The 228,576-nt window shown below is 60.1% G+C and carries 224 protein-coding genes, 2 tRNA genes and 1 pseudogene (1 of these 227 only partly in view); 100 read left to right on the top strand and 127 right to left on the bottom strand.

Translation table 11 applies throughout. From position 1 onward, the window contains the following. The 3 genes from H559_RS0101140 to lysS form a co-directional block, all read left to right on the top strand. Positions 1-970, top strand: the end of a protein-coding gene (locus H559_RS0101140; RefSeq protein WP_028451163.1) for an NAD-glutamate dehydrogenase. 3,674 nt of this gene lie to the left of the window's left edge; 970 of the gene's 4,644 nt are visible here — the last part of the coding sequence; its start codon lies off the left edge, out of view; it ends in the stop codon at positions 968-970. An 80-nt stretch (positions 971-1,050) separates the two neighbouring features. After that, on the top strand, positions 1,051-2,154 hold the full coding sequence (prfB, locus tag H559_RS0101135; RefSeq protein ID WP_028451162.1) for a peptide chain release factor 2: 1,104 nt from the start codon (positions 1,051-1,053) through the stop codon (positions 2,152-2,154). Positions 2,155-2,223: 69 nt separating this feature from the next. After that, a complete protein-coding gene (lysS, locus tag H559_RS0101130) occupies positions 2,224-3,726 on the top strand; it encodes a lysine--tRNA ligase (protein WP_028451161.1) in 1,503 nt (500 codons plus the stop codon). 161 nt (positions 3,727-3,887) lie between these two features. Here lysS and H559_RS0101125 read toward each other — a convergent pair whose 3' ends face one another. The 7 genes from H559_RS0101125 to H559_RS22880 form a co-directional block, all read right to left on the bottom strand. Continuing rightward, entirely contained in the window at positions 3,888-4,379 is a 492-nt protein-coding gene (locus H559_RS0101125) for a hypothetical protein (protein ID WP_028451160.1), read from the bottom strand. Positions 4,380-4,516: 137 nt separating this feature from the next. Beyond that, positions 4,517-5,539, bottom strand: coding sequence for a VirK/YbjX family protein (locus H559_RS21215; protein WP_051278792.1), 1,023 nt, complete (start codon positions 5,537-5,539; stop codon positions 4,517-4,519). A gap of 874 nt (positions 5,540-6,413) precedes the next feature. Beyond that, positions 6,414-7,415 (bottom strand): ADP-glyceromanno-heptose 6-epimerase, encoded by a 1,002-nt coding sequence (gene rfaD / locus H559_RS0101110; RefSeq protein ID WP_028451159.1) that lies wholly within the window; start codon positions 7,413-7,415, stop codon positions 6,414-6,416. A gap of 25 nt (positions 7,416-7,440) precedes the next feature. Beyond that, the gene (locus H559_RS0101105) at positions 7,441-9,195 is read right to left on the bottom strand and encodes a glycoside hydrolase family 9 protein (RefSeq protein WP_028451158.1); all 1,755 of its coding nucleotides are present in this window, start codon (positions 9,193-9,195) and stop codon (positions 7,441-7,443) included. Positions 9,196-9,242: 47 nt separating this feature from the next. After that, positions 9,243-10,127: an ROK family protein gene (locus H559_RS0101100; RefSeq protein WP_028451157.1), complete on the bottom strand. Its 885-nt coding sequence runs from the start codon at positions 10,125-10,127 to the stop codon at positions 9,243-9,245. Next, the gene (locus tag H559_RS0101095; RefSeq protein ID WP_028451156.1) at positions 10,127-10,801 is read right to left on the bottom strand and encodes a uracil-DNA glycosylase; all 675 of its coding nucleotides are present in this window, start codon (positions 10,799-10,801) and stop codon (positions 10,127-10,129) included. Before H559_RS0101095 ends, H559_RS0101100 begins: the two co-directional genes overlap by 1 nt. Continuing rightward, positions 10,798-11,304, bottom strand: coding sequence for a hypothetical protein (locus H559_RS22880; RefSeq protein ID WP_028451155.1), 507 nt, complete (start codon positions 11,302-11,304; stop codon positions 10,798-10,800). Before H559_RS22880 ends, H559_RS0101095 begins: the two co-directional genes overlap by 4 nt. A gap of 105 nt (positions 11,305-11,409) precedes the next feature. Between H559_RS22880 and H559_RS22875 the strand changes: the two genes are divergently transcribed. After that, a complete protein-coding gene (locus H559_RS22875) occupies positions 11,410-12,252 on the top strand; it encodes a carbonic anhydrase (RefSeq protein ID WP_051278790.1) in 843 nt (280 codons plus the stop codon). A 33-nt stretch (positions 12,253-12,285) separates the two neighbouring features. Here H559_RS22875 and H559_RS0101080 read toward each other — a convergent pair whose 3' ends face one another. From H559_RS0101080 to H559_RS0101055, 4 genes are all read right to left on the bottom strand, one after another. Further along, on the bottom strand, positions 12,286-12,627 hold the full coding sequence (locus H559_RS0101080; RefSeq protein WP_028451154.1) for an FKBP-type peptidyl-prolyl cis-trans isomerase: 342 nt from the start codon (positions 12,625-12,627) through the stop codon (positions 12,286-12,288). Further along, a complete protein-coding gene (gene tadA / locus H559_RS18285) occupies positions 12,617-13,159 on the bottom strand; it encodes a tRNA adenosine(34) deaminase TadA (protein WP_081412806.1) in 543 nt (180 codons plus the stop codon). The genes H559_RS0101080 and tadA overlap by 11 nt, the downstream gene beginning before the upstream one ends. Positions 13,160-13,218: 59 nt before the next feature. After that, positions 13,219-14,877 (bottom strand): DNA repair protein RecN, encoded by a 1,659-nt coding sequence (recN, locus tag H559_RS0101060; RefSeq protein ID WP_028451152.1) that lies wholly within the window; start codon positions 14,875-14,877, stop codon positions 13,219-13,221. Positions 14,878-14,960: 83 nt separating this feature from the next. Next, positions 14,961-15,836 (bottom strand): NAD kinase, encoded by an 876-nt coding sequence (locus tag H559_RS0101055; protein ID WP_028451151.1) that lies wholly within the window; start codon positions 15,834-15,836, stop codon positions 14,961-14,963. 62 nt (positions 15,837-15,898) lie between these two features. Here H559_RS0101055 and hrcA point away from each other — a divergent pair, with 62 nt between their 5' ends. Both hrcA and mltB read left to right on the top strand, forming a co-directional pair. Then, entirely contained in the window at positions 15,899-16,921 is a 1,023-nt protein-coding gene (gene hrcA / locus H559_RS0101050; protein ID WP_028451150.1) for a heat-inducible transcriptional repressor HrcA, read from the top strand. Continuing rightward, entirely contained in the window at positions 16,918-17,982 is a 1,065-nt protein-coding gene (gene mltB, locus H559_RS18280; RefSeq protein WP_245579313.1) for a lytic murein transglycosylase B, read from the top strand. The genes hrcA and mltB overlap by 4 nt, the downstream gene beginning before the upstream one ends. A 388-nt stretch (positions 17,983-18,370) precedes the next feature. Here mltB and H559_RS0101035 read toward each other — a convergent pair whose 3' ends face one another. The 6 genes from H559_RS0101035 to H559_RS0101015 form a co-directional block, all read right to left on the bottom strand. Then, positions 18,371-19,033 carry a GAD-like domain-containing protein gene (locus tag H559_RS0101035; protein WP_028451149.1) on the bottom strand — a complete coding sequence of 221 codons (663 nt, stop codon included), beginning with the start codon at positions 19,031-19,033 and terminating at the stop codon, positions 18,371-18,373. Positions 19,034-19,105: 72 nt separating this feature from the next. Further along, entirely contained in the window at positions 19,106-19,183 is a 78-nt protein-coding gene (locus tag H559_RS23370; RefSeq protein WP_373277337.1) for a polymorphic toxin type 15 domain-containing protein, read from the bottom strand. Between the two features lie 67 nt (positions 19,184-19,250). Further along, the gene (locus tag H559_RS0101030) at positions 19,251-19,523 is read right to left on the bottom strand and encodes a hypothetical protein (protein WP_028451148.1); all 273 of its coding nucleotides are present in this window, start codon (positions 19,521-19,523) and stop codon (positions 19,251-19,253) included. 67 nt (positions 19,524-19,590) lie between these two features. Beyond that, entirely contained in the window at positions 19,591-20,112 is a 522-nt protein-coding gene (locus H559_RS0101025; protein WP_155845241.1) for an immunity protein Tsi6 family protein, read from the bottom strand. Positions 20,113-20,143: 31 nt separating this feature from the next. Then, complete coding sequence (locus tag H559_RS0101020; RefSeq protein WP_028451146.1) at positions 20,144-20,602, bottom strand: hypothetical protein; 459 nt, start codon at positions 20,600-20,602, stop codon at positions 20,144-20,146. A gap of 122 nt (positions 20,603-20,724) precedes the next feature. Next, positions 20,725-23,028, bottom strand: a complete 2,304-nt coding sequence (locus tag H559_RS0101015) for a Tex family protein (protein WP_028451145.1) — start codon at positions 23,026-23,028, stop codon at positions 20,725-20,727. Positions 23,029-23,209: 181 nt separating this feature from the next. On the opposite strand from H559_RS0101015, the gene H559_RS18275 reads away from it, so the two are divergent. The 3 genes from H559_RS18275 to lolD all read left to right on the top strand — a co-directional run bounded on the left by H559_RS18275 (position 23,210) and on the right by lolD (position 26,327). Then, positions 23,210-24,010, top strand: coding sequence for a ParA family protein (locus tag H559_RS18275; RefSeq protein ID WP_051278789.1), 801 nt, complete (start codon positions 23,210-23,212; stop codon positions 24,008-24,010). Between the two features lie 375 nt (positions 24,011-24,385). Beyond that, positions 24,386-25,621: a lipoprotein-releasing ABC transporter permease subunit gene (locus tag H559_RS0101005; RefSeq protein ID WP_028451144.1), complete on the top strand. Its 1,236-nt coding sequence runs from the start codon at positions 24,386-24,388 to the stop codon at positions 25,619-25,621. Beyond that, positions 25,614-26,327: a lipoprotein-releasing ABC transporter ATP-binding protein LolD gene (gene lolD, locus H559_RS0101000; RefSeq protein ID WP_051278788.1), complete on the top strand. Its 714-nt coding sequence runs from the start codon at positions 25,614-25,616 to the stop codon at positions 26,325-26,327. Before H559_RS0101005 ends, lolD begins: the two co-directional genes overlap by 8 nt. A gap of 91 nt (positions 26,328-26,418) precedes the next feature. On the opposite strand, the gene H559_RS0100995 is transcribed toward lolD, so the two are convergent. Further along, positions 26,419-26,928: a DUF1993 domain-containing protein gene (locus H559_RS0100995; RefSeq protein WP_028451142.1), complete on the bottom strand. Its 510-nt coding sequence runs from the start codon at positions 26,926-26,928 to the stop codon at positions 26,419-26,421. 143 nt (positions 26,929-27,071) lie between these two features. Here H559_RS0100995 and mscL point away from each other — a divergent pair, with 143 nt between their 5' ends. Further along, positions 27,072-27,497 carry a large conductance mechanosensitive channel protein MscL gene (mscL, locus tag H559_RS0100990; protein ID WP_028451141.1) on the top strand — a complete coding sequence of 142 codons (426 nt, stop codon included), beginning with the start codon at positions 27,072-27,074 and terminating at the stop codon, positions 27,495-27,497. 122 nt (positions 27,498-27,619) lie between these two features. Here the strand turns inward: mscL and H559_RS0100985 are convergent, their stop codons facing one another. From H559_RS0100985 to ndk, 16 genes are all read right to left on the bottom strand, one after another. Then, complete coding sequence (locus H559_RS0100985) at positions 27,620-28,915, bottom strand: adenylosuccinate synthase (RefSeq protein ID WP_028451140.1); 1,296 nt, start codon at positions 28,913-28,915, stop codon at positions 27,620-27,622. A gap of 127 nt (positions 28,916-29,042) precedes the next feature. Next, entirely contained in the window at positions 29,043-30,194 is a 1,152-nt protein-coding gene (locus H559_RS0100980; RefSeq protein ID WP_028451139.1) for an ATP phosphoribosyltransferase regulatory subunit, read from the bottom strand. Positions 30,195-30,257: 63 nt separating this feature from the next. Further along, entirely contained in the window at positions 30,258-30,443 is a 186-nt protein-coding gene (locus tag H559_RS0100975) for a DUF2065 domain-containing protein (protein WP_028451138.1), read from the bottom strand. Next, positions 30,440-31,318: a protease modulator HflC gene (hflC, locus tag H559_RS0100970; RefSeq protein ID WP_028451137.1), complete on the bottom strand. Its 879-nt coding sequence runs from the start codon at positions 31,316-31,318 to the stop codon at positions 30,440-30,442. Before hflC ends, H559_RS0100975 begins: the two co-directional genes overlap by 4 nt. Before the next feature lie 12 nt (positions 31,319-31,330). Beyond that, positions 31,331-32,491, bottom strand: a complete 1,161-nt coding sequence (gene hflK / locus H559_RS0100965) for an FtsH protease activity modulator HflK (protein WP_028451136.1) — start codon at positions 32,489-32,491, stop codon at positions 31,331-31,333. Then, the gene (gene hflX, locus H559_RS0100960) at positions 32,488-33,594 is read right to left on the bottom strand and encodes a GTPase HflX (RefSeq protein ID WP_028451135.1); all 1,107 of its coding nucleotides are present in this window, start codon (positions 33,592-33,594) and stop codon (positions 32,488-32,490) included. Before hflX ends, hflK begins: the two co-directional genes overlap by 4 nt. A gap of 90 nt (positions 33,595-33,684) precedes the next feature. Beyond that, complete coding sequence (gene hfq, locus H559_RS0100955) at positions 33,685-33,936, bottom strand: RNA chaperone Hfq (protein WP_028451134.1); 252 nt, start codon at positions 33,934-33,936, stop codon at positions 33,685-33,687. Positions 33,937-34,067: 131 nt separating this feature from the next. Continuing rightward, positions 34,068-35,465: a ribosome biogenesis GTPase Der gene (gene der / locus H559_RS0100950; RefSeq protein WP_028451133.1), complete on the bottom strand. Its 1,398-nt coding sequence runs from the start codon at positions 35,463-35,465 to the stop codon at positions 34,068-34,070. A gap of 8 nt (positions 35,466-35,473) precedes the next feature. Further along, a complete protein-coding gene (bamB, locus tag H559_RS0100945) occupies positions 35,474-36,604 on the bottom strand; it encodes an outer membrane protein assembly factor BamB (RefSeq protein WP_051278787.1) in 1,131 nt (376 codons plus the stop codon). Beyond that, positions 36,604-37,233: a YfgM family protein gene (locus H559_RS0100940; RefSeq protein WP_028451131.1), complete on the bottom strand. Its 630-nt coding sequence runs from the start codon at positions 37,231-37,233 to the stop codon at positions 36,604-36,606. The genes bamB and H559_RS0100940 overlap by 1 nt, the downstream gene beginning before the upstream one ends. A 29-nt stretch (positions 37,234-37,262) precedes the next feature. Then, positions 37,263-38,531 (bottom strand): histidine--tRNA ligase, encoded by a 1,269-nt coding sequence (gene hisS, locus H559_RS0100935; protein ID WP_028451130.1) that lies wholly within the window; start codon positions 38,529-38,531, stop codon positions 37,263-37,265. A gap of 28 nt (positions 38,532-38,559) precedes the next feature. Next, entirely contained in the window at positions 38,560-39,834 is a 1,275-nt protein-coding gene (ispG, locus tag H559_RS0100930; protein WP_028451129.1) for a flavodoxin-dependent (E)-4-hydroxy-3-methylbut-2-enyl-diphosphate synthase, read from the bottom strand. Positions 39,835-39,850: 16 nt separating this feature from the next. Then, positions 39,851-40,750, bottom strand: coding sequence for a RodZ domain-containing protein (locus H559_RS0100925; protein WP_081412803.1), 900 nt, complete (start codon positions 40,748-40,750; stop codon positions 39,851-39,853). Next, the gene (gene pilW, locus H559_RS0100920; protein ID WP_081412802.1) at positions 40,747-41,508 is read right to left on the bottom strand and encodes a type IV pilus biogenesis/stability protein PilW; all 762 of its coding nucleotides are present in this window, start codon (positions 41,506-41,508) and stop codon (positions 40,747-40,749) included. The genes H559_RS0100925 and pilW overlap by 4 nt, the downstream gene beginning before the upstream one ends. Further along, positions 41,508-42,644 (bottom strand): dual-specificity RNA methyltransferase RlmN, encoded by a 1,137-nt coding sequence (gene rlmN / locus H559_RS0100915; RefSeq protein WP_028451126.1) that lies wholly within the window; start codon positions 42,642-42,644, stop codon positions 41,508-41,510. Before rlmN ends, pilW begins: the two co-directional genes overlap by 1 nt. A gap of 26 nt (positions 42,645-42,670) precedes the next feature. After that, positions 42,671-43,099 carry a nucleoside-diphosphate kinase gene (gene ndk / locus H559_RS0100910; protein ID WP_028451125.1) on the bottom strand — a complete coding sequence of 143 codons (429 nt, stop codon included), beginning with the start codon at positions 43,097-43,099 and terminating at the stop codon, positions 42,671-42,673. A gap of 188 nt (positions 43,100-43,287) precedes the next feature. On the opposite strand from ndk, the gene H559_RS21210 reads away from it, so the two are divergent. Beyond that, a complete protein-coding gene (locus H559_RS21210) occupies positions 43,288-44,052 on the top strand; it encodes an SPOR domain-containing protein (protein WP_028451124.1) in 765 nt (254 codons plus the stop codon). A 105-nt stretch (positions 44,053-44,157) separates the two neighbouring features. On the opposite strand, the gene H559_RS0100900 is transcribed toward H559_RS21210, so the two are convergent. Both H559_RS0100900 and H559_RS0100895 read right to left on the bottom strand, forming a co-directional pair. After that, a complete protein-coding gene (locus tag H559_RS0100900) occupies positions 44,158-45,093 on the bottom strand; it encodes a hydrogen peroxide-inducible genes activator (RefSeq protein WP_028451123.1) in 936 nt (311 codons plus the stop codon). Between the two features lies 1 nt (position 45,094). Continuing rightward, a complete protein-coding gene (locus H559_RS0100895; RefSeq protein ID WP_051278786.1) occupies positions 45,095-45,586 on the bottom strand; it encodes a disulfide bond formation protein B in 492 nt (163 codons plus the stop codon). Between the two features lie 155 nt (positions 45,587-45,741). On the opposite strand from H559_RS0100895, the gene guaB reads away from it, so the two are divergent. Further along, complete coding sequence (guaB, locus tag H559_RS0100890; RefSeq protein WP_028451121.1) at positions 45,742-47,211, top strand: IMP dehydrogenase; 1,470 nt, start codon at positions 45,742-45,744, stop codon at positions 47,209-47,211. A 72-nt stretch (positions 47,212-47,283) separates the two neighbouring features. On the opposite strand, the gene H559_RS0100885 is transcribed toward guaB, so the two are convergent. Further along, positions 47,284-47,514, bottom strand: coding sequence for a hypothetical protein (locus H559_RS0100885; RefSeq protein WP_028451120.1), 231 nt, complete (start codon positions 47,512-47,514; stop codon positions 47,284-47,286). Positions 47,515-47,723: 209 nt separating this feature from the next. After that, a complete protein-coding gene (locus tag H559_RS23280; protein ID WP_281171337.1) occupies positions 47,724-47,852 on the bottom strand; it encodes a hypothetical protein in 129 nt (42 codons plus the stop codon). 26 nt (positions 47,853-47,878) lie between these two features. Here H559_RS23280 and hemH point away from each other — a divergent pair, with 26 nt between their 5' ends. From hemH to H559_RS0100865, 3 genes are all read left to right on the top strand, one after another. Beyond that, complete coding sequence (hemH, locus tag H559_RS0100875) at positions 47,879-48,985, top strand: ferrochelatase (RefSeq protein ID WP_028451119.1); 1,107 nt, start codon at positions 47,879-47,881, stop codon at positions 48,983-48,985. Between the two features lie 67 nt (positions 48,986-49,052). Further along, entirely contained in the window at positions 49,053-49,751 is a 699-nt protein-coding gene (locus tag H559_RS0100870; protein ID WP_028451118.1) for a response regulator transcription factor, read from the top strand. Further along, positions 49,738-51,141, top strand: a complete 1,404-nt coding sequence (locus tag H559_RS0100865; RefSeq protein ID WP_028451117.1) for a sensor histidine kinase — start codon at positions 49,738-49,740, stop codon at positions 51,139-51,141. The genes H559_RS0100870 and H559_RS0100865 overlap by 14 nt, the downstream gene beginning before the upstream one ends. A gap of 70 nt (positions 51,142-51,211) precedes the next feature. Here H559_RS0100865 and purU read toward each other — a convergent pair whose 3' ends face one another. Together purU and H559_RS22495 are read right to left on the bottom strand one after the other, a co-directional pair. Then, entirely contained in the window at positions 51,212-52,063 is an 852-nt protein-coding gene (gene purU / locus H559_RS0100860; RefSeq protein WP_028451116.1) for a formyltetrahydrofolate deformylase, read from the bottom strand. A 90-nt stretch (positions 52,064-52,153) separates the two neighbouring features. Next, positions 52,154-52,294 carry a hypothetical protein gene (locus H559_RS22495; RefSeq protein WP_155845240.1) on the bottom strand — a complete coding sequence of 47 codons (141 nt, stop codon included), beginning with the start codon at positions 52,292-52,294 and terminating at the stop codon, positions 52,154-52,156. Between the two features lie 11 nt (positions 52,295-52,305). On the opposite strand from H559_RS22495, the gene trmL reads away from it, so the two are divergent. Further along, complete coding sequence (trmL, locus tag H559_RS0100855) at positions 52,306-52,770, top strand: tRNA (uridine(34)/cytosine(34)/5-carboxymethylaminomethyluridine(34)-2'-O)-methyltransferase TrmL (protein WP_028451115.1); 465 nt, start codon at positions 52,306-52,308, stop codon at positions 52,768-52,770. A 65-nt stretch (positions 52,771-52,835) separates the two neighbouring features. On the opposite strand, the gene H559_RS0100850 is transcribed toward trmL, so the two are convergent. Both H559_RS0100850 and purT read right to left on the bottom strand, forming a co-directional pair. Continuing rightward, positions 52,836-53,228, bottom strand: a complete 393-nt coding sequence (locus tag H559_RS0100850; RefSeq protein WP_028451114.1) for a group II truncated hemoglobin — start codon at positions 53,226-53,228, stop codon at positions 52,836-52,838. Further along, on the bottom strand, positions 53,221-54,438 hold the full coding sequence (gene purT / locus H559_RS0100845) for a formate-dependent phosphoribosylglycinamide formyltransferase (RefSeq protein ID WP_034639240.1): 1,218 nt from the start codon (positions 54,436-54,438) through the stop codon (positions 53,221-53,223). Before purT ends, H559_RS0100850 begins: the two co-directional genes overlap by 8 nt. A gap of 118 nt (positions 54,439-54,556) precedes the next feature. Between purT and H559_RS18265 the strand changes: the two genes are divergently transcribed. From H559_RS18265 to H559_RS0100830, 3 genes are all read left to right on the top strand, one after another. Then, positions 54,557-56,188, top strand: coding sequence for a methyl-accepting chemotaxis protein (locus H559_RS18265; RefSeq protein WP_051278785.1), 1,632 nt, complete (start codon positions 54,557-54,559; stop codon positions 56,186-56,188). A gap of 255 nt (positions 56,189-56,443) precedes the next feature. Further along, positions 56,444-57,451: a tryptophan--tRNA ligase gene (gene trpS, locus H559_RS0100835; protein WP_028451112.1), complete on the top strand. Its 1,008-nt coding sequence runs from the start codon at positions 56,444-56,446 to the stop codon at positions 57,449-57,451. A gap of 118 nt (positions 57,452-57,569) precedes the next feature. Continuing rightward, positions 57,570-58,655, top strand: a complete 1,086-nt coding sequence (locus tag H559_RS0100830; protein ID WP_028451111.1) for an ion channel — start codon at positions 57,570-57,572, stop codon at positions 58,653-58,655. Positions 58,656-58,704: 49 nt separating this feature from the next. Here the strand turns inward: H559_RS0100830 and H559_RS0100825 are convergent, their stop codons facing one another. The 13 genes from H559_RS0100825 to gluQRS all read right to left on the bottom strand — a co-directional run bounded on the left by H559_RS0100825 (position 58,705) and on the right by gluQRS (position 73,197). Then, positions 58,705-59,883 (bottom strand): O-succinylhomoserine sulfhydrylase, encoded by a 1,179-nt coding sequence (locus tag H559_RS0100825; protein ID WP_028451110.1) that lies wholly within the window; start codon positions 59,881-59,883, stop codon positions 58,705-58,707. A 125-nt stretch (positions 59,884-60,008) separates the two neighbouring features. Further along, positions 60,009-61,544: an amidophosphoribosyltransferase gene (purF, locus tag H559_RS0100820; protein ID WP_028451109.1), complete on the bottom strand. Its 1,536-nt coding sequence runs from the start codon at positions 61,542-61,544 to the stop codon at positions 60,009-60,011. A 79-nt stretch (positions 61,545-61,623) separates the two neighbouring features. Further along, positions 61,624-62,115, bottom strand: coding sequence for a CvpA family protein (locus H559_RS0100815; protein ID WP_028451108.1), 492 nt, complete (start codon positions 62,113-62,115; stop codon positions 61,624-61,626). An 8-nt stretch (positions 62,116-62,123) separates the two neighbouring features. After that, positions 62,124-62,876, bottom strand: coding sequence for an SPOR domain-containing protein (locus H559_RS18260; RefSeq protein WP_034639238.1), 753 nt, complete (start codon positions 62,874-62,876; stop codon positions 62,124-62,126). Between the two features lie 2 nt (positions 62,877-62,878). After that, positions 62,879-64,153 carry a bifunctional tetrahydrofolate synthase/dihydrofolate synthase gene (gene folC, locus H559_RS0100805; protein WP_028451107.1) on the bottom strand — a complete coding sequence of 425 codons (1,275 nt, stop codon included), beginning with the start codon at positions 64,151-64,153 and terminating at the stop codon, positions 62,879-62,881. Beyond that, entirely contained in the window at positions 64,153-65,019 is an 867-nt protein-coding gene (gene accD, locus H559_RS0100800) for an acetyl-CoA carboxylase, carboxyltransferase subunit beta (protein WP_028451106.1), read from the bottom strand. Before accD ends, folC begins: the two co-directional genes overlap by 1 nt. A gap of 205 nt (positions 65,020-65,224) precedes the next feature. Further along, positions 65,225-66,022 carry a tryptophan synthase subunit alpha gene (gene trpA / locus H559_RS0100795; RefSeq protein WP_028451105.1) on the bottom strand — a complete coding sequence of 266 codons (798 nt, stop codon included), beginning with the start codon at positions 66,020-66,022 and terminating at the stop codon, positions 65,225-65,227. Between the two features lie 45 nt (positions 66,023-66,067). Beyond that, a complete protein-coding gene (gene trpB / locus H559_RS0100790) occupies positions 66,068-67,279 on the bottom strand; it encodes a tryptophan synthase subunit beta (protein WP_028451104.1) in 1,212 nt (403 codons plus the stop codon). Next, a complete protein-coding gene (locus H559_RS0100785) occupies positions 67,276-67,923 on the bottom strand; it encodes a phosphoribosylanthranilate isomerase (protein ID WP_028451103.1) in 648 nt (215 codons plus the stop codon). The genes trpB and H559_RS0100785 overlap by 4 nt, the downstream gene beginning before the upstream one ends. Before the next feature lie 34 nt (positions 67,924-67,957). Next, positions 67,958-68,743 (bottom strand): tRNA pseudouridine(38-40) synthase TruA, encoded by a 786-nt coding sequence (gene truA / locus H559_RS0100780; RefSeq protein WP_028451102.1) that lies wholly within the window; start codon positions 68,741-68,743, stop codon positions 67,958-67,960. Continuing rightward, positions 68,743-69,369 (bottom strand): CbiQ family ECF transporter T component, encoded by a 627-nt coding sequence (locus tag H559_RS21205; RefSeq protein ID WP_155845239.1) that lies wholly within the window; start codon positions 69,367-69,369, stop codon positions 68,743-68,745. Before H559_RS21205 ends, truA begins: the two co-directional genes overlap by 1 nt. A 13-nt stretch (positions 69,370-69,382) precedes the next feature. Further along, positions 69,383-71,977, bottom strand: coding sequence for a motility hub landmark protein FimV (locus H559_RS0100770; protein ID WP_034639237.1), 2,595 nt, complete (start codon positions 71,975-71,977; stop codon positions 69,383-69,385). A 254-nt stretch (positions 71,978-72,231) separates the two neighbouring features. Beyond that, a complete protein-coding gene (gene gluQRS, locus H559_RS18250) occupies positions 72,232-73,197 on the bottom strand; it encodes a tRNA glutamyl-Q(34) synthetase GluQRS (protein ID WP_051278840.1) in 966 nt (321 codons plus the stop codon). A 66-nt stretch (positions 73,198-73,263) separates the two neighbouring features. Here gluQRS and fdxA point away from each other — a divergent pair, with 66 nt between their 5' ends. The 8 genes from fdxA to amrS all read left to right on the top strand — a co-directional run bounded on the left by fdxA (position 73,264) and on the right by amrS (position 77,707). Next, positions 73,264-73,599 carry a ferredoxin FdxA gene (fdxA, locus tag H559_RS0100760; protein ID WP_028451100.1) on the top strand — a complete coding sequence of 112 codons (336 nt, stop codon included), beginning with the start codon at positions 73,264-73,266 and terminating at the stop codon, positions 73,597-73,599. A 105-nt stretch (positions 73,600-73,704) separates the two neighbouring features. Next, on the top strand, positions 73,705-74,067 hold the full coding sequence (gene rpsF, locus H559_RS0100755; RefSeq protein ID WP_028451099.1) for a 30S ribosomal protein S6: 363 nt from the start codon (positions 73,705-73,707) through the stop codon (positions 74,065-74,067). A gap of 12 nt (positions 74,068-74,079) precedes the next feature. Beyond that, a complete protein-coding gene (gene priB / locus H559_RS22075) occupies positions 74,080-74,403 on the top strand; it encodes a primosomal replication protein N (RefSeq protein WP_211230868.1) in 324 nt (107 codons plus the stop codon). Continuing rightward, positions 74,390-74,620: a 30S ribosomal protein S18 gene (gene rpsR, locus H559_RS0100745; protein ID WP_028451097.1), complete on the top strand. Its 231-nt coding sequence runs from the start codon at positions 74,390-74,392 to the stop codon at positions 74,618-74,620. The genes priB and rpsR overlap by 14 nt, the downstream gene beginning before the upstream one ends. A 20-nt stretch (positions 74,621-74,640) precedes the next feature. Next, complete coding sequence (gene rplI, locus H559_RS0100740; RefSeq protein WP_028451096.1) at positions 74,641-75,090, top strand: 50S ribosomal protein L9; 450 nt, start codon at positions 74,641-74,643, stop codon at positions 75,088-75,090. Between the two features lie 172 nt (positions 75,091-75,262). Further along, positions 75,263-76,066 (top strand): AmmeMemoRadiSam system protein B, encoded by an 804-nt coding sequence (gene amrB, locus H559_RS0100735; protein WP_028451095.1) that lies wholly within the window; start codon positions 75,263-75,265, stop codon positions 76,064-76,066. Beyond that, entirely contained in the window at positions 76,050-76,613 is a 564-nt protein-coding gene (amrA, locus tag H559_RS0100730) for an AmmeMemoRadiSam system protein A (RefSeq protein ID WP_028451094.1), read from the top strand. The genes amrB and amrA overlap by 17 nt, the downstream gene beginning before the upstream one ends. Continuing rightward, entirely contained in the window at positions 76,592-77,707 is a 1,116-nt protein-coding gene (gene amrS / locus H559_RS0100725) for an AmmeMemoRadiSam system radical SAM enzyme (RefSeq protein WP_034639235.1), read from the top strand. Before amrA ends, amrS begins: the two co-directional genes overlap by 22 nt. A gap of 52 nt (positions 77,708-77,759) precedes the next feature. Here the strand turns inward: amrS and tcdA are convergent, their stop codons facing one another. Together tcdA and phaR are read right to left on the bottom strand one after the other, a co-directional pair. Then, the gene (tcdA, locus tag H559_RS0100720) at positions 77,760-78,548 is read right to left on the bottom strand and encodes a tRNA cyclic N6-threonylcarbamoyladenosine(37) synthase TcdA (RefSeq protein ID WP_028451092.1); all 789 of its coding nucleotides are present in this window, start codon (positions 78,546-78,548) and stop codon (positions 77,760-77,762) included. Positions 78,549-78,714: 166 nt separating this feature from the next. Then, positions 78,715-79,338 carry a polyhydroxyalkanoate synthesis repressor PhaR gene (gene phaR / locus H559_RS18245; RefSeq protein WP_034639233.1) on the bottom strand — a complete coding sequence of 208 codons (624 nt, stop codon included), beginning with the start codon at positions 79,336-79,338 and terminating at the stop codon, positions 78,715-78,717. Between the two features lie 230 nt (positions 79,339-79,568). Here phaR and H559_RS0100710 point away from each other — a divergent pair, with 230 nt between their 5' ends. Further along, complete coding sequence (locus H559_RS0100710; RefSeq protein WP_245579312.1) at positions 79,569-80,138, top strand: phasin family protein; 570 nt, start codon at positions 79,569-79,571, stop codon at positions 80,136-80,138. A gap of 72 nt (positions 80,139-80,210) precedes the next feature. Here H559_RS0100710 and H559_RS0100705 read toward each other — a convergent pair whose 3' ends face one another. The 3 genes from H559_RS0100705 to H559_RS0100695 all read right to left on the bottom strand — a co-directional run bounded on the left by H559_RS0100705 (position 80,211) and on the right by H559_RS0100695 (position 84,407). Further along, positions 80,211-81,512 (bottom strand): hemolysin family protein, encoded by a 1,302-nt coding sequence (locus H559_RS0100705; protein ID WP_028451090.1) that lies wholly within the window; start codon positions 81,510-81,512, stop codon positions 80,211-80,213. 148 nt (positions 81,513-81,660) lie between these two features. Then, on the bottom strand, positions 81,661-83,901 hold the full coding sequence (locus tag H559_RS0100700; protein ID WP_162143278.1) for a glycosyl hydrolase family 18 protein: 2,241 nt from the start codon (positions 83,899-83,901) through the stop codon (positions 81,661-81,663). A gap of 248 nt (positions 83,902-84,149) precedes the next feature. Further along, on the bottom strand, positions 84,150-84,407 hold the full coding sequence (locus H559_RS0100695; protein WP_028451088.1) for a Rho-binding antiterminator: 258 nt from the start codon (positions 84,405-84,407) through the stop codon (positions 84,150-84,152). Between the two features lie 63 nt (positions 84,408-84,470). Between H559_RS0100695 and ettA the strand changes: the two genes are divergently transcribed. Further along, on the top strand, positions 84,471-86,138 hold the full coding sequence (gene ettA, locus H559_RS0100690; protein ID WP_028451087.1) for an energy-dependent translational throttle protein EttA: 1,668 nt from the start codon (positions 84,471-84,473) through the stop codon (positions 86,136-86,138). 78 nt (positions 86,139-86,216) lie between these two features. On the opposite strand, the gene H559_RS0100685 is transcribed toward ettA, so the two are convergent. The 7 genes from H559_RS0100685 to H559_RS0100655 all read right to left on the bottom strand — a co-directional run bounded on the left by H559_RS0100685 (position 86,217) and on the right by H559_RS0100655 (position 92,324). Continuing rightward, positions 86,217-86,816: a histidine phosphatase family protein gene (locus tag H559_RS0100685; protein WP_028451086.1), complete on the bottom strand. Its 600-nt coding sequence runs from the start codon at positions 86,814-86,816 to the stop codon at positions 86,217-86,219. A 68-nt stretch (positions 86,817-86,884) separates the two neighbouring features. Next, positions 86,885-87,472, bottom strand: a complete 588-nt coding sequence (locus H559_RS0100680; RefSeq protein WP_081412798.1) for a GNAT family N-acetyltransferase — start codon at positions 87,470-87,472, stop codon at positions 86,885-86,887. A gap of 208 nt (positions 87,473-87,680) precedes the next feature. Then, entirely contained in the window at positions 87,681-88,421 is a 741-nt protein-coding gene (locus H559_RS0100675; RefSeq protein ID WP_028451084.1) for an NADPH-dependent oxidoreductase, read from the bottom strand. A gap of 134 nt (positions 88,422-88,555) precedes the next feature. After that, positions 88,556-89,140: a TetR/AcrR family transcriptional regulator gene (locus tag H559_RS0100670; RefSeq protein WP_034639230.1), complete on the bottom strand. Its 585-nt coding sequence runs from the start codon at positions 89,138-89,140 to the stop codon at positions 88,556-88,558. Between the two features lie 66 nt (positions 89,141-89,206). Next, positions 89,207-89,569, bottom strand: coding sequence for a gamma-glutamylcyclotransferase family protein (locus tag H559_RS18240; RefSeq protein ID WP_034639229.1), 363 nt, complete (start codon positions 89,567-89,569; stop codon positions 89,207-89,209). Positions 89,570-89,646: 77 nt separating this feature from the next. Then, entirely contained in the window at positions 89,647-91,341 is a 1,695-nt protein-coding gene (gene recJ, locus H559_RS0100660) for a single-stranded-DNA-specific exonuclease RecJ (protein WP_051278782.1), read from the bottom strand. Further along, positions 91,338-92,324, bottom strand: a complete 987-nt coding sequence (locus H559_RS0100655; RefSeq protein ID WP_028451081.1) for a hypothetical protein — start codon at positions 92,322-92,324, stop codon at positions 91,338-91,340. The genes recJ and H559_RS0100655 overlap by 4 nt, the downstream gene beginning before the upstream one ends. A 114-nt stretch (positions 92,325-92,438) precedes the next feature. On the opposite strand from H559_RS0100655, the gene tsaB reads away from it, so the two are divergent. The 7 genes from tsaB to H559_RS0100620 all read left to right on the top strand — a co-directional run bounded on the left by tsaB (position 92,439) and on the right by H559_RS0100620 (position 101,908). Continuing rightward, on the top strand, positions 92,439-93,113 hold the full coding sequence (gene tsaB / locus H559_RS0100650; RefSeq protein ID WP_028451080.1) for a tRNA (adenosine(37)-N6)-threonylcarbamoyltransferase complex dimerization subunit type 1 TsaB: 675 nt from the start codon (positions 92,439-92,441) through the stop codon (positions 93,111-93,113). Positions 93,114-93,117: 4 nt separating this feature from the next. Then, a complete protein-coding gene (gene rimI, locus H559_RS0100645; protein WP_028451079.1) occupies positions 93,118-93,573 on the top strand; it encodes a ribosomal protein S18-alanine N-acetyltransferase in 456 nt (151 codons plus the stop codon). After that, on the top strand, positions 93,570-94,448 hold the full coding sequence (locus tag H559_RS0100640; RefSeq protein WP_028451078.1) for a uracil-DNA glycosylase: 879 nt from the start codon (positions 93,570-93,572) through the stop codon (positions 94,446-94,448). The genes rimI and H559_RS0100640 overlap by 4 nt, the downstream gene beginning before the upstream one ends. A 61-nt stretch (positions 94,449-94,509) precedes the next feature. Continuing rightward, positions 94,510-95,727, top strand: a complete 1,218-nt coding sequence (locus H559_RS18235; RefSeq protein WP_051278781.1) for an EAL and HDOD domain-containing protein — start codon at positions 94,510-94,512, stop codon at positions 95,725-95,727. Positions 95,728-95,736: 9 nt separating this feature from the next. Then, positions 95,737-98,232, top strand: coding sequence for a PAS domain-containing sensor histidine kinase (locus H559_RS21200; RefSeq protein ID WP_051278780.1), 2,496 nt, complete (start codon positions 95,737-95,739; stop codon positions 98,230-98,232). A 1-nt stretch (position 98,233) separates the two neighbouring features. Then, the gene (locus tag H559_RS0100625) at positions 98,234-100,459 is read left to right on the top strand and encodes a two-component system response regulator (RefSeq protein WP_051278779.1); all 2,226 of its coding nucleotides are present in this window, start codon (positions 98,234-98,236) and stop codon (positions 100,457-100,459) included. A 216-nt stretch (positions 100,460-100,675) separates the two neighbouring features. Beyond that, the gene (locus tag H559_RS0100620) at positions 100,676-101,908 is read left to right on the top strand and encodes a phosphoglycerate kinase (RefSeq protein WP_028451076.1); all 1,233 of its coding nucleotides are present in this window, start codon (positions 100,676-100,678) and stop codon (positions 101,906-101,908) included. Between the two features lie 121 nt (positions 101,909-102,029). On the opposite strand, the gene cysS is transcribed toward H559_RS0100620, so the two are convergent. The 3 genes from cysS to H559_RS0100605 form a co-directional block, all read right to left on the bottom strand. Continuing rightward, on the bottom strand, positions 102,030-103,424 hold the full coding sequence (gene cysS / locus H559_RS0100615; protein ID WP_028451075.1) for a cysteine--tRNA ligase: 1,395 nt from the start codon (positions 103,422-103,424) through the stop codon (positions 102,030-102,032). A 209-nt stretch (positions 103,425-103,633) separates the two neighbouring features. Continuing rightward, positions 103,634-104,815 carry an acetyl-CoA C-acetyltransferase gene (locus H559_RS0100610; protein ID WP_028451074.1) on the bottom strand — a complete coding sequence of 394 codons (1,182 nt, stop codon included), beginning with the start codon at positions 104,813-104,815 and terminating at the stop codon, positions 103,634-103,636. A gap of 85 nt (positions 104,816-104,900) precedes the next feature. After that, on the bottom strand, positions 104,901-106,625 hold the full coding sequence (locus H559_RS0100605; RefSeq protein ID WP_028451073.1) for a PHA/PHB synthase family protein: 1,725 nt from the start codon (positions 106,623-106,625) through the stop codon (positions 104,901-104,903). A gap of 212 nt (positions 106,626-106,837) precedes the next feature. Here H559_RS0100605 and pbpG point away from each other — a divergent pair, with 212 nt between their 5' ends. After that, the gene (gene pbpG / locus H559_RS0100600) at positions 106,838-107,881 is read left to right on the top strand and encodes a D-alanyl-D-alanine endopeptidase (RefSeq protein ID WP_028451072.1); all 1,044 of its coding nucleotides are present in this window, start codon (positions 106,838-106,840) and stop codon (positions 107,879-107,881) included. A 63-nt stretch (positions 107,882-107,944) separates the two neighbouring features. Here the strand turns inward: pbpG and H559_RS0100595 are convergent, their stop codons facing one another. Further along, on the bottom strand, positions 107,945-108,133 hold the full coding sequence (locus H559_RS0100595) for a putative motility protein (protein WP_028451071.1): 189 nt from the start codon (positions 108,131-108,133) through the stop codon (positions 107,945-107,947). 119 nt (positions 108,134-108,252) lie between these two features. Between H559_RS0100595 and dnaE the strand changes: the two genes are divergently transcribed. Both dnaE and yccX read left to right on the top strand, forming a co-directional pair. Then, positions 108,253-111,699: a DNA polymerase III subunit alpha gene (gene dnaE / locus H559_RS0100590; RefSeq protein WP_028451070.1), complete on the top strand. Its 3,447-nt coding sequence runs from the start codon at positions 108,253-108,255 to the stop codon at positions 111,697-111,699. 14 nt (positions 111,700-111,713) lie between these two features. Next, a complete protein-coding gene (gene yccX / locus H559_RS0100585; protein ID WP_028451069.1) occupies positions 111,714-111,989 on the top strand; it encodes an acylphosphatase in 276 nt (91 codons plus the stop codon). A gap of 96 nt (positions 111,990-112,085) precedes the next feature. Here yccX and H559_RS0100580 read toward each other — a convergent pair whose 3' ends face one another. The 9 genes from H559_RS0100580 to acnB form a co-directional block, all read right to left on the bottom strand. Continuing rightward, positions 112,086-112,946 carry a dienelactone hydrolase family protein gene (locus H559_RS0100580; RefSeq protein WP_028451068.1) on the bottom strand — a complete coding sequence of 287 codons (861 nt, stop codon included), beginning with the start codon at positions 112,944-112,946 and terminating at the stop codon, positions 112,086-112,088. Positions 112,947-113,116: 170 nt separating this feature from the next. Beyond that, entirely contained in the window at positions 113,117-114,076 is a 960-nt protein-coding gene (gene rpoS / locus H559_RS0100575) for an RNA polymerase sigma factor RpoS (RefSeq protein ID WP_028451067.1), read from the bottom strand. A gap of 2 nt (positions 114,077-114,078) precedes the next feature. Next, entirely contained in the window at positions 114,079-115,215 is a 1,137-nt protein-coding gene (locus H559_RS0100570; RefSeq protein ID WP_081412797.1) for a peptidoglycan DD-metalloendopeptidase family protein, read from the bottom strand. Beyond that, a complete protein-coding gene (locus tag H559_RS0100565; protein WP_034639226.1) occupies positions 115,145-115,819 on the bottom strand; it encodes a protein-L-isoaspartate(D-aspartate) O-methyltransferase in 675 nt (224 codons plus the stop codon). Before H559_RS0100565 ends, H559_RS0100570 begins: the two co-directional genes overlap by 71 nt. Then, entirely contained in the window at positions 115,804-116,547 is a 744-nt protein-coding gene (surE, locus tag H559_RS0100560) for a 5'/3'-nucleotidase SurE (RefSeq protein ID WP_028451064.1), read from the bottom strand. Before surE ends, H559_RS0100565 begins: the two co-directional genes overlap by 16 nt. Before the next feature lie 56 nt (positions 116,548-116,603). Then, positions 116,604-117,494 carry a DMT family transporter gene (locus H559_RS0100555; RefSeq protein ID WP_034639224.1) on the bottom strand — a complete coding sequence of 297 codons (891 nt, stop codon included), beginning with the start codon at positions 117,492-117,494 and terminating at the stop codon, positions 116,604-116,606. A gap of 75 nt (positions 117,495-117,569) precedes the next feature. Then, positions 117,570-118,028 (bottom strand): hypothetical protein, encoded by a 459-nt coding sequence (locus H559_RS0100550; protein ID WP_028451062.1) that lies wholly within the window; start codon positions 118,026-118,028, stop codon positions 117,570-117,572. Positions 118,029-118,117: 89 nt separating this feature from the next. Next, a complete protein-coding gene (locus tag H559_RS0100545) occupies positions 118,118-119,230 on the bottom strand; it encodes an aromatic ring-hydroxylating oxygenase subunit alpha (protein WP_028451061.1) in 1,113 nt (370 codons plus the stop codon). A 342-nt stretch (positions 119,231-119,572) separates the two neighbouring features. Further along, positions 119,573-122,164: a bifunctional aconitate hydratase 2/2-methylisocitrate dehydratase gene (acnB, locus tag H559_RS0100540; RefSeq protein WP_028451060.1), complete on the bottom strand. Its 2,592-nt coding sequence runs from the start codon at positions 122,162-122,164 to the stop codon at positions 119,573-119,575. Positions 122,165-122,451: 287 nt separating this feature from the next. Between acnB and gcvA the strand changes: the two genes are divergently transcribed. After that, positions 122,452-123,327 carry a transcriptional regulator GcvA gene (gcvA, locus tag H559_RS0100535; RefSeq protein ID WP_028451059.1) on the top strand — a complete coding sequence of 292 codons (876 nt, stop codon included), beginning with the start codon at positions 122,452-122,454 and terminating at the stop codon, positions 123,325-123,327. A 54-nt stretch (positions 123,328-123,381) separates the two neighbouring features. Here the strand turns inward: gcvA and H559_RS0100530 are convergent, their stop codons facing one another. The 8 genes from H559_RS0100530 to H559_RS0100495 form a co-directional block, all read right to left on the bottom strand. Then, a complete protein-coding gene (locus H559_RS0100530; protein WP_028451058.1) occupies positions 123,382-125,214 on the bottom strand; it encodes a SurA N-terminal domain-containing protein in 1,833 nt (610 codons plus the stop codon). Positions 125,215-125,331: 117 nt separating this feature from the next. Further along, positions 125,332-125,408: transfer RNA gene (locus H559_RS0100525), tRNA-Asp, on the bottom strand. A gap of 112 nt (positions 125,409-125,520) precedes the next feature. Further along, the gene (locus tag H559_RS0100520; RefSeq protein WP_028451057.1) at positions 125,521-125,793 is read right to left on the bottom strand and encodes an HU family DNA-binding protein; all 273 of its coding nucleotides are present in this window, start codon (positions 125,791-125,793) and stop codon (positions 125,521-125,523) included. Between the two features lie 82 nt (positions 125,794-125,875). Then, a complete protein-coding gene (lon, locus tag H559_RS0100515) occupies positions 125,876-128,293 on the bottom strand; it encodes an endopeptidase La (protein WP_028451056.1) in 2,418 nt (805 codons plus the stop codon). Positions 128,294-128,402: 109 nt separating this feature from the next. Further along, positions 128,403-129,671 (bottom strand): ATP-dependent Clp protease ATP-binding subunit ClpX, encoded by a 1,269-nt coding sequence (gene clpX, locus H559_RS0100510; RefSeq protein WP_028451055.1) that lies wholly within the window; start codon positions 129,669-129,671, stop codon positions 128,403-128,405. 92 nt (positions 129,672-129,763) lie between these two features. Beyond that, the gene (gene clpP, locus H559_RS0100505) at positions 129,764-130,384 is read right to left on the bottom strand and encodes an ATP-dependent Clp endopeptidase proteolytic subunit ClpP (protein WP_028451054.1); all 621 of its coding nucleotides are present in this window, start codon (positions 130,382-130,384) and stop codon (positions 129,764-129,766) included. A 25-nt stretch (positions 130,385-130,409) separates the two neighbouring features. After that, the gene (gene tig / locus H559_RS0100500; RefSeq protein ID WP_028451053.1) at positions 130,410-131,717 is read right to left on the bottom strand and encodes a trigger factor; all 1,308 of its coding nucleotides are present in this window, start codon (positions 131,715-131,717) and stop codon (positions 130,410-130,412) included. Between the two features lie 82 nt (positions 131,718-131,799). Further along, positions 131,800-131,884: transfer RNA gene (locus H559_RS0100495), tRNA-Leu, on the bottom strand. 189 nt (positions 131,885-132,073) lie between these two features. Here H559_RS0100495 and H559_RS0100490 point away from each other — a divergent pair. Next, positions 132,074-132,412 (top strand): P-II family nitrogen regulator, encoded by a 339-nt coding sequence (locus H559_RS0100490; protein WP_028451052.1) that lies wholly within the window; start codon positions 132,074-132,076, stop codon positions 132,410-132,412. 133 nt (positions 132,413-132,545) lie between these two features. On the opposite strand, the gene H559_RS0100485 is transcribed toward H559_RS0100490, so the two are convergent. Next, positions 132,546-133,505, bottom strand: a complete 960-nt coding sequence (locus tag H559_RS0100485) for a D-2-hydroxyacid dehydrogenase (RefSeq protein ID WP_028451051.1) — start codon at positions 133,503-133,505, stop codon at positions 132,546-132,548. 38 nt (positions 133,506-133,543) lie between these two features. Next, positions 133,544-133,987 (bottom strand): dihydroneopterin triphosphate diphosphatase, encoded by a 444-nt coding sequence (nudB, locus tag H559_RS0100480; protein WP_028451050.1) that lies wholly within the window; start codon positions 133,985-133,987, stop codon positions 133,544-133,546. 22 nt (positions 133,988-134,009) lie between these two features. On the opposite strand from nudB, the gene H559_RS0100475 reads away from it, so the two are divergent. From H559_RS0100475 to H559_RS0100380, 20 genes are all read left to right on the top strand, one after another. After that, the gene (locus tag H559_RS0100475; RefSeq protein WP_051278778.1) at positions 134,010-135,242 is read left to right on the top strand and encodes an aminotransferase class V-fold PLP-dependent enzyme; all 1,233 of its coding nucleotides are present in this window, start codon (positions 134,010-134,012) and stop codon (positions 135,240-135,242) included. Next, positions 135,239-135,679: a SufE family protein gene (locus H559_RS0100470; RefSeq protein ID WP_028451048.1), complete on the top strand. Its 441-nt coding sequence runs from the start codon at positions 135,239-135,241 to the stop codon at positions 135,677-135,679. Before H559_RS0100475 ends, H559_RS0100470 begins: the two co-directional genes overlap by 4 nt. Before the next feature lie 141 nt (positions 135,680-135,820). Beyond that, the gene (locus H559_RS0100465; RefSeq protein ID WP_028451047.1) at positions 135,821-136,570 is read left to right on the top strand and encodes a basic amino acid ABC transporter substrate-binding protein; all 750 of its coding nucleotides are present in this window, start codon (positions 135,821-135,823) and stop codon (positions 136,568-136,570) included. An 80-nt stretch (positions 136,571-136,650) separates the two neighbouring features. Then, positions 136,651-137,505, top strand: coding sequence for an HDOD domain-containing protein (locus H559_RS0100460; RefSeq protein WP_028451046.1), 855 nt, complete (start codon positions 136,651-136,653; stop codon positions 137,503-137,505). Between the two features lie 32 nt (positions 137,506-137,537). Continuing rightward, on the top strand, positions 137,538-139,967 hold the full coding sequence (locus H559_RS0100455) for a heavy metal translocating P-type ATPase (protein ID WP_028451045.1): 2,430 nt from the start codon (positions 137,538-137,540) through the stop codon (positions 139,965-139,967). A gap of 3 nt (positions 139,968-139,970) precedes the next feature. Beyond that, positions 139,971-140,153 carry a cbb3-type cytochrome oxidase assembly protein CcoS gene (gene ccoS / locus H559_RS18225; protein ID WP_034639221.1) on the top strand — a complete coding sequence of 61 codons (183 nt, stop codon included), beginning with the start codon at positions 139,971-139,973 and terminating at the stop codon, positions 140,151-140,153. A 250-nt stretch (positions 140,154-140,403) separates the two neighbouring features. Beyond that, on the top strand, positions 140,404-141,828 hold the full coding sequence (ccoN, locus tag H559_RS0100445) for a cytochrome-c oxidase, cbb3-type subunit I (protein WP_028451044.1): 1,425 nt from the start codon (positions 140,404-140,406) through the stop codon (positions 141,826-141,828). Positions 141,829-141,845: 17 nt separating this feature from the next. Beyond that, entirely contained in the window at positions 141,846-142,460 is a 615-nt protein-coding gene (gene ccoO / locus H559_RS0100440) for a cytochrome-c oxidase, cbb3-type subunit II (RefSeq protein ID WP_028451043.1), read from the top strand. 14 nt (positions 142,461-142,474) lie between these two features. Beyond that, entirely contained in the window at positions 142,475-142,636 is a 162-nt protein-coding gene (locus H559_RS22490; protein WP_155845261.1) for a cbb3-type cytochrome oxidase subunit 3, read from the top strand. A gap of 19 nt (positions 142,637-142,655) precedes the next feature. Then, complete coding sequence (gene ccoP / locus H559_RS0100430; protein WP_034639218.1) at positions 142,656-143,576, top strand: cytochrome-c oxidase, cbb3-type subunit III; 921 nt, start codon at positions 142,656-142,658, stop codon at positions 143,574-143,576. Between the two features lie 148 nt (positions 143,577-143,724). Next, positions 143,725-145,167 carry a cytochrome c oxidase accessory protein CcoG gene (gene ccoG, locus H559_RS0100425; protein WP_028451041.1) on the top strand — a complete coding sequence of 481 codons (1,443 nt, stop codon included), beginning with the start codon at positions 143,725-143,727 and terminating at the stop codon, positions 145,165-145,167. A gap of 3 nt (positions 145,168-145,170) precedes the next feature. After that, positions 145,171-145,674: a FixH family protein gene (locus tag H559_RS18220; RefSeq protein ID WP_051278777.1), complete on the top strand. Its 504-nt coding sequence runs from the start codon at positions 145,171-145,173 to the stop codon at positions 145,672-145,674. A gap of 142 nt (positions 145,675-145,816) precedes the next feature. Then, positions 145,817-147,049: an MFS transporter gene (locus H559_RS18215; RefSeq protein ID WP_051278776.1), complete on the top strand. Its 1,233-nt coding sequence runs from the start codon at positions 145,817-145,819 to the stop codon at positions 147,047-147,049. Position 147,050: 1 nt separating this feature from the next. Further along, entirely contained in the window at positions 147,051-147,578 is a 528-nt protein-coding gene (msrA, locus tag H559_RS0100410; RefSeq protein ID WP_028451040.1) for a peptide-methionine (S)-S-oxide reductase MsrA, read from the top strand. Positions 147,579-147,647: 69 nt separating this feature from the next. Then, positions 147,648-148,838 carry a succinyldiaminopimelate transaminase gene (dapC, locus tag H559_RS0100405; protein ID WP_028451039.1) on the top strand — a complete coding sequence of 397 codons (1,191 nt, stop codon included), beginning with the start codon at positions 147,648-147,650 and terminating at the stop codon, positions 148,836-148,838. Positions 148,839-148,947: 109 nt separating this feature from the next. Beyond that, positions 148,948-149,769 (top strand): 2,3,4,5-tetrahydropyridine-2,6-dicarboxylate N-succinyltransferase, encoded by an 822-nt coding sequence (dapD, locus tag H559_RS0100400; RefSeq protein ID WP_028451038.1) that lies wholly within the window; start codon positions 148,948-148,950, stop codon positions 149,767-149,769. Positions 149,770-150,050: 281 nt separating this feature from the next. Further along, the gene (locus H559_RS18210; RefSeq protein ID WP_051278775.1) at positions 150,051-151,163 is read left to right on the top strand and encodes a hypothetical protein; all 1,113 of its coding nucleotides are present in this window, start codon (positions 150,051-150,053) and stop codon (positions 151,161-151,163) included. Positions 151,164-151,342: 179 nt separating this feature from the next. Further along, complete coding sequence (locus tag H559_RS0100390; protein WP_028451037.1) at positions 151,343-151,651, top strand: (2Fe-2S) ferredoxin domain-containing protein; 309 nt, start codon at positions 151,343-151,345, stop codon at positions 151,649-151,651. Between the two features lie 2 nt (positions 151,652-151,653). Beyond that, a complete protein-coding gene (locus H559_RS18205) occupies positions 151,654-152,292 on the top strand; it encodes an alpha/beta hydrolase (RefSeq protein WP_034639216.1) in 639 nt (212 codons plus the stop codon). 6 nt (positions 152,293-152,298) lie between these two features. Continuing rightward, on the top strand, positions 152,299-152,961 hold the full coding sequence (locus H559_RS0100380; protein ID WP_028451036.1) for an energy-coupling factor ABC transporter permease: 663 nt from the start codon (positions 152,299-152,301) through the stop codon (positions 152,959-152,961). Here H559_RS0100380 and H559_RS23275 read toward each other — a convergent pair. Next, positions 152,951-153,085 (bottom strand): hypothetical protein, encoded by a 135-nt coding sequence (locus tag H559_RS23275; RefSeq protein WP_281171336.1) that lies wholly within the window; start codon positions 153,083-153,085, stop codon positions 152,951-152,953. The two genes, H559_RS0100380 and H559_RS23275, sit on opposite strands and share 11 nt — an antisense overlap. Between H559_RS23275 and H559_RS0100375 the strand changes: the two genes are divergently transcribed. From H559_RS0100375 to H559_RS18200, 4 genes are all read left to right on the top strand, one after another. Continuing rightward, entirely contained in the window at positions 153,084-154,616 is a 1,533-nt protein-coding gene (locus H559_RS0100375) for a sensor histidine kinase (RefSeq protein WP_028451035.1), read from the top strand. The genes H559_RS23275 and H559_RS0100375 overlap by 2 nt on opposite strands. A gap of 68 nt (positions 154,617-154,684) precedes the next feature. Then, positions 154,685-155,743 carry a 23S rRNA (cytidine(2498)-2'-O)-methyltransferase RlmM gene (gene rlmM, locus H559_RS0100370; RefSeq protein ID WP_028451034.1) on the top strand — a complete coding sequence of 353 codons (1,059 nt, stop codon included), beginning with the start codon at positions 154,685-154,687 and terminating at the stop codon, positions 155,741-155,743. A gap of 85 nt (positions 155,744-155,828) precedes the next feature. Then, entirely contained in the window at positions 155,829-157,031 is a 1,203-nt protein-coding gene (locus tag H559_RS0100365; protein WP_028451033.1) for an aspartate aminotransferase family protein, read from the top strand. Between the two features lie 285 nt (positions 157,032-157,316). Beyond that, positions 157,317-158,081, top strand: a complete 765-nt coding sequence (locus tag H559_RS18200; RefSeq protein ID WP_051278774.1) for a substrate-binding periplasmic protein — start codon at positions 157,317-157,319, stop codon at positions 158,079-158,081. A gap of 95 nt (positions 158,082-158,176) precedes the next feature. Here H559_RS18200 and H559_RS0100355 read toward each other — a convergent pair whose 3' ends face one another. Then, on the bottom strand, positions 158,177-159,511 hold the full coding sequence (locus tag H559_RS0100355; protein ID WP_028451032.1) for a hemolysin family protein: 1,335 nt from the start codon (positions 159,509-159,511) through the stop codon (positions 158,177-158,179). A gap of 140 nt (positions 159,512-159,651) precedes the next feature. Between H559_RS0100355 and H559_RS18195 the strand changes: the two genes are divergently transcribed. From H559_RS18195 to H559_RS0100335, 3 genes are all read left to right on the top strand, one after another. Continuing rightward, positions 159,652-160,785: a cation diffusion facilitator family transporter gene (locus H559_RS18195; RefSeq protein ID WP_081412795.1), complete on the top strand. Its 1,134-nt coding sequence runs from the start codon at positions 159,652-159,654 to the stop codon at positions 160,783-160,785. Next, positions 160,782-161,600 carry a pseudouridine synthase gene (locus tag H559_RS0100345; RefSeq protein WP_028451031.1) on the top strand — a complete coding sequence of 273 codons (819 nt, stop codon included), beginning with the start codon at positions 160,782-160,784 and terminating at the stop codon, positions 161,598-161,600. Before H559_RS18195 ends, H559_RS0100345 begins: the two co-directional genes overlap by 4 nt. 232 nt (positions 161,601-161,832) lie before the next feature. After that, positions 161,833-162,699 carry an HDOD domain-containing protein gene (locus tag H559_RS0100335; protein WP_034639214.1) on the top strand — a complete coding sequence of 289 codons (867 nt, stop codon included), beginning with the start codon at positions 161,833-161,835 and terminating at the stop codon, positions 162,697-162,699. A 22-nt stretch (positions 162,700-162,721) separates the two neighbouring features. On the opposite strand, the gene H559_RS0100330 is transcribed toward H559_RS0100335, so the two are convergent. Beyond that, the gene (locus tag H559_RS0100330; protein WP_245579310.1) at positions 162,722-163,882 is read right to left on the bottom strand and encodes an HD-GYP domain-containing protein; all 1,161 of its coding nucleotides are present in this window, start codon (positions 163,880-163,882) and stop codon (positions 162,722-162,724) included. Between the two features lie 193 nt (positions 163,883-164,075). On the opposite strand from H559_RS0100330, the gene H559_RS0100325 reads away from it, so the two are divergent. After that, positions 164,076-164,849, top strand: a complete 774-nt coding sequence (locus H559_RS0100325; RefSeq protein WP_028451027.1) for a substrate-binding periplasmic protein — start codon at positions 164,076-164,078, stop codon at positions 164,847-164,849. Positions 164,850-164,913: 64 nt separating this feature from the next. Here the strand turns inward: H559_RS0100325 and H559_RS0100320 are convergent, their stop codons facing one another. Continuing rightward, the gene (locus H559_RS0100320; protein WP_028451026.1) at positions 164,914-165,231 is read right to left on the bottom strand and encodes a hypothetical protein; all 318 of its coding nucleotides are present in this window, start codon (positions 165,229-165,231) and stop codon (positions 164,914-164,916) included. Between the two features lie 224 nt (positions 165,232-165,455). Beyond that, a complete protein-coding gene (locus H559_RS0100315) occupies positions 165,456-166,757 on the bottom strand; it encodes a ferredoxin reductase family protein (RefSeq protein ID WP_028451025.1) in 1,302 nt (433 codons plus the stop codon). Positions 166,758-167,138: 381 nt separating this feature from the next. Here H559_RS0100315 and aqpZ point away from each other — a divergent pair, with 381 nt between their 5' ends. Both aqpZ and H559_RS0100305 read left to right on the top strand, forming a co-directional pair. Beyond that, the gene (gene aqpZ / locus H559_RS0100310; protein WP_034639210.1) at positions 167,139-167,843 is read left to right on the top strand and encodes an aquaporin Z; all 705 of its coding nucleotides are present in this window, start codon (positions 167,139-167,141) and stop codon (positions 167,841-167,843) included. Between the two features lie 342 nt (positions 167,844-168,185). Further along, complete coding sequence (locus H559_RS0100305) at positions 168,186-169,211, top strand: DUF4349 domain-containing protein (protein ID WP_028451023.1); 1,026 nt, start codon at positions 168,186-168,188, stop codon at positions 169,209-169,211. A 95-nt stretch (positions 169,212-169,306) separates the two neighbouring features. Here the strand turns inward: H559_RS0100305 and H559_RS0100300 are convergent, their stop codons facing one another. The 3 genes from H559_RS0100300 to H559_RS0100290 all read right to left on the bottom strand — a co-directional run bounded on the left by H559_RS0100300 (position 169,307) and on the right by H559_RS0100290 (position 170,958). Beyond that, complete coding sequence (locus H559_RS0100300) at positions 169,307-169,735, bottom strand: hypothetical protein (RefSeq protein ID WP_028451022.1); 429 nt, start codon at positions 169,733-169,735, stop codon at positions 169,307-169,309. A 142-nt stretch (positions 169,736-169,877) separates the two neighbouring features. Beyond that, positions 169,878-170,393, bottom strand: a complete 516-nt coding sequence (locus tag H559_RS21195; protein WP_051278773.1) for a GNAT family N-acetyltransferase — start codon at positions 170,391-170,393, stop codon at positions 169,878-169,880. A 28-nt stretch (positions 170,394-170,421) separates the two neighbouring features. Further along, positions 170,422-170,958 (bottom strand): hypothetical protein, encoded by a 537-nt coding sequence (locus H559_RS0100290; protein WP_028451021.1) that lies wholly within the window; start codon positions 170,956-170,958, stop codon positions 170,422-170,424. Between the two features lie 287 nt (positions 170,959-171,245). Between H559_RS0100290 and H559_RS0100285 the strand changes: the two genes are divergently transcribed. The 5 genes from H559_RS0100285 to H559_RS0100265 all read left to right on the top strand — a co-directional run bounded on the left by H559_RS0100285 (position 171,246) and on the right by H559_RS0100265 (position 174,428). After that, the gene (locus H559_RS0100285; protein WP_028451020.1) at positions 171,246-171,575 is read left to right on the top strand and encodes an ArsR/SmtB family transcription factor; all 330 of its coding nucleotides are present in this window, start codon (positions 171,246-171,248) and stop codon (positions 171,573-171,575) included. A gap of 16 nt (positions 171,576-171,591) precedes the next feature. Beyond that, positions 171,592-172,080 carry an ArsI/CadI family heavy metal resistance metalloenzyme gene (locus H559_RS0100280; RefSeq protein WP_028451019.1) on the top strand — a complete coding sequence of 163 codons (489 nt, stop codon included), beginning with the start codon at positions 171,592-171,594 and terminating at the stop codon, positions 172,078-172,080. A gap of 51 nt (positions 172,081-172,131) precedes the next feature. Continuing rightward, a complete protein-coding gene (locus H559_RS0100275; RefSeq protein ID WP_028451018.1) occupies positions 172,132-172,632 on the top strand; it encodes an arsenate reductase ArsC in 501 nt (166 codons plus the stop codon). Beyond that, positions 172,632-173,663: an ACR3 family arsenite efflux transporter gene (arsB, locus tag H559_RS0100270; RefSeq protein WP_034639186.1), complete on the top strand. Its 1,032-nt coding sequence runs from the start codon at positions 172,632-172,634 to the stop codon at positions 173,661-173,663. Before H559_RS0100275 ends, arsB begins: the two co-directional genes overlap by 1 nt. Positions 173,664-173,831: 168 nt before the next feature. After that, positions 173,832-174,428: a YitT family protein gene (locus H559_RS0100265; protein ID WP_028451016.1), complete on the top strand. Its 597-nt coding sequence runs from the start codon at positions 173,832-173,834 to the stop codon at positions 174,426-174,428. 96 nt (positions 174,429-174,524) lie between these two features. On the opposite strand, the gene H559_RS0100260 is transcribed toward H559_RS0100265, so the two are convergent. The 5 genes from H559_RS0100260 to H559_RS0100245 form a co-directional block, all read right to left on the bottom strand. Next, entirely contained in the window at positions 174,525-175,364 is an 840-nt protein-coding gene (locus tag H559_RS0100260) for a YkgJ family cysteine cluster protein (protein WP_211230865.1), read from the bottom strand. Continuing rightward, entirely contained in the window at positions 175,294-175,629 is a 336-nt protein-coding gene (locus H559_RS23365) for a YchJ family metal-binding protein (protein ID WP_373277330.1), read from the bottom strand. The genes H559_RS0100260 and H559_RS23365 overlap by 71 nt, the downstream gene beginning before the upstream one ends. Further along, a complete protein-coding gene (locus H559_RS22985; RefSeq protein ID WP_211230863.1) occupies positions 175,538-175,765 on the bottom strand; it encodes a YchJ family protein in 228 nt (75 codons plus the stop codon). The genes H559_RS23365 and H559_RS22985 overlap by 92 nt, the downstream gene beginning before the upstream one ends. Before the next feature lie 104 nt (positions 175,766-175,869). Next, entirely contained in the window at positions 175,870-176,640 is a 771-nt protein-coding gene (locus H559_RS0100250) for an HAD-IIA family hydrolase (protein WP_245579308.1), read from the bottom strand. A gap of 86 nt (positions 176,641-176,726) precedes the next feature. Beyond that, positions 176,727-178,043: a D-amino acid dehydrogenase gene (locus H559_RS0100245; protein ID WP_373277329.1), complete on the bottom strand. Its 1,317-nt coding sequence runs from the start codon at positions 178,041-178,043 to the stop codon at positions 176,727-176,729. Positions 178,044-178,185: 142 nt separating this feature from the next. Between H559_RS0100245 and H559_RS0100240 the strand changes: the two genes are divergently transcribed. From H559_RS0100240 to H559_RS18180, 5 genes are all read left to right on the top strand, one after another. Then, positions 178,186-180,018 (top strand): sensor histidine kinase, encoded by a 1,833-nt coding sequence (locus H559_RS0100240; RefSeq protein ID WP_028451012.1) that lies wholly within the window; start codon positions 178,186-178,188, stop codon positions 180,016-180,018. 155 nt (positions 180,019-180,173) lie between these two features. Further along, complete coding sequence (gene recA / locus H559_RS0100235) at positions 180,174-181,226, top strand: recombinase RecA (RefSeq protein ID WP_028451011.1); 1,053 nt, start codon at positions 180,174-180,176, stop codon at positions 181,224-181,226. Continuing rightward, a complete protein-coding gene (locus H559_RS0100230; protein WP_211230862.1) occupies positions 181,223-181,660 on the top strand; it encodes a GIY-YIG nuclease family protein in 438 nt (145 codons plus the stop codon). Before recA ends, H559_RS0100230 begins: the two co-directional genes overlap by 4 nt. A 666-nt stretch (positions 181,661-182,326) precedes the next feature. Continuing rightward, a complete protein-coding gene (locus H559_RS0100225) occupies positions 182,327-183,943 on the top strand; it encodes an MFS transporter (protein WP_028451009.1) in 1,617 nt (538 codons plus the stop codon). An 85-nt stretch (positions 183,944-184,028) separates the two neighbouring features. Then, positions 184,029-185,225, top strand: a complete 1,197-nt coding sequence (locus tag H559_RS18180) for a patatin-like phospholipase family protein (RefSeq protein ID WP_051278772.1) — start codon at positions 184,029-184,031, stop codon at positions 185,223-185,225. Between the two features lie 52 nt (positions 185,226-185,277). On the opposite strand, the gene chrA is transcribed toward H559_RS18180, so the two are convergent. From chrA to H559_RS0100200, 4 genes are all read right to left on the bottom strand, one after another. Then, positions 185,278-186,648: a chromate efflux transporter gene (gene chrA / locus H559_RS0100215; RefSeq protein WP_028451008.1), complete on the bottom strand. Its 1,371-nt coding sequence runs from the start codon at positions 186,646-186,648 to the stop codon at positions 185,278-185,280. Positions 186,649-186,778: 130 nt separating this feature from the next. Beyond that, positions 186,779-187,924, bottom strand: coding sequence for a MalY/PatB family protein (locus H559_RS0100210; RefSeq protein ID WP_028451007.1), 1,146 nt, complete (start codon positions 187,922-187,924; stop codon positions 186,779-186,781). A 99-nt stretch (positions 187,925-188,023) separates the two neighbouring features. Continuing rightward, positions 188,024-189,163: a trans-sulfuration enzyme family protein gene (locus H559_RS0100205; RefSeq protein WP_028451006.1), complete on the bottom strand. Its 1,140-nt coding sequence runs from the start codon at positions 189,161-189,163 to the stop codon at positions 188,024-188,026. 77 nt (positions 189,164-189,240) lie between these two features. Beyond that, positions 189,241-190,827, bottom strand: a complete 1,587-nt coding sequence (locus H559_RS0100200) for an ABC transporter substrate-binding protein (RefSeq protein ID WP_028451005.1) — start codon at positions 190,825-190,827, stop codon at positions 189,241-189,243. Positions 190,828-191,508: 681 nt separating this feature from the next. Here H559_RS0100200 and recX point away from each other — a divergent pair. After that, positions 191,509-191,985 carry a recombination regulator RecX gene (gene recX, locus H559_RS0100195; RefSeq protein WP_028451004.1) on the top strand — a complete coding sequence of 159 codons (477 nt, stop codon included), beginning with the start codon at positions 191,509-191,511 and terminating at the stop codon, positions 191,983-191,985. Here the strand turns inward: recX and H559_RS18170 are convergent. After that, entirely contained in the window at positions 191,937-192,887 is a 951-nt protein-coding gene (locus tag H559_RS18170) for a LysR family transcriptional regulator (RefSeq protein ID WP_051278771.1), read from the bottom strand. The two genes, recX and H559_RS18170, sit on opposite strands and share 49 nt — an antisense overlap. 131 nt (positions 192,888-193,018) lie before the next feature. On the opposite strand from H559_RS18170, the gene H559_RS18165 reads away from it, so the two are divergent. The 4 genes from H559_RS18165 (at position 193,019) to H559_RS0100170 (ending at position 196,703) form a co-directional block, all read left to right on the top strand. After that, entirely contained in the window at positions 193,019-193,615 is a 597-nt protein-coding gene (locus tag H559_RS18165) for a DsbA family protein (RefSeq protein WP_051278770.1), read from the top strand. Between the two features lie 38 nt (positions 193,616-193,653). After that, the gene (locus tag H559_RS0100180; RefSeq protein WP_028451003.1) at positions 193,654-194,289 is read left to right on the top strand and encodes an NAD(P)-dependent oxidoreductase; all 636 of its coding nucleotides are present in this window, start codon (positions 193,654-193,656) and stop codon (positions 194,287-194,289) included. A gap of 402 nt (positions 194,290-194,691) precedes the next feature. Further along, positions 194,692-195,897: a Bcr/CflA family multidrug efflux MFS transporter gene (locus H559_RS18160; RefSeq protein ID WP_034639180.1), complete on the top strand. Its 1,206-nt coding sequence runs from the start codon at positions 194,692-194,694 to the stop codon at positions 195,895-195,897. Between the two features lie 128 nt (positions 195,898-196,025). Continuing rightward, a complete protein-coding gene (locus tag H559_RS0100170; protein WP_028451002.1) occupies positions 196,026-196,703 on the top strand; it encodes a DUF3313 domain-containing protein in 678 nt (225 codons plus the stop codon). A 185-nt stretch (positions 196,704-196,888) separates the two neighbouring features. Here H559_RS0100170 and H559_RS0100165 read toward each other — a convergent pair whose 3' ends face one another. From H559_RS0100165 to H559_RS0100155, 3 genes are all read right to left on the bottom strand, one after another. Further along, on the bottom strand, positions 196,889-197,644 hold the full coding sequence (locus H559_RS0100165; protein ID WP_034639177.1) for an SDR family NAD(P)-dependent oxidoreductase: 756 nt from the start codon (positions 197,642-197,644) through the stop codon (positions 196,889-196,891). A 421-nt stretch (positions 197,645-198,065) separates the two neighbouring features. Beyond that, on the bottom strand, positions 198,066-198,944 hold the full coding sequence (locus tag H559_RS0100160) for a carbohydrate ABC transporter permease (RefSeq protein WP_245579307.1): 879 nt from the start codon (positions 198,942-198,944) through the stop codon (positions 198,066-198,068). Positions 198,945-198,963: 19 nt separating this feature from the next. Beyond that, entirely contained in the window at positions 198,964-199,815 is an 852-nt protein-coding gene (locus H559_RS0100155) for a carbohydrate ABC transporter permease (protein ID WP_245579306.1), read from the bottom strand. A gap of 202 nt (positions 199,816-200,017) precedes the next feature. Here H559_RS0100155 and H559_RS0100150 point away from each other — a divergent pair, with 202 nt between their 5' ends. After that, a complete protein-coding gene (locus tag H559_RS0100150) occupies positions 200,018-200,941 on the top strand; it encodes a polysaccharide deacetylase family protein (RefSeq protein ID WP_162143277.1) in 924 nt (307 codons plus the stop codon). A gap of 4 nt (positions 200,942-200,945) precedes the next feature. On the opposite strand, the gene H559_RS0100145 is transcribed toward H559_RS0100150, so the two are convergent. The 9 genes from H559_RS0100145 to bioB form a co-directional block, all read right to left on the bottom strand. Further along, on the bottom strand, positions 200,946-201,923 hold the full coding sequence (locus tag H559_RS0100145; protein ID WP_162143276.1) for an AraC family transcriptional regulator: 978 nt from the start codon (positions 201,921-201,923) through the stop codon (positions 200,946-200,948). A gap of 184 nt (positions 201,924-202,107) precedes the next feature. After that, a complete protein-coding gene (locus tag H559_RS18155; RefSeq protein WP_051278768.1) occupies positions 202,108-203,487 on the bottom strand; it encodes an MATE family efflux transporter in 1,380 nt (459 codons plus the stop codon). A gap of 181 nt (positions 203,488-203,668) precedes the next feature. Continuing rightward, a complete protein-coding gene (gene hpnE / locus H559_RS18150) occupies positions 203,669-205,003 on the bottom strand; it encodes a hydroxysqualene dehydroxylase HpnE (RefSeq protein ID WP_211230861.1) in 1,335 nt (444 codons plus the stop codon). Continuing rightward, positions 204,991-205,827, bottom strand: coding sequence for a presqualene diphosphate synthase HpnD (gene hpnD, locus H559_RS0100130; protein WP_028450996.1), 837 nt, complete (start codon positions 205,825-205,827; stop codon positions 204,991-204,993). The genes hpnE and hpnD overlap by 13 nt, the downstream gene beginning before the upstream one ends. 84 nt (positions 205,828-205,911) lie before the next feature. Then, positions 205,912-206,532 carry a DUF4136 domain-containing protein gene (locus H559_RS0100125; RefSeq protein ID WP_162143275.1) on the bottom strand — a complete coding sequence of 207 codons (621 nt, stop codon included), beginning with the start codon at positions 206,530-206,532 and terminating at the stop codon, positions 205,912-205,914. A gap of 101 nt (positions 206,533-206,633) precedes the next feature. Beyond that, positions 206,634-207,197, bottom strand: coding sequence for a hypothetical protein (locus H559_RS18145; protein WP_211230860.1), 564 nt, complete (start codon positions 207,195-207,197; stop codon positions 206,634-206,636). A 25-nt stretch (positions 207,198-207,222) separates the two neighbouring features. After that, positions 207,223-208,323, bottom strand: a complete 1,101-nt coding sequence (gene aroC / locus H559_RS0100115) for a chorismate synthase (protein WP_028450994.1) — start codon at positions 208,321-208,323, stop codon at positions 207,223-207,225. Positions 208,324-208,478: 155 nt separating this feature from the next. Beyond that, positions 208,479-210,815 carry an extracellular solute-binding protein gene (locus H559_RS21190; RefSeq protein ID WP_051278767.1) on the bottom strand — a complete coding sequence of 779 codons (2,337 nt, stop codon included), beginning with the start codon at positions 210,813-210,815 and terminating at the stop codon, positions 208,479-208,481. 323 nt (positions 210,816-211,138) lie between these two features. Then, positions 211,139-212,158, bottom strand: a complete 1,020-nt coding sequence (gene bioB, locus H559_RS0100105) for a biotin synthase BioB (RefSeq protein ID WP_028450992.1) — start codon at positions 212,156-212,158, stop codon at positions 211,139-211,141. A 232-nt stretch (positions 212,159-212,390) separates the two neighbouring features. Between bioB and H559_RS22980 the strand changes: the two genes are divergently transcribed. Further along, the gene (locus H559_RS22980; protein ID WP_211230859.1) at positions 212,391-213,170 is read left to right on the top strand and encodes a ComF family protein; all 780 of its coding nucleotides are present in this window, start codon (positions 212,391-212,393) and stop codon (positions 213,168-213,170) included. Positions 213,171-213,195: 25 nt separating this feature from the next. Here the strand turns inward: H559_RS22980 and H559_RS0100095 are convergent, their stop codons facing one another. Next, positions 213,196-214,200 carry a nucleoid-associated protein gene (locus H559_RS0100095; RefSeq protein WP_028450991.1) on the bottom strand — a complete coding sequence of 335 codons (1,005 nt, stop codon included), beginning with the start codon at positions 214,198-214,200 and terminating at the stop codon, positions 213,196-213,198. 278 nt (positions 214,201-214,478) lie between these two features. On the opposite strand from H559_RS0100095, the gene H559_RS0100090 reads away from it, so the two are divergent. Next, the gene (locus tag H559_RS0100090) at positions 214,479-214,913 is read left to right on the top strand and encodes an Hsp20/alpha crystallin family protein (RefSeq protein WP_051278766.1); all 435 of its coding nucleotides are present in this window, start codon (positions 214,479-214,481) and stop codon (positions 214,911-214,913) included. Between the two features lie 81 nt (positions 214,914-214,994). Here the strand turns inward: H559_RS0100090 and H559_RS0100085 are convergent, their stop codons facing one another. Beyond that, positions 214,995-215,336, bottom strand: a complete 342-nt coding sequence (locus H559_RS0100085; RefSeq protein ID WP_028450989.1) for a zinc ribbon domain-containing protein YjdM — start codon at positions 215,334-215,336, stop codon at positions 214,995-214,997. Between the two features lie 143 nt (positions 215,337-215,479). Here H559_RS0100085 and H559_RS0100080 point away from each other — a divergent pair, with 143 nt between their 5' ends. Further along, entirely contained in the window at positions 215,480-215,857 is a 378-nt protein-coding gene (locus tag H559_RS0100080) for a hypothetical protein (protein ID WP_028450988.1), read from the top strand. Positions 215,858-215,872: 15 nt separating this feature from the next. On the opposite strand, the gene H559_RS18135 is transcribed toward H559_RS0100080, so the two are convergent. The 3 genes from H559_RS18135 to H559_RS22485 form a co-directional block, all read right to left on the bottom strand. Beyond that, positions 215,873-216,739 carry an HDOD domain-containing protein gene (locus H559_RS18135; RefSeq protein ID WP_034639348.1) on the bottom strand — a complete coding sequence of 289 codons (867 nt, stop codon included), beginning with the start codon at positions 216,737-216,739 and terminating at the stop codon, positions 215,873-215,875. Between the two features lie 133 nt (positions 216,740-216,872). Further along, positions 216,873-218,240 (bottom strand): L-serine ammonia-lyase, encoded by a 1,368-nt coding sequence (locus tag H559_RS0100070; protein ID WP_028450987.1) that lies wholly within the window; start codon positions 218,238-218,240, stop codon positions 216,873-216,875. Between the two features lie 384 nt (positions 218,241-218,624). Next, positions 218,625-218,822 (bottom strand): hypothetical protein, encoded by a 198-nt coding sequence (locus H559_RS22485; protein WP_155845237.1) that lies wholly within the window; start codon positions 218,820-218,822, stop codon positions 218,625-218,627. Positions 218,823-218,892: 70 nt separating this feature from the next. Here H559_RS22485 and H559_RS0100060 point away from each other — a divergent pair, with 70 nt between their 5' ends. Next, on the top strand, positions 218,893-219,402 hold the full coding sequence (locus tag H559_RS0100060) for a hypothetical protein (RefSeq protein ID WP_155845236.1): 510 nt from the start codon (positions 218,893-218,895) through the stop codon (positions 219,400-219,402). 6 nt (positions 219,403-219,408) lie between these two features. Here H559_RS0100060 and H559_RS0100055 read toward each other — a convergent pair whose 3' ends face one another. Then, positions 219,409-221,187, bottom strand: a complete 1,779-nt coding sequence (locus H559_RS0100055; RefSeq protein ID WP_028450985.1) for an ABCB family ABC transporter ATP-binding protein/permease — start codon at positions 221,185-221,187, stop codon at positions 219,409-219,411. A 139-nt stretch (positions 221,188-221,326) separates the two neighbouring features. After that, entirely contained in the window at positions 221,327-221,704 is a 378-nt protein-coding gene (apaG, locus tag H559_RS0100050; RefSeq protein WP_034639171.1) for a Co2+/Mg2+ efflux facilitator ApaG/CorD, read from the bottom strand. Positions 221,705-221,870: 166 nt separating this feature from the next. Here apaG and rpe point away from each other — a divergent pair, with 166 nt between their 5' ends. The 9 genes and pseudogenes from rpe to H559_RS0100005 form a co-directional block, all read left to right on the top strand. Then, a complete protein-coding gene (gene rpe / locus H559_RS0100045; RefSeq protein ID WP_028450983.1) occupies positions 221,871-222,551 on the top strand; it encodes a ribulose-phosphate 3-epimerase in 681 nt (226 codons plus the stop codon). Positions 222,552-222,735: 184 nt separating this feature from the next. Further along, a complete protein-coding gene (locus H559_RS0100040; protein ID WP_028450982.1) occupies positions 222,736-223,404 on the top strand; it encodes a phosphoglycolate phosphatase in 669 nt (222 codons plus the stop codon). 121 nt (positions 223,405-223,525) lie between these two features. Continuing rightward, positions 223,526-223,945 (top strand): hypothetical protein, encoded by a 420-nt coding sequence (locus H559_RS0100035; RefSeq protein ID WP_028450981.1) that lies wholly within the window; start codon positions 223,526-223,528, stop codon positions 223,943-223,945. 165 nt (positions 223,946-224,110) lie between these two features. Beyond that, positions 224,111-225,580: an anthranilate synthase component I gene (trpE, locus tag H559_RS0100030; RefSeq protein ID WP_034639168.1), complete on the top strand. Its 1,470-nt coding sequence runs from the start codon at positions 224,111-224,113 to the stop codon at positions 225,578-225,580. 16 nt (positions 225,581-225,596) lie between these two features. Further along, complete coding sequence (locus tag H559_RS0100025) at positions 225,597-226,169, top strand: anthranilate synthase component II (RefSeq protein WP_211230858.1); 573 nt, start codon at positions 225,597-225,599, stop codon at positions 226,167-226,169. Between the two features lie 51 nt (positions 226,170-226,220). Beyond that, the gene (locus H559_RS21185; protein WP_081412791.1) at positions 226,221-226,682 is read left to right on the top strand and encodes a lysozyme inhibitor LprI family protein; all 462 of its coding nucleotides are present in this window, start codon (positions 226,221-226,223) and stop codon (positions 226,680-226,682) included. Between the two features lie 69 nt (positions 226,683-226,751). Next, positions 226,752-227,780, top strand: a complete 1,029-nt coding sequence (trpD, locus tag H559_RS0100015) for an anthranilate phosphoribosyltransferase (protein ID WP_028450978.1) — start codon at positions 226,752-226,754, stop codon at positions 227,778-227,780. 161 nt (positions 227,781-227,941) lie between these two features. Then, positions 227,942-228,169: pseudogene (locus tag H559_RS22070) on the top strand (transposase); the annotation flags it as partial. A gap of 152 nt (positions 228,170-228,321) precedes the next feature. Next, positions 228,322-228,576 (top strand): transposase (locus tag H559_RS0100005; RefSeq protein ID WP_028450977.1); only part of this gene is annotated, 255 nt, incomplete at its 3' end.

Raw genomic sequence — 228,576 nt, 5'->3', positions numbered from 1 at the left:
CATTCTGCAGACCCGCCTGCAGGCCGGGCAGGCGCTGACCCGCCCCGAACTGGCCGTCTTGCTGGCTTACGCCAAGATCGTGCTCAAGCAGGCTTTACTGGCCAGCGCCCTGCCCGACGACGCCAGCCAGGAAGGCAATCTGCTGGGTTATTTCCCCGAGGCGCTCACCACCCGTTACTCGAATCGCATCCTCAATCACCCCTTGCGCCGCGAAATCATCGCCACAGTTCTCACCAACCGCATCATCAACAACTACGGCCTGAGCTGCGTATTCCGCCTCACAGAGGAAACCGAAACGCCGGACGAGCGCGTCATCACCGCCCTGCTGCAGGCTGAAGCGCTACTCGACAGTCCTTCGCTGATCGGCGAGCTGGAAGCGCACAGCCAGCTGCTCGGCGGTGAAGAACAGACACGCCTGCTGCTCGCGGTACGCCGCCACACCGAACGACTGGCGCGCTGGCTGCTGCAGCACCCGCCGCTGGGGAACGCACAGGAAGCGCTCTGGCCGCAGCTTCTCGCCTCTCTGCGGCAAAGCACGCCAGACCAAGACGCCATTCCCTGCGTCAGTTGTGTGCAGCATGTCCTGCCACATGCGCTAGGGCTGATGGAATTGCTGCACCGCATGCCAGCAGTAGCGGCGCAGGAGGACATGGACCGGCTGTGCCTCGCCTATCTGGCGCTTTACCGGCGGCTCGACATTGCCTGGTTGTCGGGCATGATTGAGGCGCTGCCACGCGGCAACCGCTGGCAAACGCTGGCCAGGCTGGCAGCTCGCGACGAGCTGCACCGCATCCACGCCGAGCTGGCCCTGACAGCGACACAGGATACGGATACCGCAGACTGGCTTGCGCAACGCAACGATGCACTGGACAAGATCAGCCGCCTGTTTGCCATTTTGCGCGATGAAGCGCCCGACCTTGCCATGATCACGGCAGCCTTGCGCGAATTGCGCGCACGACTGCTGGCATGACCATGCGGAAAGCAGTGCAGCCAGCCGGCCGCGACGCTGGTATAATCGGCGGTTTTGCAAGATAAAGTGGACTGAACTGCATGGAAGCGGAACAGCTCAATCAGATCGGAAACCGGTTTGATGACCTCGGCCAGCGCGCCGAAGAATTGAAGCGCTATCTGGATTATCCGACCAAGGTCGACCGCCTCGAAGAAGTGGTGCGCCTGATCGAAGACCCGGAACTCTGGAACGACCAGAAAAAAGCCCAGGAAATCGGCCGCGAGAAAAAAGCGCTCGAAGACGTGGTCGTGGTGCTTGACGATGTCAGCAATGGCGTACGGGATGGCCGCGAGCTGTTCGACATGGCGCGTGCCGAAGACGATTTCGACACCATTGCCGCGATCGAAGAAGATCTGGCTGCGCTTGAAGAGCGCATCGCCAAGCTCGAATTCCGTCGCATGTTCAACAATCCGATGGACCCGAGCCCCTGCTTCATCGACATCCAGTCGGGCGCCGGCGGCACCGAAGCCCAGGACTGGGCCGGAATGCTCCTCAGAATGTACGTGCGCTATGGCGAACGCAAGGGTTTTGACGTTGAAGTGCTGGAAGAATCCGCTGGCGAAGTGGCCGGCATCACCAGCGCGACGATCAAGCTCTCCGGTGACTACGCATTCGGCTTTTTGCGCACAGAGACCGGCGTGCACCGCCTGGTGCGCGTCTCACCGTTTGACTCCAACGCGCGCCGCCACACCTCGTTCTGCTCGGTGTTCGTCTACCCGGAAGTCGACGACAGCATCGAAATCGAGATCAATCCGGCCGATGTACGCACCGACACGTTCCGCGCCTCCGGCGCCGGCGGCCAGCACATCAACAAGACCGACTCGGCCGTGCGCCTGACGCACATCCCGACCAATACCGTCGTACAGTGCCAGAACGACCGTTCCCAGCACAAGAACCGCGACGAAGCCTGGAAAATGCTGCGCGCCAAGCTCTACGAACTGGAGCTGAGGAAGCGCATGGAAGCGCAGCAATCGCTCGAAGCCGGGAAGTCGGATATTGGCTGGGGCCACCAGATCCGCTCCTACGTCTTCGACCAGAGCCGCATCAAGGATCTGCGCACCGGCTACGAAGTCGGCAACCTCAAGGGCGTCATGGACGGCGATCTGGACGGCTTCATCGAGGCCAGCCTGAAACAGGGCGTCTAAACCATTCGGGGCAGATGCCAGGGTATCTGCCTGTAACCTTTACAAATCAAGAATCGCAGGCAGATACCCATGTCCGACGAACAAATCATCCAGCAAGACGAAAACCAGATCATCGCCGAGCGCCGCGCCAAGCTGGCCGCCATCCGCGAAAAAGGCGTCGCCTTCCCGAACGACTTCAAGCGCGAGCACCTCTCCGCCGACCTGCATACCAAATACGGTGAAGTCGAGAAGGAAGAGCTGGAAGCCAAGGCCATCGCGGTCAGCGTTGCCGGCCGCATGATGCTCAAGCGCGTGATGGGCAAGGCGAGCTTTGCCACTGTGCAGGACGGCGCTGGCCGCATCCAGTTCTACGTCAGCCGCGATTCGGTAGGTGAAGACGTCTACGCCAGCTTCAAGACCTGGGACATGGGTGACATCATCGCGGCCAAGGGTACGCTGATGAAGACCAAGACCGGCGAACTCTCGGTGCAGGTCACCGAGCTGCGCTTGCTGACCAAATCGCTGCGCCCGCTACCGGAAAAATTCCACGGTCTCACCGACCAGGAAACCAAGTATCGCCAGCGCTATGTCGACCTGATCACCAACGAGCAGTCGCGCAACACCTTCATCAAGCGCAGCAAGATCGTGCAGCGCCTGCGCGAGTACATGGTGAACGAGGGCTATCTGGAAGTCGAAACCCCGATGATGCACCCGATCCCGGGCGGCGCCACGGCCAAGCCGTTTGCCACGCACCACAACGCGCTGGACATGCCGCTTTACCTGCGCATTGCGCCGGAGCTGTATCTGAAGCGTCTGGTGGTGGGCGGTCTGGAGCGCGTGTTCGAAGTGAACCGCAACTTCCGCAATGAAGGCATGAGCACACGCCACAATCCGGAATTCACCATGGTCGAATTCTATGAAGCGTATGCCGATTACCAGCGCATGATGGAAATGACCGAAGGCATCATTCGCGCCTGCGCGATCGAAGCCACCGGCCACGCCATCGTCGAATATCAGGGCAAGCAGGTTGACCTGTCCAAGCCCTTCGCGCGCTTCACCATTGCCGGCGCGATCAAGCACTACAACCCGGAATACACCGACGAACAGCTGAACGATCGCGTTTTCCTGAAAGCCGAAATCGCCCGTCTGGGTGGCAAGCCGGTGCTCACTGACGGCATCGGTGGCCTGCAGCTCTCCCTGTTTGAAGAAAACACCGAGGGCAAGCTGTGGGAGCCGACCTTCATCGTCGATTATCCGGCCGAAGTTTCGCCGCTGGCGCGCGCATCCGACACGCAACCCGGCATCACCGAGCGCTTCGAGCTCTTCATCGTTGGCCGCGAGCATGCGAATGGCTATTCCGAGTTGAACGATCCGGAAGACCAGGCCGCACGCTTCCAGGCACAGGTTGACCTGAAGGATGCCGGCGACGACGAAGCCATGCACTTCGACGCCGACTACATCCGCGCGCTCGAGCACGGCCTTGCACCGACCGGCGGCTGCGGCATCGGCATTGATCGACTGGTCATGCTGCTGACCGACTCGCCAACCATCCGCGATGTCATCCTCTTCCCGCAAATGCGCCGTGAGGACTAAGGGTATACAGCCCTGGCCCTTTTCTTGAAGGGGCTATAGAGCAATACCCAACAAAGCCGGCCTTGTGTCGGCTTTGTCACATCCAGTGTTACCCGCATTGAGCTCTGCAAAAAACCGGCATCACACGATGCCGGTTTTCATTTGGTGCAATGCCGTCTGCTCTACCGTGCTGCAGTACCACCCAAACCCAGCGCCTGCAGCGTCCGGTGCAGAACGGCTTTCTCAGCTTCGATGATGCGGGCACGGCGGTCGTACGGATAGGTACTGACCGCCGCGGCGGCAATGTCCAGGCAGTAATCGTACAGCTCGCGATCCTTGCCGCAGTTGCTCACCAGCTGCGGCGAAGCCTTCATCCACTCGAAGGCCAGCTCGGACAAACCGGCCAGCAGGGCCGGTTCGGGGCGCTCGCGGGTGAAGCGTTCGATAAAAGCATTCACCTGAGCGGCGTCGACCACCAGTTCACCATCGGCCGCGCTGGCCAGGTGCGACATCCAGTTGATGGCGTAATCGTTCAGGATACCGATCTCGGCCGACTGCAGCTTGCCGTCCGCCCACATGGTTTCGATCACCGGCACCAGGCTGAGCAGGTAGATGTCATGCTCGGCCAGCCCGTAGGCGTTGACCAGCTCGTCAATGATGCGTTGCCGTGGCATAAGCACTCCCGACCGCGCCGGGGCCCGGCGCCTGATTGATTTCACCAGCCTGAATTATGCCATGGGCCCACAGCGGCAAAGCAGCGCACGCCTGACGCAGCACCGGCAGATCATCAAAATGCAACACCCACCGACGCTCAAGCGGACACCGCAACAGCGTGATGCACCTCCGTCATGCCGCTCCGGCTCGGACGGTTGGCAGTGCCAGCCACATCACGAGGGAGCAGCGCCTGCTGCAGGCTGGCCTGGATCTGCCGCTGCAGGCTTTCCTGCAGCTCGCCGCGTCGCCGGTCTTCGGCGCGCTTGCGCGCCGGGCGGTCTGCGATGGACACGCATTCCCTGGCGAGCGGAATGCTGAAGTGGCCACTCACCTGCCTGATTCCGCCAGCGGCCAGCCAGACTTCCTCGTAGTCCAGCCGGATGTCCTTGCGATGGCGATGGCGATAGCGCGGCGAGGCGTACACATGGTTTTCACTGGCGATGGCGTCGATGAAGGCACAACCGCAAACCCGCGCCACATCGCGTAGCGCATCCAGCAACAGCAAGCGCGGCTGGATGCCATGCAGATCACGTGTCACCGCCCTGATCAGCTCGCGTCCGTCCTTCTTTCCCTGCATGCCGCCGATCAGCAGCCCGGTCTGCCCATTGCGCGTCACCAGGCTGAAACTCAGCGCCTGCAGCCAGGTGTCCGCTGTCACGAGCTGCAGGCACAGCCCGCCTTCCTTGTCGAATTTGCCAAAGCGGTTGAGCAGCAAACGGCATGACTCGCCGGATTTGCCGGGCAGACGCGCCAGCTCGATACCCTCGCCGCGCATGATGGCCGCGGCCTGCTCGGCACGGAAACGCGAATGAAAATGCCGGAAATGCCCGATCAGCACATCGCACACGGCATCCGCCGGCAAGCGGCAGTCAAAGAATGGCCGGTGCACCCGCTCGATGAATTCCGGCTCGCGCCCGAGCACGGCGGAAAGCGGCGAATGGCGCAGAAAGGCAAACCAGCGCGCACTGCTGCGCGGTTGCAGCAGCGACCTGAACACCAGGCGCAGCTTGCGGTGCAGGCGCACATCGCCATTTGCAAAGCGCATGCGGCAAGCCCAGCGCACATCATCGAACCACTGCCCGAACCCATCCCGCTTGCCCGCTTCCCAGTCCCATTCCATAAGCCATCCCTTGCCTGCCGGCGAACCATTGATGGCAGGAGCAAAAGGCCGCCCGCCACGGCAGAGATTCTTGCCGGCACGCGCCGCGCAGGCATGGCAAAACGGTGAGGAAGTGTGAAAAGATGTGAATGGGCTTTGCTGACGGAAAAGCGCATTGCCTCGTGGGCGCTGCATTGTTTGAAGGACAGATATATCGCGAAATTTGCGGATAATGCGCTTGCACACCACGGCAGGTACGATTAGCGTAGCGTAATCGTACGCATGTCCAAGCTGCGAAAAGGAAAGCCACGACAAATCAGCGTCGTGCCTTTGTTTCCGGCTGGATAGCCAGCGGATTGTGGCGGTAACGGATGGTTCCAGTCAGCGGTGAAAATGCATACGTACGATTACGCTACGCTAATCGTACCTACCTCGCGGCTTTGCCATAATTTTTATCGCCAGTTAGGCGAAATTTAGAGTTGAAATGACTAATTCATACTGGAAAAACAAAGGCAAGACTGTTGAGCAGCTGATTGCTGAGCTTCGCTCTTTCGGAAACCAAGACATGGAGGTGCGTATCTCCTTGGATGACGGTGACACGTCCTACCCCATATCTCTAGTGGGGAAGGTAAATGGGAAGTATGCGGTCCTGATGAACTGCGAAGATGTTCAATCACCGATTCGTCATAATCCCGAGGACAGCTAGCCAAACAGGATACGCAAATCTTGATTTGCGCAAAGAGGTTGTCCGATGAACATGCACCGCAGTTAGTTTTGACCGCCTTCCGGTGCACTCCCTCTAAGGGTTACTCTCATGCTACCAACTCATTCATCATTCAGGTTCTAATAAAAACGGCGCCTTTCGGCGCCGTTTTTTATTTGAAAGAAGCAGCAATCACCCGCGCAGCAGCTGGTTCACATACCTTGCCACGCCCTCTTCCACAGTCAGGAATGGCGCGTCGTAGCCGGCTTCGCGCAGCAGGGTCAGGTCGGCCTCAGTGAAACACTGGTATTTGCCCTTCAGCGCTTCGGGGAACTCGGTGTATTCCAGAATGCCCTCGGCAACCAGCTCGGCCAGACTCAGTGCGGGCTTCCCTTCTGCAGCGCGGCAGGTGTTTACCGCGGCGACGGCGATGTCGTTGAACGGCTGCGCCTTGCCCGTTCCCACGTTGTAGATGCCGCAGACTTCCGGGTTGTCGAGGAACCACAGGTTGACCTTCACCACGTCCTCTACTGAAATGAAATCGCGCGTGTGGCCGCCGGCCGGGTAGCCGTTGTATTCACCGAACAGCTTTACCTTGCCGGTGTCGCGGTACTGGTTGAAGTGGTGGAAGGCCACAGAGGCCATGCGCTCCTTGTGCTGTTCGCGCGGGCCGTAGACGTTGAAATAGCGGAAGCCTGCCACCTGCGCGGTGATGCGTTCGTCTTCCATGCGGCGGCGCACGATCTGGTCGAACAGCAATTTTGAATAGCCGTAGACGTTCAGCGGCTTTTCGCAGTCCGGCGTTTCGATGAAGCCCTGGCGGCCGTTGCCGTAGGTGGCGGCACTCGAGGCGTAGATGAACTGCGCTTCTTCCTGTTGCGCCCAGTCGAACAGCGTCAGCGTGTACTGATAGTTGTTGTCCATCATGTACTTGCCGTTGTGCTCCATGGTGTCGGAACACGCGCCCTGATGCAGGATGGCGCTGACTTCACCGTCGAATTCGCCGCTGGCGAGCGCTTCGATAAAGTCGTGCTTGTCCATGTAATGCAGGATGTCGAGATCGACCAGATTGCGAAACTTGTCGCCGCGCGTGAGGTTGTCCACCGCGATGATGTCGCGCTCGCCACGCTCATTGAGCGCCTTCACCACGTTCGAGCCAATGAAGCCGGCCGCGCCAGTAACGATGATTGCCATGGGTATACCTTTGTATCTCTCTGTTTTATTGGGCTACGCGACTACACAGTGCGAGGTATAGCCAGGCTCCGTGCGGAATCCATTGTTCGGTCCAGCGCCAGCTGTGCGCCATGGTCGCCACTTCGGATTTGCGGAAATCGATGCTGTCCTCGTCGTCCAGCCCGCTGGTGATGCCATTGCACACGCCGCCCGGCGCATTGAAAAAGCCCGGTTCGTAGCGCGGATTGTTGCGGCCCCAGCCCTGCAGCATGCAGGCATCGAAGGGGTTGGCACCCAGCAGCCAGTTGAAGGCATTGTCGCCGTATTCGCGGATTTGCGCAGCAAATTCCGCGTCCTCAGAAAACAGGCGCCGGGCGACTTCGGCAGCGGCGACAATCGAGCCCAGCCGCGCGTTCTCGCCCTGCCACCAGTAGCCGGTTTCATTGTCATGCGGGATGAAGAACTGCGTGCCGCCCGGCTGTTTGGCGTTTTTCACGAAATGACGCGGGTAGCCGAAGGGGTTGTTTACTTCATTGGTGATGGCGATTTCGAAACGGTAGGCCTTTTCCAGTGCGGCACGGATGCGGCCAGCCAGCGGCGAAGCGGGAACGACTTCCAGATAGCGCAGCAGCGCGAGGTAAGGCAGGCCAGCTTCGGCGGCGTGGTAGTAGCTGCGCTCGCCCGCGTCGTCCATGCGGAACCAGCCGGCGTCCTGCTGGCGATTCAGCAGGCTGTCGACACGGCGGGCGGCGGCATCGGCGTACACAGCCTCGCCCGTCGCGGCCAGCAGCTCGGCGGCGGCCAGCAGCGCGCAGTAGTCGTCGATCATGTTTTCACGGCCGTCTTCCAGATAGGCGATGTTGTTCGCTTCCAGATCAGCAAAGCCTTTCTTTGCGCCAGCCAGATAGGCGGCACGGGTGAAGCCCTCGCCGTCACGGCCAAGCTGGCTTGCACGCGCCAGCGCGGCAATCGCACTGCCGCCGCCCTGACGGTAGGCCGCGTGGTAGGTGGCGAATTTTTCGCCCTTCTGCGTCTTGTATTCGCAAATGTCGCGGCGGTTTTCGTCCTTGCTCCACTGGTCGAACACGGTCATGTAGAAGTAACCCTGTTCGGACTGCATGCGCAGCAGGAAATCCGCGCCGTGCAGTGCCTCATCGGTGATGCGCTCATAGAACCACTTGTTGAAGAACGCGATGGTCTTGTCGCTGTCCGGCCCTTGCGGATCATCCATGCGCTCCACTACCCACTCGGGGCGCTGGGGCATGCGTGCGAGGCCATCGATGAGGTTCCACACCACCTGCGGCGTCTGCTGCGGGTTCATGTACTGCGAGTAGGACAGGTGCGACAGGTATTTGGAAACATCGCCCGAGGCATCGTACCAGCCGCCATGCACATCACGGCGCTCGTCACTGCCAACCAGCGGGCGGCTGCGGTCGGCCAGATCGAAAATGCCGGAGCAGCGCTGGCCCTTCAGGTAATGCACGATGTCGGAAATCATCAGCTCGGCAAACACGCGCGAGTGAATGGCAAAGTTTGCCGAAACCAGCGGCGGGCTGATGCCGTCGAGCACAATGAAATACTCGCCTTCCTGCGCCAGCGCCGAAAAATCGGCCGTCCAGAAATGCCAGCCCTGCCACCTGGCAACTGGCCCGCTGGCCACGAGCTGGCCGCTGTATACCGCTGCGCGGCTGCTGCTGTCATAGACAGTGAAGCCCGTGGATGCGAGCGAGGCAGGCGCTTCGATGACGGCGGTTTTGCGGCTGTCCGGCGCGTAGCCGAGATGGTTAAGCAGGATTTTCATGGCATTACCTTGAGTTTTTCTTGTTGTTTCTTGTTGGTTGACGGTATTCAGGCGTGGCTCAGCAACCAGTTGCGGGCTGCGCCGATCATTCCGGCATGATTACCGGCGCTGGCGAGAATTACTTTGCTCATGTTGCGGAAATCCGGCAGCAGGCGCGACTCCAGCGCGGCATTGAGTTCTGCCAGGAAGGATGCGCGCCCGGCAATGCCGCCACCGACCACCACCCGTTCGGGGTTGAGCACATAGATCAGGTTGGCAATACCGGCTGCGAGCGTATCGAGCCACTCCTGCACCAGCGGGACAATCGCTGCATCACCGGCATCAAAGCCCGCAAAAATGGCTCGACCATCGAGCTGGCGCCCTGTGCGCGCAGCCACGAGGTTCACCAGCCCACGCATCGAGGCATGGTCTTCCCAGTATTCGCCCTTTGCCAGGCCATTCACGTGCATATAGCCCCATTCGCCCGCAGCAGCGCGGTGGCCGCGGTAGAGCTGCCCGTTGATCACAATGCCGCCGCCGATGCCGGTGCCGATGGCCACCGCGATGAAATTGCGGATGCCGGCGGCAGAACCCAGCCAGCCTTCGGCCAGTGCCACGCAATTGACGTCATTTTCGACACTCACCGGCAGGCCGAAGCGTTCGCCGAGATGATCCGCCAGCGCCACGCCGGGAAAATCCGGGATGGCTTCGGCCGCGCCGAGAATGCGCCCGCCCACGGGGTCGACCAGCCCCAGCGTGGAGACGGCAATGCCGATTACCGTTTCGCGCGCCAGTACTTCGGCGAGCAGGGCTTCGATGCGCGCCAGCACGGCCGCCGCGCCTTCCTTGCCATGTGTGTCGGCCACCCGTGCATCCAGCACGATGCCGTCTTCCTGCACAAGGCCATATTTGAGCTGGGTGCCCCCGATGTCGAGTGCCAGCAGTTTTCTCATCAGACGTCTTCCCAGTTGATCGGCGTACGGCTATTCGCACGCAGGTAGTCGTTGGCGGCGGAAAAATGGCCGTTGCCGATAAAGCCGCGATAGGCCGACAGCGGCGACGGATGGGCAGATTTCAGCAGCAGGTGCCGGTCGCCTTCGATGCGGGCGGCTTTCTTATGTGCATGACTGCCCCAGAGCATGAATACCAGATTCGGGTGACGCGCGGCCAGTTGTTCGATCAAACAATCGGTAAAACCTTCCCAGCCTTTTTTCGCGTGCGATGCGGCGCAATCGGCTTCCACCGTCAGCACGCTATTGAGCAGCAGCACGCCCTGCCTTGCCCAGCCGGCGAGATTGCCGTGCTGCGGCGGAGTCACCCCGAGGTCGCGCGCGATTTCCTGCCAGATATTGCGCAATGACGGCGGCATCCGCACGCCATGCGGCACCGAGAAGCTCAAGCCATGCGCCTCGCCGGCACCGTGATAGGGGTCCTGGCCGAGAATCACCACCCGCACGTCTTCCGGTGCCAGGGCTTCGAGCGCGGCCAGACGCTGCGCCTGCGGCGGATAGATCGTCTTGCCGGCGGCCGTTTCGGATTCCAGAAAGGACTGCAGGCGCAACCATGCCGGATTGGCCAGATAGTCGGCCAGCAGGGGCTGCCAGGCAGCCGGTACGGTCATGCTCATGCCTTGCTCCCGCGCTGCTGGCGGATCAATTGCCGGTGCCGCCCGAAGATGAGGCGCGAGAAGGCTTCTTCCTGCTCTTCGCTGGCAAATTCCAGGGCGGCACTGATGCGAAACTGCATACCCGCTGGCTGGCAGTCCGTGATGCGGGCATCGAATTCGAGCAGGCAGGGCAGCTCGCCGGACATGCTGAAGGCCAGAACTCCCGGCGTATCCGCTGCAATGGCGTCATGCTGCAGCCAGCTGGCGGCAGTCAGGCCCAGCTCCGCTTCATGCGGCGGCGGCAACTCGCCAATCTGGCAGCGTGCCAGCCAGGCCAGCGCCAGATCCAGCTTGGCATGCAGCGCCTGCTGCCCTTCCGCATGCTGCACATTCTGTTCGTACTCGTGCAGGACATGCAGGTATGCGTTCACTTCGCGGCTGCTGCGCTGCAAGGGACGGCGGAGGTGCCACGCCAGGGGAATGCATCCCTGCCAGATCACGCCGGAGGCGGAAATATCGCTCATGAGACCACAGACCGGTCGGAAAAAAAGCGATTATACCGGCATGTGCTTGTGTTTTCCCCCCGGCGCACTAAGCTCGGCTTATCACCTTCCCGCGACCTCCCCATCATGCTGCCACGCCTGTTGTCCATTCCCCTTTGTCTCTGCCTTGCCAGCCTGGCCATCACACCCTCCGCCGTGGCCAGTGACCCGCATGCCACGTCCAAGGCACCGAAGAAAGCGGCCACTCACAGCAAGGCCAAAACCCACTCAGCCGACCCGCATGGCGGCGCCGTGCACTGGGGTTACGAAGGTGCGGGCGGGCCGGAAAACTGGGCCAAACTCGACCCCGCCAATGCGCTGTGCGCCACCGGCCAGCAGCAGTCGCCCATCGATGTGCGGACCACCTATGCGCTGGCGCTCGACCCGCTGGTCTTCCAGTACCGCCCGACCAAGCTCAGTGTGCTCAACAACGGGCACACCATCCAGCATGGCGTCGATCCCGGCAGTTTTCTCGAGGTCGGCGGTGACCGTTACCAGCTGCTGCAATTCCACTTCCACACGCCCAGCGAAGAAGCGGTCGGCGGCAAGCGTTATCCGATGGTGGCGCATCTGGTACACAAGAATGACGCGGGTCAGCTGGCCGTCGTCGCCGTTTTCCTGACCCAGGGCACCGCCAGCAATCCGCTTTTCGACGTACTGTGGGAAAAACTGCCGGCAGAGCACAATGTGTCAATGCGTTTCGAGGACAAGACATACACGCCGAGCGACATTCTGCCGCGTGACCAGCGCTACTGGACGCTGATGGGCTCGCTGACCACCCCGCCCTGCAGCGAAGGCGTACGCTGGTTCATCCTGAAAACCCCGGTGGCCATCTCGAAAAAACAGCTGGCGAAATTCCAGCACGAATTCAGCATGAATGCCCGCCCGATCCAGCCGCTCTACCAGCGCGCGATTCTGGATGGGCAGTAAGTAACAAGGTGACCCCGGCATCCCTGACGGGAATCAGTCGTCGCGCGTGAGAACTTCCAGCAGTTCGATCTCGAAGGTCAGGTTCGAGTTCGGCTTGATGTGTTCACCGATCTGGCGCTCGCCATAGGCCAGGTGGGCCGGCACAAACAACTTGCGTTTGCCGCCGGCCTTCATGCCCATCAGCCCCTGATCCCAGCCCTTGATCACCCGCCCGGTGCCGATCACGCACTGGAAAGGCTTGCCGCGCTGGTGCGACGAATCGAAGACCGTGCCGTCTTCCAGATAGCCCGTGTAGTGCGTGGTGATCAGCGCGCCTTTCACGGCGGCCTTGCCGTCGCCCTCACACAGATCGACGATTTGCAGTTCATTGTTCATGGTATTCCTCGTCAGAATGGCCAGCGGGCGGCGTGACATCGGTGGCATCGGTGCCCTCGCTGCGGCGCACGCGCCGGCCGGAAAAGAAGGCGCCCAGCTGCCCGGCAGCCACATCAGCGCAGCAGCCGCCTTCCACATGCGTGTGATGGTTGAGCTGGCGGTTGGAAAACAGGTTCAGTACGCTGCCGGCCGCGCCGGTCTTGGCATCGCGGGCGGCAAAAACCACGCGGGCAACCCTGGCATGCAGAATGGCGCCAGCACACATCGGGCAGGGTTCCAGCGTCACATAGAGCGTACTGTCATCGAGCCGGTAGTTGCCCAGCCGCGCGGCTGCCGCCCGCAGCGTCAGCATTTCCGCGTGTGCGCTCGGGTCGGAAAGGCCGATGGGCTGATTGTGCGCGATGGCCAGCACTTCACCATCCTTGACCAGCACGGCGCCAACCGGCACTTCGCCTGCGCGGGCAGCCTCATCGGCGGCAGCGAGCGCCATGGCCATGAAGGCTTGATCGGCAGAGGTAAACGAATCAGGCATCACGCTCCCTGCTCATAAAACCGGGGTATACAGCCATAACCCTTCTGCAAAAAGGGCCATCAGGCAATACCCAGCATTTCTTCGGCATGCTGGCGTGTGGTTTCGGTAATGGTGACGCCGCCAAGCATGCGGGCGATTTCGGCGACGCGCTCGGACCGATCAAGCACCGTGATGGCGCTGACCACGCCAGCCTCGTCGCTGGTCTTGCTGACCTGCAGATGCTGGTGGCCACACGCGGCAACCTGCGGCAGATGGGTGATGCACAGCACCTGCCGCGACTCACCCAGCTCGCGCAGGCGGCGACCGACGATTTCGGCGACCTTGCCACCGATGCCGACATCCACTTCGTCAAAAATCAGCGTGGGCACTGCGGCCACCTTGCTGGTCACCACCTGCAGCGCCAGCGAAATGCGCGACAGTTCGCCACCGGACGCCACTTTGGCCAATGCACGCAAGGGTGCGCTGGGGTGATTGGCGACCTGCAGCTCGACCTGCTCAAGACCGAACGCCGCCGGTGCCTCAAGCGGCAGCAGCGTGATGGCAAAGCGCGAAGAGCCGAGTGCCAGCTCGGGCAATTGCGCATTGACTGCCATCTCCAGCTCGCCCGCTGCCTTGCCGCGTGCGGCGGACAGCTGGGCGGCCTGCTGGCGGAAAGCTGCCTCGGCCTGCTCGACACGGGCCTGCAGCCCTTCCAGCCCGCCCGTGCCGCCGAGCTCCGAGAGGCGCTGCTGCCATTCCTGCAACTGTGCCGGTAGCGCCTCCGGTGGCAGACGGAATTTGCGGGCGGTCCGGAACACTGCATCAAGCCGCGCTTCAACCTCGGCCAGCCGCGCCGGGTCCAGCTCCAGCCGGTCAGCGTAGTGCCTGAGTGCGTGAATGGCGTCGGCCAGTTGCGCCTCGGCACCTTCCAGCAGCTCCAGCGTTTCGTTGATTCCCGCATCGTAATCGGCCAGCCCGGCGAGCTGATGCTGCACACTGGCAAGCCAGCTCTGGCAGTTCTCGTCGCCATCAGCCAGCACCGTCAGGCCACCCTGCACACCTTCGATCAGGCTGGCGGCGTGGTGCAGACGCTTGTGCTCGGCCTGAAGTTCCGGCCATTCGTCTTCTGCCAGATTCAGCGCCGCGACTTCGTCGATCTGCCATTGCAGGCGCTCGCATTCGGCCTCGAAAGCCGCGCGATTCTGTTCGGCATCCTGCAACTCGCCGGCCAGCGCCTGCCAGTGGCGATACTGCTCGCGCACGCTGCGCGCCAGTTCGCTCGCCTGCGCGTAGTCATCCAGCAGGGCGCGCTGCGCATCTGCGCGCAGCAGCGACTGGTGCGCATGCTGGCCGTGAATGTCGACCAGCAGCTCGCCCAGATTTTTAAGCTGCGCCAGCGTCGCCGGCGTGCCATTGATCCAGGCGCGGCTTTTCCCCGCCGCGTCGATCACGCGGCGCAGCAGCAGATCACCGTCATCGCCCTGCAGCGATTCAGCCGCCAGCCATTCCTCTACTTGCGGCAGCGCTGCCGTCACGAATACCGCATTCAACTCAGTTCGCTCGGCCCCCTGCCGCACCATCCCGGCCTCGGCCCGCTCGCCGAGCAACAGGCCCAGCGCGTCAATGAGGATGGACTTGCCAGCGCCGGTTTCACCGGTCAGGACCGAAAGGCCGGCACTGAAATCCAGTGCCAGCTCGCGAACGATGACGAAATCACGCAGATGCAGGGAATGCAGCATGTGGATTTTCCTGAAGATTCTTGAGGCCTGGAATGGCTGCTGGCGCCATCACAAATGACGGCAGTGCGGCCGAAACGAAGAAATCACAGCAACTTTTCACCCCAGCGCAGCTTGGCGCGGAGCATGTCGTAGTAGTTGTAACCCAATGGATGAAGGATCGTCAGCGTGTTCGGGTAGCGGCGGATGATCACGCGATCCATTTCGCGGATTTCGCAGTCGCTCTGGTTGTCGAAATACACGCGCGAATCCTGGCCGCGGGTCAGCAGGAAGGCGACTTCGGCCGTATCGCTGACCACGATCGGCCGGTTCGAGAGCGACTGCGGGCAGATCGGCACCAGTGAAATTGCCGGCACGGTGGGATGCAGGATGGGGCCGCCCGAGGCGAGTGCGTAGGCGGTCGAGCCGGTCGGAGTAGACACGATCAGGCCATCGGAGCGCTGGCTGTAGACAAACTGCTGGTCGATGAAGATTTCGAATTCGATCATCGAACCGATCGAGCCGCGGCTGAATACCACATCATTGAAGGCCAGCGAGCGATGTATCTCGCTGGAGCCCCTGAGAACCCTTGTTTCCAGCAGAATACGCTGCTCGGGTATATACTCGCCACCAAGGATGCGCGGCACGATGGCTTCCATGTCGTGCAGCGGGATGTCGGTCATGAAACCGAGCCGGCCCTGGTTGATGCCGATCAGCGGAATATTGCAGGGCGCCACCAGCCGCGCGACCGACAGCATGGTGCCATCGCCGCCCATGACGATGATGGCATCCGAAAGCTGGCCAATGGCATCGCGCCCGACACGCTCGAACTGGGTAATGCCGTGTTCACTGGCGACCTGCGCTTCCAGCAGCACATGCACGCCGCGCCGCTGCAGCAGCGTGGCAAGCTGGCGCAGGGGTTCGCCCAGAGCGGGGGTGGCAAGGCGTCCGACGAGGGCTACCGTTTTGAACAAACTTTCCATGTCTTGTAATCGCGGGTCATTGCCCGCAATTAAACACACATGACCGGTTAAAATCCAGCGCCATGATGAACGAACGTGCACAAATCCTGCTTCGCACCCTGATCGAGCGCTATGTCTCGGAAGGGCAGCCTGTCGGCTCGAAAACCCTTTCGCAGCATTCCGGGCTCGACGTCAGTCCCGCGACCATCCGCAACATCATGGCGGAGCTGGAGGACCTCGGCTTCATCGCCAGCCCGCACACCTCCGCCGGCCGTATCCCGACACCGCGCGGCTACCGCTTTTTCGTGGATACGCTGCTCGCCAGCCAGACCCTGTCGCGCGAAGCGCCAGCCACCTCGCCACTGCCAACGGATACACCGCAACACAGCATCGAAGCGGCTTCGCAGCTGCTGTCGCAGCTCACGCAGTTTGCCGGTGTGGTGCTCACGCCACGCCGGCAGGAGCTGACGCTCAAGCATGTCGAATTCCTGCCGCTCTCGGACCGCCGCGTGCTGCTGATTCTGGTCACGAGCGACGGCAGCGTGCAGAACCGCATCCTGCACACCGAGCGCAACTTCAGCGCCGTCGAGCTGCTGGAAGCCGGCAATTTCCTCACCCAGCACAGTGCCGGGCACACGCTTTCCGAGCTGGTCACGCTGGTACAGCGCGAGCTGCTACGCCTCAAGGGCGATATCGTCGCGCTGATGAATGCGGCCGTTGAAGTCGGCAGCAGCAGCGCCGTACAAGGCGAAACCGTACTGGTCTCGGGTGAACTGCAACTTCTCGGCGTGAGCGAACTCTCAGCCAACGTCAGCCGCGTGCGGCAATTGCTCGAACTCTTCGAGCAGAAAACCGCCCTGCTGCAATTGCTCGACCAGGGCTACCGTGCCGACGGCATCCAGATCTACATCGGCGGCGAATCCGGCCTTGCGCCCCTGGACGAATGCTCGGTGATCACGGCGCCCTACCATGTGAACGGCAATGTGGTCGGCACGCTCGGCGTGATCGGCCCCACCCGCATGGCGTATGACCGCGTGATTCCGATTGTCGACATTACCGCCCGACTGCTGTCGAGCGCCCTTTCCATACAAAGCAGCCATTCATGAGAACAATGAAAAAACTCATCCGCACTCTTGGCATCGCCGCCCTCCTCGCCACCTCGGCAGCGCAGGCCGACGAAGCCCTCGTCGCCCGCGACGATGTCAAAGTCTATCTCGATGAAATCAGCGCGCAATACGGCTTCAACCGCGCGGAACTCGACACGCTGTTTCTGCAGGTCACCCCGAAACCGAACATCCTGAACTTTTTTGACCGCCCGTCCACCTCGAAGCCCTGGTATGAATTCCGCCCGAATTTCGTCACCCAGGGCCGGGCGATTTCCGGCGCCAAATTCTGGCGCGCCAACGCGCCGCTGATCGAGAAAATCAGCAAAGCCTATCAGGTCGAGCCGGAAGTCATCCTTGCGATCCTGAATGTGGAAACGGGCTACGGCAAAAACCAGGGCAGCTTCCGCGTGATCGACGTGCTCTCGACGGTCGCGTTTGATTACCCGCGCCGTGCAGAGTATTTCCGCCGCGAGCTGACCGAATTCCTGCTGCTGGCCCGCGCGGAAGGCTGGGACCCGCTGGTATTCAAGGGCTCGTACGCCGGCGCCATGGGCTGGCCGCAATTCATGCCCTCGTCCTTCCGCAACTTCGCGCAGGACTGGGACAAGGATGGCCACCATGACATCTGGAAAAACCCGGGCGATGCGCTGGCGAGCACAGCCAATTACCTGAAGGAACACGGCTGGCAGCAGGGCAAGTCGGCTTACGCCCCGGTGAATTTCAATGGCGATGCCGAGCCGCTGCTGGCGGAAAAATTCAACCTGAAATACACGGTTGCCGAGCTGATGGAGAAAGGTGTGCAGCCGCTCACCGAACAGGATACCCGTGAAAAAGCGGTGTATTTCGCGCTGGAAACCGAGCCGGGCGTGACCAGCCACTATCTGGGCTACAACAATTTCTACGTCATCACTCGCTACAACAAGAGCACGCTGTATGCGACGGCCGTGCTGCAGCTGGCCGACGACATCAAGGCGGCGTACGCCAGCGGGGCTGACCTGGAGACCAAAGCTAAAGCCCCCGCAAAGAAACCGGTAGCGAAACCGGTGCAGAAGCTCTGGTAAACCGGCCAAGTTTATACATGATGATGTATCGGTCCATGAGCCTTTCTCTAAAAAGGCCATGGGCCGATACCCGAAGATCAGCCCCTCCCTCTCAGCCCTGACCCACTACCGCACCAGCGCGAATATCCACATACCCTTGCGCTGGTAGTGCGCCAGCAGTTCGTCAAGCATCACCAGCACGCCGCCGGCGCAGGAAGCGGTCGAGCGCAATACAAAAAATAACAACGGTTTTGCTGCCTAGTACATCGCATGCCAAAAAACCAAGCACGGGTACTTTGGCAAGAAACCATGGCCTGTCCCCTATTTCGCGGCACTGCAAATCAGCGGCGTTTGCTTGCTTCTCTCCCTGGCAGGCAACGATGGTCCCGCTAATGAGTAATGAAGGCGCTTATTTGATGCCTGCCACCTTGCCGATGTCGAGCATCATTTCCGGCTCGGCCAGCGATGCAAGAATTTGCAGATGCACGTGTGCGTTGAGCTTTTGCAGGTTCTCGAATTTCAGCGGCCCGCCGAGCGCCAGCGCCGGAACAAAACCATAGAGCATATCGTGATCCAGCGGTCCGAGGTGCTTTAGCGCATAGTCAAACCCGCCGTTTTGGCCGTGCTCGTCTTTCTGGTCGCAGTAACTGTAACTCAGAGTACGGAACCAGAGCTGAGCAACACGTTCCATGCCAATTTCTGCGATGTCTGCGCTGCAGTCATCAGGGTAAATTTGTCCATAATTGCATTTAACCCGCACAGCTGGCCCACTCTTTTCCCCCCACAGGTAAAAATCACCAAAGGCACTGCGCGCGAGCACGTGCCAGGCGTCCTGCTCCAAGAGGCCGGTCGGTTCGAGGAACAGTTCCATGTCCTCGTCCCAGTCGGCGGGGTTAACTAGCCACAAGCGACCATTGCCCCATGCACTCCAACCGTACAGTTGCCATAGCTGCAATACTGTATTGGGCAGCTTGCCGCGATACTGCGCGATGACATCGTCAGTCACCGGTTGACTCAGAGTTGCCGGGCCAAAGCCCTTGAAATTGTAAAAACTATCAAGCCACTGCTCCATGTCAGTCTCCTATTTGCAGCGTTTCAGTTCTGTGTTCATCTTGGTATTGGCGCGCTCGGCTTCGGGTACCGATTAAGCATACTCATCGAGATCATCGACGCGGTACTTCCATTGCGAGCCGAGCAAAGAATTAACGCCTCTATCGCACATTGTCATTTTGACAGCATTGAAAAACAGGGGAAGACCACGGTATTCGCATCCAGGAAAATGACTTGTGTCACCCATAGGAAATGGGCTCGCCGCGTTTCGGCCCCGGCTTCATGATCAGCAAGGTGTCCTGCAAGCGCTGTCGACACGCATCGGCAAAGGCAATCGCTTGCACGGCATCATTCTGAAACTGCTGGTATTGTTCCCGGCTGAGCGCATAATACTCTTCGTAATCGACCAGGCCATTGCTCACAGGAATTGAGAGATAGTACTGCCCCGAGTCGGTTTCCTGACCGATGGAATAGCCATGCTCTCTTGAAAAGCAGGTGTCGTTGAATTTCATGATCAAGGCTTAAAGGAGGACCCCACTTGCGGCCATATTGAAAAGCAGTTGGATATTTTCACGTCAGTCATCGCTGCATTTTCATAGCTTCGCTTGCTACTTCATGCAGCAAGTCGGAAAGTTCATGATCAAAGTTATCAATGTCGAGCGCTGCAATTTTCCCAAGCATCATGTTGCTCAGCTGGGCAAAGTCCGTAGCTTTTCCATTCTCCAAATCTACCAGATACTGAAGTTGGTCAATTACGGACTGCAATGGAAACATATAGGGAGCCCGCTGCAATGCCAGTTTTGATTCTGCGAGCGCTTTCTCGAACAATTGGATTCTATTCATTGATTGGGCTGCCATGACTTGTGAAAAACAGGGAACGAACCGGGTTTTCGCTGCCCGGCAAATCAAAGGCCATGCAAATTTGGTACGGATGCAATAGCCAAAAATCATGGTCTGCCCCCTGTTTCGTAGCGCCAATCTCGATGGCAAGGGCAAGACCAGGAAACCTGGCAGCGAAGCCCGCGCAGAAGCCCCGGCAAACCGGCCAGGCAGATACATGATGATGTATCGAGCCATAGCCCCTTGCTTCAAAAAGGCCATGGACCGATACCCCAAGATCAGCGCACGCACCTCAGCCCTGACTCTCTACCGCACTCAGCTCGAATTTCCACACGCCCTTGCGCTGGTAGTGCGCCAGCAGTTCGTCGAGCATGGCCAGCACACGGCCGGCATCGGCACAGAAAGCCACGGCCGGGTGGTAAATCGGCAAGCCCTCGAACACATTGCGTGCGGTTTCTTCATCGTGGGTCAGGCGCCGGAAGCGGTCGAGCGCAATGCGGATCAGCGTGTTTTCCGTACTGTGCGAGGCATCCTGGCTGCAATCGGCCAGCAGGCGAAAACGATAGCCATGCCGCTCGAATTCCACCTGCCGCCCCGCCCGGCGCACCGCGAGATAATTGCGGGCATTGGGCGGAAGATCCTGCTGCCGAATATAGTCGGCCAGCACGCTGTCGGGATCGGATCCGAGCAACGTGGCTTCGATCACATCGCCGTGAATGCGGACGATGTGAAAACGGAACAGGACATTCATTGACTCGCTCATCGATCCGGCCGGCAGGCGACGTATTCGGAAGCATCATGATAAACCTGCCGGCAGGACTTGCTGCACCTGCGCAGCGTAGCCGTTGCATGAACGGCACGCCGCGCAACGGATCACTTGCGCAGTTTCAGCCCTGCGAGCGCTGAAGCCATCGCGCCCTGCGGCTCGGAATGGCGCTGCTGGCCAGCCTGCTGGCGGCGTACGTCGTTGCGAGAAGCGCCGGGCTTGCCGCTCTCCTTTGCCGGCGCAACATCGTCGCCCAGGCGCATGGTCAGCGCGATGCGCTTGCGCGGTACATCGACTTCGACCACTTTCACCTTCACTACCTGCCCAGCTTTCACCACCTCGCGCGGGTCCTTGACGAACCTGTTCGACAGCACCGAAACATGGACAAGGCCATCCTGGTGTACGCCGATGTCGACAAAGGCTCCAAAATTGGCGACGTTGGTTACCACGCCCTCCATGACCATGCCGGGCTTGAGATCCTTGATGTCCTCGACGCCCTCGGTGAACGTCGCGGTCTTGAACTCGGGGCGCGGGTCGCGGCCAGGCTTGTCGAGCTCGGCGAGAATGTCCTTGACTGTGGGCAGGCCGAAGCGCTCGTCGGTGAAATCAGAGGCATTCAGGCTTTTCAGCGTGCTGCTGTCACCGATCAGCGCGCGGGCATCCTTCTGCACTTTCGCGAGGATTTTCTCGACCACCGGATAGGCTTCCGGGTGCACCGCCGACGCATCAAGCGGGTTCTTGCCATTCATGATGCGCAAAAAGCCCGCTGCCTGCTCGAAGGTCTTGTCGCCCAGGCGCGGCACTTTTTTCAGCTCGCTGCGGCTGGCAAACGCGCCATTCTCGTCACGGTAGGCGACGATATTTTCGGCCAGCGTCGGGTTGAGCCCGGAAACACGCGTCAGCAGCGCGGCAGACGCCATGTTCACATCCACCCCCACGGCGTTCACGCAATCCTCGACAGTGGCATCGAGATTGCGCGCAAGACGGGTCTGGTTCACGTCATGCTGGTACTGGCCTACACCGATCGATTTCGGGTCAATTTTCACCAGCTCGGCGAGCGGGTCCTGCAGGCGGCGGGCAATCGACACTGCGCCGCGCAGCGATACATCCAGCTCGGGAAATTCCTTCGCGGCAAGCTCGGACGCCGAATACACCGAGGCACCGGCCTCCGATACAACGATCTTCTGCAGCTTGCCGCCAGCGGCCTTCACCAGCTCAGCTGCCAGCTGGTCGGTTTCGCGGCTCGCCGTACCGTTGCCGATGGCAACCAGCTCGACCTGGTGCTTGATAACGAGCGCGGCAAGCACCGCCAGCGATTTATCCCATTCGCGGCGTGGCTCGTGCGGGTAGATGGTGGCAGTATCCAGCAGCTTGCCGGTGGCATCGACCACGGCCACCTTCACACCGGTACGCAGGCCCGGGTCCAGCCCCAGCGTCGCGCGCGGTCCGGCGGGAGCGGCCAGCAGCAAGTCTTTCAGATTGGCACCGAAAACACGGATGGCCTCTTCTTCAGCGGCCTCGCGCAATTCGCCCAGCAATTCGGTTTCCAGGCTCACCGCGAGCTTGGCACGCCAGCACAGGCGCACGGTGTCCGACAGCCATTTGTCGGCAGGGCGGCCCGCGTTTTTCACGCCAACCGTCTCGGAAATCGTCACCTCCATCGGGCTGACCGGCAGCGGCGCTTCGATTTCTTCCGGCAATGCCAGAGCCAGGCTCAGCACCCCTTCGTTGCGCCCGCGCAGCATGGCCAGCAGGCGATGCGAAGGTACGCGGGCCAGCGGCTCGTGGTGGGCAAAGTAATCGGCAAATTTGGCGCCCTCGTTCTCCTTGCCTTCAACGACGCGGCTGACCAGCTCCGCGCGTTCGCGCAATGTCGCGCGCAGTTTTTCCAGCAACGCGGCGTTCTCGGAAAACTGCTCGATCAGGATGGCGCGCGCACCATCGAGCGCGGCCTTCTCGTCAGCAATCTGATCGTTGATAAAGGCCGCCGCCTCGGCTTGCGGATCGCGCGACGGCTCGGCCAGCAAGAGGTCGGCCAGCGGCTGCAGGCCGGCTTCGCGCGCGATCTGGGCACGGGTACGGCGCTTCTGCTTGTAGGGCAGGTAAAGGTCTTCGAGACGCTGCTTGTTCTCGGCCATTTTCACGTCGAATTCCAGCGCGGGTGTCAGCTTACCCTGCTCCGCGATGCTGGCAAGGATGCTGGCGCGGCGGTCTTCCAGCTCGCGCAGGTAGACCAGGCGCTCGGCCAGATTGCGCAGCTGCGTGTCATCCAGCCCGCCGGTGACTTCCTTGCGGTAGCGGGCGATGAAGGGCACGGTAGCGCCTTCGTCGAGCAGTTGTACTGCGGCGTTGACCTGGGCTTCGCGGCAGGCCAGTTCACCGGCAAGGCGCTGGGCAATCGAGGGCAGCATGGCAATCCTGATGTGTATGCAAAAGAGGCGGGATTGTAGCCCAGGCTTTGCCCCCCCAAAAGCATTCAATCCGGGACATGCCGCGCAGCGATGCACACTTGCCACGCCAGCCAGCGCCGGGACTAGTCGGCAGGGCCGGTTTGCTCTAAGGTTGCACTTTCACGTTTTGCGGAGCCGGCTCATGAGCGTCATTGCCGTATTCAACCAGAAAGGCGGGGTGGGAAAAACCACCGTAACGGTGCATCTGGCTGCAGCACTGGCGCGCAATGGCGTGGAAACCATCGTCATCGATCTGGACCCGCAAGCGCACCTGACCTCGGTATGGCGCCCGCAGACCAAGGTCAGCGAATCGATCTACACCTTTTACCAGGGCACCACGCAGCTGCTTGATCTGGCCCGGCCGCTGGATCGCCATGTCCACTTCATCCCCTCGCACATTGAGCTCTCGCGCATCGACGCACAGGTCAGCCGGCATCGCGACAACCTCTGGCGCCTCAAGCTGGCACTGGAAGCCGAAATGCTGGCCGGCAGCGACATTCCCATCATCATCGACTGCAGCCCGATGCTGGGGGTGCTGGCCTTTTCCGCACTGCTCGCCGCCGACATGGTGCTGATTCCTGTTGCTGCCGAATATCTGGCACTCAACGGCGCGCACCTGCTCGACAATACGCTGGCCGGTCTCGAGAAATTCCAGCCGCGCGTGCCGCGTCGCTATCTGCTGAACCGCTACCAGACCAATTCGCCCACCTCGCAGAAAATCCTGCAGCAGCTCAATCGCCACTACCCCGGCGAAGTGCTGCAGACGCGCATTCACGAGAACATCGACATCATCGAGGCCATCGGCGCCGGCACCGACGTTTTCACCTCGACGCCCAATGGCAGCGGCGGCACCGATTTCGCCTTCCTGCTCGACGAGCTGGTCGAGCAGGGCCTGATGCACGCCACGCCGTCCAGCCGCGAGCAGTCGCTGCTCAGCCTCTGAGAACCTGTTCATGATCTTTTCGCGCCAGCGTTCATGGCGGTGCCGGCAAAGCACAAGGCGCGGGTCGCGCCGTGGTGCAAGCACCACAAGCGGCACGTAACGCGGTGATCTGTCGGCAAGGCCATGAACCCGAAGGGCCGGCCCGTAAAACGGTCATTCACTGTGTTGCACTCCTTGCCAATAACGCGTTATTGGCTGCGTCGTACGCCGTGTGCCTGACCGTTTTACGGGCCGGCGCTGACGTGAAAAGATCATGAACAGGTTCTGAGCCGCGCTGGCACATGCCAGTGTGCAAATGTCGGCCTTTCCTGCGCTGCACAATGGTAAACTGCGCGCTCGCGATCCAATCCGGCCGCAAGTAAAACCGACTCTGCCATGTTCGAACTCCTCCTCGGCCTGCGCTATACGCGCGCCAAACGCCGCAACGGCTTCATCTCCTTCATTTCGCTGGTATCCATTCTCGGCATCGCGCTTGGCGTCGCCGCGCTGATCATCGTGCTCTCGGTCATGAACGGCTTTCAGGAGGAAGTGCGCAACCGCATCCTCGGCATGACCGCCCACATGACGATTGCCGCACCGGATGGCCAGCTGTATGACTGGGAACACGCCGCCGACATCGCCAGCCGGCATGATCAGGTACTGGGCAGCGCACCCTTCGTGCTGGGCCAGGGCCTGCTGACCAGCGGCGAGCAGGTCAAGGGTACGCTGGTGCGCGGTGTCGATCCGCAGCATGAAGCGGCAGTGAGCGAGATTCCGCAGAAAATGGAGATCGGCAAACTTGATGACTTGAAAGCCGGCGAATTCAACATCGTGCTGGGCTGGGAAATGGCGCGCGAGCTGGGCGTGAATCTGGGCGACAAGGTCACGCTGATCACACCGCAGGGCCAGGTTACGCCGGCAGGCATGATTCCGCGCCTCAAGCAGTTCAAGGTGGTTGGCGTATTCAAGGCTGATTACTATCCCTACGACGCCGGGCTGGCGCTGCTCAACATCCAGGATGCGCAGCGCCTGTTCCGCATGGGCGACGCGGTCAGCGGCGTGCACGTCAAACTGTCCGACATCATGCTGGCACGCCAGCTGGCACCGAAAATCAACGTCGAGCTGCCCAATCTCTATGTGAATGACTGGACGCACGAAAACCCCACCTACTTCCGTGCGGTCGAAATCGAAAAGCGCATGATGTTCATCATCCTGACGCTGATCGTCGCCGTTGCTGCCTTCAATCTGGTTTCCACACTGGTCATGCTGGTGACCGACAAGCAGGCCGATATTGCCATCCTGCGCACACTGGGCGCATCGCCCGGCAGCATCCTGCGCATTTTCATGATCCAGGGCGCGATTTCGGGCTTTGTCGGCACAGCCGCCGGCGTAATCGGTGGCGTACTGGTGGCGAAAAACATCGGCGTCATCGTGCCGCAGATCGAACGCCTGATTGGTGCCCGCATCCTCTCGGCCGATGTCTACCTGATTACCGAGCTGCCCTCGCGCGTAATTCCGGGCGATGTCGTGAGCATCGCGATCATTTCCCTGCTGCTGGCACTGCTGGCTACCGTTTACCCGAGCTGGCGCGCCGCGCGCATCAATCCGGCCGAGGCACTGCGCTATGAATAATTCCGCCCTCCACACAAGCGAACAGCCTTCTGGCGAACTCATTCTGAGTGCGCAGGGACTGGGCAGAACCTACCAGAGCGGCAAGCTGGCCACGCCCGTTCTGCACGATGTCGATTTCAGCCTGCAGCGCGGCGAGATCGTGGCGATTGTCGGTGCTTCCGGCTCGGGCAAATCCACCCTGCTGCACTGCCTGGGTGCACTTGACCAGCCCGATGCCGGCAGCGTCAGCCTGCTCGGGCAAAATCCGTTTGCGCTCGATAGCCGACGCCGTGGCGATCTGCGCAACCGCCACCTCGGCTTCGTTTACCAGTTCCATCACCTGCTGCCCGAATTTACCGCTGCGGAAAATGTGGCGATGCCGCTCTTCATCCGCCGCATGCCGCGCAAAGCGGCGCTCGAGCAGGCCGAAGCGATGCTGGAAAAAGTGGGGCTGGCGTCACGCACGCACCACAAGCCGGGCGAGCTGTCCGGTGGCGAGCGCCAGCGCGCGGCCATTGCCCGCGCACTGGTCACACAGCCGGCCTGCGTGCTGGCCGACGAGCCCACCGGCAACCTCGACCGCGACACGGCCGATAGCGTCTTTGCCCTGATGCTCGACCTGGCGCGCGATCTCGGCAGCGGCATCGTGATCGTCACGCACGATAACGAACTCGCCGCACGCTGTGACCGGACGCTGAAGCTGACCCACGGCCGGCTCGAAAACTAGAGCACGGTCAGGCAGCGGCTTGGCCGCAGATCATACTTGTACACGTATGCACCCATAGCCATTCACCAGAAATGGCCATGGGCATATACCCTCAATGATTAAGGTCACCCAGAAAATCGCCCTTGCCCAGTGGCACGCCGTTGTGACGCAGGATGGCGTAAGCCATGCTCACGTGGAAGTACAGGTTGGGAAGCGCGAAGTGCAGCAGGTAGAAATCTCCCTGCAGGGGCTGATCGGGCAGCCAGGGCAGCGTGATCGATTTCTGGCCGACCTCTGCCAGATCGTCCGGGCGGAAACTTTCCAGATAGGCCTGCGTGCGGCGGATGCGTTCCTGCAGCTCGGGAAACGTTTTTTCATCATCGGCAAAGCTCGGCGCCGTCTGCCCGGACAGGCGCGCCAGCGCGCCCTTGCTCACGTCCGACGCAATCTGCACCTGGCGCAGCAGCGGGTACATATCGGGTGCCAGCCGGCTTTGCAGCAGCACCTGCGGATCGATCTTGCGCTCGACAGCCCATGCCTCGGCCTTGTCGAGAATGGCGGCCAGATTGCCGAGCATGCGGTGGCAACTCGTGGCGATCACTTTGTAATGCGTCAGGGTCATGGGGAGCTCCGGGTCCGGTGGAGAAAGAAGCTGCAACTGGCATTGCTTGCCAAGCAGCGGCAATGCTGGTGTACTTGGGCTTTATAAACGCTGGCAGCAGCACTTCCCAGCACTGTTTTATCCATTTGCAGGAGATTTACAGGATGTTCAAGGAATTTCGCGAATTCGCCATGCGTGGCAATGTGATCGATCTGGCCGTCGGTGTCGTGATCGGCGCGGCATTCGGCAAGATTGTCGACTCTCTGGTGAAAGACGTGATCATGCCGCCGCTGGGCTTCATCATCGGCAAGGTGGATTTTGCCAATCTGTTCGTCACGCTCGCGGAGGGCAAGGTCGCCGGCCCCTACGCCACATTGAAAGCTGCACAGGACGCCGGCGCGGTTACCATGAACATCGGCATGTTCATCAACACGCTGATCAGCTTCATCATCGTGGCCTTTGCCATATTTCTGGTCGTCAAGGCGATGAACAAACTCAAGCGCGAAGAAGCGCCGGCACCGGAAGCGCCAGTTGCCACTCCGGAAGACATCGAACTGCTGCGCGAAATTCGCGACCTGCTGAAAAAGTAAGGGTATGGCCATGCAGCCATTCATTTGAAAACGCTGCAGCCACATACCCGCCAAAATAGCATTTATTCCGGACAACAAAAAACCCGCCAAGGCGGGTTTTTTGTTGCTCACTCCAGGGCTGATCAGCAGCCGTAGGGATGACGCAGCACGATGGTTTCCTCGCGATCCGGGCCGGTCGAAACGATATCGATCGGGGCTTCGCAGACTTCGGCAATGCGTTCCAGATACTTGCGGGCGTTTTCCGGCAGGTCTTCCCACTTCTTCACACCGAAGGTGGACTCGGACCAGCCCGGCATGGATTCGTAGACCGGCGTGCAGCGGGCGATCTGCTCGGCACCCACCGGCAGGATATCGATCTTTTCACCGTCGAGCATATAGCCGGTGCACAGTTCGATGGTTTCGATGCCGTCCATTACGTCGAGCTTGGTCACGCACAGGCCGGAAACACCGTTGATCTGGATCGAGCGCTTCAGCGCAGCGGCATCAAACCAGCCACAGCGACGCGGACGGCCGGTCACGGAACCGAATTCGTTGCCACGCTTGGCCAGACCAGCGCCGACATCATCAAACAGCTCGGTCGGGAACGGACCGGAACCCACGCGAGTGGTGTAGGCCTTCACGATGCCCAGCACATACTGCAGCATCTGCGGCGCAACACCTGAGCCGGGCGCTGCGGCACCGGCCACACAGTTGCTGGAGGTCACGAACGGATAAGTGCCATGATCGATGTCGAGCAGCGTGCCTTGTGCGCCTTCGAACAGCAGCGGACGGCCCGCCTTGTTCATGTCGTACAGCGTGCGCGACACGTCGGCCAGCATCGGACGGATGCGCTCGGCGTGCTTGAGCGTATCGTCGTAGACCTTCTGGAAATCAACCGGTTCGGCCTTGAAGTAGTTCACCAGCTGGAAGTTGTACCACTCGAGGTTTTCCAGCAGCTTGGCGGCAAAACGCTCCGGATGGTAGATATCCTGCAGACGGATCGAGCGACGCGCGATCTTGTCTTCGTAAGCCGGGCCAATGCCGCGACCGGTGGTACCGATTTTCTTCTCGCCCTTGGCGGCTTCGCGCGCCTGATCCAGTGCGATGTGGTACGGCAGGATCAGCGGACACGCTTCGGAAATGCGCAGGCGGCTGGCAACATCGATGCCGGCAGCGTCGAGCTCGTCGATTTCCTTCAGCAGGGCTTCGGGCGAAAGCACAACGCCGTTGCCGATAAAGCAGGCCTTGCCTGCATGCAGGATGCCGGAAGGAATCAGGCGCAGTACGGTTTTCTTGCCACCGACCACCAGTGTGTGACCCGCATTGTGACCGCCCTGGAAGCGCACCACACCCTGGGCGTGATCGGTCAGCCAGTCAACAATCTTGCCCTTGCCCTCATCGCCCCATTGGGTGCCGATCACGACGACGTTTCTGCTCATTCAAAACCTCGATGCCGTTTCAGTTGCAATTGATTCTTTGCACTACACAAGACAAGGCACGGGAACGCTCATCAAAGGCGTTCCCGTGCCGTAAAAACGCAATCATACCTGCTGTTAGGGTTTTCCGCTAACCCATAGTCAGCGAAATCACCTGCCACTGGTCTCCCGCCTGCTGCAGCTTGCGGTCGTACGCCACTTCGTCCGCCTGCACCCCCAGATCGACAATGACCGTTTCGCCCTGCTGGCGCAGCGCGCGAATCGCAGCGACGAGTTCCGGCGCATCACCGGCAGGAGCAAGAATACCGGGCTTGACCGAGGGAAATGGCAGTTGCGTGAGCGCGCGCACATCAAGGCTGAAGCCGGTGGCAGGACGCGAGCGGCCGAATTTCTCGCCTACCGAGTCGTAGCGGCCGCCACGGGCCACCGCATTGGCAAAACCCGGTGTGTAGGCATTGAAAACAAGGCCGGTATGGTAATAGCTGCTGTGCAGTTCGGAGAGGTCGAAACCGATCTCGATGCCGCGCACTGCCAGTGCCTGCTGCAGCGACTCCAGTGTATCAAGCGCAGCGGTCACCGCCGGCAGCGCCGGCAGCGCTGCACGTGCTTCAGCCATAACGCCGCCATCGCCATAGCAGCTGGCCAGAGCCAGCAGGCCGGCAGCAGCTTCAGCGGAAAGATCTGCCGTCAGCTCGCGCAAGCCCGGCGAATCTTTCTGCTGCAGGGCCACGAAAACCTGCTCCCGCAACTCGCCACGCAGGCCGGCGGCATCGGCCAGTGCGTTGAAGAGGCCCAGATGACCGATTTCAAGACGCAGATCGGTAACACCAGCCAGCGAGAGGCTTTCTACCATCAGCTCGACAATTTCGACATCGGCAGCAATGCCGGCAACACCATAAATCTCGGCTCCAATCTGGCGCGGCTCGCGCGTGGCCAGAATGCCGTCGGGGCGGGTGGTTACCACCGAACCGGCATAGCACAGCCGGGCAACGCCTTGGCGATTGAGCAGATGGGCATCGATCCGTGCTACCTGCGGCGTGATATCGGCGCGCAAGCCCATCTGGCGGCCAGTCAGTTCATCCACCAGCTTGAAGGTTTTCAGGTCCAGTGCCCGGTCATCCTGCGTGAACAGGGATTCAACGTACTCGACCAGCGGCGGCTGCACCAGTTCGTAGCCGTAGCGTGCGAAAAGATCCAGCAAATTGCGGCGCATGGCCTCGATTTGACGTGCTTCGGAAGGAAGAACGTCGGAAATATACTCGGGAAGAATCCAGTTTCGCATTGTCTCGGACACACACAATAAGGCCCGCGCACGACATGGCGCGGGCAAAACATCATTTTATCGTCAAGCAGCGAGCATGACCACGGCGCAGCCTGCCAGCAGCCCACCCAGACCGATCAGCCGGATCTGGCGATCGGGCAGCGCGGCCAGATTGAGCATGGCATTGCGCCAGAGCGCCGGCATCGCGAAGGGCATCATCCCTTCGAACACCAGCATCAGCCCCAGCGCCATCCAGGCGGAGTCGATCACTTGGCGCCTCCCGCGCGCGGGTTCTTCATGTACTTGAAGAATTCGGAGCTGGGATCAAGCACCATCACATCGCTCTTCTTGCCGAAGCTTTCCTTGTAGGCATCCATGCTCTTGTAAAAGGCATAGAACTCCGGATTCTTGCCATAGGCGGCGGCATAGATTGCCGCAGCCTTGGCGTCACCCTCACCCATCATGCTTTGCGCCTTGTTGTAGGCATCGGCGAGAACAATTTCCTTCTGCTTGTCGGCATCACCGCGGATCTTGTCGGCCTGAGCCGCGCCTTCCGAGCGCAATTTGTTTGCTTCAGTCTTGCGCTCGGAACGCATGCGCTCATAGACCGAATTCAGTGTGGCTGTTTCAAGCTCGACACGCTTGAGGCGAACATCGACAATGCGCACGCCAATGGCTTCCGCATCGGCATCAGCCACCTTGCGCAACTCGCGCATGACTTCATCGCGTTTTCCGGTGATGACGTCCTGGACTGTGCGCTTGCCGAATTCGTCGCGCAGCATCTTGTTGACGGTAGAACGCAAGCGTTCGGTTGCCTTGAGTTCGTTCAGACCGACCGCCTTGTAATACTTCTCCACATCGGCAATCTGCCACTTGATGTAGGTATCGGCCAGCACGTTCATCTTTTCGGAAGTCTGGATGCGCGCCGGCGTTGACTCATCAATGGTCTGGATGCGACGGTCAAAGCGCTTCACTTCCTGCAGAAAAGGCACTTTGAAATAGATGCCCGGTTTCTGGATGATGCGCTTGGCTTCGGAAAACTGGAAAACAACGGCGCTGTGTTTCTCGTCAACGGTAAAGAATGACAGGAAGAAAGCAAACAGCCCGAGCAATACCGCAGCGGCAATGGTAATCAATCGATTCATGGCTTATTCCTTTCAACGGCCTTCGCGTTCAGCGTTGCGCAGCGGCGCTGCTGCACGCGGGGATTCGGCAGACGGCTTGATGGCTGGCGTTTCTGCCGCCTTTGCTTCGGAAACCGAAGCGGGTGCACCACCGTCACTCGCCTGAATGAGCTTGTCCAGAGGCAGGTAAAGCAGATTGCCTCCAGCCTTCTGATCAATCAGCACCTTGGTCGAGCCTTTCAGCACCTGCTGCATCGTGTCGTAGTACATGCGGTCACGTGTAACCTGCGGTGCCTTGGCATATTCGGCAGCGATCCTGTTGAAGCGATCCGCTTCACCCTCGGCGCGCGAAACAACCTGCTGCTTGTAACCCTCGGCTTCCTGCAGCAATTTTGCAGCCGTACCGCTGGCGCGCGGCACCACTTCGTTGTAATAAGCCCGACCTTCATTGATCAGCCGGTTCAGATCCTGCCTGGCCTTCACTGCATCGCTGAAGGCCTCCTGCACTTCCTTCGGAGCCTGAACGTCACCAATATTGACCCGGGCAATGGTTACGCCGGACTTGTAGCGGTCAAGCAGCTTCTGCATCAGATCCTTGGTGTCATCGCTGATCTTGCTGCGCCCCTCGTTAAGCACGGCATCAACCTGACTGCGCCCTACGACCTCGCGGATTGCCGATTCAGCAACCTGGTTGACCAAATCGCTGCCGTCTTCTTCCTTCAACTTGTTATTGAACAGATAGTCACGCGCATTATTCAGCGTGTACTGGACACTGAGCTGGACTTCAATGACGTTCTGGTCCGCGGTAAGCATCATGTTGCCATCCGCGCCTTTCATTCCCAGTTCAACCTTGCGGATTTCGGTCATGTTGACCAGTTCGCTGCGCTGGACCGGCCAGGGCAGATGCCAGTGCAGGCCGGGCGAGGTGACCGTATCGACATAACGTCCGAACTGGGTAACAACGGCGTTTTCCCGTTCGTCAACGATATAGAGGCCACTGGCGGCCCAGAGGGCCAGTACAACGGCCGCGACAATACCTGCGCTACCGGATCCGAAACCGCCGTTACCGGAAGGCTGCACCGGATTGCGCCCCCCGCCAAACAGCGTGTTTACCTTGGCGCTTAACGAACGGAAAATCTCGTCGATTTCCGGCGGGCCATCCTTGCGGCCACCGCGTTGCGGATCATTGCTCATTCATCTTCCTTGACGGATTGGTTCATTGTTTCAATCAGTGCGCGACGCAGCTCATCAAGCCCCAGGCCCTGCTTCGCACTGACGCGCGCAGCAATCACCCTGCCTGATTCGTCATATTCGAGGCCTGCCGGCTGGTCGCGCAAATCGATTTTATTCCAGACCAGCAATTGCGGAATCTGTTCCGCACCGATTTCATTTAATACCTTGTTGACTTCACTGATCTGCATATCCCGCAAGGGATGGCTGACATCCACGACATGCAACAGAAGGTCAGCTTCGACCGTTTCTTCCAGCGTTGCCCTAAATGCAGCAACCAGTGTATGTGGCAGTTGGCGGATAAAGCCCACCGTATCGGAGATAATGACGGAATGCTCGGAATCAAGGTAGAGCTTGCGCGAAGTTGTGTCCAGTGTTGCAAACAGCTGGTCGGCTGCATACAGCTTGGCCTTGGTCAGTGCATTGAAAAGCGTCGATTTCCCGGCATTGGTATAACCAACGATGGACACGGTGAATTCGCCCCGGCGCTGCCTCGCCCGGCGCTGCGTACTGCGCTGTTTCTGGACTGTGGCGAGCTGGGCCTTCAGGCGCTTGACACGACCACCGATCAGGCGCCGGTCCGTTTCAAGCTGTGTTTCCCCCGGTCCGCGCAGGCCAATCCCGCCCTTCTGACGTTCAAGGTGAGTCCAGCCACGAATCAAACGGGTCTGGATGTGGGCGAGCTGGGCCAGCTCGACCTGCAGCTTGCCTTCCGACGTGCGCGCACGCTGGGCGAAGATGTCCAGAATCAGGGTAGTCCGGTCAAGCACACGACACTGCAGCACTCGCTCGAGATTTCGCTCCTGTGCGGGTGAAAGCTGGTGATTGAAAATGACCAGCTCGGCACCATGGGACCTCACGGCCAGCGCAATTTCTTCCGCCTTGCCCGTACCCGCAAAGAAAGCAGGATCAGGACGCGAGCGCTTGCCTTCCACCACATGGAGCGGAGTAACGCCCGCAGAGCTGACCAGCTGCACGAATTCATCGACATCATCGCGATAATCGGGATCACCAAAATCGAGGCAAACCAGAATGGCATCCTCGCCCTTTTTATGTCGCTCAAACATCACTCACTCGCGGGTAAAGTACAGAAATCATGCAGAAAGTCAAAAACCCCGCTAGGGCAAGCCCTGCGGGGTACCTTAACTTCCAGGCTGTCAGGCTTCGAGAGTCGCGGCAGACGGCGAGTCGTGCGGAATATTGACAGGACGGGATGGAACAACGGTCGAAATGGCATGTTTGTAAACCATCTGCGTAACCGTATTGCGCAGCAGGACGACATACTGATCGAACGACTCGATCTGACCTTGCAACTTGATGCCATTGACAAGATAGATCGACACTGGCACGTGTTCCTTGCGAAGGATATTCAGAAACGGGTCCTGCAACATTTGCCCCTTGGCACTCATTTTTTAGTTCTCCGACTTTTGCGTTATTTGGTACCACAATAAATGGGTTCGCAGTTAACTGCGTCTTACGCTTATAGTACAGCCCCCGTAAAAAGCCAATAGGTAGATCCACCTAAGCAATTTGAAAGCTTCTACTTTTTCGCCTTTTTACCAGCCAGCTTGCTGCGATGTTTGGTCTTCATCCGCGGGTTCATCTTGGCGGTTGCCGCAGGCTTGACTTCGAACGGATTATCGCTCTTCTTGAACTGTACTCGCAGTGGCGTCCCCTGTAACTTGAACATTTTGATGAACGTATGCTCAAGATAGCGCCAGTATGAGGCAGGAACCTGCTCCAGCGCATTGCCGTGAATCACAACTACTGGCGGATTTGTTCCACCCTGGTGCGCATAGCGCATTTTGGGACGGACTTTGCCAGCCAGCGGGGGCTGCTGGCGCTCCAGCGCAAGCTGCAGCGCGCGGGTCAGCTTGGGCGTCGGGATTTTCACCATCGCCGCAGCATAGGCCTGATCGATCGAGCCAAACAGATCCGCAACACCCTTGCCCTGCAGTGCAGAGATATGGTGAAACTTGGCAAAATCAAGAAAAGCCAGCTTGCGGGCAATATCACGCTTGATCTGGTCTTTCTGTTCCTGGGTTGCCACTTCCCACTTGTTGACTGCCACCACCAGAGCTCTGCCCGCTTCAAGCACGAAACTGGCTACACGTGCATCCTGATCCGACACATCTTGCGTGGCATCGAGCACCAGCACGGCAACATTCGCATCCTCGATCGCCTGGATGGTTTTCACGACCGAGAACTTCTCGATCATGTCGGTCACTTTGCCGCGACGGCGGACACCTGCCGTATCGATAATGGTGTATTGACCGCCATTACGCTCGAAATCGATGTAAATCGAGTCGCGAGTGGTTCCAGGAGCATCAAAGGCAATAACCCGGTCTTCACCAAGCACGGCATTCACCAGCGTTGATTTCCCGACATTGGGCCGCCCGACAATCACAAACTTCGGATGGTCGGGCTCTTCCTCCGGCTCCGGCTCGGGAAAATCGGCCAGAATGTCATTGATGAGCGTGCGGACCCCTTCGCCATGGCTAGCAGAAATCGCGGCAGGCTCGCCAAGCCCCAGCTCGAAGAACTCGGAAGTAACGATGCTCTGATTCATCCCTTCGATCTTGTTGACCGCAAGCCATACGGGACGGGAGCCCTGCCGCAGGCGATTCGCAATGATCTTGTCATGCGGCGTGAGCCCGGTACGGCCATCAACAATGAAGACAACAGCATCGGCTTCATCAACGGCCTGCAGGGTCTGCTTGGCCATTTCAAACATGATGCCTTCGTCGACAACCGGCTCGAAACCACCGGTATCAACGACCAGATAGGGTTTTTCACCCACGCGGCCGTGTCCGTAGTGGCGATCCCGCGTCAGGCCGGGCTGATCTGCCACCAGCGCATCACGCGACTTGGTCAACCGGTTAAACAGGGTTGATTTGCCAACATTCGGCCGGCCAACCAGAGCAATCGTGGGTTTCATCAAATTCCTTACTTCACACCATATGCGTACAAACCACCCTTGGCGGTCTGCACCAGAACCAGATCATCCGCCAGCGGCTGCGGCGGTACAACAACACGTGCGCCATCGGTTGGACGCTGGGCAACAAACGCACCATCCTCACGATTCAGCCAGTGCAGATAACCTTCAAAGTCTGCCACCAGCAGATAGGGCCCGGTGATTGCCGGCGCACTCAGGGCACGGAATGCCAGCTTGTCCTGCCGCCACAGGTTACGCCCCGTCGTGCGGTCAAGCGCGACGACCGCACCTTTATCATCGGTAAGATAGACGCCCTGCTCGTCCATCGTCAGGCCGGACCAGCTGGATGCCTCACGCGTCCAGAGCAGCGTCCCGGACTGCGCATCAACGCAGGCCACCCGACCCTGGAACGCCACGGCACACACATTGCCATTGGCAACCACCGGAGTTGCAACGATATCAGTCACGCGCTCAAGCTCGGACACGCCGCGTGGCAGCGCAATCGGAGCATCCCAGCGCACACGACCATCCGCCATGTTGAGAGCCACCATCCGGCCTGCCGGCAAGCCCACATAGGCGACACCATCACTGATCAGGGGGGCGGCAAAATTCCGCAACAGCAGACCGGGCTGCTGGCGTTGATAGAACCACTTCAGGGCGCCATCCTCAGTGCTGAATGCTGAAATACGGCCATCCACACTGCGAACAAGCACGAGCCCGTTGCCGACGGCCGGTGGGGCAATCACCTCGCTGGTAGCGCGAGCTGTCCATAGCTGCTGGCCGGTATGACTGAATGCAATGACCTCACCCTTCAGAGTCCCCACAACGACCAGCTTGTCATCCAGGCCAACTCCACCGGCAATCGGTCGATCCAGCGTCACGGTCCAGCGGGCTTGCCCGCTGGCTTTGTCCAGCAGCGCTAGCTGGTTGGGAGCTCCGGCAACAGCGATCGTGTCACGCCCGATCGCAGGGCGGAAACGGTAATCGGTGCTCCCGCCGATTGACGAGCTCCAGCGCACCGAGGTCGCCGCTTTCTGGGCGACCACTGGCAACGAATTGGGTTCCGGCGCATTGCTGGTCGTACCGCATGCGGTGAGCAGCAGCAGTACGCAGGAGGCGATTCCGAAATGCTTCATCGACATCATTTGGCTCCAAGGGCGTCGATCTTGAATTCAATCAGGCGGTAATTCGGTAGTTCCTTGCTGGTTTTGGCCAGGGCCTGCTGATAGGCATCACGGGCCGCCCCCTTGTCTCCCTTGAGGAGGTAGGCATCGCCGCGCATTTCGGCAAAAATGGCCGAGAAGCTGCTTTCTTCCGGCGCCTTGACCAGTGCCAGCGCTTCATCATACTTCTTGTCATCCAGTGCAATGCCTGCCAGTCGCAGACGACTGAGATCGCGTACCGTCGCTTCTGCGGAATGATCCAGCGCCCATTGCAGTTCGGCGCGCGCGGCAGGAGCCTGCCCTTGCGTGTAGGCCAGCATGGCGGCCAGCAGCGCACCACGCGAGGCATAGGCCGTCCCGGCATAGCTTTCCTTCAGCGTCTGCAGCTGTTTCTGGAATTGAGCCGGATCAGCGGCCACATCTTGGAGCTTGATGAATTCTGCGCTCGCCTGTTCATTCACATGGCGTTGCCATGCCTGCCATCCCTGCCAGGCGAGAAAGCCCAGCAAGGCGGCCAGCAAGACCGCTGCCAGATATCGCCCCCAGTCGATCCACCAGGCCTTCAGTTGGGCGAGTTGTTCCTGTTCTTGCAAATCAAATGCAGCCATTCGGGTAACCCCTGTTCAGTATTATTTGTTCAGCCTGCCGCGATTGCCGCAGCAAGATCTGCAATTGCCAGGGTACGTTGTTCACCCTGCCCCTCACCGGTCAGCGTCTTGAGGCTGGCCTGTCCGGCTAGCGCCTCACTCTCCCCGATCACGACCGCAAAGCGTGCTCCGGATGCATCCGCCTTCTTGAATTGCGACTTGAAACTGCCTCCACCGGCATGCAGAACGACAGCCAGACCAGCCTTGCGCAAGGTGATCGCAGTCGTGAAAGCCAGAGCTGCGGCTTCATCGCCCTGATGCACCAGATACACATCGGCCGCTTCGCCTGCACAGGCAATACCCTGGGCTTCCAGCAACAGCAGCAGGCGCTCGATGCCGATGGCAAAACCGACTGCAGGGCATGACTTTCCGCCCAGCTGCTCAACCAGGCCATCATACCTGCCACCGGCAGCAACGGTTGCCTGCGCCCCCAATTCGGTGGTGGTCCACTCGAAAACGGTGCGATTGTAATAATCAAGCCCGCGCACCAGGCGATCATTCAATGTATACGAGATGCCAGCCGCATCCAGGCGGGCACGAACGCCAGCCAGATGCAGGCGGGATTCTTCCCCCAGAAATTCGGACAATTTCGGCGCCTGCTCGGCCATTTTCTGCAAGGCCGGATTTTTCGTATCCAGCACGCGCAGCGGATTGGTATACAGCCGCCGCTTGCCATCCTCATCGAGAATGTCGATGAATTTTTCCAGATACGCAATCAGTGCCACACGGTGCGCAGCACGCTCATCGGCGTTGCCCAGCGAATTCAGTTCCAGCTGCATGCCGGCAAGGCCAAGCCGCTGCCAGAGATCAGCCAGCATGACGATCAGCTCGGCGTCGACGTCCGGGCCGTCAAAGCCGAACGCTTCAATACCCAGCTGGTGGAACTGCCGATAGCGACCCTTTTGCGGGCGTTCATGCCGGAACATCGGACCGATATACCACAGGCGCTGGGTCTGGTTGTACAGCAGCGCATGCTCGATGCAGGCGCGCACGCAGCCTGCAGTCCCTTCCGGGCGCAGCGTCAGCTTCTCCCCGTTCAGGCTGTCCTCGAACGAGTACATTTCCTTCTCGACAATGTCGGTGTGCTCGCCTACGCCGCGCACAAAGAGGCCGGTCGGCTCGACAATCGGCATGCGGATGTTCTTGTAACCGTATGCCGCAGCCCAGTCACGGAACACCTGCTCCACGTGCAGCCACCGCGCACTATCCTGCGGCAGCACATCATTCATGCCGCGGATACCTTGAATAGTATTTGCCATAAACCCAATAAATCAGAAAGCTCTAGACCTATACCCCAATAATCGGGATAACTTTTGCAGCAACTTCACGCCGCTTGCTGCCACCTTCGCCATAGCGTGTGCGCACATAATTCTCGACAATAGCCTGGAATTCTTCGGCTACCCGCTCGCCCTTGAGCGTGACGTCCTTTTCTCCATCGATGTAAACCGGACAGACCGGAACCTCGCCAGTGCCGGGCAGGGAAATGCCGATATCCGCGAGCTTCGATTCACCCGGGCCATTGACAACACACCCCATGACGGCGACCTTCATGTCTTCAACGCCGGGGTATTCATTACGCCAGATCGGCATCTGCACGCGCAGGAAACTCTGGATATCCTGCGCCAGCTCCTGGAATACCGTCGATGTGGTACGTCCGCAACCAGGGCAGGCCGTAACCAGCGGTACAAAGGAGCGCAAACCCATGGTCTGCAGCAACTCCTGCGCAACGACCACCTCCTTGGTGCGATCACCACCCGGTTCGGGCGTCAGCGAGATGCGGATGGTATCACCGATCCCTTCCTGCAGCAGAATCGCGAGCGCAGCAGAGGAAGCAACAATGCCTTTTGACCCCATTCCAGCTTCGGTCAAACCAAGATGCAGCGGGTAATCGCAGCGCGCAGCCAGATCACGGTAAACAGCCACCAGATCCTGCACATGCGAGACCTTGCATGACAGCAGTATCTGGTCGGCCGACAAGCCCCAGCTCTGCGCCTGTTCGGCCGACTCCAGTGCCGAGACGATCAGCGCCTCGCGCATCACGGCATCCGCGGGCAAAGGCTGGGAAAGCCTGCTGTTTTCATCCATCATGCGCGCGGCAATCGCCTGATCCAGCGACCCCCAGTTCACACCGATACGCACAGCCTTGCGATATTCAATGGCCTTCTCGACCATGAAGGCGAATTTCTCGTCGCGCTTGCTGCCCTTGCCGACATTGCCCGGATTGATCCGGTACTTCGCCAGAATCTGTGCACATTCCGGGTAATCACGCAGCAGCCGGTCGCCGTTGAAATGAAAATCACCGACCAGCGGAACCCGGCAACCCCAGTTGTCGAGTTTTTCCCAGATGACCGGCACGGCTGCCGCAGCCTCGGCACTGTTGACCGTGATGCGCACGACTTCGGAGCCGGCACGCCACAGTTCGAATATCTGCCGGGCGGTTCCTTCGGCGTCCGCCGTGTCGGTATTGGTCATGGACTGGATCATGACCGGATGGTCACTGCCAACCCAGACATGGCCGATCTGGACTTGCCGGGTTTTGCGGCGGGGAATTGCAAAAGTCATTGTCGTGTCGTTATTGTTATTTCAGTTCAAAGGTAGCCACTTCGGCACGGGTCGACGAGGCCAGATCAATCTGCTTGCCGCGGAATATTACCCGGGTATTGGGCGCATTGCCGATCTTGAGCGAATAAGGGAGCTTGCCGCCCAGCACCTGCTCCGCACCGGGTTTCAGCAGCCCCGAATACAGCTTGTTGCCATCGGCATCAAGCACCTGCACCCAGCTGTCCGACTGCGCGGAAATGACGAGATCTCCATGCCCAAGCGGAACGCTGGCACCAATGGCACCCGGCAGGCTTGCCGGTGAAATCACGATGACGGGCTCGCTGGCAACGCCAATCGGCCGCGACGCAAGAGCGAACGATGATGCGGGCGAGGCAACAACCTGCGGTACGGAAGCGTCGATAGCAGCAACCACACTGGCATCCGAAGCAACAGCCACCAGATTGCCAAGCGGCACGGAGGCCTCCGGCGCGTCGACCTCCGGACTGGATGGCTGCTGCATGTACCAGAATACCAGCACAGCCCCCAGCATCAGCCCCGCAACGGCCGCAAGGATACCGAGCAGGGAGCGTGGCGCCGAAGCACCTGCCGCAAATGATGGCCCGTCTTCTTGCGGCAATCGCGGCAGCGCAGCCTGCGGCCGCTCAGGCGGCAGCAGGAGGGCAAGCTGGTCCTGCAGCAGCTGCACATCCAGCCCCAGCAGGCGGGCATAGTTGCGCACGAACCCGCGCACAAAGGTGTTGCCGGGCAGACTATCAAAGGCGTCAGCTTCCAGCGCCGTGATCTGGCCTACCGACAGCTTTAGCTGCCCAGCGACCTGCTCCACCGACCATCCCCGCAATTCGCGGGCAATGCGCAAAGCTGCACCAGGCGAAGGAGCGGGTGTTGTTACTGCTGCATTTTCCTCGGTCAAACTCATTGCTCGAACTGCCCCGCTTTCAGATAGCCCGCTTCCCTGCTTTCCGGGTACAGACTCAACAATTGGTCAGACAATTTCTTTTCAGCCGCACGATTGCCGGCCTTGCGCTCGAGCCGCACACCCAGCCAGAGCATGTCGGAAGTCGGCGTCTTGATCAGGCGATTCAGCGCGTTATAAGCGTCACGCGCATCCGGCAACTGTCCCTGCCGCAGGTAGATATTGGCCAGGCGCAAGCGAGCCAGAGCATTGCCGGGGCGATACTGCAGGGCAAGGCGCAGATAGCCGATTGCACGCTCCGTATCACCGGCCTTGCTGGCACAATCGCCAGCAACAATGTAACTGTTGTCGATAGCTGCATAGACGGTATTGCTGAACACCTGCTGCAGCCTGGCAAGACCGCCCTCATAATCACCGCGCGAGCACAGGTACTGCCCAAAATTGTGATTGACGTCAGGATCGGCCGGGGCAAGATTCAGAGCCTGCTGGAAATATCCCCTTGCCATTGCATCATCAGACAACTCGGCATAGGACAGGGCAATGATCAGGTATGGGGTCGGAGCATTCGGACTGGCCGCCAGCGCTTTCTTGGCCTCTTCGATTGCGATCGGATACTGCGCGCGGCGATAGTACTCTGCCGCCAGCTCGGTCCGGATACGCGCGCGATCTTCGCTGGTATAGGTTGGCGCGTCACTGCCCGCAGCAAGTGCCTGCCCGGCCAGCAGCGCGAGCCCCACCATCATTGCCAGTAATCTATGCATCAGCTTTCGTGCCCCCGTTTGTGAAACACCACCTGCTGGCTTTCGGACAGACGTGCAACACGTCTGGTTTTGTCCTTTACCTGCCCTGCGAGCTGCCCACAGGCGGCATCAATGTCATCGCCGCGCGTTTTCCGCACGGTGACCACATTGCCACCGTCAGCAAGCACGTCCCGGAATCGGAGGATAGCATCGCGCGACGAACGGTTGTAGCCCGAATTTGGGAAGGGGTTGAACGGAATCAGGTTGAACTTGCAGGATACCTGCCGGGCTATGTCGAGCAATTCACGTGCATGCTCGGGCTGATCGTTCACGCCTTCGAGCATGATGTACTCGAAAGTCACGAAGTCACGCGGCGCCTTGTCAAGGTAGCGGTTACACGCTGCAAGAAGCTCTTTGATCGGATATTTGCGGTTGATCGGTACAATTTCGTCGCGAATACGGTCATTGGACGCATGCAGACTCACAGCCAGGGCTACCGGGCAATCATCGCGCAGCCGGTCCATTGCCGGCACCAGACCGGACGTGGAAAGCGTGACACGACGCCGGGACAGGCCATAGGCGTTGTCATCGAGCATCAGGCGTAGCGCACGCACCACATTATCGTAGTTGGCGAGCGGCTCACCCATGCCCATTAGGACAACATTGGAAACGATGCGGGAATCCGCGTTCGTCACTTCGCCGATGCGGGCGGTTTCATTCGAGAGGCGGCGGTTAGCCCACCACAGCTGGCCTATGATTTCACCGGTAGAGAGGTTGCGATTGAACCCCTGCCGGGCTGTCGAGCAGAACGTGCACTCGAGCGCGCACCCCACCTGACTCGAAATGCAGAGCGTGCCACGGTCATCCTCGGGAATGAACACGGTCTCGACCCCGTTACCGACACCAACATCAAGCAGCCATTTATGCGTACCATCACTGGCAACCTGCTCGGCCAGCATCGCCGGAGCCTTGACACAGGCACCGGCGTGCAACTTTTCACGGAAGGTTTTGGCAATGTCAGTCATCGCGGCGAAATCACTTTCGCCATGCTGGTGCACCCATTTCAGCAATTGCTTGCCACGAAACGGTTTTTCGCCGAATTCGGCCATCAGCGCCAGCATGCCGGCCGCGTCATAATCCAGCAGATTGACCGCCATCACCATTCCTCCCGCATTCGACCGGTTTAGCGGCCAGCGTACACTTCGCTGGACGCGAAGAAGTACGCAATTTCGATTGCCGCATTTTCCAGGCTATCCGAACCATGCACAGCGTTCGCATCGATCGAAGCGGCAAAATCAGCACGGATCGTACCGGCATCTGCCTTTTTCGGATCGGTAGCACCCATCAGTTCGCGATTCTTGAGCACGGCATTTTCACCTTCCAGCACCTGGATCATAACCGGGCCGGAAGTCATGAAGGTCACCAGATCATTGAAGAAGGGGCGCTCCTTGTGCACGGCGTAGAAACCCTCGGCTTCAGCACGGGACAGCAGCTTCATTTTGGCCGCAACGACCTTCAGCCCGGCGGACTCAAAGCGGTCATAGATCTTGCCAATGACATTCTTGGCAACTGCATCGGGCTTGACGATGGAAATCGTACGTTCGATGGCCATGTGATATCTCCATTTCTTTCACGGTTGTTATAAACTGATACGCCTGCGTCGGACATGGGCATCGGATTGGTTCTGGGCCAAACTCGAAGCCTTCACCGGCCTGATAGCAACGTAAAGACACGCACTGTCATGGCACACGCATTGCGAATAGCCGCACAGTATATAACAAATCCCCTCCATCCCGGCATATGAGCGACCCTCTCGACCCCATTTTCCAGCAGGAAGAACAGCGCAAACTGCGTGCGCAGCTTTTCTGGCGACTTGGCATCGCAGCCCTTGTTCTCGGCGGCGCCCTCGGCGGCATCATCTGGCTGGAGCAGCAGCAGACCCGATCATCGGCGGCCACGACACCGACACCGGGAACACCACGCATCGCGCCCCCGATCGCCACACCAACCCCGGCACCCACTCCGATTGAAGCAAGTAGCACAGCTACCGCGGAAGCAAGCACAGCCAGTGCCGTACAGGCCAGCGTCCCCACCGCGATCAGCACCGGCACACCACTGCCAACCAGCAGCCAGCAGCCAGCGATTACCCCGAGAGCAACGAACACGCCCCACCCCACTCCGGCGGCAAACAGCACCGGCAAGGCTGGCCCGGCACCCGCCCCGACCGGCAAGGCAGCGACCCGACCGCCCCAGACCATACCCCTACCCACACCGGACGCAACTCCCGCACTCTCCGCCGCACCGGCTGCCACCTCCGCCACGCCCACCGCAGCAAGCACACCTTTCAGCGTATCCGAACGCAAAGGCAGTTATACCGTGCAGGCCGGTGTTTTCCTGCACGCGGCGAAAGCCGAGAAACTGCTGGACCAGTTGCAGCGCGCCGGCATCCCGGCCTATCTGGAAACCCGCGTGCAGATCGGCCCTTTCCGCAACAAGGCCGAAGCCGATGCAGCCATCAGGAAACTCAGGAGCATGGGCATCGACCCGGTTGTCCGCACACAATGATACTCATGCAAGTACCATGACTGAACCATTTAAAACAAAGGGCTTCATGGCAATACCCATAAAAAAGGACTCCATCCGGAGTCCTTTTTTGCTCATCGGGCCAGCTCAGATTACCGGCTCGTCCGGCAGAAAACTCACCGTCGGCAAGCCCGAGATGAGCACAGCCTGCCGCAACGCTTCGATTGCGGCCGCACGGGGGAAATTCCGCCGCCACGCCAGCATCACACGGCGTGTTGGCACCGGCGGCACAAAAGGCCGGATCGCCAGCAGATGCTCATCCGCCTCGGTCACCGACGTAGCCGGCAAAACAGTCACACCCACGCCACCCGCCACCATATGCCGGATTGTAGTCAGCGAACTACCTTGCAGTGTCCGCTGCAAACTGCCGGAAGCCAGACTTTCCCGGTTCAGATCGGGGCACGTCTGCAAGACATGATCGCGGAAACAGTTGCCGGGAGACAGCAGCAGCACATTTTCATCAGCCAGCTGCTCGGACTCGATGGCCGCCAACTCTTCCCACGGATGTCCCTTCGGCGTTGCCACCACAAACGGCTCTTCGTAAACGATCTGGGTCGCCACTCCGGGCTCGCTGAAGGGCTCGGCGAGAATCGCGACATCGATTTCGCCCTGCTTGAGCATTTCCGCCAGCCGCGACGTGTAATTCTCCTCCAGCAGCATCTGCATCTGCGGCGCCTTCAAGCGCAGGGCGGGAATCAGGTAAGGCAGCAGATAGGGACTGATCGTGTAGATGATCCCCACCCGCAAACTGCCAGCCAGCGGATCCTTGCCCTGTTCGGCCAGCTGCTTGATGAGCTGCACCTCTTCCAGCACGGTCTGCGCCTGCCCGACAATGCGCTCCCCGATCGGTGTCAGCGTCACATCACCGGCCGAACGCTCGAAGAGCGTCACCCCCAGCTCATCCTCGAGCTTCTTGACCGCAACCGAGAGCGTGGGCTGCGACACGAAGCAGCTTGCCGCCGCACGCCCGAAATGGCGCTCGCGCGCCACCGCAACGATATAGCGCAATTCGGTAAGCGTCATATCAACCCCGCCTTGCCTGCCAGGCGCGAATCAGCCAGCCCGAAGCGGCAATGGCAACAAAGCCCAGCCCTGCCCAGATGGCCAGGCTCAGTCCGAACACTTCATCCTTGCTGGCACACTCGCCATGCCCGGACAGTACCGACTTGAACACCTGCATCCAGGGCTGGGTGTCAAACAGGAAACCAAGGCCGGCACCGCAACTGGGCAGAGAGGTCGGATCCACGAAATACTGCAGATGCACCTGCCGGAGCGAAATTGACAGCCCCACCAGCGCAACCACGGAAAGCACTGCCGGCCAGAAACGGCTCCAGCGCGGCAAGGGCAGGACGGCCGCCAGCAAGGCAACCGCACCGCAGGCCATGATCGCCACTCGCTGGAACAGGCAGAGCGGACACGGATCCTTGAATTCGTAATATTGCTGGTAGAGGGCAAAAGCGATGCTCGCCGCGCAGAACAGGAAAACCGCCAGAAAACCGAGACGCCAGCGCATCATGAGACGCATCCTTGATTCAATCGTGTTGGAACAGAAGCCGCGATTCTAGCAGCGCCCGACCGGAAAATCCCGCAGCCGTTCCGTCTGCGCATGGCATATGGTTCAACACAGCACATTTCTGTATAATGCGGCTTTGCGTCCAAGGATTCGTCCAAATGCGTGTCATCCAGAAAGCCCTCACTTTCGACGACGTTCTGCTCGTTCCAGCCCACTCCAACATCCTGCCGCGCGACGTCAATCTGTCGACCCAGCTCACGCGCGACATCCGCATCAATCTCCCGCTGATCTCTGCTGCCATGGACACCGTGACCGAAGCACGGCTGGCCATTGCCATTGCACAGGAAGGCGGCATGGGGATCGTGCACAAGAACATGAACCCCAAGGCTCAGGCTTTCGAAGTGTCGAAGGTCAAGCGCTACGAATCCGGCATCGTGAAAGATCCGGTCACCATTGCGCCGAACATGCTCGTGCGCGACGTACTGCAACTCACCCGCCAGCACAAGATTTCCGGCCTGCCAGTCATCGACGCCACCGGTACCGTTGCCGGCATCGTCACCAACCGTGACCTGCGCTTCGAATCGCGCCTGGACGAATCGGTCGCCAACATCATGACCCCGCGCGAGCGTCTGGTGACCGTGCGCGAAGGCGCCAGCATCGACGAAGCCCGCCGCCTGATGCATGAAAACCGCCTCGAGCGCGTACTGGTGGTTGATGATGCCTTCCGCCTGAAGGGCCTGATAACCGTCAAGGACATCATCAAGACCAGCGAACACCCGTTTGCTGCCAAGGACGAACAGGGCCGCCTGCGCTGCGGCGCAGCCGTCGGCGTCGGCGCCGGCACCGAAGAACGCGTCGAATTGCTGGCCGAAGCCGGTGTTGACGTGATCGTGGTCGATACCGCCCACGGTCACAGCCAGGGCGTACTGGATCGCGTCAACTGGGTGAAAAAGAACTTCCCGCAGGTGCAGGTCATCGGCGGCAATATCGCTACCGCCGCTGCCGCACTCGCCCTCGTTGATTCCGGCGCCGACGGCGTCAAGGTCGGCATCGGCCCTGGCTCGATCTGCACCACGCGTATCGTTGCCGGTGTTGGCGTTCCGCAAATCACCGCCGTTGCCAACGTCGCCAAGGCACTGGCAGACACTGGTGTTCCGCTGATCGCCGATGGCGGAATCCGCTACTCCGGCGACATCGCCAAAGCACTTGCAGCCGGTGCGCATTGCGTGATGCTCGGCGGTCTTTTTGCCGGCACCGAAGAAGCACCAGGCGAAGTCGAGCTGTATCAGGGTCGCAGCTACAAGAGCTACCGCGGCATGGGCTCGCTGGGAGCCATGTCCGGTGCCAACGGCTCGTCCGATCGCTACTTCCAGGACAAGACGGCCGATGCCGACAAGCTGGTTCCGGAAGGCATCGAAGGCCGTGTTGCCTACAAGGGCCCGATGACAGCCATCGTGCACCAGTTGGTTGGCGGCATTCGCTCGTCGATGGGCTACCTGGGCTGCGCGACCATCGCCGAGATGCATGCAAAGGCCGAATTTGTTGAAATCACCTCGGCCGGCATCCGCGAATCACACGTTCACGACGTGCAGATCACCAAGGAAGCACCGAACTACCGTATGGAATAAGCTGCGGTTCGCAGGCAGACAGCAAAAAGCCGGGGTTTACCCCGGCTTTTTGCTGTCTGCTCCAGAGCCGGCCTAATTGAGGACCTTCCGTCCCCCGGCAACACCATTCCCCGCCAGGGCCGCGCGCAGGCGCAGCATCTTGCGCGTAAAAATGCCGCGCCGGATCATTTCCAGCTGTAGATACAGCCGCAGACGATCCGTCAACTGATAAAGCACTGATTGCGGTGCAGTCTTTTTCAGCATTTCATCGGCCTGCTGGTCAAGCAGCACAAGTTCACTGGTTTCAAGCAACTTGGGGTTCATGATCACCTCGCTTTTAAAGAAAAGCTTGCGGAATTCACGCCTGTATCGGCCTTTTCACATGACATCGTATGCATTCTGCCGAATGAATATTTCGAATTTCAGACGCACGGCAAACAGAGAAAGTAAGCAAGCACTCGCAACAAGCACGACAGAACGTACAAGTCTTACATAAATGCAGGTATATCAGTACAGTCATTTATATAAAAGGGTTACAGGCTGATACCCTCGAACAACCACTTGTCGGAACGGCCTGAAAGGTGCCATTTATCAACGGTGGCGCGCAAGATTGTTCCGACTGCACTTGAAAAATGGCCGCGCATCACGACCTTCCACTGCATTGCCATTCCAGAATGCAGATCACCCGATGCCGCGCTTTGCCAAAGAACCCGAATTTCGCCATGACCAGGCCAGCCGCACCGGCATCCTGCTGGTCAATCTTGGCACCCCGGCGGCCCCTACCGCCAAGGCAATCCGCCCCTGGCTGAAACAGTTTCTCTCCGACCCAAGAGTCGTAGAAATTCCCCGCCTGATCTGGCTGCCGATTCTGCACGGCTTCATCCTGCCCTTCCGACCCGGCAAAACCGCCCTGAAATATGCGGCCATCTGGGAAAAGGAAGGGTCGCCACTGGCCATCTGGACTGAAAAGCAGGCCAAACTGCTCAAGGGCTGGCTTGGCGAACGGCACGGCGACACACTCAGGGTCTGTCACGCCATGCGCTATGGGCAGCCTTCGATCAGCGAGGGTATTGCCCAACTGAAAGCTGCTGGCTGCGAGCGCATTCTGACCGTGCCACTCTACCCCCAGTACTCGGCCAGCACGACCGCGACGGTCATTGATGAAGTCGGTCGCGTCTTCGCCAGCCTGCGCAACCAGCCCGCTCTGCGTACTGTGCGCAGCTTCCATGATGACCCGGGTTACATCCGTGCATTGGCTGCACAAGTACGCAAGCACTGGCAAGAGAACGGACGCGGCGACCATTTGCTGATGAGCTTCCATGGCGTGCCACGCTACACCCTGGACAAGGGCGACCCCTATCATTGCCATTGCATGAAAACGGGGCGGCTGCTGGCGGAAGAACTCGGACTACCGGCGGATCGCTGGACCGTGGCATTCCAGTCGCGCTTCGGCAAGGCGGAATGGCTCAAACCCTATACGGCCACGATGCTGGAAACGCTGAGCAAGCGGGACGCCGGTAAACTGGATGTCATTTGCCCAGGCTTTGTAGCCGACTGCCTGGAGACACTGGAAGAAATTGCCATGGAAGGCAAGGAAACCTATCTGAGCTCGGGCGGCTCTGAATACCGCTTCATACCCTGCCTGAATGACTCGCCAGAGTGGATAAATGCCCTTGGCATGATGCTTGAAGCCGAGCTTTCAGGCTGGCTGACAAACGGTAAATCTACCGAAATTACAAAAAACCTTTCAGAACAGCGACTTTTGCTCGCCAAAGCAATGGGCGCCCCAAAATAAACTTGGGGAATGGCGAAATAAACGCTACACTCAGCGGTAAGTTTAGACTTACAAACGGAGTATTCGCATGGCTACACGCCTCTTTCTTGCTGAAGATGACCTGATTCTTGCCGACGCGCTGAAAACCAGCCTGTCGCAAGCTGATTTCCAGGTTGATTGTGTCAATGACGGCGCTCTGGCAATGCAGATTTTGCTGCACAACGATTACGATGTCGTGGTGCTGGATATCGGCCTGCCCAATATGGATGGCCTGACCGTACTGCGCAACGTGCGCCAGCACAAGCCCTCCATGCCCATCCTGCTGCTGACTGCGCTGGACGGACTGGAAGACCGCGTCGCCGGTCTTGATGCCGGAGCCGATGATTATCTGCCCAAGCCTTTCGAATTTGCCGAACTGGAAGCCCGCCTGCGTGCACTCCTGCGCCGTAGCCAGATCCTGCCGCAATCGGTTCAGCAGCTCGGAAACCTGCGCCTTGACCGCGCTGGCCAGCGTGCCTGGTGCAACGATACGCCGCTTGATCTCTCCGCACGCGAGCTGACTGTTCTGGAAATCCTGATGTCGAACATCGACCGCGTCGTGACCAAAGAGCAGATCGTCAGCGAGCTCGGCAACGAAAATGCCGAAGTCGGCCTGAACGCGATCGAAGTCTACGTTCACCGCCTGCGTAAAAAGCTGGAACCGTGTGGCGTGGTCATCCGCACCATTCGCGGCTTGGGCTATTTGCTGGAAAAGCAGCAACCCGGCGTAACGGATGCCGCACAATAACAGCACACTGAAACAGCAGCTACTGCGGTGGCTGCTGGTGCCTCAACTTGTATTCTGGCTGGTCGGCGCTGCCCTCTCGTATGCGGTGGCGCTGCATTATGCCAATACCATCATCGATGGCAACCTGCTCCAGATCGGGCGTGCGCTCTCACTGGTAATAACCAGCACGCCAGCCGGCGTGCAGGTGGCGCTTCCCGCGACGGCAAGCAATGTGCTGGACGGCACTCAGGAAGGGGCGATCTATTACACGATCCGCGACCCAGCCGGCCACGTCCTGTTGAGCAATATCGAACTGCCTCTGCCAAGCGCAGGCATCAGCAAATCATCGTCTGAACCGGCGCTTTACAATGCGAATCTGAATGGCAATTCGATACGGATTGCCATGATGAAAATATCCCCCCCCGGCAGCAACCAGCCCTGGCTCGTCTTCCAGACGGCGCAGAAAGCCGACTATCGCAATAATCTCTCGCAGCAGATCATCCTGTCGATCGCCCTGCCACTCGCAATCCTGATGCTGGCCACATCCTTCCTGGTCTGGTGGGGAATCGGCACCGGCTTGCGTCCACTCGCACAATTGCAGGCGCTGCTCGCCGGTCGCAAGGCACAGGATCTTTCTCCCATCCAGCTGGCCAGCGCACCGGCGGAAGTCAGCCAGCTTGCCGATTCACTGAATCAGCTGCTATCAACCACCGAAGCCAGCATCGGGCGGCAGCGCCGCTTCATCGCCGATGCGGCACACCAGTTGCGTACCCCGCTCGCCGGCCTGAAGTCGCAGACCGAGCTGGCCATGCGCGAAACATCCCCCGAAGTTCTGCGCGAAAGGCTCAGCATGGTGCACACCAGTGCCACCCGCAGCATTCACCTGGTAAACCAGTTGCTCACGCTGGCACGTTCCGAGCCGGGCAGCCAGACGGGCCTACCGAAAGTCCACATGGATCTGACGCGGATGCTGCGTGACATTACCGCCGAATCCGTGCCACGCGCGCTGGCAGCTGGTGTCGATCTGGGGTGCGAAATCATGGTCAGCGAAGCCTGCATCGAAGGCAATTCGGCGCTGCTGCGCGAGCTCTTCATCAATTTGGTCGACAACGCCATCAAGTACATTCCGCGCAATGGCTGCATCACCGTACGCCTGAGCGAGGACGACACCTTCTACCGGATTGCCGTCGAAGATGACGGCCCCGGCATTCCCGACGCCGACAAGGAGCGCGTCTTCGAGCGTTTCTATCGCCGCGAGCAGACCGGCAACGGCTGCGGTCTCGGCATGGCCATCGTGAGGGAAATTGCCGAGCGGCACGGCGGCACGGTCGAACTGAAAGACGCCGAACCGCATGGCCTGATCGTGCTGGTCAGCCTGCCGCACGGCAAGGGCCGTGATCACGATGATTGACCAGCAGCCCACGCCACAATGAAAAACGCCGCATCAGTGCGGCGTTTTTCATTGTCTGCCCTACTAACGATCAAGCAAAGATGACGGTCTTGTTCGAGTAGACCAGCACTCGGTTCTCCAGGTGCCAGCGCACGGCACGCGACAGCACGACGCGTTCAAGATCACGGCCTTTCTGGATCAGCGATTCGACATCTTCACGATGGCTGATGCGGATGACATCCTGCTCGATGATCGGGCCATCATCCAGCACCTCGGTTACATAATGGCTGGTCGCACCGATCAGCTTCACGCCACGGGCAAACGCACGGTGATAGGGCTTCGCGCCGTCGAATGCCGGCAGGAAACTGTGATGGATATTGATCACGCGCTGCGGATAGGCTGCGGTAAAATCATGACTGAGTACCTGCATGTAGCGCGCCAGTACGATGAGATCGATATTGTTCTCGGCCAGCAGTGCCTTTTGCTGTGCTTCGGCTTCGGCCTTGTTGTCCTTGGTCACCGGGATCACATGGAAAGGAATGCCGTAGAAGCGTGCCAGAGCCTCGCAATCCGGGTGATTGGAAATGATCAGCGGAATTTCGCATGGCAGTTCGCCGCTGCGATAGCGGTGCAGCAGGTCGACAAAACAGTGGTCGTACTTCGAAACGAAAATGGCAACGCGCTGGCGGCGCGATGACAGCGCGACCTTCCATTCCATGTGGAAACGATCGGCAATCGGGGCAAAAGCCGGTGTGAATGCATCCATGTCCAGCGTGAAATCGGTCAGATCCCATTCCACGCGCATCAGGAACAGGTTTTCGGTCGTGTCCTGGTGCTGGTCGACATGAATGATGTTGGCGTTATAGGTATACAGAAAATTGGCGATTGCGGCAGAAAGGCCCTTGCGGTCCGGGCAGCTGATCAGAAGAGTAGCAGTATTCATTGGCACTGGCAGGGCAAAGGATTGCGATGCAGCAATTCTAACAGCAGCCGCATGCCAGGGCGATGCGGAGTAACCCGAAACTGCGCGCCATCAAGCACCGGATTTTGCCAGCCAGTCAGGACACACATTGAAGGATGGCTCCGGGCAGCCCATAATCGCGTCCGCACGCCATGCCGCTGCCTTGCCGTCCCGGCTGGAGAACATGGCGTGGCGCATTTTCAACCAGTCCATTCATCACCGCCATGTTCGATATTGTCTTGTACCAGCCTGAAATCCCACCCAATACCGGCAATATCATCCGACTGAGCGCCAACACCGGTGTGCGCCTGCATCTGGTCAAACCGCTCGGCTTTCCGCTGGATGATGCCAAAATGCGTCGCGCCGGCCTCGATTATCACGAGTATGCCGACATGCAGGTGCATGAGGACTGGGAAAGCTGCCTGGCTGCACTGGCCGGGCGGCGGATTTTTGCCGCCACCACCAAGGGTGCCGTGCGTTATGACACGGTGACATACCGCGCGGGTGACGTGCTGCTGTTCGGGCCGGAAACACGCGGCCTGCCCGACGAGATGCTGGAGAAGCTCAGCGGCGAGCAGCGCATCCGCCTGCCGATGCGCCCGGACAACCGCAGCCTGAACCTCTCGAACGCAGTCGCTGTCATCGTTTACGAGGCTTGGCGCCAGCAGGGTTTTGCCGGCGGCCTCTGAGATATACCCACAACAGCATAAGCCCGTAGCCATTCAATCCAAATGGCCACAGGGCAATACCCGCACTATTCCTGATTGCGCATGAAATCGGCCGTCCGGAAGAAGGCCTCCTCCAGATGGCTGCGCAAGCCCTCTTCCATCGGAATTTCCGCCATGGCCTGATACATGCAGATCAGCCACTGGTCACGCTCTTCTTCACCGATGGCAAAGGGCAGATGCCGCGCACGCAGGCGCGGGTGGCCGTATTTCTGGATGAATAGCTCGGGGCCACCCAGCCAGCCCGAAAGGAACTCGAACAGCTTCTGGCGGATCAGTGTGGTATCGGCGGCGTGCATCGCCTGGATGCCGGCAGCACGCGGATCACTGGCCATGATGTCGTAGAAACGGTCGACCAGCTGGCGCAATACCGCTTCGCCGCCCAGCAATTCATAGGGGCTCAAGCCTGACGCCTCACTCATGGCCGGCCCCTTTTGCCACAGCAACGGGCTGCACCAGACTCGCAGCGTGGCGCGCACGCTCGCGGGCCGTATCGGTATCCGGGCCGGCCGCGAGTGCCACGCCCATGCGACGGCGCGTGAACGATTCCGGCTTGCCAAACAGGCGCAGATCGGCGCGCGGCACAGCCAGCGCGGCAGCCACGCCATCAAAGGCGATTCCGGCCGCATCCACGCCGCCATAGATCACGGCACTGGCTGCCGCCTCGCGCTGCTCGACATCCACCGGCAGCCCAAGAATGGCGCGGGCATGCAGCTCGAATTCGGAGTAGCGCTGGCTCATCAGGGTGACGAGGCCGGTATCATGCGGACGCGGGCTGACTTCCGAGAACCACACCTGATCCCCCTTCACAAACAGCTCGACACCGAACAGTCCGCGCCCGCCCAGCGCTGCCGTGACCTTGCCGGCAATCTCTTCGGCCCGCTCGAGCGCGACCGGGCTCATCAGCTGCGGCTGCCAGCTCTCCACATAATCACCCTTCACCTGCACATGGCCAACCGGCGCGCAGAATGAGGTGACGATCTGCCCGTTGCCGCCCAGCGAACGCACGGTCAGCAGCGTGATTTCATAATCAAAGTCGACAAAGCCCTCGACGATCACGCGACCGTGATTCACCCGGCTGCCCGCCAGCGCGTAATCCCAGGCCGGTGCCACGTCGGCCTCTTCCCGCAGCAGCGACTGCCCCTTGCCGGACGACGACATGACCGGCTTGATCAGGCAGGGGAAGCCAATCTCAGCCACCGCCGCCTGCACGTCTGCCAGCGAATCGGCAAAACGGTAGGCCGAGGTGGGCAGCCCGAGCTCTTCCGCTGCCAGGCGGCGTATGCCTTCGCGATTCATCGTCAGCTGCGTCGCGCGGGCAGTTGGAATGACGGTGGCCAGACCATCGGCCTCGATGCGCACCAGTTCTTCGGTGGCAATGGCCTCGATTTCCGGCACGATCAGCTGCGGGCGTTCCTGTTCAACCAGTGCGCGCAAGGCCTTGGCATCGCTCATGTCGATCACGTGGCTGCGATGCGCGACCTGCATGCCCGGCGCATTGGCATAGCGATCCACCCCGATGACTTCAACACCCAGCCGCTGCAGGGCAATGATGACTTCCTTGCCCAGCTCGCCGCAGCCCAGCAGCATGACCTTGACTGCCGAATGGCTCAGAGGTGTTCCGATGCGCATGATCAACTCCTGTATATAAAGCGATTTCGATGCCCGAATTCTAACAGCAGCACCAGTATCCATAGTGGAAAGCAATACCTATAATCCACGCAATGCTGCGTCACCAGCCGGAGAAATCATGCTAAACCAGTTCAGTATTGCCAAGCGCATTGCCATCGGATTTTCGATCATGCTGTTTTTTCTGGTCCTGATGGGTACGGCAGGCCTTTATTCCCAGCGGCAAATGCATCAGGTCACCAGTGATCTGCTGCATCACACGCTGCGCTATAGCCTCGAACTGGAAGACGCCCGTAATGAAGTCGGCAATCTGCGGCGTTATGAAAAGGATCTGCTGCTCAATATCGCCGACCCGGCCAAGGTCAGTGAATACAAGGCGAAATGGGACTCAACCCTGGCCAAGGCCAGCGAGGCGCTCAAAAACGCCCATGCCGCTGCAAACCCTGATCAGCAAACCCGCCTGAAGCAGCTCGAAAGCGCACTGAACGATTACGCCCAAGGCATGCGCAGCGTGCACGCCGACATTGTGGCCGGCAAATTGCTGACGCCTGCAGATGGAAACGCGGCGGTAGCCAAATATAAGGACGCAGTACGCAAGGTAGGTGAAGATACCGGGGCCCTGACTGAGGAAGCCATCAAGGCCGCCGAAGGAATTGACGATCAGGTCGATGCCATCAAGCAATCCAGCACAATGACACTGCTGGTACTCGGCCTGATTGCCACCGCTCTCGCCTCCCTTGCAGCCGTTTACATCGCGCTCAGCATCCGCCGTCCGCTGCATGCCATGCAGGCCACCATCACGGAAATCGACAATAGCGGACAAATCAGCCTGCGCCTGCCACTAAGCGGCAATGACGAAGTTGCTGCCACTTCGGGCAGCATGAATAGCTTGCTTGCCGGCATGTGCAAGGTCATCGGCGCCGCCAAGCAGAACTCATCCCAGCTTTTCGGCGCTTCACAGGAGCTTGCCAGCGCGGCCACCCAGGTCAGTGCAGCCTCGAATGCACAGGCCGAAGCGGCATCTTCCACTGCAGCGGCCATTGAAGAGCTGGCCGTGAGCGTGCACCTGATTACCGACAATTCGCACCAGCTTGAAAGTGATGCACGCTCGGTCGCCAGCACAGCCGCCAACGGCTCGGCCCGGGCGCAAGCCGCTGCAGACCAGATCCTGCAGATTGCCGAAGCCATCGGCCATTCAACCCATCTGATCGGCAAGCTCAATCAGCGCTCGGACGAAATCGGCAGCATCGCCATGGTGATCAAGGACATTGCCGACCAGACCAATCTGCTGGCACTGAATGCGGCAATCGAAGCCGCCCGCGCCGGCGAGCTGGGTCGTGGCTTCGCAGTCGTCGCCGACGAAGTGCGCAAACTGGCCGAACGCACCACCCAGGCCACCGTTGAAATCACATCCAAAATCCGTGCGGTTCAGCTCGATACAGCGGAAGCATCACAGGGCATGGAACAGGCCAGCGGCCGGGTCGACGAGGGAGTGGAAAGCACGCAGGAAGTGGCTGCCGCACTGGGCGAAATCGAAACCATGGCACGCAGCACGGTCCAGCATGTTGGCAGTATCGCCGGCGCTTTGAAGGAGCAGAGCCTGGCCAGCCAGGACATCGCCCGCCATGTTGAGCGCATTGCCCAGGCCAGTGAAGAAAACAATATGGCCGCACGTGCAACCAACGAACTTTCGCAACGACTTACCGGCCTCGCCTCGCAACTGGACGGCATCATTCAGCAGTACAAAACCTGATCATCTGGCCTGATGTAAGTACTTTCCCTAGCTAATCCTAACTTGACGCTGCAATGCACCACAGGGCAAGATGAAGCCATGACTACGTTCAACGCATCTGCTTTCGCATATTATTACTGGTGGCGCCATTAGGCGGCACCGGGACGCGTTGCGCTTCAACCGCACACACGAACCTGCCGCCGGATCTGGCGGCAGGTTTTTTTGTACCCAAACCTTCCATTCCAATGATCCGGCGGCATAGACCAGGAGAAGTCCATGTCTGACCAGGAAATCATTGTCGTCACTGGCGACCGCACCACTGGCCCGCTGCATCTGGGCCACCTCGCCGGCTCGCTGCAGAACCGCCTGCGCCTGCAGGGACAATACCGCCAATTCCTGCTGCTGGCCGACACACAGGCGCTCGCCGACCACCAGGGCGATTACAGCCGCGTACGCCAGAGTGTGGTCGATGTCGCTCTTGACTATCTGGCCGTCGGCCTCGATCCGAAGCAATCCACCTTCCTGATCCAGTCCATGGTGCCGGAGCTCGCCGAGCTGTCGTTCTACTTCATGAATCTCGTTTCTGTCGCACGTCTTGAGCGCAACCCGACGGTGAAAAACGAAATCCGCCAGAAAGGCATGGAGCGTGACATTGCCGCCGGTTTCCTCAGCTATCCCGTCAGCCAGGCGGCCGACATTACCGCACTGAAAGGCACACTGGTGCCCGTCGGCGAAGATCAGCTGCCGATGATCGAGCAGACCAATGAAATCGTGCGCCGCTTCAATCGCATGGTCGGCAGCGACATCCTGCGCGAGTGCAAGGCCGAAGTTGGCAAGGTGGCGCGCCTGCCCGGCATCGATGGCAGCAGCAAGATGAGCCGCGCGCTGGGCAACCACCTTTCGCTCTCCGCCTCGCCCGATGAAATCCGCCTGGCTGTGCGCAAGATGTTTACCGATCCGCAGCACCTGCGGGCAGAAGATCCGGGCAATATCGAAGGCAATGTGGTGTTCACCTTCCTTGACGCCTTTGCCACGGACCAGCAGCAAGTCGCCGAATTCAAGGAACACTACCAGCGTGGCGGCCTGGCCGATGCGGTCGTCAAGGCGTATCTGGAAAACGTGCTGCTGGAACTGCTCGAACCGATCCGCACCCGCCGCAACGAGTTGGCACGCGACCCGGACCAGATTCTCTCGCTGCTGATGGCCGGCTCCAGCCGCGCCCGCGAAGTCGCCGCGCTGACGCTCTTCCAGGTCAAGAAGGCAATGGGCATGTTCTACTTCTAGACACCAAGGTATATCACTGTAGCCATTTCATATAAAGGGCTATGGGAATATACCTTCACTTATCGCGGCATGGCCGGCTTGTGCTTATACTGGGCACATTCCATCAAAGGACACCGGCATGCCGTTTGCACTCTGGCTGCAGCGCTGCACCCGCCTGCTGCAGCAACAGCGCCTGCCGCAGCGCGTATTGTTCTGGGCGCTCTGGCTGCTTACCCTGCTGATCACGCACGTGATCCTGATTCATTACCTGGAAAAGCTGCGCTGGTTTGACGCGCTCTGGCTGACGCTCACCACGGTGGTCACCGTCGGCTATGGCGACCTGTTCCCCAAGACCGATGCCGGCCGCTGGTGCACCATCATCCTGCTGTACGGCGGTTCGATTTTCATTCTGGCCAATCTGGTCGGCGAATTTTTCCAGCTGCTTTCCGCTCATTTCCAGCGCCGGCTGCACGGCAAATGGAGTTATCACACCATGAAGGATCACGTTGTCATCATCGGCGCGCCAGCCAACAATCCGGTGCGCTATCTGGAGCGGCTGATTGATGAACTGCGCCGCCATCGCGACTGGCAGATGCGCCCCATCGTGGTCCTCAGCCAGCAATTCGAGCAGTTTCCCACCGAACTGGTCGACCGCAAGGTACGCTGGATCAACGGCTGCGGCACCAGCCAGAGCAACCTGACTGCCGCCGGCGCCGGCAATGCCCACGCCGTGATTCTGGTCGCAGCCAACAGCACCAGCGCCGATTCCGACTCCTATGCGCTGGATGCGATTGACCGTCTGCGCAGTCAGGGCATGCAGGGGCTGATCGTGGCCGAGTGCGTGAAGGAGCCGAACCGGGAGCGCATGAAACGCTTCGGCGCCAGCGCCGTGGTGCGCGTGATGCACGGTTACCCTGAAGCCATTGCTCGCGCGGTACTGGCACCGGGCTCGGAGGTTGTGCTGGAAGGCCTGTTCTCCAGCGAAGGCGAAGAATGCGAACGCATCGACCTTTCCGGCACTTATGCCTGGCGCGATATTCTGGTCACGCTGGCCGAGGCGGAAATCGGCACGGCACTGGCAGCAGAAACAGGCGATGGACAGATTGCCATCAATCCGCTCGGCAAAACGCTGGCAGTGCGCGCACTCTTCGTGGTCATGGATGACAAAGGGTCGGCCCGCAAGCATGAAATTGCTGGCCTGCTAGCCAACAAAAATAGGGTATAAGACCACAACCCTTTCAAGAAAAGGGCTACAGTCTTATACCCATCTGCATTTACAGCCCCTGCTGCAGATCGGCGATCAGGTCGCCAACATGTTCCAGCCCGACCGAAATACGGATCAGCCCGTCGCGGATGCCGGCTGCGGCACGTGCTTCCGGTGACACCCGGCCATGCGTGGTCGTGGCCGGATGCGTGATCGTCGTTCGCGTATCGCCAAGGTTGGCGGTCCGGCTCATCAGTTTTACCGCATCAACCAGCTTCCAGGCCGCCTCCTTGCCCCCCTTGACTTCAAAGGACACGATGCCGCCACCACCGTTCTGCTGGCGCGCAGCCAGCTCGAACTGCGGGTGCGACGGCAGGCCGGGGTAATACACACGCTCGATCTGCGGCTGGGTTTCCAGCCACTGCGCCAGTTTCAGCGCGTTATCGCAGTGCGCGCGCATGCGCAGCGGCAGGGTTTCCAGGCCCTTGAGCATCACCCAGGCATTGAACGGCGACAGACTCGGGCCGGCAGTACGCAGGAACAGATAGACCGGATCAACCAGCTCCTTGCGGCCAACCACCGCCCCCCCCAGCACTCGTCCCTGCCCGTCCAGGTATTTGGTACCCGAATGCACGACCAGATCGGCGCCCAGCTTCAGTGGCTGCTGCAAAATCGGCGTGCAGAAGCAGTTGTCGACCACCAGCAGCGCGGCATGCTCATGCGCAATCGCCGCGATGGCGGCGATATCGGCCACGTCGGTGAGCGGATTACTGGGGGTTTCGAGGAAAAAGAGTTTCGTATTCGGCCGCACGGCAGCAGCCCAGGCCGCCGTATCGGTCGGTGCCGCATAGCTGACTTCAACACCGAATTTGCTGAAATAGGTATTGAACAGCTGGATGGTGGCGCCGAAAAGCCCGCTGGACGCCACCACATGATCGCCGGCTTTCAGATGTGCCATGCCCAGCGACAGGATGGCAGCCATCCCGCTGGCCGTGGCAATGGCAGCCTCGCCGCCTTCCAGTGCAGCAAGGCGCTGCTCGAACGCGGTAACGGTCGGGTTGCTGAAGCGCGAGTAGATGTAACCCGGCATCTGGTTGGTAAACTTGAGCGACGCTTCTTCGGCGCTGCCGACACAGAAACTTGAGGTCAGGTACATCGCGTCGGAATGCTCGCCAAATTCGCTGCGCAGCGTGCCGACGCGCACGGCCAGCGTATCGGGATGCAGATCGTCAAACTCATCGAAATTCATGCGTGTCTCCAGACGGCAACGGGGGCTGTCGCCCCCGTTTACTTGTTTTTAATATCGGCCTGCGCCCATTATTGACTGGCCATGGCTTACTGCAGTGGTAACAAGGTTGGCAGCAGAGCTGGTTGCTACATCAGGTTCTGTTCGGCAATGCCAATGTTCATGTCGAGAATGCGACTATCCCCGTCAGCCTTGGTAGACAAGGGCGAAAGGCGCTTGTTTTCCAGTTCGTCCAGATAGGCGTCGGTCACATCACCGGTAATGTACTTGCCATCAAAACAGGATGTCTCGAACTTGGTAATCCGCCCGCCGCTGGCATCGCTGCAGGCCTGGATCAGCGCGGAGAGTTCCTGATAAATGACGGCATCGGCAGAAATTTCGACGGCAATCTGTTCGGCAGTACGCCCGGTAGCAATCAGCTCCGCGCGGGTTGGCATATCGATACCGTAGACATGCGGGTATTTCACCGGCGGCGCAGCAGAAGCGAGGTACACCTTCTTCGCGCCACAATCACGCACCATCTGCACGATTTCCTTGGATGTGGTGCCACGCACGATGGAATCATCCACCAGCAGCACGTTCTTGCCACGGAATTCGACGGCAATCGGGTTCAGCTTCTGGCGCACCGATTTCTTGCGGCTGGCCTGACCCGGCATGATGAAGGTACGCCCGATGTAGCGGTTCTTCATAAAGCCTTCGCGATAGGGCTTGCCAAGCGCCAGCGCCAGCTCCATGGCGGAATCGCGGCTGGTATCCGGAATCGGGATCACGACGTCGATATCGAGCGCCGGAACCATCGAACGCACTTTTTCAGCCAGTTGCTCACCCATTTTCAGGCGGGCTTCATGCACGGAAATGCCATCGATCACGGTATCCGGACGGGCGAAATAGACATGCTCGAAAATGCACGGCACCAGCTGCGGATTCGGATGACACTGCTTGCTGTGCAGCTGGCCTTCGAAGGAAATGAACAGGGCTTCACCCGGCGCCACATCACGCTCGAAATGGAAACCCAGCGTATCAAGCACGACGGATTCGGAAGCAACGACATACTCGGGGCCCTGGGCGGTCTCGTGCCGGCCGAGCGAGAGCGGACGAATGCCATGCGGGTCGCGAAACGCCACCAGACCAAAACCGGCGATCAGCGCCACAACGGCATAAGCACCCTTCACACGGCGATGCACGGCAGCTACAGCGTCGAAAATAGTCGCCACATCCAGATGCGGGCCCTGCACGCGACGTGACAATTCGTGCGCAAACACATTCAGCAGCGCTTCGGAATCGGAATTGGTGTTGATGTGCCGCAGATCGGTGCGGTACATCTCGTCCTTGAGCTGCTTGTCGTTGGTCAGGTTGCCGTTATGTGCCAGCACGATGCCAAAGGGGCTGTTCACATAGAAGGGCTGTGCTTCTGCCAGGCTCGAAGCCGAACCGGCAGTCGGATAGCGCACATGGCCGATGCCGGCATTGCCCAGCAGCGAGCGCATGTTGCGGGTGCGGAAGACATCGCGCACCAGCCCCTGGCCCTTGTGCATGTGCAGGGTCTGGCCTTCGGCAGTCACGATGCCGGCGGCATCCTGACCACGGTGCTGGAGCATGAGCAGGCCATCATACAACAACTGGTTTACCGGTGTTTTGGCCACGACGCCGACGATGCCACACATGGATGAAAGTCCCCTCAAACTCGATTAAGCCAACAAAACAGCAAGCACTCCGCCGCAAGAAAACGGCCAAGGCCCAACATTATTCAAATTGCAGATTCTGGTTCAGCATGTCGGGCAGCCACGGGCGCACCTGATGCACACTTTCTTCAAACAGCGAACTGAACATGGCGTTTCGCCACATCTCCTGCTTGGGCAGAGTGGTCAGCCCGGCCAGAATCACCAGCATCATGACGAAAAGATAACCGCGAATCAGACCGAAACCGGCCCCCAGCACGCGATCCATCACCTTCAGTCCGCTTGCTTTCAGAAAAGCGTTCAGGGTGATCCGCAGGATCGCCGACATGACCCAGGTCATGAAAAAAATCACCACGAACGCAGCCAGATAGCGCAGGGCCTGATTGGGCACCGCCGCTGGCACATAGGTGCTCAGTTCATCCGCATAGGTGCACGACAGCCAGAAAGCGAGTACCCACGCCAGCAGTGCCAGCAGCTCTGGGACCAGACCCCGCATGACGGAAAGCAGAATTGAAAGCCCGATGATTACCAGAACCGTGTAATCAAACAGCGTCATTGCTCGCCCTATTTGGTGACGACATGCCCGTCCAGACCCAGCGCATGCAGCTTGCTTACCCAGTCCTTGGCCTGCGACTCATTCGTAGTAGGCCCGAGGCGAACGCGGGTAAGCGTCCCCTTCTCGCGCGTTTCAACCTTGTCGGATACCACGGGCAGCCCTGCCGCCTTCATTTTGGCGATGATCTGCGCCGCCTTTTCGGCATCGGCGTAGGCGCCGACCTGGATCAGATATTTCGTCTTCGGCGCATCACTACGGGGCGGCTGTCCGGAAGGATCATCAAGGCCATCCAGAATCCGCTGCGGATCGGTTGTCGGCTTGACGGTTGGTTTCGGTGTCGGGCGCGGTGATGGCTTCGGTTTTGGCGTCGCAGCAGGCTTGGGCACCGGGGTGGTGGATGCCTCGGGTTGCTGTACATTGATCAGGCGACCGCGCAGTGCGTCACTGGCCATGCTGGCGGGAGTCACTTCGGGAAGGGGTACACCGCCCTCCTGAGCAGCCTGATCGGGCATGCTGGCATCGGCCAGCTCCGGCGTACTGGCCTGCGCTGCGCTGCTTTGCACAGCCGGCGGCGCCAGAACCGGAGCACTGGAGATGACTTCCACCTGCTGATTGGTCTGCATGCTGGCGGGGGGCTGGCTATCGAGCGCAGTCCAGAGTACGCACAGCGAAAAAACAACCAGTGCCAGCGCGCCGATCAGGCGGCGACGTGCACGTTTGCGCAATTGCTGCAGCTCTTCAGGAATATTCTGTTGGGGCATGCTCATGCTTCCCGTGCAGCAAGAACTTCTGCCACGGTATAGAAGGATCCGAAAACAAGGATTCTATCAGCTTCATTGGCCTGCTCACAGGCGGCACGATAGGCCGCAGCCACGTCGGGATAGGCATGGCACAAAGCCTGCGGCATGCGCACTGCGATCAGGCGGTCGAGCTCGCTGGTCTGCGCGGCACGCGGCAAGGCCGGGCTGGCCAGATGCCAGACATCAACCAGGCCGGCCAGTTCATCGAGCACGCCGGCAATATCCTTGTCCTGCATCATGCCGAACACGGCATGGGTACACGGATGAAACCCCATCTGCTCAAGACTGGCTCGCAGTACTTTAGCCGCATGGGGGTTATGCGCCACATCCAGCACGGTGACTGGCCTGCCGGGCAATACCTGGCAACGTGCTGGCCATTCGACTTCGAGCAGGCCGCGCTTGATGGCCCCCAGCGGAACCGCCAGACGGTCTTTCAGGGCATCAAGCATGGCAATCGCCAGCGCTGCATTGCCAAGCTGGTACGCCCCGCGCAAAGCGGGTAGTGGCAAGGCATGGCGGCGAGTGCCATCTGCACCCCACCATGACCATTGCTGCCCTTCGCCATTACGGACAAAGCCATAGTCACGACCAAGCAGCCTGAGATCGCAGCCGATTTCGCCAGCCTTGTCCAGCAGGGTTTGCGGCGGATCGGTATCGGCACAGAAGACGGGCCGGTCGGCTCGGAAAATGCCTGCCTTTTCAGTCGCCACCGCTTCGCGCGTGCTTCCCAGGTATGCCTCGTGATCAAGGCCGATGCTGACGACAGCAGCCACATCGGCATCGAACAAATTGACGGCATCCAGCCGCCCTCCCAGCCCGACTTCAAGCACCATCACATCGACGGCAGCGTCCTGGAAAATGGATACGGCAGCCAGAGTGCCGAATTCGAAATAGGTCAGCGAGGTATCGCCGCGCACCGCCTCGATCTGCTCGAACGCCTGAACCAGCAGTGCATCCGCTACCGGCTGCATGTCCAGCATCACCCGCTCGTTGTAATGCAGCAGGTGGGGTGAGGTATACGTCCCTACCCGGTAACCCGCCGCGTGCAGGATGGCAGAAAGCATCGCACAGACCGAGCCCTTGCCATTGGTGCCACCGACTACCAGCACCGGACAGGCTGGCCGCAACCCGAGCCGGTCACGCACCGCCGCAACGCGCGCCAGCCCCATGTCGATACTTTTCGGGTGCAGTCCTTCCAGATAGGCCAGCCAGTCAGCCAGTGCGGCGCCCGCCTGCATCAGCTCACCGCAGCCTGCTTGGTGAGCAAGGTCAGCAGGTCGGCCAGCTTGCGGCGCATTTCGCGGCGATCGACGATCATGTCAATGGCGCCCTTCTGCAACAGGAATTCGGAGCGCTGGAAACCTTCCGGCAGCGTTTCGCGCACGGTCTGCTCGATCACGCGCGGGCCGGCAAAGCCGATCAGCGCGCCGGGTTCGCCGATCACCACATCACCCAGGAAGGCAAACGAGGCGGAAACGCCACCCATGGTCGGATCGGTCAGGACGGAAATGAACGGCAGGCGCTGCTCGGACAGTTTCGTCAGGATGGCGCTCGTCTTGGCCATCTGCATCAGCGAGTTCAGCCCTTCCTGCATGCGTGCACCGCCGGAGGCTGCCACGCAGATGAATGGCAAGTTGTTATCAAGGGCAGTCTTGACGCCGCGCACGAAACGCTCGCCCACCACCGAGCCCATCGAGCCACCGATGAATTTGAACTCGAAAGCGGCAACCACGCAGGGCACATTCATGATCGCGCCCTGCATGACGACCAGCGCATCGTCTTCACCGGTATCGTCCTGCGCAGCGCTCAGGCGATCCGGATAGCGCTTGCTGTCCTTGAACTTGAGAATATCCACAGGACGAACTTCAGCGCCGATTTCAAAACGGCCTTCGGCATCCAGCAGGATGTCGAGACGGCGGCGCGCCGGCACCGGCGTGTGGTAGCCACACTTCGGGCAGACATCCAGATTGTTTTCCAGGTCGGTGCGATAAAGCACCGCGCTGCAGGCGTTGCACTTGCTCCACAAACCCTCGGGAACGCCGGATTTGCTGCCGTTATTGCGGCTCTTGATTTTCGGCGGAAGCAGTTTTTGCAACCAGCTCATAGATATCTCCTGTACTGCCCGGACGCGCTTGAAGCAAGCTGTCTCGCGACATATCCCAATACCGGGCAAAGCCCGGAGCACGTCAGGCAATTAAATAATCAGCAACTTCTTTTCGACGGCATTGGCGGGCTGCATCAGACCTGCGAAGCACAGGCACCTTGCTGCCACTGGCCAAATCTGTCGAATCCAGCAAAAGCAGCGCGGCTTATACCTGATCCATCGCCTGGCGTACACCCGTCAGGAAGGTGGAAAGACGTTCATTCAGACCAGCGGCACCGGCCTCCATCTCCTGCACCAGGCGCGAGCCGATCACGACGGCATCGGCAATGCGGGCCACCTTGGCTGCGGTTTCGGCATCCCGGATACCAAAACCGACACCGATCGGCACTGCCAGATGTTCGCGCAGAATGGCCAGGCGTTCAGCCACGTTGGCCGTATCCAGATTGGCCGCGCCCGTAACACCCTTGAGCGATACGTAGTAGACATAGCCACTGGCAAGTCGGGCCACATGTGCCACGCGTTCGGCACTGGTCGTCGGCGCCAGCAGGAAAATCAGGTCGATTCCGTGTGCTTTCAATACGCCGGCACATTCCTCGGCCTCTTCGGGCGGAAGGTCGACGGTCAACACGCCATCGACGCCGGCATCACGTGCAGCAATGGCAAACTCGGTATAGCCCATGGCCTCCACCGGATTGGCATAGCCCATCAGGACCACCGGTGTTTTGGCGTCGGTCTTGCGGAATTCGGCCACCATGGCGAGCACGCGGCGCAAGGTCATGCCGTGCGCCAGTGCGCGCTCGGAGGCACGCTGGATCACCGGGCCATCGGCCATCGGGTCGGAAAATGGTACGCCGAGTTCGATGATGTCGGCACCGCCGGCAACCAGCGCATGCATGGCCGCCACGGTTGCATCCGGATGCGGGTCACCCGCGGTAATGAAGGGGATCAGCGCCTTGCGGCCTGCGGCCTTGAGGGCATCCAGAGTAGATTGAATACGGGACATTGATAGGATTCCGGGTATATCGCTACAAGCAACAGTTTTAAATGGTTAGAGCTGAATACCCGACATCTTGGCTACAGTCGGAATATCCTTGTCGCCACGACCGGACAGGCAGACCAGCAAGACTTCGTCCTTCTTCATGGTCTTGGCCATCTTGGCGGCCTGCGCCAGCGCATGGCTGGATTCCAGCGCCGGGATAATCCCCTCGTACTTGCACAGGTCATGGAAGGCCGCCAGCGCTTCATCGTCGTTGATGGCGACGTATTCGGCACGTCCGATGTCCTTGAGGTAGCTGTGCTCCGGACCGACACCCGGATAATCCAGACCGGCGGAAATCGAATGCGTTTCAACGATCAGGCCGTTCTCATCCTGCATCAGGAAGGAGCGCTGGCCGTGCAATACACCCGGCTTGGCGTTCGATGTCAGCGGCGCTGCGTGACGGCCGGTTTCGACGCCGTCACCTCCGGCCTCAACGCCGATGATGCGCACGCCTTCAACCTCGATATAGGGATAGAACATGCCGATGGCGTTCGAGCCGCCCCCCACACAGGCAATCACGGCATCGGGCTGACGGCCGATCATTTCGACGATCTGGGTCTTGCACTCCTCGCCGATGATTTTCTGGAATTCACGCACCAGCTTCGGGTACGGATGCGGGCCGGCGGCGGTACCGATGATGTAATAGGTGCTGTCGATATTGGTCACCCAGTCACGCATCGCCTCGTTCATCGCGTCTTTCAGGGTCTTCGAGCCGCTTTCGACCGGAACGACGGTGGCACCCAGGAGCTTGATGCGGAATACGTTCGGCGCCTGCCGGGCCACGTCTTCGGCCCCCATGTAAACCACACATTCCATGCCATAGCGGGCCGCAACGGTCGCGGACGCCACGCCGTGCTGGCCGGCGCCGGTTTCGGCGATCACGCGCTTCTTGCCCATGCGGCGGGCCAGCAGCGCCTGGCCGATGGTGTTGTTCACCTTGTGCGCACCGGTGTGGTTCAGGTCTTCACGTTTGAGGTAGATCTGCGCACCACCGAGTTCTTCCGACCAGCGTTTGGCATGGTAGATAGGGCTGGGGCGGCCAACGTAATGCTTGAGTTCGCTGCGGTATTCCGCCATGAATTTTGGATCGACAATTGCTTTTTCAAACTCGACCCGCAGTTCATCCAGCGCCGGGATCAGGGTTTCAGCCACATAAATGCCGCCAAAAATGCCGAAGTGGCCCTGCTCGTCCGGCAGGTTGTAACAGGCTTTATCGTTCATGCTGTTCTCTCGTCTGATGCAGTTTTCACTGCCTGGATAAATGCGACCACGCGGGCCAGATCCTTAACGCCCTTGCTTGCTTCCACTCCGCTTGACACATCAACAGCCCAGGGGTGGACTTGTCTGACCGCGGCTTCGACATTACCCGGATGCAGTCCGCCCGACAGGATCAGTGGCAAAGGCAACGATTGCGGCAACAGCGACCAGTCAAATGCCTCGCCCGTACCGCCCGGCACACCCTCAACAAAGGCATCGACCAGCAAGCCACGGCACAACCCACCGGTTGCAGCAAAGGAAAGCGCGTATTCTAGCAAATCCAGTCCGGGTTTGACCCTAATTGCCTTGATAAATGGCCGATTAAACTGCTTGCAGTATTCCGGACTTTCATCACCGTGAAACTGGAGTAAGTCTAGCGGTACCTTTACCGCCATTTCGTTCACAAAGCTTGCCTTGGCGTTCACAAACAAACCAACCGACGTCACGAAAGCCGGCAAGGCGGCAACGATCTGACGAGCGCTTTCCAGCTCGACATGACGCGGACTGGGCGGATAAAAAACCAGGCCGATGGCATCGGCCCCCAGTTCGGCCGTCGCTCTGGCCATATTGGCATCACGCAAGCCGCAAACCTTGATACGGGGAATCATTCTCGGAACCTCGGGAAAACGGGCAGCCCCCGGCTCACAGCAGGCCATAGCGTGGAGCAGGTTCGCTGGGCAATTCATATTCGGGTGGATAGCTTACACCGGAAAGGTAGAGCCCGTCCGGCATGAAAGTGGGCGGAGCCAGACTGCGATCACGCCAGCCCAGCACTTCGGTCATCCATTCTGCCGGCTGATTGCCTTTTCCGATATGCAGCAAGGCCCCCATGATGTTGCGAACCATGTGATGCAGAAAGGCGCTAGCCGAAAAATCGAAGCAGATGAGGTGACCATCCTGCCGGATGCGAATTGCATGCATGACTTTCACCGGGCTGGGCGCCTGGCATTCGGCTGCACGAAAACTCGAGAAATCATGCTCCCCCAGCAGCAAATCCGCAGCAGCCTGCATGGCTCCAACATCCAGCTCCTGATGCGACCAGCCCACCTTCCCGGCAAGCAGCGCAGGCCGCACCGGATGATTCAGAACCAGATAGCGATAATGCCGGGCACTAGCCAGAAAGCGAGCATGAAAACGCTCATCCACGGCACGCGCCCAGACTACCGCGATGCCTTGCGGCAGAAAGCTGTTCACACCACGAACCCAGGCATTCAGAGGACGCGGCGCACTGGAATCAAAATGGATGACCTGCCCGCTTGCGTGGACGCCGGCGTCGGTCCGGCCTGCAGCATGCACACGCACCGAATGCCCTGCCATTTTGGAAACAGCCTCTTCCATTGCGAGTTGCACGGTTGGCCGGTCAGGCTGGATCTGCCAGCCACTGAACTGTCGGCCATCGTATTCGATACCAAGCGCATATCGCTGCATTAAGGCCACGAACGGTTCCCCAGAAAAATCACACCCAGAATCATTCCCGACACCAGCAAAAACAGAAGAATCCGGTCTCGCAGCACCATAGGCTGCACGGGAATGAAAATGCAATCGGCGCCAGTGCCACTGCCCCCTACCCGCAAATGTCCCAGCAATTCTTGAAAACCGGTTTGTTTCTCCAGTAATTCATCGGCAAATGCAATGGTTAGCGCAAGCCTCACTGCGAGGCGCTCGCGCTCTACTCCAACAAAACGCAAGGGCAGCAGAAGGCAATAAAGGCCGGCGAATATACCGTCCCGATCCAGCCGTGTCAGCAAAAACTGCAAGCCGCAAATCAATGCCAGCAGACGCAACACCTGATCGATACCAAAGAGCAAGCCCTCTCGCGTCGGTGCAAACAACCCTGCCCACAGATACCAGCCCGGAGTCGTCCAGCCATACACCAACACCACGGCAAGGAGCAGCCAGCGCATGCGCAGACAGGCACGCCATAATCGCTGCCGGATCAGGCACACCCCCAGCAAGAGCAGCGAAGCACTTGCCAGAAAAAGAAAATGGCGCTCAAGACTGGCAAGCAATAATGCCAGCCAGAACCAGAGCGCCAAATACAGGGCAGGATGCAAATTGAACGGCTAATTAAATGCCGGAAAGCAGGCTCTGTGCGAGCGACTTCTGATCGGCATTTCCTTCCTGCATGGCTTCCTGCAGGATTTCGCGCGCGCCTTCGACATCGCCCATATCGATATATGCGCGGGCAAGATCGATCTTGGTCTGAACCGGATCATCGGACGCCAGATCCAGCTCGGTAGAAGGGTCGCTACCTGCTGCAAAATCCAGATTCAGATCAGACAGGGAATCCATGCCATCCTCATGCGGGATGGCCGCCGTCACCTCTTCCGCATCAGGCAGGGATTGAAGATCAAAATTGAAATCAAGGTCAACTGCATTATCAGCAAGCGGCAACACATCAGATTCAGGCGCAGCTACCTGCTGCTGTGTTGCTACACCCTCTTCCAGCGAGGCGCCCAGATTCAGATCAAGCGCGGAAAACTCATCGGCCATATCCAGTTCGGGCAACTCACCCAGATCAACAGCCAGATCTTCTCCGAAGGAAGATTCACCCAGATCAATCGGAAGATCGAGGGCCATCACGCCATCATCATCCCCAGTCGAACCGAATTCAGTCTCGGGCACATCAGCAACCGGAGCAATCTCGGGAGCAATATCAAGATTGAAGTCAAGATCCGAAGAGGACGACAGGGATGTCGGCAGCTCCGGCTCCAGATCATGTTCGGCCACCTCGGGCACACTGAAATCAAGCACCGACTCAGGCTCCGACCGAGCCAACACCGGTTCTTCAGTAGCCACGTCATTATCAGCAATTTCGGCAACAACGGCAGGTGCAGCCACAGACGCCGCTGCGGCAAGCGCAAATAGTGCATTCTCCGGATCAAGAGCACGCCCCATCTTGGCAGCTTCGTCCCAGACAGCGCCCTTGCCTCCTGTCTGGGAATGCAGATCACGTGCGACAGCGTCAAATGACGCACGATCCTTGCCCGCCGAATAAATCTCGAGCAGCTTCAGGCGAATTTCTGCACGATTAGGATCCTTGGCCAGCGCATCCTTCAATATCTCTTCCGCTTGCGCATTGCGGCCATAAGCCATGTAGACATCCGCCTCGGCAATCGGATCAACTTCATCAGTATCAATCGTACCAAGCCCCTGACGGCTGAAATCGGTCAGGAAGGAATTCTCGGTTGGCTGAGTGCTGATTACACCACCACCGGTGCTACCCAGCACCGTATTCGCCTTCAGGTCACTACCGGTAATGATGCTATCCTCAAAAACCGGTGTGCGCTGGCGGCGCCGCATGAAGATCAAGCCGCCAATACCGGCCAGCAGTGCCAGCACACCACCACCGACGGGGACAATATTCTCCATCAGCATATCGACAAGACCCGGCTCCTCGACCGGCGCCTCGACCTGCTGCACTCTCCGTTTCGGCTTTTTCGCCACCGGTTCGCTTGCAACAGCGCTCGCCTCGGAGGCAACACTCGCCACAACCGCTGCAGAAGCATCGCTGGCACTTGCAGTTGCAGCCGAAGCCGCCGATGCGGGAGCAATGGCGACAGCAGAGGCCGCAGTCACCGCAGAAGCAGCGCTCGCCTTGCCTTTGGCAGAGAGGTACTGCTCCATATCCTTGACATTTTTCTGCAACTCATTGACGCGCTTGTTGGCATCTTCGAGTGATTTTTTCTTGGCGGCGGCTTCGTCTTCCATCGCCTTCACATTGGCATCACCCTTGCCCCCCGCCTTGCCATCACCGCGCGACAACTGCAAAACCGACTTGTTGGCATCCGGCGCAGATGCGCCCTTGTCTTCCATTTTTGGGGTTATTTTACCGGAAGCAGCCCCCGGTGCCGCTTCAGCAGCCGGAGCTCGGGTCGCCGCCTCACCCAGTTTGGTGCGATAGGCCTGCCAGTTGCTGGTCTGAACTTTGACCTCGCGAGAGGCCTCAGCCGCGGATACCGCCTTCATTTCATCGGCTGACGGCACCTGCATGATCTTGCCGCGCTTGAGGCGATTCATATTGCCTTCAAATGCCTGGGGATTGGCGCGATAAAGCGCCAGCAACACCTGGTCGAGACTGACCCCTTCAGGCTGAACCTTGCGGGCGATGGCCGACAGCGTATCACCCGATTTCACCGTATACCCATCGGCTCCAACCTGGACCGGATCTTTTGCCGGGCGTACAGGCTCTGCCGCCACTTCACCCGAATCAGCCGGCTTGGCCTTTTTGCCCTGCTTGACCTTGCCCGAACTACGAACACCGGGAAGAGTATCGGGTTGGTAACGGGGCTCGGCATCAGCCGCACTGACCGGAGCGCGGTAATTCGGCGGATCGATCAGCGCAGTAAATTCGCGCTTCACATTGCCGCCATCCCAATACAGCTCGACGATCAAATCCATGAATGGCTCGGTAACGGCCTGGGATGAATTCACCAGCACCACATAGCGGCCATTCTTGCGCTTTTCCACATTGAAACGCAGCCCCATCGAACCCGGATAGGGCAACTGAGCCGCCTCATGTGCATCAGGGCTACCCAGCTTCACCAGGAGCGAATCAGCTTCGGAGGGCTGCACTCCGACAATTTCGATCTGACCCCGAAATGGCTCACCCAGGCTGGACAGCACGCTCATGCGCCCCAATCCCGCCGCATTTGCCAGCATAGGCAGTGCAGCCAGCGACAGCGCCAGTACACAATGTTTCACTTGAAGCGTTTTCCGCACAGCCCATCTCCCTACATGCACAGCATTTTATTGAGCAGCAAAAGTTACAACGAGTTCAACCGGCACGCAACCTTGGCTTACACGCCGCAAGCACCCAGAAGCAGAAATTTTGAAACCAGCACTCTGTCTTTCGCCACCCCGAACCCCGCAAACCGAGATTCCAGCAATGCCAAATAATAAAGTAAACAAGACAATCACAGGATTTTATAGCCAGACTTGGGGGCATACTCTACTGAAATCGCTTTACACTGTGGTATCTTGCTGACAGTCCAGTTCGATATTGCCCATTCCCAGAGTTCGGCAAGTGACATTTCCGGGAAGAACGAGGGCAATTCCTGCCCGAGGCACTTCAAGACAAAACCCAGCATCTCGCTCTCCAGCCCTTCCTGAAGCGCCGGCGCCAGCGTTTGCTTGCTGAGTTTCTCGCCCGCAGCGTTGACCAAAACGGGCAGGTGCATGTATTGGGGTGTTGGCAATCCAAGAATACGCTGCAAATAAATCTGTCTCGGCGTTGAATCAAGCAAATCAGAACCACGGACAACGTGCGAAATGCCGGCAGCTGCATCGTCAAGCACTACCGCCAGCTGATAGGCCCAGCAGCCATCCGCCCGCAGCAATACAAAATCTCCCAGCTCTTCGGCCAGATTCTGTGACTGCACTCCCTGCAGGCGATCCACATACGCGACCGCCTGATCGTCAACTTTCAGCCGCCAGGCCAACTGCCCCTCTGCGGCAACAGCCAGGTTGCGGCAGAACCCCGGGTAACGCCAGCCATCCACTCCCTGCAAGCCAGCCTCGCGAACACGCTTGCGGCTGCAGCCACAAGGGTATGCAAACCCGTTCTTCCGCAAAAAATCCAATCCATCGGCGTATGTGTCATGGCGCTGGTGTTGCCACACCACATCACCATCCCAGCAGAAACCATACCGCTCAAGTGTTCTGATAATCCGCAGAGATGCCCCCGGCACCTCGCGGGGGGGATCCAGATCTTCGATGCGCAAAATCCACTTACCACCCAGACTGCGGGCGTCCAGATAACTCGCCACGGCCGTCAGTAGCGATCCGATATGCAGCTCTCCGGTCGGACTGGGTGCAAAGCGCCCGACATACTGCCCCGGTAAAACCTCCGCCACCGAACACCTCTTGCATCTGCAATGCATGATTCCTGCGCTAGAATCCATGCCTTAGTTAATTCATGCCCAATAATCCATCAGGAGCGTCAAACCATGGCCTTTGTCGTCACCGACGCCTGTGTCCGCTGCAAATACACGGATTGCGTTGCCGTCTGCCCGGTCGACTGCTTTCGTGAAGGACCCAACTTCCTCGCCATTGATCCGGAAGAATGCATCGACTGCTCGCTGTGCGTGGCCGAATGCCCGGTCAATGCCATCTACCCTCAGGACGAAGTCCCGGCAGAATATCAGCACTACATTGCACTGAATGCCGAGCTGGCGAGGATATGGCCCGCCATTCTGGAACGCAAGCCCCCACCGGCCGACCACGCGGAATGGGCCGACATCCATGACAAGAGCGAACTGATTGACCGCAAACCGGGCGAATGAGTCCGCACTTGAGCCACAACCCGCTTCATGGGTATAATCGGCGGTTTCCCCCTTGCCTGACCGACGTCGCAATCGGCAGGCTGTGTCAAACCACAAGGAGTTCTCATGCGACATTATGAAATTGTATTTATCGTACACCCCGATCAAAGCGAGCAAGTGCCCGCCATGATCGAGCGTTACAAGAGCCTGATCACTGGTGCTAACGGTGCGGTTCACCGCCTGGAAGACTGGGGCCGCCGTCAACTGGCTTACCCGATCCAGAAAATTCACAAGGCTCACTACGTTCTGATGAACGTAGAGATCGGCCAGGAAACCCTGGACGAACTCGAGCACGCCTTCAAGTTCAATGACGCTGTACTGCGTCACCTGACCCTGAAAAAAGACGTGGCCGTGACTGAAGCTTCCCCGATGATGAAGGAAGAGAAGTCCCGTTCGCTGACTCAGGCCGGCGAAGAACAGGCCGCCTAATTTAGGCACGCCTTGCGAAACCGAACCTTACTGGAAGGAATTCTCCGCACCCAGCCCATCCTGCGCCAGACCCCTGCCGGCATTCCGATTGTCGAAGGAGAACTGGAGCATGAATCGGAGCAGACCGAAACCGGCCTGCAAAGAAAAGTGAAGTGCGTTGTGAATTTCGTGGTCATTGGCAACAAGGCCAGCCATTTCTCCCGGGCAACCGTGCCATGCACTGTTCGCTGCAAAGGATTTCTGGCAGCCCGCAGCCTGCGCCAGCCGGACCGTCTGGTTTTGCACATCGACGAATACGAATTTTCTGAATTAAGGAAAGACCATGTCCCAACGTAATCTGTTCAAGCGGAAGAAATACTGCCGCTTCACCGCCGAAGGCATCAAGGAAGTTGACTACAAGGATGTCGCCCTGCTGAAGGATTTCATTGCTGAAAACGGCAAGATCATCCCGGCTCGCATCACTGGTACCAAGGCGAAGTATCAACGTCAGCTGTCCTCCGCGATCAAGCTGGCTCGCTTCCTGGCCCTGCTGCCGTACACCGACCAGCACTAAGACAGGAAAGGAATCAAGTCATGCAAATCATTCTGCTCGAAAAAGTAGCCAACCTGGGTCAACTGGGTGACGTCGTCAAGGTGAAGGACGGTTACGCACGTAACTTCCTGATCCCGCAAGGCAAGGCCAAGCGTGCCAACGAAGCAAACCTGGCCGAGTTTGAAGCCCGCCGCGCCGAGCTGGAAGCCCGTCAGGCTGAAATTCTGGTTGCTGCCCAGGCTCGCGCTGAAAAGCTGAACGAAGCTTCCTTCACCATCGCCCAGAAGGCCGGTGTTGATGGTCGTCTGTTCGGTTCTGTTGGCACTCAGGATATCGCTGACGCGATCACTGCTGCCGGCATCGAAGTGAAGAAGACCGAAGTCCGTCTGCCGGAAGGCCCGCTGAAGGCCATCGGCGAATTCGACATCGACCTCGCTCTGCATCACGACGTGGTTGTTGCCGTCAAGGTTGTCATCGTCGGCGAGCAATAATCGCTGCACGAGCCAATCGGCATCGCAAAAAGGGGCTTCGGCCCCTTTTTGTTTTTCAGGGCAAATCATCCGCACCGTCTGGCAGCCCGCCACCAGCCCTTCCGGCCAATTCACTTGCGATTCCGAAGTCTGCAGAACCAGACTGGTACATGGTCATACAGTGGATGCCGTCATGCCAACCGTTCGCCCTCCTGCCGTGGCCGGTGTGTTCTATCCGGAGCAGCCCATCCTGCTGCGCGAGCTGATCGCACAGCAACTGGCGGCCAACAGGCACGAGTCATCCCGACCCAAGGCACTGATTGTCCCTCATGCCGGCTACGCCTATTCCGCGCCAATTGCTGCCAGCGCCTACTCGACGCTGCGCCCTTATGCGGACAGCATCCGCCACGTCATTCTGCTGGGACCCGCGCACAGGGCGGCCCTGCACGATCTGGCCCTGCCCGGCGCCAGTGCATTCGCAACACCGCTGGGTGAAATTCCCGTTGATCAGGATGGCGTAACCGCATTACGGTCGCTCGGCATTGGCGATGACGCGGCCAGCCATGCCCTGGAGCATTCGCTCGAAGTGCAGCTGCCTTTTCTGCAATGCACCCTGCACGACTTCACGATCCTGCCCGTGCTGGCCGGACATTGCACGCCGGAACGGGCAGCCGAGATTCTGGAGCAGGTGTGGGGGCGTGATGACACACTGATCATCATCAGCAGCGACCTGTCACACTATGAAGACTACGCAAGCGCCAGCTCGCTCGACCAGGCCACGCTGCAGCAGATTGTGGCTGGCCGGCTGCCACTGCAGGCCAGTCAGGCTTGCGGCGCCATTCCCGTGGCAGGTCTGATGCAATGTGCTCAACGACACCGGCTTGCCGCCCGACTGCTGGACTACCGCAACTCCGGCGACACCAGCGGCAACCGGCAACAAGTCGTCGGCTACGCCGCCATCGCTTTCAGCGAGGACTCCCATGACGTCGTTCACTGAAGAACAGGGCAAGCAGTTGCTCCAGCTGGCCCGCCAGAGCATACGCAGCCACCTTGAGGGTATTGGCCTGGAGCCATTTCCTGACAATGGCTTCATGCACATACCCACAGCATCATTTGTCACACTGACGCAGCACGGCCAGTTGCGTGGCTGCATTGGCTCGCTGCAGGCCTGGCGGCCGCTGGGTGACGATGTCCGTGGCAATGCCATTGCCGCAGCCACACGTGATCCGCGCTTTCCGGCACTGGTGCCGGCCGAACTGCCGCTCACCCGCATCGAGGTCTCCGTGCTGAGCGACAGCACACCGATTGCGTTCAGTGATGAGCAGGACCTGCTGCGGCAACTCCGCCCCGGCATCGACGGCCTCATCCTGCAGCAGGGCGATCATCACGCCACCTTTCTGCCGCAGGTCTGGCACCAGCTGGGCGAGCCAGCCGATTTTCTGGCCCACCTGAAGATGAAAGCCGGCCTGCCGCCGGATTACGACAGCAACAAGCTCGCCTTTTCCCGTTATACGGTGCAGAAATGGCTGGAAAAGCCGCATTGAGCCGCGGCCTGCAGGCAGGCACCCACTGGAGCCACCCGCTCGGTGATGGCCGGCTGCAATGCGATCTGTGCCCGCGCGACTGCAAATTGCAGGAGTGCCAGCATGGTGCCTGCCTGATCCGCGAACGGCATGGCGATGCGATCGAACTCACTAGCTGGGGACGTTCCTCCGGTTTCTGCGTCGACCCGATCGAGAAAAAGCCACTCAATCACTTCCACCCCGGCAGCAAGGTATTGTCGTTCGGTACCGCCGGCTGCAATCTCGCCTGCAAGTTCTGCCAGAACTGGGATATTTCCCACTCGCGCGAGCTGGACAAGCTGCAGGACAGCGCGACCCCTGCCCAACTGGCCAGTACCGCACGCCAGCTCGATTGCCTCAGCGTGGCATTCACCTACAACGATCCGGTGATTTTTGCCGAGTATGCACTCGATGTGGCCGATGCCTGCCATGCCACAGGCATCCGGACGGTCGCGGTCAGCGCCGGCTACATTCATGCCAAGCCGCGCCAGCTGTTCTTTGCCGCGATGGACGCGGCCAACATTGACCTGAAAGGCTTCAGCGAGGATTTCTACAAGCGATACTGCGGTGCGCGGCTGGCACCGGTGCTCGATACGCTGCAGCACATCCGGCATGAAAGCAGCTGCTGGCTCGAAATCACCACCCTGCTGATTCCGGATGCCAATGACAGCCAGGCCGAGATCACGGCACTCTGCCGCTGGGTGCACGATGAACTGGGTGCGGATGTGCCACTGCACTTCACTGCCTTTCACCCCGACTACCGGCTGACCGACCGGCCGCCAACGCCGGCAGCCACCCTGCAGCTTGCCCGCCAGATCGGTCTCGATCATGGTCTGCTGCATGTCTATACGGGCAATGTGGCAACACCCGATGGCGGAACGACATTCTGTCCGGACTGCGGCAAGGCGTTGATCGTACGCCAGGGTTACCGGATCAGCGATTACGCGCTCGATGAGAGCGGGCACTGTCTGGCGTGCGGGGCCCGGCTGGCCGGCCGTTTCAGCGCTTATGCCGGCAGCTTTGGCAACCGCCGCATTCCGGTGCATCTGCACAGCGGCCAACCCAGAATACCCTAACCCCTATCATCGCAAAGCCCTATAATTAAAATGGCCTTACGAATATACCCAGCTAATTCCTTGCCAGATGTTTGAGCACATGCGCGGCGGCCACAAAGCCGAATGTGCCGGTCACCGCGACGCTGGCACCAAAGCCACCCGCACAATCGAGGCGCACCGGACCATCACCCGCCTGCGGCTTCTGCGCACAGACCGAACCATCGGGCTGCGGATACACCAGCTGCTCGGTGGAATACACGCAATCAACCCCCATTTTCCGCTCCGCCTTGGCGAAACCGTATTGGCGGCGTAGCTGCGCGCGCACCTTGCTCGCCAGCGGGTCATGCGTCGTGCGAGACAGATCTTCAACCGCAACCTGTGTGGGGTCGATCTGGCCGCCGGCACCGCCGGTAGTAATGATCCTGAGGCGGTGATCGCGGCACCAGGCGATCAGCGCGGCCTTGGTCCGCACCGAATCAATGGCATCAACCACATAGTCCAGCCCGCCGCCCAGGTACTCGGCGAAGTTTTCGGGCGCGATGAAATCTTCGATGCAATTTACCCGGCACTCCGGGTTGATGGCGAGAATGCGCTCGGCCAATGCCGCCACTTTCATCCGCCCGAATTGCCCATCCAGCGCCGGCAACTGGCGATTGGTATTCGACACGCACAGGTCATCCAGATCGATCAGCGTCAGCGCACCCACACCGGATCGCGCCAGGGCTTCGGCCACCCAGGAGCCCACCCCGCCAACACCGATCACCGCAATGTGTGCGGCACGGAATCGTGCCAGTGCTGCTGCGCCATACAGGCGGGCAATACCGCCGAAGCGGCGCTCATAGGATTGATCCAGTTGCGACATACAATTCCTGCACGAAACGGCCGGCGGCTGCAGTGCCCAGCCCTGCCGGTCAATATGAAAAAAGAAAACATGGTCAGCGATTGCAGAGCAGGAAATCATCCTCTGGCCCGCCCGAAAAACGAAGGCGCCGCAGCTGCGGCGCCCTGGCTAACCGATATGAACCCGGTCAGGCAGCAGGCTTGCGCCGGCGTGGTGCCGGAGCCGCGACCTCTTCCGGTGCAGCTGCGGCCGAAGCATCTGTCGAGCCCTCGTCTTTGGCGGGAACACCAAAGCCGCCAAACAGGGTTTTGGCCTGCTCCTGCATCTGCTGCTGCATTTCGGCAAACATCTGCGTGCTGTTTTCCAGGTAATTGCCCATCATGCTCTGCATGGCCTGCGGCTGCATCTTCATCAGGTCGCCCCACAGGGTGTTCGGATTGAAAACGGGATTACCACCCTTGATGACCGTGCTGGCCTGCTCCTGCAGGTGCCCCTGCATCTCGGAGAACAGCTGCAGGTTCTTCTCCAGATAATTACCCATCAGGCCCTGCATGGTATTGCCATAGAAGCGGATGATCTGGGTGAGCACATCGTAGGAAAACATCGGCATGCCGCCGGCTTCCTCTTCCATGATGATCTGCAGCAGCACGCCACGGGTGATGTCTTCACTGGTCTTGGCATCCAGCACCTGAATATCCACATTGTCCAGGACCAGCTGTTTGACATCGGCCAGCGTGATGTAACAGCTGGTGTCGGTGTCATACAGACGTCGGTTCGGGTATTTCTTGATGACTCGTTTATCCCCGCTCATATCGGCAGCCCTGTGTGAAGTGGTTTGTTAAGTATTTGCTAATCATGAGCATAGTCATGCACTTAGCCGTTCGCAACGTTCATGCGGCAGTGCACAAAAAAGCATTGACATTCTGATCCAGACTATCCAGAATGAATTCGCATTGTGCACTGCACCATACCGGGTGCATTGGCGAAGCCTGGTCTTACAGCGATCCGGCTCACCTTTTACAAAAAATGGAGAAACGCATCATGACCACCAACGCTCAACAGCAATTCCATGATTTTGCCACCGAACAGGTCGAAACGGCACTGCGTTTTGCACGCATCTCGCTCGACACCTCCGAGCGCCTCGGCAAGCTGCAGATCGAATCGGCCAAAAACGTGCTGGAAGATGCCGCCAAGTCCGCCAAGTCCTTGGCACAAATCAAGGATGCGCAGGAAGCACTTGCCCTGAACCAGAAACTGAACGAAAGCGCTGTCGAACAGGCACTGTCGTTCTATCGCAACGTTTACGAAATCACTTCGCAAGCGCAAGCCGAGTACACCAAGCTGATCGAAGAGCGCACCACCGTATTCAACAAAAGCGCCGTCGCCGGTCTGGATCGTTTCGTGAAGTCGGCTCCGGCTGGTACCGATGTGGCGGTTGCTGCTGTCAAATCAACCGTTCAAGCCACTGCCGCCGCGGTCGACAGCCTGACCAAGGCCGCCAAGCAGGTTGCCGATTTCGCCGACGCTTCGGTCAAGGCAGCATCGACTGCTACCGCCGATGCAGTCAAGACTGCGGCCAAGAAAACCAGCGCAGCCTCGACCCAACACTAAAAGCAGGGACTATCCCGCTGTGCGCAAGCCCCGCTATTGCGGGGCTTTTTTACTTCCGTACCACGCTTGTACTCATTCCTCTGCCTTGCTGGCGGGAAGACGCGAAGCCAGCACCTTGTCGATGCGCTGGCCATCCATGTCGACCACTTCCAGCGACCAGTTTTCCCAGCGGGCAATTTCCCCGGTACGTGGAATGCGGCCAAGCAACTGCAGAACCATCCCCCCGAGCGTGTGGTAACGACCACGATCCTCGTCAGGCACCGTATCGAGCTGCAGCTGATCTTTCAGCTCGGGAATGGGCATTGAGCCCTCCAGTAGCCATGAGCCATCACTGCGCTGCACCGCCCAGGCCTCTGCGCCATTGTGCGGATGAAACTCGCCCGTCACCGCTTCCAGCAAATCCTGCAGGGTGACGAGTCCTTCCAGATCACCATATTCGTTGACGACAAAGGCCATCGGCAGATTGGCAACCCGGAACTGGGCCAGCAACTCCATGCCGGACAAGCTTTCCGGAACAAACAGACAGGGATGCAATGCATCAAGCGGCAATTGCCCGGTCTGACCCTTGAGCTGGGCTTCCAGCAACTGGCGCGTATCGACCACCCCCAGCAGATTATCGAGCCCGCCCCGGCATACTGGGTAGCGCATGAATGGCGTGGATTCGACCTGCTGCAGCAGCACTTCCAATGGCTCGTCCAGATCCAGATACACCAGATCGGCGCGCGGAATCATCAGCGAACCCAGCTGGCGGTCATCAAGGCGGAACACATTGCGCACGATGGCATGCTCCCGCTCCTCGATCACGCCCGATTGCGAGCCTTCTGCCAGCAGGGCTTCGATTTCCTCTTCGGTGACCTGCTGCGCAGCGGTATTCCTGGCTCCCAGCAATGCCAGCAGCGTATTGGTCGAAATTGCCAGCAGCCAGACAAATGGTTCAGTCAGGCGGGAAAGCCAGTGCACGGGCAAGGCTACCAGCCTGGCCACGCGCTCTGGTCTGAGCTGCCCCAGCCTTTTCGGCACCAGCTCGCCAACAACAATCGAGACATAGGTTACGGCAATTACCACCAGCACGGTTGCCAGTACATGCGCCCATTGCTCCAGCATGCCATGCCCTATCAGCCAGGCCGCCAGAGGCCCGGCCAGCACAGCCTCGCCGACAATCCCGTTCAGCAGGCTGATCGACGTGATGCCGATCTGGATGGTGGACAGAAATCGGGTCGGATCTTCACCCAGTTGCAACGCCATCCGAGCGGTGCGATCTCCCTTTGCTGCCAGTGTCGCCAGCCGAGCCTTGCGGGCACTTACCAGCGCAATTTCCGACATGGCAAACAGGCCATTCAGTAGAATCAGCCCCAGCAGTAACAAATACGCCATTGCGCAAACAACCTTTACAGATGCACCCGGCCGGGGTGCGACGGAAAGCAGATTCTATCTGTTCGGTGGCGCAGGACAAAATCTGGTGCAACTCCGCAAAAAAAACCCCGGGTCCTGTCCGACCCGGGGCCCAATGGCTGCCTGCCGATCAGGCAGGCTGGCCTTCAACTGCGGCAAACCATGCTGGATAGCGGTGGCGGATGCGGGCCAGTTGCGAGCGCGAAACGGGAATGTGTTTCCCCCCGACACTGAGCGCCACTCCCCCACGGACACGGACGGCGGCAACAACCGCACGCGGAGAAACCAGATAGGAGCGATGCACCTGCAGCAGAGTGGTCTCGTCGAAATACTGCCGCAATGTGCGCAGACGCAGCGTAATGAAGCGCGGCTCGCGCAGATCGGCCGCGTGAATTCCGCTGTAACCGGATTCGGCATGCACGAAATGCAGGCGATCACGCCGGCTGGCGATTTCAAAGAGCTCGCATAGCAGCTGCTGCTGCCCCAGCAACTCCTGCACCTGCTCGCGCAACAGAATGATCTGCTCGGCCAGCTGGCAGAAATACGCTTCAGCCTCGGGTGGCAAGGCGCCACGGAATGAGAGCACGATGCAATATTCATTCAAAAGGGGATGAGCAATCCGCATGTGGTCACGCCCGGCCGCCAGCTGGCAACCGGATGCAGGCGCATCGGCCACATCGTCAAGCTGGGTGATGCTGACCGCATCCACCCGCTCATCGGCCAAAGCAAAACGCCTGAGCACTTCCAGCATTTCCTCCAGGCTGCGCTGCCCTTTCAATGCCCGCGTGTAATCGCCCAGGTGCTCGATATCCTGGCGGCCAGCCGCTGCGGCGCCCGCATCACCGATGACCGGGTACAGCGTATCAAGCGCACAGACCAGCCTGCCGGCATCGGCATCGATCCGGCCGATTGCCTGCAGCACCGCTGCAGGCAGCGCCGCTGCGGCAGATTCATCCAGCAGGTGGCTTGTCGTGCGGCGCATTTCCGTCAGCGAACAGGGCAAGGCGTGCAGGCCTTGCTGCAGCCGCCTGATGCGGCGTAATTCCGCTTCGTCACGCAAGCTGCATCGCCGGCGCCAGAGCAGCCAGCCGGCGGCCACCACGAGGGCGACGCCGGCCACCCCGCCCAGCAACCACGGCAGCCCCACCCGGGCCGATTGCGCGAGCACACCATTCCAGTAACGGCCCGGATAATAGAAGCGGTATGCCGTCTGCAGCAACGAACCGGGCCCGCGCAGATCGGCACTGACATCCCAGAAACCCACGCCGGCGAGCTGATGCTCGCGCGCAAAATCCAGCTTCGCGGCAAGCGATTGCTCGTCTTCATAACTGACAAACTGCTGAAGCGCGGGCCGGTACAGATAAGGCACGCCCCCCACCGGGTCACGCTGGACGATCACATCGCGGCCGTTCAGCCAGGGTTTGATGTCCGCATAGGCCAGCTGGCCGCTGGGCGGGTTTTCCGGCCTGTCCCAGCTGCCGCGCGACGGCTGTTTGCTGGCTTGCCCGAGTCCGTTGGCAACGCCAGGAACACCATCCCAGCCGCTCGCCAGCATCGATAACTGCAAGACCAGTTTCTCGGGCGGCACGCCGTCGGCCAGCAGGCCTTGCACCAGCGGCTGCACGGCCATGTCGGGCTCCTGCATGCTCGGATACAGCGGCGATTTGTGTCCGGTATTGTTATTCCAGCTGCCATGAAAATCGGCGGCAAGCACGCTGGCAAAATCGGCATCTTTCAGCAAGGCAGGCCAATCGGCATTGCGCCGTTGCGAAGTCAGCGGGCCGATGGTGACGGCGATTTCGCACTGCCTGCCCGCAGCAGAACAGGCCTGGCGCAATTCAGAAATCGCGGTGGCATACGATTGCCAGTCCATCCGGCTGACCGGTGTATTCGCCGCACCACCTCCCACCGGATAGCGCCAGTCCAGCTCCAGCCCGTCAAAACCGAACTCGTCCTGCAATCTGAAAAACGACTGCACCCAGTTGCGCCGCAAGGCCGGATCGGCAAAGACGGCGGAGAACGAGGCGGAACGATCCCAGCCGCCCATCGACAGCATGATTTTCAGATCGGGATTGCGTTCCTTCAGCTGGCGCAACACGCGGTAATTGCCCTGGATGTTCTCGCCATCCGGCATGGCTTCGACACGCAGCGTGTCAGCGAACACATCACCGGGCGCGATGCGGCCATCGGCCTGCACCACCGCATAGGCATATACCAGATGAGTCAGTTCTTCGACCGGCAGGGAGCCAAGGGTCACCCCCCGGTTGTAACTGGCCCAGAACGGGTAATACGCGACAATGCGCGGCGCCGCCACGGCAGGCAGCACCGCGCCAAGCCAGCACAGCACGGCCAGCCAACGCAGAATCAACACGGCGAACTCCATCCTCGAACGGGCGGCATCCATGGCCAGCCTCTTGTCGCCATCTGTTGGGCGACGTTTGGTGGCTATTGTGTATTGCTTACAGCACCCCGTCCAGCTTCATCCATGCCGCGTTGCATTGTGCACACCGGCGGCCATCCTGTGCACGGCATACCCGCCAGCCCGGGCCAGATACTTAATGATGTATAGCCATGAAAACATTTACCTAAAATGGCCACATGGACATACCCTAGAAAGCTCTAGAATTCAACACGACCAAAGCTCGCGCTATGGCTGGTCGCCTCGATGCAGCGGATCGCATCAAGCCGGATTTCCAGATGCTCGTCATGCGTCAGCAGACGCAGGTACTCGACGTGTTCGCGGCTAAACACGTCGGCGGCCCAGCCCTGCAGCAAACCGCCATCGCGCAATTCGACCCGCAAGGCATACCGGTGCAGGCAGGCAATTTCGAAATAATCGTGCATCTCGCAGGAGATGGGCTGATACGGCTCGTTCAATGGTGTCTCCCTTTGCTAGAATCGCGGGGTCAGATTTTCAACTCGATCAAGGCATAGCCCCTCATGGCCCAATATGTGATGTCCATGCTTCGCGTAAGCAAGATTGTTCCGCCGAAGCGCCAGATCATCAAGGATATTTCCCTCTCCTTCTTCCCCGGCGCCAAAATCGGCCTCCTGGGCCTCAACGGCGCAGGCAAATCAACCGTGCTGCGCATCATGGCCGGGGCGGACAAGGAATACGACGGCGAAGTCCAGCATCTTGCCGGCGTGAAGATCGGCTATCTGGAACAGGAACCCAAGCTCGACCCCGCGAAGACCGTACGCGAAGAAGTCGAAGCCGGCATGGGCGACGTGATGGCCGCGCAAAAGCGCCTCGAAGAAGTCTATGCGGCCTACGCCGAGGAAGGCGCCGACTTCGACGCACTGGCCGAAGAACAAGCGCAGCTGGAAGCCATCATCAGCACCGGCGCCGGCGACAACACCGAGCTGCAGCTGGAGCTCGCCGCCGACGCGCTGCGCCTGCCGCCGTGGGACGCCATCATCGGCAACCTCTCCGGTGGCGAAAAGCGCCGCGTGGCACTGTGCAAGCTGCTGCTCTCCAAGCCCGACATGCTGCTGCTCGACGAGCCAACCAACCACCTGGACGCCGAATCTGTCGAGTGGCTGGAGCAGTTCCTCGTGCGTTTCCCCGGCACGGTCGTCGCAGTGACGCACGATCGCTACTTCCTCGACAACGCCGCCGAATGGATTCTGGAACTCGACCGCGGCCACGGCATTCCGTGGAAAGGCAACTATTCCAGCTGGCTGGAGCAGAAGGAAGAACGCCTGAAACAGGAAGAATCCACCGAATCGGCCCGCCAGAAGGCGTTGAAAAAGGAACTGGAATGGGTCCGCCAGAACCCCAAGGGTCGTCAGGCCAAATCCAAGGCCCGTCTGGCCAAGTTTGAAGAACTGTCGAGCTTCGAACACCAGAAGCGCAATGAAACGCAGGAAATCTTCATTCCGGTGGCCGAACGTCTGGGTGACAAGGTCATCGAATTCAAGGGCGTGTCCAAGGCCTTTGGCGATCGCCTCCTGATCGACAACCTGAGCTTCAACGTACCGGCCGGCGCGATCGTCGGCATCATCGGCCCGAACGGCGCCGGTAAATCAACGCTGTTCAAGATGATCGCCGGCAAGGAGCAGCCCGACTCCGGTGAAGTCGAAATCGGCTCGACCGTACAGATGGCCTTTGTCGACCAGAACCGCGACAGCCTCGAAAACGAAAAGACTGTCTTCGATGATGTGTCGGGCGGGCTGGACCTGATTACCGTCGGCAAGTTTGAAATGAGCAGCCGCGCCTATCTGGGCCGTTTCAACTTCAAGGGTGGTGACCAGCAGAAGAAGGTCGGCATGCTGTCTGGCGGCGAGCGCGGCCGTCTGCATCTGGCCAAGACGCTGCTGAAAGGCGGCAATGTGCTGCTGCTTGATGAGCCCTCCAACGATCTGGACGTGGAAACCCTGCGCGCACTGGAAGACGCCTTGCTGGAATTCGCCGGTACCGTCTTCGTGATCTCGCACGACCGCTGGTTCCTGGATCGTATCGCCACGCACATCCTCGCGGCCGAAGGTGACAGCCAGTGGACCTTCTTTGACGGCAACTATCAGGAATACGAAGCCGACAAGAAGAAACGCCTGGGCGAAGAAGGCGCCAAGCCCAAGCGCATCCGCTACAAGCCGGTCATCCGCTGAGCATCAGTACACAAAAAAAACCGGAAGGCGTTGCCTTCCGGTTTTTTTGTGCAGCCCGAAATGATGCAGCTGAGTGGGTCAGATAATTTCAGCCATGCATTCAATCCGCGTGATCTGCCCGCCCTGCAGGCGGAAAAAGGCATCCTGCGGCATGTCTTGCTGCCACAATTGGTCCGGATGCATGCCGGCGTAGATGCCGCGCAGGATGCGGCCAAGCAGGCCATGGGCGACGACAATCAGCCGTGGCGGCAGGCTCTCATCGGCGAGCCAGTGCCGGATGCGTGCCGACACGGCGGCAAAGGATTCACAACCCGGCGCGTTGAAATACCAGTCCGGCAGGCTGGCCAGCTCGGGATAACGCTCGTGCAGAACGGGAACCTGCTGCATTTCCCACTCGCCAAAGCTGACCTCGATCAGGCGTGGCTCGGGACGGATGTGGCGGGCTGGCAAGCCCAGCTCGGCGGAGACCAGTCGGGCCGTCTGCATTGCGCGGCCCAGAGGGCTGGCAAGCACCTGCCAGTCGGCCGGATTGCCCAGCTCCTCGCGCAGCGCCGCCCCCATGGCCCTGGCCTGTGCCTCGCCCAGTTCTGTGAGCGGCGAATCGCATTGCCCCTGCATGCGCCGCTCGGCGTTGAACTCGGTCTGGCCATGGCGAAGCAGATAAATGGTGCGGGACATGAGAAACTCCGTTGAAACAATCCGTAAGCTTACAGCGATTTGCACGCCGGCCCAAGGGAAAAAGTCACTCACCCTCTGCCGTTTGCCCAATCTGCCCGCAAAATGGCGAGCATGGCCATGTCGTGACAAACACCGTCCAGGCAACTGCGCTGGCGCAGTATGCCCTCCTGTGTCAGGCCCGTTTTCTCCAGCACCCGGATTGATGCCTTGTTCGCCGTCGCCGCGGCGGCCTCGATGCGGTTTACATCCAGTCGCGCAAAGGCAAATGCCACAATGGCCGACAGCGCTTCGCTCATCACGCCCTGATTCCAGTATTCCGGTTGCAAATCAAAACCGAGATCGGCGCGAACCCCGGGAACCTCGATTTCGCATTTGCAGAACCCGATCAGCTCGGTGCAGCCATGCAGTGTCAGCCCCCAGAAGATGGCTTTCTTTTGAAGATATGCTTGGGAAAACCAGGCGATCAAATCATCGGCCTGCTGCAGGGTGGTGAAGCGCTCGAAGGAGTCGTAGCGGAGAACTTCAGGTTTGCCGAGCAGGCTTAAAATCGCACCAGCATCCCCCGGCTCAATTTGCCGCAGCGTAAGACGGCTTGTGTGCAATTCTGGGAAAACGGTAAACGCATCAGAGCGCGTTTCGGCGCAAGCCATATTCATGCAGTCATGCCCCTGGTCAGGATGCAAGACATACTACTACCGGCTTGCTGCCTGGATTTAACCCCCATTGCGCTTTGCACGATCACCGGGAAAGCCGAGATGCGCGAAGCAGAAATGGCTATTCTGCGCCCCCCGTTGCCCGCCGTGGCGGCAGCGAAGGCGACCGTCCCTCTTGGCTCTCCGCCCCACCACAGCTTCCTTGCGCTGCTTATTGCTCGAAGCCAAATCCCTGCTTGCGCGCCACTGGCGCCACATTCGGGAAGTAGATCTTGCTGTAGAACTGCGCTGTGTTGTCTGACCAGTTTTTCCCATCGCTGCGACCAATCGCCTGCCAGTAATCGGCCAGGGTCACATCGTAGGCATCGATGCTCGGGCGGATCACCTGCTGCCGGTAGGTTTCGTGGTGGACAAAACTTTCACGCGGCAGACGCGGTTTGAGCGGGCTTTCCTCTGCGACATGGCCGATGACCACTCCGGCAATCGGGAAGGTCAGTGGAGGCAGCTGCAGCAGATCGATCATGGCCTGCGGATCACGGCGAATACCCCCGATGGGTACCACGCCGAGGCCCGCTGCCCGGGCTGCAGTCATGAGATTACCCAGGGCGATCCCGGCATCGACCGCCCCGACGCCAAACCCTTCAACACTGTGCTGGATGAGATGCTCGACGCCGGCCTTTTCCAGTCCCTGCGCGGTTTTCTGGAAATCGACCACCACGGTCACGAAGACCGGTGCCTTGGCAATCCAGGGCTGGCCGCCAGCGATCTCGGCAATTTTCTGCCGGCGCGCGGCATCCTGTACCACGACCAGCGACACCTGCTGGCCGTTGATCGAGGTCGGCCCGCGGTAGGCGGCATCGAGAATGGCATCAAGCACTTCCGGCGCGACAGGCGTGTCGCGATAGCTGCGGCTGCTGCGGTGCTGGTGCATCAGTTCAAGCATGGGATTCATGAGTCTTCCTTTATTAGACCGGTCGTCTAGTTTCTAGTCCAGAAAAACCGCCAGATCATGGCGGAGTCAGTTCAATTTACTGCCAGCCCGGTTTAACAACAGCCGGCAGTTGCATCAATTGCAATTCAGTCCATTCAAGCCAGCAAGGCCAATGTCAGTGCATGGGCATGCTGCTGGCACTCGGCATCCTGCTGCACCTTGCTGCGCAGTGCGCTACCCAGCCAGAGGCTGTAGAGCCCGCTGGCAAGCTGGGCCACATCCCGTCCGGCAGCGATGCTGCCTTCCTGCTGCCCGCGCTGCAGGCAGTCGGTCAGACGGGCAACAATGCGGGCGGTGCCACTCGCCAGTGCCGCACGCATCGGCTCTGACAAATCGGCGACCTCTCCCGCCAGCTTGACCACCAGACAGCCGGGCACCCTGCCGTCCTCTGCGCTGCATTGCTGCCAGCCGGAAAAATACGCCAGCAGACAGTCGCGCGCCGGGCCGTTCTCCGGTGCCAGCATGGCTGCCAGCCGCTCGTCATAGAGCGCGAAGTAACGCTGCAGCAGTTCGACACCAAACCCTTCCTTGGAACGGAAGTAGTGATAGAAGGAGCCCTTGGGCACGCCGGCGGCGGCAAGGATTTCGGCCAGCCCGACGGCGGCAAAGCCTTTGCCAAGAATGATGCCAGTTGCCGTTGCCAGCAGATGCTCGCGGGTGTCGGTGTTTGCGCGTGTCATGGCCGACATCATATTAGACCAGTCGTCTAGTTGGCAAGCCAAATAATGCCCATGCCGCAGCATGGCTCAGTCAAGATGGAAAACGCCTTGCCGCTGCCGCGTGCCATGCGGCGCGCGTGCGAAGTAGACCCAGGCCAGCAACTCTTCACCCGACGGTCCGCGTACCGCCACCTGATCGCGGCAGTACTCGACCGGGTGACCTTCCAGCTCGTCCAGATCAAGCAGTGTGGCGTAATCCACCAGAAACAGCTCGCCGCGTACCGGATAGCTTTCCTCGTCTCGAATCAGGTGCGGCACCGCGTCGGCATACAGGGTGTACCACTCGATGGTCTCGGCCTCGCCAAGATACGTGGCATTGCCCATCCAGCGGTGGTTCCAGCCGCCACGCTTGAGCGTGCCGTACACAAACACGGTGATCGGATGAATCATCCCAGCCCCCACTCATACACATGGCCATATGCCAATAAAGCCCTTTTATTAATTGGGCTGAAGACACATACCCATCACTAAATGCAATACTCAATTTGCAGCTGCACATTGCGTTCGCCACGGAATTCGTTGATGCCGATGCGGTACGCTGCAGAAATGGTCGGCGGCAGCGGCTCGGCATGCGAAAAGCGCATGGCATCGAACACCTGGCCGTACGGTGTTGCCAGTCTCAGTTTAAGGTGTTTTTCGCCAACGAGACGCTGCTCGACAACGGAAAACGTGCCGGTAAACACCGGCGCCGGAAAGCCCTGTCCCCAAACCTGCTGCTCCAGCTTTTCGACCTGCGCAAAGTGGAAACCTTCCGGCGGCAATTCGCCATCGGTATCGACCACCTGTTCCGGCAAGCGCCCTTCCATCAGCTCGGCACACACTGCTTCGAAGGCGGCGGCAAAGCGCGAAAAATCGGCCGGTCTGAGTGACAAGCCCGCCGCCATGGCGTGCCCGCCGAAACGCTGGATCAAATTGGGATGGCGCTTGCTGACCAGATCAAGCGCATCACGCAGGTGCAAGCCCGGGATCGAGCGACCCGAGCCCTTGATTTCAGTGTCGCTGGCCTGCGCAAACACGATGGTCGGGCGATGGAAGCGCTCCTTGACGCGCGCGGCAACGATGCCGACCACACCCTGATGCCAGTCGGGCTGGAAAAGCACCACGCTGAACTGGCCGGCGACATTCACGCGCTCGAGAATCTGCTCCGCTTCTTCGCGCATGCCGCCCTCGATTTCGCGCCGGGTGCGATTCATGCGATCCAGCTCGCGCGCGAGTGGCTCAGCGGCGTCGATGCTGCCGGCCAGCAGACAGGCGATGCCGAGACTCATGTCATCAAGCCGGCCAGCGGCATTGAGGCGCGGCCCGAGCGCGAAGCCAAGATCGAAGCAACCGGCACGAGCCGGATTGCGCCCGGCGATCCGGCACAGGGCTTCGATGCCTGGCGCGCAGCGGCCGGCGCGGATGCGCCGCAAACCCTGCTCGACCAAGATGCGGTTGTTGCTGTCGAGCTTCACCACGTCGGCCACCGTACCCAGCGCGACCAGATCGAGCAGGTTCGCCAGATTCGGCCCTTTCCCGTCAGCAAAAACCCCGCGCTCGCGCAGCACAGCACGGAGCGCCAGCAACACATAAAACATCACGCCGACACCGGCCAGATGCTTGCTGGGAAATTCGCAGCCAGCCTGGTTGGGGTTCACGATCAGCGCATCGGGCAAGGCATCACCCGGCAGGTGGTGATCGGTGATCAGTACCTCCAGCCCGAGCGCCTTCGCGCGCGCGACGCCGGCGACACTGGCAATGCCGTTATCAACGGTAATCAGGATGTCCGGGTGGCGCTGCGCCGCCTGCTCGACGATTTCGGGCGTCAGGCCGTAGCCATATTCAAAACGGTTGGGGACGATGAAATCGACCACTGCGCCCAGCATGCCAAGCCCGCGCATGCCCACCGCGCAGGCGGTCGCGCCATCGGCGTCGTAGTCGGCGACAATCAGCAGCTTCTGCCGCGCGGCAATCGCATCGGCCAGCCGCTCGGACATCGCTCGCGCATTTTTCAGCGGCTGCCAGGGCAGCAGGCGGCTGACCTCATGCTCCAGCTCTTGCGGCGAGGCAATGCCACGCGCAGCATAAATGCGCGCTTCCAGTGCCGACATGCCCTGCTGCTGCAGAAGGCTCAACAGTTCATCGGGGCAAGTGCGTTGCTGCAGGCGAATGGCGCGGCTCATCGCGGCAGCTCCGCGCGACGCCAGAATTGCCAGCGCCCAGCCTGGGTGAGCGTGCGCTGCTGGCCCAGCTCGGGGAAAACCAGCGTGATGCGCTGCAATTCCCTGCGCCGCCACGCGGTCAGCAGCGGCGCAAACCAGTCGGTTTCCAGCGCCTGCCAGTGCGCAAACCAGCCCACCGGATCATTGCCCTGCAGCGGCATCAGCGCATCCTGCAGCACAAGATGGCGGATACCGGGCTGATACACGGCAGGTACGGGCACGCAACGCGCTTCTGCATGGTGCTGCACGGCCTGCAGCAGCACGTCATTGCCATGGACTTCCGGTGCAACAGCAGTCAAGGGCGTAGCCAGCGGCCAATCACCCTGCCCCGAGAACCACACGCCACTGACCAGCGGCAGGCCGGCGGCGGATCGGGCATCGTTGACCGGGTGGTTATAGAGCACCATCTGGATTTCATTGAGCAGGCTGTGCCAATGCAGCGCGTCCGGTCCCTCCGGCATCGCCGCATTGACCGCCCGGCCGCGCACGGCATTGATGGAGGCAAAGCTCACCTGCGGTGGAACAGGCAGCCGGACAAACCAGCACCCGGGCTGTGGCGCGCAGAATTCCCAGCCGTCCGCTGCAAAATGATTTTGCAGTGCGGCCAGCAGTGCGGCACTTTCCGCCGCCGAAATCGCGTTCGGGGCCAGCTCCTGCAATACCAGCTGGTCGTTATGCAGCTCCAGCGTCACCGGATCACAGCGCAGCCAGCAGCCGGCAGCCGGCTCGATGCCAGCAGCAGCCAGCAGCAACGGCGCCTCGGGCAGCCTGTCAACACCGGCACAGCTGGCCAGCCAGCCGTCATACGCTGCAACAGGAATCGCCTCAGCACGGCCACGCCCCCAGAGCCAGGCCAGTGCCGGCAGATTCAGTTCACGCAGGGCGGCCGCATTGACAGCGGGATCGGACCAGCGCCAGCCAAAAAGAGTCACGGTAATATCCATGCCGCAATCTTATCACGAAGCCAACACACCCCTTCTTCCCCGGGCTCCGCCAGCCCTGCGGCAAGCGAGGCTGGCGTGCTAAACTGGCGGCTTCCATTCAGACAGCAGCCGCGCATGCCCTACCTCGCCCTCGACACGTCCACCGACCATCTCTCGCTCGCGCTGGCAACTGACAGCGGCATCCGGGTGCGCGACTGGCACGTGGGCCAGAAGCACGCCGAACTGACGCTGCCCTGCGTGGCCGAGCTGCTCAATGAATGCGGCGTTACGCTCGACCAGCTTGCCGGCATCGTGTTTGCCGCCGGCCCCGGCTCATTCACGGGTCTGCGCATCGGCTGCGGTATCGCGCAGGGGCTGGCGTTCAGTCGCGACCTGCCGGTGCAGGGCATCTCGACGCTGGAAGCGCTGGCAGAAGCCAGTGGCCATGATCGCGTCTATTGCTGCCTGGATGCGCGAATGAATCAGGTTTACGCTGCGGCGTACGTCAGAACTGAATCCGGCTGGCAGGAACACTGCGCGCCGGTGGTCTGCAACCCCGAAGACGTGCCGTTGCCTGACAGCGATGACTGGTTCGGCTGCGGCAGCGGTTTCCGCGTTTTTCCCGACGCCCTTGCCGCACGGCTGGCGCCGCATCTGAACGGCAGCGATGCCACACTGGCTGCCACCGCCGGCAGCATGCTGGCACTCGCCCTGCCACGCTTCGCCGCAGGCAAGGGCTTGCCTGCCGCCGAGGCACAGCTGGTTTACCTGCGTGACAAAGTGGCGCTAAAAACCAGCGAGCGCGGCTAAAGCAATGCTGCAGACACTGACACCGGCTCACCTGCCCGCCCTGCTCGCCCTTGATGAGGCAACCAACCCGCACCCGTGGAGTGCCGCCAGTTGGGCTTCGTCGCTGGCCGGACACCTTTGCCTGGGCTGGTTCGAGCAGGACGAGCTGCAAGGTTTCTGCGTCGTCCTGCTGCTGCCGGACGAGGCCGAGCTGCTGCTCATCGCCGTCAGCCCCGAATACCAGCGCCGGGGCATTGCCCGTCGCTTGCTTGATGAGCTTCAGCAACGCCTTGCCGCCGACAACATCGAACGCCTTTTTCTGGAAGTACGGACAGGAAATGTAGCCGCACGCCGCCTCTATGAAGGATGCGGCTTCATCCAGAACGGCCTTCGCAAGGGGTATTACCCTGCAGCCAATGGCCGAGAAGATGCAGCAATCTATACCCTTGACTGTATCAGCAATGGAGCCGCTACAGCATGAGCCTGCGCACCGACAAGCTCGCCGCCCTCGACCTTGGCCCCTTCTGGGTTCGCCGCGCCGTTCTCGCCAGCATGGCTGTCGCAGCCGAGCCGGAAATCACGGCTCCGGAGACAACGGCGGCAGCGACTCCGGCAGAAACACCTGTCCCTGCGGGCCAGCATGCGCCGTCGCCGGTCGCACGTACCGCGCAGAAGCTGCTGGAACAGGTTACCCGCAGCGCACACCCGGGCGCGCAACAGGCTCGCGATGCAGGCCGCAGCGCAACCATCGAACCGGAGCAGGATGAACGCAGTCAGCGCATTGCCAAGCTGGACTGGGATGCGCTGCAGGACGACGTACGCCAGTGCACGGCCTGCGGCCTGTGCAGCCAGCGCCAGCAGACCGTATTCGGGACCGGCGTGCGGCAACCGGACGTGCTGGTGGTCGGCGAAGCCCCGGGGGCGGAAGAAGATCGGCAGGGCGAGCCCTTTGTGGGCGCGGCGGGGCAGTTGCTCGACAGTATGCTGCGCGCAGTGAGCCTGAGCCGCAAGGATCAGGTGTTCATTGCCAACGTGCTGAAATGCCACCCGCCGGCCAACCGCAACCCGGCGGTTGATGAAGTGTTGCGCTGCAGTCCCTACCTTGACCGCCAGCTCGCGCTGCTGCAGCCGAAGGTCATTTTCGCCGTCGGCCGTTTTGCCATCCAGCACCTGCTGAAAAGCGACGCCCCGGTTTCCGCCCTGCGCGGCAAGGTCCACGAATGGCAGGGCATCCCGGTCATCGTGAGCTACCACCCGGCCTATCTGCTGCGCAATCTGCCCGACAAGTCGAAAAGCTGGTCCGACCTGCTGCTTCTGCGGGACACCCTGCAAAACATTTTGCGGGAAAAGTCCTGACGCTGCGCCATGATGGGCCGGCATCGTCTAAAGTAAGGAAAACCAACAGCGATTCCCTGCAATGTCGAGCACTCTGCACATCGGCCGCCAGCCCATCATCAACCGCCAGGGTGAACTCTTCGCCTACGAGCTGCTATTCCGTAACAGCCACGCCAACCGCGCCGATGTCGTCGATGATTTTGCCGCCACCTCGCACGTCATCCGCAATGCATTCAGCGAATTCGGGCTGACCCATGTACTGGACAACCATGTCGGTTTCATCAATGTCAGCGCCGATCTGCTGCTGTCCGACACCATCGAATTGCTGCCAGCCAATGCCGTCGTACTGGAAATCCTGGAAACGGTAGAGCTGACACCTGCCGTTGTCGCACGCTGCCTCGAGCTGGCCGGCAAGGGCTTCACACTTGCTCTTGACGATGTGCTGCAGCTGGACGAAGCCCACCGGCCGATCCTGCCCTGCATCAGCTACATCAAGATCGACCTGCCCGCTTGCAGCAGGGAACAGATTGAGGCAGCCGTTGCCGCGTTCCGTCCCTTCGGCGTCAAATTGCTGGCCGAGAAAATCGATTCGCAGGAAGAGTATGAGTTCTGTCATCAGCTCGGTTTTGACCTCTTCCAGGGTTATTTTTTCGCCCGCCCGACCATCCTGAGCCGCAGTAACTCCAATCCGCCCAACTGGGCACTCCTCCAGCTGCTCGGCATGCTGAACCGCGATGCTCCCGTCAGCGAACTTGTCCAGGCTTTCAAGCCCTCGCCACAACTCAGCTTCACCCTGCTGAAGCTTGTCAATTCCGTTGCCTGCGGGGCCCCATGCCACATCGACAGCATCGAGCGCGCGATTGCCATTCTCGGCCGCCGTCAGCTGATGCGCTGGGTACAACTGCTACTGTTCACCCGCCAGGAACAGGGATTGCCAAAACAGGATCCGCTGATCAACCTCGCGGTTTGTCGCGCCCGCCTGATGGAACTGCTGGTGAAATCCCGTCATCCGGGCAATCGCTCACTCTCCGAACAGGGCTTCATGGTTGGCCTGCTGTCATTGCTTGAAGCACTCTATCACCAGCCCAAGGAAAGTCTGCTGACCCCGCTGCAGCTGCAGGACGATGTGCATGCCGCATTGCTGCATGGCCGCGGAGTACTTGGCGAGCTGCTCGGCGAAATTGAAACCATGGAATCCAGCACCCCGAGCGGAAACAGCATCAGCGGCGACGCTGCCGGCCTGCTGCTGGATGCCATGAACTGGACCGATCAGCTACTTAATGAAGTCAGTGCCCCCTGAGCCAGGACAATGATCAGCCGACTGCCATTATCCGCTGCCAAAGGCATTCTGACCTTCGTCACACTGCTGGCGCTGTTTGCCAGCCATCAGGCCTACCGGGCCATCGTGACGCAGGCCAGCACGGTGGAAACCGAGCAGTACCGCAATGAAGCCGTTGCCCGCAGCAACGCATTCAAACAGTGGCTCAACCGCCAGCTCATGCTGGAACAGCAGCTGCTTGGCCAATGCAGCCCTCCGGCCAAGCCTGCCAGCTGTCTGTCTTCTCCGTCGGCCAGCACCAGCGCTGATTTTCGATATGCATACGTATCGACCGCAAAAGCACCGTTCTCAATCGTTGCCAGCCAATACCCCAATGGGATATTGAGCACGGACAAGCCACTTGCCAGCAGCCTGCAAAAAACCATCGCCCACAGCCTTGCCGGAGGATTGACCCTCTGGGGGCAGGATCTGGTGGACCCACACGCGATTTACCGGATCATCCCCGTGCAGGATGACGCCGTCCTGATCAGCCGGGTCGATAGCCAGCAGCTGGCTCGCGCACTGGGTGAAACGCCACAGGCGGCACTCAAACCACGGCTGGCAGTCGAAACCGGCAAGGAGCAATCACTGCGTTTCGTGCGTGGCGATCCGGAAAGCAGCGCTCAGATCCTGCTGCAGGAAAAACTCGACAGTGCAGGCCACTGGCAGCTTTACTGGGATTCGCCGCCACCACAGAACAACAGCGCCGGCAATCGCCTGGCCTTCATCATCCTGATCGGAGGCGTGACCTTTTCTCTGCTGGCATTTCTCTCCGCTTGGTTCGCACTCAATGCGCTCTACCTCAGCCGCCGCCAGAATGCGGATCTGCAGAATCTGACCGACGAACTTGCTGACAGCGAGCGCAATTACCGCCTGCTCGTCGAGCAAATTCCCGGCGTCGTCTTTCGCAGCAAGCCGATGGAAAGCGGCCATCAGCTCCTGCTGGCCAGTCCCGGCATCAGCATGCTGACCGGCTATGGCGAGCGGGATTTCCTGCCTTCGGGAAACAGGCAGTACATGGATCTGATTCACCCGCAGGATCGTGAGCGTGTTCAGGCTCTCGTGCAGCAGCACCAGCGGCGTGAGGGCACATATGAAATCGAATACCGGCTGAAATCCGGACGCGACCAGTGGATCTGGGTGCTCGAGTGTGCACAGGCGCGCGAACACCCTTCCGGCGCCATTCTGATTGATGGCATCGTATTCGACATTACTGCCCGCAAGCTGGCGCAGCATACGCTGCAGGAAAGCGAAGCCATCCTGCACGCCATCATTGACCAGACGCCCAATATCGCAATCCAGGGCTACACCATCGATGGCCGCATCGTGTTCTGGAATCGCGCAAGCGAACTGCTCTTCGGCTGGAGTTCCGATGAGGCCGTCGGCCACCGCATCGACGAGCTACTGATCACTGGCCGGGAAATGCTCGATTTCCTGACGCAACTAGCACTGATTGCCAGCAGAAAAACCGCCTGTGCCCCCGTTGAAGTGCACCTGCGCACCAAAAATGGCAACAAGCGCTGGATGCTGAGTACCGTGTTTCCGGTCGGCAATTATCTCGGGGAAGAAGTCTACGTCTGCATGGATGTCGACATCGACGACCGCAAGAAGATCGAAGACGAGCTGCGCGCCATCCAGCAGGGCCTGCAGCATGAAGTTTCGGCGAGTCGCGATGAGCTGCACAGCGCCAACCTCGAGCTCGAGCAGGCACTGAAAACACTGATGCATTCGGAAAAACTGGCCTCACTGGGCGGACTGGTTGCCGGACTGGCCCATGAGCTGAACACTCCACTGGGCAATACACTGACCGTTGCGACCACCTTGCGCGACAGCGTGCAGGAGCTGGATCGCGAACAGACAGCCGGCACCTTGCGCAAATCTTCCTTGCAGGGCTTCATGGCCTTCAGCGTCGAGGCGGCCGAACTGATCGAGCGCAACGCTCGACGCGCCAGCGAGTTGATCTCACATTTCAAGATTGTAGCCAGCGACACCACCAGCGACCGACGCCGCCAGTTTGACCTCGCGCAGACCGTCACCGAGGTACTGACGACACTCTCGCCATTATTGAAACATCAGCCGCACAGCGTGGATGTCGCCATTCCTGCCGGCATGCTGTTCGACAGTTATCCCGGTGCACTGGAGCAGATTCTTACAAATCTCATCCAGAACAGCATCCGGCACGCCTTTCCCGCCGGACAAGCCGGCAGAATGACGATCACAGCCAGCTTCAGTGATGATGAGCGTGTCCTTCTGTCCTATCACGACAATGGCTGCGGCATTCCGCCAGAGCTGCAGCAGGATGTCTTCGCCGCCTTCTTCACAACCAAGCTGGCCGAAGGCGGCAGCGGACTTGGTCTATACATAGTTAAAAACCTGACCGAAAATGTACTGGGGGGCACTCTGGTACTTGAAAGCAGCGCGGAAAATGGCACCCGCTTCCTGCTTGAAATACCGATCACGGCACCTGCCGCAACAAGGAATGCATGAAATGACAGAGCCGCATCAGGATGAAGTGCTGGAATGGCTGGAAGAAGACGAGCATGTTGCCGAAACAGACATTCAGGCATGGCCGATTCTCGTGGTCGATGATGATGAAGCCGTCCATGCTGCGACACGGCTTGCCCTGCACGGCATTACCATCCAGCATCGCAAGCTGGAACTGACCCATGCCTCCTCGGCGGCCGAGGCGCGCGCACTGCTCGAAACACAGCGCCATTTCGCCGTCATCCTGCTGGACGTCGTCATGGAAAGCGGCCAGGCCGGCCTGGAGCTGGTAGGCGACATCCGCAAGCAGTATGGCATGACCGAATGCCGCATCATTCTGCGTACGGGCCAGCCGGGCTATGCACCGGAAATCGCCGTATTCAACGAATACGACATCAATGATTACCGCACCAAGTCCGAGCTGACACGCACCCGGCTGATCACAGCCATTACCTCGGCGCTGCGCTCCTATGACCAGATACGCACCATCGCCGAAAACCGCCGTGGCCTTGAACTGATTGTCAATGCAGTAGCCGACCTGATGGAAAAGCATGCGCTGACCCAGTTCGCCGAAGGCGTTCTCACCCAGATGACTTCACTGCTGAAGCTGCCACTGGACGGCATCGTCTGCGCGCAGCGAGGCTCCCCGCTCAATAACGAGGATGACCGGCTCTACATTGTCGGCGCGGCAGGCCGCTTGGCCCATCTGATCACCTCTCCTGTGGAAGCACTGCACGAACCGCAAATCGAAGACGCCATCTGCCGTTGCATGACGCAGCAGGCCCATCTCTTCGAGGCGGAAACAACCACGCTGTTCCTGCGCGGCGGCAACCAAGAAGCAGCTGTCTACCTGCACACCGGCAGCGCACTGAGCGAACAGGACCGCCAGCTGGTCGAAGTGTTCGCCGCCAACATCAGCGCCTGCTTTGGCAATGTAAAGCAGGTCGAAATGCTGAACTATGTGGCCTATCACGACGCGCTCACCCGGCTTGCCAATCGCAGCTGCTTCATTCTCTGGCTCGACATCGCTTCACGCGAAAACCGGCCCGGCGAAGTGGTCTGCCTTGTTGATCTGGACCATTTCGCCGACGTCAATGACGGGCTGGGCCACGATGTCGGCAATGCACTGCTTGTAGCCGTCGCCGACCGGCTGGAAGAGCACCTCGGCAGCAGCTGCCGGCTCGCGCGCGCCGGCGCCGACATTTTCGGCCTGCTGGGCCCGGAAGCCCTGCTCAACCCGGCCAATCTGGAACGGATTTTCTCGCAGCCTTTTGCCGTGGGCGAACATCATCTGCCCGTCAGCATCACCAGTGGCTACTGCCGCATGCTCGAAGGTGGCGAGTCGGGCTTCACGCTGCTCAAGCGCGCCAATATCGCGCTCAATCGCGCCAAGAAGCACTACCACGAAAATCATGAATACTTCATGGCCGACATGGAAGACAACACGCGCTGGCGCCTGGAAGTCATCCGTCACCTGCGTCATGATTTCCAGCTCAAGAAACTTCAGGTCTGGTATCAGCCCCAGATCGATCTGGGAAGCAACCGCATCGTCGGTATGGAAGCACTGCTGCGCTGGCCAGGCGAAAGCGGTTTCATCCAGCCGCCATCCGTCTTCATCCCGCTGGCCGAATACTCGGGACTGATTGTCGAGATCGGCGAATGGGTACTTGCCGAAGCTGCTGACGCCTGGCGCAGTCTGCAGGATCTGAACGGTGCGCCGCAGCGCGTTGCCGTCAATGTGAGCATGCCGCAATTCCGCAACCGCCTGCTGATCGACCGCATTGCCGACATTCTCGGCTCGCACCGCCTGCCCCCCACTGCACTTGAGCTTGAAATTACTGAGAGCATCGCCATGGACGAGCCCAAGGTGGTCATTTCGGCACTGGGTGCGCTGAAAGAACTCGGCGTGCGCATTTCGATCGATGATTTTGGCACCGGCTTTTCCTCGCTGGGGCAGTTGCGCGCCCTGCCGATCAACTGCCTCAAGATCGACCAGAGCTTTGTACGCGAAATTGCCGATGGCCGCGGCGGCATGTATGCCGAAACGATTGTCGCACTGGCAGCCAAACTGGGCCTGACCACCATTGCCGAAGGCGTGGAAACCACCGAGCAGGCCGGTTTCCTGCGCGGATTGGGCTGCGACGAAGCGCAAGGCTATCTCTACGCCAAACCAATGCCACTGCCCGCCTTCCGCGAATGGCTGCAGCAACGCAACAATCCGGCACGTTGACGCTTTCGTGCCGGTTTGCCAAAGGCGAACCGGCACACCAGCTGCGGTCAGGAGCCCCCCCTGCAACAGCAGAGCACGAACCGCTGCGGGCGGGGATTTGCGCCACATCACTGAAACCGCTTTTTTCCGGCTTTCCCGGCCATGTCTGCTATAGATGGCTACACATCCGCGCTACAATGCCGCTTTATTTACCCTCGTCCATTCGGGAGCTGTTGCATGACCAAGCTGTTCATTGAAGACCTCGACCTCGCAGGCAAACGTGTTCTGATGCGCGTTGACTTCAACGTGCCGGTAAAAAATGGCGTTGTTGAAAGCGACAAGCGCATCCGCGCGGCTCTGCCGACCATCCGTTACGCACTCGACAAGGGCGCTTCCGTTGTTCTGATGTCCCACCTGGGCCGCCCGAATGGCCAAAAGGTCGAGAAATACAGCCTGGCTCCGGTCGCCACCCGCCTGTCCGAGCTGCTGGGCAAGCCGGTTACTTTCCTGAATGACTGCGTAGGTAGCGAAGTCGAAGCAGCCTGCGCGACGCTTGCAGCCGGCACCGTCGTCCTGCTGGAAAACGTGCGCTTCCATATCGAAGAAGAAGGCAAGGCCAAGGATGCCGATGGCAACAGCGTGAAGGCCGATCCGGCCAAGGTGGCTGAATTCCGCGCCAGCCTCACCAAACTGGGCGACGTATTCGTCAATGATGCTTTCGGCACTGCCCACCGCGCCCACTCCTCGATGGTCGGCGTTGATCTGCCGCGCGCATCGGGCCATCTGCTGAAGAAAGAACTCGACTTCCTCGGCGACGCGGTAAACAAGCCGGTTCGCCCGCTGGTTGCCATCATCGGCGGCTCCAAGATTTCCGGCAAAATTGACGTCATTGAAGCGCTGCTGCCCAAGGTCGACAAGCTGCTGATCGGTGGCGGCATGGCATTCACCTTCCTGAAGGCACAGGGCCATGAAATCGGCCGCTCGCTGTGCGAAAACGACAAGGTTGATCTGGCCCGCGAACTGATGGCCAAGGCCGGCGACAAGCTGGAACTGCCGTCCGACACCATGGTCACCAAAAAGCTGGATTTCGATGCCCGCACGCTCGATGGTCTGGTGCAGGTTGCCTCGACCGCCATTCCGGCAGACCAGGAAGGCGTCGATATCGGTGCCGCCAGCCGTGCCCGCTACGCCGAAATCATCAAGTCGGCCAAAACCGTGCTCTGGAATGGCCCGATGGGCGTCTTCGAAATCGACGCTTCGGCCGAAGGTACCTTCGCCATCGCTCACGCGCTGGTTGAAGCCACTGCAGCCGGCGCCATCACCGTTGTTGGCGGCGGTGATTCGGTTGCCGCCGTGGAAAAGGCCGGCCTGGAAGACAAGGTCTCGCACGTGTCCACCGGCGGTGGTGCATCGCTGGAATTCCTCGAAGGCAAGGCACTGCCGGGCGTGGAAGCACTGAGCGACAAGTAAGCCAGTATTATCTGCTGCAAGAAAAAGCCCCGCACTGCGGGGCTTTTTCTTTACACCATCAGGTATGGGCTTACAGCCCTTCAAATCAAAAGGCTACAAGTACATACCCTGGATTCTCTACTCAGGAACGACGCCAGCTGGTTACGCCCGCCTTGTCTTCCAGCACAATGCCGGCCGCGGCCAGCTCGTCACGGATACGGTCGCCCTCAGTCCAGTTCTTCGCCGCCCGCGCGTCGCGGCGCGCGACAATCGCGGCCTCGATACGCTCGGCGGTCCATTCGCCTTCTCCGCCAGCACCGCCCTGCAGGAAGGCTTGCGGATCGCGCTGCAGCAAACCAAGGATCCCGGCCAGTGCCTTCAGTTCACCCGCCAGTTGTGCGCCCTGCTCGGTACCAGCGTGGCGATTGGCCTCGCTGGCCAGATCGAACAGCACGGCCATCGCATCCGAAGTGGCAAAATCATCATCCATCGCGGCCTTGAAGCGTGCAGCATGCGGTTCGGCCCAATCGATGACCACATCCGCCGGCGCGACGGTATTCAGCGTGGTGTAGAGTCGTGTCAGTGCATTCTTGGCGTCAGTCAGGTGCACGTCGCTGTAGTTCAGCGGGCTGCGGTAATGTGCGCGCAGGATGAAGAAGCGCAGCACTTCGGCATCGAATTTCGCCAGCACGTCACGAATGATGAAGAAGTTGCCCAGGCTCTTCGACATCTTCTCGTTGTCGACGTTGATGAACCCGTTGTGCAGCCAGTAATTCACATACTGGTGGCCGTGCGCACCTTCGCTTTGCGCGATTTCATTTTCATGGTGCGGGAATTGCAGATCCTCGCCACCACCGTGAATGTCGAAATGCTCGCCCAGATGGTGGCAGCTCATTGCCGAACATTCGATATGCCAGCCCGGACGCCCCTTGCCCCAGGGCGAATCCCATTTCACCTCAGCCGGCTCATCGGCCTTTGCGGCCTTCCACAGCACGAAATCACGCGGGTCACGCTTGTTGGGATCGACTTCTACCCGCTCGCCCGCGCGCTGCTCGTCGAAATCCTTGCGCGAGAGCTTGCCGTAGCCATCGAAATCCTTCACGGAGTAATACACGTCGCCATTCGGCGCGCTGTAGGCGATGCCCTTGTCAAACAGTTTGCCAATAATGGCCTGCATGCCACCAACATGCTCGGTCGCTTTGGGCTCATGATCGGGACGGATGACGCCGAGTGCGGCAAAATCCTCGTTCATCGCCGCAATGAAGCGCTCGGTCAGGTTCTGGATGGGCTCGCCGTTTTCCACGGCCCGCTTGATGATCTTGTCGTCGATGTCCGTGATGTTGCGCACGTAGTTCACGTGGTAGCCCGAACTGCGCAGCCAGCGCGCCACCATGTCGAACACCACCACCATGCGCGCATGCCCGATGTGACAGTAGTCGTACACCGTCATGCCGCACACGTACATGTTCACGTGTCCGGGGGTAATCGGCTTGAAGACTTCTTTCTGGCGGCTAAGGGTGTTGTAGAGCGACAGCATGAGTGGCAGTCCGGCGTTGGCAAAACAGCAATTCTAGCAAATGCGTCAAGAGCACGTATGGCGACTTCCCGCACGCGGGATTATCGCAACGAGACTGAAGCAACAAGAGCATGGGTATACCCATACAGCCCCAGATCTGAAATGGCTACGATCATATACCCATGAAAAAAACCCGCCGCAGCGGGTCTTTTTCATGGGCAGAGGCTACCTCAGTTGCGCTCGACCGCCAGCGCAACCCCCATGCCGCCGCCGATACACAAGGTGGCGATGCCCTTCTTGGCGTCACGGCGCACCATTTCGTGCAGCAGGGTGACCAGCACGCGGCAACCGGACGCACCGATCGGGTGGCCCAGTGCAATCGCACCGCCGTTCACGTTCACCTTGTCCATATCCCACTGCATTTCGCGGGCCACACCCAGCGCCTGGGCGGCAAAGGCTTCGTTGGCCTCGATCAGGTCAACCTCTTCCAGCTTCCAGCCGGCACGCTCCAGCACACGCTTGGTGGCCGGTACCGGACCCATGCCCATGATGCTCGGATCAACACCGGCGGAGGCAGCGGCACGGATCGTCGCCAGCGGCTTCAGGCCCAGTGCGGCAGCTTTTTCAGCCGTCATCAGCATGACGGCAGCAGCGCCGTCATTGATGCCCGATGCATTGCCGGCGGTGACGGTGCCTTCCTTGTCAAAGGCCGCCCGCAGCTTGCCCAGCCCTTCTGCCGTCACATTGGTCTTGATGAATTCATCGCTGGCAAACACCACCGGATCACCCTTTTTCTGCGGAATCACGACCGGAGTGATTTCATCCGCAAAGCGACCGGCAGCTTGTGCTGCGGCTGCTTTTTGCTGGCTGGCCAGGGCCAGTGCATCCTGCTCTTCACGGGTAATGCCGTATTTTTTGGCGATGTTTTCAGCGGTGACACCCATGTGGTAGCCCTGATACACGTCGGTCAGGCCGTCGTACACCATGCTGTCCACCAGCGAGGCATTGCCCATGCGGAAGCCGTCACGGCTGCCATTGAGCAAGTGCGGCGAGGCGCTCATGTTTTCCTGACCACCGGCAATGACGATTTCATTGTCGCCGGACAGGATGGACTGCATGCCCAGTGCGACGGCCTTGAGACCGGAGCCGCAGACCTGGTTGATGGTCAGGGCAGGAACGGCATCGGGAATACCTGCCTTGCGCAAGGCCTGGCGCGCTGGATTCTGGCCAAGGCCGGCAGTCAACACATTGCCCATGATCACTTCGCTGACCGCTTCCGGCGCAACGCCGGTTTTGGCGAGCAGGTCGCGAATGATGATGGCACCCAGTTCAGGGGCAGATACCTTGGCAAGGCTACCGCCAAAGTTACCGAGGGCCGTACGCTGCGCAGCAACGATCACGATATCAGTCATATTAAAACTCCGTTTTTATGAATATTTCTATAGAGAGTCAGGTATTGGTAATTAACTACATCACAACTAGAATTTTGGTGCAAGATTAAATGCGCTCTTTCACATAGCGACCTGGAGCCGGCTCGATCTCCTTGAATTTGGCAGTGCCCGGCTTCTTGGGAGCAGCAACCTGCGCGCCGGAGTGCTGCACCAGCCATTGCGTCCAGTCCTGCCACCAGCTGCCCGGGCGGGATTCCGCACCTTCAAACCACTGCTCAGGGTCTTTTGGCAAGTTTTCGTTGATCCAGTAATTGCGCTTGTTGGTCGTCACCGGATTGATCGCGCCGGCGATATGGCCGGACGCGCCCAGCACGAAGCGGATCGGGCCGCTGAAGATGCCAGTGGTGTGATATGCCGATTGCCAGGGAACGATGTGATCCTCGCGGGCGGCAAAAATGTAGGTGGGCAAATCAACCTTGGTCAGGTCAATCGGCACTCCGCACAGGCTGAATGAGTTCGGTTTGGTGAGGTTGTTTTCCAGATACATGTTGCGCAGGAAGAAGGTATGCATCGGCAGCGCGAGGTTGGCGCCGTCGTTGTTCCAGTACAACAGGTCAAACGGCGGCGGGGTCTGGCCTTTCAGGTAATTGTTGACGACGTAATTCCAGATCAGATCGTTGGCACGCAGCGAGGCAAACGTGCGGGCCAGCTCCTTGCCGGACACCACGCCACCGCGCGCCATCTGGGTTTCGCGCTGGATGACCGTATTCCAGTCGAAGCAGTGCTTGATATCGCCCGGCTCAGTGTGATCGAGCATCACCGTCATCAGCGTAACGGATTCGAACCAGTCAAGACCGCGGTGCTGCATGACCGGGATGGACGTCGTCACCAGTTCACCGCCAATGCAGAACGAGAGCACATTCATCTTGTCGCGACCGGATGCTTCGCGCACGACGCGGGCAGCTTCCAGCACCCCCATTTCGATGTAATCATCCCAGCGCAGGTGGCCAAGTTCCGGCGTGATGGATTTCCATGACACCAGATAGGTCGTGTAACCCTGGCTGACGATGTAGCGCATCATGGAATTGTCCGGCTGCAGATCCATGATGTAGTACTTGTTCACGCAAGGCGGCACCACCAGCAAGGGGCGATCGTAGACCTTGGGGGTCGAGGCCGCGTACTGGATGAGCTGGAAGAGTTCGTTCTCGAAAATGACGCTGCCCGGAGTAATGGCCAGATTGCCGCCGACTTCAAACTTTTCTTCGTCGGTCATCGTGATCGTGCCGCGCTCCATATCGGCCAGCAGCTTCTTCATCCCTTCCTGCAAGCTTTCACCCTTGGTTTCCACCGCGCGCTTGAGGACCTCCGGATTGGTCAGCGCAAAATTGGACGGGCTGATGGCATCGACAAACTGGCGGGTGAAAAAGGCGATTTTTTCGCGGGTAGCATCATCAGAATGACTGGTATCAGCAAGATTCATCAGCCACTGACTGGTAATCAGGTAATTCTGCTTGATGTAATCAAACAGCGGGGTTTCCCATTCCGGGGCCTTGAAGCGGCGATCATTCTTGTCATGAGCCACTTTTTCAGCAGCCGGTTTCGCACCGATCATCCCCAGCCAGAGATCCAGGTGCTGCTGGTAGTAATTGGTGTGATGCTCCAGCCATTGCCCGTGCGTCTGGGAAAAATGCTGGATCAGGTCATGCATCATGGTGACCGGCTGGGCCGGGGTTGCCGTGGCATTGCTCGAGTTGATCCAGCCTTGCATCCATTGCTGGTTGGCCAGAGTCAACTGTTTGAAAAAGGTATCCAGGGCAGGGTTTGACAGCACAATCTTCTCCGTTGCGATTAAGGGCAGCAATTGATTCTAGCAAGCAACTTGTGCATTGCAACATTCACAACACATTCAGGTGATGAAAGCGCGATGAAATTCTAAAGTTGAATCTGCAGATTCATTTCATAACCCTTGTTTTAACATGACATTTGCCGGATTCGTGCGTAAAATCAGTAAGAACTGATACGCGTTGTTTTTTGGAGTCGACGATGCAAAAAGCCTTGCTTCGTGTTTTTACCCTGATCGTGAGCGCCAGCCTGGCGATCACCGCCCATGCATCCGGCACCCCCTCCTCGACCAGTAAATCCAAACAGACCAAAGCGTCGTCGTCGAGTAAATCACAGACGGCGAGCAAGAATAAGAAAACCAAAACCGCCGAAAAATCAAAGAAGAGCAAGACATCAGTCAAGAAGGAAGCCGTTGCCAAAGCGCGTAGTGAAGTCGCGGTAACACGAGTAGTGGCAACAGAGAGCACGCTGGACAACCCCGGCCTGCGTTCGGCCAATGCGCTGATCATGAACGCGCTCAACGGCCAGATCATGTACGAGAAAAATGCCGATCGTCCGACACCGATTGCCTCGATCACCAAGGTGATGACGGCAATGGTGGTGCTGGATGCCAAGCTGCCGCTCAACGAGCTGCTCACCATCAATGACGATGACATCGACTATCTGAAAAACACCACCTCCCGCCTGGCCGTCGGCACCGAGCTGACCCGCGGGGAAATGCTGCTGCTGGCGCTGATGTCGTCAGAAAACCGTGCCGCGTCTGCGCTTGGGCGCCACTACCCGGGCGGCCGGGCAGCATTCCTCCAGAAAATGAACGAGAAAGCCCTGCAACTGGGGATGACTCACACGCGCTTTCTGGACAGCAACGGTCTGAATCCGGGCAATGTATCCACGCCGCGCGATCTGGCGCTGATGGTGAAAGCCGCAGCCCGCTATCCGGAAATCCAGCAATTTTCCACCAGCAGCGAGTACATCCTGACCTCCAATCTCAGCGGACGCGAACTCACCTTCCGCAACACCAATCCGCTCGTCAAATCGGAAGACTGGGAAATCAGCCTGACCAAAACCGGCTACATCAGCGAAGCTGGCCGCTGCCTGGTCATGCAGGCCATGATCAATGGCGCACCGGTTGTCATGGTGCTGATGGATTCGGACGGCAAACAGTCACGCATCGGCGATGCCCAGCGTGTCAAGAAATGGCTGGAGCTGTTCAATCAGCAGGCAGTGGTGCATCGGGCGGGCTGACCGCATGATGCACAACAAAAAAGGACTTCGCTCGCGAAGTCCTTTTTTGTTGTCACCTGCTGCTCACGCAAAGGTATCGACACTCTGCCCGAGATGCGCCGGATTGACCGTGGTCTGCGCAGGCTGGGGGATGGATGCCAGCAAGCTCAGCGTGGTCTGCGACTGGATGTCCAGTGCCTTGCGCAGCATGATGTTTGGCACCGGGTCGTACGGACTGGCACTGCTGGCAGCGCCAACGATGGATTGATCCATGCTCGCCTCATCGATATCGAATTTCTGACACAGCAACTATACGCCCTTTCCCGGCATGCCGCAGCCGTATTGGGAAAAGGCAGGCAGCGCAAACGGCGCGAAGTCAGTAAAATGCCGCCATGACTACACCTGCCTTCATTCACCTCCGCTTTCACTCCGAATTTTCCGTCACCGATGGCATCGTCCGCATCGACGATGCCATCGCCCGCGCCAAGCAGCTTGGCATGCCGGCCATCGGCAGCGCCGACCTGATGAACCTGTTCGGCATGGTCAAGCATTACAAGGCCTGCCGCAGCGCCGGCATCAAACCGATTATCGGTGTCGATGCCTGGATCGAAAATGAGGAAGACCTCGCCGCCCCGACCCGCGTCCAGCTGATCTGCAGGAATCGTGCGGGTTATGGCCGACTGTGCGAATTGCTCACTCGCGCCTATCTGGAAAACCAGCAGCGCGAACAGGCGGAGCTGAAAAAAGCCTGGCTGGAAAATGGCGACAACAGCGGACTGATCTGCCTGTCCGGCGCACATCAGGGCGAAATCGGGCTGGCGCTGCTCGCGGGTAACGATGCGCTGGCAGAAGAGCTGGCAGGCTGGTGGTCGCAACGCTTCCCGGATGCGTTCTATCTGGAGCTGCAGCGCTCCGGCAAACCGGAATGCGAAGCAAGCATACAGGGCCACCTATGGCTCGCAGGCCAAATGAATCTGCCGGTTGTAGCCACACACCCCATACAATTCATGGAGCCGGACGATTTCAAGGCGCATGAGGCACGCTGCTGCATCGCACAGGGCTACGTGATGGCCGACAAGCGCCGGCCGAGGCTGTTTACCGAAGAACAGTATTTCAAGACGCCGGAGCAGATGGCCACGCTGTTTTCCGACATCCCGGAAGCACTGGCGAATACCGTCACCATTGCCCAGCGCTGCAATCTGAACGTGCAGCTGGGCAAGAACTTCCTGCCGGATTTCCCCACCCCGCCGGGAATGACGCTGGACGACTATCTGGTGCATCTGGCCAAGGAAGGCCTGGAAAAACGCTTGGCCCAGCTCTACCCGGACGAGGAAAAGCGCAATGCCGAGCGGCCGCGCTATCTGGACCGGCTGAAGTTCGAAACCGACACCATCATCCAGATGGGCTTCCCGGGCTACTTCCTTATCGTGGCGGACTTTATCGTCTGGGGCAAACAGAATGGCTGCCCGGTCGGCCCGGGCCGTGGCTCGGGCGCGGGCTCACTGGTGGCCTATGCGCTCGGCATTACCGACATCGATCCGACGGCGTATGCCCTGCTGTTCGAACGCTTTCTGAATCCCGAACGCGTCTCGATGCCGGACTTTGACATCGACTTCTGCCAGGACAACCGCTGGCGCGTGATCGAATACGTGCGCGAAAAATACGGTGCCGAGGCTGTAAGCCAGATTGCCACCTTTGGCACCATGGCCGCCAAGGCCGTGGTGCGCGACGTCGGCCGCGTGCTCGATCTGCCCTACATGTTCTGCGACGGGCTGTCCAAGCTGATTCCGGCGGCGCCCGGCAAGCACTTCAGCCTCGATGATGCCTACGAGATGGTGCCGGAACTGAAGGAGCGCGTCGACAACGAGGACGAAGTCAAACAGCTGTGGGAGCTGGCGAAAAAGCTCGAAGGCATGACGCGCAATATCGGCATGCACGCCGGTGGCGTACTGATTGCTCCGGGCAAGATCACCGATTTCTGTCCGGTCTATCAGGCCAGCGGCGCCGATGCCTCGCCGGTATCGATGCTCGACAAGGATGACGTCGAGCAAATTGGGCTCGTGAAGTTCGACTTTCTGGGCCTCAGAAACCTGACGATTATCGAACTCGCGCTGCAGTACATCCAGAAGCAGACCGGCGAATACCTTGACCTGATGAGTCTGGGTTTTGAAGATCAGGCCGCGTATCAGGTGTTCCGCGATGCCAATACCACCGGGGTATTCCAGGTGGAATCGGACGGCATGAAACGCCTGCTGGAAAAGCTGCAGCCCGACCGTTTCGAAGACATCATCGCGGTACTGGCGCTCTACCGTCCTGGCCCGCTGGGCTCGGGCATGGTCGACACCTTCATCAACCGCAAGAAGGGCCTGGAAGAGCCTGACTACTTCCACCCCGACCTGGAAAAATGCCTGGAGCCGACCTACGGCGTGATCGTGTACCAGGAACAGGTGATGCAGATCTCGCAGATCATCGGCGGCTACACGCTGGGTGGCGCCGACATGCTGCGCCGCGCGATGGGCAAGAAAAAGCCCGAGGAAATGGCCAAGCACCGCAGCACCATTGCCGAGGGCGCGGCGAAAAAGGGCTATGACCCGGCTCTGGCCGAAATGCTGTTCGACCTGATGACCAAGTTCGCCGAGTATGGCTTCAACAAGTCGCACACGGCCGCCTATGCGGTGGTCAGCTATCACACTGCCTGGCTGAAGGCGCATTATCCCGCCGCCTTCATGGCCGCCACCATGTCCTCCGAACTGGACAACACCGACCAGCTGAAAATTTTCTACGATGACTGCGTCGAGAAAAACAGGCTGGAATTGCTGGCGCCGGATGTGAACCAGAGCTTTTACCGCTTTGTTCCGGTTGGGAAGACCCAGATCCGCTACGCGCTGGGCGCCATCAAGGGCGTGGGCGAAGGCGCAATCGAGATGATCGTGAAAGAACGCGAGGCCAACGGCCCGTTCACCGATCTCTACGACTTCTGCCGGCGCACCGACAAGAAGGAAGTCAACAAGCGCGTAATCGAAGCACTGATCCGCGGCGGCGCCTTCGACGCGATTGACGACCACCGTGCACGCCTGCTGGCCAATGTCGAGCAGGCCATGTCGCTAGCGGAGACTGAGGCCGCCAACAAAAACCAGGGCTCGCTGTTCGACCTACTGGAAGCCGATGACACGCCCGGCGTGGAAATGATCGAAGTGCCGCGCTGGGATGACAAGACCAAACTGGCGGAAGAAAAAACGGCGGTCGGTTTCTACCTGTCCGGCCACCCTTTCGATGCACACGCCAAATCCATCCGGCCATTCCTGAAAACCCGGCTCGACCGGCTGCAGCCGAAAAAAGAACTGCAGACCATCGCGGGTATCGTAAGCGGCCTGCGCATCAAGGACGGCGATCGCGGCCGCATGGCTTTCGTGCAGATCGACGACGGTTACGGCAAGCTGGAAGTCTCGGTATTCAGCGAGGTGTACGAGGCCAATCGCAACAAGCTGCGCTCGGATGTCCTGCTGGTCATCGAAGGCAAAATCAGTGAAGACCGCTTCAATGGCGGTGTGCGCGTGATCGCCGACCGCATACTGGACGTGGCCGAGGCACGCAGCCGCTTCACACAGGGCATCCGCCTCGACATCGATCAGGACAAGGCGGATACCGAACACCTGAAAACCCTGCTCGGCCCTTACCGTTCGGAAGCCGGCTGCCCGGTCATCCTTGCCTATGCCAACAGCAAGGCCGAGTGCCAGATCCGGCTGTCATCTGAGTGGCTGGTGCTGCTGCACGATGAGCTGCTAGCCTCGCTGCAGCAATGGCTGGGTGAAAAGCAGGTCCGCCTGCTCAGTCACTGACAGGAAAAACCGCAATGCATGCGCAGCGTTTCAGGGTCTATGGCAGGGTGCAGGGTGTCGGATTCCGTTACAGCACCTGCCTGGCGGCGCTGCGTCTGGGGCTGGCCGGCTGGGTGCGCAATCGCCTTGACGGCAGTGTGGAAGTTCATGCTGAAGGAACTCCGGAGCAGCTGCGTGCGCTCGCGGCCTGGCTGCAGAAAGGACCACCGGCAGCCAGAGTCGAGCGGGTCCAAACGGATGAATGTCCGCTGGAAGGCCTGCAGGATTTCGCGGAACACGCTACGCGCTAGCTCAACACCTGCATTCTACAGCCATACCATATACATCAACCCGTATATACCCACAGCCTCTTCAACCAAAGAGCTACAGGCATATACCCGCCGCAATCATGGCGTAACACCAGAAGCTTGGCGTGGCGGCTGGCCGGTAATGCCACGGGCTGGATCGAACCAGCGCGAAAACCACTTGAAGGTGCGGCGATAGGCATCGCCCGCCGCATCGTTCGCGGCACCCGCAGTACCATTGCCCGGATGGCTGCCACCGGCATCGCCGCGATGTTCATTCTGGCGGTCGGGCCGTTCGACATCGGGCACCGGGCCGGCAACACCGACAACATGGAATAGATCCTGGCGGGTCACCGCAGCCAGCTTCCGGCACGCGTCCGCTGCTGCAGACTGCCGGCCAGATTCACCGACCAGCACCAGCGTGGGGGCAATCACATGGTAATCCCTGGAGGTCCTGACTTTTATACATTGCGGCTCGAATGCCACCGCCGCCTTGAGGCCCGGATTGCTGCGCGCCATCAGCTTGAGCGTTACGGTCGCACCCTGCCCCCAGCCCAGCACGCCAAGGCGGTTGCCATCAATTTCGCGCCGTGCATTCAGCCAGGACAAGGCATGCTGTGCATCATTGGCACGGATACCGGCAGAAGGAACTTTTTTCTTGCGTGCGCCCGAACACGCATTGCGGACATTGCGTTTGCCATAGCTGTCCAGCAACAGCACCGCATAGCCCATTTCCTGCAGCAGGTCTTTCATGTGGGTAAAGCGGCTGCCAACCTCGCCATCGGCGGCATACAGCCCGCCGCAACCGTGCAGCATCAGGATGGCCGGCGCCAGCACATGAGACTGCCCCTGCGGGGGATAGTATTCACCGCTGAGAACAATGTTGCCAGCCGGAATCCGGACCGGCTCTGCGCGAGCCGTGTGCACAAGGAAAAAGCCCAGCAGGAAAAACAAGACGCGCACGAAAACTCCGATTTGCTACAGCAGGTACAACCGAAAAAGCCCCCGATTATAACCGCATCGCCCCGTCTTCCGGGAAAAAGCTGACAATCCAATACAGGCTGCTTCGTATTTCGTATGCGAAAACAGCCGCCACTGGCGGCTGTTCATGGGTCAGACCTGCCCGGGCGGGCTTACAGCACGACGTCGCGAGAAACGCCATAGCGGCGCAGGATACGGCGCAACTGCTCCAGTGCCTCGATCTGGATCTGGCGCACCCGTTCTCGCGTGAGATTGAGATGCGCAGCAAGATCTTCCAGCGTACAGATTTCGTAGCCGTTGAGGCCGTAGCGGCGCTCGATCACCATGCGCTGCTTGTCGTTGAGCTGCTTGAGCCATTCGCGTACATAGCGCTCGACCTCGGCCCCCTGCAGGATGGCTTCCGGGCCTTCGTTCTGCTCGTCGGGGATCGACTCGCCAATGGTCAGCATCGGGTCGATATCCAGTGGCGCATCCAGCGAAGCGACCCGTTCGTTCAGACCCAGCACCCGGCGCACGTCCTCCACCGGCTTGCCCACCAGCTCGGCCACTTCTTCCACACTGGGATCGCGACCGAGGTGGGCTTCAAGATGGCGCTGCGCACGCAGATAGACGTTCAGCTCCTTGATGACATGCACCGGCAGGCGGATGGTGCGGGACTGGTTCATGATCGCCCGCTCGATCGACTGGCGGATCCACCAGGTGGCGTAGGTGGAGAAACGGAAACCACGCTCGGGGTCGAACTTCTCCAGCGCATGCATCAGGCCGATATTGCCTTCCTCGATCAGGTCCAGCAGCGTCATGCCGCGGTTGATGTAATGCTTGGCAATATTCACGACCAGCCGCAGATTGTGCTGGATCATCTTTTGCCTGGCAGCGAAATCGCCCTGCACGACGCGACGGGAAAGCTCACGCTCCTCGTCGGGTTTGAGCAGCGGACTCTGCCCGATTTCATTGAGGTAAATCTGGGTTACGTCAGCCGTCGACTCGGTCGCGTAGACCTCTACCTCCTCGGCACGCTCCAGATCAAGTTCGGCGTCGCTCTCATCCTCGGCCTCACCTGCCTCTGCTTCCAGTAATTCTTCATTCTCTAGAATGTCGATTTGTTCGCTCATGATCACTCTGCGCTTATATATTTTGTTGGATCAACCGGCTTGCCAAATCTGCGGATCTCAAAGTGCAACTTGGTCTCGTCGGCGTCGGTATTACCCATTTCAGCGATCTTTTCTCCCTTCTTGACCACGTCCCCCTCTTTGACCAGCAATTTGCTGTTGTGAGCATACGTCGAGAGGTAGCCACTGCCATGCTGCACGATGACCATTTTTCCGTAACCGCGCAGTCCGCTTCCGGCATATACGACCTTACCACCTGCTGACGCAACTACAGACTGCCCCATTTTTCCCGCTATATCAACGCCTTTGCGTTCCTCGGTAAATCCCCTGGACACCTTACCTGCGGTTGGCCAGCCCCAGTCGATCACGGAATCGGTGGCTGAGCCGGCTGCAGATGCCGCTTTTTCCGCGGTTTTGCTGGCATTGGCGGCCGGTACAGGCGTTGCGCCCGTAGCGGCAGGAGTTACAGCCGTCACGGACGAGGCTGTAACAGTTTGTTGCTTTGTTGCAACGCCACTTCCAGCCACAGAGGCAATGGATGCTTCTGCGGCCGGGCTATAGGGCTGGCGCACGGCCTTCGGATAGGTTTTCACATCGACTGTGCTGGCAGTCGCAGGCACAGCAGCCCCCTCCGGAGCCAGCCTCAGCACCTGCCCGGCCTTGACGTCGTCCATATTGACCAGATTGTTCCAGGCAGCAAGATCTTTGGCAGATACACCCTGCTCGCGGGCAATCTTGTAGAGCGTATCGCCACGCTGGACAGTATAAGTGGCACCAGCGGCCTTGCCGCCAGCCGGAACTGCCGGGCGCGGGCTTGTCACCGCAGCGGCAGTTGTGGCGGTGGTCGTGCTCGTGGTCGCAATCTCGCCCTCGGGCTTAAGGGGTTTGCTGACAGCAACCGCAGCGGGCGCTGGCGTTGGCGCAGTACTCACTGCCGGCCGGCTTTCCGGCTGCCCGACGGTGCGTTCGGAAATCGGCGCGGGTTGAGTCGGCGTGCTCGAGCAAGCGGCGAGCAAAAGGGTGGCGCACAGGCCGGCTGCGATGTTTTTCACGAAAATCTCCTGATTAGTCTTACTGGGCAATGCCGCCGAGCAAAGGCACAAAGCGCACCGGCTCAAGGCGTGTTTCGACCCAAACTCCATTTTCCTGGCAAATCAGCGCCAGCTCCTGGGCATCTTCACCGACCGGCACGATCAGGCGCCCGTGCGGCGCCAGCTGGGTGATCAGATGTTCCGGAGAAATGGGGGCGGCCGCTGCGAACAAAATCACATCAAAGGGCGCGGCATCGGCAATCCCCTTGCTGCCATCGGCATGGCGCAGACGGGCATTATGCACGCCAAGCTCGGCAAGCCGCTGCCTGCTGCGCTGAGCCAGTGCGCCGATGCGCTCAATCGAATAGACCGTTTTGAAAAGCTGGGCAAGAACGGTTGCCTGATAGCCGCAACCGGTGCCGATCTCCAGTACCTTGTCGCGCGCACCGGCGCCGAGCGCCAGTTCGGTCATGCGCGCAACGATATAGGGCTGCGAGATGGTCTGCCCGTAACCGATAGGGAGTGAGGTATCGTCGTAGGCCTTGTGCTGCAGGGCCTCGTCAACAAAAAGGTGCCGGGGCACCTGCTCCATCACGGCGAGCACTTCGCGATTGCTGATGCCTTGCTGGCGCAGGCGATCAATCATGCGGCTGCGGGTACGCGCCGAAGTCATTCCTGTCCCGCCCAGCAGCGAAGGGTTCAGTCTGAGAGCCATGAGGCCACCAACTCCAGCTGGGTATGCGACGTCAGATCAGTAGACAAAGGGGTTATAGAGACATACCCCTCGGATACGGCATGAAAGTCGGTTCCTTCTCCCGCATCGGCTGCCACTCCCGGCGGACCAACCCACCAGATTGTTTCACCGCGAGGATTGCTCGACCTGATCACCGGTTCAGCCTTGTGCCGCCGGCCCAGCCGGGTGATCCGCACGCCTTTCAGTTCCTCGTAAGGCAGATCGGGCACATTCACATTAAGCAGCAGCGGGACACTGAATGACTGGCGCTTGAAACGCCGCACCAGATCCAGCGCAACGCGGGCGGCGGTTTCAAAATGCTGCGGGGTACGCGACGCAAGGGAGATGGCAATGGCGGGGATGCCCAGCAAATAGCCCTCCGTCGCGGCGGCAACCGTACCGGAATACACGGTATCGTCACCCATATTGGCGCCGTGGTTGATCCCGGAAAGCACCATGTCCGGCAGAGCTTCCATCAAGCCGGTCGCCGCCAGATGCACGCAGTCTGTCGGTGTTCCATTGACATACAGAAACCCGCCGGGCGCTTCGCGCACGGTCAGCGGGCGATCCAGCGTCAGCGAATTGCTGGCGCCACTGCGATCCCGCTCCGGTGCGCAAACCAGCGCATCACCCTCGTCTCCCAGTGCCATCGCCAGCGCGGCAATGCCAGGGGAAAAATAGCCATCGTCATTTGAAACCAGAAAGCGCATCGACTTCTCCGTTGATGAGCTATTCTAGCGGCAGCAGCATCCGGCGCAAAATAAGCTTAATCATTCCTTGCGCACGAAGGGCGATAGCTGCTGAATATGCCACACGCCACGATCAGAATCATGCCCAGATAGCTGAGTACAGGCAGCGCATCCCCCCAGATGAGCACTCCGAACAGCGTTGAGAACACGACAGTGAGGTAAGCCAGGCTCGCCACCGCCAGTGTTCTTCCCTTGCGGTAAGCCCGCGTCATCGACAGCTGTGCAATGGTCGCGCAAACGCCCATGCCCAGCACCGAAAGCCATCCCCCGGCATCTGGCATGACCAGCGGCGCACTCTGCAGCAGCATCCAGCAGGCCGCTCCCAGCGTCGAGACCAGTGAAAAGTAAAATACGGTACGCCACTCCGGCTCACCGTAGCGGCCGAGTTCGTGGACATTCATGTAGGCGATACTGGCCAGAAAGCCCGAACCAAGACCGATCAGACCGGTCAGCCACTGCCCCGCTGGCAGCGATGGCCTGAGCAGCAACAGCACCCCGGCAAAACCGCCCAGAATCAATACCACCTGCCGCCAGTGCATGGGCTGGCGCCGCCACGCAAAGACCACCAGTGCCAGAAACAGGGGCGAGGTGTAATTGAGCGTGACCGCCGTCGGCAAGGGCAAATGGGCAATGGCGTAAAAATACAGCATCAGCGCGAGAAATCCGGAAATGCTGCGCGACAGGTGCAAGCGCAGAACAGCTGGGCTGACACGCAAGGACTGCCCTCGCGGCAGCGCGATCAGCATGATGCCGGCAAGCCCCGCCAGACAGCGATAGAACACCAGTTCCGCCGTACTCAACTGCGTACTCGCCCGTTTGACAAACACGCCCATCACGCCGAACGCCAGGCCTGCCACCACCATCCAGAACGGACCGGAATGCCGCCAGCTCTTTATCACATCACGCATCACACATTCATCCCTGCAAATGCAAAAAGCGCCCGAAGGCGCTTCCTGCATTATCGCACGACTACCGGAACAAGGTCAGTTGCAGCGCAACCAGCCGCTTTCATCTTCACGGATCACTGCGGAGCGCAAATCGCTGCCACAGTAGTAACGCACTTCCGCCTGCTTCAGATCACCCGGCGACGGATCACCACACCAGCGATTATTGGCATCGAGCAGGTATTCACCGCGACCATTGGCACGATTGGCCAGATTGCGGGTGAAATCGCAGCTGCGCTTGCCCGATACATAACGGGCACGGTCAATACGGATGTCGCGACGATAGTAATCGTTGTTATTGTTCCAGTTATTGTTGTTATTCCAGTTATTGCCGCCGTTCTGCATCATTTCATAAGCAGCCTGCCAGCCATCGCGAAAGCCCTGCTGGTACTCATAGCTGCGGCCACTCATGCGCTCCTGCGGCGGATGCGGCTCGGCAAAAGCAGAAAGGGACACCACAGTAGCAGCACACAGCACGATCAGTGTTTTCAGCTTCATATCGCACATCTCCTGATGAAATTCTCCGGGGCATTATGCGACATGAATGCTGAAAAATACATGAACAAAGTCGCACGGCAACCGTGACATTATTCCCTCAACATATCCCCCATTTCACGGCGATAAAACTCGTGGAAATGCTGCATTCCGTCTTCCATCGGGCTCTGGTAGGGACCAACTTCGTTGCGGCCCGCGCGGTAGAGCGCCTCGCGGCCGGCCTCCATCCGGTCGATGATCTCGCGATCTTCGACGGCCGTTTCATCGTAGGCCGCCTGCTCGGCAGCGATGAATTCCGGCTCGAAATAGGCGATATCTTCGGGATAGTAGAATTCAACCACGTTCTTGTAGCTGCGCGGGCCGGTAGGAATGATGGTCGAAATCACCAGCGTATGCGGGTACCACTCGACGGTGATGTTCGGGTAATAGGTCAGCCAGATTGCGCCGAATTCCGGCTTTTTGTCGCCATAGTAGGCATTGACCTGCTTGTGCCATTCCTCATAGGTGCGCGAGCCGGGCTTGGCCAGACCATTGTGTACACCCACGGTCTGCACCGAATACCACGGGGCAAACTGCCATTTCAGATCATTGCACTCGACAAACTGCCCCAGTCCCGGATGGAACGGTACGACGTGGTAGTCCTCGAGATACACCTCGATGAAGGTTTTCCAGTTGCCCTGGTATTCATCGACATGCACCGAATGGAACACATAATTCGAGAAATCGAAGTGTTTGGCCACCCCCATGTCTTTCAGATCGGCCTCGATATCGCGGCCACTTTCAAAAAGCAGACCATTCCAGCTTTGCAGCGCGGTATCGGGCAGATGCAGACAGGGGTTGCCCGGAAAATGCGGCGCCCCCATCAGTTGGCCACTTTCGTCGTAAGTCCAGCGGTGCAACGGGCAGACCGTGTGCTTGGCATTGCCGCGACCATCGAGCATGAAGGCCTGGCGATGACGGCAGATATTGGACAGGCATTTGACGTCACCCGCCTCGGTACGCTTCAGATAGCGCGCGCCATTGCTCGCTTCGAGCACATGATAGTCACCCGCTGCGGGCACCATCAGTTCATGACCGATGTATTTGGGCCCCCTGGCAAACAGACGATCCAGTTCTGCCTGATACAGTGTTTCGTCGAAATAGGATGACACCGGCAATTGCGTGTGCATCACGAGCTGCAGATTGGCATCGTGCAGTTTGGACATATCCCATACCCCCAGTGGTTGAAGGTCTAAGACGTCTTGCCACTTGTGCCGCTACGCTGGCGGCGATGGGTGGGCAAGCCATCGTTGTTAATTGCCGGCGCCTTGCGCGACCGACCCGAAAAGGGTACGGATTTTCCCCTATCGCGCCCCATGCGGCAAGCTTTTTATCGATAATTCAAGCAGATAAGTCGTTCTCGGGCATCACCCCTGCAAACAGCGGGCGTTTTTTCAATACACCACACTGTATAAGCCCTATCCCCTTCAATTAAAAGGGCTGTAGCCATATACCCATAAAAAAACAACCCCGCCGTAGCGGGGTTGTCTGTTTGCGGCCCGACAGGATCAGACCGAAACCTTGGCAGCATCTTCCTGGAAGGTGGCGATCTGGTCAAAGTTGAGGTAGCGGTACACTTCCGCACTCTTCTCATTGATCACACCGATGTCGGCCATGTACTCCTCGCGGGTCGGAATGCGGCCCAGACGCGATGCGATCGCGGCAAGTTCGGCCGAGCTCAGGTACACATTGGTGTTCTTGCCCAGACGGTTCGGGAAGTTGCGGGTCGAGGTGGATACCACGGTCGCACCTTCGCGCACCTGTGCCTGATTGCCCATGCACAGCGAGCAGCCCGGCATTTCGGTACGCGCGCCAGCCATGCCGAAGGTGCCATAGTAACCTTCCTCGGTCAGCTGCTGGGCATCCATCTTGGTCGGCGGAGCGATCCACAGCTTGGTCGGCAGGTCGCGCTTGCCTTCCAGCAGCTTGCCGGCGGCGCGGAAGTGGCCGATGTTGGTCATGCACGAACCGATGAAGACTTCGTCGATCTTGGTGCCGGCCACGTCAGCCAGGGTCTTCACATCATCCGGATCGTTCGGGCAGGCCAGAATCGGCTCGACGATTTCGCTCATGTCAATTTCGATGACCGCGGCGTACTCGGCATCGGCATCAGCCTTCAGCAGTTCACCCTTGGCAATCCAGTCTTCCATGGCCTTGATACGGCGGGCCAGTGTCTTGGCATCGCCATAGCCGTTGGCAATCATCGACTTCAGCAACACGATGTTGGACTGCAGGTATTCAACCACCGGCTCGCGGTTCAGCTGCACAGTACAACCGGCGGCAGAGCGCTCGGCCGACGCATCGGTCAACTCGAAGGCTTGCTCGACCTTCAGATCCGGCAGACCTTCAATTTCCAGGATGCGACCGGAGAAGATGTTCTTCTTGCCGGCCTTGGCCACGGTCAGCAGACCCGCCTTGATCGCATAGAACGGAATCGCGTTCACCAGATCGCGCAGGGTGATCCCCGGCTGCATGGCGCCCTTGAAGCGCACCAGTACCGATTCCGGCATGTCGAGCGGCATCACGCCGGTCGCAGCTCCGAAAGCCACCAGACCGGAGCCGGCCGGGAAGGAAATGCCGATCGGGAAACGGGTGTGCGAATCACCACCGGTACCGACGGTATCAGGCAGCAGCATGCGGTTGAGCCAGGAGTGGATCACGCCGTCGCCCGGACGCAGGGATACGCCGCCACGGTTGCGGATGAATTCCGGCAGCTCGTGGTGCATCTTGACGTCCACCGGCTTCGGATAGGCGGCAGTGTGGCAGAAGGACTGCATCACCAGATCAGCGGAGAAGCCCAGACAAGCCAGGTCTTTGAGCTCGTCGCGGGTCATCGGGCCGGTCGTGTCTTGCGAGCCGACCGAGGTCATGCGCGGTTCGCAGTAAATGCCGGGACGCACGCCCTGGCCTTCCGGCAGACCGCAGGCACGGCCAACCATCTTCTGGCCCAGCGAAAAGCCCTTGTTGCTGGCAACCGGTGCTTGCGGCAGGCGGAATTCGGTGGATGCAGGCAGGCCGAGCGCTTCACGTGCCTTGGCGGTCAGCGAGCGACCGATAATCAGGTTGATACGGCCACCGGCACGGACTTCGTCAAACAGCACTTCGGACTTGACCTTGAATTCGGCGACAACAGTACCGTTCTTCTCGATCTTGCCTGCGTACGGGTAGATATCGATCACGTCGCCCATTTCGAACTTGGAAACGTCAACTTCAAGCGGCAGCGCGCCGGAATCTTCCTGGGTGTTGAAGAAGATCGGAGCGATCTTGCCACCGAGACACACACCACCAAAACGCTTGTTCGGCACGAAGGGAATGTCTTCACCGGTCCACCACAACACGGAATTGGTCGCCGACTTGCGCGAGGAACCGGTACCCACCACGTCACCGACGTAGGCAACCGGATGGCCCTTGGCCGCCAGATCGCGCAGGAACTGGATCGGGCCGCGCTTGCCGTCTTCTTCCGGCTTGAAGGCCGCGTCAGCGCGAGTGTTCTTCAGCATCGCCAGTGCGTGCAGCGGGATATCCGGGCGGCTCCAGGCATCCGGGGCTGGCGACAGGTCGTCAGTATTGGTTTCGCCCGGCACCTTGAACACGGTCACGGTGATTTTCTCGGCAACCGCAGGGCGGCTGGTGAACCACTCGGCGTCGGCCCAGCTTTGCAGCACGGCCTTGGCGTTGGCATTGCCCTTGTCGGCCAGTTCCTTCACGTCATGGAAGTAGTCGAACATCAGCAAAGTTTTCTTCAGCCCTTCTGCGGCGATAGCGCCGACTTCGGCGTCACCCAGCAGGTCGATTTGCGGCTTGATGTTGAAGCCGCCCAGCATGGTGCCAAGCAGCTCGACAGCCTTGGCGCGCGACACCAGGCTACAGGAATCAGCGCCGCTGGCAACCGCTGCTAGGAAGGCAGCCTTCACCTTGGCAGCGTCATCCACGCCGGGCGGAACACGGTGGGTCAGCAGGTCGACCAGGAAGGCTTCTTCGCCGGCCGGCGGATTTTTCAGCAGCTCAACCAGCTCGACGACTTGCTGGGCAGTCAGCGGCAGCGGCGGGATGCCCAGCGCGGCGCGCTCGGCTACGTGTTGGCGATAGGCTTCAAGCATGATTCGACCTTCCGGATGGTAGTAAGGGCAGTTAAAACGACTGCGACACAGTCCCGTGTGGCAATCCCTGTCTTGTCCTTGTCCGCACACATGGTTGCGGAGTGTGGATTTTTTTTGCCCGCTCATGGTACGCCCAATGGCGCAGGCAGACAAACGAGTAATCGCCACACTAGTCGTGAGTTATACTCACACCAAGTCGGCGAACAGTATAGAAAAATGACTTTTCCGGCACTTACAGCTGCCAACCCAAACCGCGACGTTCCATTCACTCACATCGAACAGTTTCCATGCAGCAATCTCTCCCCCCCCTTAATTCCCTGCGGGCGTTTGAAGCTGCAGCCCGGCTGAACAGCTTCACCATGGCTGCAGCCGAACTGTGCGTGACCCATGGCGCAATCAGCAAACAGATCCGCCAGCTGGAAGAATGGCTGGGATTAAGGCTTTTCGAGCGCAGCGGTGGGAGAGTCCAGCTCACTGAAACGGGTTGGCGCTATCTGGTGCAAATTCAGGACGGCTTCGACATCATCACCAATGCCACCTTGCAGTTGCGTGAGCCATCCAGCCAGCGGCGGCTTATCCTGAATTCGACGCCGACTCTTGCCATGCGCTGGCTCCTGCCGAGACTGGCACACTTCCAGCACGACTACCCCGATATCGAGCTCCGGATCACGACATCGGATCGCGACATATCGCGACTGGAAACCCCCTTCGATATTGCAATCCGCCGCGGCCCGGGTGACTGGCCAGGCTATATCAGCAGGCCGTTTCTGGAGGAACGGGAGTTGCCGCTCTGCCATCCGAAGCTGCTTGAAAAACATGCCATCCAGAAAGCCGAAGACCTGGCACAGCACACCTTGCTCATGGCAGACACACGCCCGACTGCCTGGCAACGCTGGCTGACCCTTGCCGGCGTTCCCGATCTGAAACCAAGGGCAAGCCAGCAATTCGACCACTTCTACCTCGCACTGCAAGCCGCCATTGACGGGCTCGGAATTGCACTGGGACCACTCCCCATGATGCAGCACGAGCTTGATGCAGGCACCCTGATCGCCCCACTGCCTTTCCCGGCCGTACCGGTGCGTGGCTATTGCTGGATTGTTCCGCGCAGCCTGATGAACGATCCCGCCACCACAGCCTTCTGTAACTGGCTGGAGTCACAATGAGAAAAACCGCCTTGAAGGCGGTTTTTCTCATTATTGGCCAGACCCTGTTGCCGTTTACTCTGCGCCAGTCTTTGCACCAGCCGGGTAAGCAACCTTGAAACGCGTCTTCAACGCCTCCAGGAAAGCAAAGGCGTCACGATTGGCCAGCTGACGCTGCAGCATGGCGCCAAACTGGGCACGCGATTGCGCGTTGAGCTCGGGAGCTGGAACAACCTTGTCAATCCGCACCAGCAGATATCCCTGTCCGGCTACTTCAGCACCAACATACGCAGGCAACTTGCTGGTATCAGCCTTGAAGATTTCCTTCAAGGGCCCCACCGCCTGGCCTGACAGATCCTGGCGAACCGGCTGCGATGTTCCCCAGGTCAAGGGCAAGGCTGCACCGCCCTGCAATTGCTTGAGTCTTGCCTCGCCATCCTGCTTGGCCAGCTGCATTGCCTTCTCGCGCTTGAGCAACTGCTCGATGGCCGGTTTCACCTCGTCAAGTTTATGCACCTGCTCAGGCTTGTACTCCTGTACCCGGGCAGCAACATACACACCCGGTGCAACCTCGACGGCCGAGGAGTTGTGCTTGTTTTTCAGCACATCCTCTTCAAACACTGCCTCAAGCAGTTTCGGGGCATTCAGCTGCGGGTCCTGGCTGCCCTTCCGGGTTACCCAGTCGCTACCCTGTACAACAAGACCCAGCTTGTCAGCTGCCGGCTTCAGGCTGGACGCTTCCTGGTAAAGCACCTCATTGAGTTCATCGACTTTTTTCTGCAACTCACCCTGAATGGCGGCCGATTTCAGCTTCATTTCGATCTCGGAACGCACATCAGCCAATTGGCGCCCCCTGATGTCATCAACCATCAGGATGTTAAGCCCTTGCGGGGTTTCGATCACATCACTGACCTGCCCCTTGGCAAGCTTGAAGGCCGCTTCGTCAAACGCTGCATTCTGACTCACGCCCTTGGCCAGATAGCCCAGATCGCCACCATTGGGGGCTGAAATGGGATCCTGCGATTTTTCCTTGGCGACAGCAGCAAAATCCGCCGGCGCCTTTTTCAGGCGCGCAGCCAGAGCCTCGGCTTCCTTGCGGAGCACAGCCTTGGCTTCCGCTGAAGCATTCGCCGGATAGTTCAACTGGACCAAACGTATTTTCCGCTCTTCCTTCGCCAGCTCCTGACGGTGCTCTTCGAAGTATTTGGCAATGTCCGCCTCATCAACCTTCACTCCATCCGCAAGCCTCTGGGCACTGAGCACGACGTACTCAAGCTTCACCATGTCGGGCGATTTGAATTTGGTTGTATTTGCCGCGTAATACTTGCTGATTTCTTCGGGAGAGACAGTCGCCTTGGCCAGATAATCCTGCGCCGGCATGGTAACCAGCGAGACTTCCCGTGTTTCGCCCAAAATCTTGTTCAACAATTCCAGTGAGGCATTGCTCGAAAACCCCGATCCGAAGATGGGCTGTAGCAACTGATTGATCAGTACATCCTTGCGCACGCTTTCATCATACTGAGCAGCGGTCATGCGACGAGCTTCGAGTTGCTGCTTGTAGCGTGCCATATCAAACTTGCCATCAACCGAGAGGCCTTTGGCAATGATTGCGGCAAGCTCGGCATCACTGAGTGCGAGGCCCTGCGCCTTGGCATCCTGGAGCAGCAGACGTTCCTGCACCAGTTGCTCAATGATGCGCCCCTTGTCGGCGTCTGCCACAGGCTGCCCCTGAGTGGCCATGGCAAAGTCCAGACCCGTGATCTTGCTGTCACCCACTTTTGCAATGTAGCCATCGCTACCCTGCATGGCGCTGTAACCACCAACACCAAACCCGACCAACAAGCCCAGCGACACAGCTCCAAGCAGGATCTGCGCAGCGGTCTTGTGCTTTTGGACATAGTCAAACATGAATGTTACACCCCCCTGCTTTTGTGCAGGCATCTTGCCAGATTACGCAGCTGCTGTCTCTGCCCGGCAAGGAAGTAGGAAAAGAAAAAGGGCAAACCGTAGTTTGCCCTTGGAATCTGGCGGAGCGGACGGGGCTCGAACCCGCGACCCCCGGCGTGACAGGCCGGTATTCTAACCAACTGAACTACCACTCCGTAACCAGCAAGCTCGCTCACTGGCTTGGGTCTGATGCGCATCTGATAAACGCGTCATTCCCTGACAAACAGTCGGCCAAGCACCTGCCTAGCAGATCCGGCCTCAGCACTGTTATTGCACGGCGTCTTTCAAAGACTTGCCTGCACGGAATTTGGGTTGCTTGGCAGCCTCAATCTTGATGGACTCGCCAGTGCGCGGGTTGCGACCAGTGCGAGCTTCACGCTCGGCGACATAGAAAGAGCCAAAACCAACCAGAGTAACTTCCTGGCCACCCTGCAGTGCGCCAGTGATGGCTTCAATCGTTGCATCAAGAGCTTTACCGGCAGCAGCCTTGGACAGGCCTGCGGATTCAGCGATAGCGTCGATCAGTTCCGATTTATTCACTTACATCCCCTTCATATTGGTTGAATTAGTTCAGTCAGCCGATTGCTTAAGCTTTATAACAAGCGGCAAAAATAAGTGTCAACTAGTGTTTGGTGCTATGTGTTCCCGTTTCCACGACCGCAGCCTCAGACGAAGCAACAGGCGGAGTTTCGACTCCCGCAAACGGCACCGGCTGGGATTCCAGAGCCAGCGATAGTACCTGATCAATCCACTTAACAGGATGAATTTTCAGGCCGCGCTTCACATTATCCGGAATTTCCGCCAGATCCTTCGCGTTTCCTTCCGGGATCAGCACAAACTTGATACCGCCGCGCAAGGCAGCCAGCAATTTCTCCTTGAGACCACCAATCGGCAACACCTCGCCGCGAAGGGTAATTTCACCGGTCATTGCAACATCACACCGCACCGGAATTCCGGTCAAAATGGAAGTCAGGGCTGTGGTGATGGCAATACCCGCAGATGGGCCATCCTTCGGTGTGGCACCTTCGGGGAGGTGGATATGGATATCGTGCTTTTCATAAAAGCCAGGATCAATACCCAAGTCAGCCGCCCGCGCACGTACAACTGACAGCGCGGCCTGAATGGATTCCTGCATCACCTCACCGAGCTGGCCTGTCTGGATCATTTTGCCCTTTCCGGCAAACTTGACCGCCTCGATGGTCAGCAATTCGCCCCCCACTTCGGTCCAGGCAAGGCCGGTGACCTGCCCGATCTGATTCTGCTTTTCCGCCTGGCCGAAATCATAGCGCTGCACACCAAGGTATTTATCAAGCACCTTGGCGGTGACAGTTACCTTCTTGTCGCTTGGCTTGAGCAACAAAGCCTTCACGACCTTCCGGCAAATCTTGGCAATTTCGCGATCTAGGCTGCGCACCCCAGCTTCTCGCGTGTAGAAGCGGATGATATCGCGCACGGCAGACTCCTGAACCACCAACTCGCCATCCTGCAGGCCATTGGCTTTCATCTGCTTGGGTACCAGATACTTCAGCGCGATATTGACCTTTTCATCCTCGGTATAACCGGCAAGACGAATGACCTCCATGCGATCCAGCAGTGCGGCAGGGATGTTGAGCGAATTGGCTGTCGCAACAAACATCACATCGGAAAGGTCATACTCAACCTCAAGATAGTGATCGCTGAATGAGTGATTCTGCTCCGGATCAAGCACTTCCAGCAAAGCAGATGATGGATCCCCCCTGAAGTCCTGACCCAGCTTGTCCACTTCGTCCAGCAGGAAAAGCGGGTTCTTGACCCCGACCTTGTTCATGCTCTGCAAAATCTTGCCGGGCATGGAACCAATATAGGTACGGCGGTGACCGCGAATCTCAGCCTCATCCCGCACACCCCCAAGGGCCATGCGGACAAACTTGCGGTTGGTCGCACGCGCAATCGATTCACCAAGCGAAGTTTTGCCTACCCCCGGAGGGCCAACCAGACACAGAATCGGTCCCTTCAGCTTTTCAACCCGCTGCTGGACTGCGAGATACTCGACAATACGTTCCTTGACCTTCTCGAGACCATAGTGATCCGTATCCAGCACGGCCTCAGCCTCGGCCAGATCCTTGCTGATCTTGGTCTTTTTCTTCCAGGGCAAGCCGGCAATGGTTTCGATGTAATTGCGCACGACCGTTGCCTCGGCAGACATCGGCGACATCATGCGCAGTTTTTTCAGTTCACCCTCGGCCTTTTCGCGTGCTTCCTTGCTCATGCCCGCGGTCTTGATGCGCTTTTCCAACTCATCCAGATCGGCATTTTCATCCAGCTCACCCAGTTCTTTCTGGATGGCCTTGACCTGTTCGTTCAGGTAATACTCGCGCTGGCTCTTTTCCATCTGGCGCTTGACGCGACCACGGATGCGTTTTTCAACCTGAAGAATGTCGAGCTCGGCCTCGAGCTGCTTCAGCAGGTGATCCATTCGGTCCTTGACCGATGGCATTTCGAGAATGACCTGCTTTTGCTCCAGCTTCAGCGGCAGATGTGCAGCAACCGTATCAGCAAGCCGGCTGGCTGATTCGATTCCCGACAGCGACGTCAGGATTTCCGGGGGAATTTTCTTGTTCAGCTTGACGTACTGGTCAAATTGCGACAACAAGGCGCGACGCATCGCCTCGGCCTCGTGATTCAGCTCATCCTCGGGCGGCAGTGGCTCGGCCACTGCACTGAAGTAACCATCCCCCTCGGTCAGATCATGCAGACGTGCGCGCTGACTGCCTTCAACCAGCACTTTGACGGTGCCGTCAGGCAATTTCAAGAGTTGCAGGACCGTCGCAATCGTGCCGACTTCATACACATCGGCAAGCGCCGGCTCATCCTTGGCGGCATTCTTCTGCGCGGCAAGCAGGATGGGAGTACCGTTTTCCGTTGCCACTTCCAGCGCCTTGATGGACTTTGGACGGCCAACAAACAACGGAATCACCATATGCGGGAAGACCACTACATCCCGCAGTGGCAGCATCGGAAAAGTAACGGGATCAGAAGGTAATACGTGTGGATCGGACATGCTTGGAGGGATCCGCGAAAAATAGGTTATTCAATAATGAAGGCGGGACCGGCAAAATTCAATGCCGGCCACCTCATGAACGCGGAATATGCAGCCTGCGTATGCGGGTTTAGTTCTGGACTGCCTCAGCCTGGACAAAAATCGGCTTGGCACCTTCGGTAACCACCGCCTCGGGGACGGATACCTTTGCCACATCCTGCATGGCCGGCAGTTCATACATGGTATCGAGCAAAGTCTGCTCCATTATCGAACGCAAGCCGCGGGCACCGGTCTTGCGCTCCATGGCCTTGCGTGCGATGGCCTTCAGCGTCTCCGGCGGCATATCCAGAATCACATCTTCCATTTCGAAGAGCTTCTGGTACTGCTTCACCAGTGCATTTTTCGGCTCGGTCAGAATGGAAACCAGTGCCTCCTCGTCCAGCTCCTCAAGCGTTGCCACCACAGGCAGGCGACCCACGAATTCCGGAATCAGACCAAAGCGGATCAGGTCATCCGGCTCGACATCATGCAGCAGATGGGCTGTGCTGGCCGCCTCATCCTTGCTGACCACCTCGGCACCAAAGCCGATACCGCCTTTCACTGAGCGATTGCGGATGATCTTGTTCAGACCTTCGAATGCGCCGCCGCAAATGAACAGGATATTTGTCGTATCAACCTGCGGCATATCCTGATTCGGATGCTTGCGACCGCCATGCGGGGGAACGGATGCCACTGTCCCTTCGATCAGTTTCAGCAAGGCCTGCTGCACACCCTCACCCGACACATCGCGCGTGATCGAAGGGTTTTCAGACTTGCGGGCGATTTTGTCGATTTCATCGATATAGATAATGCCGCGCTGCGCCTTTTCGACGTCGTGATCGCACTGGGCCAGCAGCTTGGCGACGATGTGTTCGACATCCTCACCCACATAGCCAGCCTCGGTCAGTGTAGTAGCATCGGCCATCACGAAAGGCACATCCAGCATGCGGGCCATAGTTTGCGCCAGCAGGGTCTTGCCCGAACCGGTTGGGCCAATGAGCAGAATATTGGACTTGGAAAGCTCGACGCCATCCTCATCCTTGCCCTTGCCTTTGGTGGAGAGACGCTTGTAATGGTTGTAGACCGCCACGGCCAGGATTTTCTTTGCCCGTTCCTGTCCGATTACGTACTGATCGAGCACGTCACGGATTTCGGTCGGCAGCGGCAATTTCTTGCCTGACGGCGTTTGAGCCGGCGCATCGCCCAGCTGAGCGATTTCATCCTTCAGAATATCGTTGCACAGCTCGATGCACTCATTGCAGATAAACACCTGCGGGCCGGCAACCAGCTTGACGACTTCATGCTGGCTTTTACCGCAGAAGGAGCAATACAGGAGTTTGTCGCTGTTTTTGTCGGACATGATGCAAATCACCCATGCCCGCCGCACTGGCGGGCTTCAAGAAACAAACGCCGCCAGAAAGTGCTGGCGGCGTGCTGGCTTCACAACCGGAATCAGGCCGGCTGACCGCCGCGAGATACCAGTACCTCGTCGATCAGACCGTAGGCCTTGGCTTCGGCTGCGGAAAGGAAATTGTCACGATCGGTGTCGCGCTCAATGGTTTCTACCGGTTGTCCGGTATGCTTGGCCAGCAATTCATTCAGCTGGCGCTTGGTTTTGATCAGTTCCTTGGCATGGATTTCGATATCCGATGCCTGACCGGCCAGCCCGCCGATCAGCGGCTGGTGGATCATGATGCGCGAATTGGGCAGCGCGAAGCGTTTGCCTTCCGCGCCCCCGGCCAGCAAGAACGCCCCCATGGAGGCCGCCATGCCGATGCACAGGGTAGACACATTGGGCTTGATGAACTGCATGGTGTCATAAATCGACATCCCTGCCGTTACTGAGCCGCCCGGCGAATTGATATACAGATGAATATCCTTGTCCGGGTTTTCGGATTCCAGGAACAGCAGCTGGGCAACCACGAGGTTGGCGGTCTGGTCATTGACCGGACCGACCAGGAAAACGACCCGCTCTTTCAGTAGGCGCGAGTAGATATCGTAAGAGCGCTCACCACGCCCGCTCTGCTCGACGACCATCGGGATATACCCGAGATTTTGCGGATCGAATTCCATTGATTACCTCGTAATAATTGTCAGATTAGCCTTGCTGGCCCATCAGTTCCTCGAAGCCGACGGCTTCTTCGGCAACCTTGGCACGAGCAAGAACAAACTCAACTACATTGTCTTCCAGCGCCATGGATTCCGGACCGGCCAGACGCTGGGCGTCCTGGTAGTACCAGGCAACGACTTCGGCCGGGTCTTCGTAGTTCTGCGCCAGATCTTCAATGATGGCCTTGATCTGCTCCGGCTTGGCAACCAGCTCGTTGGCTCTGACCAGCTCGGCGAGAGCCAGACCCAGATGCACGCGGCGACGGGCCTGCGCTTCGAAGAATTGCGGGTTGAACGGAACCAACTTGGGGTCGATACCGCGCTGTTTCAAGTCAGCCTTGGCACCTTCAACCAGACGGCCGATCTCCAGACCAATCAATGCCTTCGGCAGTTCGGTCGGAGTCACTTCCATCAGCGCGCTCATGACGTTTTCCTTGGCACGGGCTTTCAGGCGGAAACGTACTTCGCGCTCCAGATTGCCACGGACTTCGGCGCGCATCTTGTCCAGATCGCCATCTTCGATACCCAGGCTCTTGGCAAATTCTGCGTTCAATTCCGGCAGCTTGGCTTCGGCTACATTCTTGACAGTGATCGCGAATACGGCAGTCTTGCCGGCCACGTCCTTGCCATGATAATCCTCAGGGAAGGCTACGCTCACATCCTTGGTCTCGCCTTCCTTCATGCCGATCACGCCCTGCTCGAAGCCCGGCAACATCTGGCCCTTGCCGATCAGGAAAGCGTAATTTTCGGCCTTGCCGCCGTCAAAGGCTTCACCGTCAATTGTGCCGGCAAAATCAACGATCACGCGATCGCCATCGGCAGCAGCGCGCTCAACGCGCTCATAACGGGTACGCTGGCGACGCAGGATTTCGACGGTCTTTTCCACTTCGGCGTCAGAAATTTCGAGTACCGGCTTCTTGACTTCAACGGCAGACAGATCACCGATCTGCACTTCCGGATAAACTTCGAAGGTTGCCACGAATTCGAACAGGTCCTCCGCAGCCTCGCCTTCCTTCGGCTCGAAACGCGGATAGCCGGCAACCTGCAGCTTCTGCTCGGTCACAGCCTCGGCAAAAGCACGCTCGACGGTCTCACCCAGCACTTCTTCCTGAACACGGAAACCGTATTGTTGCGACACGATGCTCAGCGGCGCCTTGCCCGGACGGAAACCGTCGATCTTGGCGGTCTTGGCGACACGCTTGAGGCGGCCATCAACCTGCTTGGCGATTTCGGCACGCGGTACCGCGATGGCAAAACGGCGCTCGAGGCCGGCCAGAGTTTCCAATTGTGCTTGCATTTCTATTTGATCCTCGAACAGTGAACCGGCCACACCGGGCAACCGGACATATCACCACAGGCTATGGTTTTTGAATGAATTCTGGTGCGCGAGGGGGGACTCGAACCCCCACACCTTGCGGCGCTGGAACCTAAATCCAGTGCGTCTACCAATTTCGCCACCCGCGCAGATTGGGCGTCAGCCATATGGGCCAACATAAACAAGCCAGCGATTATAGGGTAAAGCCACAGGGAAAAACAAACCCCCTGCGGCAAACAGACTGCACGGGGCTTGGCGGGACAAGTGCCGGCTCGCTATACTTTGCCGACCGACCAACCCACTACGGGCTCGCCGCACGCCCCGGCAGGACTGACCTCATGAAGAAAATCGAAGCCATCATCAAGCCGTTCAAACTCGACGAAGTCCGCGAATCGCTGTCAGAACTCGGCATTTCCGGCCTGACCGTCACCGAAGTCAAGGGCTTCGGGCGTCAGAAAGGGCACACCGAACTGTATCGCGGCGCCGAGTATGTCGTGGATTTCCTGCCGAAGGCCAAGATCGAAGTCGTGATCAGCGACGACAAGGTCGACGCGGCAATCGAAGCCATCATCAAGGCGGCCCACACCGGCAAGATCGGCGACGGCAAGATTTTTGTCACCCCGGTCGAACACGTTGTACGCATCCGCACCGGCGAAACCAACGACGAAGCGGTCTGAACCAGCCAGCAGCCCCGTCCAGCCCGCTATGGCGGGCTTTTTCTTGCCTGCAAGCCGCCCAACAAGCCAATACCCACCACCCCATCAGGCCACAACCATTTTCAATGTAGTAGCTACAGGCAAATACCCGAACTTAGACAATACAGTTCTGCGGACTTCCCTGCAAAAAGCCCGTGATATTGTCAAGCAATTGCCCAGCCAGTCTGCCCATGGTTTCCTGACTCCCCCAGGCCATGTGCGGCGTGACAATCAGATTGGGCAGGCCGTCATCCAGCAAGGGACTGCCATGTCGTGGCGGCTCCTCGGTCAAGACGTCAACCCCCGCACCAGCCAGGGCACCGGCCTTCAGAGCTGCCAGCAACGCGACTTCATCAACCAGCCCGCCGCGCGAGGTATTGATCAGGATGCATGAGGACTTCAAGAGCGCCAGTTCGGGCGCACCGATGACATTGCGGGTCGCGGGGGTGAGCGGGCAATGCAGGCTCAGCACGTCCGCCTGCGCCAGCGCTGCCGCAAATTCGGTGTAACCGGTGCGAACCGTTGTGGCCTGCCTGTGCTCGGCCCAGACAATGCGCATGCCGAACGCTTCCGCCAGCCTCGCCGTCGCAAGGCCAAGCGCACCCCGCCCCAGCAGCACCAGCGTACTGCCCGCCAGATCATGCATGGGCGCGCCGAAATAGCAGAACCCCGGCGCCCGCTGCCATTCCCCCGCCAGTACATCACGCCGATAGGCAAGCAATTGCCGCCTGAGTGCAAGCATCAGCATCAGGGCATGCTCGGGCACACCAGCCACCGCATAATCGCGGACATTGCAGACCGTCACTCCCCGTGCGCGGCAGGCAGCAAGATCTACCATATTGTAACCGGTGGCCGCGACGGCGACCAGCTTCAGCAAGGGAGCACCGGCCAGCACCGCCTCTGTTATCGGCACCTTGTTGCTGATGCAGACCGTGGCAGTTGCCAGCCGTCCGGCTGCCTCCGCTTCGGTGCTGGCCGCGTACTCGACCCAGCGGTGCGGGACAGCGAGAGGAGGCAGGGACAGAGGCAGCGTGGCGCGGTCGAGAAAAACCACTTCGGGCAATGCAGCAGCCATGGGTTTGTTTCCTGTAGCAGGCGGGGCTGATCGCCCTATCAGTTGCCCATACGCTGGGGCAGCATGCGGATGGCTTCGGCGTTCGACGGCGAAAAAACCAGCTCGGCCGCCTGCTGCCAGGGCAGCCAGCGATACTGCCGGTGCTCGCGCGGGGAAAGCGTAACGGCCAACGGTCCGGGCACTTCCAGACTGAACACGTGCTCGGTATTTACCGTCACCCCCGGCGCATAGCGATGCCGCCAGATTTCATAGATTTCGAAATCGGACGAATAAGCCCAGTCGCGCAGGATGCCGACATCACGGGCAATCCCGGTTTCCTCGCCCACTTCGCGGCGGGCGGTATCCAGCAATGCCTCGCTGCCTTCGCGGCTACCCGTCACGCTCTGCCAGGCATCGTTGAAATCGGTGCGCTCCAGCAGCAGAACCTGCAGGTCGGGCGTATGCACCAGCACCAGGACGGAAATCGGTTGTTTGAAGTTCATCGGCGCATTATACAATTGCGCCATGGACTCTCAATGCCCCGCCCCATTTCCGGCCGGCTTTGCCGATACGGTGCGCAGCCAGTTTCCGCTGCTGCAGCAGAACCCCGACCTGGTCTACCTCGACAGCGCGGCCAGCAGCCAGAAACCGCAGTACGTACTGGACACCGAGCAGGCGTTCTACACCAGCAGCTACGCCAACGTGCATCGCGGCAGCTATGCGCTGGCCAGCGCAGCCACCGAGGCATTCGAAAATGCGCGCACAGCAGTGGCGGCCTTCCTGAATGTGGCAAGCGATGAAATCGTGTTCACGCGCGGCACCACCGAGGCCATCAACCTCGTCGCGCACAGCTGGGGCAGCACCCTGCGCCCGGGCGACGAAATCCTGGTCAGCACACTGGAACACCACGCCAATATCGTTCCGTGGCAACTGCTGGCGCAACGCTCGGGAGCGGTCATCCGGCCCATCCCGCTCGACCAAGCAGGGCAGATCGATCTGGCCGCCTTTCATTCCCTGCTCGGCCCGCGCACACGCCTGCTGGCGATCACGCAGGCCGCCAATGCCACCGGCACACGACCACCGCTCGCCGCAATGATTGCCGCTGCGCATGCGGCTGGCGCGCTCGTGCTGGTCGACGGCGCACAGGGCGTAGCTCACGGCAAACCCGACCTCGCCGCCCTGGGCGCTGATTTCTATGCCTTCTCCGGACACAAGCTGTTTGGCCCCACCGGCATCGGCGTACTGTTCGGGCGACGGGACTTGCTGGCGCACATGCCGCCCTGGCAAGGCGGCGGCGAAATGATTGCCAGCGTCAGTTTTGCCGGCAGCAGCTTCGCGGCACCGCCGCAGCGCTTCGAAGCCGGTACGCCACCCATTGCCCAGGCCGTTGGTCTGGCTGCCGCACTGCGCTGGCTCGGTACGCTGGACGCAGACGCGCTGGCTGCGCACGAAGCATTCCTGCACAGCCGGCTGGAACATGGCCTGCAGCAGCTGCGCGGCGTGCGCATCCTTGCCGGCAACACACCCCGCGCACCGATTACCGCACTGCACTTCGATAAAGCCCATGCCTTCGACGTTGCGCAACTTCTGGATGCGCGGCAGATTGCCGTGCGAGTTGGCCAGCACTGCGCGCAGCCGCTGCTGGCCCATTTCGGCATCAGCAGCTCGCTGCGCATTTCGCTGGCCGCGTACAACACGCCGGACGACGTCGACCGCTGTCTCGCCGCACTGGACGAAACCCTGGACATCCTGGCATGAACGACGCATTCCCCGACCACCCCTTCGGCACACGCATCAGCCGTGACGAACTGACCGGGCGCCTGGCGCACGCCACCGGCTGGGAAGCCAAGAATCGCCTGCTCGTCCAGCTGGGGCGTGATCTGCCTGACTGGCCCGCCGATGCGCGTACCGATGATCGCCTCGTCAGCGGCTGCGAAAGCCGCGTCTGGCTCGCGATCAGCCGGCAAGGCAGCACTTTCGCGCTCAGTGCCGACAGCGATTCGCGCATCATAAAGGGCCTGCTGGCACTGGTACTGACCGCCTTCCACGGCCGCAGCGCAAACGAAATCGCCACTTTCGACCTGGAACACTGGATCGGCGAACTCGGATTATTGCGCTTCCTTTCAGCATCACGCGGCAACGGCCTGCGCGCCATCGTCCTGAAAATTCGCGAGATAGCATCAATACAGCAGTAGGTATATACGCGTAGCCATTACGCCAAAATGGCTTCAAACACATACCCTAATGACCATCACACTGCATTGGTGTTTTCACGAATTGTCAGCAATCAATAGTCAGCGCATGCTCGGCAAAGACCAACTGACAAGGACTTGACCATGCGCCTGCCCAACCTCCTGTGCAGCATGCTGCTCGCCTGCGGCATCGTAGCCACTCCGGCCCTGGCCGCCGACAAGGTACTGAATGTCGGCACCGACGCGACCTTTGCGCCCTTTGAAATGCTGAACGACAAGCGCGAAGTCATCGGCTTCGACGCCGAACTGATCCAGGCCATCGCCAGCAAGGCTGGACTGAAGGTCAAGCTCGTCAACACCCCATGGGAAGGACTGTTTGCCGGCCTGAACAATGGCGACCGCGACATCGTGATTGCCGCCGTGACCATCACGCCGGAGCGCAAGCAGAGCATGGACTTCTCCGAACCCTATTTCGAAGCCAAGCAACTGATCGTGATCCCGGGCAGCAGCAAGATCGGCAGTCTCGCGGAGCTGAAGGGCAAGAAGATCGGCGTGCAGACCGGCACCACGGGTGACAGTGTCGCCCAGAAGGCATTCGGCAAGACCAGCCCCGACATTCGCCGCTTCGAGAGCATTCCACTGGCACTGACCGAACTGAAAAACGGTGGCGTGCAGGCCGTGATCGCCGACAATGGCGTGGTACGCAATTATCTGGTCAACAACCCGAACCTGCAGTTCCGCACCATTGACGACACCAGCTTCGGCAAGGAGTACTACGGCATCGCCGTCAAGAAAGGCAACAAGGCATTGCTGGACAAGCTGAACCAGGGCTTGGCCGGCATCCGCGCCGACGGCACCTACGCCAAGATCAACGCCAAGTACTTCGGCAAGTAAGCTCGCACGCGCTTGCCCTGGCTGAAGGGGAGGCAGGAAGCTATGCTGAACGGTAACCTGCTCCCCTCCGGCCACTTGCCATGCAAAAAGATCTCGATCCGGCCCAGACCGAAGCCCTACTGAAAAACCTGGTCATACCGCCGCGGCCCTCCATCCTGCAGGCGCTGGACCGGGCCCGCCAGCCGGAAGAGCCGGATTTCGAACTGATCGGCCATCTGATCAGCAGCGACCTCACCCTGTCCGCCGCCGTCCTCAAAACCATCAACTCGCCACTGTTCCGGCGCCCTAACAAAATCGCCTCGGTACATCATGCCTTGCAGCTGCTCGGCCTGAACAATGTCTGCAATATCGTCGAGGGCCTGGCCCTGACCCATGTGATGCCCAAGCACTCGGAACGGCACCCCGACCCGCTTTGGGAAAGCGCCAACCGCATCGCCACCATCAGCGCCTATCTGTCGACCTCGGTCCACGGCATTACAGAAGACGAAGCACACACGTTCGGTATGTTCCACAATTGCGGACAGGCCTTGCTGGCGGCCCGGTTCAAGAACTACCGCGACACAATCAGCCGCGGCGAGCGCATGGCACGCAGCGAATTCATCGCCTTTGAAAATTCGCGCCACAACACGAGCCATACAGTGGTCGGCTACCTGCTGGCCCGCGCCTGGCTACTACCCGAGCACATGGCGCTGGCGATTCTCAATCATCACGACTACGGCATTTTCGACCAGCCCGAGGACGGAGAGTGGCAGCATGCCTGCACCCTGATCGCGCTAGCCAGTCTCTCTGAGCACATCTACAAGATGTTCGTGAAGCAGTTCGAGCACATCGAATGGCGCCATATCGAGCCCAAACTGCTGCGTCATCTGGCACTTGAACTCGAAGAATACGAGGACATGGTCGACGCCGTGCATGACATGCTGGCGCAAGGCTGAACGCAAGGAACACTCTGCGGTAGAATGGGCAGATGCCCGATCCATCCTGCTTCCATTGTTGCGAACCCGTTCCCGGGCCAGCCAGCTTCCCCGTCAGATTCCGCGGCAGCGAGCACCCCTGTTGCTGCGCCGGTTGCCAGGCAGTCGCCCGGACCATCATCGACAGCGGACTGGAACGCTATTACGACGACCGCACCGATACAGCCACGCCCGCAACACCCATACCTGCCGAGCTGCTTGCCCAGTTGCGCCTGTATGATGACGAGCAATTGCAGGACAGCTTTGTCAACGCAGCCAGCGAAGAAAGCCGGGAAGCACACCTGCTGCTGGAGGGAATTACCTGCGCGGCCTGCATCTGGCTGAACGAACAGCACATCAGCCGTCTTCCCGGCGTGCTTGCCGTGTCCATCAACTACAGCACTCACCGCGCGCGCGTGCGCTGGGATCCGGCCCGAATCAAACTGTCAGCGATTCTGGAAGCCATCACCGTCATTGGCTACCGGGCCCACCCTTATGATCACGCCAAGGCCGAAGAAGCCTGGAACAAGCGCAACAAACAGGCACAATTCCGCCTCTGGACTGCCGGCCTGTCGATGATGCAGGTCATGATGTTTGCGGTCCCCGTTTACCTGGCTCCGGCCGGCGAAATCGCACCTGAATGGCTCAGCCTGCTCAACTGGGCCAGCATGCTGCTGACCTTGCCTGTCGTCCTGTATTCCAGCTGGCCCTTCTATGAATCGGCCTGGCGCGACCTCAAGCGCCGCCGCGCCGGCATGGATTTGCCCGTCACGATAGGCGTCCTGGCAGCATTCGTTGCCAGCCTGCACTCGCTCTGGCAGGGGCACGGCGAAGTCTATTTCGATTCGGTGAGCATGTTCGTCTTCCTGCTGCTGGGAGGACGCTATCTCGAAATGCGCGCACGGCACCGTGCCGGCGCTGCCACCGAGCAACTGGTCAAGCTCATCCCGGCATTTACGCATAAGCTGTCCGGAAGTGGCGCAGAACAGCAGCTGGAAGAATATCCCGTCAGCAAGCTGGCGGTGGGCGATCTGGTCGTCTGCCGCCCGGGAGAAATCATCCCTGTCGACGGTCTTGTCGTCGACGGAAAGAGCGAAGTGGACGAAGCCCTGCTCTCAGGCGAAAGCACACCGATCCAGAAACAGGCCGGCGATGCGGTCACCGGAGGCGCCAGCAACCTGCGCTCGCCGCTGACCATTCGCGTCACACAGATCGGCGAGCACACCCGCCTTGCCTCCATCGTGCGACTACTGGATGCCGCCATGCAGCATAAACCGCAGCTGGCACAGCTTGCGGACCGTATCGCCGGCTGGTTTGTACTGGCCCTGCTGCTGATCGCCGGAGCCACCTGGTGGTACTGGCAGATGCACGACCCAGCACACGCCCTGCCGATTACCGTGGCGGTTCTGGTGATCTCCTGCCCTTGCGCGCTGTCTCTGGCCACACCTGCGGCACTGGTTGCCGCCACCGGACACCTGGCACACCTTGGCATTCTGAGTCATCGACCGGACAGCCTGGAAGATGCAGCACAGATCACCGACATCGTCTTCGACAAAACCGGAACGCTGACCATCGGCCAACCCGGCCTGCGCGCGATAATCCCTTTCGAGGCTACAGCAGCCGAAGCGAGCCGGATTGCGGCCGCCCTCGAAGCCAGCTCGAACCACCCGCTTGCCCACGCCTTGAAATTGCCGGACACCACACCGGCCAGTGACGTCGAGTACCACCCAGGCGGCGGAATGACCGGCACGGTTGCCGGTCAGCGCTATTTTATCGGCAACCCGGGCTTCATCGCCGCGCAATGCCCGAATGCACAAGCCCGCCCCTTGCCGCAAAACAGCCGGGAAACGCTGCTCGTACTGGCGCGGGAAGATGCATGGCTGGCCGCGCTATTGCTGGGCGACACATTGCGGGATGATGCGCATGAGATGGTCAGCACACTGACCGCCGCTGGCTTCACACTGCACCTGCTTTCAGGCGACCATCCGGATGCTGTCATGCATGTGGCCGACACTCTTGGCATCAAACAGGCCACCGGACAGGCATCGCCAGAGCAGAAACTAGACTATGTGCAAAAACTGCAGGCCGGTGGACGAAAAGTCATGATGCTGGGTGACGGCATCAATGATGCACCTGTGCTTGCTGCTGCGCATGTTTCGGTTGCGATGGGCTGCGGAGTGGACATCAGCCATGCAGCAGGCGACATGGTACTTCTGAACAACCGACTGAATGGTATTCCACGCCTGCTTGCCCTTGCCGGCAAGACCCGCGCGATCATCCGGCAGAACCTGGCATGGGCACTGGCTTACAATATTGCAGCCATTCCGCTGGCGGCAAGCGGTTTTGTCACCCCCTGGCTTGCCAGTGCCGGCATGGCAGCAAGCTCCCTCCTCGTCGTCTGCAACGCACTGCGTCTCGCGGCATCCGGCAGAATCAGGAAATAATTCATGGAAAGCCTCTACCTGTTGATCCCGCTTTCTGTTCTGCTGGTGTTTCTCATCGGGCTGATATTCTGGTGGTCGGTACGCAGCGGGCAGTTCGACGATCTGGAAGGCCCCGGATGGCGCGTCCTGCAGGATGACGACAAGAGTGTTGCCGACCGCGCGAATGAAGAAAAAACACCTGACTGATAAACGGTGGAAGGGTACAATTCGCGCCACACAGACGATGCCTGCTTGATCAGCATCAATTGACCCTAGAAAAATCAGGGATATAGTCCCGCAGGCGGTTGTTGCGCCAAGCACAGGCGCAGCCCTCGCTTAAAATAGCTGACCGGAATCCTGCACGGGGTACCAGGCCGGCAATAAAAATCACCAAAGCAAGCCTTCCAAAACCTTACAAAATACCGCAGGGTTTCTGGAGATCAATCGGAGCGCTCTTATGGAAAACCAAGCCACATACAATTACCACGTGGTGCGGCAATTCTCGATCATGACCGTGATCTGGGGGATTGTCGGAATGCTGGTTGGCGTCATCTGTGCTGCACAGATGTACTGGCCGGAACTGAACATCGGACCTTATCTGCACTTCGGGCGCCTGCGTCCACTGCACACTAACGCGGTCATTTTCGCGTTCGGTGGCTGTGCACTGTTTGCCACGTCCTACTACGTCGTACAACGCACCTGCAATACCCGCCTCTTCTGTGACAAGCTCGCCGCCTTCACGTTCTGGGGCTGGCAACTCGTCATCGTGCTTGCCGCAATCACCCTGCCACTGGGCTTTACCTCGGGCAAGGAATACGCCGAGCTCGAATGGCCAATCGACATCCTGATCACCATCGTATGGGTAGCCTACGCGGTCGTCTTTTTCGGCACGATTGCCAAGCGCAAGGTTCAGCACATCTATGTGGCCAACTGGTTCTTCGCTGCATTCATTCTGGCGGTCGCACTGCTGCACATCGTAAACAGCCTGGCCGTTCCGGTTACCCTCACCAAGTCCTACTCCGTCTACGCCGGCGCTGTCGACGCGATGGTGCAGTGGTGGTATGGCCACAATGCTGTTGGCTTCTTCCTGACCGCAGCATTCCTGGGCATGATGTACTACTTCGTTCCGAAGCAGGCAGGCCGCCCGGTCTACTCCTATCGCCTGTCGGTCGTGCACTTCTGGGCGCTGATCTTCACCTACATGTGGGCCGGCCCGCACCACCTGCACTATACCGCCCTGCCTGACTGGACCCAGTCGCTCGGCATGGTCTTCTCGCTGATTCTGCTGGCGCCGAGCTGGGGTGGCATGATCAACGGCATCATGACCCTGTCCGGTGCATGGCACAAACTGCGCAGCGATCCGATTCTGAAGTTCCTGATCACCGCGCTGTCCTTCTACGGCATGTCGACCTTTGAAGGCCCGATGATGTCGATCAAGACCGTCAATGCCCTGTCGCACTATACCGACTGGACGGTTGGCCACGTGCATTCCGGCGCACTGGGATGGGTTGCCATGGTCTCCATCGGCTCGATCTACTACCTGATTCCGCGCCTGTTTAACCGCGAGCAAATGCATTCGATCAAGCTGATCGAAGCCCACTTCTGGCTGGCCACCGTCGGCGTAGTGCTCTACATCGCTTCGATGTGGATCGCCGGTGTGACGCAGGGTCTGATGTGGCGCGCAGTCAATGCGGATGGCACCCTGATGTACGCATTCATCGATGCGGTGAAGGCTTCCTATCCGTACTACCTCATCCGCTTCCTGGGTGGCGCGATCTTCCTCTCCGGCATGTTCCTGATGCTGTACAACGTGCTGCGTACCGCATTTGACGGCAAGGCTGTCGATGCGCAGATTCCGGCCATTGCGGCTCACGCTCACTGATTGGGGAGATAAAAATAATGGAAAAAATCCAGAAACTGATTGAAGAAAACGTCGCATGGCTGATCGTGCTGACATTCCTGACCATCAGCGTGGCAATGCTGGTAGAAATCCTGCCGCTGATGTTCAGCAAGTCGGCCACCCAGCCCATCGAAGGCGTGAAGCCGTACTCGGCACTGCAACTCGCCGGCCGTGACATCTACATCCGTGAAGGCTGCTACAACTGCCACTCGCAGATGATTCGCCCGTTCCGCGCGGAAACCGAGCGTTATGGCCACTACTCGGTCGGCGGTGAGTCCGTGTATGACCACCCCTTCCAGTGGGGCTCCAAGCGCACCGGCCCGGATCTGGCCCGCGTAGGCGGCCGCTACTCGAACGAGTGGCACTACGCTCACCTGATGAATCCGCGTGACGTGGTCCCCGAGTCCAATATGCCTGCCTTCCCGTGGCTGGCTGCAAATCTGGTCGATGCCGAAGTGATGCCGCAGAAAATGGCAGCACTGCGCAAGGTTGGTGTTCCCTACAGCGATGAAGAAATCGCCGGCGCCAGCAAGGCGGTTGAAGGCAAGACAGAGATGGATGCGGTCATTGCATACCTGCAAGGTCTTGGACTTGCGCTGAAAAACAAAAGATAACAGGTGGAATGGCTATGCAGAACGACATGCGCATCATCGTGACCATCCTGGGCTTCCTGTGCTTCTTGGCAATCTGCCTGTGGGCGTTCAGCAAGCGCAGGAAATCGGCATTCGATGAAATAGCACAGGACGTCATCGCGGACGATGACACTCCGTCGTCACGCTCGCAATCCTGATCCTGCACGGAGAATAAGAATGGACTTTACTAGCGGCTTCTGGCCGGTATACATCCTTGTCATGGTGGTTCTCTCGCTGGCATTCGTGCTGGTGGTGTTGGTCACCCAGACCAAAATGAAGATCAAGAAAGGTGAAAAGGTCGAAGTCACCGGCCACAAGTGGGACGGGGACCTCGAGGAATACAACAACCCGCTGCCGGGCTGGTGGGTTGTCATGTTCTACATGACCATCATCTTTGCAATTGGCTATCTCTTCATGTACCCGGGCTCCGGCGTATCCCAGGGCAAGTTCGGCTGGTCGTCCCAGGGGCAGCATGCCAAGGAAATGGCCGAGGCCAACAAGCAGTTCGGCCCGATCTACGCCGAATTCGGGAAGACCCCGATTCCGGAACTGGCGAAGAACGAGAAAGCCGAAATTCTGGGCAAGCGCCTCTTCATGACCTACTGCATCCAGTGTCATGGTGCCGATGCTCGCGGCGCCAAGGGCTACCCAAACCTCACTGACACGACCTGGTTGTGGGGCGGTTCTCCGGAGAAGATCACCGAAACCATCGCCAATGGCCGCGTCAACCAGATGCCCGCATTCGGGGCAATCCTGGGTGAAGAGAAAGTGCGTGACGTTGCCAACTATGTGCTGAAAATTTCCGGCAACAAGTTCAACGAAGCGCGCGCCACGCGTGGCGAGGTCATTTTCAAGACCGCACAGCCGCTGGCCTGCGCCAGCTGCCATGGCGCGGAAGGCAAGGGTAACCCGGAATCGGGCATCCCGAACCTGACCGACAAGGATTGGCTGTTCGATGTTTCGGAATCCACCATTGTTGAAACCATCACCAACGGCCGTCAGAACCAGATGCCGGCCTGGAAGGAATTCCTGGGTGATGACAAGGTGCATCTGCTGGCTGCTTATGTGTACGGCCTGAACGCCAAGCAAGACAAGTAATTCTCTGGCAAGACAGCAAGGCGGGCGAGGCAACTCGCCCGTTTTGCTTTGCAGATTCATGTTGCAGTATTCTTATATCATTTAATAGTATATATTTATGTAATATATACTGACGCCATGCCTCACCCCGGCATGCAGGGAGACGATGATGAGCAACAAGCTGAAGGATATTCCCGTCAAGGTGGTCGACGTTCGCGAGGACGGCGAAGTTGAAGAAATCAGCCTGTACGCGAAGCACAAAAAGCTGTATCCGCGCTGGATCAACGGCTTCTTCAACAAGTGGCGGATTTTCTTTGTTCTCGCTACCCAGCTGTTCTTCTACGGCATGCCGTGGCTGGAAATTCATGGTCGCCAGGCACTGCTCTTCAATCTGGTCGAACGCAAATTCTATATTTTCGGCCTGGTCCTGCTGCCGCAGGATTTCATCTACCTCACAGCCCTCCTCCTCCTCTCTGCGCTGGGTCTCTTTGTCTGGACAGCCATTGGCGGCCGACTCTGGTGTGGCTACGCCTGTCCGCAGACCGTCTACACCGAGATTTTCCTCTGGATAGAAAAATGGGTGGAAGGAGATCGTGCCGCCCGCATCAAGCTCGACAACGGCCCGCTCAACGCCCGCAAGCTTCGTCTGAAAACCACCAAGCATGCGCTGTGGCTGCTGCTGGCACTGTGGACGGGGTTTACCTTTGTCGGCTTTTTCACGCCTATCCGCGAACTGGCCGGCTCGGTCGGCGCGATGACGCTGGGCCCCTGGGAAACCTTCTGGATCCTGTTCTATGGTTTTGCCACTTACGGCAATGCTGGCTGGATGCGCGAGCAGGTCTGCAAGTACATGTGCCCGTATGCCCGCTTCCAGAGCGCCATGTTCGACAAGGACACGCTGATCATCAGCTATGACGCCGAGCGTGGCGAACCGCGTGGCAGCCGCAAGAAAGGCAGCGACTACAAGGCACAAGGTCTTGGCGAGTGCATCGACTGCACCATGTGCGTGCAGGTCTGCCCGGTCGGCATCGACATTCGCAACGGACTGCAGTATGAATGCATCGGCTGTGCAGCCTGTATCGATGCCTGTGACGAAGTGATGGACAAGGTCGGCTATCCCCGCGGACTGGTCCGTTACACCACGGAAAATGCCCTGCAGCACAAATACGCCGAGCAGGACATCATCAAGCACTTGCGGCGCCCGCGCGTCATTCTGTATGGCCTCATCCTAACGGTCGTGTTTGCCGCGATGGTAACCTCGCTGGTGCTGCGCAAGCCCGTCAAGGTCAATGTCAATCGAGATCGCGTGGCACTGGTCCGCGTCGACAGCAATGGCTGGCTGGAAAACTCCTATCGTGTCCAGATCCAGAACGCATCGGAGAAAGAGCGCAAGTTCGTCATCCGGGCGGATGGACTGCCGGGCATCAAGGTTGTTGCCGAGAAAAAAGGCGTACTGCATCTGCAACCAACCGAGACCAACGATGTCGGAGTACGCATCCTGGTTGCCCCGGAACACGCCGGGCCCGGCAGCCATCCGTTCGTCATCACGGTTACCGCCGAGGATGACCCCTCCATCAGCACGAAGGAAAAGGCCACCTTCATTGGCCGTTAAAACATGGAAAAACAGTCACTCCCCTGGTACCGGCATGCACATGTCTGGCTGCTGATCGCCCTGCCACTGACCGCGGTTCTTGCCAGCATCTTCCTGATCCTGCAGGCGACCAACTCCTTTGACGGACTGGTAGCCGATGACTATTACAAGGCCGGACAGGAAATCAACAAGGAACTGAAACGCGACCAGGCGGCCAGTGCGCTGGGCCTGACTGCGCAGGTGATGCTGGCTGCCGATGGCAAGAGCATCCGCGTAGTGTTCAATTCCCCGGTCAAGGGGCCGCTGCAGCTGAAGCTGCTGCATCCGACACAGGCCGGCTACGACCACATCCTGTCCCTGCAGTCGCAGGGCGGGCCGCTCTGGTTTGCTCCGCTGGACCGTCCGCTGGAAAGCCCGCGCTGGAAGGTGGAACTGGCCGACGCCCAGCAGCAGTGGCGCCTCACCGGCAACTGGCAGCCCAACCGCAGCGAAACGGTCGAACTCGGGATGGAGCACAAGGCGAAATAAGCCCTGCAGTTTGCGCGGCTGCAAATCCACCTGCAGCCGCATCTCCATTCGATCTGTGAACGCTGAGTGGCAATGTGAATAGTTATTGCTGAATCAACGAAGCCTGCTGGCATAATGTCCTGCCCTTGCCCAGCGGTGCGCCATGTCAGTATCCCAGATCCAGCAACTCAGTTTCAAAGCGCTCCTTTTTCCACTTGCGCTCGTTTTATACGAATTTGCCACCTACATCGGCAACGACATGATCCTGCCGGGCATGCCGGCTGTGGTGCATGAATTCGGTGCGGCAAGCAGCCTGGTTCCGACCGGCATGTCGGCCTATCTGGCCGGTGGCGTTGCCCTGCAATGGCTCCTGGGCCCCCTTTCGGACCGCATTGGTCGCCGCCCCGTCATGCTTGCGGGTGCCGCCATCTTCATTGCCAGCTGCCTGCTGATCCTGCTGAGCAACTCGATTGCCAGCTTCCTGCTGCTGCGCTTCATCCAGGGCTTTGGCCTGTGCTATCTGATGGCCGTCGGTTACGCCGCCATCCAGGAAGCGTTCACGGAGGTCACCGCCATCCGAGTGACCGCCCTGATGGCCAATGTCGCGCTCATTTCGCCACTGATCGGGCCGCTGGCCGGTGCGGTCATCATCGAGTATTGCGACTGGCGCTGGGTGTTCGTATCCATCGCAGCGGTCGCCAGCCTCGGTCTTGCCGGGCTTTATCTTGCCATGCCGGAAACCTCGCCGCGCCTGAAGACACCGCTCAATCTGGCCGCGCTCTGGCAGGATTACAGCGGCGTCTACCGCAACCGGCATTTTCTGGCCGGAGCACTGGCCCTCACCACGGCCGGCCTGCCGCTGCTCGCCTGGCTGGGACAGTCGCCGGTCATTCTCATGCAGGACCGGCTCTTCTCGGCGCTGGATTTCGGTCTCTGGCAGATTCCGGTCTTTGCAGGGCTGATTATGGGCAACATCGTGCTGGCCACGCTGGTCAGCCGCATGCCCCTCACGCGACTGCTGTGGCTGGGCATGGCGCCGCTGTGCAGCGGTTTATGCGGGGTGGCGCTGGCAAGCTGGCTACTGCCAGGCAGCACCGCATTGCTGGTCGGCAGCTTTGCCCTTTACGCGCTCGGCTGCGGCATTTCCTCGGCCGGCCTCTATCGCCTGGTGCTGTTTGCCAGCCCCGCCAGCAAGGGAACCGTCGCCGCCGCACTGGGCATGCTGTCGATGCTGGGCTATACACTGGGGATCGAAATCGCCAAGCTCGGCTATGCACTGGCCGGCATTGGCGGCTTTGCAATGCTCACGCTGCTGTGCGCACCGGCCACCGTGGCCCTGTTGCGCTACTTCCTGCACAGCGCACCTGCCGTCGCAGCCACGACCATGGAGAACTGAGATGACACAAACCATTACGCTTGCCGGCGGCTGCTTCTGGTGCATCGAGGCCGTATATCAACGCATCCAAGGTGTAGAAAGGGCTGTATCCGGATACATGGGCGGGCATAGGGCTCACCCGAGCTACGAGCAGGTTTGCACCGGCGTATCCGGCCACGCCGAAGTCGTCCGCATCGACTATGACCCGCAGCAGATCAGCCTTTCGGAACTGCTCGACGTGTTTTTCACCATCCACGATCCGACCACGCTCAACCGGCAGGGCAATGACGTCGGCAGCCAGTACCGCTCCGGCATCTACTGGCACTCACCGGAGCAGGAAGCCGACGTGCGCGCAGCGCTGGCGCGCTGGCAGGCGCACTTTGCCCGCCCCATCGTCACCGAATTGCTGCCCGCCAGCACCTTCTGGCCAGCCGAGACCGGGCATCAGGACTATTTCAACCAGCACCCGGCGCAGCCCTATTGCGTGGCCATCATCGCCCCCAAGCTGCGCAAGCTCTACGAACATTTCCCGGAACAGGCCCGCATCTGAAAATCAGGCGTGGCGGCGCCAGCGCGGCCACGGCTATAATCGCGGTTTTCCCTTATCAACTGACCGCCGATGTCGCCGCGCCTGTCCGAACTGCACCCCTACCCGTTCCAGAAACTGCGTCAGCTGTTTGTGGGCCTCACCGCCCCTGCAGGCCTTGGCCACATCAATCTGTCGATCGGTGAACCCAAGCACCCGACACCCGAATTCATCAAGGATGCGCTGGTCGCCAATTTTGCCGGGCTGTCCGCCTATCCGGCTACCCAAGGCTCGGACGATCTGCGCAGCAGCATCAGCGACTGGATCGCCCAGCGCTACGGCATTACGGCGCCGAACCCGGCTTCTGAGGTCCTGCCGGTGAACGGCAGCCGCGAGGCACTGTTTGCCTTTGCGCAGGCCGTGATCAACACCGACGTGGCCTACAAGCCCGTGGTACTCTCGCCTAACCCCTTCTACCAGATCTACGAAGGTGCGGCACTCCTGGCTGGCGCCGAGCCCTGGTATGTGAACTGCACCGCCGAAACCGCCTTCCAGCCGGACTGGGACAGCGTCCCCGAAGACGTCTGGGCACGCACGCAACTGGTTTACGTCTGCAGCCCGGGCAACCCGACCGGCGCCGTCGCCAAGCTGGCTGACTGGGAACGATTGTTTGCCCTATCTGATCGCTATGGCTTCGTGATCGCAAGCGACGAGTGCTATTCCGAAATCTATTTCGGCAACGACAAACCGCTGGGCGGGCTGGAAGCGGCTGCCAAGCTGGGTCGCAGCAGCGAGCGTCTGGTCATGTTCTCCTCGCTGTCGAAGCGTTCCAACGTGCCGGGCCTGCGCTCCGGTTTCGTCGCCGGGGACGCGAAAATCCTCGAGCAATTCCTGCTCTATCGCACCTACCATGGCTGCGCGATGAGCCCAACCGTACAGGCCGCCAGCGCCGCGGCGTGGCGCGATGAAGCGCACGTGCTGGATAATCGCAAACAGTACACCGCCAAATTCCAGGCCGTAACCACCAAGCTGGCCAGCGTGCTCGATGTATCGCTGCCCGATGCCGCCTTCTACCTGTGGGCGAAAGTGCCGGGCGGCGACGATCTGGCCTTTGCCAAACGCCTGTTTACCGAAGCGCACATTACTGTTCTGCCCGGGTCTTACCTCGCGCGTGAAGCCCATGGTGTGAACCCGGGCGCCGGCTACATCCGCATTGCGCTGGTTGCGCCACTGGCAGAGTGCATCGAAGGTGCCGAGCGCATCGTCGCGCTGTTGCGGAGCTGATACTCAATACCCGATCACCCATCAGGCCGGAGCCCTTTCATTCAATTGGCTGCATGGCAATACCCTATTAATACCCCATTAATCAAACCGACCATCAGGACCATTACCCATGAGCAACCTGCAACAAGTCATCGAAACCGCGTTTGAAAACCGCGCCGACATCAACCCGGGCAATGTGTCGCCGGAACTGCGCGACGCCATCAATGAAGTCATCATCGGCCTGGATCGCGGCCAGTATCGCGTCGCCGAAAAAATCGACGGCAACTGGCACACTCATCAGTGGCTGAAAAAGGCGGTACTGCTGTCCTTCCGCATCAACGACAATGTCGTGATGGCCGGTGGTTGCACCCAGTATTTCGACAAGGTACCGAGCAAATTCGCCGATTACACCGAGGCTGATTTCCGCGCTGGCGGCTTCCGTGTCGTGCCGAACGCCATCGCCCGCCGCGGTTCCTTCATTGCCAAGAATGCCGTACTGATGCCGTCCTACGTCAACATCGGCGCCTATGTTGACGAAGGCACCATGGTCGACACCTGGGCCACTGTTGGCTCCTGCGCGCAGATCGGCAAGAACGTGCACCTCTCCGGTGGCGTGGGCATCGGCGGCGTACTCGAACCGCTGCAGGCCGGCCCGACCATCATCGAAGACAACTGCTTCATCGGCGCCCGCTCCGAAGTCGTCGAAGGGGTGATCGTCGAGGAAGGCTCGGTGATCTCGATGGGCGTGTACATCGGCCAGTCCACCCGCATCTACGACCGCGAAACCGGCGAAGTGAGCTACGGCCGCATTCCGGCTGGCTCGGTCGTGGTCTCCGGCAACCTGCCGTCCGCGGATGGCAGCTACAGCCTCTACTGCGCCGTGATCGTGAAGAAGGTTGATGCCAAAACCCGCAGCAAGGTTGGCATCAACGAACTGCTGCGCGGTATCTGATCGAAAATAGCCTGCCATGTATCATGGCCGTAGCCCTCTGATATAAAGGGCTGCAAAGCAATACCCCAAGCCCGGCTCTGCCGGGCTTTTGCATTGGCGCAGGACGAAAAAAAACCCGGGTCGCGAACGAGCCGGGTTTACCAATTACATCTACAAAGGAGAAACTATCAAGACACCAATTCAGCATCCCAATAGTAAGCAATTTACCTTACAAGCCCGCTTTTGTCAAACGGATCAAGACATTGCCGCCAGCAGCCACAGGCTTGGAGCGGAAGGTTATAATGCGCGCTTCCGCCCATGACAGACCCGATTCCATGTACCTGCCCGATCCCCGCCAGTACCCCCGAGTCAACCCGCAGAATCCGGTCATCCGGGCGCTGATGAGCTACCTGACCGAAAAAGATGCAACAGCCGCCACGGAAAAACGTGCAGGGCTGGCCATGCTGATTGACGAGCTGCTGCAGAACCATGACCACCCTGCACTCAATGCTGCGCTCACGCAGGCCCCGTCGCAGGATGCCTGGCTGGCGCTGTGGCAGATCGTGTCCGACGCCGTCGAAGGCCCGGTGAGCGCCGGCAGCAAAACGGTGCCCTTTGCCATTCCGCTGATTCTGGTCGCCGGCAGCAAGAACGAAATCACCCTGCCCGGCGAGGTCGACAGCGCGGCAGTCCTGGCACTGCTGCAGGAGCATGGCATTGTCGACCGCGCGGCGACAATCAGTCTGTCCGGTGCACTGGTACACCCGGACACGCTTGCCGCAATCAATCCCGCCACCCTGCGCCAGTGGCGCGACCTGCACGACGCCAGCCAGCCCCTGTCACTTGCCGGCACACCGCTGACCTTCAAGAACGAGGGGGTGTTCCTGAGATATCTGGTCGGCGTAGCCCGCCAGGAAGCCGGCCAGCCTGCGGCAGTCAAGCTTGGTGGCCAGGTAGGCAACTGGGCCAATGCACTGGCGAAGCTGGTCGGTGATGCGCTCGCACAGGATGGCCTGACTCTTTTCCCCATCCCGCGCGTACCGCAGGGCATTCTTGCCGCCCAGGACGGTGCTCGCCAGACCCAGCTCGAAACGCGCCTGCAGGTTGCCGCCAGCAATGCGCTGCGCAGCATCCGCAGCAAGGGGCGTACGCCGGTGATCTGCATCGCCAGCCACGAACCGGCGGAAATCCGCATCACCTTCACGGCCCAGGAAGACAGCGAACGCTGGGAAGGCTATGTGTGGCCACTGGCACCGGGCGACCGTGTCGAAGCCATCCAGCAATACGCCGTCGAGCTGTTCCGGGAATGCCAGGTCAGCGATATCCGCCTGATCGACGGCGTACAGCCAGACAAGGATGTCGACGGCCTGCCCTTCTTCGTGACCGCGCATACCAGCCCGCAAGTACTGCAATAAGAGGAATCGGGCGGGCCGGATTTTCGGCCAGCAGCACGCGCCGGGCAGGACCCAGGGCGTGCTGTTTACTGGCAAAATCAGCGGCCAATTACCTTGCTTTCCATACTTTCTTCCCGGCTGCGCCGGGAAAAACAGACCACAGGCTGTTTACACTGCCTGCCAAGCCGCCGGAGCCTGCAATGAGCTACTTCAAATACCATGTTTTCTTCTGCCAGAACCAGCGCGCAGAAGGCGAATCCTGTTGCAACAATTGCGGCGCCAGCGACATGCAGGCGTATGCCAAGGACCGGGTCAAGGCGCTTGGCCTCAATGGCGCGGGCAAAGTGCGGGTCAACAAGGCCGGCTGCCTGGACCGTTGCGATGATGGCCCGGTGCTCGTGATTTATCCGGAAGAAACCTGGTACACCTATGTGGACAAGGATGACATCGACGAAATCATCGACAGCCACCTGGTCAACGGCAAGGTTGTCGAGCGGCTGAAGGTGTGAGCATGACGACGGTACGCAAGGCGCCATCTTTCGAACTACTGGAAATTGCCGGCCCGGCTGGCAGGCTGGAATGCCAGCGACTGGCTTCCGCACTGGATGAAACGGTCGGCATTGCGCTTGTGGCGCACCCGAACCCGACCGAGGGCGGCACCTTCAACAACAAGATCGTGCATACGCTGGCCAAAACGCTCTCACGCATGGGCTATGTAGCTTACTGCCCGAACCTGCGCGGGGTCGGCAAATCCGAAGGAACACACAGCCGCGGCGAATTCGAACCGGACGACATGGCTTCGGTTCTCGCTCATGCTCGCAGCGAACATCCGCAGCTGTCACGGCTGACACTGGCCGGTTTTTCCTTCGGCACGCTGGTGCAAAGCCGGCTGCGCCAGCGTCTGGCTGATCACGAAGTGGAAAGCATGATTCTCGTCGGCCCCGCTGTCAGTCGTTACGACTTCCCGACAGTACCTGCCAATACGCTCGTCATTCATGGTGAAGCGGACGAAGTGATTGCACTCGAATCGGTTCTTGACTGGGCCCGCCCGCAGGATCTGCCAGTGGTCGTTGCTCCCGGCGTCGGCCATTTTTTCCATGGCAAGCTGCCGCTGCTCGCTGATCTCGTCAACCGCTTCTGGCATCCCTGAGCGGCGATGAACCTGCTGGCCTCGCCTTTTCCGGAATGGCTGCTCTGGCTGGCAAACGGGCTGGCCGTGCTCCTGCTGCTGCACGCGGCCGCACGCATCCGGTGGCTGCAGCTGGAACAGGCCGAGCTGACCAGCTGGTTCGGCGGCACAACCCTTATTCTGCTGCTGTGGCAGCTGCAGGCGAGCGTCGAGGCCGGCATCACCTTCCATCTGCTCGGTGCCACCGCGCTGACGCTGATTGCCGGACGGGAACGGGCCCTGCTCGGCATGGCCGTCATCATCGCGGCCGACACCTATCAGGGACACGGCGAATGGCTGGCTAACGGCCTTTCGTGGTTTATCTGCGCCCTGCTGCCGGTGACAGTGACAACTACAGTCCTGCAACTGGCGCGGCGCTACCTGCCTGCCAATTTCTTCGTCTACATTTTCCTGAACTGCTTTGCCACGGGTGCGTTGTGCATGTGGCTCAGCGGTGCCGCCGCATGCCTGCTGCTGGGCATGTTTTCGGCAAGCAGTAGCGGCCAGATGTTCACCGAACAGTTCCCTTATTACTTCCTGCTCGGCTTCCCCGAAGCCTTCACCACCGGATTCAACCTCACGGTGCTGGTAATCTGGCGTCCGCAATGGGTTGCCAGTTTCGATGACGGCTTCTATCTGCTCAGGAAATAAGCCCGTGTAAGGCAATCGCACGCAAAATGGCCTGAAAATCAACCATTGCTGTTTCCGGATGACAGTTGAACTTGCCGACCGGCGGCAAACTGCCTACATTGCAAAGTGCATCGGGGAGAGCCATGAACAGTATTCGCCAGCACCTCAACATCCTGCTTGTCTGTGTCGTCACGGCAGTACTGGCCGTGTCCGGCGGATTCAGCTACTGGCGTGCCGAGCGCGACCTGCGCAATACCATGATGCAGTACACCAGCGCGCTCGAAAACCGCCTGAAGACCGTGCTCCCCAACCTGATCTGGAACTTTGACGACGAACAGCTCGCCAAAGTACTCGATGCCGAAATGACGCTGCCTTACGTCGATTCGATCATCGTCTACAACAACAACCTGCCGCTGGCCGGGCGAATCAAGAGCGGTGGCCACATCATTCCACTGCAGGGCAAGCCGCCCGAGGCCAGCAGCAAACCCATCGAATTCCCCGTATTCTATGCCGGCAATCCGCAGCCGATCGGCAAGGTTGTCATCACGCTGACTGACGAGCCGGTCAATGCCGCACTGCACCAGCAGATCATTGAACGGGTGCTGGAAATCATCGTGCTGGATATTGTCCTGCTGCTGGCGCTCAGCCACACGGTCAGCATTGCCATCATGCGCCCGCTCAACCAGCTGCGAGACAAGCTCAACCAGGCTGCCGAGCAGAAAGACAACATCCAGAATGTGCAGGATATCCGCTACGCCGAATTTGCCGACGTCATTACCGGCTTCAACCGCATTGCCCAGCGCCTGATGGCAGACATTGCGGAAAAGAGCCATGCCGAGGCCGAAATGCGCCAGGCCAAGGAAGGCGCGGAGAATGCCTATCGCCAACTCAAGGAAGCACAGTCATCACTGGTCCAATCCGAAAAAATGGCCTCGCTGGGTAATCTGGTGGCAGGCGTTGCGCATGAAATCAACACCCCCGTCGGTGTCATCGTAACCTCGGCATCGGTACTGGTCGATGAAACGCAGCATTTCCGCAAATCGCTCGAAAACAATGCGCTGAAGAAATCCGAAGTCATCCAGTACGGCGCGGTCGCCGAACAATCGGCCAACCTGATTCTGGCCAATGCCGAGCGCGCCGCCCAGCTGATCCAGAGCTTCAAGCGTGTTGCCGTCGACCAGACTTCGGAAGCACGCCGCGAATTCGACCTGAGCACCTATCTGAATGAAATCATCACCAGCCTGCGCCCGACACTGAAACACTCGCTCGTCGATGTCGCCAGCCAGTGCCCGGAAGGCATCCGCATGGACAGCTATCCTGGCGCACTTTCGCAGATCGTCACCAATTTCCTGACCAATGCCATGGCGCATGCCTTCGACCCCGGCCAGGTCGGTCACATCCGCATTGCTGCCGAAGAAGAAGGCAATATGGTCACCATTTCCTTCAATGACGATGGCAAGGGCATTGCACCGGAACACCTTTCGCGCATATTCGACCCCTTCTTCACCACGAAACGCGGCAGCGGCGGCAGCGGGCTCGGGCTCAACATCGTCTACAACCTGGTCACCCAGACTCTGGGCGGTACCATTTTCGTGAACTCCCAGCCCGGCATTGGCACCAGCTTTGTCGTGTGCATTCCGAAAGTCGGCCCACGGGAAGCGCCAGCCTCATTCTGACCTCACGCGGGATGCCGCCGCCGGCGGCTTCGGGTATCCTTGCCGCTTTTGCATGACCGGCGCCTTTCATGACCTCCGCAAAACCCCTCCAGCCAGCAGGCTTTCTGGCCTATTGCCGTCCCGGATTCGAACCAGAATGCCTTGCTGACCTGCAAGCCCGCTACGGGAAACGCGGACAGCAGGACACCGGCGCCGGCTGGGCCTTTGTGAGCGCTGTCGCGCGAGGCGATGAAGATGAACCTTCGTTTTCATCCTCCTTCATTTTCGTGCGCCAAAGCGTACCGGTTCTGGGCAGGGTCAGCCTGCCCGAGCGCGACCGGCTGACGCCGATCATCGGTTTTCTGCGGGCCTTTTCGCCCGAATTCCACGAAGTCTGGATTGAATATCCCGACACCAATGACGGCAAAGCCCTTTCCGGCTTCGCCAAGAAATTCCAGCCCTATGTCGAAAAAGCGGCAGGCAAGGAAGGCTGGCTGAAGGAATATACGGGTGGACCGAAACTGCGCCTGCATCTCTTCTTTGCCAGCCAGAACGACGTTTTCATCGGCATCCGCCGCGCTCGCGACAACGACTGGCTTTGCGGCATTCCACGCCTGCGTTTTCCCAGCGAAGCACCCAGCCGCTCCACACTGAAACTGCTGGAAGCCTTCATCATGCTGATCGACGAACCGGAACGGCGGCTGAAATCCGGCATGACTGGCGTCGATCTCGGTGCGGCTCCAGGCGGCTGGACCTACCAGCTCGTGCATCACGGCCTCAAGGTCTTTGCGATTGACAATGGCCCGATGAAGGGCAGCATGGACGGCCACCCGCAGGTCAAACACCTGAAAGAAGACGGCTTTCGCTGGAAACCGAAACACGCTGTGGACTGGCTGGTGTGCGACATGGTCGAGCAGCCGGTGCGCATTGCCAGCCTGATTGCTCAATGGCTGGCCAGTGGCATGGCACGGCAAACCGTTTTCAACCTCAAGCTGCCGATGAAGAAACGCCATGCCGAGGTCGAACGCTGCCTGACACTGATCCGCGACGCGCTAGACGATGCAGGCTTGCGCTACCGCATCCGCGCACGGCACCTGTATCACGACCGCGAAGAAATCACCTGCTACATCCGCGTCGGCAAGGACTAACCCGCTCCAAGCCGCATTGAAGTGGTTTATCATCGCAGACGGGCTGGCAGCAGCCCGTTCACACCCATTTTGCAAGGACACCCCGATGGCACTCACCCGCTCCGCATTCGATCAGTACATGGTTCCCAACTACGCACCCGCCGCCTTCGTGCCGGTTCGCGGGGCAGGCAGCCGCGTGTGGGATCAGGACGGCCGCGAGTACATCGATTTCTCGGGCGGCATCGCCGTCAACGCACTTGGCCACTGCCATCCGGCGCTGGTCAAGGCGCTGACGGAACAGGCTGGTCGCCTCTGGCATGTTTCCAACGTATTCACCAACGAGCCGGCACTGGCTCTCGCCGAAAAGCTCGTCAACGCCACGTTTGCCGACAAGGTGTTTTTCTGCAATTCCGGCGCGGAGGCCAATGAAGCGGCATTGAAACTCGCCCGCCGTGCCGCCATCGAGCGCTTTGGCGAGCAGAAGCACAAGGTGCTCTCGACGCTCAACAGCTTTCACGGCCGAACCTTCTTTACCGTCACCGTCGGCGGCCAGCCGAAGTATTCCGATGGCTTCGGTCCGAAGCCGCAAGGCATCGCCTATTTCGAATACAACAACCTGGACAGCCTGAAGGCGCTGATTGACGACGATACCGCCTGCGTGATCGTCGAGCCCATCCAGGGCGAAGGCGGCGTATTGCCGGCGAGCGCCGAATTCCTGCAGGGCGTGCGCGAGCTGTGCGACAAGCACAATGCCTTTCTGATCTTCGACGAAGTGCAGACCGGCATGGGCCGCTCCGGCAGCCTGTTTGCCTATCAGGAATACGGTGTGGTGCCGGATATTCTCTCCAGCGCCAAGAGCCTGGGCGGAGGCTTCCCGATCGGCGCCATGCTGACCACGTCCGACATCGCCAGACACCTGGTTGCCGGCACACACGGCACCACTTACGGCGGCAATCCGCTGGCCTGCGCGGTGGCCGGCGCGGTCTTTGATGTGGTAAACGACCCGGCGGTGCTTGCCGGTGTAAAAGCCAAGCACCAGCTGTACGTCAACGGCTTGCAGAAGCTCAATGCCGCGACACCGGTCTTCAGCGAAGTACGCGGCATGGGCCTGCTGATCGGCGCGGTATTGAGCGAGGCCTATGCCGGCCGCGCCAAGGATATTCTGAATCTGGCAGCGGAAGAAGGCCTGATGATTCTGATGGCTGGCCCGAATGTCGTGCGTTTTGCACCGTCACTGGTAGTCGAGGATGCCGATATTGCCGAAGGCCTTGTGCGTCTTGGTCGCGCGCTGCAGCGCTTTGTCGGCTGAGGGCTACCCCCAAGTAAAATGGGGCTTGCCGCTGTGGCAAGCAGGTGTTGGAACAAACAGACAGGCCAATTTCTGGGCTCCGATAATCACGCAACGCTGGCCAATGGCCGGCGCTGCTGCTGATTGCGCAGAATCAATGATTTAGCTACCCATGCAGGAACAAGTCGGATACCTGCGCCGCTGGCGGCGCTGTCCTGCATGCAGGCCTGCCCTGTCGCGGGATAGACAGCGTACGGGAAAGCACTTATAAGTTTAACCACCGATTTTCAAGCACAAAGCATATCCGTGCGTTACCGCTTCTTCCCTCTTCTTGCCGTACTGCTCGCCGTTTCCTCCGCCGTGCAGGCCCAGCCGCTGCGGCTCACCACGCAGCAGCAGCCTCCCTACAATATGGAAGACGCCAAGGGGCGGCAAAGCGGGCTGGCACTGGAGACGGTGGTCTGCGCACTCAAGCGCATGCAGTACCCCTACAGCATCCAGTTTCTGCCCTGGCTGCGGGCACAGAACATGGTGAAAAACGGTCAGGCCGATGGCTTTTTCCCTGCTTCACAGAATGCCGAACGCGACCGCTTTGCCATCCTGAGCGAAACGGTTGCCCCTCAGCAGTGGCGCTGGTATCTGCCCGCGGACAGCACTGTCGACCCGACCAGCGCGGATTTTCGCAGCCAGTCCACCGTCGGAGCCTATCTCGGTTCCAACATGCAATCCTGGCTGAAACAGACCGGTTACTCGATTTACGCCGTTCCCTACACGCACGACCAGCTGCTGCGCGTGCTGCTGGCGGGGCGCGTGCAGGCGGTACTGGCCAGCGATCTGGCCATGCAGGAGGCGATTGCGAAGGCAGGGGCAGAGCAGCGCGTGCGCTCGGTACTCCAGCAGGACAAGCCGATGGGGGTGTATTTCAGCCTGCAGTTTCTGGCCGGGGCCAGCCCGGACTTTCTGACACGCTTCAACACAGAAGTCACCACTTGCCGCCAGGCTGACGCACCGGCCAAAGCGGCCTCGTCACGCCCGAAACACTCCGAAAAATCGCCCGCAGGCAAAATCTGAAACAGGGTATAAGCCCGAATCAGCTTGCCATAAAGGGCTACAGAGTAATAGTCATACATGTATAGCAGCGTCCCGCACGTAGCAGTGGCGCTGCGTCAGTGCGCGTGGCTGGCATGTTCCGGTTCGTCGAGCAGGCGCGGCATTACGCGCACCAGCAGGATGCGCGGGCCGCGCATTTTCTTGACCACCACATCGAAACGGTCGAATTCGATGCGCTGGCCCTCTTCGGGCAGGCTGCCGAGCTTCCACTGGATCAACCCGCCGATGGTTTCGGCCTCGGGGTGATCGATATCGGTGCCCAGCGCGCGGCTGAGCGTAAAGAGCGGCAGGCTGCCCTTGCCGATCAGCGTGCCGTCGTCCTGCTCCAGCCAGTCCTGTCGCGCCTGGCGGAACTCATCACGGATTTCACCCACCACCGCGCCCAGCAAATTATCCAGCGTCACAAAGCCCAGCGGCATTTCATCGTCGTAGCACACCACGGCAAAATGCGGTGAGCCGGCACGGAAGCGCCGGAACAGCTCGATGGCCGGTGTCTGCGGCGTCACCATTTCCACCGGGCGCGCCAGATCGGACAGATCCAGCTCACCCTGCTCCTGCTGTGCCTGAAGGTGGCGCATGAACACATCCTTCAGATGCACTACACCCTGTACCTTGCCCTCCTCATCCAGCAGCGGATAGCGGCTGTAGCGGTTCTGGGCGATGGTGGCAAACTGGGTGTCCAGGCTGTCCTCGACGTGCAAAACCACGGCCTCGTGAAACGGGCGCATCAGGTCAGAGACTTTCAGGCGCGTGAAGTCGATGGCCTGCGCAAGCATGTTCCAGTCGTTGCCGTCGGCCTGCCCCTTGTTGCGGCTGCCGCGCAGGATCAGTTTCAGTTCTTCCGGCGAATAATGGCTGTCATGCCCGCCTTCGGTATCGAGCCCGGCGAGCCGCAATACCGCATTGGCACTGCGGTTCAGCAACCAGATGCCCGGATACATCAGCCAGTAGAACAGCCACAGTGGCGTCGCCGTCCACAGGCCGGTCGCCTCGGGTTTGCGGATGGCGAGGGACTTGGGCGCCAGCTCGCCGACCACAATGTGCAGGAAGGAAATGACGCTGAAGGCAAAAATGAAGGAAATCGTATGGACCAGCTTCGCGTCCGAAATGCCGATCGCCGCCAGCAGCGGATGCAACAGCTCGGCGAAGGCCGGCTCGCCAATCCAGCCCAGCCCCAGCGAAGCCAGCGTGATGCCCAGCTGGCAGGCTGAAAGATAGGCATCGAGCTGGCCATGCACATGCTGCAGGATGCGGCCGCGAAAGCCGTGCAGCCTGGCGATGCTGCGCACGCGGGTCTGGCGCAGTTTGACAAGGCCGAACTCGGCCGCAACGAAGAAACCGTTCAGGCCGACCAGAAACAGGGCGGCGACGATTAGCAGAAAATTAGTCATGGACTCCGGCAAGGACAAACTTGGTGAGGATGCATCAAGCTGCTCATTGTAGCCGATGCGCAAACTTGATTCAGTTCAGTCTGGTTTAATGCAGGACTGCTATGCTGCCCGACAGACCCGATTTGGCCAGGAAAAACCGCATGCACGCCGGAACCAGCAACACCGAAATCTTCATCGACCCGCAGGAACGGCAGCGCGCCGCCCGCACCAGTACGCTGGTCAGCGTCGTCGTCAATATCGTTCTCACGGCAATCCAGATCGTGGTCGGTATCATGGCCAGATCGCAGGCACTGGTCGCTGACGGCATTCATTCGCTTTCCGATCTGCTGGCCGATTTTGTCGTCCTCTTCGTCAATCATCACAGCAGCAAGGATGCCGACGACGACCACCAGTACGGCCATGCCCGCTTTGAAAATGCGGCTTCGCTCGTGCTTGGCGTGCTGCTGCTGGTAGTCGGAGGCGGCATGCTGTGGTCGGCGGCGGGCAAGCTGCTGCACCCGGAGAGCATCCCGCAAGTGCACAGTGTGGCACTGTGGGTCGCCATTGCCGCACTGGTGGGCAAGGAAGGCCTGTTCCGCTACATGCTGGCGGTGGCCAAACGCGTGAATTCCAGCATGCTGATCGCCAATGCCTGGCACGCGCGCTCGGATGCGGCCTCCTCGCTTGTCGTTGCCGTCGGCATCATCGGCAACCTGCTGGGCTATCCCCTGCTCGACCCGCTGGCCGCACTGGTCGTCGGCCTGATGGTCGGCAGGATGGGCTGGACCTTTTCCTGGGATGCACTGCACGACCTGATGGACCGCGCCCTGCCCGCCGAGGACATCGCCGCGATCACCGCAACGCTTGCCGCCACACCGGGCGTGCTCGGCGTGCACGACCTGCGCACACGCAAGATGGGCGACCTGGCCATTCTCGATGCCCATATCGAAGTCAGCCCGCGCATCAGCGTTACCGAGGGCCACCTGATTGCCGCACGCTGCCATGACCGCGTGAAGGCTGCGCATGCCGCACTGGCGGTTACCGTGCACGTCGATCCGAAGGAAGACCAGGAATCGCACCTGGCCCCGCTACCCGGCCGCGGCGAGCTGGAGCAGGCCGTGGGCAGTCTTCTGCCCGGCTGTCACCTGCACCTGCATTATGTGAATGGCGCGGTCGAGCTGGAAATCCTGCTGCCGCCCGGCGCATCGGATACACTGCCGGACTTCACGCCGCTGCGGGAACGTTTCCCCGCCCTGGCGCAACTCCGCATCTACCAGCCGCTTGCCACCGCATGAGTTCACACCCGCGCCGCCCCGCCAGTAAATCGTCAGTATCCCGCCGCCGCCCGGTCGCGTCGCGTCCTAGCGAAACACCTGCGGCAAGCGGCGAACTCGCCAGCATTGCCCGGGCGCTGTCCCGGCTCGGCTACTGCTCGCGCAGCCAGGCTGAAACGTTGGTCAGCAACGGGCGGGTCAGCGTCAACGGCAAAACCGAAACCCGGCTGAACCGCCGCGTCCACCTGCAGCAGGACACGCTGGCGGTCGACGGCCAGCCCGTACTGGCCGTCCAGCACGTCTACCTGATGCTCAACAAGCCGCGCGGCATCGTCACTTCGGCGAGCGACGAACAGGGCCGCAGCACCGTCTATGATCTGCTGGACGACCCGTCCCTGCCCTGGCTCGGCCCGGTAGGCCGCCTCGACAAGGCCAGCGAAGGCTTGCTGCTGCTCAGCAACGACACGCGCTGGGCGGCGGCACTGACCGATCCGGCCAGCCATCTCGACAAGCTTTACCATGTACAGATTGATCGCGTGGCCGATGCAGCACTGCTGACCGCACTGAAAACCGGCGTTGCCAGCCCGGACGGCCGCCTGCAGGCAAAAGGCGCCGAAATCCTGCGCAGCGGCGAGAAAAACAGCTGGCTTGCCATCACGCTCGACGAGGGAAAAAACCGCCACATTCGTCGCCTGCTGGAAGCACACGGCATTGCCACCCTGCGGCTGGTACGCGTCGCCATCGGCCCATTGCAGCTGGGTGAACTGGGCAAGGGCCAGTTCCGCGCACTGACCGCCGAGGAGCTGGCACAGATTCGGCAGCGGCTGCAGCGCTGATCACATACCAACCATCCCATAATCCCATAGCCTTTGCATATAAATGGCTACAGCAACATACCCACTGAAAACTCCTGAAAGACCTAAGGCTGACTGCGTGACCTGAGCACTGCACCGGCAAATTCTTTCCAAAAAAGTCAGTTTATCACCCGCAGTGCATGGTTTTGCTTTGGGCTGCATGGCATCGTGCGCTATCCTTATAGCCGTTTCCAGCCTTCCAGCAAGCCCCTCCATGAGCGCCCTCAACACCCCGGACAAATCCATCAGCGAACTGCACGACCAGCGTCTGGCCATGCTGCAGGATATCGCCAAGGAGCTCGAAGGCGACGTCATTTTCCCGGTCTGCTTCGATGCCACCATCCAGATCAGCGCGGTAATGAAAAGCAGCACGGCCTCGATCCAGCGCGTCACGCATGAAATCCAGAAAGATCCGCTGATCACCGCCAAGCTGCTGCGGCTGGCCAACAGCATGGCCTTCAACCCGTCCGGCGTGAAAGTGGTCGATCTCGCCAGTGCGGTCACCCGCCTCGGCATGGAAAATGCCCGTTCGGTGGCCCTGGCCTGCGCGATGGAACAGCTCATGCGCTCGCGCGACATGGTCGCTTTTGAAGACATTTCCAAGGCCATCTGGCAGCACAGCCTGCGCACGGCAATGATTGCCCGCGTGATTGCCAGACAGCTCACCCGAGTCAACCCTGAAATCGCAATGCTGGCCGGCCTCGTGCATGATCTGGGTGCCTTCTACCTGCTGGATCGCGCCCGCCACTATCCGGAGCTGGTCGAGCGTCCGAAAACCGTTGCCTATCTGGTCGCGCAATGGCATGAAAGCATCGGCACCATTCTGCTCGACAATCTGGGGCTGCCTGAGGAAATTATCGAAGGTGTCAGGGAGAACGATCAGCCCCGTCCCACGGTCGAGAATCCGCGCACACTCAGCGACGTGATCTACGTCGCCAATCTGTTCGCTGGCGGACTGGAGGAAATCCGTCTGCTCGACCTGCCTGTTGAGGTGGAACCCGCCGAGCTGACGCTGCCGAAATACCTCGCGCTCAAGGACGAAATGGATGCGGCCTGCGCGGACATGCTGAGCATCTGGTAAGACACAAGCACGGTAGAGCCCCCTAGCGCTGCCACAGCCGCAGCAGGAAACCCGGCTTGACCAGTGCCAGCCCGGCGGGCACCGCATCGATGATCCGCCACGCCGATTGCCGTGTTTCCCGCAGCAGCGGCTCGGCGTAGGGCGGGCCATTTTCCTTGCGCAGTGCCGCCACCCTCGGTGCATTGGCCCGCTCGGTGCGGAAGGTCACCACGGCGATCTCGCCACTGGCCAGCCGCACGAAACTGCCGGGCGGGTAGATTCCAAGCTCCTTCACCAGCAGGCTCACCTGCGCCGGATCAAAACGCGCATCCGGCTTGCGAAACAAGGCGGCCAGCGCCTGGGCCGGCAGCACGCGCAGCACGCTGATCTGCTCGTCGAGCACATCGGCAAGCGCGATCAGCCGGGCCAGCGCAGGTACATCATCGCCCTGCAAGCCTTGCGGATAGCCACTGCCATCCGCCACTTCATGATGCGTCTGGACCAGCAGATGCCACAATTCATCGGATAAACCGGCCTCGCGCAGAATCGCCGATGACACAATGGGATGTGCCAGAATGGCTTCACGTTCAGGCTCGGTCAGGGTGTCAAGCTGTCCACCCAGCCTGACCAGCAAAGGCGTGATGGCAATGTTCATGGTCAGACCGGCACCGCACAGTGCTTCCAGCTCCGATGCGGCGAGCTGCATGCGTTTTCCTGCCAGCGCCAGCAGCACGGCCACACGCAGCGCATGCGCAGTCACCTGCTCGCGACCCGGCACCAGCAGCATGGCCGCAATCAGGCCATCGGGCTGTCGCTGCGCCAGCTCCTGTACACCCGCTGCTACTGCCTGCAGGCCGGCCAGAAGATCGGGCAGCGCCAGACCGTGCAGCAATAATCCTTCGCTGCGGCGCAGCAGGAATTCATACTCGGTCAGCGGGTTGGGCTGCCGGGCTTCCGCTATCCGGTTGCGCAGGTTCTGCCGCTCGGCCAGTTCACGGCGCTCGCGTTCCTGCTCCAGCAGGGCATCCACTTCGCTGCGCTCGCTCTCTCCGGCGCTGGCCAGCAAGGCCCGCTGCTCCGGGCTGAGCACATAGTGGCCCTTTTTGAGCAGCAGGATGCCGCTCTTGTGATAAACATCCACCGGCAAGGCTTCACCCAGACGGATAAAGCCCGAAGGCAGACGGGTTTTGCTGGAATCAATCATCATCATCGCACCAGGAAGCGCGTGCCTGCCGGCACGTCCGGTTCTTAAGTAATGGTTCATCGCAGCAAGACTGACAAGCCAAACTGCGCGCCAGCGCTCGATTCCCGGCAGGTGGACGACATGCCGGCATCGATACCTTGACGTGCCCTGCAAGCCTGATTATCGTCAAGGCCTCACGACACGGGTCACCGCCATGCTCCCAGCCCTGCCACTGCTCCGGCTTGCCGCCGCGTTCGCCATGCTCGTGCAGGCCGTCATCGCCCAGGCGAGCGAGCCCTTGCGGCTGGTGTATTTCCAGGACTATGCCCCGCTCTCTTCCGGCGAAACCGGCAAGGTACATGGCGCATTGATCGACGTGATGAACGAAGCGCTGGGCAAGCGCATGAAAATTCCGCTGGAGCACGCTGGCTTCCCGTGGGCGCGCGCGCAGCGCATGGTGCAGACAGGCGAAGCCGATGCCTTTGTCACCGTGCATAACCCGGAGCGGCAGGCCTATACCGACGCGAGCAGCGAGATCGTGTATCACAGTGAAATCCGCTTCTACGTCAGCAAGCAGCATCCCGAGCTGAAGCAGATGCAGGCCGCAAGCACACTGGCGCAGTTCCGCAAATACCGCTTTGGCAGCTATATCGGCGCCGGCTGGAGCAGAAACAGCCTCAAGGATTACCAGGTCACGTATTTCCCGGCCGCCGAAACGATGTATCGGGCAGCCGGCAGGCAACTGGTCGACATTGCCCCGGAAATCGCCGCGCAGGCCCGGCCCTTCGTGCAGCAGCTGGCCCTCGACGATGAACTCGTCGAGCTGCCGCAGGTATTCGACCAGCTCGATTACCGCCTGTGCATCCGCAAGAATTCACCCTTTGCCGAACGCCTGCCCGAATTTGACCGCACTCTGCGCGCGATGCGCGCCGACGGCACGCTGGCCGCGATTTTTGCCCGCTACAAGCTGCAAAGCGCCCAGCAATAAACCCCGCCCGTAGGCAAAAAAAAACCGCCGTTTCCGGCGGTTTTTTCATTGGCACGACGCGTTTTCAGCCCTGCAGGGTGTACTCGATGCAGCGGCTGCCGTTGCGAACGACCTCTGCGCGGCTGGCCTGGCCTTGCGCCACCAGCTTTTCGAGGCGGCTGCGCGCAGTGGATACGGTAATGCCTTCGGCCTCCGCGTAATCCTTGCTGGTGGTCACGCGTGCAGCAGTGCTTGCGGCAGACGGCTTGGCGACCGGCCTGGCTGCAGGCGCAGCGGAGGCCGGATGCATGGCGGCAGAAGCCGCGGTCGGAGCGGCAGCCTGCAGGCCACGGGCCTTGACGGTGAGAGCGAGGCGTTTCAGTTTTTGCTGGCGATGATTCATGGTGCGTTTCTCGTGCTGCGCGGCGGCCCGCGCGCGAAAAAGGCGGGATTATAGGCGAAGCGGCACGGGATGACAGCCACCCGCCCGCCGGCCTTGCGCCAGAACAAGGCCGGGACCGACGCGCGGCGCTGGCCCACTCCAATACATCTCCATGTATTAACCCGTAGCCATTATTTTCAAATGGCTACAGACCCATACCCTTACAACAGCAATTCCACGGCCACTCAGCGCATCTGGAATGCTTCCCGATGGAATGCGCCACGGGCCAGCCCGGCCCGGGCCAGATCAGCCTCCAGACTGTCACCCAGCCCCTGCGGCCCGCAGAACCATACCTGCGGCTGGCTGGCGACCTTGTCGAGCAGGCGCAGCGCTGCTGCGCTTGGCCGGCCTTCCTCATCGCTGCAATGAATGACAAGTGTGATCGTCGGCAGCGTGGCACACAGCGCCTGCAGGCGCTCGGCATGTACCGCATCGGCAGCACTGCGCACGCAATAATGCAGCGTGGCGACCGGCACAGGCCCGGGGGCAGACTGCAGCGCCTCCAGCCAGGCCAGGAACGGCGTGATGCCGATGCCGCCGGCAATCCAGACCTGCTCCTGCCGGATGTCGCGCTGCAGCTCGAAACAGCCATACGGGCCTTCGATGCTCACTTCGTCACCCGCCTTCAGCAGGGCCGGCAGCCGCGCGGTGTAATCACCCAGCTTCTTGATGCAAAAGCGCAGCGTATTGCCGGCATTCTGTGCACTGGCAATCGTGAACGGATGCTGGCCTTCATGGCCGGCAGCGCGCAGGAAGGCAAACTGCCCCGGCTGGTGCTGCCAGTCGCCACTGACCCGGCAGACCACTTCTAGCATGCTGTCACCCTGCGGTTCCACACTGACAATCACGGCACGATGCGTGCGGCTGCGGCCGATGCGCCCGCTCAGTGCGAGCACGGCACAGACCGAACCGGCCACGGCAGCAATACCGACCAGCACACCCATGGGCTGCATCCACCAGGCCGGCGGCGCCAGTACGATGGCATGCAGCGCCAGCACGACAAACACCACCGCCAGCACTTTATGCACATAGCGCCAGATGTGATACGGAAAGCGCTGCCACAGCGTGATCAGCAGCATTGCGCCCAGCAGCCAGACCGACCACTCGCCCATGTCTTTCACCGGGCCGCGCAGGAAATCCAGCCAGAATTCCGGACGCGGGCCGCGCACCGGGCGCTCGAAGAAAAGGCGCATCACATCCTTGGCCAGATCCAGGCCGTAGTGCAGCAAGGCAAAACTGATGGCCAGAATCCCGGCCCATTTGTGCACGCGGTACATCTTGTCGAGCCCGCCAAACGGCTTTTCCAGCCACGCTGGCCGCACGGCCAGCACCATGATCAGCCCCATCAGCACAAAGGACAGCACGCCGCTCAGATTGATCAGCTCCTTGCGCCACCACCATGCATTCATGTCTGCCGGCGGACTCATCCACACCGACCAGCCCCAGGCAGCGAGGCATGTCAGCACTACCCAACGGATGACTTTCATATTGGTTCTCCAACGCCGATTTTGTAAGCAAATTGTAACGCTTCAGCATTAAGCTGGCCTTAAGCCTGCGTAAACAGGGCCGGATAAACGGCTGTAACTATTCACATACCGCTCCTGCCAACACCGGCCAGCCTTGCCTGCCCCGCAATAACAACGCAGCACGGGCAATGGCGTTGACTGCAACGACGCACAGGCCGGCAGATCCGGGCAAGTGACAGATTCACGGCCCGAGCATCGCATTAAGTCACGGCGCAGCATGCCGGTGGAATGATCCAATACATGCATTGGCATCACGATACCCCGCGCTGGCACAGCGCAGTTCCACTGCACTGCTGCTGCAGCCGGTATCCGCCTCACACCATTTCCGAGGGAGACAACACAATGAACAGTTTGAGCAAACGTCTGGCCGCCGAGTTTTTCGGCACGTTCTGGCTGGTACTCGGCGGCTGCGGCAGCGCCGTGCTCGCCGCCGCCTATCCGGAGCTCGGCATCGGCTTTGCCGGCGTGGCGCTGGCTTTCGGCCTGACGGTGCTGACCATGGCCTATGCCGTCGGTCCTATTTCCGGCGGGCACTTCAACCCGGCGGTATCGCTCGGTCTCGTCGTTGCCGGGCGCTTTCAGGGCAAGGATCTGCTGCCCTATATCGGCGCACAGGTGCTCGGCGGCATTGCCGGCGCGCTGACGCTCTACCTGATCGCCTCCGGCAAGGCCGGCTTCGTGGCCGGCGGCTTTGCCAGCAACGGCTATGATGCGCTCTCGCCCGGCCAGTATTCGCTCGGTGCCGTGCTGCTTTGCGAAGTCGTGCTCACCTTCTTCTTCCTGATCATCATCCTCGGGGCTACCGACAAGCGCGCGCCGGCCGGCTTTGCGCCGATCGCCATCGGTCTGGGCCTGACGCTGATACACCTGATCTCGATTCCGGTGAGCAACACCTCGGTCAACCCGGCCCGCAGTCTGGCCGCCGCCCTGTTTGCCGATACCGCCGCGCTGTCACAGGTCTGGGCCTTCTGGCTGGCGCCGATTGCCGGTGCGGCCCTTGCCGGTCTGGCGTACAAATGCCTGCTGGCCGACAAGGCCGCCGACTGATCCCAGAACAGGCAAGGCATGAACCCGAGGGGCGCCACGATGGCGCCCTTTTTGCGGCCCTTGGCCCGGACAGCACAACCCGCAGCATACCCATCACTCTATCTTGCTAAAGCCCATTACATGAAATGGCTGCAAGCCCATACCCATCAAACCGGCCAGGCAGAACTCCCGATGATCTGCACGACCAGGCATGCTGCCCGGGCAAAGAACAGCCGGCAAATGCACCGGGGCGTACAGAAGTAACACCGCTCACACCGTTACAAAAGCCGAACAATTAAGTTACGCCAATCTGTCTAGCATGAGTTCATCCCGTCAAAAACAAGAAACACAAAGGAATGAGCCATGAAGAAAACCGTTCTGTGCCTCGCGCTGGCCGCCCTCCTGCTGGGCGCGTGCAGCAAGAAGGAAGAAGCAATTCCGGAACACATCGGCGTCGAAGCACCTGCCGCTGCTGAAAAAGCCGCCGAACCCGCGCCGGGCGAAGCAGGCTCCGCAGCAGCCCGCAGCGCCGAGCACAAGAATCAGCTCGGCTCGCTCGTGCTGAGCCAGCAGGACGGCGAGCGCCAGTTCATCCGCAAGGCCGATCTGCGTTTCAAGGTAAAAGACGTTTACCAGAGCGCCCTCGCGATCGAGGATCTGGTCGCCAGTGCCGGCGGCTTTGTCGAGGCCAACAAGATCGAAGCACAAGGCTACGGTGACGAGCGTTTCCCGCAGGAGGGCAACAAGCTGCTGGTGCTCAGCCGCTACCGCACCGAAGGCTTCCTGCAGGTGCGCGTTCCCAGCGCACGCACCCAGCAGTTCCTGCGCGACCTGGCCGGGCAGATCGTGTTCCTCGACCAGCGCACCTTCACCGCCCAGGATGCACAATTTGCCCTGCTGCGCGAAACACTCGCACAGCGGCGCAACCAGCAGGCACAGCAGCAGCTTGCCGACGTGGCGGAGGGCCAGGGCAAGGCCGGCGAAAAGACCGCCGCGATCACCGCGCGGCAGGACGCGCAGGCCGACCGTGATGAAGCCCTGATCGCCGAAAAAGAATTCGCTGATCAGGTAGCCTTCAGCACCATCACCATCGCGCTCTACCAGCCCGTGGCCATCAGCAAGAGCACCGAGGATGACCTGAACGCCATCGAGCGCGAGCTGCAGCCGGGCTTTTCCGCCAAACTGGGCGAAGCGTTCGGCAGCGGCTGGCAAGGGCTGCAGCAATTCGCCATCGTCCTGGCCATGCTCTGGCCACTGTGGGGCATCGTGCTGGCGGTGGCGCTGCTCACATATATGCTGGCCCGCCGCAAACACAAGGCTGCACCGGTACCCGAAGCGGCAGCTGCCACACCGGCCGAGAGCGGGAACGAACCGCCTGCCGCCGGCTGACGCGAAGCCTGCACCCGGCTGCCGCACGCAAAAACACCTGCCGCAAGGCAGGTGTTTTTTTGCCCGGAGCGCCGCACAGCCCCGTATGAGACGAATCAGTCATCGCGTCCGTGCCGGTACCTGTCATGCCCGCGCTTGCCGCCATGCCGGCGATCATCGTCATCCCAGCGGTCGTGTCCATGCCGCTGCCAGTGCTCGCTGCGGTAGCGTGGCGCGTACACATTCCGGTACCAGCTGTCGCGGACAAAATAAACGGGCCTGCCGCACGCACTGTAGCGCCCGCAATAGCGCCCCCAGTTGCGTGCATGGCCCGGCGGCACGCGCAGGTAAAGCGGTTCGTAATACGCCCGCGGCTGCATGATGACCACCGGCTGTGGGTAGATCAGCTGCGGTGGCGGGTAATTGCCGATCGTGATGCGTCCATAGAAATTCGGGTCGCCAATATTCACCGACACACCGACGTCAGCCGCCGCAGCGCCGACGCCAGCACACAGCAAAACCGCGGCCAGTATCCATTTTTTCATTGCAAGCCCTCCATGATCCGTTCAGCAAGAGCTGCGCGCGGGCAAATTGCCGGTCGCGCAGTTCCGGTATGAAGGTCATGCTACGGCCCCGGCGCTGAACACCACCTGAATGCAGCGCAACACCGGCAGAGGCACCGGCCAATCAGGCAGGGTGCATAAACGCTTCGCGGTGGATGGCATAGTCAAAGAGGTCATACACCGCACCATCGCGGGCAAACCCGCCCGGCTGCAAGCCGGTGCGCCGCATGCCGTTGCGCTCCATCAGGCGCCAGCTGGCCAGATTGTCCTTCACGGCCTCCGCACGCACGCAGCGCGCGTCGCATTCCAGGAAAAGGCAGTGCAGCAAGGCCGCCAGCGCGCGGCTGCCCAGCCCCTGCCCCCAATACTGGCGCGCCAGATGGTAATACGCGGAAAACTCGCCGGGCTGCGGCAGGCGAACGGCACCGGCAAGCCCGACCACCTGCCCACCCGACTGCAGCACGAAAGGCCCGACATCGCTGCCATGTTCCAGTATCCAGGCGATGCGCGCGCGGCAATCCGCCAGCGTCGCGACATCGCGCACATAGGTAAAGCGCGTTACCTCCCGGTCGGACCAGATCGGCAGAAAATCGGCAGCATGATCAATCGTCAGAGGAACAAGGGAAAGATCGGCGGGCATGGCAGCTCCGGCAGCAAAGCGGGGTTGACTACACGACACCGTCGGCAGCCTGCCTGCGGGATCTGGCGAGCCATTTTCCGATTCCGAGGCCGGGCAGAATCAGGCTGCACAGCAGCATCAAAGCCGCTGCCGGGCCGATGCGCACCCGTTCAGCCAGCGAGCTGGCCAGATCAGCCGGCATGGTCGCCATATCCGGACTTTGCTGCATGGCCTGCAGTGTCATTGCCAGCGCCGGCCACGGCAGCATGGTGGCCAGCAAGGGCAGGAACAGCAGCACACAGGCGGCGCAACTACGGGACAGCAACGCCAGCGGCACCACTGGCAGGCTCAACACATACAGCAGGATGGCCAGATCATAGAGGGAAAAACGCGCGTCCTCGGCCCGGAACACCTGCGAGAAAGCCAGATTGAACACCCGGAAGGTCTCATCCATCCGGAACAGGCTATGGCCGACAAAATCGAGCAGTCCGAAAGGCAGGAACAGGGGCGCCAGCGCAAACACCAGCAAGGCTGACAGACCCACGCGGTTGACCGGTTCACGCCACAATGCCGACAGGGAAAGCATCACAGAACTCCTCGCAAGAAATCTGGCCCGAAGCAGAACTGAACGCTACTCCCTTGCCTGACAAAAATAAACCGTCGCGATTTCAGCAAGGGCAATATCTTAACAAGATTCCTTTACGCCACCACTCCTATCAGCACAAAGCCTTTGCAGACAAATGCCTACAGAGGCATACCAATAACAGTATTGCCGTTACTATTACCAGCGACTGTTGCGCAACTAGGATTTCCGTTGCTAGTTAATCGAAAATTGGGCTTGCCATATATCAATATTTCGATAATCATAGAATCATGGAAATCAAAACCGCCGTCCCCCTTCTCGCCGCACTGGCGCAGGAAAGCCGCCTCGCCATCTACCGCACCCTCGTAGCCGCTGGCTCCGGGGGGCTGGCGGTCGGCCGCATTGGCGAGCAGCTTCAGGTTGCGCCAGCCACGCTGTCTTTCCACCTGAAAGAGCTCAGCCACGCCGGACTGGTGACGTCCCGCCAGGAAGGCCGCTTCATTTACTACTCGGCCAACTACACGGCGATGAACGAGCTGCTCGCCTACCTGACCGAAAACTGCTGTGCCGGCCAGCCCTGCACGCCCGCACCGCCCTGCTGCAACCCTCCTTGCGACTGATCACCCGGAGCCCGCCATGAAACGCTTTCACGTCCACGTTGCCGTCGACAACCTTGAACAAAGTATCGCCTTCTACAGCGCCCTGTTCGGCTGTACGCCCACGGTGGCGCATCCCGACTATGCCAAGTGGCAAATCGACGATCCGCGCATCAATTTCGCCATTTCTGCCCGCGGCGCGGCGGTTGGCGTCGATCACCTCGGCATCCAGGTGGACAGCGATGAGGAACTGACCGAACTGCATGGTCGTTTGCAGGCGACCGCCAGCGAGATCCTCAGCCAGGAAGGCACCGCCTGCTGCTACGCCGAATCGGACAAGCACTGGGTGCGCGATCCGTCCGGCATCGCCTGGGAGGCGTATCACACGCTTGCAACAGTGCCCACGTTTAATCGGGGCGAGACTGCCGCGGCAAACTCGGCCTGCTGCGCGCCGCTGCCTGCTGCGGAAAAACCGCGTATCAAGCTGGGCGATATGTCGTGCTGCACCCCCGGATCGGGCTGCTGCTGAAAAGCCCGAGCCGACATTCCAGAATAAACACACACCAAACCAGGGATCATCATGAGCAAGAAATTCAACGTCCTGTTCCTCTGCACCGCCAATTCGGCACGTTCCATCATGTCGGAAGGCCTGCTGAACCACCTCGGCGGCGAGCGCTTCCAGGCCTTCAGCGCCGGCAGCAAGCCCGGCACGCAGCCCAATCCCTTTGCCATCGAGCTGCTGCAGAAAATCGGTCACGATACCGGCTATATGTATTCCAAATCGTGGGATGTGTTCGAGGGTGAAGACGCGCCGAAGATGGACATCATCATCACGGTCTGCGGCAATGCGGCCAACGAAGAATGCCCGGTCTGGCCGGGCCACCCGATCACCGCGCACTGGGGCTACGATGACCCGCACGGCGAAACCGATGAAGAAAAGCGCCACTCCTTTGCGCAGATTTTCTGCCAGATCAAGCACCGCATCGAGCTGCTGGTCAGCCTGCCAGACGAGAAAATCGAGCACCTGGCCAATATTCGGGCGATTGGCGAGCCGGATGTCCTGAACGGGGTGAACGCATAATGAGCCAGCCTGCACTGGGCGTATTCGAACGCTATCTCACGCTGTGGGTGACCTTGTGCATCGTCGTTGGCATCGTGCTCGGCCAACTGGCCCCCGCGCCCTTCCAGGCACTGGGTGCCATGGAGATTGCCCGCGTCAATCTGCCGGTCGGCATCCTGATCTGGGTGATGATCATCCCGATGCTGATGAAAATCGACTTCGCCGCGCTGAAAGAAGTCGGCCAGCACTGGCGCGGCATCGGTGTAACGCTGTTCGTGAACTGGCTGGTCAAGCCGTTTTCGATGGCGCTGCTGGGCTGGCTATTCATTCGTGAGCTCTTCGCTCCGTGGCTGCCAGCGGCACAGATCGACAGCTACATTGCCGGCCTGATTCTGCTGGCTGCAGCACCGTGTACCGCGATGGTGTTTGTCTGGAGCCAGCTGGTACGAGGCGAGCCGCACTTCACGCTGAGCCAGGTGGCGGTGAATGATGCCATCATGGTGGTCGCCTTTGCGCCGATTGTCGGTCTCTTGCTGGGCATTTCGGCCATCACCGTGCCGTGGGATACGCTGCTGGTATCGGTCGGCCTCTACATCGTGATTCCGGTCATCCTCGCCCAGCTGGCGCGCAAAGTACTGATCGCGCACGGCGGCCTGGATACGGCACTGAAGCGCATCCAGCCGTTTTCGCTCTGTGCCCTGCTGGCCACACTGGTCCTGCTGTTTGCCTTCCAGGGCGAGCAGATCCTCAAGCAGCCGCTGGTGATCGCGCTGCTGGCGGTGCCCATCCTGATCCAGGTGGTGTTCAACTCGGGACTGGCCTATGTGCTCAACAAAAAACTCGGCGTGGCGCACTGCGTGGCCGGCCCGTCGGCACTGATCGGCGCCTCGAACTTCTTCGAGCTGGCGGTCGCTGCCGCGATCAGCCTGTTCGGCTTCCAGTCCGGCGCGGCGCTGGCGACTGTCGTCGGCGTGCTGGTCGAAGTACCCATCATGCTGGCGGTAGTCGCAGTGGTAAACCGCAGCAAGAACTGGTACGAAGCGGCGGCCTGATACACGGCAACCGATATGTCTGTAGCCATTTATCTGCAATGGCTACAGACATATACCCATAAGCCCGGCACGGCCATCGCCACATAACACCCTACTGCGGATTTCCTGCACAGCCAAAAGCACCCGCCTGCACTATGCTCACCTCCCCGCCAACGAGGAGCACGTACCATGTCTCGACGACACAGCCTGTTCGAAGACCTGCAGGGCGTGCTGACCGGCGCGCTGTTCATGGCGCTGGCCATCCAGTTTTTCCAGCATGCGAAGCTGCTCACCGGCGGCGTCACCGGCATCGCCTTCCTGATCCACTACGCCACGCACTGGGCGTATGGCGCGGTGTTTTTCATCATCAGCGTGCCCTTCTACCTGTTTGCCTGGCGCACACTGGGCGCCGAATTCACGCTGAAGACCTTTGCCGCCATCGGCACGCTGTCGCTCCTGACCGGCTGGCTGCCGCATTGGCTGAGTTTCGGCTCCCTCAACCCGCTGTTTGCCGCCATCATGGGCGGACTGCTCGCCGGCGCAGGCATCCTGATGCTGGTACGCCATCGCGCCAGCCTCGGCGGCGTAACCGTGCTGGCACTCTACCTGCAGCAGCGCCGCGGCTGGCGCGCCGGGCATGTGCAGCTGGGCTTCGATCTGGCCATCCTGTTCGCTGGCATCTTCCTCGCCAGCCCGCAGCAGATGCTGCTGTCGATTGCCGGCGCCCTCGCGCTGAATCTGGTGATTGCCATCAATCACCGGCCTGGGCGCTATATGGGGATGTGATTCCGCCCTTTCATCAGGGGCTGCATGGGGTTGCCGAAGGCAGGGCGGCTGTTGTTTCCGGGGAGCGGATCTGTGCCACGGATTGCGATTGCATGCTCAGCGAGCCGCGAGGTAATCCATTTCCTTTTTCCACCCGCCATAGCTGGCAGCATAATCGGCATATTCCTGCACACCTGCGGTAAGCGCCAGGGCTCGCCCCAAGGCCTGCGCTTGCAGGTTTGCAATCTGCTTCGCCTGTGGATTTCGGCTTGCGGTCAGAAATGAAGACAAGCTACTGACAACCTGCCCTCCCTGCCTTTTCATGGCCGCCTTTGCCAGATCCGCCACAAGGAAAGGCGAGTATTTCAGCATGTAATCGGCGTAAGCCTTGATCACCGGTTTTTGCAGCAGAATCGCGTTGCGCTCATTCTCGAAATCGGCACGTTCCAGCACCTTTCGTTCATGAAAGACAATGGGAGCGGCATCCGAAACATCGCACTGCCAGCCCTTGCGCGGCGACAGCATCTCACCTTGGAACTGCTCTTCCCGGTACGGGTAAAACGGCATGGTTCGGCAACGCAGCGGCTTGTGCGAATGAATGCTGCAGAGCCGGTCCTCCCCCAGCGCCGGGCAAGGCTGGTCAGGCGGAATGTAAGCGGTAGGAACAATCAGAACCGCGAGTTCATCCTTCGGGGTTACCCTGATCGTCACCCCCAGGCGGGCGACAGAAGCATGATCTTTCGCCCCCTTGCGCAAGGGCGTCCAGATCATCGCAAGCGGAAACAGGCCGGCATTGGCCAATGCGTCGTCGAGCGTCAACGGCAACTGGCCAAAACAGCACTGGCCACATGCGGTACACCTGAACCGGTGCGTCATCCCCGTTCCCTCAAGCGAGTTCGGTCGTTGTGCCGCAGCATTTTTTAGCCTTCTTGCCCGACCCGCAGGGACAGGGATCATTCCGCCCCACTTTGTTCACGTTCCGCTGGGTAATCTGCGGGTTGAAGTCACCCGAAACATAGAGCCAGAGTCCGTTGTCACGGCGGAAGCTTGCCAGCTCGGCCTGGATCATGTCCTGCTGGTTGCGCCGGAAACGGATTACAAACTCAACTTTTGCTTCATCTCCGGTGACTTCAACACGGCGGATTTCGAGCCTGCGCGATGCGCTCCGCCTCTGCCCGGTTGAAATCATCGCGCACTTCCGGCGCATGTGTGCGTTCGACATGGTCGAGTTCGCCAAGAACGAAGGCCGCATAGCGTGAACGCATCAGCGCTTCGGCACTGGGCGCTGGCGCACCCGCGATGATCGGGCCACAGCAGACTGCGTATTCCAGCTTGCTTCCACAAGGACATGCAGACATCACCCTCTCCCAATCCCGTCGATCACGCAAAACCACATACACGGCATAGTATTGACCCAGATCCCTTTACCAGAAAGGATTCCGGACCGATACCCAAGAAAAAATCAAAGCTTGTCCAGCACGATCTCGCCGACATCATTGAACACGTAGTCAGGCTTGTAGGGGAAGTGGTCGATCATGTCGGTCGTCGTCACGCCCGAGAGCACCAGCGCAGTTTTCATGCCGGCCTCCATGCCGCCGACGATGTCGGTATCCATCCGGTCGCCCACCATCAGGGTGTCGTCCGGGTGTGCGCCGAGCTTTCTGAGCGCCAGCGTCATCATCAGCGCATTGGGCTTGCCGACGATGTAGGGCTTCTTGCCGGTAGCAGCAGCAATCGCCGCCAGAATGGTGCCGGCCGCCGGCTCGTTGCCGCCTTCGACCGGGTCGATCATGTCCGGGTTGGTGCCGATGAATTTGGCGCCCTGGTCAATAAAGCGCACCGCCTTCTTCATCTGCTCGAAGCTGAAGGTCGTCGATTTGGCGACGACCACGTAGTCCGGCTTGCTTTCCGAGATCGAGAAGCCGACGTTGTAGAGTTCATTGATCAGCCCGCCGCCGCCGATCACGTAGACCTTGGCGCGGTCCTTCTGGTTTTTCAGGAACATCGCCGTGGCCATCGCGGCGGTGATGAAGTTGTCTTCCGTCAGGCCGTGCACGCCCAGCGATTCGAGCTTCAGTTTCAGGTCATACGGCGTCTGTTCGGCGTTGTTGGTCAGAAACAGGAAGGGAATCTTGGCTGCCAGCATGCGGTCGACAAAGGCCTGCGCGCCGGGAATGAGCTGCTTGCCGCGGTAGACCACGCCGTCCATGTCGGAAATCACGTTCTTGATCATGTTCCTGTTCCTGTTGATTGCTTGACCAGATGCTGACTTTAGCCGCGAATACGGTGCAGCACTAGCCGTGCCGCACCGTAGATCATTTACAGCCCCTGCACGAAGGGGTAATCGACCTCGGGTTTCTTGCCATCGATCAAGTCGGCAATCGCCTTGGCGGAGCCACAGCATTCGGTCCAGCCCAGCGTGCCGTGACCGGTGTTCAGCCACAGGCTGGGGTAGCGCGTGCTGCCGATATAGGGCAGATTGCCCGGCGTGGCTGGACGCAGGCCGGTCCAGAATTCGGCGTTGGCGTAATCGCCACCATTGGGGAAGATTTCGCTGGTGCGCGCGATCAGTGCCTTGCAGCGGATTTCATTCAGTTCAAGGTTGTAACCGTTGAATTCGGCGGTGCCGGCCACGCGCAGGCGATCACCCAGTCTGGAGAACACGAGCTTGTAGCCATCGTCGGTCATGCTGACTGTCGGAGCCTCGTGTTCGGGGCCGACCGGAATCGTCGCCGAATAGCCCTTGGCGGGGTAGATGTCGAGCGTGACGCCCAAGGGCGCCAGATACAGCGGGCTGTAGCTGCCCAGACACACGACAAAGCGATCGGCGCTGAGCACTTCTTTACCTTCTGGGGTATGCACGCGCACGCTTTTTACATCGCCGCCTTCAGCATTAAACCCGTCGATCGCGCAGTCGTAGCGGAATGTCACGCCCAGCGCTTCGGCGTGTTTCGCCAGCTCGTTGGTGAACTTGCGCGCATCGCCCGATTCGTCGCTTGGTGTGTAGGTGCCGCCGACGATGGGGCGGCGCGAGTGCTTCAAGGCAGGTTCGATCGCCAGACATTCGGCTGCGGATTTCACCTGCCGGTCCAGCCCCACTTCACGCATCAGCGCGGCGGCCGGAATCGCGGCGTTGAAATCAGCCTCGTCGGTGTAGTAGTGCAGAATTCCTTCCGTTCGCTCGTCGTACGACAAGCCCAGCTCGCCGCGCACAGCCTGCAGCGTATCGCGGCTGAACAGCCCCAGACGCACCAGATTCTGCAGGTTGAAACGTGCACGCTCCGGCGTGCATTGCTGCAGGAAGCGCAGGCCCCAGCGCCACTGGTTCCAGTCAAATTTGAAACGGAACAGCAGCGGTGCATCTTCCTCGCCCAGCCACTGCAGCGTTTTCCACGGTGCTTTCGGGTTCGCCCACGGCTCGGCATGGCACACGGAAATCTGCCCGCCATTGGCATAACTGGTTTCGCGCGCCGGCTCCTGCGCGCGCTCGATCACGGTAACCTCATGGCCGGCCTTCGCCAGAAACCACGCTGACGTCACGCCGATCACCCCTGCTCCGAGCACGATGACTTTCATGTTCTTGTCTCCCCTGAAAACCCGGCCAATTATGCCGCGCGCACTGCTGCCGTGCAGCAAAACACGCCCCTTCCCTGCCCGGCATCAAAACCGGTGCATGCTGGTGCAAGCATTTTTGCTACAGCACGTGCTGTTTCACTACAGCGTGTGTCAGCCGCTTGCACTACACTAGGGCTTCCGCAGCCAACCGACCTGATTGCGAATGCGTTTCACACTCCGTGCAGCCATCATTCTTGCTGTCCTGTTCGGCCTTCTGCTGCCGGCGACCATCAACGGCTATTTCGGCATGCAGGCCGAACTGCGCAATCTGAACCAGCAATTCGCGCACGAACACCGCCGGCTCACCGAACTGCTGGCGCTGGGCATGCAGGACCCGCTGTGGAATCTCTCGCCGGACGCCGGCCAGCCACTGATCGACTCGATGATGAACGACCCGCGCATCGTGCGGATCACCGTAGTGGACAACTCCGGCGGCGGGGATACCTTCCTGACAGCCAATCACCCGGAGCGCCGAAGTCACAGTCTGAGCAGCGACACCGAGCCGGTCATCCGCGAGGGCCAGCAGATCGGCAAGGTTACGCTGGAAATGGACAACGGCCCCGGCATCCAGGCACTGGAGCGCAAACAGCGCCAGTACATCATTTCTGTTGCCGTGCAAGCCATCATCAGCATCGGCCTGATCTATGTGTTGCTGAATGCCCGCCTGCTCACCCCCCTGCAGCGCCTGCTGCGCCAGTCCGGCCAGCTGGCACGCCACGAGCTTGATGAAGCCTTCACCTGGGCCCGTGACGATGAACTGGGCGAGCTTGGCCTGTCACTCGAAACCACGCGCCAGTCGCTGCGCCAGCTCATTGGCGATCTGGAGCAAAAAAACCTGCAGCTCGAAGCCGACATCATCAGCCGCGGCCAGGCCGAAGAAGCATTGCGCGCCAGCGAAAACCGCTTCCGCCGGCTGGTGGAAAACAGCAGTGTCATTCCCTGGGATGCGCGCCCGGGCGAGTGGCGTTTCACCTACATCGGCCCACAGGCCGAAGCCCTGCTGGGCTTGCCGCTATCGAGCTGGTACGAGGACAACTTCCTCGCCAATGTCGTTCATCCGGATGACCGCCACCTGATTTACCAGCTCTTTGGGCAGACCAATGCCAGCCACGCGCCGCAGCGCTTCGAATGCCGGCTGAAGAAGGCGGATGGCACCGACAACTGGGTGCTGCTGCTGGCCCATACAACCACCGACAGCGCGCAGGAGCGCTACCTGCACGGCTATCTGATCGACATTCACCAGCACAAGACCGGCGAACTGGAGCTCGAGCACTACCGCCAGCATCTGGAGGACGTAGTCGAAAACCGCACGCGGGCGCTGGCGCAGGCACGGCAGGAAACCGACTGCCTCAGCGAAGTCATCACGCAGGATCTGCTCGGCCAGCTGCGACGCATGGAAGGTCTGTGCCAGATACTGCAGGACGAAACCGCCAGACAGCAGGATGCTGGCACCCGCACCTATCTGCAGCAGCTGATGATCGCGATGCAGGGCATGCACAGCCATCTGGACGACCTGGCCACGCTGCAGGCCTTTTCGCAGGCCGAGCTGCAGCAGGAGCCGGTCGATGTCAGTGCGCTCGCACAGGAACTGTTCGACGAAATCAGCATCCTGGAACCCGACCACGACGTCACCATCGAGATCATGCCCGGCATGCAGGCGCACGCCGACCGGCGACTGCTGCGCATCGTGCTGCACAACCTGCTCGACAACGCGCTCAAGTTCACGCGGGATACGCGCAATCCGCTGATCCGCATCGACTGCACCCGGCACCAGGACAGGACCATTTTCAACGTCAGCGACAATGGCTGCGGCTTCGACATGGCGCAGGCCAGCCAGCTCTTCAAGCCCTTCCAGCGGCTGAAATCCGGCTCGCACCATAGTGGCAACGGCATCGGCCTCTCGATTGCCGAGCGCATCATCCAGCGCCACCACGGCCGCATCTGGGCCAAATCGGCGCCGGAGGGCGGCGCAACCTTCTCCTTCACGCTTGACTAGCCGGGTCTGTGCTTGCTGCATCACACCGATTCTTTCCCCTGCAACTGCGTGGCTGAATGCGGCGCCTCTGCACACTGCACACAGACCCGTTTGCAAAACAGAACGATTGTTCTATAATCCGCAACACCAACCAATTACCTCTGTCTGGAGCAAGCATGGACGACAACAAGAGCAAGGCACTCGCCGCCGCACTCGCACAAATCGAACGCCAGTTCGGCAAGGGCGCCATCATGAAGATGGGCGAGAACCAGATCGAAAATGACCTGCAGGTTGTCTCCACCGGCTCGCTCGGCCTTGACCTCGGCCTCGGCGTCGGCGGCCTGCCGCGCGGCCGGATTGTCGAAATCTTCGGACCGGAATCCTCCGGTAAAACCACGCTATGTCTGCACGTCGTGGCCGAAATCCAGAAAATGGGTGGCGTCGCCGCCTACATCGACGCGGAAAACGCGCTCGACCCGGTGTATGCGCAGAAACTCGGCGTGAATGTCTCCGACATGCTGATCTCGCAGCCGGATACCGGTGAGCAGGCACTGGAAATCGCCGACATGCTGGTGCGCTCCGGCGGCGTCGACATCATCGTGGTGGATTCGGTCGCAGCCCTGACACCGAAGGCCGAAATCGAAGGCGAAATGGGCGACACCCACGTCGGCCTGCAGGCACGGCTGATGAGCCAGGCACTGCGCAAGCTCACCGGCAACATCAAGCGCACCAACACCCTGGTCATCTTCATTAACCAGCTGCGCATGAAGATCGGCAACATGATGCCGGGGCAAAGCCCGGAAACCACCACCGGCGGCAATGCGCTGAAGTTCTACGCCTCGGTGCGCCTCGACATTCGCCGCATTGGCGCCGTGAAAAAGGGCGAAGAAGTCATCGGCAACCAGACCAAGGTCAAAATCGCCAAGAACAAGGTCGCCCCGCCCTTCCGCGTCGTCACCTTCGACATTCTCTACGGCGAAGGCATCAGCCGCGAGGGCGAAATCATCGAGCATGGCGTCGCGCACAAGATCGTCGAGAAAGCCGGTGCCTGGTACAGCTACAACGGCAACAAGATCGGCCAGGGGCTGGAAAACTCCCGCCAGTACCTGAAGGACAACCCGGAAGTCGCCGACGAAATCGTGCAGAAAATCCGCGGCAAGATCGGCGGCAACGCTGCACCGATTGTTGCCGGTGGCGCAGTCGAAGACGAGGAAGCGCTGGAGGATTGATCCTCAGTTCAAACAAAACGGCCGCATCAGCGGCCGTTTTGTTTGTGGCTCCACATGGCAAGGTGTTTGTGCAGAACAATATCCTCGCCCCGCAAAGAAGCCCCATTCCCTTGCCGACTCTGGAACAAGGATTAGTCGCGATGAAATTCAAGTATGTGGTCTACAAGCTGACCTTCCCTAACGGAAAAATCTACATTGGCAAGGACATTGGGGGCGCTGGGCATTCGATCCGCTATTTTGGCTCCTGGAACAACGCCCTGGTCGAACAGGATTTCACGAAGGAGCAACTCAGTGATTTTTCGATCAGGAAAGAAATCATTTATGAGTCGGACGACAAGCAGGAAGTCAGCCAGAAAGAATCCGACCTGATCGTGCTATACCGTTCGAACGAAGAAAGCATTGGATATAACCAGACCCACCGGCGGCGCAAATAAACAGCCCAGTAAGAAGCATTCACTGCAGGCATGTGCCGTTTCAAATTCCCTGATTCTGTCTCTGCTTCAGAAAACAGAATAACCATTGCAGCGTTTAGTACGCTCCCGCCCTGAAGGCTGCCGAGAAGCGCAGTTTTTCCGGGATCTGGGGCGGGACGTGTCTGAGCCCGCAGGGCGAGTTGTCCCGTACCCCCGGAAAAACGAGCATCGCAGGGAACCCCGAAGGGGCTGCCGGCCGGGCTTGCCTTTCTTTGGTTACTTTCTTTGGCAACGCAAAGAAAGTAACCCGTCGGCGCGACGGAATCGCGCATGAAAATACCGCGCCAAAGGCGCTAAACTTTTGACTTCCTGAAACAGAGACATAATCAGGTCAAATTTTCTGCTTCAACTGCCCCCATGCTCGGCAGCCATTTTGAATCGCATCATTCAGGATTAATAATCCAGGGTATGTTTCCACAGCCATTTATCCAAAGTGGCTGCATGCGTATAGGGCACAATGTATTCATATTTTCACAAAATCTGCCTCGACATTCCAGCCTGATTCGTCTGCCACACCCCATTTCCCCGCCCCGCCCACCGTCCTCTTCCGGCAACAAGCGCAACTCCCGGTTTGCATGCGCCGGCCTTCGCCCTTAGCATGGCTTTCCCCGATTGACGAGACACCCCATGCTCTGGCAGTGGTTTGACCGCAACATCCTGTCGCTGGGCCGCGAAATGCGGCTTTCCTACCTGCCTCCCCTGCTGGTGTATCTGGCTTTTGGCATCCAGGGCCTCACCGGCATTGTCGGCACCTTCTATGTGAAGGAACGTCTTGGGCTGTCGGCCGAGTTTCTTGCGGCACTGGGTTTCTGGGCCGGCATTCCCTGGGCGCTGAAAATGCCGATGGGGCATCTGGTCGATCTGCTGTGGCGCTTCAAGAGCGGGCTGGTCTATCTGGGCGCGACACTGCTGGCGGCGAGCCTCCTGATCATGGCCGGGCTGATCGGGAATCCGCAGGGCATGGCGGCAGTGATGCCGGTGAACGCCTGGTTCGTGCTGGCCACCCTCCTGATGCCGGTGGGTTTCATGCTGCAGGATGCCGTGGCCGATGCAATGACGGTGGAAGCGGTGCCGCGCCACCTGCCCGACGGCAGCCCGATTGATGAAGCACGCATCAAGCTGATGCACACGACCATGCAGACCCTGGGGCGCGTGGCCGTGATTGGCGGCAGCGTGCTGGTAGGCGGCGTGAACCTGTGGCTGTTCAACGATGCCGACACCCTGCCCGATGCGGCCAAAACGGCGCTGTACCGGCAGGTTTATCTGCTGGCGCTCGTCATCCCGCTCGTTTCCGTCTCCGGCGTGCTGCTGAACGGCTGGCTGCAGCGGCGGCGGCTGGCGGAGCACAAGTCACACGGCCTCAGCCACCATGCTGCACTCGCGCTGCTGCAGCACAGCGCGGAAACCACCCGGCCGAACTGGTGGGTGCTTGGCGGCAGCCTGCTGTTTGCGCTTTTCAGCATTGCAATGGGGGTGTCGCGTCTGAGTTACGGGCAGGAAATTGTTTTTGCCGGCTCGCTCGCGATCATCGGGTTTCTGCTCTGGCGACTGGTGCGCGAGCTGGATGCCCCTGCGCGCATCACGCTGGTCGGCACGGCGCTGGTGATTTTCATGTATCGCGCCACGCCCCTGCCCGGGCCGGGCGTGACTTGGTGGATGATCGATGAACTGAAATTCGACCAGGCTTTCCTCGCGCAATTGTCGCTGATCGGCAGCGCGCTGACGCTGGCCGGCATGTTCATTTTCCGCCGTTTCATGGCCGATCGCTCACTGATGCAGGTGATCGCTTTTCTCACGCTGGCAGGTGCACTGCTCGCGCTGCCGATGCTGGGCATGAGTCATGGCCTGCACCACTGGACGGCGGCGCATACCGGTGGCGTGGTCGATGCCCGCTTCATTGCCCTCATCGATACCGCGCTGGAATCGCCCTTCGGCCAGGTCGCGATGATTCCGATGCTGGCATGGATCGCCAACTCGGCACCGGCGCACCTGAAAGCCACGTATTTCGCCGTGATGGCGTCGTTCACCAATCTGGCGCTCTCCGCCAGCCAGCTCGGCACCAAATACCTCAACCAGGTTTTCACGCTGAGCCGCGAAGTGAAAGACCCGGCCAGCGGCGCAATCCTCACCGCAGCGAACTACAGCGAACTCAGCCCGCTGCTCGCAGCCTCCCTGGTGCTCGGCCTCCTGATGCCGGGTATCGCACTCTTCATTGCCTGGAAGCTGAAGCTCAAAAGCGCATGACACATGATCGGCCGGGCGGATTCAAGCCGCTACCAATCTGAACAAAGGCTGCTATCCTGCTGACACCAATCACAGGAGGTTTGTCATGCAGCAGATCGCATTGTTATTGCAGGGTGGCGGGGCACTGGGCGCGTACGAGCTGGGGGTATTGCGCCACATGCACGAGAAACAGATGCTTCCGGTGCAGATGGTGGCCGGTGTATCCATAGGCGCAGCCAATGCGGCCGTGCTGGTCGGCTCGCGCAGCGACGATCCGCTGCCGGCGCTGGAAACGCTGTGGCAGAAGCTGACGGTGCCGCAGATTCCCTTCGCGCCCGACATCGTCGAGCAGAATCTCGCGCTCTTCGGCAACCCGCACATGTCGCGGCTGCGCACCGACTTCTGGAACATGCCGCACTGGACGGCGATGTACTCGCCCGACCCTTTGCGCGAACTGCTGCACGAGCTCGTTGATTTCGACAAGCTCAACAGCTCGGACACCATCGTCCAGCTGTCCGCCGTCCAGATCGAAAGCGGCGAAATCGTGACCTTCACCAACCGCAACGGCCAGCGCATCACGGCAGACCATGTCATCGCCTCGCTGTCGATTCCGCCGATGTTCCCGGCGGTTGAAATCGACGGCCGGCACTACTGGGATGGCGGCCTGTTCGACAATGCCCCGCTGGGCGCGATGATCAACGGCCTGCCGGCGGCGAGCCCGATCCGCTTCGTGATTGTCAACCTCTTCCCGCTCAAGGGGCTCGTGCCACAGAACCTGCCCCAGGTGCAGGACCGCATGCTGGAGATCATCTTCTCCAACAAGGTGCTGGGCGACATGGAGCGCATGGAAGACTACAACGCGCTGGCCGAGCTGGCCCGCAAGCTGAAAAAGGTACTGCCCGCCGGCTCGCCCATCCTCGGCATGCCGGGCTTTCAGGATATCGAACGCCTGAGCATGATCGAGCACCCGGTCGTCATCACCAACAACATGCCGGAAGAACAGAGCGCCACGCTGGATTTCTCGCCCAAGTCGATCGCCAACCGGATTGCTGCCGGCTACCGCGATGCGACTGCCGCGCTGGCTGCACCTGCCGGCCAATCCGCAGCGGCGTCCAAACCGGCTGCCGCTGCCAAACCCCAGGCAGCAAACAAATCCGCCACAAAGGCAACAGTCAGGACAAGGGCCAAAACCGGCACAGCAGCAAGCCAGGCCTCGGCCGCACCACCGAAACCGACCACAGCCAAACCCGCCACTGCCAAGGCCGCACCGGCGCGTGCACGCAAGCCAGCCGCCAAGGAGTAAGCCGTCTGTCTGGCCGGGCCCTGCAACAAGCCCGGCCAGCCAGTTTGCGCAATCAGGAAGGCAGGAACAGGCGCAGCAACAGGCCGGCGAGCGCACACACGGCAATCACCGGCATCACGCCGCACCTGAAGCGGAACAAGGCCAGCAGCGCCCCCAGCGCAATCAGCAGCGCCGACCAGTCCGGCTGGGCCGCAATCCCATGCGGCCACAGCACATGCCAGGCAAAAAACAGCGCCAGATTCAGGATCACGCCGACCACGGCGGCAGTAATGGCCGTCAGTGGCGCGGTGAAGCTCAGCTCGTCATGCGTGGATTCGACGAGAGGTCCGCCGGCCAGAATGAAAAGAAAGGAAGGCAGGAAGGTAAACCACGTCACCAGGCACGCCGCAACAGCCCCCGCCAGCACGGCATTATCCGCGCCGAAAAACGCCTGGCTGTAGCCACCGGCAAAACCGACGAAGGCCACCACCATGATCAGCGGCCCCGGCGTGGTTTCGCCCAGCGCAAGGCCATCGATCATCTGCACCGGGCTCAGCCAGCCATAGTGCACCACGGCGCCCTGATACACATAGGGCAGCACCGCGTAGGCGCCACCAAAGGTCAGCAGCGCCGCCTTGGTAAAGAACCAGCCCATCTGCGTCAGCGTGTGACTCCAGCCATATACCAGCGTCAGCACCGCCATTGGCAGAGCCCACAGCAGCACGCCACTGGCAATGACGAGCGCCAGCCTGCGCCAGCAAAAGCGTGCATGCACCGGAGTGGGCATATCGTCGTCGATCAGCGCCGGGCCGTGTGAAACGCCTGCCCTGCCATGCCCGCCACCGGTGCGAAATACCGCCGGCCAGCGCTTTCCGCCCAGATAGCCGATGAGTGCCGCCGCCAGCACGATCAGCGGAAATGGCACATTCAGCGCGAAAATGGCGACAAAGGCGGCGGCGGCAATGCCCCACAGCCAGTTGTTCTTCAGCGCGCGCGAGCCAATGCGGTGCGCGGCCTGCACCACAATCGCGGTGACCGCCGGCTTGATGCCGTAAAAGAGGCCCGCCAGCAGCGGTGATTCGCCGTGCGCAAAATACAGCCAGGAAAGCCCAATGAGTATCAGCAGCGAAGGCAATACAAACAAGGCTCCCGCGACAATACCTCCAAGGGTACGATGCATCAGCCAGCCGATGTAGGTAGCCAGCTGCTGCGCCTCCGGCCCCGGCAGCACCATGCAGTAGTTCAGTGCATGCAGGAAACGGCGCTCGGAAATCCAGCGCCGCCGCACGACCAGTTCCTCGTGCATGATGGCGATTTGCCCGGCCGGGCCGCCAAAGCTGATGAAACCCAGCTGCAGCCAGAAGCGGAAAGCCTGCCAGAAGCTGACGGCCGCCGGAGCAGGCGGCGAAGCGGAAGCGCCGGCTTCCGGCTTGGTGTGGCTCATTGCTTGAATTCTCCTGTGGTGGGCCGAAGCGCTTGTCGGGCGCGCTCCTGGCGCTAGTGCAAACCCCTGGCGATTTCAGGCGCTGTTGACGCAGACGAGCAGCAACAAAACCCGGCCAGCGCGGGTAAACTCAGCTCCCGACCGGATGCAACAGCGGCTTCATGCGTTCGAGCGCCTGCTGCAATGTCGCGGTCGGGCAGCCGAAATTGAGCCGCAAATAACCCGGAAAACCAAAATCACGGCCGTCCGAGAGACCGACACCCAGCGCCTCGAACTGCGGCAGCGGGTTTTCCGCGTCGATGCTGCGCGCATCGACCCAGGCCAGATACGTCGCCTGCGGAATCGTCAGCTTGAGCGGGCTGCCGGCGAAGGCGTCTGCCAGCAAGGCGCGATTGACTCGCAACACGTCCAGCAGCTCGGCGTGCCAGCGGCCGTCGTCACGGTAGGCCGCTTCGGCGGCGATATAGCCGAAAAGGTTGACCGACGGCACCAGCCCGGCCATTTCGCGGCGAAAGCGCGCCCGCAGCGCCGGATCGGGGATGAGGGCCAGCGAACACCCGAGCCCCGGCAGGTTCCAGGTTTTCGACGGTGCCAGCAGAGTGATCGTCTGATGGGCAAACTCGGGATCAAGATTGGCAAAGGGCGTGTGCTGCAGGCCATCGTCCAGCAGCAGATCGCAATGGATTTCATCCGAGCAGACGACAAGATTGTGCCGCCTTGCAATACACAGCAAGGTATCAAGCTCCAGCCTACTCCATGCGCGGCCTACCGGGTTATGGGGGTGGCACAGCAGCAGCAAGCGGGTTGCCGGCGTAATCGCGGCTTCCAGCTTTGCAAAATCCCAGCCCCAGTAGTCGCCCTTGTCTTCCAGCGGCACGGTAATCAGCTCGCGTTCGGCCAGCCCCGGTGCACGCAGGAAAGGCGGATAGACCGGCGTGGCGGTCAGCACTGCATCTCCCGCCTGCCCAACCGCACGGCAGGCCAGGTTCAGGCCCTGCACAAGGCCGGGCAGCCAGACAAACCAGTCCGCTTCGATCGCCCAGCCGTAGTGCGCGCGGGCATACTCGATCACCGCCTCGACCAGCGAATCTGGTGGGTTGGTATAGCCGAGCACACCATGCTGCAGACGCTCGCCGATCGCAGCCAGCACGGCGGGCGGCGCGGCAAAATCCATGTCGGCGACCCACAGCGGCAGAATGTCGCGCCCGCGATATTTGTCCCACTTCAGGCTGGCGGTGTCAGTGCGGTCGATGAAGTCAAAAGCGGCAGAGGTCATGAAGCGGTTCCGGGCTCAGAGGGTTTTGAAGATGATTTTTGCGGTTGGGGCATGTACGGCATCGCCGGTAACAGCGGGGATGGGCTGTGCTTGCCCCTTCTAGTCTGCGGCAAGGGCCTGGGCAAGATCGGCGATCAGATCAGTGGCATCTTCGATACCCAGCGACAGGCGCAAGAGCGTATCACGGACGCCCAACCGTTCGCGCTCTTCAGGTGCCAGATTCGCATGCGTCTGAATTGCCGGAACGGTAATCAGGCTTTCCACGCCGCCAAGGCTCTCGGCATACGGTATCAGCCGAAGGCGCGCGATTAGCTGGCCAACCTGTTCTGCATCGGCGACCGAGAAGGACAGGATGGCACCATGGCCGCTGGCAAGATCGCCAAGGCGCACATGATTGGGGTCATCGGGCAGGCCCGGGTAGTGAACGGCCGTCACGGCCGGATGCTCCTTCAGCCACTGGGCAACGCGCAATGCATTCGCCTGCTGCGCCTCAAGGCGCAGGGCCAATGTTTTCAGGCCGCGCAGCGTGAGCCAGGCATCCTGCGGGCCCAGTACGGCACCGACCGCATTCTGCAGAAAGGCAACGCGCCCGGCGAGCTCCGCATCACGCACGACGACCAGCCCGGCAATCGTGTCATTGTGTCCGGCCAGATATTTCGACGCAGAATGCAGGACCAGATCGGCGCCCTCTTCGAGCGGTCGGAACCAGTATGGCGTGAGGAAGGTGTTGTCGACGAAGAGCAGCAGATCGTGTTCTGTTTTCAGCGCGACCAGCGCACGGAAATCCGGCACCCACAGACAGGGATTGCTCACCGATTCGATGAGGATGGCGCGCGTTTCGGGGCGGATGGCAGCGGCAAACGCGGCGGTATCCATCACCGGAACGTAGCTTACCGTGATGCCGAAACGCGCAAACACCTGGTCCAGCAGGCGCGACGTGCCACCATAACAGCCCTCGGCCACGATCAGATGGTCACCCTGGCTGAACAGTCCCAGCACGGTCGACAGTGCAGCCAGCCCGCTGGCGAAGGCATAGGCCGAATGCGCGCCTTCGATGCGGGCGACCGACTCTTCCAGCGTGAGCCGGGTCGGGTTGGATGAGCGGCTGTAGTCGAAACCGGTGCTCTCGCCCAGCGCCGGATGGGCAAAGGTGGCGGTCTGGTAAATCGGCGTGCTGATGGCGCCGGTGCGCGGGTCTTCACCCAGGCCGGCGTGCGCCAGCCGTGTTGCGATGTGCATGATGTGGCCCTGTCAGTGCAACAAATGAGAACGCGCAGCAGGATCGATCGCAGCCGCGCGCAGTTCATGAAAGCGGATCAGCGCAGGCTGACGCCGGAAAAATCCTGCCGGCCAAAGGGATTGACCGTGTAGCCCGAAACATTCTTTTGCGTCAGCACGAAGCTGGTCGGATGCGCCAGCGGCAACCACAGCGCCTCGTCGCGAATCAGTTGCTGCGCCTTGCCGTAGGCGACACTGCGCACCGAGCGATTGGCATTGCGTTTGCCAGCTGCAATCAGGCGATCCAGTTCGCGGTCGCAGAAGCGGGCAAAGTTGGTGCCCGACTGTACCGCCGCGCAGCTGAATTGTGGGGTGAGAAAGTTGTCCGGGTCGCCGTTGTCGCCCGACCAGCCCATGAACAGCAGATCGTGCTCACCAGCCTTGGCGCGCCGGATCAGCTCGGCCCATTCGATCGTGCGGATTTCGGCCTTGATGCCGACTTTCGCCAGATCAAACTGCAGCATTTCGGCGCCCAGCTTCGGGTTCGGGTTGAGTGCACTGCCGGCCGGGCGCACCCAGATGGTCGTGCTGAAACCGTCCGGATAACCAGCCCTGGCCAGCAGTTCGCGCGCCCTGGCGGGGTCGTAGTCATAGCCCGGCAAGGCCTTCGCGCTGCTCCAGGTGGCCGGCGGGAAAATATTGCGCGCTGGCTGCGCCGTGCCGCTGAATACCGATTTCAGATACGAAGCTCGGTCAAAGGCATGGTTTACGGCCTGGCGCACCAGCACATTGTCAAAGGGCTTGTGCTGGGTATTGAGCGCAATGAAGGCCGTTGCAAACGCCTCGGTTCCAAGCACGGTCAGTTTCGGATCGCTTTTCGCGGCAACCGCATCGAGCGGCTTGGGCGCCAGCGCAATCTGGCATTCGCCCGCTTTCACGCGCTGGACACGCACGCTGGCATCGGGCGTGATGCTGTAAACCAGCTTGTCGACCCTGGGCCGGCCGGCGAAATACTGCGGGTTGGCGTCATACCTGACCACGGCATCCTTCTGGAAGGATCGGAATATGAATGGCCCCGTGCCGACTGGCTGGCCGTTGAGTTTTTCCGGCGTGCCGGCCTGCAGCAGCTTTGTCGCGTACTCGGCCGGGTAGATCGAGGCAAAGCCCATGCTCAGAAGGGGCAGGAAGGTAGCGTCAGCGTCGGTCAATTCAAACTGCACGGTGTGCGCATCCAGCTTGCTGACACGTTTCACCAGCTTGCCCAGCTGGAAGGATTGCGCGTGCGGATAGCCGTTTCGCGCCGTGGCAAACCAGGGATGGGCCGGGTCGAGCATGCGCTGGAAGCTGAACACCACATCATCGGCATTGAGCAAGCGGCCTGGCTTGAAATAGTCCGTCGTGTGGAACGCGACGTTGCGGCGCAACGTGAAGGTCAGCACTCTGCCGTCCTCGCTGACCGTCCAGCGCTCGGCCAGCCCAGGTTTCAGCTCGCCACTGGCGGCATCGAATTCGACCAGGCGGTTGAACAGCACATCGGCAGAGGCGTTGGTGGTCACCAGCGAATTGAACTGGACAACGTCGAAGCCTTCCGGGTTGGCATCGGTGCACACCACCAGGGTTTTCGCATGCACCGAAGCAGATGCAAGCACCGCGATCACGCACAGGGCAAGGCGAGGCAGGACCATTGGCTACTCCTTTTGAAAGTCATATGCAATTTACCAGCGTCTGTTGATTACCCATAGACCAGTTTCTTCCATGCATGTGCCATTGCGGTTTTTAGCCGGATTGATGCCCGCAAAACGGATCCGCTTCGTATCCGCGCCCAGACCCATCCGTCCGGATCCCTGCCAGTCGGCAGGCCTGTGCCCTCAACCGGGCCGAAGCCGCAGTCAATACCAATATATGTATATAGATGAAACCTTTTCAAATAAATGGCTACAGACACATACCCATTAATAAAACCTGATTATGTCTCTGCTTCAGGAAGCCTGAGCAACAAAGGCGCTGATTAGCACGCTCTGCCCTGAAGCCGCTGAGAAGCGCAGGTTTTCCGGGGTCAGGCGCGGGACGTGTTTGAGGGCGCAGCCCGAGTTGTCCCGCGCCCCCGGAAAAACGAGCATCGCAAGGAACCCCGCGTAGCGGGGCGGCTGATCGGGCGCGACTTGGGGGTGTCGGGGGGCTTGGCAAGACAAGCCCCCTGACGTGTTGCCGGGCACCCCCGGCATGGAAATACCGCGCCGGAGGCGCTAAAAACCTAGCTTCCTGAAGGAAAGACATAATCAGGTAATCAAAAGGAATGACTCTCCGGAACTGCATATCCATCGAAGCAGTGGGATAATCCGACATTTCCTCCCCGCCGCCCCGCCATGACCAGCGATCTCATCCAGCTTCTTCGCAACAAGGCACTCGCGCTGCTGGCCCGCCGCGAATACTCGCGCGCCGAGCTGGCACTGAAACTGCGCCGGCTGGTCGACGATGAAGACGGTATCGCGCTGATCGAGCAGGTACTCGACGACTTCAGGGATCGCAACTGGCTCTCAGACGAGCGCTTTGCCGAGCAGTGGGCGCTGCACCGCAGCCAGCGCTACGGCCCCAACCGGCTGCGGCAGGAATTGCGCCAGAAAGGCATCAGCGGCGAGCTGCTGGAAACGGCAATCAGCGAACACGCGGTCGATGAAACGGGCGCGGCGCGGCGCCTGTGGGAGCGCAAGTTCGGCACACCGCCGGCCGACCAGAAAGAACGCGCAAAGCAATTGCGCTTCCTGCTCGGGCGCGGCTTTTCGACGGAGGTCGCCTACCGCGTCGTCGGAGGCAGCGCGGACTGGGACGACGAGATCGCCTGATTGGCCTGGCGGCCCAGCCAGTCGCGAAAGAAATCGATGAACAGCCGCACCTTGGCCGGCAGATGCCGGCCGGCCGGATATACAGCGTAGATGCCGCCTTCCGGCAATTGCCAGTCCGGCAAGAGCCGAATCAGCTCGCCGCGCCGGATCGCTTCCTGCACCATGAAATCGGGCGCGATACCGATGCCGGCCCCTGCCTGCACCAGTGCCAGCAGCGTCGGTGGCGAGTTGGTCTGCGCCACGCCGTTGAGCCTTACCGTGCAGGCTTCGATGCCGGCTGCGGCGAACGTCCAGGTGGCCGGGCTCGCCAGCAGATTGAGCAGGATGGCCGGCTGTGTCGCCAGCTCGGCGGGGTGGCTGACGGTGCTGGATGCTGCAAAACCGGGGGAAGCCACCACCCACTGCGCGAAACTGGCGAGCTTGCTGGCTTTCAGCGAGGAATCCTGCAGCCAGCCCATGCGGATCGCCAGATCGATGCGCTCGGCGACCAGATCGAGCACTTCGTGCGTGGCAACCACGTCAAGCTGCAGGCCGGGATACGGCCGTGCAAAGGCGGCGAGCGCCGGCGCCAGCATCGAGGCGGCGTAATCGGCCGGTGCGGTGACGCGCAACACGCCGCGCGGCTCGGCATGCGCGGCATCAAGCTGCTGCACCGCGTCGTCAAGCTGCTGCAGGAGCGGTCCGCAGCGCTGGCTGAATGCTTCGCCCGCTTCGGTCAGCACCACGCGCCGCGTGGTGCGGGTAAAGAGCGTCACGCCGAGCTCGCCCTCCAGCCGCGCGACCTGCTGGCTGACGATCGCCTTGGCAACATCCAGCCGCTCGGCGGCGGCCGTGAAACTGCCCGCTTCGGCCACGGCGAGGAAGTACCTGATACGGTTGAGATCGGCGGTTTTGCCAGTCATGGCATGGCTCCTGCAAACGTCTGATGCGCTTAATTGTCTTGATTTTATAAACAGTAAATCATCAAAAACATTATTTATCAAAACAATGCAATCACGGAAGATGGCGCCATCAATACAGAGCGAGCCTTCCCGTGAACAAGACCTTCATCCTGATTTTCGACCCGTGGTGCGGCTGGTGCTATGGCGCGCAGCCGGGGCTGGAAAAACTGGCCGCGGCCCACCCCGATGCGACATGGCAGCTGCTGCCCTCCGGCCTTTTCTGCCACCCCGATTACCCCGACGACGATCGCCGCGCCTACTTCTGGCAGGCCGACCAGAAAATCGCCGCGCTGACCGGCCAGCCCTTTTCCACGGCATACCGCGAGCGGATCCTGGGCGATGCGACTCAGGCCTTTGATTCCAGCCTGACGACGCTGGCATGGTTCCTGATCAGCCGCTCTGCCCCGGAAAAGAGCGCCGCCATCCTGCACGCACTGCAGCGGCTGCGTTATGTCGACGGCGACGTGAGCCTGGCTGCGCACGCAAACGTTGGCGAAGCCTTCGGCATTCCGGCCGCCAGCCTGCGAACCGCGCTGGCCGAACCCTGGCCGGCTGAACTGCACGCACTGGTCGGCACTGCCCGCCGGCTGATGCAGGAACACGGCCTGCGCGGCGTGCCTGCGCTGCTGCTTACTGAAACAGGCAAACAGGGCCAACCCCAGGTGCTGCCCTCGCAGCTGCTGTACTGAACCGAATCACCCCCATAACGACACACAGGACCAACATCATGAAAATCGCACTCATCGGCGCCAGCGGCTTTATCGGCACGGCCCTCCTCAATGAAGCGCTGCAGCGCGGCCACACCGTCACCGCCCTCGTGCGCCAGCCGGAAAAACTGCCCGCACATCCGCAGCTCACCGCACTGCACAGCGATGTAGCCGACACGGCCGCGCTGGCCGCCCAGCTGAAGGGGCATGATCTGGTACTCAGCGCCTTCAGCGGCCACAGCACCAGCAGCACACTGGATTACTACCTGGCAGGCTTCCGCAGCATCGTGGCCGCCACCAAACAGGCTGCTGTCCGCCTGCTGACCATCGGCGGAGCGGGCAGCCTGTTTGTTGCACCGGGCGTGCAGCTGATCGATACCCCCGAATTTCCTGCCGAGTGGAAAGCCAGCGCCGAAGGCGCCCGTCAGGCCCTGCTGCAGCTGCGCGCAGAAGAGGACCTCGCCTGGACCATGGCCAGCCCCGCCGCGATGATTGCGCCGGGCGAACGCACCGGCCAGTTCCATCTCGGCCAGGATGATCTGCTGGTCGACGCGGAAGGCCAGAGCCGCATTTCGCTCGCCGACTTCGCCATTGCCGTGCTGGATGAAGCCGAAGCGGCCCGCTATCCGCAGCAGCGCTTTACCGCTGCCTACTGATTGCGACGGCAATATTACGCTTGTATGTCGGGCTCTGTTGATGTCTAGTTTGCGATGTCCGTTTGTGCTGTTTTTGGCCTGAGACAAGGCGCGAAGTCCACCGCATAGTCATTCTATGCAAGGGCTTTGCAACGCTGTATCAGGCCAAAAACAGCCAAACCCGGAGGGCTGGGCGTTTTTGCGCCGACTCCGCGTTGTTGCTTCGCTGACATAACTCGTTATGCGGCGCTCGCAACGCCTTGATTCGGCGCAAAAGCGCTCCACCGGACACACAAACAAGACATCAACAGAGCCTGGTGCATCAGGTTTTAAATGGCGGGCCGGCTCTGGCCGGCCCGCACGCATACCCATGACCATATAAACTCATAGCCAAATAAAACCGGAGGCTTCATAAACATACCCATGCATGACTCTACCAGCCCCGCCAGCAGCCGCTTTGCCGGCTGGGTAATCCTGCTCGGTGCGCTCACCGCACTCGGCCCGCTTTCCATCGACATGTATCTGCCAGGCCTGCCGGCGATTGCCAGCAATCTGCACGCCAGTGACGGCAGCGTGCAGCTCACGCTCGCCAGCTATTTCATCGGTCTGGCGCTCGGCCAGATGCTGTACGGCCCGCTGTCCGACCATTTCGGACGCAAACCGCCGCTGCTCGCCGGGCTGGCGCTCTATCTGCTGGCCTCGCTGGGCTGCGCGCTGGCGACGAGCATCGATGCGCTGATTGCGCTGCGTTTCGTGCAGGCACTGGGCGGCTGTGCGGGCATGGTGATTGCGCGCGCCATCGTGCGCGACCGCTGCGATGCCCGCTCCGCCGCGCAGGTCTTTTCCTCGCTGGTGCTGGTGATGGGCATAGCTCCGATTCTGGCGCCCCTGCTGGGCAGCTGGGTGGTGACCACGCTGGGCTGGCGGCCGCTGTTCTACCTGCTTGCCGCCTTTGCATTGAGCTGCATGATTGCGCTGCATCTGATGCTGCCCGAATCGCGCCCGGCGCAGACCGACCGGGCCTTCCATATTCCGGAAACGCTGCGTGCGTATCGCGCCCTGCTGGGCGACCGCGCCTTCATGGGCTACGCGATTACCGGCGGGCTGGCTGTCGGCGGGCTGTTTGCCTACATCACCGGCTCGCCCATCGTGATGATGAAGCTCTATGGCCTCTCGCCCAGCCATTACAGCATGATTTTCGGCAGCATTGCCGCGTGCTACATCATTGCCAGCCAGTTCAACGCGCGCTTTCTGAAAACCAGCTCGCTCGATACGCTGCTCTCCCGCGCGGTATCAATTCTTGCGCTCGCCAGCTCCACGCTGCTGGTCGTCAGCCTGCTTGCCACGCCGCCCTTCTGGCTGCTGCTGGGCTGCATCTACAGCTATCTGGCCGCGCTGGGCTTTGTCGCCGCGAATGCCACCGCCGGTGCTCTGGCGCGCCACGGCCAGCAGGCCGGGCTGGCCTCGGCGCTGATGGGAACACTGCAATTCGGCCTGGCGACCATCGGCGGCGTTCTGCTGGGCTTCTGGCATGACGGCAGCCCCCTGCCGCTGGCGAGCACACTGGCCTTCTGCGGCATCGGAGCCTGGCTGGCCTACCGTTTTCTGACCATCCGTCTGGAGCAGTAAAACTACCGCCTGCACGCGGTCTTTTTACCGCAGTGGCCGCTTGTGCGCGCTTTACGCAAACGGAATAATCGCCGCCAGCGTGCTGCAGCTTCAAGCGGCCCCCGAATCCATACTACGGAATCAGACTCATGCGCCTGCTTCGCTCTGCCCTGCTCGCCCTGTCACTACTGGGCGCCACAACCACCCATGCTGCCGGCTTGCTGAAGGAAAACCTCTTCACCCTGCCGCTGTCGGCCTTCCAGAAAAGCAGCAAGAATCCCGGCCAGGCAGTGTACCTGCAGCCCGGGGTCGACTTGCACGCCTACCGCAAGGTAATCGTGGAAACCCCGCTGTTCCTGCAAAAGGATGCCCAGGGTGAATGGACACTGCTGCAGCCCAGCGAAGAAAGCCGGATTGCCAGCTATTTCCAGCAGGCTCTCGCAGCAGAGATCGCAAAAACGGGGCTGACGGTCACCGATGAGGCCGGCCCGGATGTACTGCGCCTGCGCGTGGCGGTCACCGGCATGGGGCAGGTCCGTCCGGACAAGAAAGTGGTCGATATCCTGCCCGCAAAGGCGGCCATCAACCTCACCAAGCAGGTCGTCGGCCGCGAGCCCTACCTGCTGCGCGTGGGTACCATGGCACAGCTGGAAAATGCACAGACCGGCGAGCTGCTGGCCGGCAGCGTGAACCAGCGCCAGACCAGCAAGAGCAAGTTCAAGGATGAACAGATCACGCTGGAGCTGCTGCAGAAGGAAATCGATACGCTCTGCCGCAACAGCGCCCGCCAGCTCGCGCTGGCTCTGGGCGTGAATGCGGCACACTGAACGGGCAAAAAAAACACCCCGCAACATGGCGGGGTGAACAGGGAGATTGGAGCGTGATGTCCGCGCATGCAGGCAATTCTTTGCATCCGTAACGGAATCAGGTGATCTGACCAGGCATCCGCAGCCAAGTTCCCTTTTGCTTTCAAAAGACTTTGGTACTATTACCACTGCCGCCAGACGGCGTCTCAGTGGCTGGCAAACTCCAGTGTCAGGCCACTCTGGCCATGGCTGGCACTGCCCATCCAGTACAGCAGCGCCGGCACGATGGCTTCCACCGGCGGCAGGCTTTCCTTCGGCTCGGCCGGGTGCGTGGCCAGACGGAACGGCGACTGGATCGGCCCCGGCACCAGCAGGTTGATGCGCAACTGCGGCAGGTTGTCCCACTCGCTGGCGGCGATTTCGACCAGATTCTTCTGCCCTGCCTTGCTCACGCTGTAGCCGCCCCAGAAGGCTGCCGGCTGCAGTGCGTGCGATTCACCCAGATGAACGATGGCGGCATCCGGGGCACGGCTCAGGAGCGGCAGCAGGCCGCGGTTGATTGCGAACGGCGCAGCGACATTCACCTTGAACATGTCCACCCATTCGTCGAGTTTCTGGTTGGTCAGCGGCGACAGGAAGGAAAAACCGTTGGCGGCATGCAGGATGCCGTCAAGCCGACCAAATTCTTTCTGGATGGTGATGCCCAGTTGGGCGATTTCCGCCTCGCTGATCTTGGCCAGATCCATCGGAATGGCTGCCGGCTGCGGATAGCCGGCTGCTTCGATAGCATCGTAGGTGCGCGCGAGTTTTTTCTCGTTGCGCCCCAGCAGAATCACGGTGGCGCCATGCTGGGCGTAAGCCAGCGCAGCCGTTGCGCCCAGGCCCTGCCCCGCACCGGTCACCAGAATCACGCGACCAGCCAGCGAACCGGCCGGAGCCTGATAGTTTTTCCAATCTGTCATTGTCATATTTCCTGTAGAGCATCGAGCATCACGCCAAACCGTGATTCTACCCTGCCGCAAGAAGCAAGACGCAAGAAGCAGGAAACGCGCGGCAAACTGGATCCATTCGCCTAATCGCGGATGAAAATTGGGCAATCTGCATCAGGCTGCTCTATCTCCGCCCTTCAGTCTTGAATACCCTTGCTGCATCCTGATCTGATTCGAGTGTCATGCATGAACAACCATCTGCACGGCCGAGCCGGAGCCGCTGCGACCATCCACCAACCAAGCCAGTGCATTCACCGGCCGGCTATTTGAAAAGAAAAGGCCAGTGGCAGCCATGAGCCTGATAGGAAATCTGCGCCCTATGGCACGTTGTATCGGGCACAAGGACCGCAATTCCACTGGGCACCCCCCCTCCAAGCCGGGATGAGTAGTCAATTCAATTTTCTGCATTTCTGGATATAAAGAAACGCTGGGTTAGCGCAAACAGCAGCAGTGCGGGAATGATCGCCAGGATCACGGCGGCAAGAATCATGCCGGTGGAGACGGCGAACGGACCGGTCAGGTCGTGGAAGATACCGACGGCGAGCGGCATTTTTTCCCGGCTTTTCAGCACCACGGAAGGCCAGAAATAGTCGTTCCAGGACTGCACAAAGCTAAAAATCAGCAAGGTCGCGACCATGGGTCTGGCCATCGGCAGCGCGACGTGCCAGAGCAGTTGCCATTCGCCTGCGCCGTCAATGCGGGCAGCTTCCAGTACTTCACGCGGGAGATCCTGAAAAGCCTGTTTCATCAGCAGCACGCCAAATGCGCTAGCCAGATTGGGGATGATGACCGAACTGTAACTGTCGATCAATCCGAGCCGTGAAAAGGTCAGGTAATTGGGAATCATCGACAGTTCAGACGGAATCATCAGCGTGATCACCAGCAGCGTCAGTAGCGGTGTTTTGCCTCGGAAGTTGATCATCGCGAAGGCATAACCGCAAGGTATGGCCAGCAAAGCTATGAATACGGTTGTGATGATGGCGATACCCAGTGAATTGATCAGGTAGCGCCCGAACGGAATTTCGGCAAGCACGCGCTCGAACCAGAAAAATCCCGGTCTGGTTGGCCAGAAGGCCGACGGAAAGTGCCAGATATTGCCTGTGTCGGTAGATAGCGCGCTGGAGACTACCCAGACCAGTGGAAACAGGGTCAGCATGGTCATTGCCAGCAGAATGCCGTAACGGGCCAATTCAGGTGTGGCGCGGGCCAGCCGCTGCGCGCGAGAAAGGATGCAGCGTAGGGACTGGTTTGGCGTGAGGATGGTGCTCGACATCTTGATTCTCCCTTATCCATTACAGTCCGCGGCGCAGCAGGCCATCTTCGCCCAGCCATTTCCACTGCAGCCAGGCCAACCCCAGGCAAACCAGTGTAAGCAGCAGTGCGGCGGCGGCGGCCACGCCGAAGTTCAGCCCGAAAATGGCGGCGCCAAACACATAGAGCGGCACGGTCTGGGTGTCGGCGTCGCCCCCGGTCATCACCAGAATTTCCTGGAAGGCGCGCAGCGCGCTGATGGTGCACAGTAATGTGCTCAGCAGAATCACGGGTTGAATGGCCGGAAAGACCACGTGACGCAGGCGCATGCCGTAGTTCGCTCCGTCAAGCGTTGCTGCTTCAAGCAGTGTTTTCGGCACGGCTTGGAGACCTGCCAGATACAACACCATGTAATAGCCGATGTGTTTCCAGCAGAAAAACGCCATAACCGACCACAGCGCCGTGCGCTGATCATTAAGCCAGTCCGGCATCTGCTGCATGTCGACCCCCAGCAGCGTGGCGCCGATCCAGGTGAGCATCCCGTCCGGCATCAGAATCTGGCGCCAGACCAGTGCGCCAATCGAAATTGCGATCACCACCGGGGTATAGAACAGGACCCGGAATGTACCCAGCAGGGGCTTGTCCGGATTCAGCAATAGTGCCAGTGCCAATGCGCAAATCTGGATCACCGGCACAGTGAGCAGGAAGAGCGCCGAATTTTTGACTGCCGGATGAAAGGTGGAATCATCTTCGGCAAGTGCCACAAAGTTGGCAAAGCCGTTCCAGAGCGTATTGCCGGTACGCAAATGGAAATCATGAAAGGCCAGCCAGCCATTGAAGAGCAGTGGCCAGACCGTAAACACGGCAAAAAACAACAGAAATGGGCTCGCCATTATCCAGGCATGACGTTGATGAACTCCAGGCATGGCCATGATCTTTCCTCAGCAACTTGAACCGCTTCATTGTTGAAATTCGTACGGCCCACAAGTTTTCAGGACTTGCGATTTCAGTGGCGCACACGACTTCGCAAGGCATGAAAACTTTTACCGACCCAGCGGCTTACAGTTCGGGCTGATAAAGCCCTGGAGGATGATCATGATTCGCTTTGGTTTGAAACGGATAATTACCGTGGCCATGTTATTGCTGATACTGGGATGGACTGGCTGGGAATGGTGGCCTCGTCCGCCATTGACGCCCGGGACTCCGCAGCTGCAGCCGGGCAAGAAAGTCCAGCGCATAGTGACCGTCGTGCCTGACGACTGGGAGCAGTTTGACCCCAACAAGATCATGGAAACACAGGCCGCGAAATTCCCGGGCCAATACTGGCTTTCCGGGCCGGGCAACCGGCGGATGGTGGCACTGACGTTTGATGATGGTCCGACCGAATACAGCCGGCAATTGCTTGATGTGCTGGCCAAGCATCATGTGAAAGCAACATTCTTCTGGCTTGGGCTACGGCTGGAAGACTCGCCGGATATTGTGCGCAGGGCTTATCTGGAAGGGCATACGCTGGGCAGTCACGGTTTCGATCATGGCGAACTGGTGCCCCTTGATGCACCACCGAAGGCCGATGGCACCATGATCGCAATGGAAGACAGCTATGTCTGGGATGAGCAGTTCGGGCGCACACAGGCAATTTATCAGAGACTGCTGGGCGTGACGCCGGCGCTGATGCGCCCGCCTTATGGACGCATGAACAATGACCAAATTGGCATGATGCGCCAGCATGGCCTGACCGTGATTCAGTGGTCGCTGGATACACGTGACTGGTTTCGAAACCGGATGCTGTTTGGAACGCATAATATTGTCCGTGCCGTTCAGGACAATCTGCATGAAGAGGCCATTATTCTGATGCACGATGGTGGTGGCAAGCGAAGCCAAACCGTTGAGGCTGTTGATCAGCTGATTCCTTGGCTAAAGGCAAGTGGCTATGAACTGGTGACGATTGACCAGTTGCTGGGTATTCCTGCGTATCAGAAATCACCTAAACCGGCCGCCCCTGTCACGCATAAACCATAAGCGCTCAGATATTGGCTTTATTGCGGCGCACCGGCACAGCCAGATAACCATAGGTGCGAGTAATCATCCCTCGGCTGCTCAGGCAATCGCGGTATTCACGGTCTTCCAGCACCCAACCGGAATCCGGTAACCAGTGCTGCAGATAGTATTCCATTGCCATTGCCGGGTTGCCGCTGAACGGCAGCATGGCAAAACGCCCGCCAGGCAAAACCCGCGTACTCATGGCCGGATCGACCGGCGCAGTCTCCGGAATGACCACACAACGGTCGTAATGCTGGTAAGGCAAGCCACACAGCCCTGACGTACTGTGAAAAGCTCCGATCCATTCCGCCTCGCTGCCCGCATAGGGTTGCTGGCGATACCAGTCCTGCAGTTGTGTCCAGCCCAGCGACAGTGCCCAGTTGGCCAGTCCACGCGAACGAATATAAGCCACGCGGACTGGCGGCAGAACTTCGGTTTCAATCCGCCCCGAGCTGACAATCAGCTTTGGTTGTGGCTTGAGTTGATGCTGCAGACGCCCCAGTAGTTGGCGGGTTTCCGTTTTCCGGACTTCCATGATTTGTTGGGCACCTTCGCTACGCCACTGGCGTGGACTCATGCCGAATGCCCACTGAAAGGCTCGCGAGAAATTGGCCGGAGAATTAAACCCGCCATCCATGGCCAGCATGGCAATCGGCAGCGAATCTTCATGCAGCAAGCGTCCAGCGACACGGGCCAGGCGCTGGCGACGGATGTAATCCTGAGGCGTCTGCCCGGTTACTGCGAAAAACAGGCGGTGGAAATGATAGGGCGAATAGCACGCGGTAGTGGCCAGCTGGTTCAGCGTCCAGGGCTGGTCATAACGCTGGTCGATCAGATCAACAACCTGATTGATCCGGACGATATGCCGGGGAAGTAGGCTGGGATCAGGTTGTTCCGTCAGCAGTAAATCCACCGCTCCCACTCCACGATGCGAATACAGGAAAGCACGATAGATTTGCATGGTGTCATGCATGAAATAGCGGCACAAGAGGAACATCTGCACTGCGTCAAACAAGCCGCGCAATCAATCTGCCAGGCGGATACGCACTACCAATTTCAGCTCACAGTGGGCTCCAGTCCTCCTGCCACGCAACAAGCCGGGCTCTCACTACCTCAGCTACCAGACAGACCACGGTGCTCACCACTCAAGTGACATTGCATGGCAGAGGGCGACGAAATGAGCTGTTGCTCACCTTTCGGAATACACCTAGTAATACGGCTGCAATTATGCCGAGCGCCATCAGCAAGGCCAGCCAGAAGCCGCGTACGCCCACTCCCTGCCAGTCGCCATGGCCGAATGCAAGCAGATAACCTAGAGGCAGAGCGACTAGCCAGAATGCCGGCAGACACACCAGCAATGGCGTACTGGTGATTTTGTAGCCGCGCAAGATTCCGGCAAGCAGAATCTGGCCGGTATCGAATAATTGGCAGACTGCGGCAATCATGAGCAGATCACTGGCGATCAATCGTACAGCCTGATTCCTCGTGTAAAGGCTGGGCAGCACGTCATGTCCCAAGCAAAGCAGCATGGCGCTTACTGTCGCAATCAGCAATCCCATGATCAGTCCGGTTATCGCTGTCTGGCGGGCGGCATGCTGATTCTGTGCGCCAAGAGCTTGGCCTATACGCACGGTCAGTGCTTTGCTGAGTCCCGTCGGAATCATGACCAGCATCACGCCCAGATTTTGCGCAATCTGGTGTGCGGCGATCATCATGCTCCCCAGAGGAACCAGCAACAGGGTCATGCAGGCAAACGCACTCATCTGCACCAGAAAGGTCAGCCCGATCGGCAGGCCGAGGCGAAACAATTGCTGCTGGCTTGTCCAGTGCGGCGCCCGGAAGTTGCAAAACGGTTGGCTGGCGCGATAAGCCGGTGTAAACCGTATCCAGAGGATTGCTGCCAGGGCGCCCAGCCAGGCACAGGTGCTGGAGGCCACACCGCAGCCCACACCACCAAGCGCCGGAGCGCCAAGGTGGCCATAAACAAAAATCCAGTTCAAAGGGATGTTAAGCAGCAAGGTGGCGACAGCGATCACCATCATGGTGCGTGGCAAGCCGATCGCCGTGCTGTAGCTGCCCAGCACCCGCTGCATGGCCAGTGGGGGCACGCCCCAGCCGATGGCAGCCAGAAACTGGCTGGCATTCCCGGCATCACGCGGTGCCAGCCCCAGACGGGGAAATATCCACGGGCCGGCAAACTGGAACAGTAGTGTGAATAATGCTCCGGTCAGCAGCACCTGCCACAGCGCCTGCTGCACCCAGTGTGCAATGGCAGCCACATTTCCGGCGCCAGCCTGATGCGCGACCAGCGGACTGACCGCCAGGGCAAGCCCCATCAGGGTCACCATTGCGCACAACCAGACCGATGCGCCGACCGAGATCACCGCCAAGTCTGCTGCCGAAGCATGGCCAGCCATGACGGAGTCTATAAACCCCATGCCGGTACCCGCCAACTGGCTGATGATCATCGGCCAGGCCAGCGCCCAAGTCTGGCGGGCGTCATGTAAATGGCGCGGTAGAGGCATGTTTTCCCTGCATTCTGAAGGCTGTTGTCTCCGGAGCAGCAGTACAACCAAAGACTGACAGTAAACTGGCGATCAGTCTATGCGTGGTACAACAAGGAAGTTACCTCAGATTGCGAAATATAAGCCCAAGGCTCGTGCGGCATGAGCTGATTGCTGAGAGCGGCATGTTTGCAGCCGTCTGCTAGATTGCAAGGCCAACTACACCTGCTGCCGCGGCACAGCCGCTACGCACGGCACCTTCCAGCGTTGCTGGATACACGGAATCAGGCTGCTCGCCAACCGTGTAATCACCGGCCAGCCACAGACCCGGCAGCGCAGTGGCATTGCCCGGGCGCGGCAAATCAGGGGTGCAGGCAAAGGTCGCGCGTTTTTCGTGGATGACACGGCTCCATTGCGGCGGCTTGCGCAGGCCGAAATGCTGCACGAGTTCCTCGTGCACGCGCTGCGCCAGCTTGACTGCATCCCAGTCGCTGTAATCGCCGCGCGCCGAGAGCACGACGGCAAACAGGCCGGGGCTGCCGTGAATCTGCCCGCGGTCAAACACCCACTGGCACAGGCCGCCGGCGACGCCGATCATTGGCGTTTCCAGCCGTACATCCGGCTCATATTGCAGGTAAACCGTCTGGATCGGCTGGTAGTGCAAGGCGGCAAGTTGCCCCCGCAATGTGTCCAGCGCCGCAGTCTCCGGCAGCAGATCGGCCACACGCTGCGGCGAGACGGCCAGCACGACGGCGGCGAAACGCTCGTCGCCGGCATCCAGCTGCCAGCCAGCTTCATCGCGGGCAATGCTACGCACCAGGCTGCTGGTTCTAACCTCGCTGCCACGATCAGCCAGCCAGTCTGCGGCCGGTTGCGGGAACAGTTCGGTGAAATCGACCCGCGGAATCAGCAGATCACCATCGTGCCGCCCCCCCATCAGGCTGTCGCGGAGCACGTTGAGCAGAATCTGCGCCGAAGCCGTTTCCAGCGGCGTGTTCAGCGCGGCGACCACCAGCGGCTGCCAGAAGCGCTCGATCAGCTGCGGCGATTGCCCGCCCTGCTGCAGCCAGTCGAGCACGGGCATATCCCTGCCAAGGCGAAAACCGGCGAGCTGCGCGCCGAGCACCAGTTTCATGAGGCTGAATTTATCGCCCCAACCGATTCCCTGCGCACCCAGCAAGGCGCCAAGGCTGTGCAATGGCGCCGGCCACTCGGGCGCGACCATGCGGAAATCACCGTGCGGTGTTCGCTGCTGCAGCGTCAGCGGCAGGCGCAGCAGTGCTTGCGCCTCGTCAACGCCAACCTGCTGCATCAGACCCAGCAGCGTGCGGTAGGCCCCGATCAGGATGTGCTGGCCATTATCAAGGCGACGCCCGTCGAGTTCGACGCCACGGGCACGCCCGCCCAGCATTTTTGCGCCTTCGAACACGCACACGCGGCGGCCACCCGCCGCCAGCGTCACAGCCGCAGCCATGCCGGCGTAACCGCCGCCAATGATAGCGATGCGCTGCTCAGCCGGCATGCTCAGGCGAACCACCAGGCCTTCCAGGCCAACCAGAGCTTGCGCGCGCCACCAAGGCTGAGGCGCTGGTTCAGCACCTTCTGTGCGCCATCGGCGTGGATTTCGTTCAGCGTTTCGCGGTAGATGGCTGCCATGATCAGGCCGCAGCGCTGGCTCTTGCGATCGACTGCCGGCAACTGGGCCAAGGCCTGGTCATAAAAGGCCTGCGCGCGTTCGATCTGGAACTCCATCAATGCCTTGAAGGCATCGGTTTCGCGGTAATTCACCAGATCATCCATCGGCACATTGAAGCGCTGCAACTCGTCGATGGGCAGATAGACGCGACCACGGCGGATGTCTTCACCGACGTCGCGGATGATGTTGGTCAGCTGGAAGGCAATGCCCAGATCGTGTGCGTATTTCAGCGTCTTGCGGTCCTGATAGCCGAAAATGCTGGCAGCCAGAATGCCGACCACCGAAGCGACGCGGTAGCAATACAGCTGCAAGTCCTTGAAAGCGTTGTAGCGCGGCACATCAAGGTCCATCTGCATGCCGTCGATGATTTCCAGGAAATACTCGCGCTGCAGGTCGTAAGCCTTCACCGCCGGCAGCAAGGCTTTGGTGACCGGATGCTGCGGGTTGCCGGCATACATCTGGTCAACTTCACCGCGCCACCAGTTGAGCGTGGTGCGCGCAACCTGATCGTCATGCGTTTCATCGACCACGTCGTCCACTTCGCGGCAAAAGGCATACAGTGCGGTGATCGCGCGGCGCCGCTCAGCCGGCAGAAAGCGGAAACTGGAGTAAAAGCTGGAACCGCTCTTCGCGGCCTTGTCTTCACAATACTGATCGGGGGTCACGATGTGGACTCATGCTGGCAGGGTGTTGATCGGTTTGTTCATATCAATGTGCGGCAAGACGGGGCGCGGGCCGTTATCGGCCGGCTAGGGATTGCTCGCCGCTGCAGGCTGGTCATACGGAATGGCGACCTCGCGCCGGCTGGCTCCGGGCTGCGGGAAATCGCGAAAAATGGCGCGAATCAGCCAGGGCACGGCGGGCTCGATGACATTGCGCGTGCTGGTATTGACCGCCCGAGCCTCGTAGAGCTTGGCAAACTGTCCGGCTTTCAGTGCCTGCGGATCGAAGATATCCAGCGTCAGCTCGCGGCCATACCAGACCGTCTGCGTGGCATCCGGATAAATCGGGAAACTCATGCCTATCCCGCCCCAGGACCAGCCGCCACCAAAGATGCCGACGCTGGTCGTCACCGGGAACTGCGTGGTGGTGCTGACAGGGCCACTGAGACGCCAGTCAAAGCGCACCAGCCAGTCGGCAAACTGTCCATCACCGACCTGAGTAAGCCCGCGCGCTTTCAGCTCGCGTACGACCTGTGCCGCATAATCGCGCCGGGCAAGGCTTTGTTCCTGTCCTGCGGGCGTCTCGATCATGAAACGCTTGCCCGCTACCGGGCAGCTCGCCGGCAGCGTGCTGCGGCTCGACACTTGTGCAACAAACTGCGGTGCGGCGCAGGCCGTACACAGCAGAACAAGCAGAAGGCTCACCATACGCATAACCGTATCCTCACAAAGCCCTTACATTGAAAAGGCTGAAGGCACATACCCTCAATACCAATTGCGCCACCACATTATGCAGGTTAGCCGCCAGTTCAGACATCGCCAGCCTCATCGCGTCGCAAATGCCAGGCATATACAAGTACTGCCAGCGCCAGCAGCATGCCGAGTACACAGCTGCCGCGCAGCAGTCCGGCCAGCAGCGTGTCATGTTGCAGCATTCCCCATCGCCCGAGGATTTCGGTCCAGTCATGCTCGCCATTACCGACCAGCGGCAGAAGCTGCGCGCGGGCATCGGCCATGTAGCGGCCGATATTCAGGCCGTTTTCGAGCAGCCACAGTGCCGCTACACCAGCGCTGGCGCTTTCGCGACGACGCCAGAAATGCCAAAGCACCACGGCAGGAAACACCAGCTGGCCCAAGGTGCCGCCATAGACAGTCAGCCGCTCGCTGAAAATGCCGAACAGCGGATGGCCGGCCTCGTGAAACAGCAGGTTGGCGCCATCGAGCAGCGGCACCCACTGCTCGCCGCTAAGCGCCTGCCAGAGCACCCATAGCGTTCCGAGGACGATGGCAGCGAGCGCAGTGCCGGACACCCGTGTCCAGCCTGCGCGCTCGGTGGCGAACAAGTGCTCGACTTCTGCGGGAATGCGGCTCATGCGAACGGAAACCTGTCCATGTGCCTCAGGCGATGCGACCAGGAATACGCGGCGTGTTGACCACGACGTCAGCGCATTGCGCGCGGTGGCGCAGCGCGTGGTCGATCAGCGTCAGCGCCAGCATGGCTTCGGCAATCGGCGCGGCACGGATGCCGACGCAGGGGTCATGGCGGCCGGTAGTGGCCATCAGCACCGGATTGCCATCCTTGTCGATCGAATTCCGCTCCTGCGCAATGCTGGACGTCGGCTTGATAGCGATATTGACGACAATGTCCTGCCCGGTGGAAATGCCGCCTAGAATGCCGCCCGCTTCGTTGGCAGCAAAGCCCTGCGGGGTAAGCTCGTCGCAGTGTTCGCTGCCGCGCTGGGCAATCGACCTGAAACCGGCACCAATTTCAACGCCCTTCACGGCATTGATGTTCATCATGTTGAAGGCGATGTCGGCGTCCAGGCGGTCATATACCGGCTCGCCCCAGCCCACCGGCACATTTTCGGCCACAACGGTAATCTTCGCGCCAACGGAATCACGTTCCTTCCGGATGGCGTCCATGTAGTCTTCGAGCTGCTGGACTATCCCGGCATTGGGCGCAAAGAAGGGGTTGTTGCCAACCTCGTCCCAGCTCTCGAACGGAATTTCGATTTCGCCCAGCTGGCTCATGCAGGCGCGAATCACCACGCCGTATTTTTCCTTCAGCCATTTCTTGGCAATCGCGCCAGCAGCAACACGCACCGCGGTTTCACGCGCACTGGAGCGGCCGCCACCACGGTAATCGCGGATGCCGTACTTGTGCCAGTAGGTATAGTCGGCATGCCCCGGGCGGAAGGTTTCGACAATCTTGCCGTAATCGTGACTGCGCTGGTCGGTGTTGCGGATCAACAGGCCAATCGACGTACCCGTGGTCTTGCCTTCGAACACGCCGGAGAGGATTTCCACCTGGTCAGGCTCGCGGCGCTGGGTAACATGGCGACTGGTGCCGGGCTTGCGGCGATCCAGTTCGATCTGGATGTCCTCCGCACTGAGCTCCATTCCCGGCGGGCAGCCATCAACCACGCAGCCAATGGCCGGGCCATGCGACTCGCCAAACGAAGTAACGGTAAACAGCAAACCGAGCGTATTGCCGGACATGTTTCAATCCCCTAGGCGGTACAAGAAATCCGCCGTTGCATCAATTCAAAGCGGCGATTCTAGCACGAGCCTCCCCGTATCGTTGCGGCCACCCGAAAACGGCGCACCCCGCGCAAGGCGGGGTGCTGGGATGCGACTCGACTGCCGGGAGACGATCAGCGACGAGCGCCCGTTGCCGCCAGTTTGGCCGCAGCCGATGCTGCACTCATGCTGTCGTTGTGCCAGAACTCGTACACCACCTCGATCAGCGCTTTTTTCATGTCGTCCTGTACGGCCATATTGTGTGCCCAGGATGGAACGAGCACATTCTTGCCGGCAGCCTGCACGAAATCCTTGGCCGAATCGCGGCCGTAGGCGTCGAGCTGGTTGTGGTCGATATCGGTGCGCGCCGGGATGCTGCCCTTGTGCTTGTTGTAGGCGATTTGCCCTTCGTGGCTCATCAGCAGCTCAGCAAAATCGCGCTGGGCGATATGGCGCACCGGATCATCCTGGCGGTACATGGTGAGTGTGTCAGCCGCAAAACTGTATTCACCAGCCTGCGTCGGCGCGGCCCAGAACAGGTAATCGGTGCCCGGCGCCTTGCCGGCCGTATCGAATTCACCCTTCACCCAGTCACCCATCAGCTGCATGGCAGCACGGCCATTGATGATGTCTGCGGTAGCAAGATTCCACTCGCGACCAACCGGATCGGGTGTGCAATAGGGCTTGAGGCGGCGGAAGGTTTCCAGCGCGCGGATGGTCTGTGCACCTGCCAGCGCGGTCTGGTCCAGCTTGCTGAAGGCGGCCATATACCAGCTGGCACCATTGAGCCCCAGCGACACGGCTTCAAAAAGTGTCGCTACCTGCCACTTCACTTCACTATGCGCCAGCGGCGTGATGCCCGCCTGCAGCAGGCGCTCGCAAATGTTGAAGAACTCATCCCAGGTGCTTGGCGGACGGTTCACGTTGATGCGGCGCATCAGATTGGCATTCACCCACAGTACATTGACCCGGGCAACACCCAGCGGCACGGCGACATAGTGGCCATCGGCGTGCATCATGTCGTCAAGCACCGGCGGCAGAATCTGCGCCCAGCGCTGTTCGGCAGCCAGATTGTCCAGATTGGCAAGAACCCCCTTGCCGGCCCAGTTCTGGATTTTCACGCCACCGATGGCGGCGGCGGTCGGCAGATTGCCTTCTTCCACCGCCTTTTTCAGCATGCCCGGCACGTCTTTGCCGCTATGCGTATCACTCCAGTGGTGGCCGATCTTGTTGAGTCGCGCCTTGATGTCGGCCACGGCACGGAAACCACTGGCGGCAAACCAGCTGTGCAGAACAACAATGTCCTCGAGGCGGAATTTGCCCACGGCTTCCATCAGCTCCCGGGCACGTACGTCGAGCTGCTCCAGCGCGCGCTTGGCCTGTTGCAAAGCAGAATCGCTCGATTGCGACATGGCATTGATCTGCTCGGCAGAGCGCGCCATCGTCGTACTGGCCGCGGTCTGCTCGCGGGTGGATTCGGCAATTTCACGCACGGCCGAGTACACGTGCTGCATGCGACTTCCGATGTCCAGCATGTGGCGCCGCGCCTCTTCGGCACGCTCGGCGCTGCCAGAAACGCTCTGCGCGGTCGCGCCCATGGTTGCAACAGCCTGCTGTGTCTCATTGCTTACCGACGTAATGCGCTGGGTAATTTCGACGGTTGCCTTGGCACTGCGCTCGGCCAGCTTGCGCACCTCATCGGCAACCACTGCGAAGCCACGACCCTGCTCGCCGGCACGTGCAGCCTCGATGGCGGCGTTCAGCGCCAGCAGATTGGTCTGTTCGGCAATATCCTGGATCACACCGACGATGCTGCCGATTTCCTGCGAACGCTTGCCCAGTTCGTTCATGGTGTCGCCCAACGCATGAATGGCATTGGACATCTGCGCCACTTCGTCGGAAACCCGCTGCACCGATGCGGCACTCACACCGGAGAGTTCCTGCGTTTCGGCGACCACACTATCCACATCGTTGGCATTGTCGGCAATGTGCGTGATGCTGACGGTAATTTCCTCCACCGCTGCAGCCGACGCTGCGGCAAAATCGGACTGGGTATGACTGTCTTTCACCAGCTGGCCGGTCACGGTCGTCAGCTCGCGCAACCCCAGCGACAAGCCTTCCATATCGCGTTGCACTTCGCGGAAAGTGCCCTGCAGAACTGTGGCAAAACTGTTGAAACCCCGAGCGATGTCGACAAAATCCTCGCCGCCCGTTTCCGGCAACCGCGTAGTCAGATCGGCACCACCGGCCCCCAGCCGCTGCATCGTGCGGCGCAAATTCTGCAGAGGCAACAGCAAGCGATTGAGCAATACGGCCTGGAGAACTGTAATAACCAGAACTCCGGCGATCAGCAAGCCGGCCTGCAGCAGCTGGCTATCCTTCCCCAATTCGCCGAGCAGCAGAAACAGGGCTATCACGCCGATGATATTGATGGCACCAAGAGCAGCTAGGATGCGCTGACTGATTGACATGGAATTTTTCCTCGTTCTTGTTTTCCGGGGCGCACAACTTCCGGTTTGACTCACGATGCAGCCAGCCCGATCCATTGTCGATAAAGTCATTTCCTTACATGGTCAGGCTGCTACTGCAAAACGCTTGCCTTTGCCCCCTGGACTGTCTTGCCAACTGACACTTCAGCATAGACAAGACGGCCAAGCATGGGCAACAGCAGGCAATACAAAGCAAACAGGCCGGCCGGAAGATCGGCCGGCCTGCTGACGCAAGCATACAACGGGGACACTGCACCAGCAGGGAAAACCCGAAATCACCAGGAAAAATACCCCGTTTGCAACACTTACAGCGGCTGAATGTCCAGCTTGGCAAAGAGTGCGCGATCCCGCGTGACATCCGGATTGCCCGTAGTCAGCAGCTTGTCGCCGTAGAAAATCGAATTGGCGCCGGCGAGGAAACAGAGCGCCTGCATGCTTTCATCCATTTGCTGGCGCCCGGCCGACAGGCGCACGAAGGATTTCGGCATGGTGATGCGCGCCACCGCAATGGTGCGCACGAATTCCGTCCAGTCCACGGCTTCCTTGCCCTCAAGCGGCGTCCCTTCAATCTGCACCAGATTGTTAATCGGCACCGAATCCGGCTGCGGATCAAGATTGGCCAGCTGCGCGATCAAGCCGACGCGGTCATTCCGGGTTTCGCCCAAACCGACAATGCCCCCCGAACACACACTCAGGCCAGCCTTTCTGACCTTGCCCAGCGTATCTAGACGATCGTCATAGCTGTGGGTCGTGACGATTTCGCCGTACTTTTCCGGGCTGGTATCAAGGTTGTGGTTGTAATAATCGAGACCGGCATCGCGCAGTTCCTCGGCCTGCCCGTCTTTCAGCATGCCGAAGGTCGCGCAGGTTTCCAGCCCCAGCGCCTTCACGCCGGCAATCATGCGCTTCACTTCGTCCAGATCCTTGTTTTTCGGACCACGCCAGGCCGCACCCATGCAGAAACGGCTGGAACCGTTTTCCTTGGCGATTTTCGCGGCGTCGATCACGTCTTCGGCCGTCATCAGCTTTTCCCGCTCGAGGCCGGTTTCCTTTTCGTGATGCGCCGATTGCGAGCAATACCCGCAATCTTCCGAGCAGCCACCGGTTTTTACCGACAACAGGGTGGACAATTGCACCCGGCTGGCATCGAAGTGTTCGCGATGCACCAGCTGTGCCTGGAACAGCAGATCGTTGAACGGCAGGTCGAACAATGCCGCAATCTCGTCCAGCGACCAGTTGTCGGCTTTCGGGTGCGGCGTCGGGCGCTTGAGTTCAATGGTTTGGACAGCAGCATTACTGCCCTGACAGGAAGAGGCTTGGGTCATCACGGTTTCCGGCATTCAGCGCCGAGGCGCTGGCAAGGCATCAAGTGAAAGTCGGTTTTCCATTTCGACCTGCCGCCGGGTAAACACGGGGCAAACGGGAAGTTGGAAAAACAACGGCTATATTGGCTTCTCATGCGTTTGCATTGGCTTGGCCGCTGAAAACGCGTGCAGGCGTTGCAAAGCACCTGCTGTACATGAAGGATGGCGGCCATTGTCGGAAGCGGGAGGCAAGTTGTCAAATTTTGGCGCGGCAATTTTGAACAACTTCCGCCGGGCGGCCGGACTGCTTGATCGTGTACTGCCCTGCCGCTGTGTGCTGTGTCAGACCAGTGGCCGGGAAGCACTGTGCAGCGCCTGTCTGGCCGGCCTGCCCTGGTTGCCGCGCCAGGCCTGTCCGCGCTGCGCCCTGCCGACGGCAGACGGGCAACTGTGCGGCAGCTGCCTGCGGGCGCCGCCTGCTTTTGATGCCTGCCACGCACTGCTGGGCTACCAGTCCCCCGTCAGCGAACTGGTGATGGCCGGCAAATATGGCGGGCGGTGGCAACTCTGGCCTCTGTTCGGACAGCTGATGGCGCAGCATCGCCCGGCGCTGGCAGCAGGCAGTGTCCTGATTCCACTGCCACTGCACGCCAGCCGCCTGCGCGAACGCGGTTTCAATCAGGCGCTGGAGCTGGCACTCCCGCTGGCACGGGCGAGCAATCTGTCATTGCGGCATGATCTGCTGGTGCGCACCCGCGATACCGGTCACCAGTCACGGCTCAGCCGGAAGGCACGGCACAGGAATTTACGGAAGGCGTTTGCCGCAGCACCAGCGGTGGCCGGCCTGGATGTGATCGTGGTGGATGACGTGATGACCAGCGGTGCCAGCCTCGACGCCGCCGCCCGGGCACTGAAGGCAGCGGGCGCCGCCAGCGTCACAGCCTGGGTACTGGCACGCACCCTGCCGCACGGAAGGAAGCAAGAACGCTGCTCGCCACACACAAATCACAGTATCCATCTACAGCCCTTTTAAATAGAGGGCTGCAGCCTGATACCCATCAGGTCTTTTTGGAAAAATACAGCGTCATCACGATTTCCTCGTCGCCGTTCTCGATGTTCACGTCCTCGAGGTTCAGGTCCGAGGGCTGCAGGATGCTGACGCCGTGGCCGATGCCGATCTTGCTCCAGCTGCGCTCCAGGCGCTTGGCGACATTCTTGGCCGGCACGCGCGCGGATTTTTCCAGCGAAAAACCGTGTGACGCGGCGGCCTCGTCCATCATCTGGCTGACCTGCTCACTGGGCACGAATCTGCCGGCCACTTCACCCACTTCCCAGGGCAGGAAGTCCTCTTCCTCGCGGCAGCGCGTCAGCACTTCTTCCTTGAACTGCTGCTGCTGTTTGGCATCCGTGATCTGCTCCGACACCTGCTCCAGCACATCGGCCACCATTTTGGTCGTACTGGCCGGATCGGGCACGCGCAGCACCTGCAGGAAATCATCCAGCCAGAATTTGGCGTTCTGCGCCTGCCGGTCCACCGCATACATCAGCGGACCGTTTTCCAGAATCAGCGCTCCCTTGTCGATCAGGCGCGGATTGATGCCGGTGGCGTGCCGCAGGTCGATCACCTCGCCGGATTCGACCACCGTCAGAAAATCATCGCGGATTTCGGACTTGAACACGCCGATGGCGCGCTGCGTGCCCTCGCCTTCTTGCAGCCCCTCGAACAGGATGACCAGCAGATCGCCGGCGCTGATGTTCGGGTGTTGCGAGCGCGCGTGCAGGTGCTTCGCAATCACTTGGGACAAGGCCACGAAACCGAGTTCGCCCCGGAAAAACTGCTGCTTGTAGTGATACAGCTCGTTCAGGTTCAGGTCAGTCTCGTGGATGAACTGATGCTGCTTTTTCTCCGAAACGATGCCCTTGAGGTAACCGGCCAGAATCAGTGCCGACACGTCTTCGTCCACGCTGGCGGCACGCTCCGACAGGTGCAGCGGCTCGCCGCGTGCGGCATTGCCGACACGATGGACTACGAGCTGGGCGACGCGGGACTGTTCGATCATCATGGGAAAAACCTGCTGGGGGAATGAGCGCGAATTATCACTGCGACTGGAGCTGGCCGCAAGGGCACACCGAAATACCCATACATGTATAAGCACAAAGCCATTTCAGATAAATGGATTCATTAATATACCCTTGATATTTTCCAGAGAAAAACCTGCGAAGGCAGCCCATGCCGTTCGGCGGAAACGCTAAAACCACCGGCTTTACAAGGTTTTCAGGGCTGCTATTTCTGAAGTGCAAAAGCAGTCTTTATCAACCCGGACAAAAGGAGGTGTTCATCATGGGCAGCCTGATCAGACGCAAACTGGACAACCTGCAGGAGCCGCTGAGCACGCTGGACGATCTCTTCCGCGGTTTCTTCGTGCGCCCGGTGGATTTCGACGCCCCGACCCAGATCAAGATTGATGTCAAGGAAGACGACAAGGCCTACACGGTGCATGCCGAGCTGGCCGGGGTGAAAAAAGAGGATATCAAGGTGCACGTCGAAGACGACGTCGTCACGATTGCGGCCGAAGTGAAGCAGGAAAAGGAAACCAAGGAAGGTGACCGCGTACTGCGCTCGGAACGCTATTTCGGCGAGGTATCGCGCAGCTTCCGCCTGGGCCACGCGCTCGACGAAGCCGCCACCACCGCCAGCTTCAAGGATGGCGTGCTGGAACTGGTGCTGCCGAAGAAGACCATCAGCGAAAAACGCCGGCAGATCGAAATCCTCTAGCTTCCCGCCCTGCGGTGCAAGCGCTTTGCATGAAACACAAAACCCGGCCTCGGCCGGGTTTTGTTGTGGCGCATTGGCCGGTCAGACTTTTTTCAGGAAACACGCCTTGAGCATGAACTGGCCGGCATCGAGCTTGCAGTCGACTTCGTGATCGCCGCCGCTGACCAGCCGGATGCTTTTGACCTTGCTACCCTGCTTCAGCGTGATCGACGAGCCCTTCACCTTCAGGTCCTTGATCAGTACCACGGCATCGCCGTCATTGAGGATGTTGCCGTTGGCATCGCGCACCACCGCGTCGGCTTCCTCATCGCTGGCAGCAGCCACCGCCGGCCACTCGAAGCCGCAATCGGCACAGACGAAGTTGTCGCCATCGGGGTAGGTATTTTCCAGTGTGCATTGGGGACAGGCGGGCAGCGTAGACATCGGCATTCCAGATTCGGCAGATTGCAAAACGCGCAGTATAGCAGCGGGAAGCCGATTCCCCTGTAACGCTCATGGTTTCTTGGCCAGACATGCATGGCATACTGCCCGGGCTTTTACCAAACCGGCAGCAACACCCGTACACCATGAAAAACCCGCAAACCGCCGTCAGGGACGAACTGGTACAGACCATCGCGGCACTGGAAGCCGAGCTCGCGCGGGCGGAGGCCGCCGGCAATGCCAGCATCTACATACTGCTGGCGGGCGACACGCCGCTGCAATTCGTGCTGCGCGACCGCAAGCCGGTGACGGCTGCTCCGTGCGACATCCATCTTGCAACGCGTTTCGAGAAAGCCGATGCCGAGATGATCGCTGCAGCCCTGCCGGCCAGACCCGACAGAGCCATCCGGATTGCAGATTCCCGCGAGGCCATGCGAGGCGCACTGGCCCAGACACGGGCACGACTGTTTGCCATCGACCACCAGGTCAACGTCATCAACTGGCTGCCATCGACCAGACAATAGCCGGGCAGGACATGCCTACCAGACGCTGAGAATGGAGGTACAGTTGGTTTCGGCCTCATCCTGGCAGGCCAGATACTGCGGATCAGCCAACTCGGCGGGCTCTTCCAGCATGGGGACATCCATCCGGCTCATTTCGTCGAGCCCGCCCGCAAAGAGGTTGGCGACGTACAGCACGTCATTGAGTGTGCGCAACTGTTCGACAGGGGGGCGTGGCAGGTCGATTTCATGCACTGCGTCGATGACTTCATCTGGCAAGCCCAGTGTGCTCATCAGCGCGGCGCCGATGCTGTCATGCCATTGCGCGACCAGATAATCAACCGACGCCGGACGCTCGACCAGCTCCGGATAGTGCCCCGCGCGATCCAGCAGGAAAAAAGCACCAAGGTCGTGTATCAGCCCGGCCAGCATGGCCACGTCGGGGTTGTGCCGCGTCAGACGTCGGGCGAATACCATCGCGTAGACGGCGGTACGCATGCTGTGCCGCCACAAGGCCAGCGCCTTGTCCTCGAAAGCACTCGCCCCTTCACCTTTGCTGAGCTGCTGCAGGGAACAGGCCATCGCCACCGAGCGCGTGGTCTGCATGCCCAGACGCACGACGGCCGATGACAGATCAAGCACCGGACGCCCCGAGGCATTGAATGCGGCGGTGTTGGCCAGCTTAAGCAACTTGCTCGTAATCAGGGGATCTTTCTGCACTTCCTGTGCAATGCGCTGCAGGGAGGCAGTCTGGCTGCGCATCACTGAACTGATGCGTATTGTTGCGTCAAAACAGACTGGAAACACAACGTCACCCGTCAACTCCCGGGCAATATCCTCCAGAAAATGGAAGCGTTCGTCGCGCAGGGCGTCGGCTGTTTTTGGCACAGAGTGCAGTTCGGGCATGATGACCTCGGAACTCATACGGGCAACGTCATGCTTTCACTATAGCTGACAGCGCTGCCATCACCGCAGGTCGCGGGTCCGGCACTCGAAGTGCAGCCCCTGCTCCGGCATGGCCTTGCGAGGCCGCGTCGTACTAGCAGGCCGGCAACCCCACGGTCAGCGCCAGGCCACCCAGCGCCGTTTCCTTGTAGCTGTGCTGCATGTCCTGCCCGGTACGCAGCATCGTTTCGATGACCTTGTCGAGCGACACCAGATGCTCGCCGTTTTCCAGTAATGCGAGTTGCGCGACCTTGATCGCCTTCTCGGCCGCCACGCCGTTGCGCTCGACACAGGGCACCTGCACCAGGCCACCGACGGGGTCGCAGGTCAACCCGAGATGGTGCTCCATCGCGATTTCGGCTGCATTTTCAATCTGCGCCAGCGTGCCGCCCAGCACCGCGCAATACGCGCCAGCCGCCATCGAGCACGCCACGCCCACCTCGCCCTGACAGCCGACTTCGGCACCGGAAATCGATGCGTTCATCTTGTAGAGCAGGCCGATGGCCGCGGCGGTCAGCAGGAAATCGACAATACCTTCATCGGATGCATTGGGCGCAAAGTTGCGGTAGTACTGCAGCACCGCCGGAATGATGCCGGCCGCGCCATTGGTCGGCGCGGTGACGATGCGCCCGCCGGCGGCATTCTCCTCCGACACGGCAATCGCATACACCATCGGCCAGAGCATGATGTCGCCCCGGCCGGCCTGCTGCAGCATCTGCAGCTTTTTCATGATTGCCGGTGCGCGGCGGCGTACATGGTAATCCCCCGGCAGCTCGCCCTCGCACTGCCCGCCCCGCGCGATGCAATCCTGCATCACACCGGCAATCGCCAGCAGACGGCGACGGACTTCCGCGGCCGGCAGATGTACCAGCTCGTTCTCCAGCATGATCTGCGCAATCGTGCGATTGTGCACGCGGCACAGCGCCATCAGCTCTGCTGCCGAGCGGAACGGATACGGCACCGTCAGCGCGTCAGCCAGCGGCGCGGCCAGCTCGGCCTCGGTCTGCACGAAGCCGCCGCCGACCGAGAAATAGGTTTCATCGGCCAACACGCGCCCGTCCGCCACCAGCGCACGAAAACGCAGGCCATTGGCGTGCTGCGGCAGAAACTGGTGCCGGTGCAGCAAGAGGTCACACGCAAAATTAAAAGGCAGGGCTTTGCTGCCGGCCAGCAGCAGATCGGCCCCCAGTTGCAAAGCCTGCGCGCGCGCCTGCAGATGCTGCGGGTCGACGGTAGCCGGCTCGGCACCTTCCAGCCCCAGCAGCACGGCAGCAATCGTGCCATGGCCGGCACCGGTCAGCGCCAGCGAGCCGTACAGATTGGCCTCGACACGAGCGACACTGGCCAGCACGCCGCTGTCCTGCAGCTGCTGCACGAAGCGCCGCGCGGCCACCATCGGCCCGACGGTATGCGAGCTGGACGGCCCGATGCCGATTTTGAACAGATCGAAGACGCTGATCATGGAACTGCTTACCTGCACGGAGATGGAATCGTTGCCATGGGTAGCGGCGACGCTTCTGTCGCGCCGGCCACCCGCCTGCGATTCACTATCGCACAGCGCCGCACAATGCCATATCAGGAAAACCCAAGCCCTTGCGTGCGGGTTCGTCCAGCTGTAGTCGGGAAAACCGCAACTACAATTTCGTGTCTCATTTGCGCCAGCGCAAGGCTGGCCAAGCGCAGGCGCCTACACTGTGTCGCAGTGCAACATGAAATGAAGGATAGCGCCATGAACAGCGATCACTGGGACCACATCCCCGCCCTGCCCGACCCCGATGCCGCCAGCGCCGTGCATGCGGCGATGCACGACGCGCCATAAGCAGCACAGCCCCAGCAAACGCCAGCTTTACGCCAGAAAAGCATTTTGCTGGCAAGCCAACCCAGTAAAGGCGTAAGCTTTTGCGTCCATTTTTCTGAATTTGTCGTCTGCGATGAGAAAAAAACTGCCGGGCCTTCTGATTATCCTTGCCGCCTCCACCGCAGGTGCCGCAGAAACGTCGATTGTCAAACCCTCTAGCGATGAAAGCGAGGCAATCAGGAACAAGTGCAGCATCCGGGCTGGCCGCGTCGAAAACCTGGAACAGGTGTCCTGCTACCAGGAACTGCTCGGTCGCTTGATATTTGAGAAAAACCGCCCCGTGATGCAGGTGGTCATCGAAACCTATCGGCAAGCTTCACCGGAAGGTCGCAAACAGTTCGAAACCAGTTTCATCGAGGCATGCAGCCAGCAGCGCCGGAATGCCGACACATGGGGAACTGACGTCGGCTGCGGCGCCTATCTCACCGGTCTGCTCAATGCCGGACTACCCCGTGACGAAAACGGCAACTTCCCCGGCAGGGACAACCCGCCGATGTCGGCGGAAGCCATCGCCAGCCTGGCCCTGCAGATCAAGCTGGGTACACATGATGGACAGGATGTGATCCTTGATCTTTCCACGCGCGCCGAAACCGACGGCGTAGTCATGGCCCAGTATCTGGAAAGCACGCAGGGCGTTGCGGTTCGCTGCAGCAAAAATCTGCTTTCGTACGATTACGGCAGCCAGAAAGAACTGGCGCAATGGGCATTCAAGACCCCAGGCACAGCCATCGAAAAAGCAGCGCTACAGGCACTGTGCGGCGGCTGATTCTGATCACTCGGCAGGTTCTTCCTGCGCCTGCAGTGCCCACATTCTGGCGTAGACACCGCCCGCATCCAGCAGCGCACGGTGCGTGCCGCGTTCGATCACGCGGCCGCCTTCCATGACGAGGATTTCGTCGGCATCGGCAATCGTCGACAGCCGGTGCGCGACAATCAGTGTCGTGCGGTTGGCTGAAATCGCCTTCAGCTCGGCCTGGATGGCTTTTTCGGTTTTCGAATCCAGCGCGCTGGTCGCCTCGTCAAAAATCAGGATGGGCGGGTTTTTCAGGATGGTGCGCGCAATCGCCACGCGCTGCTTTTCACCGCCCGAGAGCTTCAAGCCACGCTCGCCGACAATGGTGTCGTAGCCCTGCGGCAGCGCTGCAATAAAGTCGTGGATGTGCGCCGATTTGGCGGCTTCGATGATCTCCTCGCGGCTGGCATTCGGCTTGCCGTAGGCGATGTTGTAATAGATGGTGTCGTTGAACAGCACCGTATCCTGCGGCACGATGCCGATGTGCTCGCGAAGGGTATGCTGCTGCAGCCCTCTGATATCTTCGCCGTTGATCCGTATACCCCCGGATTGCACATCATAGAAGCGGTACAGCAGGCGCGAGAGCGTCGATTTGCCGGCGCCGCTGGCCCCCACGACGGCGAGCGTGCCACCGGCCGGGATGGTGAAATCGACACCGAAGAGTATCTGCCGCTCGGGATCATAGCCGAACTCAACCGCATCGAAGCGCACCTCGGCCGCCTTGGTCGAAAGCGGCCTGGCGTCCGGCGCGTCGGTGATTTCGGCATTGCGTCCCATCAGCGCAAACATCTTGTCCATGTCGGCCAGTGCGTGCTTGATTTCGCGGTAGACAAAGCCGAGGAAATTCAGCGGGCCATAGAGCTGCAGCAGGAAGGCATTCACCAGCACCAGATCGCCCAGCGACATGCGGCCGGCCACCACGTCGGCCGCGGCCAGCCACACCAGCCCGGTGACGCCCAGCGCAATGATGCAAGCCTGACCGGCATTCAGGAAATTGAGCGACACCTGGCTCTTGATCGCCACGTCCTCCCATTTGGCGAGGCTTTCGTCGTAGCGGCGGGCTTCCCAGCGCTCGTTGTTGAAGTATTTCACCGTCTCGTAATTGAGCAGCGAATCCACCGCCTTCGAATTGGCGCTGGAATCCAGCTCGTTCATCTGCTTGCGCCAGCCCATGCGCCATTCGGTCACGCCCAGCGTGAAGGCGATGTAGAGCGCGATGGTGCCAAAAGTAATGCCGGCGAAATACCACTCGTACTTTTTGAGCAGCACCAGCGCCACCAGCACGATTTCCACCAGCGTCGGCAGGATGTTGAACAGCGTGAAATTCAGCAGAAAGGAAATGCCCTTGGTGCCGCGGTCAATGTCGCGGTTCACCCCGCCGGTCTGGCGCTCAAGATGAAATCTGAGACTCAGTCGGTGCAGGTGCTCGAACACCTGCAGCGCCACGCGGCGGATTGCGCCCTGCGTCACCTTGGCAAACACCGCGTCGCGTGCCTCCCCCATGATCGCCGACGCCAGTCGCAGGCCACCGTAGGCCAGCACCAGAGCCAGCGGCACCGCCAGCGGGTGCTTGCTGGCATCGAGCGCATCGACGATATCTTTGAGTACCAGCGGCACGCCGACGTTGGCGAACTTGGCCGCGATCAGCAGCCCCAGTGCCAATAGCACCCGCCCCTTGTAAGCCCACAGATAGGGCAGCAGCGATTTGATGGTCTGCCAGTCGTGCCGGCCGGCAGCAGATGAAGAGGAAGGAGGCATGGACTATCCAGTAACAGGCAAGGTATTGCCTCACAGCCCTTACGATCAAAGGGCCATACGGCAATACCTTCGAAAAAAACGGCAAGCCCGGCAAGGGGGCCGCATGCTGATTCTGCAGATGGGGGCAGAAGCCCCGGACTCAATGCAGCGTACGCGGAATCGAAAGCAGGAATTCGGCAATCGGTACGTCGAAGGCTTCGCCGGCCTGCGTCACCATCTGGTAACTGCCGCGCATGGTGCCAACCGGCGTGCCGAGCGTCACGCCCGAGGTGTATTCGAAGGACTGGCCCGGCTCCAGCCGCGGTTGTTCGCCCACCACACCTTCACCGCGTACCTCCTGAATGCCGCCATTCATGTCGGTGATGATCCAGTGGCGCGTCAGCAGCTGCACCGGCACGCTGGCCGCATTGCTGATGGTGATGCGGTAGGCAAACACATACTGGTCAGTGGCGAGATCGGACTGCTCGGCCACAAAGCGGGTTTGCACCTGAACGGTAACGGGATAATGTGCGGACATCGGGCTGCACCAGCGGATCAGACACGGGAAGGCAGTTTACCCGAACTCGCGCAGCCGGCGCGGCCTGCTTTGCGCAATGTCAGCGCGCGATAGGCAAGCAGCCGGCATACTGGAACGACCCGTTTTCCCCTTACAATGACCACCGCCACCGCACCGAGGACCCGACATGACTTTCCGCATCGCCCCCAGCATCCTGTCTGCCGACTTTGCCCAGTTGGGCCCTGAAGTAAAGAACGTGATCGAGGCGGGCGCCGACATCATCCACTTCGACGTGATGGACAATCACTACGTGCCGAACCTGACCATCGGCCCGCTGGTCTGTGAAGCCATCCGTCCGTGGACCGACGCGCCCATCGACGTACACCTGATGGTGAAGCCCGTTGACCGCATCATCCCGGATTTCGCCAAGGCCGGCGCCAACATCATCACCTTCCACCCGGAAGCGAGCGAACACGTCGACCGCTCGCTGGGGCTCATCAAGGAATGCGGCTGCAAGGCCGGCCTGGTGTTCAACCCCGCAACGCCGCTGTCGTATCTGGATTACGTGATGGACAAGATCGACATGATCCTGCTGATGTCGGTGAATCCGGGCTACGGCGGCCAGAGCTTCATTCCGGCGGTGCTGGAAAAAGCCCGCCAGGCACGCGCGCGCATCGACGAATACACCGCGAAAACCGGCCGCGAAATCTGGCTGGAAATCGACGGCGGCGTGAAAGTGGACAACATTGCCGAAATCGCCGCCGCCGGCGTCGATACCTTTGTCGCCGGCTCGGCCATCTACGGCAAGCCCGATTACAAGGCGGTCATCGACCAGATGCGTGCCGAGCTCGCCAAGGTCGCCCGCTAGGCAAGCCGGCCCCCCCCGAATAAACATCGATAGGTATCAAGCCACAGCCTTTTTGATAAAATGGCTGTGGCAACATACCCCAAGCATTCAGCAACAACCCCGGCATATTGTTCCGCACACGGCTGGACAGCCTCCGGCGGCGATGCGACGATTTGCCCCTGCCCCACTCGCCTGACGCTCCGCCATGACCATTACCGCCTTTGCCTTTGACCTCGACGGCACCCTCGTCGATTCCATTCACGATCTGGCGCGCGCCGCCAATGCCATGCGCGCCGACCTGGGCCTGGCTGAACTCGCCAGCGACACGGTCGAGAGCTATGTGGGTGATGGCTCGGCCAGCCTCGTGGCACGCACGCTGGCCGACGACCATGCCGCGGAGTACACCGGCTCGGCGGAGCAGAAAAAGGCAATGGAACTCTTCAATGCGCACTATCTGGCCGGCCTGACCATCGCGACGAAGTTCTACCCGCGCGTGCAGGAAGTGCTGCACACGCTGCACGAGCGCGGCATTCCGCTCGCCATTGTCACCAACAAGCCGGAACGCTTCACGCTGCCACTGCTGCGTGAAATGGGCGTGTTCGAGCATTTCGACGTCATCGTCGGCGGCGACACCGCCAGCGACAAGAAGCCCGCTGCCGCGCCCATCCTGCTGGCCGCCGCCAGGCTCGGCGTGCCGCTTGACCAGCTGCTGATGGTGGGTGATTCGAAAAACGACATCCTGTCGGCGCGCGCAGCCGGCTGCCCGGTGGTGGCGGTGAGCTATGGTTATGGCGACGACGTGGCGAGCCTGGGTGCCGATTCGGTCATTCACGATTTCCGCGAACTGCTGGAATTTCTCGACGACGGCGAGTAAGCGACAACCAGTCGCGGTGCCAGATCGCCACACCCGCACTACCGCTGGTAGGCTGCAGATTTGCAATTCCTGCGTAGGGTATTAACCTTATAGACATCCCCGACCAGCCCGGAGCTGTCTCATGAATCTGCGCGCCAACCACCGCACCCTTGTTCTGGATGCCTCGATCACCCTGCTCAGCCTCGCGGCGGTTGTCTATTTCAGTGTGACAGCGCAGCTGTTTTCCAGCGGCATCAGCATCGTGCTGGCACTGATGGCGGCCCGCCATCTGCTCAACGACTGGCAGGCACTGCAGATCACGCCGCTGCAATTGAGCCTGCGTGCGACCCGCAATTCCTGGCGCGTTGATACCATTGCCCTGAGCCTGCTGCTCACGGCAGCCGTCACCTGCGTGCTGAGCAACAAACCGCCGATACTGCTCGGGCTGACACTGGCGACGGCGGTGCTCACCGCCCGCCACTGGCTTAACGGCTACGAATCGCTGCACAACACGCGTCACGGCGAACGCTTCGAAGCCACGCTGCAAGAGCAGGGAATTTGACGCCGCCGCGTGTTGGCTGCACAATGCCCTGACTCCCTTTATACGGTTTTTCCCGCACATCATGGCTGTTCATTTCCTGCAGAGACTCGATTGGCGATGGCGTCGCTCGTAATCGCGAGCCCACGCCCTTCCTTGTTCTAACCAGTCCCTCTGTCGGAGACACCCATGCTGACCCGCGCCGAATTCGACGCCCTGGCCGCCCAGGGCTATAACCGCATCCCGCTTGTACTCGAACTGTTTGCCGATCTGGATACACCGCTGTCGGTGTACCTGAAGCTGGCCAACCGCCCGTATTCCTATCTGCTGGAATCGGTGGTCGGTGGCGAGCGCTTCGGTCGTTATTCCTTCATCGGGCTGCCGGCCCGCACGCGACTGAAAGTCGTCGGCCAGACCACCGAGCTGATCGTTGACGACCGGGTGGTGGAAAGCCACAGCGACAACCCGCTCGACGTGATCGCCGCCTACCAGGCGCGCTTCAATGCGCCATCCCTGCCGGGCATGCCGCGTTTTCTGGGCGGGCTGGTCGGGTACTTCGGCTATGAAACCATCCGCTACGTGGAAAAGAAGCTGGCGGCGTGCCCCAAGCCCGATCCGATCGGCGCGCCGGACATCCAATTGCTGCTGTCCGAAGAACTGGCGGTAGTCGACAACCTCAGCGGCAAGCTATACCTGGTCGCGTATGCCGACCCAAGCATTTCCAATAGCTATGAAGCAGCCAATACCCGCCTGTCCGAATTGCGCATGAAGCTGCGCGAGCCGGTGCAGATCCCGCTGTCGCATCCGGCTAAGATGGTCGCCACGCCGGTCTCCGAATTCGGCGAACAGCCTTTCAAGGACGCGGTACTCAAGGCCAAGGACTACATCCGCGATGGCGACATCATGCAGGTGGTGCTGGCACAGCGCATGACCGCACCGTTTGCCGAGTCACCGCTGGCGCTGTACCGCGCGCTGCGCTCGGTCAACCCCTCGCCCTATATGTTCTTCTACGATTTCGGCGACATGCACATCGTCGGCGCCTCGCCGGAGATTCTGGTGCGCCTGGAAGGCGACGCGATCACCGTGCGCCCGATTGCCGGCACCCGCCCGCGCGGCAAGACCCGCGAACAGGATCTGGCGCTGGCCGAAGAGCTGCTGGCTGACGAGAAGGAAATCGCCGAGCACGTGATGCTGATCGACCTGGGCCGCAACGACGCCGGCCGGGTAGCAACAACCGGCTCGGTGAAGCTGATCGACAAGATGATCATCGAGCGTTATTCGCACGTGATGCACATCGTCTCCTCGGTGGAAGGCAAGAAGCTCGCCGACAAGAACGCGATGGATGTACTCAAGGCCACTTTCCCCGCCGGCACTGTGTCCGGCGCGCCGAAGGTGCGCGCGATGGAAATCATCGACGAGCTGGAGCCGACCAAGCGCGGCGTGTATTCCGGCGCGGTCGGCTATCTGGGCTTCAATGGCGACATGGACGTGGCGATCGCGCTGCGCACGGCGGTCGTGAAAAACGACACGCTGTTCATGCAGGCCGGAGCCGGCATCGTGGCGGATTCCGTGCCTGAGAGCGAATGGCAGGAAACGCTGAACAAGGCCCGCGCCGTACTGCGTGCCGCGGAATTGGTTCAACACGGTCTTGACGCCTAAAGCCTGAGGAATTGCCATGTCTCTTTTGATGATCGACAACTACGACTCGTTCACCTACAACCTGGTGCAGTACTTCGGCGAACTCGGCCAGAACGTGCTGGTACACCGCAACGACGAAATCACCATCGCGGAAATCGAGGCGCTCAAGCCGAAATACCTCGTGGTGTCGCCCGGCCCCTGCTCGCCGCTGGAAGCCGGCATCTCGGTCGCTGCGATCAAGCACTTTGCCGGCAAGCTGCCCATCATGGGCGTCTGCCTGGGCCACCAGTCCATCGGCGAAGCCTTTGGTGGCAAAATCGTGCACGCCAAGACACTGATGCACGGCAAGGTGTCGCCGGTGGAGCACCACAATATCGGCATGTTCAAGGGTATACCCAACCCCGTCACCGTGACCCGCTACCACTCGCTGGCCATTGAGCGCGCATCGCTGCCCGACTGCCTGGAAGTGACCGCGTGGACGGCAGATGGCGAAATCATGGGCGTGCGCCACAAGACACTGCCCATCGAAGGCGTGCAGTTCCACCCCGAATCCATCCTGACCGAATGCGGCCATCAGATGCTGGACAACTTCTTGCGCGAATTTGCCTGATTTGCCAGCAAGGCCGCCGTGTGCGGCCTTTTGTTTGCCCGAGGAAAAAACATGCGACACCTAAGCGCCCTCGTATTCGCCATGCTGGCCGTCCACGCGCTGGCCGCGGATGACAACCAGGCCGAGCGCCGCAATACCGAACGCGACCATGTTCAAGCACTCCTGCTGGCACAACACGGCGCGGAAGAGGAATGCGACCAGAAAGCAGGCAACCAGGCCGAGTTGAAGGATTGCCTTGCCACGCTGCTGCCGCAAGCAAAACAGGACCGGCAGAACGCAGAAGCCGCCGCACTGGCCGCCATGAAACAGCTCGACCGAATCCAGCTGCGCAGCGAAGCGGTGTCCGCCCTGCAGCAGGATATCAAGGCGTATTCCCGTTACCAGAAAGCACATTGCCGCTGGGTAGCCGCCAGTTACGGCAGTGGCACAGGCTCGGGCATTGCCGAGGCCGCGTGCCGGATCGACCTGGATCGCGCCCGCGCGCATGCATTGTCCATCTATTACATGCGCTAGATACCCACACAGCTATCTAGTCATAACCCTTTCAAATAAAAGCATACTGACATATACCCCGAGGAAACCATGATCACCATCCAGCAAGCCCTCAACCGTCTGATCGATAGCAACGAGCTTTTTTACGATGAAATGCTGCACCTGATGCGCCAGATCATGTCGGGCGAAATGCAGCCGACGCAGATCGCCGCGCTGCTGATGGGCCTGCGCACCAAGGTCGAAAGCGTGTCCGAAATCGCCGCCGCCGCCACCGTGATGCGCGAATTCGCCACCAAGGTATCGGTGAAGGATCGCAACCACCTGATCGACACCTGCGGCACCGGCGGTGACGGCGCACACACCTTCAATATCTCGACCACCTGTGCCTTTGTCGCCGCCGCCGCTGGCGCCAAGGTCGCCAAGCACGGCGGGCGCTCGGTCAGCTCCAGCTCCGGCAGTGCGGACGTGCTGGAAGCACTGGGCGTGAATCTGAACCTGACGCCCGAACAGGTCGGCCAGTGTATCGACCAGATCGGCGTCGGCTTCATGTTCGCGCCCAACTACCACAGCGCCATGAAATACGTCGCCCCGGTGCGCCGCGAACTGGGCGTGCGCACCATCTTCAACATCCTGGGGCCGCTAACCAACCCCGCTGGCGCGGACAACCAGCTGATGGGCGTGTTCCACCCCGATCTGGTCGGCATCCAGGCCCGCGTGCTGCAGCAGCTGGGCAGCACGCACGTGATGATCGTGCACGGCCGTGACGGGCTCGATGAAATCAGCCTGATGGACAAGACACTGGTCGCCGAACTGAAGGACGGCGACATAGCGGAATACGAACTCGACCCGCGCGATTTCGGTTTTGCCTTCTGCGACGTGAAGGACCTGCACGCCAGCGACGCGCAACAATCGAAGGCAGTCATCGAACAGGTGCTCGACAACGTGGCAGGCCCGGCGCGCGACATCGTGCTGCTCAACGCCGGTGCGGCGATCTATACCGCCAACAAGGCGGTGACACTGGAAGACGGCATCAACGCCGCGCATGAGGTGCTCGCCAGCGGCGCGGCGAAGGCCAAGCTGGCCGAGCTGGTGGCACTGACGCAGCAGCTGGCAGTGTGATCTGAAATGTGCAGAGGTTTAGTGTGGTTCATGACGGCTCTCTCGGCTTGCGATCAGACGCGTATCTAACGCGATCATGATAGGAATGCGTGGGCTTTGTTGTACAAATCGGCACACATCCTGCTTGATCTGACCACATTGCCACACAATCCGTCGTCAGCATGAGCAAGCCTGTCCCGCCAAAGTACCGCACCACCAACAGGAAACCCTACAATCATGCGCTGTGCCAGCGTGGCTCTCTGCTGATCTGGCTGGACAAGGACATGGCATGGTTTGCCGCCCCAACCGGATAACGTGGTCGCTCCGAGTGATTCACCGATGCAGCAATTCAGTTCTGCCTGATGATCAAAAATCTATTCAATCTGGCGCTCCGCCAAACCACGGGCATATGGTCGCCAGTCTCAACAAGGAAGATGCCCAAGTTTGACTGAGCGCAGCGCATTTCAAGTTTTATGGCTAGCGGGTCATCACTCAAATGTGAGGTTAACCGCGAATTTCGGATACCAAGCGTAGCCAGATAAACTGGCATACGGAGGTATCGATGTACAAAATCCCGAAGCAGAGCTTCACCACCGAGTTCAAGCAAGAGGCGGTCCGCCTGGTCGAAGCCGAAGGCAAATCCCCCGCCCAGGTCGCCCGCGACCTGGGCATTTCCGAGCAGACACTCAGCAACTGGCGCAAAGCCAGCAAGGCGGGAAAACTGGCCGCCGGAACTGGCAAGGCCATCACGCCCGAGCAGATGGAGTTATCCCAGCTGCGCGCGGAGAACGCCCGACTGAAGATGGAGCTCGAAATC

The sequence above is a fragment of the Chitinilyticum aquatile DSM 21506 genome, assembly GCF_000430805.1.
Lineage (GTDB): Bacteria > Pseudomonadota > Gammaproteobacteria > Burkholderiales > Chitinibacteraceae > Chitinilyticum > Chitinilyticum aquatile.
Note: the sequence above shows the minus strand (reverse complement) of the source record. Positions and strands in the feature narration are given on the sequence as shown.

Bases quoted from the DNA above. Each gene is read 5' to 3' on its own strand.
- H559_RS0100080 (WP_028450988.1), top strand. From the start codon at position 215,480: ATGAAAAACCCGCAAACCGCCGTCAGGGACGAACTGGTACAGACCATC.
- H559_RS18145 (WP_211230860.1), bottom strand. From the start codon at position 207,197: ATGAGCCGCATTCCCGCAGAAGTCGAGCACTTGTTCGCCACCGAGCGC.
- H559_RS18135 (WP_034639348.1), bottom strand. From the start codon at position 216,739: ATGCCCGAACTGCACTCTGTGCCAAAAACAGCCGACGCCCTGCGCGAC.
- H559_RS21215 (WP_051278792.1), bottom strand. From the start codon at position 5,539: ATGGAATGGGACTGGGAAGCGGGCAAGCGGGATGGGTTCGGGCAGTGG.
- tcdA (WP_028451092.1), bottom strand. From the start codon at position 78,548: ATGTCGCAACTGGATCAATCCTATGAGCGCCGCTTCGGCGGTATTGCC.
- gcvA (WP_028451059.1), top strand. From the start codon at position 122,452: ATGCAGCAATCTCTCCCCCCCCTTAATTCCCTGCGGGCGTTTGAAGCT.
- H559_RS0100085 (WP_028450989.1), bottom strand. From the start codon at position 215,336: ATGTCTACGCTGCCCGCCTGTCCCCAATGCACACTGGAAAATACCTAC.
- purT (WP_034639240.1), bottom strand. From the start codon at position 54,438: ATGCGCATCGGAACACCTCTGAGCCATTCGGCAGTCAAGGTCATGCTG.
- cysS (WP_028451075.1), bottom strand. From the start codon at position 103,424: ATGCTGTCGCTCTACAACACCCTTAGCCGCCAGAAAGAAGTCTTCAAG.
- aqpZ (WP_034639210.1), top strand. From the start codon at position 167,139: ATGAACAGTTTGAGCAAACGTCTGGCCGCCGAGTTTTTCGGCACGTTC.
- H559_RS0100275 (WP_028451018.1), top strand. From the start codon at position 172,132: ATGAGCAAGAAATTCAACGTCCTGTTCCTCTGCACCGCCAATTCGGCA.
- acnB (WP_028451060.1), bottom strand. From the start codon at position 122,164: ATGCTTGAAGCCTATCGCCAACACGTAGCCGAGCGCGCCGCGCTGGGC.
- yccX (WP_028451069.1), top strand. From the start codon at position 111,714: ATGCATGCGCAGCGTTTCAGGGTCTATGGCAGGGTGCAGGGTGTCGGA.
- guaB (WP_028451121.1), top strand. From the start codon at position 45,742: ATGCGTGTCATCCAGAAAGCCCTCACTTTCGACGACGTTCTGCTCGTT.
- H559_RS0100455 (WP_028451045.1), top strand. From the start codon at position 137,538: ATGCCCGATCCATCCTGCTTCCATTGTTGCGAACCCGTTCCCGGGCCA.
- H559_RS0100595 (WP_028451071.1), bottom strand. From the start codon at position 108,133: ATGGATCAATCCATCGTTGGCGCTGCCAGCAGTGCCAGTCCGTACGAC.
- rlmM (WP_028451034.1), top strand. From the start codon at position 154,685: ATGACCTCCGCAAAACCCCTCCAGCCAGCAGGCTTTCTGGCCTATTGC.
- aroC (WP_028450994.1), bottom strand. From the start codon at position 208,323: ATGTCCGGCAATACGCTCGGTTTGCTGTTTACCGTTACTTCGTTTGGC.
- H559_RS18170 (WP_051278771.1), bottom strand. From the start codon at position 192,887: ATGACTGGCAAAACCGCCGATCTCAACCGTATCAGGTACTTCCTCGCC.
- H559_RS0100710 (WP_245579312.1), top strand. From the start codon at position 79,569: ATGACCACCAACGCTCAACAGCAATTCCATGATTTTGCCACCGAACAG.
- H559_RS23280 (WP_281171337.1), bottom strand. From the start codon at position 47,852: ATGCAGTGGAAGGTCGTGATGCGCGGCCATTTTTCAAGTGCAGTCGGA.
- trpE (WP_034639168.1), top strand. From the start codon at position 224,111: ATGCTGACCCGCGCCGAATTCGACGCCCTGGCCGCCCAGGGCTATAAC.
- H559_RS0100995 (WP_028451142.1), bottom strand. From the start codon at position 26,928: ATGACCCTGACGCATTACAAAGTGATCGCCACGAGTTGCCACCGCATG.
- H559_RS22495 (WP_155845240.1), bottom strand. From the start codon at position 52,294: ATGGACTGGTTGAAAATGCGCCACGCCATGTTCTCCAGCCGGGACGGC.
- H559_RS0100210 (WP_028451007.1), bottom strand. From the start codon at position 187,924: ATGACCTCTGCCGCTTTTGACTTCATCGACCGCACTGACACCGCCAGC.
- H559_RS18180 (WP_051278772.1), top strand. From the start codon at position 184,029: ATGCAGCAGATCGCATTGTTATTGCAGGGTGGCGGGGCACTGGGCGCG.
- H559_RS0100490 (WP_028451052.1), top strand. From the start codon at position 132,074: ATGAAGAAAATCGAAGCCATCATCAAGCCGTTCAAACTCGACGAAGTC.
- H559_RS0100035 (WP_028450981.1), top strand. From the start codon at position 223,526: ATGAATCTGCGCGCCAACCACCGCACCCTTGTTCTGGATGCCTCGATC.
- tadA (WP_081412806.1), bottom strand. From the start codon at position 13,159: ATGCCTGATTCGTTTACCTCTGCCGATCAAGCCTTCATGGCCATGGCG.
- H559_RS0100165 (WP_034639177.1), bottom strand. From the start codon at position 197,644: ATGACAGATTGGAAAAACTATCAGGCTCCGGCCGGTTCGCTGGCTGGT.
- H559_RS0100330 (WP_245579310.1), bottom strand. From the start codon at position 163,882: ATGATTGATTCCAGCAAAACCCGTCTGCCTTCGGGCTTTATCCGTCTG.
- trpD (WP_028450978.1), top strand. From the start codon at position 226,752: ATGATCACCATCCAGCAAGCCCTCAACCGTCTGATCGATAGCAACGAG.
- H559_RS0100090 (WP_051278766.1), top strand. From the start codon at position 214,479: ATGGGCAGCCTGATCAGACGCAAACTGGACAACCTGCAGGAGCCGCTG.
- H559_RS18210 (WP_051278775.1), top strand. From the start codon at position 150,051: ATGCGCGCTTCCGCCCATGACAGACCCGATTCCATGTACCTGCCCGAT.
- H559_RS0100895 (WP_051278786.1), bottom strand. From the start codon at position 45,586: ATGATGCGCTGGCGTCTCGGTTTTCTGGCGGTTTTCCTGTTCTGCGCG.
- hisS (WP_028451130.1), bottom strand. From the start codon at position 38,531: ATGGCAAATACTATTCAAGGTATCCGCGGCATGAATGATGTGCTGCCG.
- clpP (WP_028451054.1), bottom strand. From the start codon at position 130,384: ATGGAATTCGATCCGCAAAATCTCGGGTATATCCCGATGGTCGTCGAG.
- H559_RS0100025 (WP_211230858.1), top strand. From the start codon at position 225,597: ATGTCTCTTTTGATGATCGACAACTACGACTCGTTCACCTACAACCTG.
- dnaE (WP_028451070.1), top strand. From the start codon at position 108,253: ATGACTACACCTGCCTTCATTCACCTCCGCTTTCACTCCGAATTTTCC.
- rpoS (WP_028451067.1), bottom strand. From the start codon at position 114,076: ATGAGCGAACAAATCGACATTCTAGAGAATGAAGAATTACTGGAAGCA.
- H559_RS0100250 (WP_245579308.1), bottom strand. From the start codon at position 176,640: ATGATCAAGAACGTGATTTCCGACATGGACGGCGTGGTCTACCGCGGC.
- H559_RS21190 (WP_051278767.1), bottom strand. From the start codon at position 210,815: ATGTCAATCAGTCAGCGCATCCTAGCTGCTCTTGGTGCCATCAATATC.
- rpe (WP_028450983.1), top strand. From the start codon at position 221,871: ATGACTTTCCGCATCGCCCCCAGCATCCTGTCTGCCGACTTTGCCCAG.
- arsB (WP_034639186.1), top strand. From the start codon at position 172,632: ATGAGCCAGCCTGCACTGGGCGTATTCGAACGCTATCTCACGCTGTGG.
- H559_RS0100925 (WP_081412803.1), bottom strand. From the start codon at position 40,750: ATGAGTTTGACCGAGGAAAATGCAGCAGTAACAACACCCGCTCCTTCG.
- H559_RS0100850 (WP_028451114.1), bottom strand. From the start codon at position 53,228: ATGAGTGAGGCGTCAGGCTTGAGCCCCTATGAATTGCTGGGCGGCGAA.
- H559_RS0100335 (WP_034639214.1), top strand. From the start codon at position 161,833: ATGAGCGCCCTCAACACCCCGGACAAATCCATCAGCGAACTGCACGAC.
- rimI (WP_028451079.1), top strand. From the start codon at position 93,118: ATGCTGCAGACACTGACACCGGCTCACCTGCCCGCCCTGCTCGCCCTT.
- H559_RS0100150 (WP_162143277.1), top strand. From the start codon at position 200,018: ATGATTCGCTTTGGTTTGAAACGGATAATTACCGTGGCCATGTTATTG.
- H559_RS0100675 (WP_028451084.1), bottom strand. From the start codon at position 88,421: ATGAATCCCATGCTTGAACTGATGCACCAGCACCGCAGCAGCCGCAGC.
- ettA (WP_028451087.1), top strand. From the start codon at position 84,471: ATGGCCCAATATGTGATGTCCATGCTTCGCGTAAGCAAGATTGTTCCG.
- H559_RS0100550 (WP_028451062.1), bottom strand. From the start codon at position 118,028: ATGAAGCTGAAAACACTGATCGTGCTGTGTGCTGCTACTGTGGTGTCC.
- H559_RS0101095 (WP_028451156.1), bottom strand. From the start codon at position 10,801: ATGAGCATGACCGTACCGGCTGCCTGGCAGCCCCTGCTGGCCGACTAT.
- H559_RS18160 (WP_034639180.1), top strand. From the start codon at position 194,692: ATGCATGACTCTACCAGCCCCGCCAGCAGCCGCTTTGCCGGCTGGGTA.
- H559_RS0101030 (WP_028451148.1), bottom strand. From the start codon at position 19,523: ATGAAATTCAACGACACCTGCTTTTCAAGAGAGCATGGCTATTCCATC.
- pilW (WP_081412802.1), bottom strand. From the start codon at position 41,508: ATGCATAGATTACTGGCAATGATGGTGGGGCTCGCGCTGCTGGCCGGG.
- H559_RS0100200 (WP_028451005.1), bottom strand. From the start codon at position 190,827: ATGGTCCTGCCTCGCCTTGCCCTGTGCGTGATCGCGGTGCTTGCATCT.
- H559_RS18220 (WP_051278777.1), top strand. From the start codon at position 145,171: ATGGAAAAACAGTCACTCCCCTGGTACCGGCATGCACATGTCTGGCTG.
- bamB (WP_051278787.1), bottom strand. From the start codon at position 36,604: ATGTCGATGAAGCATTTCGGAATCGCCTCCTGCGTACTGCTGCTGCTC.
- rplI (WP_028451096.1), top strand. From the start codon at position 74,641: ATGCAAATCATTCTGCTCGAAAAAGTAGCCAACCTGGGTCAACTGGGT.
- H559_RS18265 (WP_051278785.1), top strand. From the start codon at position 54,557: ATGCTAAACCAGTTCAGTATTGCCAAGCGCATTGCCATCGGATTTTCG.
- H559_RS0100830 (WP_028451111.1), top strand. From the start codon at position 57,570: ATGCCGTTTGCACTCTGGCTGCAGCGCTGCACCCGCCTGCTGCAGCAA.
- H559_RS18260 (WP_034639238.1), bottom strand. From the start codon at position 62,876: ATGCCCCAACAGAATATTCCTGAAGAGCTGCAGCAATTGCGCAAACGT.
- H559_RS0101025 (WP_155845241.1), bottom strand. From the start codon at position 20,112: ATGGCCTTTTTGAAGCAAGGGGCTATGGCTCGATACATCATCATGTAT.
- hfq (WP_028451134.1), bottom strand. From the start codon at position 33,936: ATGAGTGCCAAGGGGCAAATGTTGCAGGACCCGTTTCTGAATATCCTT.
- H559_RS0100095 (WP_028450991.1), bottom strand. From the start codon at position 214,200: ATGATGATCGAACAGTCCCGCGTCGCCCAGCTCGTAGTCCATCGTGTC.
- H559_RS23370 (WP_373277337.1), bottom strand. From the start codon at position 19,183: ATGTGCGATAGAGGCGTTAATTCTTTGCTCGGCTCGCAATGGAAGTAC.
- H559_RS0100545 (WP_028451061.1), bottom strand. From the start codon at position 119,230: ATGTCCAAACTGCACGATGCCAATCTGCAGCTCGTGATGCACACGCAA.
- rpsF (WP_028451099.1), top strand. From the start codon at position 73,705: ATGCGACATTATGAAATTGTATTTATCGTACACCCCGATCAAAGCGAG.
- H559_RS0100305 (WP_028451023.1), top strand. From the start codon at position 168,186: ATGAAGAAAACCGTTCTGTGCCTCGCGCTGGCCGCCCTCCTGCTGGGC.
- H559_RS0100670 (WP_034639230.1), bottom strand. From the start codon at position 89,140: ATGACACGCGCAAACACCGACACCCGCGAGCATCTGCTGGCAACGGCA.
- gluQRS (WP_051278840.1), bottom strand. From the start codon at position 73,197: ATGCATTGCAGATGCAAGAGGTGTTCGGTGGCGGAGGTTTTACCGGGG.
- H559_RS18215 (WP_051278776.1), top strand. From the start codon at position 145,817: ATGTCAGTATCCCAGATCCAGCAACTCAGTTTCAAAGCGCTCCTTTTT.
- bioB (WP_028450992.1), bottom strand. From the start codon at position 212,158: ATGACCCAAGCCTCTTCCTGTCAGGGCAGTAATGCTGCTGTCCAAACC.
- H559_RS23365 (WP_373277330.1), bottom strand. From the start codon at position 175,629: ATGTCGAACGCACACATGCGCCGGAAGTGCGCGATGATTTCAACCGGG.
- nudB (WP_028451050.1), bottom strand. From the start codon at position 133,987: ATGAACTTCAAACAACCGATTTCCGTCCTGGTGCTGGTGCATACGCCC.
- H559_RS0100640 (WP_028451078.1), top strand. From the start codon at position 93,570: ATGAGCCTGCGCACCGACAAGCTCGCCGCCCTCGACCTTGGCCCCTTC.
- trpB (WP_028451104.1), bottom strand. From the start codon at position 67,279: ATGAACGATAAAGCCTGTTACAACCTGCCGGACGAGCAGGGCCACTTC.
- H559_RS0101055 (WP_028451151.1), bottom strand. From the start codon at position 15,836: ATGGAAAGTTTGTTCAAAACGGTAGCCCTCGTCGGACGCCTTGCCACC.
- H559_RS0101100 (WP_028451157.1), bottom strand. From the start codon at position 10,127: ATGAGAAAACTGCTGGCACTCGACATCGGGGGCACCCAGCTCAAATAT.
- prfB (WP_028451162.1), top strand. From the start codon at position 1,051: ATGGAAGCGGAACAGCTCAATCAGATCGGAAACCGGTTTGATGACCTC.
- mltB (WP_245579313.1), top strand. From the start codon at position 16,918: ATGAGAACAATGAAAAAACTCATCCGCACTCTTGGCATCGCCGCCCTC.
- H559_RS18240 (WP_034639229.1), bottom strand. From the start codon at position 89,569: ATGATTCATCCGATCACCGTGTTTGTGTACGGCACGCTCAAGCGTGGC.
- fdxA (WP_028451100.1), top strand. From the start codon at position 73,264: ATGGCCTTTGTCGTCACCGACGCCTGTGTCCGCTGCAAATACACGGAT.
- H559_RS0100685 (WP_028451086.1), bottom strand. From the start codon at position 86,816: ATGTCCCGCACCATTTATCTGCTTCGCCATGGCCAGACCGAGTTCAAC.
- H559_RS21200 (WP_051278780.1), top strand. From the start codon at position 95,737: ATGATCAGCCGACTGCCATTATCCGCTGCCAAAGGCATTCTGACCTTC.
- H559_RS0100900 (WP_028451123.1), bottom strand. From the start codon at position 45,093: ATGACGCTTACCGAATTGCGCTATATCGTTGCGGTGGCGCGCGAGCGC.
- H559_RS0100815 (WP_028451108.1), bottom strand. From the start codon at position 62,115: ATGACGCTGTTTGATTACACGGTTCTGGTAATCATCGGGCTTTCAATT.
- ndk (WP_028451125.1), bottom strand. From the start codon at position 43,099: ATGGCCATCGAACGTACGATTTCCATCGTCAAGCCCGATGCAGTTGCC.
- H559_RS0100260 (WP_211230865.1), bottom strand. From the start codon at position 175,364: ATGATCCCTGTCCCTGCGGGTCGGGCAAGAAGGCTAAAAAATGCTGCG.
- H559_RS0100315 (WP_028451025.1), bottom strand. From the start codon at position 166,757: ATGAAAGTCATCCGTTGGGTAGTGCTGACATGCCTCGCTGCCTGGGGC.
- ccoS (WP_034639221.1), top strand. From the start codon at position 139,971: ATGGAAAGCCTCTACCTGTTGATCCCGCTTTCTGTTCTGCTGGTGTTT.
- H559_RS0100570 (WP_081412797.1), bottom strand. From the start codon at position 115,215: ATGGAGTTTGGGTCGAAACACGCCTTGAGCCGGTGCGCTTTGTGCCTT.
- H559_RS18205 (WP_034639216.1), top strand. From the start codon at position 151,654: ATGACGACGGTACGCAAGGCGCCATCTTTCGAACTACTGGAAATTGCC.
- H559_RS0100155 (WP_245579306.1), bottom strand. From the start codon at position 199,815: ATGGCGAGCCCATTTCTGTTGTTTTTTGCCGTGTTTACGGTCTGGCCA.
- H559_RS0100355 (WP_028451032.1), bottom strand. From the start codon at position 159,511: ATGACTAATTTTCTGCTAATCGTCGCCGCCCTGTTTCTGGTCGGCCTG.
- H559_RS0100865 (WP_028451117.1), top strand. From the start codon at position 49,738: ATGCCGCACAATAACAGCACACTGAAACAGCAGCTACTGCGGTGGCTG.
- H559_RS18275 (WP_051278789.1), top strand. From the start codon at position 23,210: ATGAGCGTCATTGCCGTATTCAACCAGAAAGGCGGGGTGGGAAAAACC.
- amrS (WP_034639235.1), top strand. From the start codon at position 76,592: ATGGCTGGAAAAGCCGCATTGAGCCGCGGCCTGCAGGCAGGCACCCAC.
- H559_RS0101020 (WP_028451146.1), bottom strand. From the start codon at position 20,602: ATGAATGTCCTGTTCCGTTTTCACATCGTCCGCATTCACGGCGATGTG.
- H559_RS0100240 (WP_028451012.1), top strand. From the start codon at position 178,186: ATGCGTTTCACACTCCGTGCAGCCATCATTCTTGCTGTCCTGTTCGGC.
- H559_RS0100565 (WP_034639226.1), bottom strand. From the start codon at position 115,819: ATGGCTCTCAGACTGAACCCTTCGCTGCTGGGCGGGACAGGAATGACT.
- H559_RS0100375 (WP_028451035.1), top strand. From the start codon at position 153,084: ATGAACAGTATTCGCCAGCACCTCAACATCCTGCTTGTCTGTGTCGTC.
- rlmN (WP_028451126.1), bottom strand. From the start codon at position 42,644: ATGGCGGTCAATCTGCTGGATTATGACGCGGCCGGCATGCTGGCGCTG.
- H559_RS0100530 (WP_028451058.1), bottom strand. From the start codon at position 125,214: ATGTTTGACTATGTCCAAAAGCACAAGACCGCTGCGCAGATCCTGCTT.
- H559_RS0100870 (WP_028451118.1), top strand. From the start codon at position 49,053: ATGGCTACACGCCTCTTTCTTGCTGAAGATGACCTGATTCTTGCCGAC.
- H559_RS0100070 (WP_028450987.1), bottom strand. From the start codon at position 218,240: ATGATCAGCGTCTTCGATCTGTTCAAAATCGGCATCGGGCCGTCCAGC.
- hflC (WP_028451137.1), bottom strand. From the start codon at position 31,318: ATGAATCGATTGATTACCATTGCCGCTGCGGTATTGCTCGGGCTGTTT.
- hrcA (WP_028451150.1), top strand. From the start codon at position 15,899: ATGATGAACGAACGTGCACAAATCCTGCTTCGCACCCTGATCGAGCGC.
- trpS (WP_028451112.1), top strand. From the start codon at position 56,444: ATGTCTGACCAGGAAATCATTGTCGTCACTGGCGACCGCACCACTGGC.
- H559_RS0100985 (WP_028451140.1), bottom strand. From the start codon at position 28,915: ATGAGCAGAAACGTCGTCGTGATCGGCACCCAATGGGGCGATGAGGGC.
- purF (WP_028451109.1), bottom strand. From the start codon at position 61,544: ATGTGTGGCATCGTCGGCGTCGTGGCCAAAACACCGGTAAACCAGTTG.
- lolD (WP_051278788.1), top strand. From the start codon at position 25,614: ATGAATAATTCCGCCCTCCACACAAGCGAACAGCCTTCTGGCGAACTC.
- H559_RS0100325 (WP_028451027.1), top strand. From the start codon at position 164,076: ATGCTCCCAGCCCTGCCACTGCTCCGGCTTGCCGCCGCGTTCGCCATG.
- mscL (WP_028451141.1), top strand. From the start codon at position 27,072: ATGTTCAAGGAATTTCGCGAATTCGCCATGCGTGGCAATGTGATCGAT.
- H559_RS0100655 (WP_028451081.1), bottom strand. From the start codon at position 92,324: ATGGATATTACCGTGACTCTTTTTGGCTGGCGCTGGTCCGATCCCGCT.
- H559_RS18155 (WP_051278768.1), bottom strand. From the start codon at position 203,487: ATGCCTCTACCGCGCCATTTACATGACGCCCGCCAGACTTGGGCGCTG.
- truA (WP_028451102.1), bottom strand. From the start codon at position 68,743: ATGCAGCGATATGCGCTTGGTATCGAATACGATGGCCGACAGTTCAGT.
- H559_RS0100475 (WP_051278778.1), top strand. From the start codon at position 134,010: ATGGACTCTCAATGCCCCGCCCCATTTCCGGCCGGCTTTGCCGATACG.
- H559_RS0100040 (WP_028450982.1), top strand. From the start codon at position 222,736: ATGACCATTACCGCCTTTGCCTTTGACCTCGACGGCACCCTCGTCGAT.
- H559_RS0100465 (WP_028451047.1), top strand. From the start codon at position 135,821: ATGCGCCTGCCCAACCTCCTGTGCAGCATGCTGCTCGCCTGCGGCATC.
- H559_RS0100225 (WP_028451009.1), top strand. From the start codon at position 182,327: ATGCTCTGGCAGTGGTTTGACCGCAACATCCTGTCGCTGGGCCGCGAA.
- H559_RS0100125 (WP_162143275.1), bottom strand. From the start codon at position 206,532: ATGGTGAGCCTTCTGCTTGTTCTGCTGTGTACGGCCTGCGCCGCACCG.
- H559_RS0100285 (WP_028451020.1), top strand. From the start codon at position 171,246: ATGGAAATCAAAACCGCCGTCCCCCTTCTCGCCGCACTGGCGCAGGAA.
- H559_RS0100485 (WP_028451051.1), bottom strand. From the start codon at position 133,505: ATGGCTGCTGCATTGCCCGAAGTGGTTTTTCTCGACCGCGCCACGCTG.
- pbpG (WP_028451072.1), top strand. From the start codon at position 106,838: ATGCAAAAAGCCTTGCTTCGTGTTTTTACCCTGATCGTGAGCGCCAGC.
- surE (WP_028451064.1), bottom strand. From the start codon at position 116,547: ATGCGCTTTCTGGTTTCAAATGACGATGGCTATTTTTCCCCTGGCATT.
- H559_RS0100145 (WP_162143276.1), bottom strand. From the start codon at position 201,923: ATGCAAATCTATCGTGCTTTCCTGTATTCGCATCGTGGAGTGGGAGCG.
- H559_RS0100300 (WP_028451022.1), bottom strand. From the start codon at position 169,735: ATGAAAAAATGGATACTGGCCGCGGTTTTGCTGTGTGCTGGCGTCGGC.
- ispG (WP_028451129.1), bottom strand. From the start codon at position 39,834: ATGACTTTTGCAATTCCCCGCCGCAAAACCCGGCAAGTCCAGATCGGC.
- H559_RS0101125 (WP_028451160.1), bottom strand. From the start codon at position 4,379: ATGCCACGGCAACGCATCATTGACGAGCTGGTCAACGCCTACGGGCTG.
- H559_RS0100390 (WP_028451037.1), top strand. From the start codon at position 151,343: ATGAGCTACTTCAAATACCATGTTTTCTTCTGCCAGAACCAGCGCGCA.
- H559_RS21185 (WP_081412791.1), top strand. From the start codon at position 226,221: ATGCGACACCTAAGCGCCCTCGTATTCGCCATGCTGGCCGTCCACGCG.
- H559_RS0100380 (WP_028451036.1), top strand. From the start codon at position 152,299: ATGAACCTGCTGGCCTCGCCTTTTCCGGAATGGCTGCTCTGGCTGGCA.
- H559_RS23275 (WP_281171336.1), bottom strand. From the start codon at position 153,085: ATGGCTCTCCCCGATGCACTTTGCAATGTAGGCAGTTTGCCGCCGGTC.
- H559_RS21210 (WP_028451124.1), top strand. From the start codon at position 43,288: ATGAGCGACCCTCTCGACCCCATTTTCCAGCAGGAAGAACAGCGCAAA.
- H559_RS0100205 (WP_028451006.1), bottom strand. From the start codon at position 189,163: ATGCACATCGCAACACGGCTGGCGCACGCCGGCCTGGGTGAAGACCCG.
- H559_RS0100785 (WP_028451103.1), bottom strand. From the start codon at position 67,923: ATGATTCCCCGTATCAAGGTTTGCGGCTTGCGTGATGCCAATATGGCC.
- H559_RS0100320 (WP_028451026.1), bottom strand. From the start codon at position 165,231: ATGAATCATCGCCAGCAAAAACTGAAACGCCTCGCTCTCACCGTCAAG.
- H559_RS21195 (WP_051278773.1), bottom strand. From the start codon at position 170,393: ATGCCCGCCGATCTTTCCCTTGTTCCTCTGACGATTGATCATGCTGCC.
- rpsR (WP_028451097.1), top strand. From the start codon at position 74,390: ATGTCCCAACGTAATCTGTTCAAGCGGAAGAAATACTGCCGCTTCACC.
- ccoO (WP_028451043.1), top strand. From the start codon at position 141,846: ATGGAAAAAATCCAGAAACTGATTGAAGAAAACGTCGCATGGCTGATC.
- tig (WP_028451053.1), bottom strand. From the start codon at position 131,717: ATGCAAGCACAATTGGAAACTCTGGCCGGCCTCGAGCGCCGTTTTGCC.
- H559_RS0101035 (WP_028451149.1), bottom strand. From the start codon at position 19,033: ATGGAGCAGTGGCTTGATAGTTTTTACAATTTCAAGGGCTTTGGCCCG.
- H559_RS0100055 (WP_028450985.1), bottom strand. From the start codon at position 221,187: ATGCCTCCTTCCTCTTCATCTGCTGCCGGCCGGCACGACTGGCAGACC.
- lysS (WP_028451161.1), top strand. From the start codon at position 2,224: ATGTCCGACGAACAAATCATCCAGCAAGACGAAAACCAGATCATCGCC.
- der (WP_028451133.1), bottom strand. From the start codon at position 35,465: ATGAAACCCACGATTGCTCTGGTTGGCCGGCCGAATGTTGGCAAATCA.
- H559_RS22985 (WP_211230863.1), bottom strand. From the start codon at position 175,765: ATGTCTGCATGTCCTTGTGGAAGCAAGCTGGAATACGCAGTCTGCTGT.
- rfaD (WP_028451159.1), bottom strand. From the start codon at position 7,415: ATGGCAATCATCGTTACTGGCGCGGCCGGCTTCATTGGCTCGAACGTG.
- H559_RS0100770 (WP_034639237.1), bottom strand. From the start codon at position 71,977: ATGCTGGCAAATGCGGCGGGATTGGGGCGCATGAGCGTGCTGTCCAGC.
- tsaB (WP_028451080.1), top strand. From the start codon at position 92,439: ATGCCCTACCTCGCCCTCGACACGTCCACCGACCATCTCTCGCTCGCG.
- H559_RS0100460 (WP_028451046.1), top strand. From the start codon at position 136,651: ATGCAAAAAGATCTCGATCCGGCCCAGACCGAAGCCCTACTGAAAAAC.
- H559_RS0100365 (WP_028451033.1), top strand. From the start codon at position 155,829: ATGGCACTCACCCGCTCCGCATTCGATCAGTACATGGTTCCCAACTAC.
- H559_RS0101005 (WP_028451144.1), top strand. From the start codon at position 24,386: ATGTTCGAACTCCTCCTCGGCCTGCGCTATACGCGCGCCAAACGCCGC.
- dapD (WP_028451038.1), top strand. From the start codon at position 148,948: ATGAGCAACCTGCAACAAGTCATCGAAACCGCGTTTGAAAACCGCGCC.
- H559_RS0100620 (WP_028451076.1), top strand. From the start codon at position 100,676: ATGACCAAGCTGTTCATTGAAGACCTCGACCTCGCAGGCAAACGTGTT.
- amrA (WP_028451094.1), top strand. From the start codon at position 76,050: ATGACGTCGTTCACTGAAGAACAGGGCAAGCAGTTGCTCCAGCTGGCC.
- H559_RS0100160 (WP_245579307.1), bottom strand. From the start codon at position 198,944: ATGTCGAGCACCATCCTCACGCCAAACCAGTCCCTACGCTGCATCCTT.
- hflX (WP_028451135.1), bottom strand. From the start codon at position 33,594: ATGTTTGAGCGACATAAAAAGGGCGAGGATGCCATTCTGGTTTGCCTC.
- H559_RS0100610 (WP_028451074.1), bottom strand. From the start codon at position 104,815: ATGACTGATATCGTGATCGTTGCTGCGCAGCGTACGGCCCTCGGTAAC.
- msrA (WP_028451040.1), top strand. From the start codon at position 147,051: ATGACACAAACCATTACGCTTGCCGGCGGCTGCTTCTGGTGCATCGAG.
- H559_RS18195 (WP_081412795.1), top strand. From the start codon at position 159,652: ATGCACGCCGGAACCAGCAACACCGAAATCTTCATCGACCCGCAGGAA.
- H559_RS0101105 (WP_028451158.1), bottom strand. From the start codon at position 9,195: ATGAAAATCCTGCTTAACCATCTCGGCTACGCGCCGGACAGCCGCAAA.
- apaG (WP_034639171.1), bottom strand. From the start codon at position 221,704: ATGTCCGCACATTATCCCGTTACCGTTCAGGTGCAAACCCGCTTTGTG.
- purU (WP_028451116.1), bottom strand. From the start codon at position 52,063: ATGAATACTGCTACTCTTCTGATCAGCTGCCCGGACCGCAAGGGCCTT.
- H559_RS0100470 (WP_028451048.1), top strand. From the start codon at position 135,239: ATGAACGACGCATTCCCCGACCACCCCTTCGGCACACGCATCAGCCGT.
- phaR (WP_034639233.1), bottom strand. From the start codon at position 79,338: ATGAGCGGGGATAAACGAGTCATCAAGAAATACCCGAACCGACGTCTG.
- recX (WP_028451004.1), top strand. From the start codon at position 191,509: ATGACCAGCGATCTCATCCAGCTTCTTCGCAACAAGGCACTCGCGCTG.
- H559_RS0100825 (WP_028451110.1), bottom strand. From the start codon at position 59,883: ATGAATTTCGATGAGTTTGACGATCTGCATCCCGATACGCTGGCCGTG.
- H559_RS0101080 (WP_028451154.1), bottom strand. From the start codon at position 12,627: ATGAACAATGAACTGCAAATCGTCGATCTGTGTGAGGGCGACGGCAAG.
- amrB (WP_028451095.1), top strand. From the start codon at position 75,263: ATGCCAACCGTTCGCCCTCCTGCCGTGGCCGGTGTGTTCTATCCGGAG.
- ccoP (WP_034639218.1), top strand. From the start codon at position 142,656: ATGGACTTTACTAGCGGCTTCTGGCCGGTATACATCCTTGTCATGGTG.
- ccoG (WP_028451041.1), top strand. From the start codon at position 143,725: ATGAGCAACAAGCTGAAGGATATTCCCGTCAAGGTGGTCGACGTTCGC.
- H559_RS0100705 (WP_028451090.1), bottom strand. From the start codon at position 81,512: ATGGCGTATTTGTTACTGCTGGGGCTGATTCTACTGAATGGCCTGTTT.
- hflK (WP_028451136.1), bottom strand. From the start codon at position 32,491: ATGAGCAATGATCCGCAACGCGGTGGCCGCAAGGATGGCCCGCCGGAA.
- H559_RS0100280 (WP_028451019.1), top strand. From the start codon at position 171,592: ATGAAACGCTTTCACGTCCACGTTGCCGTCGACAACCTTGAACAAAGT.
- H559_RS22875 (WP_051278790.1), top strand. From the start codon at position 11,410: ATGCTGCCACGCCTGTTGTCCATTCCCCTTTGTCTCTGCCTTGCCAGC.
- H559_RS22490 (WP_155845261.1), top strand. From the start codon at position 142,475: ATGCAGAACGACATGCGCATCATCGTGACCATCCTGGGCTTCCTGTGC.
- H559_RS0100290 (WP_028451021.1), bottom strand. From the start codon at position 170,958: ATGCTTTCCCTGTCGGCATTGTGGCGTGAACCGGTCAACCGCGTGGGT.
- ccoN (WP_028451044.1), top strand. From the start codon at position 140,404: ATGGAAAACCAAGCCACATACAATTACCACGTGGTGCGGCAATTCTCG.
- clpX (WP_028451055.1), bottom strand. From the start codon at position 129,671: ATGTCCGACAAAAACAGCGACAAACTCCTGTATTGCTCCTTCTGCGGT.
- lon (WP_028451056.1), bottom strand. From the start codon at position 128,293: ATGTCCGATCCACACGTATTACCTTCTGATCCCGTTACTTTTCCGATG.
- H559_RS22880 (WP_028451155.1), bottom strand. From the start codon at position 11,304: ATGAGCGATATTTCCGCCTCCGGCGTGATCTGGCAGGGATGCATTCCC.
- trpA (WP_028451105.1), bottom strand. From the start codon at position 66,022: ATGTCCCGTATTCAATCTACTCTGGATGCCCTCAAGGCCGCAGGCCGC.
- H559_RS0100345 (WP_028451031.1), top strand. From the start codon at position 160,782: ATGAGTTCACACCCGCGCCGCCCCGCCAGTAAATCGTCAGTATCCCGC.
- H559_RS0100265 (WP_028451016.1), top strand. From the start codon at position 173,832: ATGTCTCGACGACACAGCCTGTTCGAAGACCTGCAGGGCGTGCTGACC.
- accD (WP_028451106.1), bottom strand. From the start codon at position 65,019: ATGAGCTGGTTGCAAAAACTGCTTCCGCCGAAAATCAAGAGCCGCAAT.
- hemH (WP_028451119.1), top strand. From the start codon at position 47,879: ATGCCGCGCTTTGCCAAAGAACCCGAATTTCGCCATGACCAGGCCAGC.
- H559_RS0100180 (WP_028451003.1), top strand. From the start codon at position 193,654: ATGAAAATCGCACTCATCGGCGCCAGCGGCTTTATCGGCACGGCCCTC.
- recJ (WP_051278782.1), bottom strand. From the start codon at position 91,341: ATGAGCCGCGCCATTCGCCTGCAGCAACGCACTTGCCCCGATGAACTG.
- H559_RS0100940 (WP_028451131.1), bottom strand. From the start codon at position 37,233: ATGGCTGCATTTGATTTGCAAGAACAGGAACAACTCGCCCAACTGAAG.
- folC (WP_028451107.1), bottom strand. From the start codon at position 64,153: ATGCAGGCGGGCGCCGCACTGGCTGACTGGCTGGCCTATCTGGAAGGA.
- chrA (WP_028451008.1), bottom strand. From the start codon at position 186,648: ATGAGCCACACCAAGCCGGAAGCCGGCGCTTCCGCTTCGCCGCCTGCT.
- trmL (WP_028451115.1), top strand. From the start codon at position 52,306: ATGTTCGATATTGTCTTGTACCAGCCTGAAATCCCACCCAATACCGGC.
- recA (WP_028451011.1), top strand. From the start codon at position 180,174: ATGGACGACAACAAGAGCAAGGCACTCGCCGCCGCACTCGCACAAATC.
- H559_RS0100980 (WP_028451139.1), bottom strand. From the start codon at position 30,194: ATGCGAAACTGGATTCTTCCCGAGTATATTTCCGACGTTCTTCCTTCC.
- H559_RS0100885 (WP_028451120.1), bottom strand. From the start codon at position 47,514: ATGAACCCCAAGTTGCTTGAAACCAGTGAACTTGTGCTGCTTGACCAG.
- H559_RS0100680 (WP_081412798.1), bottom strand. From the start codon at position 87,472: ATGAATATGGCTTGCGCCGAAACGCGCTCTGATGCGTTTACCGTTTTC.
- H559_RS0100555 (WP_034639224.1), bottom strand. From the start codon at position 117,494: ATGCGTGATGTGATAAAGAGCTGGCGGCATTCCGGTCCGTTCTGGATG.
- recN (WP_028451152.1), bottom strand. From the start codon at position 14,877: ATGCTGCATTCCCTGCATCTGCGTGATTTCGTCATCGTTCGCGAGCTG.
- H559_RS0100170 (WP_028451002.1), top strand. From the start codon at position 196,026: ATGCGCCTGCTTCGCTCTGCCCTGCTCGCCCTGTCACTACTGGGCGCC.
- H559_RS0100625 (WP_051278779.1), top strand. From the start codon at position 98,234: ATGACAGAGCCGCATCAGGATGAAGTGCTGGAATGGCTGGAAGAAGAC.
- H559_RS18235 (WP_051278781.1), top strand. From the start codon at position 94,510: ATGTCGAGCACTCTGCACATCGGCCGCCAGCCCATCATCAACCGCCAG.
- dapC (WP_028451039.1), top strand. From the start codon at position 147,648: ATGTCGCCGCGCCTGTCCGAACTGCACCCCTACCCGTTCCAGAAACTG.
- H559_RS0101015 (WP_028451145.1), bottom strand. From the start codon at position 23,028: ATGCTGCCCTCGATTGCCCAGCGCCTTGCCGGTGAACTGGCCTGCCGC.